The organism is Arthrobacter sp. NPDC097144, assembly GCF_044762205.1.
Taxonomy (GTDB): Bacteria; Actinomycetota; Actinomycetes; order Actinomycetales; family Micrococcaceae; genus Arthrobacter_B.
On sequence record NZ_JBIWDW010000001.1, the window covers coordinates 286343 to 513176 of the forward strand.

Annotated in this window: 213 protein-coding genes, 2 tRNA genes and 4 pseudogenes (2 of these 219 cut by a window edge); 107 read left to right on the plus strand and 112 right to left on the minus strand. The window is 65.0% G+C overall.

What is annotated here, in order from left to right; translation table 11 throughout:
• Both sufU and ACIQXM_RS01290 read right to left on the minus strand, forming a co-directional pair.
• Positions 1-237 carry the 5' portion of a Fe-S cluster assembly sulfur transfer protein SufU gene (sufU, locus tag ACIQXM_RS01285; protein ID WP_400926436.1) on the minus strand. The gene continues 228 nt to the left of window position 1, outside the view, so only the first 237 of its 465 coding nucleotides appear in the window; it begins with the start codon at positions 235-237; its stop codon lies beyond the left edge, outside the window.
• Entirely contained in the window at positions 238-1554 is a 1317-nt protein-coding gene (locus ACIQXM_RS01290) for a cysteine desulfurase (protein WP_400926439.1), read from the minus strand.
• A 293-nt stretch (positions 1555-1847) separates the two neighbouring features.
• On the opposite strand from ACIQXM_RS01290, the gene ACIQXM_RS01295 reads away from it, so the two are divergent.
• Together ACIQXM_RS01295 and ACIQXM_RS01300 are read left to right on the plus strand one after the other, a co-directional pair.
• Entirely contained in the window at positions 1848-4097 is a 2250-nt protein-coding gene (locus tag ACIQXM_RS01295) for a LamG-like jellyroll fold domain-containing protein (RefSeq protein WP_400926442.1), read from the plus strand.
• 99 nt (positions 4098-4196) lie between these two features.
• Positions 4197-4616: a VanZ family protein gene (locus ACIQXM_RS01300; protein ID WP_400926444.1), complete on the plus strand. Its 420-nt coding sequence runs from the start codon at positions 4197-4199 to the stop codon at positions 4614-4616.
• Here ACIQXM_RS01300 and ACIQXM_RS01305 read toward each other — a convergent pair.
• Together ACIQXM_RS01305 and ACIQXM_RS01310 are read right to left on the minus strand one after the other, a co-directional pair.
• On the minus strand, positions 4613-6103 hold the full coding sequence (locus tag ACIQXM_RS01305; protein ID WP_400926447.1) for a glycerophosphodiester phosphodiesterase: 1491 nt from the start codon (positions 6101-6103) through the stop codon (positions 4613-4615). The two genes, ACIQXM_RS01300 and ACIQXM_RS01305, sit on opposite strands and share 4 nt — an antisense overlap.
• On the minus strand, positions 6100-6552 hold the full coding sequence (locus ACIQXM_RS01310; protein ID WP_400926450.1) for an adenylyltransferase/cytidyltransferase family protein: 453 nt from the start codon (positions 6550-6552) through the stop codon (positions 6100-6102). Before ACIQXM_RS01310 ends, ACIQXM_RS01305 begins: the two co-directional genes overlap by 4 nt.
• A gap of 247 nt (positions 6553-6799) precedes the next feature.
• Between ACIQXM_RS01310 and ACIQXM_RS01315 the strand changes: the two genes are divergently transcribed.
• The 3 genes from ACIQXM_RS01315 (at position 6800) to ACIQXM_RS01325 (ending at position 12303) form a co-directional block, all read left to right on the plus strand.
• Complete coding sequence (locus tag ACIQXM_RS01315) at positions 6800-9907, plus strand: DNRLRE domain-containing protein (protein ID WP_400926453.1); 3108 nt, start codon at positions 6800-6802, stop codon at positions 9905-9907.
• Positions 9908-10099: 192 nt separating this feature from the next.
• Complete coding sequence (locus ACIQXM_RS01320) at positions 10100-10771, plus strand: hypothetical protein (RefSeq protein ID WP_400926456.1); 672 nt, start codon at positions 10100-10102, stop codon at positions 10769-10771.
• Positions 10772-10827: 56 nt separating this feature from the next.
• Positions 10828-12303, plus strand: a complete 1476-nt coding sequence (locus ACIQXM_RS01325; protein ID WP_400926459.1) for a polysaccharide biosynthesis tyrosine autokinase — start codon at positions 10828-10830, stop codon at positions 12301-12303.
• A 242-nt stretch (positions 12304-12545) separates the two neighbouring features.
• On the opposite strand, the gene ACIQXM_RS01330 is transcribed toward ACIQXM_RS01325, so the two are convergent.
• The 5 genes from ACIQXM_RS01330 to ACIQXM_RS01350 are packed head-to-tail and all read right to left on the minus strand — an operon-like array spanning position 12546 to position 18012.
• Positions 12546-13778, minus strand: a complete 1233-nt coding sequence (locus ACIQXM_RS01330) for a hypothetical protein (RefSeq protein WP_400926462.1) — start codon at positions 13776-13778, stop codon at positions 12546-12548.
• Positions 13779-14567 carry a CDP-alcohol phosphatidyltransferase family protein gene (locus ACIQXM_RS01335; protein WP_400926466.1) on the minus strand — a complete coding sequence of 263 codons (789 nt, stop codon included), beginning with the start codon at positions 14565-14567 and terminating at the stop codon, positions 13779-13781.
• Positions 14564-16042 carry an O-antigen polymerase gene (locus ACIQXM_RS01340; RefSeq protein ID WP_400926469.1) on the minus strand — a complete coding sequence of 493 codons (1479 nt, stop codon included), beginning with the start codon at positions 16040-16042 and terminating at the stop codon, positions 14564-14566. The genes ACIQXM_RS01335 and ACIQXM_RS01340 overlap by 4 nt, the downstream gene beginning before the upstream one ends.
• Positions 16032-17162, minus strand: a complete 1131-nt coding sequence (locus ACIQXM_RS01345; protein ID WP_400926472.1) for a glycosyltransferase family 4 protein — start codon at positions 17160-17162, stop codon at positions 16032-16034. Before ACIQXM_RS01345 ends, ACIQXM_RS01340 begins: the two co-directional genes overlap by 11 nt.
• Positions 17155-18012, minus strand: a complete 858-nt coding sequence (locus ACIQXM_RS01350) for a glycosyltransferase family 2 protein (protein WP_400926475.1) — start codon at positions 18010-18012, stop codon at positions 17155-17157. The genes ACIQXM_RS01345 and ACIQXM_RS01350 overlap by 8 nt, the downstream gene beginning before the upstream one ends.
• A 79-nt stretch (positions 18013-18091) precedes the next feature.
• On the opposite strand from ACIQXM_RS01350, the gene ACIQXM_RS01355 reads away from it, so the two are divergent.
• Entirely contained in the window at positions 18092-18874 is a 783-nt protein-coding gene (locus ACIQXM_RS01355; RefSeq protein ID WP_400926478.1) for an SGNH/GDSL hydrolase family protein, read from the plus strand.
• A gap of 20 nt (positions 18875-18894) precedes the next feature.
• Here the strand turns inward: ACIQXM_RS01355 and ACIQXM_RS01360 are convergent, their stop codons facing one another.
• From ACIQXM_RS01360 to ACIQXM_RS01425, 14 genes are all read right to left on the minus strand, one after another.
• Positions 18895-19587 carry an acetyltransferase gene (locus ACIQXM_RS01360; protein ID WP_400926481.1) on the minus strand — a complete coding sequence of 231 codons (693 nt, stop codon included), beginning with the start codon at positions 19585-19587 and terminating at the stop codon, positions 18895-18897.
• The gene (locus ACIQXM_RS01365) at positions 19584-20954 is read right to left on the minus strand and encodes a glycosyltransferase (protein ID WP_400926484.1); all 1371 of its coding nucleotides are present in this window, start codon (positions 20952-20954) and stop codon (positions 19584-19586) included. The genes ACIQXM_RS01360 and ACIQXM_RS01365 overlap by 4 nt, the downstream gene beginning before the upstream one ends.
• A 2-nt stretch (positions 20955-20956) precedes the next feature.
• A complete protein-coding gene (locus tag ACIQXM_RS01370; protein WP_400926487.1) occupies positions 20957-21925 on the minus strand; it encodes an NAD-dependent epimerase/dehydratase family protein in 969 nt (322 codons plus the stop codon).
• A gap of 50 nt (positions 21926-21975) precedes the next feature.
• Positions 21976-23508: a sugar transferase gene (locus tag ACIQXM_RS01375; protein WP_400926490.1), complete on the minus strand. Its 1533-nt coding sequence runs from the start codon at positions 23506-23508 to the stop codon at positions 21976-21978.
• A gap of 472 nt (positions 23509-23980) precedes the next feature.
• Positions 23981-26809, minus strand: a complete 2829-nt coding sequence (locus ACIQXM_RS01380; protein ID WP_400926493.1) for an AAA family ATPase — start codon at positions 26807-26809, stop codon at positions 23981-23983.
• The gene (locus tag ACIQXM_RS01385) at positions 26806-29622 is read right to left on the minus strand and encodes a LuxR C-terminal-related transcriptional regulator (RefSeq protein ID WP_400926496.1); all 2817 of its coding nucleotides are present in this window, start codon (positions 29620-29622) and stop codon (positions 26806-26808) included. Before ACIQXM_RS01385 ends, ACIQXM_RS01380 begins: the two co-directional genes overlap by 4 nt.
• A gap of 302 nt (positions 29623-29924) precedes the next feature.
• Complete coding sequence (locus ACIQXM_RS01390; RefSeq protein WP_400926499.1) at positions 29925-32669, minus strand: AAA family ATPase; 2745 nt, start codon at positions 32667-32669, stop codon at positions 29925-29927.
• Between the two features lie 198 nt (positions 32670-32867).
• Positions 32868-35573, minus strand: a complete 2706-nt coding sequence (locus ACIQXM_RS01395; RefSeq protein WP_400926502.1) for a LuxR C-terminal-related transcriptional regulator — start codon at positions 35571-35573, stop codon at positions 32868-32870.
• 36 nt (positions 35574-35609) lie between these two features.
• Positions 35610-38228 (minus strand): AAA family ATPase, encoded by a 2619-nt coding sequence (locus ACIQXM_RS01400; RefSeq protein ID WP_400926505.1) that lies wholly within the window; start codon positions 38226-38228, stop codon positions 35610-35612.
• 395 nt (positions 38229-38623) lie between these two features.
• Complete coding sequence (gene pth, locus ACIQXM_RS01405) at positions 38624-39208, minus strand: aminoacyl-tRNA hydrolase (RefSeq protein ID WP_400926508.1); 585 nt, start codon at positions 39206-39208, stop codon at positions 38624-38626.
• A 66-nt stretch (positions 39209-39274) separates the two neighbouring features.
• A complete protein-coding gene (locus ACIQXM_RS01410; protein WP_400926511.1) occupies positions 39275-39883 on the minus strand; it encodes a 50S ribosomal protein L25/general stress protein Ctc in 609 nt (202 codons plus the stop codon).
• Positions 39884-40178: 295 nt separating this feature from the next.
• Positions 40179-41162 (minus strand): ribose-phosphate diphosphokinase, encoded by a 984-nt coding sequence (locus ACIQXM_RS01415; RefSeq protein WP_400926514.1) that lies wholly within the window; start codon positions 41160-41162, stop codon positions 40179-40181.
• A complete protein-coding gene (glmU, locus tag ACIQXM_RS01420) occupies positions 41162-42673 on the minus strand; it encodes a bifunctional UDP-N-acetylglucosamine diphosphorylase/glucosamine-1-phosphate N-acetyltransferase GlmU (RefSeq protein WP_400926517.1) in 1512 nt (503 codons plus the stop codon). The genes ACIQXM_RS01415 and glmU overlap by 1 nt, the downstream gene beginning before the upstream one ends.
• Positions 42674-42745: 72 nt before the next feature.
• Positions 42746-42817 (minus strand) — tRNA-Gln (locus tag ACIQXM_RS01425).
• Between the two features lie 199 nt (positions 42818-43016).
• Here ACIQXM_RS01425 and ACIQXM_RS01430 point away from each other — a divergent pair.
• Positions 43017-43604: pseudogene (locus tag ACIQXM_RS01430) on the plus strand (TetR/AcrR family transcriptional regulator); the annotation flags it as partial.
• Positions 43605-43655: 51 nt separating this feature from the next.
• A pseudogene (locus ACIQXM_RS01435) lies at positions 43656-44042 on the plus strand (NUDIX domain-containing protein); the annotation flags it as partial.
• 417 nt (positions 44043-44459) lie between these two features.
• Here ACIQXM_RS01435 and ACIQXM_RS01440 read toward each other — a convergent pair.
• The 3 genes from ACIQXM_RS01440 to rsmA all read right to left on the minus strand — a co-directional run bounded on the left by ACIQXM_RS01440 (position 44460) and on the right by rsmA (position 48394).
• Positions 44460-46325 (minus strand): ABC-F family ATP-binding cassette domain-containing protein, encoded by a 1866-nt coding sequence (locus ACIQXM_RS01440; RefSeq protein WP_400926520.1) that lies wholly within the window; start codon positions 46323-46325, stop codon positions 44460-44462.
• 63 nt (positions 46326-46388) lie between these two features.
• A complete protein-coding gene (locus ACIQXM_RS01445; protein WP_400926523.1) occupies positions 46389-47369 on the minus strand; it encodes a 4-(cytidine 5'-diphospho)-2-C-methyl-D-erythritol kinase in 981 nt (326 codons plus the stop codon).
• 65 nt (positions 47370-47434) lie between these two features.
• Complete coding sequence (gene rsmA, locus ACIQXM_RS01450) at positions 47435-48394, minus strand: 16S rRNA (adenine(1518)-N(6)/adenine(1519)-N(6))-dimethyltransferase RsmA (RefSeq protein WP_400926526.1); 960 nt, start codon at positions 48392-48394, stop codon at positions 47435-47437.
• A gap of 254 nt (positions 48395-48648) precedes the next feature.
• Here rsmA and ACIQXM_RS01455 point away from each other — a divergent pair, with 254 nt between their 5' ends.
• Positions 48649-49902, plus strand: coding sequence for an XRE family transcriptional regulator (locus ACIQXM_RS01455; protein ID WP_400926529.1), 1254 nt, complete (start codon positions 48649-48651; stop codon positions 49900-49902).
• A gap of 65 nt (positions 49903-49967) precedes the next feature.
• On the opposite strand, the gene ACIQXM_RS01460 is transcribed toward ACIQXM_RS01455, so the two are convergent.
• Positions 49968-51122, minus strand: coding sequence for a transglycosylase family protein (locus tag ACIQXM_RS01460; RefSeq protein WP_400926532.1), 1155 nt, complete (start codon positions 51120-51122; stop codon positions 49968-49970).
• A gap of 372 nt (positions 51123-51494) precedes the next feature.
• Complete coding sequence (locus ACIQXM_RS01465) at positions 51495-52397, minus strand: TatD family hydrolase (protein WP_400926534.1); 903 nt, start codon at positions 52395-52397, stop codon at positions 51495-51497.
• Between the two features lie 138 nt (positions 52398-52535).
• Here ACIQXM_RS01465 and ACIQXM_RS01470 point away from each other — a divergent pair, with 138 nt between their 5' ends.
• From ACIQXM_RS01470 to ACIQXM_RS01480, 3 genes are read left to right on the plus strand one after another with little or no spacing between them, the layout of a single operon-like run.
• Positions 52536-53609: an AAA family ATPase gene (locus tag ACIQXM_RS01470; RefSeq protein WP_400926537.1), complete on the plus strand. Its 1074-nt coding sequence runs from the start codon at positions 52536-52538 to the stop codon at positions 53607-53609.
• Positions 53610-53657: 48 nt separating this feature from the next.
• On the plus strand, positions 53658-55094 hold the full coding sequence (locus ACIQXM_RS01475) for a DUF58 domain-containing protein (protein ID WP_400926540.1): 1437 nt from the start codon (positions 53658-53660) through the stop codon (positions 55092-55094).
• A 5-nt stretch (positions 55095-55099) separates the two neighbouring features.
• Entirely contained in the window at positions 55100-57544 is a 2445-nt protein-coding gene (locus tag ACIQXM_RS01480) for a DUF3488 and DUF4129 domain-containing transglutaminase family protein (RefSeq protein WP_400927703.1), read from the plus strand.
• Positions 57545-57637: 93 nt separating this feature from the next.
• Here the strand turns inward: ACIQXM_RS01480 and ACIQXM_RS01485 are convergent, their stop codons facing one another.
• Together ACIQXM_RS01485 and rsmI are read right to left on the minus strand one after the other, a co-directional pair.
• Positions 57638-59119, minus strand: a complete 1482-nt coding sequence (locus ACIQXM_RS01485) for an NAD-dependent succinate-semialdehyde dehydrogenase (RefSeq protein WP_400926543.1) — start codon at positions 59117-59119, stop codon at positions 57638-57640.
• Positions 59120-59275: 156 nt separating this feature from the next.
• A complete protein-coding gene (gene rsmI, locus ACIQXM_RS01490; protein WP_400926546.1) occupies positions 59276-60202 on the minus strand; it encodes a 16S rRNA (cytidine(1402)-2'-O)-methyltransferase in 927 nt (308 codons plus the stop codon).
• Positions 60203-60271: 69 nt separating this feature from the next.
• On the opposite strand from rsmI, the gene ACIQXM_RS01495 reads away from it, so the two are divergent.
• The gene (locus ACIQXM_RS01495; RefSeq protein WP_400926549.1) at positions 60272-61897 is read left to right on the plus strand and encodes a dolichyl-phosphate-mannose--protein mannosyltransferase; all 1626 of its coding nucleotides are present in this window, start codon (positions 60272-60274) and stop codon (positions 61895-61897) included.
• A 41-nt stretch (positions 61898-61938) separates the two neighbouring features.
• Positions 61939-63753 (plus strand): AMP-dependent synthetase/ligase, encoded by a 1815-nt coding sequence (locus tag ACIQXM_RS01500; RefSeq protein ID WP_400926552.1) that lies wholly within the window; start codon positions 61939-61941, stop codon positions 63751-63753.
• Positions 63754-63838: 85 nt separating this feature from the next.
• On the opposite strand, the gene ACIQXM_RS01505 is transcribed toward ACIQXM_RS01500, so the two are convergent.
• Entirely contained in the window at positions 63839-65557 is a 1719-nt protein-coding gene (locus tag ACIQXM_RS01505; RefSeq protein WP_400926555.1) for a TIGR01906 family membrane protein, read from the minus strand.
• A 203-nt stretch (positions 65558-65760) separates the two neighbouring features.
• Complete coding sequence (locus ACIQXM_RS01510; protein ID WP_400926558.1) at positions 65761-66756, minus strand: stage II sporulation protein M; 996 nt, start codon at positions 66754-66756, stop codon at positions 65761-65763.
• Between the two features lie 65 nt (positions 66757-66821).
• Between ACIQXM_RS01510 and ACIQXM_RS01515 the strand changes: the two genes are divergently transcribed.
• Entirely contained in the window at positions 66822-67625 is an 804-nt protein-coding gene (locus ACIQXM_RS01515) for an RDD family protein (RefSeq protein WP_400926561.1), read from the plus strand.
• Between the two features lie 21 nt (positions 67626-67646).
• Here the strand turns inward: ACIQXM_RS01515 and ACIQXM_RS01520 are convergent, their stop codons facing one another.
• From ACIQXM_RS01520 to ACIQXM_RS01535, 4 genes are all read right to left on the minus strand, one after another.
• Positions 67647-68888: an Ig-like domain-containing protein gene (locus ACIQXM_RS01520; protein WP_400926564.1), complete on the minus strand. Its 1242-nt coding sequence runs from the start codon at positions 68886-68888 to the stop codon at positions 67647-67649.
• Between the two features lie 138 nt (positions 68889-69026).
• A complete protein-coding gene (gene ahcY, locus ACIQXM_RS01525; protein ID WP_400926567.1) occupies positions 69027-70505 on the minus strand; it encodes an adenosylhomocysteinase in 1479 nt (492 codons plus the stop codon).
• A 32-nt stretch (positions 70506-70537) separates the two neighbouring features.
• Positions 70538-70720 carry a hypothetical protein gene (locus ACIQXM_RS01530; RefSeq protein WP_400926570.1) on the minus strand — a complete coding sequence of 61 codons (183 nt, stop codon included), beginning with the start codon at positions 70718-70720 and terminating at the stop codon, positions 70538-70540.
• A gap of 95 nt (positions 70721-70815) precedes the next feature.
• Positions 70816-71196: a DUF3499 domain-containing protein gene (locus tag ACIQXM_RS01535; RefSeq protein WP_400926573.1), complete on the minus strand. Its 381-nt coding sequence runs from the start codon at positions 71194-71196 to the stop codon at positions 70816-70818.
• Positions 71197-71371: 175 nt separating this feature from the next.
• On the opposite strand from ACIQXM_RS01535, the gene ACIQXM_RS01540 reads away from it, so the two are divergent.
• The gene (locus tag ACIQXM_RS01540) at positions 71372-71815 is read left to right on the plus strand and encodes a metallopeptidase family protein (RefSeq protein WP_400926576.1); all 444 of its coding nucleotides are present in this window, start codon (positions 71372-71374) and stop codon (positions 71813-71815) included.
• A gap of 12 nt (positions 71816-71827) precedes the next feature.
• On the opposite strand, the gene ACIQXM_RS01545 is transcribed toward ACIQXM_RS01540, so the two are convergent.
• From ACIQXM_RS01545 to ACIQXM_RS01555, 3 genes are read right to left on the minus strand one after another with little or no spacing between them, the layout of a single operon-like run.
• Positions 71828-74053, minus strand: a complete 2226-nt coding sequence (locus ACIQXM_RS01545; RefSeq protein WP_400926579.1) for a DUF5719 family protein — start codon at positions 74051-74053, stop codon at positions 71828-71830.
• Entirely contained in the window at positions 74053-77544 is a 3492-nt protein-coding gene (locus ACIQXM_RS01550) for a glycosyltransferase (protein ID WP_400926581.1), read from the minus strand. Before ACIQXM_RS01550 ends, ACIQXM_RS01545 begins: the two co-directional genes overlap by 1 nt.
• A 29-nt stretch (positions 77545-77573) precedes the next feature.
• Positions 77574-78104: a WhiB family transcriptional regulator gene (locus ACIQXM_RS01555; RefSeq protein WP_400926584.1), complete on the minus strand. Its 531-nt coding sequence runs from the start codon at positions 78102-78104 to the stop codon at positions 77574-77576.
• Between the two features lie 329 nt (positions 78105-78433).
• Between ACIQXM_RS01555 and ACIQXM_RS01560 the strand changes: the two genes are divergently transcribed.
• The gene (locus ACIQXM_RS01560; protein WP_400926586.1) at positions 78434-79162 is read left to right on the plus strand and encodes a TIGR03089 family protein; all 729 of its coding nucleotides are present in this window, start codon (positions 78434-78436) and stop codon (positions 79160-79162) included.
• Here ACIQXM_RS01560 and ACIQXM_RS01565 read toward each other — a convergent pair.
• Positions 79140-79733, minus strand: coding sequence for a GtrA family protein (locus ACIQXM_RS01565; RefSeq protein ID WP_400926588.1), 594 nt, complete (start codon positions 79731-79733; stop codon positions 79140-79142). The genes ACIQXM_RS01560 and ACIQXM_RS01565 overlap by 23 nt on opposite strands.
• A gap of 187 nt (positions 79734-79920) precedes the next feature.
• Here ACIQXM_RS01565 and ACIQXM_RS01570 point away from each other — a divergent pair, with 187 nt between their 5' ends.
• From ACIQXM_RS01570 to manA, 4 genes are all read left to right on the plus strand, one after another.
• Positions 79921-81093, plus strand: a complete 1173-nt coding sequence (locus ACIQXM_RS01570) for a 5-(carboxyamino)imidazole ribonucleotide synthase (protein ID WP_400926591.1) — start codon at positions 79921-79923, stop codon at positions 81091-81093.
• Positions 81090-81617, plus strand: a complete 528-nt coding sequence (gene purE, locus ACIQXM_RS01575) for a 5-(carboxyamino)imidazole ribonucleotide mutase (protein WP_400926593.1) — start codon at positions 81090-81092, stop codon at positions 81615-81617. The genes ACIQXM_RS01570 and purE overlap by 4 nt, the downstream gene beginning before the upstream one ends.
• 8 nt (positions 81618-81625) lie before the next feature.
• Positions 81626-83269 (plus strand): LCP family protein, encoded by a 1644-nt coding sequence (locus ACIQXM_RS01580; RefSeq protein WP_400926596.1) that lies wholly within the window; start codon positions 81626-81628, stop codon positions 83267-83269.
• 74 nt (positions 83270-83343) lie between these two features.
• Positions 83344-84696, plus strand: coding sequence for a mannose-6-phosphate isomerase, class I (gene manA, locus ACIQXM_RS01585; RefSeq protein ID WP_400926599.1), 1353 nt, complete (start codon positions 83344-83346; stop codon positions 84694-84696).
• Positions 84697-84914: 218 nt separating this feature from the next.
• Here the strand turns inward: manA and ACIQXM_RS01590 are convergent, their stop codons facing one another.
• Complete coding sequence (locus ACIQXM_RS01590; protein ID WP_400926602.1) at positions 84915-85943, minus strand: lipid II:glycine glycyltransferase FemX; 1029 nt, start codon at positions 85941-85943, stop codon at positions 84915-84917.
• A 77-nt stretch (positions 85944-86020) separates the two neighbouring features.
• Between ACIQXM_RS01590 and ACIQXM_RS01595 the strand changes: the two genes are divergently transcribed.
• The gene (locus ACIQXM_RS01595) at positions 86021-86869 is read left to right on the plus strand and encodes a tryptophan-rich sensory protein (RefSeq protein WP_400926605.1); all 849 of its coding nucleotides are present in this window, start codon (positions 86021-86023) and stop codon (positions 86867-86869) included.
• A 98-nt stretch (positions 86870-86967) separates the two neighbouring features.
• Here the strand turns inward: ACIQXM_RS01595 and glpX are convergent, their stop codons facing one another.
• Positions 86968-88008 (minus strand): class II fructose-bisphosphatase, encoded by a 1041-nt coding sequence (glpX, locus tag ACIQXM_RS01600; protein WP_400926608.1) that lies wholly within the window; start codon positions 88006-88008, stop codon positions 86968-86970.
• Positions 88009-88173: 165 nt separating this feature from the next.
• Here glpX and ACIQXM_RS01605 point away from each other — a divergent pair, with 165 nt between their 5' ends.
• The 5 genes from ACIQXM_RS01605 to ACIQXM_RS01625 all read left to right on the plus strand — a co-directional run bounded on the left by ACIQXM_RS01605 (position 88174) and on the right by ACIQXM_RS01625 (position 93579).
• Positions 88174-88758 (plus strand): DUF4245 domain-containing protein, encoded by a 585-nt coding sequence (locus tag ACIQXM_RS01605; RefSeq protein ID WP_400926611.1) that lies wholly within the window; start codon positions 88174-88176, stop codon positions 88756-88758.
• Positions 88759-88793: 35 nt separating this feature from the next.
• Complete coding sequence (locus ACIQXM_RS01610; RefSeq protein WP_400926614.1) at positions 88794-89456, plus strand: carbonic anhydrase; 663 nt, start codon at positions 88794-88796, stop codon at positions 89454-89456.
• Positions 89457-89564: 108 nt separating this feature from the next.
• Complete coding sequence (locus tag ACIQXM_RS01615) at positions 89565-90986, plus strand: class II fumarate hydratase (RefSeq protein WP_400926617.1); 1422 nt, start codon at positions 89565-89567, stop codon at positions 90984-90986.
• Between the two features lie 200 nt (positions 90987-91186).
• Complete coding sequence (locus tag ACIQXM_RS01620) at positions 91187-91855, plus strand: TetR/AcrR family transcriptional regulator (protein WP_400926620.1); 669 nt, start codon at positions 91187-91189, stop codon at positions 91853-91855.
• Positions 91852-93579, plus strand: a complete 1728-nt coding sequence (locus ACIQXM_RS01625; RefSeq protein ID WP_400926623.1) for an MDR family MFS transporter — start codon at positions 91852-91854, stop codon at positions 93577-93579. Before ACIQXM_RS01620 ends, ACIQXM_RS01625 begins: the two co-directional genes overlap by 4 nt.
• Positions 93580-93674: 95 nt before the next feature.
• Here ACIQXM_RS01625 and ACIQXM_RS01630 read toward each other — a convergent pair whose 3' ends face one another.
• Both ACIQXM_RS01630 and ACIQXM_RS01635 read right to left on the minus strand, forming a co-directional pair.
• Positions 93675-94145 (minus strand): NUDIX hydrolase, encoded by a 471-nt coding sequence (locus ACIQXM_RS01630; RefSeq protein WP_400926625.1) that lies wholly within the window; start codon positions 94143-94145, stop codon positions 93675-93677.
• A 4-nt stretch (positions 94146-94149) separates the two neighbouring features.
• Positions 94150-94662 (minus strand): prepilin peptidase, encoded by a 513-nt coding sequence (locus ACIQXM_RS01635; protein WP_400927706.1) that lies wholly within the window; start codon positions 94660-94662, stop codon positions 94150-94152.
• 84 nt (positions 94663-94746) lie between these two features.
• Between ACIQXM_RS01635 and ACIQXM_RS01640 the strand changes: the two genes are divergently transcribed.
• Positions 94747-95670 (plus strand): DUF1206 domain-containing protein, encoded by a 924-nt coding sequence (locus tag ACIQXM_RS01640; RefSeq protein ID WP_400926628.1) that lies wholly within the window; start codon positions 94747-94749, stop codon positions 95668-95670.
• A gap of 20 nt (positions 95671-95690) precedes the next feature.
• Here the strand turns inward: ACIQXM_RS01640 and ACIQXM_RS01645 are convergent, their stop codons facing one another.
• Both ACIQXM_RS01645 and ACIQXM_RS01650 read right to left on the minus strand, forming a co-directional pair.
• Positions 95691-97016, minus strand: a complete 1326-nt coding sequence (locus ACIQXM_RS01645; RefSeq protein WP_400926631.1) for a PhoH family protein — start codon at positions 97014-97016, stop codon at positions 95691-95693.
• A gap of 159 nt (positions 97017-97175) precedes the next feature.
• Complete coding sequence (locus ACIQXM_RS01650) at positions 97176-97937, minus strand: isoprenyl transferase (protein ID WP_400927709.1); 762 nt, start codon at positions 97935-97937, stop codon at positions 97176-97178.
• Between the two features lie 185 nt (positions 97938-98122).
• On the opposite strand from ACIQXM_RS01650, the gene ACIQXM_RS01655 reads away from it, so the two are divergent.
• Positions 98123-98863 (plus strand): hemolysin III family protein, encoded by a 741-nt coding sequence (locus ACIQXM_RS01655; protein ID WP_400926634.1) that lies wholly within the window; start codon positions 98123-98125, stop codon positions 98861-98863.
• A gap of 65 nt (positions 98864-98928) precedes the next feature.
• Here ACIQXM_RS01655 and ACIQXM_RS01660 read toward each other — a convergent pair whose 3' ends face one another.
• From ACIQXM_RS01660 to mca, 4 genes are all read right to left on the minus strand, one after another.
• Positions 98929-99819 (minus strand): hypothetical protein, encoded by an 891-nt coding sequence (locus ACIQXM_RS01660; RefSeq protein WP_400926637.1) that lies wholly within the window; start codon positions 99817-99819, stop codon positions 98929-98931.
• A gap of 92 nt (positions 99820-99911) precedes the next feature.
• Positions 99912-101141 (minus strand): thioredoxin domain-containing protein, encoded by a 1230-nt coding sequence (locus ACIQXM_RS01665; RefSeq protein ID WP_400926640.1) that lies wholly within the window; start codon positions 101139-101141, stop codon positions 99912-99914.
• Between the two features lie 9 nt (positions 101142-101150).
• Positions 101151-101477 carry a hypothetical protein gene (locus tag ACIQXM_RS01670; RefSeq protein ID WP_400926643.1) on the minus strand — a complete coding sequence of 109 codons (327 nt, stop codon included), beginning with the start codon at positions 101475-101477 and terminating at the stop codon, positions 101151-101153.
• Between the two features lie 48 nt (positions 101478-101525).
• The gene (gene mca, locus ACIQXM_RS01675; protein ID WP_400926646.1) at positions 101526-102443 is read right to left on the minus strand and encodes a mycothiol conjugate amidase Mca; all 918 of its coding nucleotides are present in this window, start codon (positions 102441-102443) and stop codon (positions 101526-101528) included.
• 168 nt (positions 102444-102611) lie between these two features.
• Here mca and ACIQXM_RS01680 point away from each other — a divergent pair, with 168 nt between their 5' ends.
• On the plus strand, positions 102612-102968 hold the full coding sequence (locus ACIQXM_RS01680) for a DUF4307 domain-containing protein (protein WP_400926649.1): 357 nt from the start codon (positions 102612-102614) through the stop codon (positions 102966-102968).
• A 236-nt stretch (positions 102969-103204) separates the two neighbouring features.
• Positions 103205-103696: a transcription elongation factor GreA gene (gene greA, locus ACIQXM_RS01685; RefSeq protein ID WP_400926652.1), complete on the plus strand. Its 492-nt coding sequence runs from the start codon at positions 103205-103207 to the stop codon at positions 103694-103696.
• On the opposite strand, the gene ACIQXM_RS01690 is transcribed toward greA, so the two are convergent.
• From ACIQXM_RS01690 to ACIQXM_RS01715, 6 genes are all read right to left on the minus strand, one after another.
• Positions 103693-104310 carry a rhomboid family intramembrane serine protease gene (locus tag ACIQXM_RS01690; RefSeq protein WP_400926655.1) on the minus strand — a complete coding sequence of 206 codons (618 nt, stop codon included), beginning with the start codon at positions 104308-104310 and terminating at the stop codon, positions 103693-103695. The genes greA and ACIQXM_RS01690 overlap by 4 nt on opposite strands.
• A gap of 3 nt (positions 104311-104313) precedes the next feature.
• Positions 104314-105555 carry a threonine ammonia-lyase gene (gene ilvA, locus ACIQXM_RS01695; protein ID WP_400926658.1) on the minus strand — a complete coding sequence of 414 codons (1242 nt, stop codon included), beginning with the start codon at positions 105553-105555 and terminating at the stop codon, positions 104314-104316.
• The gene (locus ACIQXM_RS01700) at positions 105552-106781 is read right to left on the minus strand and encodes an AI-2E family transporter (protein ID WP_400926660.1); all 1230 of its coding nucleotides are present in this window, start codon (positions 106779-106781) and stop codon (positions 105552-105554) included. Before ACIQXM_RS01700 ends, ilvA begins: the two co-directional genes overlap by 4 nt.
• Positions 106782-106834: 53 nt before the next feature.
• Positions 106835-107791, minus strand: a complete 957-nt coding sequence (locus tag ACIQXM_RS01705; protein ID WP_400926663.1) for an aldose 1-epimerase family protein — start codon at positions 107789-107791, stop codon at positions 106835-106837.
• 19 nt (positions 107792-107810) lie between these two features.
• Positions 107811-108509, minus strand: a complete 699-nt coding sequence (locus ACIQXM_RS01710; protein WP_400926666.1) for a GAF and ANTAR domain-containing protein — start codon at positions 108507-108509, stop codon at positions 107811-107813.
• 231 nt (positions 108510-108740) lie between these two features.
• Positions 108741-109589, minus strand: a complete 849-nt coding sequence (locus ACIQXM_RS01715; RefSeq protein WP_400926669.1) for a Bax inhibitor-1/YccA family protein — start codon at positions 109587-109589, stop codon at positions 108741-108743.
• Between the two features lie 354 nt (positions 109590-109943).
• Between ACIQXM_RS01715 and ACIQXM_RS01720 the strand changes: the two genes are divergently transcribed.
• The 4 genes from ACIQXM_RS01720 (at position 109944) to ACIQXM_RS01735 (ending at position 114100) form a co-directional block, all read left to right on the plus strand.
• Positions 109944-111272, plus strand: coding sequence for a branched-chain amino acid ABC transporter permease (locus ACIQXM_RS01720; RefSeq protein ID WP_400927712.1), 1329 nt, complete (start codon positions 109944-109946; stop codon positions 111270-111272).
• 13 nt (positions 111273-111285) lie between these two features.
• The gene (locus ACIQXM_RS01725) at positions 111286-112266 is read left to right on the plus strand and encodes a branched-chain amino acid ABC transporter permease (protein WP_400926672.1); all 981 of its coding nucleotides are present in this window, start codon (positions 111286-111288) and stop codon (positions 112264-112266) included.
• A 143-nt stretch (positions 112267-112409) separates the two neighbouring features.
• Entirely contained in the window at positions 112410-113357 is a 948-nt protein-coding gene (locus tag ACIQXM_RS01730; protein ID WP_400927715.1) for an ABC transporter ATP-binding protein, read from the plus strand.
• On the plus strand, positions 113354-114100 hold the full coding sequence (locus ACIQXM_RS01735) for an ABC transporter ATP-binding protein (protein ID WP_400926675.1): 747 nt from the start codon (positions 113354-113356) through the stop codon (positions 114098-114100). Before ACIQXM_RS01730 ends, ACIQXM_RS01735 begins: the two co-directional genes overlap by 4 nt.
• A gap of 141 nt (positions 114101-114241) precedes the next feature.
• Here ACIQXM_RS01735 and ACIQXM_RS01740 read toward each other — a convergent pair whose 3' ends face one another.
• The 6 genes from ACIQXM_RS01740 to ACIQXM_RS01765 form a co-directional block, all read right to left on the minus strand.
• Positions 114242-115642, minus strand: coding sequence for an ABC transporter substrate-binding protein (locus ACIQXM_RS01740; protein ID WP_400926678.1), 1401 nt, complete (start codon positions 115640-115642; stop codon positions 114242-114244).
• A 170-nt stretch (positions 115643-115812) separates the two neighbouring features.
• Positions 115813-116196, minus strand: a complete 384-nt coding sequence (gene rbsD / locus ACIQXM_RS01745) for a D-ribose pyranase (RefSeq protein WP_400926681.1) — start codon at positions 116194-116196, stop codon at positions 115813-115815.
• Positions 116193-117134, minus strand: coding sequence for a substrate-binding domain-containing protein (locus ACIQXM_RS01750; RefSeq protein ID WP_400926684.1), 942 nt, complete (start codon positions 117132-117134; stop codon positions 116193-116195). Before ACIQXM_RS01750 ends, rbsD begins: the two co-directional genes overlap by 4 nt.
• Positions 117135-117183: 49 nt before the next feature.
• Positions 117184-118182 (minus strand): ABC transporter permease, encoded by a 999-nt coding sequence (locus tag ACIQXM_RS01755; RefSeq protein WP_400926687.1) that lies wholly within the window; start codon positions 118180-118182, stop codon positions 117184-117186.
• Positions 118179-119711 (minus strand): sugar ABC transporter ATP-binding protein, encoded by a 1533-nt coding sequence (locus ACIQXM_RS01760; RefSeq protein WP_400926690.1) that lies wholly within the window; start codon positions 119709-119711, stop codon positions 118179-118181. The genes ACIQXM_RS01755 and ACIQXM_RS01760 overlap by 4 nt, the downstream gene beginning before the upstream one ends.
• Positions 119708-120697 (minus strand): LacI family DNA-binding transcriptional regulator, encoded by a 990-nt coding sequence (locus tag ACIQXM_RS01765; RefSeq protein WP_400926693.1) that lies wholly within the window; start codon positions 120695-120697, stop codon positions 119708-119710. The genes ACIQXM_RS01760 and ACIQXM_RS01765 overlap by 4 nt, the downstream gene beginning before the upstream one ends.
• A 288-nt stretch (positions 120698-120985) precedes the next feature.
• Here ACIQXM_RS01765 and ACIQXM_RS01770 point away from each other — a divergent pair, with 288 nt between their 5' ends.
• Complete coding sequence (locus ACIQXM_RS01770) at positions 120986-121258, plus strand: hypothetical protein (protein WP_400926696.1); 273 nt, start codon at positions 120986-120988, stop codon at positions 121256-121258.
• A gap of 202 nt (positions 121259-121460) precedes the next feature.
• Here ACIQXM_RS01770 and xerC read toward each other — a convergent pair whose 3' ends face one another.
• The 5 genes from xerC to ACIQXM_RS01795 all read right to left on the minus strand — a co-directional run bounded on the left by xerC (position 121461) and on the right by ACIQXM_RS01795 (position 124472).
• Positions 121461-122675 carry a tyrosine recombinase XerC gene (gene xerC, locus ACIQXM_RS01775; protein ID WP_400926699.1) on the minus strand — a complete coding sequence of 405 codons (1215 nt, stop codon included), beginning with the start codon at positions 122673-122675 and terminating at the stop codon, positions 121461-121463.
• A gap of 9 nt (positions 122676-122684) precedes the next feature.
• Entirely contained in the window at positions 122685-123089 is a 405-nt protein-coding gene (locus ACIQXM_RS01780) for an ImmA/IrrE family metallo-endopeptidase (protein ID WP_400926702.1), read from the minus strand.
• A 64-nt stretch (positions 123090-123153) separates the two neighbouring features.
• Positions 123154-123582 carry a hypothetical protein gene (locus tag ACIQXM_RS01785; RefSeq protein WP_400926705.1) on the minus strand — a complete coding sequence of 143 codons (429 nt, stop codon included), beginning with the start codon at positions 123580-123582 and terminating at the stop codon, positions 123154-123156.
• A complete protein-coding gene (locus tag ACIQXM_RS01790) occupies positions 123579-124004 on the minus strand; it encodes a DUF732 domain-containing protein (RefSeq protein ID WP_400926708.1) in 426 nt (141 codons plus the stop codon). Before ACIQXM_RS01790 ends, ACIQXM_RS01785 begins: the two co-directional genes overlap by 4 nt.
• 9 nt (positions 124005-124013) lie before the next feature.
• The gene (locus ACIQXM_RS01795) at positions 124014-124472 is read right to left on the minus strand and encodes a hypothetical protein (RefSeq protein WP_400926711.1); all 459 of its coding nucleotides are present in this window, start codon (positions 124470-124472) and stop codon (positions 124014-124016) included.
• A 257-nt stretch (positions 124473-124729) separates the two neighbouring features.
• On the opposite strand from ACIQXM_RS01795, the gene ACIQXM_RS01800 reads away from it, so the two are divergent.
• From ACIQXM_RS01800 to ACIQXM_RS01880, 17 genes are all read left to right on the plus strand, one after another.
• Positions 124730-124999, plus strand: a complete 270-nt coding sequence (locus ACIQXM_RS01800; protein WP_400926714.1) for a helix-turn-helix transcriptional regulator — start codon at positions 124730-124732, stop codon at positions 124997-124999.
• Positions 124996-125205, plus strand: coding sequence for a hypothetical protein (locus ACIQXM_RS01805; RefSeq protein ID WP_400926717.1), 210 nt, complete (start codon positions 124996-124998; stop codon positions 125203-125205). Before ACIQXM_RS01800 ends, ACIQXM_RS01805 begins: the two co-directional genes overlap by 4 nt.
• On the plus strand, positions 125202-125954 hold the full coding sequence (locus ACIQXM_RS01810) for a phage antirepressor KilAC domain-containing protein (protein ID WP_400926720.1): 753 nt from the start codon (positions 125202-125204) through the stop codon (positions 125952-125954). The genes ACIQXM_RS01805 and ACIQXM_RS01810 overlap by 4 nt, the downstream gene beginning before the upstream one ends.
• Positions 125951-126127, plus strand: a complete 177-nt coding sequence (locus ACIQXM_RS01815) for a helix-turn-helix domain-containing protein (RefSeq protein ID WP_400926723.1) — start codon at positions 125951-125953, stop codon at positions 126125-126127. Before ACIQXM_RS01810 ends, ACIQXM_RS01815 begins: the two co-directional genes overlap by 4 nt.
• Positions 126127-126306, plus strand: a complete 180-nt coding sequence (locus ACIQXM_RS01820) for a helix-turn-helix transcriptional regulator (protein WP_400926726.1) — start codon at positions 126127-126129, stop codon at positions 126304-126306. Before ACIQXM_RS01815 ends, ACIQXM_RS01820 begins: the two co-directional genes overlap by 1 nt.
• 66 nt (positions 126307-126372) lie before the next feature.
• Positions 126373-126768 (plus strand): hypothetical protein, encoded by a 396-nt coding sequence (locus ACIQXM_RS01825; RefSeq protein WP_400926728.1) that lies wholly within the window; start codon positions 126373-126375, stop codon positions 126766-126768.
• On the plus strand, positions 126765-126950 hold the full coding sequence (locus ACIQXM_RS01830; RefSeq protein ID WP_400926731.1) for a hypothetical protein: 186 nt from the start codon (positions 126765-126767) through the stop codon (positions 126948-126950). Before ACIQXM_RS01825 ends, ACIQXM_RS01830 begins: the two co-directional genes overlap by 4 nt.
• 112 nt (positions 126951-127062) lie before the next feature.
• Positions 127063-128283, plus strand: coding sequence for an AAA family ATPase (locus ACIQXM_RS01835; RefSeq protein ID WP_400926734.1), 1221 nt, complete (start codon positions 127063-127065; stop codon positions 128281-128283).
• Positions 128280-128414, plus strand: coding sequence for a hypothetical protein (locus ACIQXM_RS01840; protein WP_400926737.1), 135 nt, complete (start codon positions 128280-128282; stop codon positions 128412-128414). The genes ACIQXM_RS01835 and ACIQXM_RS01840 overlap by 4 nt, the downstream gene beginning before the upstream one ends.
• 9 nt (positions 128415-128423) lie before the next feature.
• Entirely contained in the window at positions 128424-129326 is a 903-nt protein-coding gene (locus ACIQXM_RS01845) for a hypothetical protein (RefSeq protein WP_400926740.1), read from the plus strand.
• The gene (locus tag ACIQXM_RS01850) at positions 129323-129556 is read left to right on the plus strand and encodes a hypothetical protein (RefSeq protein ID WP_400926743.1); all 234 of its coding nucleotides are present in this window, start codon (positions 129323-129325) and stop codon (positions 129554-129556) included. The genes ACIQXM_RS01845 and ACIQXM_RS01850 overlap by 4 nt, the downstream gene beginning before the upstream one ends.
• Complete coding sequence (locus ACIQXM_RS01855) at positions 129553-130461, plus strand: hypothetical protein (protein WP_400926746.1); 909 nt, start codon at positions 129553-129555, stop codon at positions 130459-130461. The genes ACIQXM_RS01850 and ACIQXM_RS01855 overlap by 4 nt, the downstream gene beginning before the upstream one ends.
• A 2-nt stretch (positions 130462-130463) precedes the next feature.
• Entirely contained in the window at positions 130464-130952 is a 489-nt protein-coding gene (gene ssb / locus ACIQXM_RS01860; RefSeq protein WP_400926749.1) for a single-stranded DNA-binding protein, read from the plus strand.
• 206 nt (positions 130953-131158) lie between these two features.
• Positions 131159-131533, plus strand: a complete 375-nt coding sequence (locus tag ACIQXM_RS01865; RefSeq protein WP_400926752.1) for a hypothetical protein — start codon at positions 131159-131161, stop codon at positions 131531-131533.
• On the plus strand, positions 131530-131793 hold the full coding sequence (locus tag ACIQXM_RS01870) for a hypothetical protein (protein ID WP_400926755.1): 264 nt from the start codon (positions 131530-131532) through the stop codon (positions 131791-131793). Before ACIQXM_RS01865 ends, ACIQXM_RS01870 begins: the two co-directional genes overlap by 4 nt.
• On the plus strand, positions 131790-131936 hold the full coding sequence (locus tag ACIQXM_RS01875) for a hypothetical protein (protein WP_400926758.1): 147 nt from the start codon (positions 131790-131792) through the stop codon (positions 131934-131936). The genes ACIQXM_RS01870 and ACIQXM_RS01875 overlap by 4 nt, the downstream gene beginning before the upstream one ends.
• Positions 131933-132286 (plus strand): hypothetical protein, encoded by a 354-nt coding sequence (locus ACIQXM_RS01880; RefSeq protein ID WP_400926761.1) that lies wholly within the window; start codon positions 131933-131935, stop codon positions 132284-132286. The genes ACIQXM_RS01875 and ACIQXM_RS01880 overlap by 4 nt, the downstream gene beginning before the upstream one ends.
• 4 nt (positions 132287-132290) lie before the next feature.
• On the opposite strand, the gene ACIQXM_RS01885 is transcribed toward ACIQXM_RS01880, so the two are convergent.
• The gene (locus tag ACIQXM_RS01885) at positions 132291-132863 is read right to left on the minus strand and encodes a hypothetical protein (RefSeq protein ID WP_400926764.1); all 573 of its coding nucleotides are present in this window, start codon (positions 132861-132863) and stop codon (positions 132291-132293) included.
• Positions 132864-132961: 98 nt separating this feature from the next.
• On the opposite strand from ACIQXM_RS01885, the gene ACIQXM_RS01890 reads away from it, so the two are divergent.
• The 5 genes from ACIQXM_RS01890 (at position 132962) to ACIQXM_RS01910 (ending at position 135931) form a co-directional block, all read left to right on the plus strand.
• On the plus strand, positions 132962-133306 hold the full coding sequence (locus ACIQXM_RS01890) for a hypothetical protein (RefSeq protein ID WP_400926767.1): 345 nt from the start codon (positions 132962-132964) through the stop codon (positions 133304-133306).
• 177 nt (positions 133307-133483) lie between these two features.
• Positions 133484-133876 (plus strand): hypothetical protein, encoded by a 393-nt coding sequence (locus ACIQXM_RS01895; RefSeq protein ID WP_400926770.1) that lies wholly within the window; start codon positions 133484-133486, stop codon positions 133874-133876.
• 44 nt (positions 133877-133920) lie between these two features.
• Positions 133921-134559, plus strand: a complete 639-nt coding sequence (locus ACIQXM_RS01900; RefSeq protein WP_400926773.1) for a hypothetical protein — start codon at positions 133921-133923, stop codon at positions 134557-134559.
• Between the two features lie 543 nt (positions 134560-135102).
• Positions 135103-135474 carry a hypothetical protein gene (locus ACIQXM_RS01905; protein WP_400926776.1) on the plus strand — a complete coding sequence of 124 codons (372 nt, stop codon included), beginning with the start codon at positions 135103-135105 and terminating at the stop codon, positions 135472-135474.
• 106 nt (positions 135475-135580) lie between these two features.
• A complete protein-coding gene (locus ACIQXM_RS01910; RefSeq protein WP_400926779.1) occupies positions 135581-135931 on the plus strand; it encodes a hypothetical protein in 351 nt (116 codons plus the stop codon).
• Positions 135932-135983: 52 nt separating this feature from the next.
• Here ACIQXM_RS01910 and ACIQXM_RS01915 read toward each other — a convergent pair whose 3' ends face one another.
• Together ACIQXM_RS01915 and ACIQXM_RS01920 are read right to left on the minus strand one after the other, a co-directional pair.
• Positions 135984-136583, minus strand: a complete 600-nt coding sequence (locus ACIQXM_RS01915; protein WP_400926781.1) for a hypothetical protein — start codon at positions 136581-136583, stop codon at positions 135984-135986.
• Positions 136584-136721: 138 nt separating this feature from the next.
• Positions 136722-136937 carry a hypothetical protein gene (locus tag ACIQXM_RS01920; protein WP_400926784.1) on the minus strand — a complete coding sequence of 72 codons (216 nt, stop codon included), beginning with the start codon at positions 136935-136937 and terminating at the stop codon, positions 136722-136724.
• 62 nt (positions 136938-136999) lie between these two features.
• On the opposite strand from ACIQXM_RS01920, the gene ACIQXM_RS01925 reads away from it, so the two are divergent.
• The 30 genes and pseudogenes from ACIQXM_RS01925 to ACIQXM_RS02070 all read left to right on the plus strand — a co-directional run bounded on the left by ACIQXM_RS01925 (position 137000) and on the right by ACIQXM_RS02070 (position 162757).
• Positions 137000-137287 (plus strand): DUF6221 family protein, encoded by a 288-nt coding sequence (locus tag ACIQXM_RS01925; protein ID WP_400927718.1) that lies wholly within the window; start codon positions 137000-137002, stop codon positions 137285-137287.
• Between the two features lie 148 nt (positions 137288-137435).
• The gene (locus ACIQXM_RS01930) at positions 137436-138455 is read left to right on the plus strand and encodes a hypothetical protein (RefSeq protein ID WP_400926787.1); all 1020 of its coding nucleotides are present in this window, start codon (positions 137436-137438) and stop codon (positions 138453-138455) included.
• 8 nt (positions 138456-138463) lie between these two features.
• A pseudogene (locus tag ACIQXM_RS01935) lies at positions 138464-138559 on the plus strand (HGGxSTG domain-containing protein); the annotation flags it as partial.
• 57 nt (positions 138560-138616) lie between these two features.
• A complete protein-coding gene (locus ACIQXM_RS01940) occupies positions 138617-139072 on the plus strand; it encodes a hypothetical protein (RefSeq protein ID WP_400927765.1) in 456 nt (151 codons plus the stop codon).
• Positions 139073-139211: 139 nt separating this feature from the next.
• Positions 139212-140018 carry a hypothetical protein gene (locus tag ACIQXM_RS01945; RefSeq protein WP_400926790.1) on the plus strand — a complete coding sequence of 269 codons (807 nt, stop codon included), beginning with the start codon at positions 139212-139214 and terminating at the stop codon, positions 140016-140018.
• A gap of 353 nt (positions 140019-140371) precedes the next feature.
• Positions 140372-140518, plus strand: a complete 147-nt coding sequence (locus ACIQXM_RS01950; protein WP_400926793.1) for a hypothetical protein — start codon at positions 140372-140374, stop codon at positions 140516-140518.
• A 28-nt stretch (positions 140519-140546) separates the two neighbouring features.
• Positions 140547-142040, plus strand: coding sequence for a phage terminase large subunit (gene terL / locus ACIQXM_RS01955; protein ID WP_400927720.1), 1494 nt, complete (start codon positions 140547-140549; stop codon positions 142038-142040).
• Between the two features lie 10 nt (positions 142041-142050).
• Entirely contained in the window at positions 142051-142320 is a 270-nt protein-coding gene (locus tag ACIQXM_RS01960) for a hypothetical protein (RefSeq protein ID WP_400926796.1), read from the plus strand.
• Positions 142321-142341: 21 nt separating this feature from the next.
• On the plus strand, positions 142342-143859 hold the full coding sequence (locus ACIQXM_RS01965; RefSeq protein WP_400926799.1) for a hypothetical protein: 1518 nt from the start codon (positions 142342-142344) through the stop codon (positions 143857-143859).
• 179 nt (positions 143860-144038) lie between these two features.
• The gene (locus tag ACIQXM_RS01970; protein ID WP_400926802.1) at positions 144039-145094 is read left to right on the plus strand and encodes a phage minor head protein; all 1056 of its coding nucleotides are present in this window, start codon (positions 144039-144041) and stop codon (positions 145092-145094) included.
• A 207-nt stretch (positions 145095-145301) separates the two neighbouring features.
• Positions 145302-146513: a hypothetical protein gene (locus ACIQXM_RS01975; protein ID WP_400926805.1), complete on the plus strand. Its 1212-nt coding sequence runs from the start codon at positions 145302-145304 to the stop codon at positions 146511-146513.
• A gap of 2 nt (positions 146514-146515) precedes the next feature.
• The gene (locus ACIQXM_RS01980) at positions 146516-146851 is read left to right on the plus strand and encodes a DUF2190 family protein (RefSeq protein WP_400926808.1); all 336 of its coding nucleotides are present in this window, start codon (positions 146516-146518) and stop codon (positions 146849-146851) included.
• Between the two features lie 10 nt (positions 146852-146861).
• On the plus strand, positions 146862-147971 hold the full coding sequence (locus tag ACIQXM_RS01985) for a hypothetical protein (protein ID WP_400926811.1): 1110 nt from the start codon (positions 146862-146864) through the stop codon (positions 147969-147971).
• Between the two features lie 87 nt (positions 147972-148058).
• Positions 148059-148430, plus strand: coding sequence for a hypothetical protein (locus ACIQXM_RS01990; RefSeq protein ID WP_400926814.1), 372 nt, complete (start codon positions 148059-148061; stop codon positions 148428-148430).
• Positions 148427-148837: a DUF6093 family protein gene (locus ACIQXM_RS01995; RefSeq protein ID WP_400926817.1), complete on the plus strand. Its 411-nt coding sequence runs from the start codon at positions 148427-148429 to the stop codon at positions 148835-148837. Before ACIQXM_RS01990 ends, ACIQXM_RS01995 begins: the two co-directional genes overlap by 4 nt.
• A gap of 9 nt (positions 148838-148846) precedes the next feature.
• Positions 148847-149215, plus strand: a complete 369-nt coding sequence (locus ACIQXM_RS02000; RefSeq protein WP_400926820.1) for an HK97-gp10 family putative phage morphogenesis protein — start codon at positions 148847-148849, stop codon at positions 149213-149215.
• Positions 149208-149627 carry a hypothetical protein gene (locus ACIQXM_RS02005; RefSeq protein WP_400926823.1) on the plus strand — a complete coding sequence of 140 codons (420 nt, stop codon included), beginning with the start codon at positions 149208-149210 and terminating at the stop codon, positions 149625-149627. Before ACIQXM_RS02000 ends, ACIQXM_RS02005 begins: the two co-directional genes overlap by 8 nt.
• Positions 149628-149635: 8 nt before the next feature.
• Entirely contained in the window at positions 149636-149905 is a 270-nt protein-coding gene (locus tag ACIQXM_RS02010; RefSeq protein ID WP_400926826.1) for a hypothetical protein, read from the plus strand.
• The gene (locus ACIQXM_RS02015; protein WP_400926829.1) at positions 149906-150424 is read left to right on the plus strand and encodes a hypothetical protein; all 519 of its coding nucleotides are present in this window, start codon (positions 149906-149908) and stop codon (positions 150422-150424) included.
• Between the two features lie 100 nt (positions 150425-150524).
• Entirely contained in the window at positions 150525-151082 is a 558-nt protein-coding gene (locus ACIQXM_RS02020; protein ID WP_400926832.1) for a hypothetical protein, read from the plus strand.
• Positions 151083-151171: 89 nt separating this feature from the next.
• Positions 151172-151414, plus strand: a complete 243-nt coding sequence (locus tag ACIQXM_RS02025; RefSeq protein WP_400926835.1) for a hypothetical protein — start codon at positions 151172-151174, stop codon at positions 151412-151414.
• A 36-nt stretch (positions 151415-151450) separates the two neighbouring features.
• On the plus strand, positions 151451-155230 hold the full coding sequence (locus tag ACIQXM_RS02030) for a phage tail tape measure protein (protein ID WP_400926838.1): 3780 nt from the start codon (positions 151451-151453) through the stop codon (positions 155228-155230).
• Positions 155231-156043 (plus strand): hypothetical protein, encoded by an 813-nt coding sequence (locus ACIQXM_RS02035; RefSeq protein WP_400926841.1) that lies wholly within the window; start codon positions 155231-155233, stop codon positions 156041-156043. It abuts the gene before it with no gap.
• The gene (locus ACIQXM_RS02040) at positions 156036-158234 is read left to right on the plus strand and encodes a hypothetical protein (protein ID WP_400926844.1); all 2199 of its coding nucleotides are present in this window, start codon (positions 156036-156038) and stop codon (positions 158232-158234) included. Before ACIQXM_RS02035 ends, ACIQXM_RS02040 begins: the two co-directional genes overlap by 8 nt.
• 68 nt (positions 158235-158302) lie before the next feature.
• Complete coding sequence (locus ACIQXM_RS02045) at positions 158303-158587, plus strand: hypothetical protein (protein ID WP_400926847.1); 285 nt, start codon at positions 158303-158305, stop codon at positions 158585-158587.
• Entirely contained in the window at positions 158584-159372 is a 789-nt protein-coding gene (locus ACIQXM_RS02050; protein WP_400926850.1) for a hypothetical protein, read from the plus strand. Before ACIQXM_RS02045 ends, ACIQXM_RS02050 begins: the two co-directional genes overlap by 4 nt.
• An 8-nt stretch (positions 159373-159380) precedes the next feature.
• Positions 159381-160028: a hypothetical protein gene (locus tag ACIQXM_RS02055; protein WP_400926853.1), complete on the plus strand. Its 648-nt coding sequence runs from the start codon at positions 159381-159383 to the stop codon at positions 160026-160028.
• A gap of 9 nt (positions 160029-160037) precedes the next feature.
• The gene (locus ACIQXM_RS02060) at positions 160038-160448 is read left to right on the plus strand and encodes a hypothetical protein (RefSeq protein ID WP_400926856.1); all 411 of its coding nucleotides are present in this window, start codon (positions 160038-160040) and stop codon (positions 160446-160448) included.
• On the plus strand, positions 160445-160777 hold the full coding sequence (locus ACIQXM_RS02065; RefSeq protein WP_400926859.1) for a hypothetical protein: 333 nt from the start codon (positions 160445-160447) through the stop codon (positions 160775-160777). The genes ACIQXM_RS02060 and ACIQXM_RS02065 overlap by 4 nt, the downstream gene beginning before the upstream one ends.
• A 75-nt stretch (positions 160778-160852) precedes the next feature.
• Positions 160853-162757 (plus strand): polysaccharide deacetylase family protein, encoded by a 1905-nt coding sequence (locus ACIQXM_RS02070; protein ID WP_400926862.1) that lies wholly within the window; start codon positions 160853-160855, stop codon positions 162755-162757.
• Between the two features lie 1833 nt (positions 162758-164590).
• Here ACIQXM_RS02070 and ACIQXM_RS02075 read toward each other — a convergent pair.
• The 18 genes from ACIQXM_RS02075 to ACIQXM_RS02160 form a co-directional block, all read right to left on the minus strand.
• Positions 164591-164663, minus strand: a tRNA-Leu gene (locus tag ACIQXM_RS02075).
• Between the two features lie 117 nt (positions 164664-164780).
• Positions 164781-166169 (minus strand): NAD(P)/FAD-dependent oxidoreductase, encoded by a 1389-nt coding sequence (locus tag ACIQXM_RS02080; protein ID WP_400926865.1) that lies wholly within the window; start codon positions 166167-166169, stop codon positions 164781-164783.
• Positions 166170-166200: 31 nt separating this feature from the next.
• Complete coding sequence (locus ACIQXM_RS02085) at positions 166201-167643, minus strand: S8 family serine peptidase (RefSeq protein WP_400926868.1); 1443 nt, start codon at positions 167641-167643, stop codon at positions 166201-166203.
• On the minus strand, positions 167640-168635 hold the full coding sequence (locus ACIQXM_RS02090) for an exopolyphosphatase (RefSeq protein WP_400927723.1): 996 nt from the start codon (positions 168633-168635) through the stop codon (positions 167640-167642). The genes ACIQXM_RS02085 and ACIQXM_RS02090 overlap by 4 nt, the downstream gene beginning before the upstream one ends.
• Positions 168636-168655: 20 nt before the next feature.
• Positions 168656-169327 (minus strand): DUF501 domain-containing protein, encoded by a 672-nt coding sequence (locus tag ACIQXM_RS02095; RefSeq protein ID WP_400926871.1) that lies wholly within the window; start codon positions 169325-169327, stop codon positions 168656-168658.
• A 125-nt stretch (positions 169328-169452) separates the two neighbouring features.
• Positions 169453-170310 (minus strand): septum formation initiator family protein, encoded by an 858-nt coding sequence (locus tag ACIQXM_RS02100; protein ID WP_400926874.1) that lies wholly within the window; start codon positions 170308-170310, stop codon positions 169453-169455.
• A gap of 140 nt (positions 170311-170450) precedes the next feature.
• Positions 170451-171734, minus strand: a complete 1284-nt coding sequence (eno, locus tag ACIQXM_RS02105; RefSeq protein WP_400926877.1) for a phosphopyruvate hydratase — start codon at positions 171732-171734, stop codon at positions 170451-170453.
• Positions 171735-171893: 159 nt separating this feature from the next.
• Positions 171894-172586, minus strand: a complete 693-nt coding sequence (locus ACIQXM_RS02110; protein ID WP_400926880.1) for a MazG nucleotide pyrophosphohydrolase domain-containing protein — start codon at positions 172584-172586, stop codon at positions 171894-171896.
• On the minus strand, positions 172579-173748 hold the full coding sequence (locus ACIQXM_RS02115) for an adenosine deaminase (protein WP_400926883.1): 1170 nt from the start codon (positions 173746-173748) through the stop codon (positions 172579-172581). Before ACIQXM_RS02115 ends, ACIQXM_RS02110 begins: the two co-directional genes overlap by 8 nt.
• A gap of 61 nt (positions 173749-173809) precedes the next feature.
• Positions 173810-174532 carry a DedA family protein gene (locus ACIQXM_RS02120; RefSeq protein ID WP_400927726.1) on the minus strand — a complete coding sequence of 241 codons (723 nt, stop codon included), beginning with the start codon at positions 174530-174532 and terminating at the stop codon, positions 173810-173812.
• 125 nt (positions 174533-174657) lie between these two features.
• Positions 174658-175947, minus strand: coding sequence for a thymidine phosphorylase (locus ACIQXM_RS02125; protein ID WP_400926886.1), 1290 nt, complete (start codon positions 175945-175947; stop codon positions 174658-174660).
• Positions 175944-176369, minus strand: coding sequence for a cytidine deaminase (locus ACIQXM_RS02130; protein WP_400926889.1), 426 nt, complete (start codon positions 176367-176369; stop codon positions 175944-175946). The genes ACIQXM_RS02125 and ACIQXM_RS02130 overlap by 4 nt, the downstream gene beginning before the upstream one ends.
• A 49-nt stretch (positions 176370-176418) precedes the next feature.
• A complete protein-coding gene (locus ACIQXM_RS02135) occupies positions 176419-177702 on the minus strand; it encodes an ABC transporter permease (protein WP_400926892.1) in 1284 nt (427 codons plus the stop codon).
• A complete protein-coding gene (locus ACIQXM_RS02140) occupies positions 177699-179060 on the minus strand; it encodes an ABC transporter permease (RefSeq protein WP_400926895.1) in 1362 nt (453 codons plus the stop codon). The genes ACIQXM_RS02135 and ACIQXM_RS02140 overlap by 4 nt, the downstream gene beginning before the upstream one ends.
• Entirely contained in the window at positions 179057-180601 is a 1545-nt protein-coding gene (locus tag ACIQXM_RS02145) for an ABC transporter ATP-binding protein (protein ID WP_400926897.1), read from the minus strand. Before ACIQXM_RS02145 ends, ACIQXM_RS02140 begins: the two co-directional genes overlap by 4 nt.
• A gap of 167 nt (positions 180602-180768) precedes the next feature.
• Positions 180769-181851, minus strand: a complete 1083-nt coding sequence (locus ACIQXM_RS02150) for a BMP family protein (RefSeq protein ID WP_400926900.1) — start codon at positions 181849-181851, stop codon at positions 180769-180771.
• A gap of 296 nt (positions 181852-182147) precedes the next feature.
• The gene (locus ACIQXM_RS02155) at positions 182148-183314 is read right to left on the minus strand and encodes an amidohydrolase (RefSeq protein WP_400927729.1); all 1167 of its coding nucleotides are present in this window, start codon (positions 183312-183314) and stop codon (positions 182148-182150) included.
• A gap of 152 nt (positions 183315-183466) precedes the next feature.
• Positions 183467-184603: a mannose-1-phosphate guanylyltransferase gene (locus tag ACIQXM_RS02160; protein WP_400926903.1), complete on the minus strand. Its 1137-nt coding sequence runs from the start codon at positions 184601-184603 to the stop codon at positions 183467-183469.
• Positions 184604-184838: 235 nt separating this feature from the next.
• Here ACIQXM_RS02160 and sdhC point away from each other — a divergent pair, with 235 nt between their 5' ends.
• The 5 genes from sdhC (at position 184839) to ACIQXM_RS02185 (ending at position 189224) form a co-directional block, all read left to right on the plus strand.
• The gene (sdhC, locus tag ACIQXM_RS02165; protein ID WP_400926906.1) at positions 184839-185219 is read left to right on the plus strand and encodes a succinate dehydrogenase, cytochrome b556 subunit; all 381 of its coding nucleotides are present in this window, start codon (positions 184839-184841) and stop codon (positions 185217-185219) included.
• Positions 185220-185222: 3 nt separating this feature from the next.
• Positions 185223-185702, plus strand: coding sequence for a succinate dehydrogenase hydrophobic membrane anchor subunit (locus tag ACIQXM_RS02170; RefSeq protein ID WP_400926909.1), 480 nt, complete (start codon positions 185223-185225; stop codon positions 185700-185702).
• Between the two features lie 85 nt (positions 185703-185787).
• Positions 185788-187554 carry a succinate dehydrogenase flavoprotein subunit gene (gene sdhA, locus ACIQXM_RS02175; RefSeq protein ID WP_400926911.1) on the plus strand — a complete coding sequence of 589 codons (1767 nt, stop codon included), beginning with the start codon at positions 185788-185790 and terminating at the stop codon, positions 187552-187554.
• Entirely contained in the window at positions 187554-188330 is a 777-nt protein-coding gene (locus ACIQXM_RS02180) for a succinate dehydrogenase iron-sulfur subunit (protein WP_400926914.1), read from the plus strand. Before sdhA ends, ACIQXM_RS02180 begins: the two co-directional genes overlap by 1 nt.
• Before the next feature lie 99 nt (positions 188331-188429).
• Positions 188430-189224 (plus strand): alpha/beta hydrolase family protein, encoded by a 795-nt coding sequence (locus ACIQXM_RS02185; protein WP_400926917.1) that lies wholly within the window; start codon positions 188430-188432, stop codon positions 189222-189224.
• Here the strand turns inward: ACIQXM_RS02185 and ACIQXM_RS02190 are convergent.
• The 5 genes from ACIQXM_RS02190 to ACIQXM_RS02210 form a co-directional block, all read right to left on the minus strand.
• Positions 189221-189778: a 2'-5' RNA ligase family protein gene (locus tag ACIQXM_RS02190; RefSeq protein ID WP_400926920.1), complete on the minus strand. Its 558-nt coding sequence runs from the start codon at positions 189776-189778 to the stop codon at positions 189221-189223. The two genes, ACIQXM_RS02185 and ACIQXM_RS02190, sit on opposite strands and share 4 nt — an antisense overlap.
• Positions 189779-189799: 21 nt before the next feature.
• Positions 189800-190834, minus strand: a complete 1035-nt coding sequence (trpS, locus tag ACIQXM_RS02195; RefSeq protein WP_400926923.1) for a tryptophan--tRNA ligase — start codon at positions 190832-190834, stop codon at positions 189800-189802.
• Positions 190835-190845: 11 nt separating this feature from the next.
• Complete coding sequence (locus ACIQXM_RS02200) at positions 190846-191694, minus strand: exodeoxyribonuclease III (RefSeq protein WP_400926926.1); 849 nt, start codon at positions 191692-191694, stop codon at positions 190846-190848.
• A gap of 112 nt (positions 191695-191806) precedes the next feature.
• A complete protein-coding gene (locus ACIQXM_RS02205) occupies positions 191807-192322 on the minus strand; it encodes a hypothetical protein (protein WP_400926929.1) in 516 nt (171 codons plus the stop codon).
• 77 nt (positions 192323-192399) lie between these two features.
• Positions 192400-193152 (minus strand): SDR family NAD(P)-dependent oxidoreductase, encoded by a 753-nt coding sequence (locus tag ACIQXM_RS02210; protein WP_400926932.1) that lies wholly within the window; start codon positions 193150-193152, stop codon positions 192400-192402.
• A 192-nt stretch (positions 193153-193344) separates the two neighbouring features.
• Here ACIQXM_RS02210 and ACIQXM_RS02215 point away from each other — a divergent pair, with 192 nt between their 5' ends.
• Positions 193345-193887 (plus strand): O-acetyl-ADP-ribose deacetylase, encoded by a 543-nt coding sequence (locus tag ACIQXM_RS02215; RefSeq protein ID WP_400926934.1) that lies wholly within the window; start codon positions 193345-193347, stop codon positions 193885-193887.
• Between the two features lie 19 nt (positions 193888-193906).
• On the opposite strand, the gene ACIQXM_RS02220 is transcribed toward ACIQXM_RS02215, so the two are convergent.
• The 5 genes from ACIQXM_RS02220 to glyA all read right to left on the minus strand — a co-directional run bounded on the left by ACIQXM_RS02220 (position 193907) and on the right by glyA (position 199002).
• On the minus strand, positions 193907-194755 hold the full coding sequence (locus tag ACIQXM_RS02220) for an ABC transporter permease (protein WP_400926937.1): 849 nt from the start codon (positions 194753-194755) through the stop codon (positions 193907-193909).
• Positions 194752-195657, minus strand: coding sequence for an ABC transporter permease (locus ACIQXM_RS02225; protein ID WP_400926940.1), 906 nt, complete (start codon positions 195655-195657; stop codon positions 194752-194754). Before ACIQXM_RS02225 ends, ACIQXM_RS02220 begins: the two co-directional genes overlap by 4 nt.
• The gene (locus ACIQXM_RS02230) at positions 195650-196615 is read right to left on the minus strand and encodes an ABC transporter ATP-binding protein (RefSeq protein ID WP_400926943.1); all 966 of its coding nucleotides are present in this window, start codon (positions 196613-196615) and stop codon (positions 195650-195652) included. Before ACIQXM_RS02230 ends, ACIQXM_RS02225 begins: the two co-directional genes overlap by 8 nt.
• 99 nt (positions 196616-196714) lie before the next feature.
• Positions 196715-197608 carry a bifunctional methylenetetrahydrofolate dehydrogenase/methenyltetrahydrofolate cyclohydrolase gene (locus tag ACIQXM_RS02235; protein ID WP_400927732.1) on the minus strand — a complete coding sequence of 298 codons (894 nt, stop codon included), beginning with the start codon at positions 197606-197608 and terminating at the stop codon, positions 196715-196717.
• Between the two features lie 110 nt (positions 197609-197718).
• A complete protein-coding gene (glyA, locus tag ACIQXM_RS02240) occupies positions 197719-199002 on the minus strand; it encodes a serine hydroxymethyltransferase (RefSeq protein ID WP_400926946.1) in 1284 nt (427 codons plus the stop codon).
• A gap of 268 nt (positions 199003-199270) precedes the next feature.
• Between glyA and ACIQXM_RS02245 the strand changes: the two genes are divergently transcribed.
• Entirely contained in the window at positions 199271-200392 is a 1122-nt protein-coding gene (locus ACIQXM_RS02245) for an NAD(P)-binding domain-containing protein (protein WP_400926949.1), read from the plus strand.
• On the opposite strand, the gene ACIQXM_RS02250 is transcribed toward ACIQXM_RS02245, so the two are convergent.
• The gene (locus ACIQXM_RS02250) at positions 200317-200844 is read right to left on the minus strand and encodes a GNAT family N-acetyltransferase (protein WP_400926952.1); all 528 of its coding nucleotides are present in this window, start codon (positions 200842-200844) and stop codon (positions 200317-200319) included. The genes ACIQXM_RS02245 and ACIQXM_RS02250 overlap by 76 nt on opposite strands.
• A 61-nt stretch (positions 200845-200905) precedes the next feature.
• On the opposite strand from ACIQXM_RS02250, the gene purU reads away from it, so the two are divergent.
• The 3 genes from purU to ACIQXM_RS02265 all read left to right on the plus strand — a co-directional run bounded on the left by purU (position 200906) and on the right by ACIQXM_RS02265 (position 203631).
• Entirely contained in the window at positions 200906-201766 is an 861-nt protein-coding gene (gene purU / locus ACIQXM_RS02255) for a formyltetrahydrofolate deformylase (RefSeq protein ID WP_400926955.1), read from the plus strand.
• 44 nt (positions 201767-201810) lie between these two features.
• Positions 201811-202335, plus strand: a complete 525-nt coding sequence (locus ACIQXM_RS02260) for a gamma carbonic anhydrase family protein (protein WP_400926958.1) — start codon at positions 201811-201813, stop codon at positions 202333-202335.
• Positions 202336-202653: 318 nt separating this feature from the next.
• Complete coding sequence (locus ACIQXM_RS02265) at positions 202654-203631, plus strand: Gfo/Idh/MocA family protein (RefSeq protein WP_400926961.1); 978 nt, start codon at positions 202654-202656, stop codon at positions 203629-203631.
• 63 nt (positions 203632-203694) lie between these two features.
• Here the strand turns inward: ACIQXM_RS02265 and ACIQXM_RS02270 are convergent, their stop codons facing one another.
• Genes ACIQXM_RS02270 through ACIQXM_RS02280 form a run of 3 tightly spaced genes read right to left on the minus strand, consistent with a single transcriptional unit; the run spans position 203695 to position 205543 of the window.
• Positions 203695-204303: a DUF3618 domain-containing protein gene (locus ACIQXM_RS02270; RefSeq protein WP_400926964.1), complete on the minus strand. Its 609-nt coding sequence runs from the start codon at positions 204301-204303 to the stop codon at positions 203695-203697.
• On the minus strand, positions 204300-204719 hold the full coding sequence (locus ACIQXM_RS02275) for a phage holin family protein (RefSeq protein WP_400926967.1): 420 nt from the start codon (positions 204717-204719) through the stop codon (positions 204300-204302). The genes ACIQXM_RS02270 and ACIQXM_RS02275 overlap by 4 nt, the downstream gene beginning before the upstream one ends.
• Positions 204719-205543, minus strand: coding sequence for a hypothetical protein (locus ACIQXM_RS02280; RefSeq protein ID WP_400927735.1), 825 nt, complete (start codon positions 205541-205543; stop codon positions 204719-204721). Before ACIQXM_RS02280 ends, ACIQXM_RS02275 begins: the two co-directional genes overlap by 1 nt.
• Before the next feature lie 265 nt (positions 205544-205808).
• Between ACIQXM_RS02280 and ACIQXM_RS02285 the strand changes: the two genes are divergently transcribed.
• The 3 genes and pseudogenes from ACIQXM_RS02285 to ACIQXM_RS02295 all read left to right on the plus strand — a co-directional run.
• Positions 205809-206348: a hypothetical protein gene (locus ACIQXM_RS02285; protein ID WP_400926970.1), complete on the plus strand. Its 540-nt coding sequence runs from the start codon at positions 205809-205811 to the stop codon at positions 206346-206348.
• Positions 206349-206440: 92 nt separating this feature from the next.
• Positions 206441-207910, plus strand: a complete 1470-nt coding sequence (locus ACIQXM_RS02290) for a glutamate--cysteine ligase (protein WP_400926972.1) — start codon at positions 206441-206443, stop codon at positions 207908-207910.
• Between the two features lie 188 nt (positions 207911-208098).
• Positions 208099-208491: pseudogene (locus tag ACIQXM_RS02295) on the plus strand (Hsp20/alpha crystallin family protein); the annotation flags it as partial.
• A 272-nt stretch (positions 208492-208763) separates the two neighbouring features.
• Here the strand turns inward: ACIQXM_RS02295 and ACIQXM_RS02300 are convergent.
• From ACIQXM_RS02300 to ACIQXM_RS02310, 3 genes are all read right to left on the minus strand, one after another.
• Entirely contained in the window at positions 208764-210023 is a 1260-nt protein-coding gene (locus ACIQXM_RS02300; protein WP_400926975.1) for an NADP-dependent isocitrate dehydrogenase, read from the minus strand.
• 155 nt (positions 210024-210178) lie between these two features.
• Positions 210179-211792: a bifunctional phosphoribosylaminoimidazolecarboxamide formyltransferase/IMP cyclohydrolase gene (purH, locus tag ACIQXM_RS02305; RefSeq protein WP_400926978.1), complete on the minus strand. Its 1614-nt coding sequence runs from the start codon at positions 211790-211792 to the stop codon at positions 210179-210181.
• A 190-nt stretch (positions 211793-211982) separates the two neighbouring features.
• Positions 211983-213698 carry a DUF222 domain-containing protein gene (locus ACIQXM_RS02310; RefSeq protein WP_400926981.1) on the minus strand — a complete coding sequence of 572 codons (1716 nt, stop codon included), beginning with the start codon at positions 213696-213698 and terminating at the stop codon, positions 211983-211985.
• A 298-nt stretch (positions 213699-213996) separates the two neighbouring features.
• On the opposite strand from ACIQXM_RS02310, the gene ACIQXM_RS02315 reads away from it, so the two are divergent.
• The gene (locus ACIQXM_RS02315) at positions 213997-215349 is read left to right on the plus strand and encodes an MFS transporter (RefSeq protein ID WP_400926984.1); all 1353 of its coding nucleotides are present in this window, start codon (positions 213997-213999) and stop codon (positions 215347-215349) included.
• A gap of 52 nt (positions 215350-215401) precedes the next feature.
• On the opposite strand, the gene purN is transcribed toward ACIQXM_RS02315, so the two are convergent.
• Positions 215402-215986 (minus strand): phosphoribosylglycinamide formyltransferase, encoded by a 585-nt coding sequence (purN, locus tag ACIQXM_RS02320; RefSeq protein WP_400926987.1) that lies wholly within the window; start codon positions 215984-215986, stop codon positions 215402-215404.
• A gap of 39 nt (positions 215987-216025) precedes the next feature.
• Between purN and ACIQXM_RS02325 the strand changes: the two genes are divergently transcribed.
• Both ACIQXM_RS02325 and ACIQXM_RS02330 read left to right on the plus strand, forming a co-directional pair.
• The gene (locus ACIQXM_RS02325) at positions 216026-216463 is read left to right on the plus strand and encodes a hypothetical protein (RefSeq protein ID WP_400926990.1); all 438 of its coding nucleotides are present in this window, start codon (positions 216026-216028) and stop codon (positions 216461-216463) included.
• 77 nt (positions 216464-216540) lie between these two features.
• Positions 216541-217005, plus strand: coding sequence for a signal peptidase I (locus ACIQXM_RS02330; RefSeq protein WP_400926993.1), 465 nt, complete (start codon positions 216541-216543; stop codon positions 217003-217005).
• Here the strand turns inward: ACIQXM_RS02330 and ACIQXM_RS02335 are convergent.
• Complete coding sequence (locus ACIQXM_RS02335) at positions 216963-218249, minus strand: DUF6350 family protein (protein WP_400926996.1); 1287 nt, start codon at positions 218247-218249, stop codon at positions 216963-216965. The two genes, ACIQXM_RS02330 and ACIQXM_RS02335, sit on opposite strands and share 43 nt — an antisense overlap.
• An 81-nt stretch (positions 218250-218330) precedes the next feature.
• Complete coding sequence (locus tag ACIQXM_RS02340; protein ID WP_400926999.1) at positions 218331-219083, minus strand: TSUP family transporter; 753 nt, start codon at positions 219081-219083, stop codon at positions 218331-218333.
• 22 nt (positions 219084-219105) lie between these two features.
• On the opposite strand from ACIQXM_RS02340, the gene ACIQXM_RS02345 reads away from it, so the two are divergent.
• Together ACIQXM_RS02345 and ACIQXM_RS02350 are read left to right on the plus strand one after the other, a co-directional pair.
• A complete protein-coding gene (locus tag ACIQXM_RS02345) occupies positions 219106-219741 on the plus strand; it encodes a DUF1684 domain-containing protein (protein WP_400927002.1) in 636 nt (211 codons plus the stop codon).
• Positions 219742-220066: 325 nt separating this feature from the next.
• Positions 220067-220861 (plus strand): MSMEG_6728 family protein, encoded by a 795-nt coding sequence (locus tag ACIQXM_RS02350; protein ID WP_400927005.1) that lies wholly within the window; start codon positions 220067-220069, stop codon positions 220859-220861.
• Between the two features lie 73 nt (positions 220862-220934).
• Here ACIQXM_RS02350 and ACIQXM_RS02355 read toward each other — a convergent pair whose 3' ends face one another.
• The 3 genes from ACIQXM_RS02355 to ACIQXM_RS02365 form a co-directional block, all read right to left on the minus strand.
• Complete coding sequence (locus tag ACIQXM_RS02355) at positions 220935-221825, minus strand: hypothetical protein (protein ID WP_400927008.1); 891 nt, start codon at positions 221823-221825, stop codon at positions 220935-220937.
• A gap of 7 nt (positions 221826-221832) precedes the next feature.
• A complete protein-coding gene (locus ACIQXM_RS02360) occupies positions 221833-222534 on the minus strand; it encodes a DUF6318 family protein (RefSeq protein ID WP_400927011.1) in 702 nt (233 codons plus the stop codon).
• 138 nt (positions 222535-222672) lie between these two features.
• Entirely contained in the window at positions 222673-223329 is a 657-nt protein-coding gene (locus tag ACIQXM_RS02365; protein WP_400927014.1) for a hypothetical protein, read from the minus strand.
• 143 nt (positions 223330-223472) lie between these two features.
• On the opposite strand from ACIQXM_RS02365, the gene ACIQXM_RS02370 reads away from it, so the two are divergent.
• Positions 223473-225140, plus strand: coding sequence for a stealth family protein (locus ACIQXM_RS02370; RefSeq protein ID WP_400927017.1), 1668 nt, complete (start codon positions 223473-223475; stop codon positions 225138-225140).
• Between the two features lie 97 nt (positions 225141-225237).
• Here the strand turns inward: ACIQXM_RS02370 and ACIQXM_RS02375 are convergent, their stop codons facing one another.
• Positions 225238-226834: the 3' portion of a catalase gene (locus tag ACIQXM_RS02375; protein ID WP_400927737.1), read on the minus strand. The gene runs 80 nt beyond the window's last position; the window shows 1597 of its 1677 coding nt (coding positions 81-1677); its start codon lies off the right edge, out of view; its stop codon occupies positions 225238-225240.

Genomic DNA, 226834 nt, shown 5'->3' on the forward strand with positions numbered 1-226834 from the left:
GGCCATCGAGATGGAACAGCCCTGGCCTTCCCAGCTGATGCCTTCCACCGAGGGCGCGCCCGCTGCGGATCCGTCCAGCACCGCGCGCAGCGTGATCTCGTCGCCGCAGGTGGGGTTCAGTTGATGGCTCTCCCCCGCCTTCGCCCCCGCCGGTGCCTCCACCAGGCCGGCGCCGTGCCGGGCCTTGGCGTGGTCCAGGATGATCTGCTGGTACAGCTGTTGCAGCTCGGCGCTCATTTACTTCACTCCAAAGAAGGGACGGACGCCGGCCACCGCGTTCAGGAACGCGTCGACGTCGTCGGTGGTGTTGTACAGGTAGGTGCTGGCACGGGTGGTGGACACCAGGCCCAGCCGGCGGTGCAGCGGCTGCGCGCAGTGGTGTCCCACGCGCACGGCGATGCCCTGGTCATCCAAGAACTGGCCCACGTCGTGGGAGTGGACGCCGTCGACGTCGAACGCCGCCAGCCCGATCCGTTCCACGCTGGAGCGCGGGCCGAGCACGCGGATGCCCTCGATCGCTTCCAGGCCGGACACCAGGCGCTGGCCGAGCGTGGCTTCCCACGCGTGGATGCGGCCCATACCGGTTTCCTGCAGGTAATCCACGGCGGTACCCAGCGCCATGGCCTGGGAAATGCGCTGCGTTCCGGCCTCAAAGCGCTGCGGGGCCGGCAGGTACTCGGCCTTCTCCATGGTCACCGTGGTGATCATGGAGCCGCCGGTGAGGAAGGTCGGCATGGCGTTGAGCAGCTCCGCCTTGCCGTACAGCGCGCCGATGCCGGTGGGGCCCAGCATCTTGTGCCCGGAGAACGCGGCAAAGTCCACGTCCAGCGCCTTCACATCGACCGGCAGGTGCGGCACGGACTGGCAGGCATCGAGCACGACGAGCGCCCCCGCGTTGTGTGCCAGGCTCACCAGGGTTTCCACCGGGTTAATGGTGCCGAGCACGTTGGAGGCGTGGGTGAACGCCACGATCTTGGTGCGCCCGGTGATCAGCCGCTCGGCCGCCTCCAGCCGCAGCCCGCCGTCGTCGTCCACCGGAATAAACTTCAGCGTGGCGCCGGTGCGGGCGGCCAGCTCCTGCCAGGGAATCAGGTTGGCGTGGTGCTCCATTTCAGTGACCACAATATCGTCCCCCTCGCCCAGCGCGAAGCGGCGGGCGGCCTCTCCCCCGCGGCCGGCGGCGGCGTTGGAGAAGGCGTAGGCCACCAGGTTCAAGGCCTCGGTGGCGTTGGAGGTCCAGACAATCTCATTGGGCCGGGCATGGATGAACGCGGCCACCTTTGCGCGGGCGTCCTCATACACGTCGGTGGCGGCGACGGCGAGGGTGTGCGCGCCGCGGTGCACGGCTGAATTGCGCTGTTCATAGAATTCCTGCTCCGCCTCGATGACGCTGAGCGGATTCTGCGAGGTGGCGCCGGAGTCCAGGTACACCAGGGGATGGCCGTTGACCTGCTGGTGCAGGATCGGGAAGTCATTGCGGATGCGCAGGACCTCGGCATTGTCCATCAGCCCGGCGGCGGGCTGGAGGGTCTCGGGGGTGGAAACCACAGGCACGGGGAAACTCCTTGGCTAGCGAGGGCGGGTGCGCAGGGCGATGGACACCATTACGCAACACAAGTCTGCGCTAATCATCCCACTGTGCGGCCGCGAGCGCACCTGAGCCGGACCTTAGCTGGGGGCACGGGTACCCCGCAGGCAAGGTGCGGGCGCATTTAGCGTGGCGCGCCTGGGAACACAGGTACCGCGTACTCGTGCCGCCCTACCGCTGCCGGGAGTAGCTTCCCTTAGTGGGTGAGGGATTGCGCCCGCGGAGTGCCGCTGGGGCACTAGAGGCAGGGGTTTTGACCATGAACAAAAAACTGACGGCCGTACTGGGCGGGATTGCTCTCGCCGTTTCAACCATGATCGGAGCCGCCCCGCCGGCGTCCGCTTTGTCCCCCGGAGTGGACTTTGCCGCGAACAACCTGCCCACCTGGCAGACCAACGGCATTGTCTGGACCATGGCCGAATCCAACGGGGTGGTCTATGCAGGCGGCACCTTCACCGCCATCCGCCCGCCCGGAGTTTCCGCCGGCGGCGCAGGAACCCAAAGCGCCGTGAACTTTGCCGCCTTTGACGCCTACACCGGCAACCCGATTCCGTGCTCCCTGTCGGTCACCGGCAGCGGTGCCACGGTGCGGGCCATGGACGTCTCCCCCGACGGTCGCACCCTGTACATCGGCGGCAGCTTCAGCAACGTCAACGGAGTCAGCACCAGCCGCATTGCCGCCATCAATCTGCCCTCCTGCACCGTGAACACCAACTTCCGGCCGCCGGGGCTCTCCGCCACGGTCCGCGCCATCGAAGCCACGAACACTGCCGTCTACCTCGGCGGGGACTTCAAGACCGCGGAAAGCGCCACCCGCAACGGCCTGGCCGCCGTGTCCCCCGGCACCGGCGCCCTGTTGCCTTGGGCGCCGGTGGCGGACCAGCCCGTGCGGGCGCTGCACGCACCGGCGGGGCGCGGCACCGTCATTGCCGGCGGTGACTTCCTGACCATGAACGGTGCCGATTCCAAGGCACTGGCGGTGCTGGACAGCACCACGGGTGCCAATGTGCGCACCTACCCCAACTTCTTCATTCCCAAAACCTCCAGCGTCAAGTCCATCGACTCCGACGCCACCGGCTTCTACATCGGCAACGAGGGCACCGGCGGCGGCGTCTTTGACGGCCGCGCCCGGCTGGACCTGACCACCTACAACCAGGTGTGGCGCGATACCTGCCTGGGCGCCACCCAGGCCGTGTCCGTCTACGGCAAAACCCTCTACGCCGCGCACCACGCGCACGACTGCTCCAGCATGGACGCCTTCACCGACGGCGTGCGGATCCACCTCAGCGCCCAGAACGTGGACAAGCCCTCCCCCATGATGCAGTGGAACCCCATCACCAACGACGGCCAGGGCGAAGGCCTGGGCCCGCGGGCACTGGCCCACACCACCGCCGGCGGCGGCAGGGACGTCCTCTGGACCGGCGGGGAATTCACCACCGTCAACGGTTCCGCGCAGCAAAGCCTGACCCGGTTCGGTCCCGGTCCGGGAACCGCAGGTCCCGGCACGCCCCAGTTTGTGAGCGGCGAGTCCCGTGCCTCCGGGCAGAACACCGTCCGTTGGCAGGCCACCTCGGATCCGGACGATTCGAACCTTACCTACAGCATTTACCGGAACGGGTCCGCCACTGCGCTGGGCACGGTTGCGGCGTCCTCACTCTGGTGGGACCTGCCGCAGGTGTCTTTCACGGATACGACGGCGGTGCCCGGCACCGTGTACACCTACCGGGTCCGCGCCACCGATCCCAGCGGGCTCACCGGTGCACTCTCCGCGCAGGTGCAGCTCACCACCGCCTCCTCGGCGGCCGCCTATCCCGCCCTGGTGCGGGCCGACGGCGCCAGCACCTACTGGCGGCTGGGCGACGGCTTCAATGCCGCCGCGGATTCCTCCGCAGGAAACCTGATGGGGCTGCCCTTCGGCGGACCGGGAATTGCCGGAGCAGCCGGAGCCCTGGCCGGAGACAGCAACCGGGCCACCACCTTTGACGGCACGGATGACCTGATCTACGCACCCCAGCGGATCAACGCGCCGTCGGTTTACAGTGCTGAGGCCTGGTTCCGCACCGACACGGTGCAGGGCGGCAAGATCTTTGGCTTCGGCAACGGGCAGCCCCGGCGCAACGGAACCTACGCGGGCTACAGCACCGCGTACGACCGGCATGTCTACATGACCGACGCCGGGAGACTGGTGTTCGGCGTGTGGACGGGGTCCCGGGTGACGGTCACCTCGCCTGCCAGTTACAACGACAACGCCTGGCACCACGTGGTAGCCACGCAGGGCCCGCGCGGCATGGTGCTGTATGTGGACGGCGTGGAGGTTGCCTCCAACACGGTTTCCGCGAATACCGTCAGCCTGGGCTCCTGGCGGATTGGCGGGGACTCGATCCCGTCCACCTGGCCGAGCGCTCCGACAAGCCGCCACTTCAAGGGTGCCATTGACGAGTTTGCCGTCTATCCCACGGCGCTCACGGCTGCGCAGGCGGCGGCGCACAACCAGCAGGGGCGCCGGTAAGTATGGAGCAGCAGCATCAGCGCTGACGGGGCGGGCGGCGGCAGCACGCGGGGACGGCGCATTGCGCTCCTGGCTGCCGCCGTCGTCGTGCTGGCGGGCATGGCCGCCGTCCTGCTGTGGCCTGCGCCGGTGGACCGCCCGCTGTACGGCACCATCCTGCGCCTGATCCGGCGGCTGCAGGGCCACGGGCTGCCCGGATGGGTGGATTACGCTGCCGTGGAGTCAGCGGCGAATGTGCTTTTGTTTGTTCCACTGGGCGCCCTCGCGGCCGCTTTCCTGCCGGTGCGCCGCTGGTGGCTGGCGGTGCTGCTGTGTGCCGGGCTCACGGTGGCCGTGGAGGGATTCCAGGACATGTTCCTTGTCGACAGGCAGGGCGATGTCCATGACGTCATCCTCAATACCGGCGGTGCGTTGCTCGGCGCACTGGCCGTGTCCCTGGTGCGGCAGCTGGGCAGTGCTCACCGGCGGCGCCGCCGTCGTTCTGTGCTCTCCCGGGAGGCCGGAGGAAGGGATTCCTAGGCGACCTTGACGCGGCGGAACTCCACGGGTGCGTCGTCGGAATAGTTGCGGGACAGGCCAAAGTAGCCGCCGCGGAACTTGCGGTCCGAGGCCTGTCCGGACCAGCCGGCGCCGTCCACGCGGGTGTAGCGGATGCTGTCCGGAGCAATGTCGATTTTGAAGGTCATCCATTCCCCCGCCTTAACCGGCTGCGTGGTCACGGAACTCAGGCGCAGGCCGCCGGCTTCCCCGGGACTGCGCAGCAGCAGGGACATTTCCCCGGTCGGCCGGACGATCAGGTGATAGCCGCCCACGTCGCTGGGAATCAGCACCCGGTAGGGGCGGTCATCATCCTGGCCGAAAATGATCCCGGCGTGCAGGGCGTTGTCCGGTGGCAGGACGTCCGGCCACCGCATGTCGAACTGGATGCTGTACAGCTCCCGCTTAACCGGTCCCATGGAGCCCAGCCGGTAGCTGCTGTTGGCCTTGGCGGCCATCAGCAGGGTTCCCTCGGCCGGAATCAGGGCAGGCTGCAGGTCCCAGCCGGCGCCCACCTGCCAGGGCAGGTCCCCCGCAGCCCGGAGGCCGTCCGCAAAACAATCAGTTGTCTCCAGCGGCTCGTCCGCGGCAAGATACGGCAGGTTGGCGCACATCAGCCCCGAGGCTCCCAGATCCAGGAGCCGATCCCGCAGCTCCCGGGTATGGACTTCCCAGCAGATGACGGGCTTGCCGGTGGCCACCACGGCGGCCAGTTCGGCGTCGGACGCGGAGTGATGAACGCCCAGAAGAGTGAACTGTCCTGCGAGCGCCGGAACCAGTTCCAGCTGTTCCGCAGTGAAATAGCCCCAGCTGGTGTAGCCGCGCTTGGTTGCTGCCTCCACCTGCCCGGCCTGGGCGGACTGTTTCCAGATGAAGTGGCTGCGTGAGTCGGGATAGGTGTCCATCAGATCCAGCAATGCCTTGGCATTGGTGCCCTGCTTGTCCTCCAGGAAGATCACATGCGTGGAGGCGAAGGCGTCCAGGACGTCCTTGAGCAGGGGAATCTTTTCCGGCTTCGATTCCGGGCCCAGCCATGCCCGCGCATCAACAAGCACTTCGGAGAGCTGGGCGTAGGTGGAATCCTTGATGACCAGCTTGGTTCCGGTGGTGCGTTCGGTGTTCAGGTCATGGTGGCAGACCAGCTGCCCGTCCAGGGTGGCGCTGACCGATACTTCCAGGGCAACGGCTCCCGCGTTCACGGATTCCCGGTACGCGGTCATGGTGTGCTCGGGCCAGTTGTCCCAGGATCCGCGGTGCGCCACCAGGAATGGCGTGGCGGCAAGCATCGAGTCCACGGTGTGGACGGGAAGCGGTTCCGGGGTGGGTTCGGTTGCCGCGCCGGGAGTAAACCTGCCGGTGCAGCCGGCCAGGACCAGGCCCAACGCACCCAGGCCAAGCACCTGCCGCCGCGACGGCCCGGAAGGATTGCGCGGGTTCCCGGGCGGATCAGTGCGGTGCAGCGGATTCATGCCTGGCGGGCGGTGTCCTCGGCACGGCCGCCGTCAAGAATCGTCAGGGCTCGGCGGAGCACTGTGGAAGAGGTGCTGACGGTGTACGGGAAGTAGACCACTTCCACTCCGATCAGGGCCATGTCCCGTTCCAGGCGCTCGCCCTTCTCGGTGCCCTTCCAGTCATCGCCCTTAAAGAAGATGTTGAATCCCACCTCGCGCCAGGTGTCCGCCTTGTTCAGGTGGGTGTCCACCACCACCGCATCCACATAGCGGACGCTGCGGACAATCTCCATGCGCTCCGCCAGCGGAATCACGGGCGTGGTTCCTTTCAGGCGCTGCGTCATTTCCGGAGAGGCAACTCCTGCAATCAGATAGTCGCACTGGCTGCGGGCGTGCTTCAGAAGATTCAGATGGCCGATATGGAAGAGGTCATAGGCGCCCGAGGCGTAGCCGATCCTTACCGCCATGTGTCCCTACCCCCGCGTTTGATCTGTGGTTTCCGAGATCATCGTGCGGGGCGCAGGGGGTGCCGGTAAAGCATTTATCCCGGATTCACGTAGCACCCCGGAAAACATGAGTAGAAGCAACTTACCCGCGGGTAGGCACCGCAATTAGTCGAGTAAAGGCCACCGTGTGCCGTGCGACTCCCCGCCGCTACGATTCCAACAGATTCGGGCCGTGGGCCCATCCCTCTTTTCATAAGGTGGTCTGGCCGTGTACAAAAAACTGGCGGCAGTTTGTTCCGCTGCAGCTGTTGCAGCAGCATCATTGATCGGCCTGGCTGCTCCCGCCTCCGCGCTGACACCCGGTGTGGCGTTCTCCGCAATTGCCCTGCCCACGTGGCAGACCAACGGCATTGCCTGGGCCATGGCCGAAGCCAACGGCGTGATGTACGTAGGCGGCACCTTCACCCAGGTGAGGCCGCCGGGCACCACCGCCGGCAGCAGCCAGTCCCAGGCAGCAGTGAACTTCGCCGCCTTTGACGCCTACACCGGCAGCCCCGCCTCCTGCTCCCTGTCCTTCACCGGTGGAACGGGCGCCACGGTGCGCGCCATGGACACCTCCCCCGATGGCAGGAAGCTGTACGTGGGCGGCAACTTCACCACGGTGAACGGCGTGACCGCCAACCGGATTGCCTCGATCAACCTTCCGGACTGCACGGTTGACACCACTTTCCGACCGGGAACCGTCAACAGCACCGTGCGCACCATTGCCGCTACGGCCAACGCCGTCTACTTCGGCGGCGATTTCACCACCGTCAATGGAACGGCACGCAGCCGCTTCGCCGCCGTATCTCCCGCCGGGGCGCTTCTGCCCTGGGCTCCGGCCGCGGACAGCGTGGGCCGGGCGATCGATGTGCCGGCCGACCGCAGCGTGGTCCTCATTGCCGGCGACTTCAGCAACGTCAACGGCGCAGAATCCCGGGCCATGGCCGTGGTGGACAACACTGCCGGCGCCAATGTGCGCACCTATCCCGCAGCCGGCTACATCCCCGCCACCGCCGTACTCAAGGACATCACCAGTGACGGCACCAGTTTCTATGTGGCAGGCGAAGGCATGGGGTCACGGTCCTTCGACGGCCGGGCCCGCCTCTCGCTGAGCAACAACTATGAGCAGATCTGGAAAGACACGTGCCAGGGCGCCACGCAGGCCGTACTGCCATATAAGGACGTCCTTTACGGTGCACACCACGCACACGACTGCTCCAGCATGGGCGGGTTCGCCGACGGAGTGCGCCGGCACCTGACAGCCCAGGACATCAACAACCCCTATCCCTTCCTGGGCTGGAGCCCGGACACCAATGACGGCGCCGGCGAAGGCCTTGGCCCGCGGGCCCTGGAAACCACGCACACCGGCAACGGAGACGTCCTGTGGGTGGCCGGTGAATTCACCACCGCCAACAACACTGCCCAGCAGTCGCTGACCCGCTTTGGCCCCGGCCCGGCGTCGGCCGCGCCCGGCACTCCGGCCAACGTCCGGGCAGCAAGCCTGGCCGCGGGCCAGAACCAGATCCGCTGGACCCAGAGTGTGGACAACGACGATTCGCAGCTCACCTACAGCGTGTACCGCAACGGCAGCTCCACCGCCCTGGGAACCGTGTCCGGAAGCTCCGTCCTGTTCGAAACACCCCAGCTCACCTTCACGGACCGCACCGCAACTCCGGGCACCGCGTACAGCTACCGGGTGCGGGCCAGCGACGGAACGAACGTCAGCGCCCTTTCCGCCCAGGTCTCCGTCACCACCGCCACCAGCACGCAGCCCTATCCCGCGGAAGTCCTCGGCGACGGCGCTTTGACCTACTGGCGCCTTGATGACACTCCGGCCACCGCACCCGTGGACAGCTCACCGGGCAACAACCGCGGCGTCACCTACAGCGCTCCCCTTCTGGGCGGCACCGGCGGTGCCGTAGCCGGCAGTACCGCGGCCGTGTTCGACGGCGTGGATGACCAGGTGTCCGGCCAGCAGCGGTCCGCGGCGCCGGCCAGCTTCAGCGAAGAGGTGTGGTTCAAGACGGACACCGTGAACGGCGGCGAAATCATGGGCTTCGCCTCCGGCCAGCCCAACCGCAAAGGCGACCGGAACAGCACCGGCACCGTAGACCGCAATCTCTCCATGACGGCCTCCGGCACCCTCGTTTACGGCGTGCTCAACGACGCCAATGTGCGGGTCAACGCCACGACCACCGGGACCTACAACGACAATGCCTGGCACCACGCCGTCGTCACCCAAACACCGGCAGGAGCCACCCTGTACGTGGACGGCAACGTGGCGGCAAGCAGCCAGACCGGTGCGGCGCAAACCTACACCGGTTCCTGGCGGGTGGGCGGAGATACCCTTCCCGCCGCACCGGATCCGGTCACAGGGTTCCCGGGACGGCCGGCCGCCAACTACTTTGCCGGCGCGATCGACGAGTTCTCCGTTTATCCCGCAGCGCTGACCGCCGCCCAGGTGGCAAAGCACTACGTGGCCGGGGGCGGCACCATTGCCCCGCCGGTTCCTGCTCCCGACACCACGGCTCCGGACACGGTCACGGGCGCCGCAGCTGCCGTCAGCGGCACCACCGCCTCGGTGAGCTGGAATGCCTCCACCGACAACGTGGGTGTCACCGGCTACCGCGTGTACCGCTCCACGGCCGGGGACTTCAGCCCGTCCGCGGACACCCTGCTGACCACCACTCCCGAGTCGGTGCTTTCCTACACCGATTCGGGGCTGGCCCCGGGAACGTACTACTACCGGGTGGCCGCCGTCGACGCCGCCGGAAACGCCGGTGCTCCGTCCGCCCCGGCCAGCGCCACGGTGGACGCTCCGCCTCCCGTGAAGCCGGTGACGCTCTCACTGACACCCGCCGAGGACACCTACGTCAACCAGGGTGCTCCCGGCACCGCCCACGGATCAGCCAACTCGATGGCATCCCGGGGCACGTCCGCCTACACCTCGTACCTGCGGTTCACTCCCGGCACCCAGGTGCCGGCCGGCATGCGCCTGATCTCTGCATCGCTGCGGCTCTACACCGTTGCCGATTCGATCAGCGGATCGGCAGACCAGCACACGGTCCAGCCGGTGACCGGCAGCTGGACGGAAGCCGGCACCACCTACCGCACCCGGCCCGAGCTCAGTTCCGCGGTGCTGGGAACCCTGTCCCCGGTGGCCGGCAATACGCCCTACACCGTGAGCCTGGACCCCGCAGCTGTCTCCGCGATGCTGGAGAACTCTGTTGACCTGGCCGTTACCAGTGCGGGAACGGACAACGCCTGGTTCTACACCAAGGAGGCCACCTCCACCCGGCGGCCTGTCCTCACCTTGGAGTTCGGTCCCCAATGAACCCTTTTGCCCACCGTCCGGCCGGAAACCGCGGCCGCTAGTTTTGCCAGTTGGTCCCCTCGATAGAAAGTCCACTTCATGAAACCAGGTCTCAAAAGATGTGCTCTGGGATTGCTGCTGTTGCCGCTGCTGGGTGCGGCAACAGGATGCAGCTCCCAGGATTCTTCACCCGATGCGGCGGCCCCAGCTTCCGTGCCCCCGTCTGAGGTAAAGCCAGGGGCAACGCCGTCCTCCTCCGCGGGAACCGCTCCCGGTTCGCCGGCAGCCAGTGAGTCGGCTGCTGCCAGTCAGGAACCGGGGCCGGGAACCGCTCCCGGCGCTGACCCCGGTGCCAATTCCGGGGCCAGTTCCGGGGCCGACCCGGGCGCCGTGGTCCAGTCACCGCAACCCGCTCCGGAACCCACCTTCGACGCACCGCAGGAGCAGTTCCTGGCGGACAAGGTGCCCGAAGGCACCGATCCCAATGCGGTGCTGCAGGTGGGGCAGGAACGCTGCGACCAGCTGATCAGTGCCAAAGCCATGGATCCCGAATCAGTGATCAGCGAACTGATCATGAACGCGGCTTCCGACACGGTGGATGCCATTGGCTTGCTGTGCCCGGAGATGCAACCCGAGCTGGACGCGGCGGGCCGGGGATTCCCCGACGGAACTTTCTCCGTTGGCCAGGCCGCTCCGCACAGCGAGAAACCCTCGATTGCACCGGGCACCTACCGTGCCTACGGCGCCCCCGAGGGCTGCACCATCTCCGTCTACGGCGGAAACGGCAACCTGATCGGCACCTACGACGGCTCGTCTCCGGTGGAAATCACCGCCGGATCAGCGCGCGTGGAATCGGATCAATGCTATTCCTGGTTCCGGTCATGACGCCGGCCCAGAATTTACACCACATTCACCTGCCTATCCTAGGGAAGGGGTAACCAATGGATATGCGAGAACAAATACTTATTCTTCGCCGCAATTGGATGCTCATAGTCTCACTGGCCCTCATCGGGCTCATCACTGCCGGCATTGTTTCGGTGATAATGCCGAAAACGTACACAGCAACAAGCAGCCTTTTTGTTTCCACCCAAAATGTGGGAACCTCCGCTGAACTCCAGCAGGGCAGCGACTTTGCCCTGGCACGGGTCCAGTCCTATGTTGATCTGGCCACCAAACCGCAGGTCCTGGATCCCGTGATCGAGAACCTGGAGTTGGACGTCTCCGCCAAGGAGCTGGCCACCAGAATCAAGGCGTCAACGTCCCGCAACACCGTCCTTATCGATATCCAGGCGGTGGATTCCTCACCCGAAGGGGCTGCGGATATTGCCAACGGCGTGGTGGCGAACCTGATTTCCTCGGTTGCTGATTTGGAACGGCCCACCAACGGGCTGCCGTCTCCGGTGCGCATGAGCTCGGTGGACACGGCCCAGCCGCCCACCTCCGCCTCCAGCCCCCAGACCTCTTTGAACCTGCTGCTGGGCCTGCTGTACGGGCTCGCCGTCGGACTGGTGGTAGCAATCCTGCGCCACGTCCTGGACCGGCATGTGCGGTCCGAAGCCGACGTCCGCAAGTCCACGTCGCTGCCGCTCCTGGGCGGAATCACGGAGTCCCCGGCCACGCGCCACAGTTCACGGCCGATCGTCCTGGGCGGACCCGGCACTGATGCCTTCCGCCAGCTGCGGACCAACCTTGAGTTTGTGGCCGTGAGCCAGCAGATGAAGTCGCTGGTGGTGACCTCCTCCCAGGCCGGGGAGGGCAAGAGCACCGTAGCGCTGAACCTGGCCCTGAGCATTGCGCAAAGCGGCCAGAAAGTGATTCTGGTGGACGCTGACCTGCGGCTTCCGTCCGTGGCCGCGGCTACCGGCCTGGAAGGCAATATTGGCCTGACAACTGTGTTGATTGGCCGGACCACGCTGACCGAAGCTACCCAGCACTGGGGCTCCGGCGGCCTGTCGGTCCTGACCTCCGGGCCCCTGCCTCCCAATCCCACCGAGCTCCTGGGATCCGCCGCCATGTCCGAGCTGATCGCCGAGCTCGAACTGGAATACGACACCATCATCCTGGATGCTCCACCGGTGCTTCCGGTGGCCGACGCAGCCATCCTGACCCGGCAGACCGACAGCATCCTTCTGGTGGTCGGCGCCACCCGGGTCAGCCAGCACAACCTGTCCAAGGCCGTGGAACAGCTGAGCCTGGTCAACGCGAACGTGGTGGGCGTAGTCCTCAACCGCATTCCGCGCACCGGACCGGATGCCAATTCCGCTTACCTGTCCGAGTACGGCGTGACTCCGCTGCCGGTGCTTCGGGACAGCGACGGCGGCCCCGCCTCTCCGGTGGCCGAAGCCGAAGCGGCCATTCTGCGCGACAGCGACAACGCCTCCGACCAGCCGCTGCGCTCCGGAGCACACACCGCCTAAGGCCCACAGCCGCAACAGCCCTCCGGACGATGAGCAGGTTACCTGCGCACCGCCCGGGGGGCTGTTTGCGTGGGACGGGCTGTTGCGTGGGAAAGGGCTGTTCTCAGAGCCGGCTGGGAGGCACAGTGTTCGCCGGGCTGCCTTAGGCCGTGGAGGTCTCCGCCTGCCGGATGCGCGTGTCCGGGTACCGCGGGGATGTGTCCGTACCGGTAGGTGCCTGCCTGCCGGGCGGAAGCGCCTGGTTAGTCTGCCGGTTCGAGCGCGGCATCCGCCGTCCGCACGGAGCGGTTCCGGATGCGCACGGCCATCAGGCCGGACACCGCAGCCACGGCCACGGCGGCTGCAAAGCCCCAGGCGGATGCGGCAGCAGATCCGGTGGCGGCAAAGCCCAGCGGCAGGGCCAGGGTCAGGGCGGCAAGGACACCGCGCATGAGGGTGGAAAGCTGGTTGGCCTGCGAGGCGCGGAAATACGCCAGCAGCACCGTGTACGGAACCATCGCCAGATACTGCAGGGCGTAGGGCAGCCGGAGGTCCTCGGCATTGCGCCAGGTGTCACCGAGCACGAATTCCCCCGCCGATGCCGGCAGCAGCAGCACCGCCGCACCCCAGCCCAGCGCCAGGACCAGCACTATGGCCAGTGTTTCCAGCAGCCTGCTGCGGAAGGCCGATGTTCCCCGGGTACGGACCAGTTCCGGGATGACGGCGGTCTTGATGGCACCGAATACCGTGTTCAGCGGAGAGAAGAGCAGCTGGGCGGCCCGGAGAGCGCCCACGCCGGCCGCTCCCAGCGGAAAGACCAGCAGGTACAGCACAGCGAAAGTCGAAGCATTCAGGGTAAGGAACTCAGCCAGGTAGCGGAACGAAAAATCCCGGTTCAGCCAGAGCCAGCGGCCCCCGGAGACAACCGCCGGAACGCAGCGGGCCAGCAGCAGGCCGACCACCAGGGCGGCGGCGGCCCCGATCCCCCACCACAGCAGGACCAGCACCAGGCTCCCGCCGGACCGCGCGGTCAGCAGCATCGCGGTGATGGACCCGACGGCCCAGATCCCGTCGATGAGGAGGGCAAGGACGGGCCGGGCCTGGCAGATGAACAGGTAGCGGATAGCGTCCTGCAGCAGGACGAAGGGTGAGAGCGCAGCCATGAGCAGCCACAGCTCGGCATGCTCCGCTCCGCCCAGCAGTGCCCCGGCCAGCAGGAACAGAACGGCTGGAACGGCAACCAGCATTGTCGCGCCCAGGCTCGCTGAAGCAGTGGCCGGGGTCAGGTCGCCCGTCCGGGAGTAGCGCACCAGCAGGGTCTCCCCCACCAGCGCCCGCTGCGCGCCCAGGAACAGCAATAACCCCGCATACGCGAGGGAGAACTGGCCGAAGTCCACAGCTGTGGCCACGTTGGCGGCGATCGCCACGGCCACGAAGTTGGAAACGCTCGAGACACCTTGGTCCGCAAAGGTTACGAGCCGCCGGACACCGCTCACCTAGTCCAGCGCCAGGAGCTCGGACCGCCACTTCGGCAGGAACGCCAGGCACATCAGCACGTGCGCTGCGGCCAGCACCGCATATGCGGCGAGGAAGACCGCGGGCCAGGGCAGCAGCAGGAAAGCGAGACACGTCATGCCGTAGTCCACGGGCAGGGTCATAATGGAGCGCCGCAGCAGGCGCCGGTTGTTCTCCCGGTCCGCAGCAGGGGCCGGGGAACCTGGGGATGCAGCCGGTGCCGTCTCCGTCCGGCGGGCGTTGCGGCGCAGCTGATCCACCAGCGCTCCGCCGAAGAAGATGCAGGAGCTGGACAGGAGGAACAGTCCGCAGCCGGCGGCCAGAAGCACGTGGTCAGAATCGGTGGTCCGGGCCAGGAAGCAGAAGGCCGCCACATGCATAACGGTGATGCGTCCGTTGTCCAGGGCATGGTCCAGCCATTCCCCGAAGGCGGAGCTGGCGCCCTGCAGACGGGCAAGCTGCCCGTCGGCGGAATCCAGCACGTAGCCCGCAGCCAGCAGGACGCCTACCAGTGCCGAGGAGAGGTTGGCCTGGGCACCGAACGCCAGCCACAGCAGGGACCCGTAGGTCAGCAGTGCGCCGGCCAGAGTGACATGGTTGGGCGTGAACCGGCTGTGGCGCAGGGCAGCGGCGACAGCCCGGCCCGCGGGACGATTGACGTACAGGAGGTAGAGCGGGACGCCTTTGCGCGTTTTTTGTGCCTGTTTGAGCTCGCTGAAAGACTCCTGGAAGGTGGCCCGGGCAGAGGGAGGCGGTACGGTCCGGCTCATGATTTCAGCCTTTCTTGGCGGTTGGTCACGGCTGTCAGGATCAGGATGGACAGGACCAGGACCACCAGCCGTCCCATGGACTGCAGCAGGGATCCGCGCAGGAGGATGAACAGGTATCCGGCAAAGATGGAAATGCCCAGGTAACCCACCGAGCCCTTGCTGAGGATTTCCGCCCGGAAGCCCGTGTCCAGCCGCCGGGCCAGCAGGCCCAGTCCCACAAACGTGACGATCAGGCCCAGCAGCCCAAAGTTGATCCAGGCTTCGGCCCACAGCGGAGCTGACAGGTTGAGGTTGTTGCTGTTCATCCACAGCCCCACCTCAACACCGGTATCCAGCGGTTTGTCGGGCCAGGCCACCCGGGGCACCCAGAACAGAATCGGGCCGAGCATCTGCATGCCCCACGAGTATCCGTGGTCCACGGTGTAACCCAGGGTGTTGGCCAGCATGGTGAACTGGTCATAATCCTTGGTGGCGATCGTGGTCCACATGGAGTCCACCTGCAGGGGTACACCCGCGCCGGCGGCCCGCCGGGTGACGTCCGCCAGCGGGAAGACCACCACGGACGCAATGACGCCTCCGGCCACCGCAGCGTTGAACAGGCCCTTCCTGCCGCGGATCAGCGGCAGCATCAAGCCGAAGAGCACGGCCAGCGTCCAGTACCGGGAGTTGGAAATGGGGTTGTTGACAATGACATTGATGATCGCCAGGGCCGCGACAATGAACCCGTCGACGGCGGCCAGGGTGCGGTCACGTGTGCGCCAGACGTGCAGGTAGAAGATCAGAGCGGTCAGGCACGCCACGGATCCCCCGGCGGAGATAATGGCGCGCAGGGCCTGCCCGCTGTCGGGGTTGATCGCGTCCAGCGCCTGACTGGTTTCCTGGCGGCTCAGGAAGAACACCTGCGGCCCGCCCACCTGGACGATGTACACCAGGGCTGCCACCAGTGACGCGACCGAGAAGACGCGCAGCACGTCCAGGCTGCGCAGCGTCCGGAAGCGCAGGCGGGGACCGCGGAGGCTCCGCCGCCGCGCCCGCACATGGTAGGCAAGGTCAAAGCAGACGCATCCCAGCAGCGTCAGCAGGCTGGCCATGGTCAGCAGGGTTTCATCCACCTGGATGGCCAGGGCGGTACTGCGCCCGGTGGTCAGCTGCGCCAGCGGCGCCAAACCCATTCCCGTGTAGACGAAGATCCAAAACACGCCGGCGACCGGCCGGATATCCGTCTGCCAGAGGAGGGTGGCCAGCTTGGTGGCGGCATAGACCAGCACGGCGTAGCGGATGAGGAAGTTGGTGTCCGTATAGAACACGGCTCCGGCGCCGCGCACCTGCAGCGGCAGCACCACCGCAAACAGCAGAAAGGCAACCAGTGCGACGGCGGTGCGGACGCCTGAGCGGCGCGAGTCATTTGGCGCTCCGTCCGCCGGGTCCGGCGGAGTGGGGGCGGAGCGCCGCACGGGCATAAGTTCAGCGTGCATTGGTGGCCTCCGCATAGTGGGCAGCGAGGCTTTCCGCGAGCCGTTCGGAAGACCAAAGCCGGCGGTGCAGCTGACGGGCGTTGGCACCCAGTTGGGCACGCCGCTGCGGGTCCACGGCGAGCTTGCGCATGGCTTCGCAAAAGGCGTCAACTGACGGTTCCGCGAGCTCAGCGGCATCACCGGCACGCAGATCTGCCGACAGTCCGCAGTCAGTGGTGATGATCAGCGGTGTTCCCACCGCAGCCGCTTCAAGGACTGACATTGGATAGGGCTCCTTCAATGCCGGCAAAACGTAGGCGGTGCTGCCAGCCATGGCTGCCTGCAGCTGATCCGGGGCCAGCTCCCCGGTCAGCGTGAACCGATCGGCGTGTGCCGAAGCTTCGATCAGGGCGCGGACGCGGGCCTCTTCGCCCTGGTCCGGGCCGGCGAGGACAAAGCGGGCCTCGAGTCCGGCGTCGAGGGCTGCCAAGGCAGCCTGGACAAAAACGGCAGGCTGTTTGCGGGCGGAAAGCCGCGCCGCAAACAGGAAAACTGTCTGTTCCGGGTCGGACCAGCGCAGGGTCGTATCAGTGCTCGCGTTGACCACCCGGCGCATCCGCGTCCGGTCCACGCCTAGCTGCTGCAGTCCGTCTTCCTCTGCCTCGGTCAGGGTCAGCCAAAGCTGCGGTATCCGGACCAGCCAACGCGTGATGACGGCGTCGAACAGGCGAACCGGCAGCGCAGCGGAAGGGGCGAGCATGCCGTGTGACTGGGCGATCACCGGGGTCTTCCCCCGCCGCAGCAGTGCAGTGGCGGACGTGGTGATGAAGTCCCGGCACAAGTGCACCTGGACAACGTCTGCCGTGCGGGCGCGGGAAGCAACGTAGCGGGGCAGCTGCAGGCTCACCAATCCCCTCAACCGTGCTCCGGGCAACGGCCGGCGGACCCGGAAAAGCTTCGCGGTACCGTCGGAGGATACCGGTTGCTTCCCCAGCCATCCGCCAATGAGTTCCACCCGCATGCCCGCTCGGCGCAGCGCCGCGCTTTGCGTCCGGGCAACGGCCCAGACGCCGCCGGCGGCAGCCCCCGGGCCGGCCAGGCCGCCAAGCTGAATGACCTTGGTACCTGACGTGCTAGCCACGGCCTGTGCCCCCGACTCCGTTGGCACCCGTGCGCTGCAGTTCGCGGCTCTTCAAGCCGATCTGCCAGTAATACGTGGACAGAGCCAGGGCGTAGTCAAAGCCCGCCCGGCCGTCCAGGAAACCCCGGCGCAGCACGTAGCTGTACAGGAAGAACACCAGGGGCTTCAGCGGAACGGCGTCGAACCGCCGGCCCTGGCTGCTCTTGGACTCACGGACACTGCCCCGGGTTTCAGGATGGGTGCGGATATACGCTTCCCAGTCGGAGTAGCGGTTGTGCCGGTCAAACCAGGTGCGTACCGGGTCAACGTCGTGGTGGACCAGCAGCGCCTCGGTGCGCCCCACGGGTCCGTCCGGTTCAGGCTGGTAGTGCGCCTCAACTTCGCCCATGCCGGGCAGATGGAGCAGGTCGATGTTCCGAAAGGCGTTATGTCCCCGGCGCAGGAAGGAGCGCTTGACCACCCGGTGTCCGTGGCGCAGGCCGGTGCCGGCAAAGTGATAGGCAACGGGCAGGTCGTAGGCAACCCGGGTCTGCTCAGGATCTTCCGCGATGGCCCGCAGCTCCTGCGTGAGTTCCGGTGTGGGGTATTCGTCCGCGTCCAGCATGAGCAGCCACTGGTTCCGGGTTTCAACCTGTTCCAGCTGCCACTGCTTCTTCTGCGGGAACTTCCCGTCCCACGTGAAATTGATGACTGTTGCTCCTGCTTCCTTGGCTAATTCCGCAGTGCGGTCCGTGCTGTTTGAATCTACAACAATAACCTCATCAAAGTCTGTCAAGGCCGCAAGGCATTTATTAATTCCCCCTTCTTCATTCTTTGTTTGGACCAACACGGAAACAGGTATTTTATTCACGTACTCTCCCCCTGAAGCAGGTATTTCATGTTTTTTATTGGAGCATTTATTCCAGAGACCGCTCAGTTATCATTTAGAAATGCCAACTAGCCGTGAGGTTCGCCGCACATCATATTTCTCCCGTCGCCGATGGCCCCGTGCCCTGGGCTTTCTGGTGCTGCTCGCCGCAGCTTCCCTGCTGTCCTTTTACGCCCTGTCCAATTCGGACCAGGCGATTGGCGATCCGCGCACCGGAACCGCTGCGGAAGGACCCGCAGTCCCCAAGGTTCCCCAGCTGGACATCCTGGGGGATTCCTACGTGGCCGGCTCCTCCGAGGGCGGCATCGGACCGGCCAACTGGACCCGGCTGGTGGGAAGCCGCTTCTATGAGCAGGGCACCCAGGTGGAGATGAGCGTCATGGCCCAGCCCGGCTCCGGTTATCTCACCCGTGGCGCCACCGACCTGGTGTTCCGGGAAGCCGCCACGCTCCGGCTTCGCTCCACCGCTGACGTGGTGGTGGTCTTCGGAAGCCGCAACGACGGCCGGCAGACTGATATGGCCATGTACCAGGCAGCCAAGATGCTGTACTCCGACATCCATGACATTGCTCCCCAGGCCAAGGTGGTGGTCTTCGGCCCGGTCTGGGTGGACGCCGATGTCCCGGACTTCATCTCCGCCAACAACGCGGCCATGGCCCGGGCGGCTGCCGAGGAAGACGTCCAGTACATCGATGCCCTGGCCGAGGGCTGGTTTGCGGGCTCGGAGGAAGGACTGATCGGCGAGGACGGTATCCACCCCACCGATGTTGGCCACGCGTACCTGGCCGAGAAGATCTTCCCGGTTCTGAACGAGCTCATCCGAAACCTCCCGCCGGCCGCCTAGCCCGCCCCGCTCTCTGAAGCTCATGCCGGTCCGCCGGCATGAGCTTCAGTACCGGGAGCCGCCGGGAACCTGTCGCCCAGTTCGGCGGGCTGGGCCGTGGACCCGTACACACGGTTTGCGCCCACGGTTCCCTTGACCACTGTCATCGGCTGGACCACGGCGGACTCCCCGATGCTGGACCCGCCCAGCACCATGCAGCGGGACGTAATCCAGGCGCCGTCGTCAATCCGTATGGGACTGGTGACCAGCCCCATGTCCGTCCGGACGCGGTGGCTGCCCGTCGTCAGGAAGGTCTCCTGCGAGATCACGACGTCCGATCCCACGTAGACGTGGTCCTGGTTGTGGAACCACACGCCTTCGCCGATCCAGGTCCGCTCCCCGATGTGCAGCTTCCACGGCGACTTCACCCGTGTGCGCGGTCGGAAAATCACGCCGTCGGCGATTTCCGCACCAAACGCCCGAAGCACGGCCACGCGCAGGCGTGAACTGATCTGCCACGGATTGGTGACGAACACCAGTTCGCAGGCGGACCAGAGATACACCACGGCACGCGGCTTTCCCCAGGATTCCCCGGCACCGGGGGCACGGGACAGATCAATCGGAGGACGACGGCGCAGGCGGCTGCCGCCGTCGTCCTCCTGCGGGATCCCTGCCGGGGGCTGGATCCCCGCCGTCGGCTTCCGGACCAAACGCTGTGCATGTTCGAGCATCATGAGACCTTTCGTGGAACATCCCGGAGCCCGGGTGCGGCCGCATGCGCAGGGCGGACCCGCGGCGGAACACCGTTGGACTGCTGGGCGGCCGCTTCGGCCAGGCCGACCGGGAAGTCCGCCGCCCGGCGCTCGGCCAAACCTGCCGGAGCCCCGGGGAGCCCCGCAACGGCATGTTTGAGCACCGCTTCAAAGCGGTCCGCGATGGGCCCGATGCCAAAACGGTTTTCGGCTATGCGCCGTCCGCGTGCCCCGGCCGCCTTCGCCGCCGCCGGGTCCTCATCCAGCCTGCGCAGCCAGCCCACCGCTGCTGCCACCCCGTAGTCGGTGGGCGGGCCCACAAACCCGGATGCTTCCTTGATGTCATCCGCCGCCGGGTTGTCCTCCGGCATGAGCCCCAGGATGGGACGGCCTGCCGCGAGCGAGGAGAGGACCTTGCTGGGAATCGAGAACCGGGAGGCCCCCGGTTCCAAAATGGTCACCAGGACATCCGCGGACCCCAGCATTTCCGGCAGGTCCGCCGCCGGCTGGAACGGCAGCAGGGTGACCGGAAGTTCCGGTTCCCGCGCCAGGTCCTCGCGCAGCATGTCGATGCCCTCGCCTTCGGACGCCACAATCAGCCGCACCGGCAGGCCAGCAGAGAGCGATTCCCGCAGCAGGGCACCGAGCAGCAGCGGATTGTGCTTTCGGCCCAGGGTTCCCGCGTACAGCAGACGCAGCTCCCCTTCGTGCGGAAGGTGGGTAGCTGACCACGCGTTGTCCCGCGGGCGGGGCGTGATTTCATCGATGGGTGCCCAGTTGGGAATGATCGTTACATGCCCGGTGTCCAACCCCCACTGCCGGTAGGCCTGGCGGAACTCCTCACCGATCGCCACCACCTGGCGGGCGCCGCTGACCACCCCTGCCTCTATCCGGCGCACCAAGGCCCCGCCGGTGCCGGCAGCCGCGCCGGGGAGCTTGCGGCCCAATTCCTCGGAGATCGCATTGCTGAACAGGTCCTGGTGCCACAGCACCCACGGCAGGCCCCGCCGGGCAGCAGCCCGCCGGAAGTCCGCGAGGGCAAAGAGCGGCACGTTGCAGGCAACCACGCAGTCAGGAACGGTTTCCTTGGTGTGTGCCAGCCAGGCCGCGGAATAGGAGCGCTCAAAGCGGATGCGGCCCACCGCACTGTATTTTTGGAACGGCTGTTTGGCGGTCAGCGGTGAGAAGCTGAGCTGCTCCGAATCCGCCGCCGTGCGTTCCAGCGTTCCCTTTCCACTGCCGTACTGCGTGGAATACACATGGTCCACCGAGTGTCCGCGCGCAGCCAGTTCCCGGGACAGTTCGGCTTGGAAAGGATGGCCGGAAAAGTCATGCACTTGGATTCGCATGGCTAGACCCTCTGCGCCTTGACCTGGTCCTGAATCCACTCGTAGGTCCGCTCCAGCCCCTCCTGCAGGCTGATGGACGGTTCCCACCCGTAGGTGGCCTTGAACAGGGTGTTGTCGCTGTTGCGCCCGCGGACACCCTGCGGTGCATCCAGCTTGTAGCGGCGGTTGACGATGGTTCCGGAAATCTGCTCCAGCTTGTCAGCCATCTGGTTGATGGACACCAGTTCGGCCGAGCCCAGGTTCACGGGCTCCGCGGAATCTCCGTTCATGATTTCGAGGATGCCGCGTACGCAGTCGTCGATGTACATGAAGCTGCGGGTCTGCTCCCCGTCACCCCAGATTTCCAGGTCCAGTTCTCCGGTCAGGGAAGCATAGGCAAACTTCCGGCACAAAGCGGCCGGTGCCTTTTCCCTTCCGCCTTCCCAGGTGCCCTCCGGGCCGTACACGTTGTGAAAGCGCGCCACGCGGGTCTGCATGCCGTAATCCTCCTGGAAGTGCCGGCACATCCGCTCGGTGAAGAGCTTCTCCCAGCCGTAGCCGTCCTCGGGCTGCGCCGGGTAGGCGTGTTCTTCCTTCAGCGCCACAACATCAGCGGAGGTCTGGTGGTCCGCAGCGTAGACGCACGCCGAGCTGCTGTAGAAGAAGCGCTCCACTCCGGCGTCGCGGGCGGCAACCAGCATGTGGGTGCTGGTCAGGACGGTGAGCATGCACAGTGCCTTGTTGTTCTCGATGAACCCCATGCCGCCCATGTCCGCTGCCAGGTTGTACACGTGCTGCATTCCCCGGCTTACCTCGTGTGCCGTTTCCAGCAGCGAGCAGTCACCCTGGATGTTCTCTGCCGAGTCGTGGATCTGGTACCACTCATCGAGGGGCTTGCAGTCCACTGCCCGCACTTCATGGCCTTCGCTGATAAGCCGCGCCACAAGATGGCCGCCGATGAATCCGCCGGCTCCGGTAACAAGAGATTTCATGGTTTCTTCGCTTTCTCTAGAGTGGCCCAGCCGAAGCCGGAGGAAGTTGGTTAGTAAGCGCCTACTGGCCGGCGGACAACGCCCACCGTGCGCCAGAGAATTCGGAGGTCGCCGGCCAGCGACCAGTTTTCGACGTAGTAGAGGTCCATTCGCACGCCCTCTTTCCAGTCGAGTTCGGACCGGCCGTTGATTTGCCACATCCCGGTCAGTCCCGGCTTGATGTAGAGCCGGCGGTGCACCCGGCCGTCGTACTGCGCCACTTCGCGGGGCAGCGGCGGACGGGGGCCGACGAGGGACATGTGGCCCCGGAAGACATTCCAGAACTGCGGCAGTTCGTCCAGGGAGTGCTTGCGCATCCATCGGCCCACGGAGGTCACCCGGGGATCGTGTTCCATCTTGAAGAGCACCCCGGCCCCTTCGTTGCGGTCCAGCAGGCCGGCCAGATCGTCTTCGGCGGACTGCACCATGGACCGGAACTTGAGCATCTCGAAGGACTTTCCGTCGCGGCCCACTCGTTCCTGGCGGAAGATCACCGGACCGGGGCTGTCCCTTTTGACCAGGATGGCCAGCACCGCGAAGACCGGAATCAGCATCACCAGGGCGGCCAGGGAAAGAATCACGTCCAGGCCGCGCTTGAGCACGTGCTTGCTGCCGGAGAACTGTGGCAGCTCCACATGCATCAGCGGCAGGCCCTCCACCGGACGGGTGTGGATGCGGGGGCCGGCAACGTTGGTCAGGCCGGTGGTGAGGATGAGCTGGGTTGCGGACTCTTCCAGCTCCCAGCCCAGTTCCTGCACATATGAGCTGGGGCCCTTGACCCGGCCTGCCACTATCACCGCATCCGCCCGCAGGCGGCGGACGGCGCTGACAATGGTGTTCTGGTCCGCCACCACGGGAATCGGTTTGGCCGCAGTGCCGCATTCCCGGGTACCTGATGACGTCAGCGCAACACCGATCACCTGGTAAACGGAGTTCTCCCGGCGCTGGATCTGCCTGGCCACGTAACGGACATCTTTGGGCCGGCCCAGGATGATCACCTTGGACAGATAGCGGCCTTTGGCGCGCTGTCCTTTCAGCCACTGCCGCAGCAGCAGCCGGCAAAGGATGAGGCTGCCGAGGCCAACAGGGAAGGCAAGGGCAAAGTATCCGCGGGAGATGTCCACCTGGAACGTGAGGCAGAAGACCGCGATCAGTCCCATCACGATGACCGTGGAGCTGATGACGCGTTTGTACTCATCCACGCCCGTACCCACGATCCGGGCATCCCGGGTGCGGTAGACGGCCAGCGAAGACATCCAGGCCAGCCAGATTCCGGCGGAAACTGCCAGATAGGGGATGTTCAGCCTTCCGCCGCCGGACATGTACTCGGTGCCCACGCCAAAGCGCGTCAGATGGGCCAGGGTCACGGCCAGCGTTACTGACAGGAGATCGGAGACATGAAGGATTTTCCGGTACTTGTTGGTCCAGCGGACGCCGTCGCTGGCCTGGCGCGCCGCTGGTGCCGCGAGCCTGAAAGCGGGAGGGGGAATGGTGGAGGACAGTGCCCGTTTTGGCCGGAGTCCAGCATCTTTAAGGTCGGTCACCGAGACTCTCCTATGTTGCTAAAACGTCCGAAGGGGCCGACGGCGGCTGGGGGGAAGCCTTGGTCTCAAGAGGCTTCGACACCGTCGACCCCGCTCGGGGGACCGGCGCCGAGGGCGCCGGATGATTGGTTTGCGGGGCGGTCTATCGGTTTCCACCGGGATATTCCCACCGGGAGCACCGCGCACTCAGACCGGAAAAATCCAGCCGTCCGTGCGGTGATAGCCCGCATCTTTTCCCTGCAAATCAATCAACACACCAAAGACTAGGAGGGGCGTTCAGGCCCGGCACGAGTAATGGTTACTCGACTCCTCAGGCCAATTTCTCCCTCTGCGGGAGGCATACCTAGGGCTACTTGGCCGGACAACCGAGCCGCGGCACCTTGGGGGGTTTTAAACTCCAAAAGCCCCGCTGCGGCCCTGGATGTCAGGGGCACAGCGGGGCTTTGGGGCAGGACCTCTGCGGACGTCCGGGCTATTCCATGGCCGCCGGGCTAGCACCGGGTTCCAGCGCCAGATAGGCAGCTTCCAGGTCCGCGCGCCGGCTGATGCCCAGCTTCACGTAGATCCGGTAAACGTGGCCCTCCACCGTCCGCTGGGAGAGCGTGAAGTGGGCCGCCACATCCTTGGTGCTGGCCCCGTCGAGCAGCAGATCCACAATCTCATGCTCACGGCGGGTCAGCCGGACCAGGTGCAGCGACGGGCTCAGGTAGGAGACCGTCACCCCGGCCAGCTCTCCCCGGCGGCGGCGCAGCTGCTGAATCAGGGCGCGCTGCCGGCGGAGGTTGCCGTGGGCTCCGTAGAACCGGATGGCGTGGCCAATGCTTTCCACAGCCAGGAGGTACTTACGGTGCCGGACGGCTTCATCCGCAGCTGCCACCATAAGATCCGGGTTTCCCGAAACAACCGCGCGGGCATACGCGTTCAGTGCCTGCGCCTCCCCGCCTTCAAACTCCGCGCTGATTTCCTGCAGCCGCGGCGCGTAACGGAGGTCGCCGACGGCGAGGCACAGTTCCAGAATGTCCTTCTCCGCCGCGAGGAAACCTTCTTCCCTCGCCTGCGCCGCAATGTCCGCCAGCTCCGCCGGCACGCTGCCGTCCGGGTCAGGCGAAGCCAGGGCTGCGGCCGCGTAGGCCTGGCCCGTCAGCCACAGCGGGCGCGGTCCGGGGTAGCCAACGCTGCGCAGCTCCTTCGCGTAGCGGGCAGTCTGGGTCCGGTCCCCCACCACGGTGGAGGCATAACCGGCGAGCCCGAGGGCGTAGGGCAGCAGCATTTCAGGGTCCGAAATCCGCAGCGCTTCCACTGCCGGGTGCAGCCGCTGCAGCCCCTCACGCAACCGGCCCTGGTGGATTTCCACCGCTCCCTCAAAGACGCCCATGGTGCCGCCGTAGGCAAGCAGCTGCTCCGGCGTGCTGTCCAGCTTGGCGGCAAGAAGGCGTTCCAGGTCCGAGAAGCGGCCGCCGTGCAGCAGCCCCAGCGCATGACGCACCACCGCAGAGCCGCAGTGCGCATGCACCGGCCCGCCCAGGCGTGCAATCAGCTCCAGTGCCGCACCTGAGTGTTCCAGCGCGCTGCTGATTTTTCCGCGGGAGACCAGGATCTCCGCCATCAGCTGCCGGGCCGCCACAAGCCAGAGGGCCTCCGGTCCCGCCCGCTTTGGCACCGGCCGCAGCACGAACGGGGCGAGCCCGTCCATCGCCGCGGAATAATCGCCGGCGGCGGCCAGCGCCGCGAGGCGCAGCAATTCCGCACCGGCCGCCGCTTCTGCGGCCGGTTCGGCGACCGGTTCGGCTGATCCCTCTCCCGGCCCGTCCCCCGGATCCTCCCCCGGGTTCTCCCCCGTGCCTGAGCCGCGGGCAGACAATTCAGCGGAGACGGCCAGCCAGTTCCGGGCGAGGTCCTCCAATTCCCCTGCGTTCCGGCCAGACCGGATACAGACCAGGGACATGGCCATGGCTGCACGGCGCAGTGTCTCCTCATCCGGAACCGGCATCGCCTGTCCGGGTGCCAGGATTTCCCCAAGGAAGTCCCGGGCATGGGCATATTCGCCCATTTCCACTTGCGCGGCTGCTATCTCCACCCGCGCCGGCAGCAGGTACGGGCCCTCTTGGACTGCTGAGCCCAGGCGGGCAGCCAAGGATGACCGGCCGTCGTCGTTCGCTGCCCGGGCCGCCGTCAGGAGTTCCTCCTCCGCGACGGCGTCCCCGCAGTCCAGCGCCCACTCGAGCCGGCGCAGCCAGGCTTGCTTCTCGGACGGATTCGCTAAGTCGGGCCCGGCGCCGGCATCCAGGCAGGACAGGACCCTGGCGCGTATTGCTGCGCTGCGGACAGCCGGAACCAGGAACCGGATGGCGTCCGCGTGCAGGGGCTGGGCCAGCGACAGCGATTCGGAAGGGCCGGGCACGGCGGACAGAACCCCTTCGGCAAGCAGGGCATGCACCGGGGCCGGCCCGCAGACGGCGGTCAGGACGGAGCGGGGCAGCGGCTGCGCCAGTGCCAGGGTTTCCAGGGTGTCCCGTTCCTCTGCATTCCTGCCGCTGAGGTGGCCCTTCACCTGGTCAACCACCCCGGTGACCAGTCCGTTCGGTTCGCCGCGCAGGAACCACGCGCCGTTGCCTTCGGCCAGCACTCCCAGTTTGCGTGACTGTGACAGCAGGGCTTTCAGGTACAGCGGGTTGCCGCCGGATGCCCGCGCCAGCAAGGCGCTGGAGGCCCGCAGCAGAGGTCCGTCCAGGACTCCCTGGCAGACCTCGTGGACCGCATCCGGGGACAGTGCGCCCAGGTCGATGCGTGCCAGCAGTCCGTCACGCGCAAGGGACAGCAGTTCGTGGATGCTCAGGGCCCGCGGCCGGGTCAGCACCAGCAGCCGCAGTTCCCCGGACATGGCCAGCTGCGTCAGGACGTGGCAGCTGGCTTCATCCAGGTAGTGGGCGTCGTCGATGACCAGCAGCGGCTGGGGGCTGCCCGTCTCGCTGATCCGGCGGAAGTGGCGGCGGATGGTCCGGAGCACGGCAAGGGTCGAGTCCATGTCCTGGGGACCGGCGTCTTCCAGGTACGGCGAAAGTACGCCGTAGGGCATGCGGGACAGGACGGGGCTGCCGTGGATGAAGGAAGGAGTGACAATTCCGTCCAGCCGCGCCAGGACGTGGTCCGCGAGCGCCGATTTGCCCATGCCTCCCTCCCCCACGATTACCACTCCGCGCATGCCCGGTTCAAGCAGGCGGGACGTCGCTTCCTGCGCCTCCCGGTCACGGCCAAACAGGGCGGCTCGGGTTTCGTTGGCTGCGGGACGTGCGCCGGTCATTTGCGTGCCCCTGACTTGTCCGCGATGACTTTGGCCAGTTCCCGGCGGCTCCCCACATGGAGCTTTGAATAGACCTGGTACAGGTGCCCCTCCACGGTCCGCACCGAAATGTTCAGCTCTGCGGCAATGGCTTTGTTGCTGGTTCCCGCAGCAGCCATGCGTGCGATGGAACGTTCCCGGAAGGTCAGGGCGCCCAGGTACTCGTCCGCCACTTCGCTTCCCTCGGCCGGCCGGGCTTCTGCTCCGCGCCGGCTGCGGTGGATGAACCGGACCGTTGCGCGGTCGCCGGCACCTGAGGCCACCGCCAGTGCCCGTTCCGAGGCTTCCTTGGCAAACAGGACGTGCCCGGCTGCTTCCCCCTGCTCTCCGGACTGGATCAGCAGCTGCGCGTCATAACTCCCCACGCCCTTGGCATACGTTTCGCACATCCGGGCGAAGCTGCCCTGCTGGTGGTCGGCTACGGCCAGGACGCGGTCAAGGTTCTCCACGTCACCCAGCCGGGCTGCGCTCAGCAGCGAAAGCAGCTCATAGGAGTACGCACCCCGGCGGTGGTCATGGGCGGACAGGTCAACGAAGCGGCGGGCTGCCTGGGGTGAACCCAGGGCAGCCTCGGCCAGGGCCGCGAAATGCCGGGCGGCCCGGCGCATGGTCCAGGGACCGCCGTCGGCCGCTTTGGTGCGGAGCTGGAGGTATGCCTCCGCGCCTTCCCTGTCCTTTTGCAGGGCAAGGCAGTACGCCGCTGCCGCTGCCGCCATGGGAAGCATGGATTCGGGTCCGCTCAGCCGCAGCTGTGCGACGGAAGGCAGGAGGCAGCGGAGCGCCGGCCCGGGATTTCCGGCGTAGGCGTGCAGCAGTCCGCCGGCCAGTTCGCTGAACATTCCGGGCAGCAGCGTCGGGCTGCCGTGGCGGATCTGCTGTTCGAGCACGCTGCGCGCGCTGTCCAACGCCCCGATGGCGAAATGGACGTGGATGATCCGGGCCAGTGACCGGGTGCGGCAGTCGCGGCCGACGTCGGGGTCTCCGAGCAGGCGTTCCATCTCCTGGGTCAGCTCCACCGCCTCATCCTGCCGGTCCGTCATTCCCAGTGCCTCGCAGAGCCAGGAGCCGATCAGGACACGGAACTCCTTGTCCTGGCCGGACGAGTCCGCCTGCAGCGGGGCCAGGAACACGGCGTTTTCAAGGAACCTGCCGTGCGTAGAATTGCACTCCGCGCGGGCCAGGATGAGCTGCCGGTTCAAGGCGGCGACGGCGGTGCGGGCGACGGAGCCGTCCGCGGCCAGCTCTGCCGCCAGTTCCTCGGCTTTGGCCAGCAGCTCTTCGTGTTTCTTGGCGGCGCCCGGCGGCAGCACCCCGGCGGGACCGGCACCGGCGAGCGCTCCGGTGGCTGCCATGCACAGCACCCTGTTTTCGGCGATCAGCAGCCGCGCTTCCTCCAGCCGATCGGACTGCCGGCCGCTGGCCCGGTAGGTGCCCAGGGCGGAAAGAGCCGCCCCGTACTCACCCACTGTCATCCGCGCGGTCACCAGCTCCACAACTGCTTCCGGGTTCTTTGCGTAGCCCTTGCTGCTGGTGAGAAAGCGGATCGCGGGCGCAGGGTTTCCGGCAGCATTGGCCGCCCGGGCTGCGACGACGGCGGTGGCAGTATCCAGCACCTCGCCGCTGTCCAGCTGCCACTTGGCCAGCCGGGACGGGTCCACCACCGACATCACCGGGTCAGTTCCGGCGTCGTCCTGCGCAGCGGACGGTTCACCGGCACGTCCCCCGGCGGGAACCGCCTCCCGCAACCGGTTCAGGAGACTCTTTCGCGTGCTCTCGCTCAGGGAAAGGCAGACGGCGCCGGCCAGCACCTGGTCACGGATCATGACATGCGGAACGCCGTGCTGCTCAACGGAGAGGATTCTCTGCTCCTGCAGGGTGTCCACCTCGCCGGGCTCCACGTCATGCACGGCAGTGGCCAGCGGCAGGGAACCGGCCAGGGCGATGGTCCGCACCAGTACCAGCTGCCGTTCCGTGAGCTGGTCCAGCCGTGCCAGCACGGTGTCCGTGACACGCCCCGCGGCTACGGGTATCCGGGGCTGCAGGACCCAAACCTTTCCGCTGCTGCGAAGCCTGCCGGACTCACGGTAATCGGCGCAGCCCAGCGCCAGCAGGTGCGGGTTGCCGCCGGTGTGGCGGTGCAGGTTTGCCACCGCGGAGCCGGAGACGGGACCGCCCAGCTGAGCTGACAGCAGTTCCGCTGTTTCGGCAAGGCTCAGCGGTTCCAAGTCGACGCGGGACAGGATGCCCTCACGCCAGAGGCCGGCGAATTCCGCCGGCGCCCGACTGAAGTCACGGAAGCAGGCCAGCAGGCCTGCGGTGCGGCTCAGCACCATTTGGCTCAAGGCCATGGCGGAGAATTCATCGAGTTCTTCGGCGTTGTCCACAGCCAGCAGGACACTTCGGCCCTGGGCGCGTTCCTGGATCAGGCGGGTGAGTCCGCGCAGGATCAGGACCGGATGCGATGAAACGTCCGGATCAAGGTCCGAAAGAAGGAACGTCAGCGCGCCGAAGGGAGTACGCCCGGAGAACGCGGAGCCGCGGACGTGGACCACGTAGGTATCCGGCCCGCACTGCCGCAGTACGTGGTGGATGAGGGCGGTTTTCCCGCTTCCGGCCTCCCCCACCAGGATGCAGCCGGCGCCGCCGCCGGAGGTCAACCGGTCGAGGATGGTTTGGGTGACGGCCCTGCGGCCCACGAACAGGGGCGGCACGGATTCTTCCCGTGCGGCCGCGTCCTGCCCCGGAATTCCGGGCAGGGAAGAGGTGGCGCCCATGAACTCCGGGCGCGCAGCGGACTGACGTAGGACATAAGACGGTGAACTGCTGTTCTGCACGGTGAGACCCGTTTCTGCCGGTGATCTGTGTCCTGCCCCAAGGTCAGCGCCACAGATCATGTTCTATACCTGCCGCCACAGTAGGAGGACAACAGAGTGCGAACACGAGTACCGTGTACCAGTCGAGCAGAGGCACTACTTGGATTCGGGTACACGCACAAACCGAAACCACTCAGTTCTTGAGTACCCGGCCGGCGAAGTCCTCAGTACGCCGTGCGGCGAAAGCCGCCGGCCCGGCCGCGCTACGCGCCGCTTGCGCCGCTTTGGTCCGGTGTGCCGAGGATGGCCTGCAAGTCGCTGCGTCCGGAAACATGCAGGTGCGCAAATACCCGGCCCAGGTGCCAGTCCACCGTCCGCGCCGACAGGTGGAACCGCCGGCCAAGCGCCGCGCTGGTTTCACCGGCAGCTGCCCTTAGCGCCAGCTCACGCTCCACATCCCCCAGCTGGGCGAGCCTGAGCTGGACACTGTTGGCAGGCGACAGGCCGCGGAAAGATTCATATTCCAGGTGCCGTGCCCGCCGCAGCAGGGTGCGGCTGGTGCCGCCGGCAGCCCCCAGTGCGCCGGCGGCGGAGGCCGCGCCGTGGACCAGCCGGGTGTTCTGCAGCCTTCGGGCGGTTCCGCCGGCTTCGATCAGGGCCGGAACATCCTTGTTCAGCAGCCCGGCTGCGAGCTCCCGCAACCCGCCGGCCAGGGTGCCCGTAGCGTGGGAGGCTGCAGCAGCAAGTGCCGACGCCGCCGGCTCTGACCCCAGCAGGGCGGCAGCGGCGTAGCCCAGGAGCGCGTCGGGCATGTTCCCCTCAGCCATTGCCTGCGCGGCGGAGCTGCGCAGTTCCTCCGCTTTGGTGTCCGTTTCCCCCGCCGCGCCTGACAAACCCGACAGGATCCGGAAGTATCGGACCGCTGCCTCCACCGGAGGATCCGTCCGGTACCTGGGTTCCGGCGGGAACTCCACTTCCGGTGCCTTTCCCGTCTGCCGCTTCAGCTCACCGCAGTACGCTGCGGCGGCGAACGCCAGGGGAAGCATTTCATCCGGATCGGAGGATTCCAGCTGTGCCAGCGCCGGTGTTAGGAACTCCAGGGCGGCATCTCCCCGGCCGGCGTAGGCGTGCACCAGACCGGTGGGCAGTTCCGTCCCGGCGGAGGTGCGCAGCCCGGATTTGCCGCCCGGGTCGCCAGCCGCATTGGTGAGTTCCAGGGCTTCGCCCAATTCCCCGCAGCGAATCAACAGGAAGAAAAGGTGGTGGAAGAAAAGCTCGCGGGTCCTGACATCCGCTTCCAGGCCTGCTGCCAGCCGGGACCGGGCCAGCGTCACCAGTTCCATGGCTTCGGCGAAACGGCCGGCAGCGGCATGCTGTTCGGCCAGCCGGATTGCTGCCCACAGCCGAGCAGCAGGAAGAACGGCGGGATCCTCAAGGTCATCCGCCAGGGAGGGCGGCAACTGATGAAGCCTGTTGTCCAGGGACAGGAGCTCCGCCCGTGCCAGCGTTGCTTCCACCCGGGGCCCGGGATTGGCGCCGGTATCCTCGGGCAGCAGCCGTTCGGCCTGTTCCAGCAGGGGCCACGGGTCCTCCGGGGATCCGTGGAGACGGGCCGCGGCCAGGGCGCGGGCCCCCAGCAACCGTAGCTGCAGCTCCTCCGGGGCGCTGTCGCCGTCGTGCTCCGCAGCAGCGAGGACCCGGTGGGCCCCGGCGTGGTTTCCGGCGGCGCGCAGCGCGGCGGCTTCCTCCAAAACAAGGGGCGCCGGTTGCGGGGACGCCCCGGCCCGCGAGAACCGCAGGGCCTCCCCCGTGTCTCCGGTCTGGTTGGACCAGTGCGCCGCCGCCAACGCCACACCGGGTTCCAGGGCAATGCCAACGGACAGCGACCACGCCGCCAGACCAGCGGCAGCGGCTCCGCTCAGCCCCTGCGGGGCGGCGGTCAGGGAGACCTCCGCCCAAAGATCCCGGCTGCGGCCATAGGGAATCCGGGCCGCGATGGTTCCCGGCTGGAGGTTCCAGGCAAGGCGGACCGGCTGGCCGCGGCCGCCGTTAATGGTGATCAGTGAACTTTCCTCCAAGGAGTCCACTATGCGGGCCGGCACCAGGGACAGCAGGATCTCCAGCGGCAGCTCCCGGCACAGCGCCAGGATCTCCACGGCCCGCCGCTCCTCCTCGGTGAACCGGCGAAGCAGCGATTCCACCCGTTCCGGCAGTTCACCGGAATGGATGAGCGGCCCGCCCCAGGTCCAGTAACCGCGGCGCCGAACCAGCGACCCGGTGGCAAGGTGGTCGCGGCACAGAAGCAGGGCCAGCAGCGGATTTCCGCGGCTGTGCTGCCAGAGCATCTGTTGGGCCAGGGTGGTCAGGGGCGCTCCGGCCGCAGCCGCGAGCAGCTCTCCTGTCTGGTGCACGTCCAGCGCACCCAGATCAACCCGCCTCAGGGCACCGTCGGTCCACAGCCGGACATATTCGCGGTGGCACCGGATCAGGTCCCCGCAGGCCAGCAGGAGCGCAGCGGTTCCGCGGCGGCAGAGTTCCGCCGTGACGAGAACCGTCAGGTCATCAACCATTTCGGCGTTGTCGATGACGATGATGATCCGCCGGCCCGCTGCTTCGCGGATCAGCTGTGCCTCCAGTGCCCGCAGCACCAGGACCGGGCTGGCCAGCTCCGCCGGCGGCAGGTCACTGAGCAGCCAGGCCAGGGCGCCGTACGGCGTGCGTGCAGAGACGGTGCTGCCGCGAAGATGCACGGTGGAGGCATGCCCGCAGAGTCCCACTACTTCCCGCACGAGGGTGGTTTTGCCGATCCCGGCCGGGCCAAGGATGACCGCGCCGGATTCGTCAAGCGCCGCAAGAACGGCCGCGCGTGCGGCGTCCCGCGGGTCATCCGGCCGAGGCTTTCCGGACCTGCCGCGGGCTGGAACCCGGACAGGAATCTGGAAGGGAACCAGCTGTGGGGGTGAAATCAGGGACTCGTGGAACGGGCCTGAATGCTGGAGAGTGCTCATCGGGGACCTCAATATCGCAGCGTGTGACCCGGCTGGCGGTTCTCAGCCGGGAGTTCGGCGAGACCTAACATCTCCCCGGCCGTCAGCGGCATGGGAAGCATCCCCACCGTATGCTCCCGGCAATTCGCCGGGCACGCGTAAGGGGTACCCGGATGTGGGGAACTGACTGCGTGGACCTACTGTTGGACAGCTGGCCGGCTACTGGTTTTTCCCGGGCTGTCCGGTTCCCAGAAGCTCCTGTTTCAATTCCTCCCGCTTGCTGATGCCCAGCTTTTCGAAGGTCCGGTAGATATGTCCTTCGACGGTGCGCACCGAGAGGAAGAGCCGCTCGGCAATCTCAGCATTGCGGTAGCCCTGCATCACGAGGGAGGCAACGTCACGTTCCCGGCGGGTGAGCACCGGCAATCCGGCAGGGGAATTCCGGCCAGCGGGCAGCCCGCTGTCCTGCTTGCCGAGGGTGCGCTGGACCCGCTGGAGCAGTGCGCGGTCTCCGCTTGCCTTTGCCAGGCGGAGCGCTTCCCCGGCGCACTGCTGGGCCAGCGGCTCCCATTCAGGCTCGCTGGTGGAGCCGCAGCTGAGCAGCTCATCGATGTCCTCATCCAGGACCGCCCGGGCAAACCGGTTCAGGATGGGCGCCCGCGGACCCTCGAACTCCTCCGTGATCTTCAGCAGCCGGTTTAGTCCGTCAAAGTCCCCGAGGGTTACGGCCAGGGACCGCAGCTCCAGTTCCACCGCCACAAAACCCGATTCCTCCGCCTGGTCTGCGAATTCCCGGAGTACTTTCGAGGGTTCCCGTTCCATGAGGATCAAGGACCGGGCAGCTGCCCGGCACCCGTTTGCCAGCACGCGGTAGCTGGCGGGTCCCCGGGAAGTCAGGCCTGCGCCGTCGGCCAGCAGTTCCTCCGCCGCAGGCATCTGCCCTTCCCTTGCCGCGGTCAGGGCGGCCAGCGCCAGGGTGAGTTCGAGGAGTCCCTCCGAGTCACTCGTCCGCAGGCCCTCGACGGCGGCCAGGAGGTGGGTAAGTCCCGCGGCGCTGTCATTCTTTCGCAGATGCACCACGGCAAGGGAGAACTCGACGGCGCCTGCCACATGCACAATTCCGCCAAAGACCCCGGCAATGCCGCGCTGTGCAACGGCCTGCACCTCTTCCCACTCTTCCAGCGACAGGAGTGTGGTCAGGTGGCGCTGGAGGACAAACTGGTAGTAGGAGAGAAACCGCTGTCCGCCGGCGTCGAGGATCCGGAGTGCCTCAAGTGAAATCCGGTACGCACTCCGGGCACGGCCCGTTTCCGTCATGATCTCTGCCAGCAGCGTTCCGGCAATCAGCGTGGCTTCATCATCGCCGGCCTGCCGGGCGTCCTCGAGGATGGAATGCAGTTCCTCCTCTGCAGGGCGAAAACGGCCTTCGCTGACCATGCCGATCAGGGCCAGCAGGCGTCCGCCGCGCCGGGAGGAAACGATATCCGCGGTCAGTTCCTCGCCGGGGTTTCCCTGCGCAGCGGCCTCAATGCGGTCCACACCGGCCAGCCAGTCCGCGGAAATGGCGGAGAGGCCGCCGGAGGCGCCGTGGTTCCGCCGTGCCAGTTCCACCCTGATGAGCACCGCCATTTTGAGGGTGGTTAGGTCAGCGGCGGCATCAGTGACACCGCTGATCAGTTCATGGGCCATTTCAAGGTTCCCGTCCTGGAACCAGGCACGGGCGGCCTGGACCCTGGCGGCCATCGCCTGTTTCGGGCCCTTGACGGCGGCGGCAAGGCGCAGTGCGGCAGAACTGTCAAAGTGGTTGTTCGCGCGGTACGCGGCGTGCACGAGGGCGGAGTCCGGCACCTCCGCGCCGCAGTCCAGGGACCAGGTCACCAATCGCAGCAGGTTGTCGGGGCTGTCCCGAATCGGTGCGGCTACAGCGAGCAGCCGACGGCGCAGGCGGGCGCTGCGGGCGGCAGGAACCAGCTGGCGGACAATCTCGCCGTACAACGGATGCAAAGGCCGCAGCAGCCTGGCCGGCTCCGCGGAAATGGTCACCAGTTTGGCTTCGGTCAGGGAGTCCACCGCGCGGTGCAGGCCGAGCTCGAAGGCGGCAGCAGCGGGCAGCGGTTCTGCCAGCGCGATAATTTCCAGCGCGTCGCGTTCGTCTTCGCTCAGCCCCCAGAGCTGGGCGCGGAGCAAATCACCCAGCCGCCCCTGCGGCGGATGCATTTGTTCATGCAGCAGCCAGACACCGTGCCGGAACACGAGGCTGTCCACGCGAACGGTTTCAGACAGCAACGCCAGCACGAGCATGGGGTTGCCGCCGCTGACCCGGGTCACATCGCTGCTGGTGCTGGTCAGCACCGGACCGCCCAGTACCTGGACGCAGAGTTCGTGAACCTGGTCTTCGCTCAGCGGAAACAGTTCATGCCGGGAAAGTGAACCCTCCCAGACCAGGTTGGACGCCGCAGCGGGGATATCGGCAATCCGCCGGGCCAGGAGCAGGAGACGGATACGGGAAGCGGCAACAAGCTGCACCAAAAGGTCCGCTCCGGCCTCGTCCAGGCAGTCCGCGTCATCGACTATCAGCAGCGGTGCTTCCATAGGGCCCGGCTCATTCCCGTCCGGGAACAAACGGTGCAGCAGTGAGCGCATCACGGCAAAAGGGGAATCAGCGTCCGCCGGCGCCAGGTCTGAGATCAGGGGTGCCAGCGAACCGAAAGGAACGTGTGCAAGGGATGAACTGGTGTGGATGCGGTGGACAGGGAAGCGGCCCTTCACCTTTGCGGCAACCACTGACGCCAGCGCACTTTTGCCCATGCCGGCGTCGGCCACCACCACCGCGCCGTAGCCGCCGGGGCGCAGGATGCTGGACATCACGGCATCAAGTACTGCCCCTCTGCCCACCAGCGGCCGCTCGCCAAAGTCCTGTTTCATCAGCCTCCCCCCCCTGACCTTCCTGTCCTGTTTCGCCTAGGCCAGGACTTCGCTGAGCTCGGAGCGCCCCGAAACGTGCAGCTTGTCGAAGATCTTACCCAGGTGCCAGTCGATCGTACGGGGAGACAGGTTCAATTCACCGCCAATTTCTGTTCGGGTTGCCGGACCAGCGGCCAGCCGGGCCAAATCTGCTTCAAACGGTGTCAGTGTGTCCATCAGGGCGGGAATGGTGTTGGCGTGGCAGAGTTCGCGGAAGCTGAGGTGTTCGATGTTTCGGGCGGCCTTGGCCTGGGCGCGGTCTTCGGTGCCGGACCGGCCGTTCAGGAGGCGGAGGGCGGAGCCGGCAGCGGTGTAGGCCATGAGGACATTTCCCAGCGAGAGGGCGAGCTCGGCCGATTCCACCAGCAGTGCAGGATTCTTTTGGTCCAGTCCTGCGCCAAAACAGTGCAGGGCCCGAGCCCACGCCCCGCTGGCACGTCCGCCTGTTTCGGCCAGTTCACGTGCTGCCTCAGCGTCCCCGTGGCGTGCTGCTGCGGCCAGGCATTCAAGGGCCGGCAGCACCATTCCCTGCTCGCGGCAGCCGGCAGCCAGGGCACGCAGCTCACGTCCCAGCGCCTGCGGGTCTGCGGCCAGTTCCGCCTGCAGCCGCAGCAGCCGGTCAAGGAATTGCAGGGGGGCCAGCGGGAGATACCGGTACTCCGGGATATCGGCGGCAAGCTTCGCTGCCTCCGCCGGAGAGCCCAACAACAACTGGACGTAGGCTGCCAGCGTTTGGGTCAGGGGCAGCAGATCCCCCGGATCGCTTATCCGCAGCTGGGCGGCGAAAGGCGCCAGCACCGAGCGTGCACGGTCTGCACATCCCGCCAGCGCCTGGACCAGTCCGGCGGCCGCTTCGTCGATGCCCCCCGGAACGGTTGCTTCGTCTTCCGCACCCCAGGTCCGTGCCACCAGGTCAAGCGCCCTGGCATACTCTCCGGCGGCAACCAGCGCCAGGACCATCCGGGCATGGACTGCTGCGGAAACGATTCGCGGCAAGGCCTGGGTGAGCCCTTCACACCCGGACTCGATGAGGTCCACTGCGTCATCCCCGCGGCCGGACAAAGCCAGGAACTGCGCCTGCAGGGCCATGGCCCGGGCCCGAAGAGCAGCCGGAAGCAGGACATCCGTTCCGATGGCGGCGAGCTCTTCCGGCATGTCCCCCAAACGGCCGGAGTCCACGGCAAGTGCACCGCGCGCCAGCACGAGCGCTGCCTGCCTCTTGCGGCTGGGGGCTCCGGCGCCGCCTGCGGCAAGAGCGGCATGCGCCGTCTCCAGTGCCTCGTGCGGGTCCCCGGCATCGGGAAGTCCCCGCAGCAGCGCAATCCTGTGCTGCAGCAGCTCGGCCCGGAGGTCCTCGTCCCCGAGGCCTTCCGTATCACTCAGCTGCTCCAAGGCCCGCAGGGCTCCCTGCTTGTCATCGGCAGCGATGCGCGCCCGGACTTCCTGGAGCAGCATCGCCCGGCTGCGCAGGCCCGGGGGCACGGAAGAGATATAGCGCAGGGCGAGATCCGGATCTCCGGCAGCAACGGCCAGTTCCGCCGCCCGCTGCGCCGTCTCCGGATCCAGTGTTCCGGAGCACTCCAGCGTCCAGCAGGCAAAGCCGGCCAGGGCTGCGGGCCCAAGTGCTGCGGGGTCGATAATTGCAGCAACTTCTTCCCAGAGTTCCCGGCGCCTGCCCGGCGCTATGCTTCCGGCGATGGCCGCCGTCGAACTTCCCGGAGCAAGGCGGATATTTCCGGCAGAAGAAACGCAGGTCAGGCGTTCCTCTTCCAAGGCGTCCACGGTTTCTGCGGGAATCAGCTGGAGCGCCGTGTCCAGCGGAAGCTCCTCGCAGAGCGCCAGGAGCTGGATCAGGGAACGCTCAGCCGGAGGGCGCCGCTTCAGCCGGGCCGCCACCACCTCTGTGACCTGCGCGGAAAACTGCAGCGGCTTGACCAGGACCCATACTCCGTCCCGCTCAATGAGGTTGCCTTCCACTGCCTGTTCGCGGGTGAGCAGCATGATGTAGTAGGGGTTTCCGCCGGAATGAACATGCACCGCATGCGCGGCGCGCGAGGAAACACTGCCACCGAGAATGCTCTCCATCAGCTCCCCGGTCTGCGCACGGGTATAGGGAGCGAGGTCTATCCGGTGGAGCAGGCCTTCGGTCCAGAGCGCAAGAAACTCCGGGGCTGCGCCGTACAGGGTTTCGGCAGACGCCAGGACGAGGGCCGAGGAGCGCCGAACAAGCTGGGAGACCACCATTGCGGTCAGGTGGTCGAGGTGCTCCGCCTGGTCCACCAGCAGCAGCAGCCGCTTCCCGCCCGCCTGTTCCAGCAGGTGCCGCTCCAAATCCTGCAGGAGCTGTGCGGGGCGGGCGTCCAGTCCCACGGACAGGCCTGAAATCAGCGAGGCGAGGGCACCGAACGCAGTCCGCTGGGAAACAACGCTTCCGCGAATGGCCACCGCATGGAATTCCGGTCCTGCCGCAGCGCGGACAAGCGTACTCTTCCCCATGCCAAAGGCGCCCACGACCACTGCGCCGTTGCCGGACTGCAGCACGTCAGCCAGTTCCGCAAGGGAACTCTCCCTGCCGATGAGATAACCGGATCTGCTGTCACTTTCAACATCGAACATCTTGTAGCTCCACGCCCCCCGGCCGTCGAATGCTCTGCTTACCGGCGCCTCTCACCAAAGCTCCCAGCAGCTGGTGGGCGGCTGGGAGCTAAAAACGTATTACGACGGCGAAGGCACCTGTCATTGGTGTGAGCGTACGCGGGATGCCGGGTTTCGTCTACAAGATAGAAAGGCATGGACCTTTGTGTCGCAGCTAATGCAGGTGATAAAAGAAAAGGGACCGGCGCCGGGATGGGGGTGGCCCAGTCTCGGAGGCCTCCCGACGCCGGCCCCAGCTTTTGAGTGCCCTAAGGCATGCCTCAATATTAGGCACGGGAAACGGGTCCAACAATGGGTCTGCAGGCTTTTGGGGGAACGGGATCCTTACTCGTCTTCCCGGCCGGACTACCTGCTAACTATGCCGGGGCGTGAAACTTTTGCTGGGCAGCGATGAGCCCTTCGGTCAACAGCAGTTCTACGGCGTCTGCCGCATCTCCAATGAGGAAAGGCAGTTCCTTGGCCTCGGCCGGCGGGAAGTTTTTGAGGACGTAGTCGGCGGTATCCATGCGGCCGGGGGGACGTCCCACTCCCACGCGGACCCGGAAGTAGTCCTTTGTGCCCAGCGCGCGGCTCATGTCGCGGAGCCCGTTGTGGCCGCCTTCGCCGCCGCCGGCTTTGAGTTTGATGGTGTTGAAGGGGATATCGATTTCATCGTGCACGGCCACCACGTGGTCCGCCGGAATATCGAAGAATTTGGTCAGCGCCGAGACGGGGCCGCCGGAGAGATTCATGTAGGTCTGCGGCTTGGCCAGGATGACGCGGGGCCCGCCGATGCCCAGGCGCCCCTCAAGTATCAGGGCGCGGGATTTGTGGCTCTTGAAATTCCCGCCCACGCGGGAGGCCAGGTCATCCAGGACCATCTGGCCAACATTGTGCCGGTTGCGGCTGTAGTCGGGCCCGGGGTTCCCGAGCCCGACTACCAGCCAGGTGTTGCTGTTCACTGCAGGTACTGCTCCTTCGACAAGAACCGGACGGCTCCGTTACGGGGAGCAGACCCCGGAGATGAATTAGACCTCTGCGTTAACTTCGGCAGCTGCAACGGCGATCTCGTCGTCAGACGGCGTGCCCAGGTCCTGTGCAACGGACTCGGAGATGTTGATGACCATGGTCTCGGGGTCCAGCAGCAGCTCAACGCCGGCCGGCAGTTCCAGGTCCTTGGCGTAGATGTGCTCGCCGGCCGTGCGGCCTTCGATGCTGACCACGATGGTTTCCGGCAGGTTGGTGGCATCTGCGGCAACCAGGACAGTGTTGGCTTCCTGGTTGAAGACGGAGCCGCCCGGTGCCAGTTCGCCCTCAACGTGAACGTTGACCTCAACCTCAACCTTTTCGCCCTTGCGGACGGTCAGGAGGTCGATGTGCTCGATGATCTGCTTGATCGGATCGCGCTGGATGTCCTTGGCCAGGGCCAGGTGGGACTCGCCGTCGACGTCGATTTCCAGCAGGGCGTTGGACGTGCGGACTGCCAGGGTGGTTGCCTTGGCCGGCAGCAGGATGTGCATGACCTCGGCGCCGTGGCCGTAGATGACTGCGGGGATCATGTTGGCAACGCGTGCCTTGCGGGCTGCACCCTTGCCGAATTCGGTGCGGACGGTTCCTGCGAGCTTCTGCTCAGACATTTCAAACTCCTGATATTGGATGTTCCGTGGTTGCCGGGACGAAGGCGCCGGTTATGGGAACAGCGCTGCAGTTCGCTGATCCAGTGATCAGTGCGTTGCAGTCAGAAGTTGCCAGCCACCGTCGATAACGGAGTACTGCCCGAATTTTTTCGGGCCTCTCCCTCGCCTAGGCATCGCAGACAATCCTACCAGCACAGCGCTGCCCGTCCGAACCACGGCCCCGAAAGGAGCGGAAGGTTGGACGGGCAGCGCAGGTGGTGCCGTTATTTGATTGGAGATGCCGCAGCGGAAGGAGTTAGGCCTTGCCGTCGAACAGGCTGGTGACGGAACCGTCTTCGAAGACTTCCTTGATGGCCCGGGCAATCAGCGGTGCGATGGAAAGGACAGTCAGCTGTTCAAAGCGCTTTGCCGCGGGGATCGGCAGCGTATTGGTGACCACCACTTCGCGGGCACCGGACTCGGCCAGCGTGCGCGCGGCGGGATCAGAGAACACGGCGTGGGTGGCAGCAATGATGACGTCCTTGGCACCGGCTTCCTTGAGGACACGCACGGCTCCGGCGATGGTTCCGCCGGTGTCGATCATGTCATCGATGAGCACGCAGGTGCGGCCGGCAACCTGGCCCACAACCTGCTTGGACACGGCCTGGTTGGGAACCGTCAGGTCGCGGCTCTTGTGCACGAAGGCCAGCGGGGAGCCGCCGAGGCGCTCGGCCCACTGCTCGGCAACGCGGACGCGGCCGGTGTCCGGGGACACCACGGTGACGTTGGAGACGTCCACGCGGGTGCGGATGTAGTCGGCCAGCAGCGGGATGGCCATCAGGTGGTCCACGGGGCCGTCGAAGAAGCCCTGGATCTGCGAGGTGTGCAGGTCAACGCTCATGATGCGGTCCGCGCCGGCGGTCTTGTACAGGTCCGCGATCAGGCGGGCGGAGATCGGCTCGCGGCCGCGGCCCTTCTTGTCCTGGCGGGCGTACGGATAGAAGGGCGATACGACGGTAATGCGCTTGGCGGAGGCCCGCTTCAGTGCGTCAACGGTGATCAGCTGTTCCATCAGCCAGTTGTTCATCGGGGCCGGATGGGCCTGGATGACAAAGGCATCGGTTCCGCGGACGCTTTCTCCGGGGCGGACGTAGATCTCGCCGTTGGCGAAGTCGTAGGAAGCCAGCGGAAGCAGGTCCGTGTCGAGACAGCGTGCAATTTCCTCGGCCAGCTCCGGGTGTGCCCGGCCGGTGGCAAGGACAAGCTTCTTTTCACCTTGTGCGGTGATTTCGCTGCTCATTAATGATCGCTTTCTCGCGTGGGGGTATCAGTTTCTGAGGAGGTTTTGGAAGCGGCCGCCGCTGCAGCATCGGCTGCGGCTGTGCCGGGACGGTTGGTCAGCACCCAGCCGTCGAGGTTGCGCTGAGGCGCCACGTTGATGGCCAGGGAACCGGCCGGAACATCCTTGCGGACCACAGTTCCAGCTCCACTGTACGCGCCGTCGCCCACTGTAACGGGGGCCACATACATGTTGTCGCTGCCCATCCGCACGTGGGATCCGATGGTCGTATGGTGCTTGTTTACGCCGTCGTAGTTCACGAAAACGGATGCGGCGCCGATGTTGGACTGCTCACCGATAGTGGCATCCCCCACATAGGAAAGATGCGGAACCTTGGAGCCTGCACCGATCTCCGCGTTCTTGGTTTCCACGAAGGTGCCGATCTTGCCCTTGGCACCCAGGACGGTGCCGGGGCGCAGGTAGGCGAAGGGGCCGACGTCGGACCCGGCGCCGAGGCGCGCGTCGGAGCCGTGGGTACGCACCACTTTGGCGCCCTCCCCCACGATCACGTTGGTGAGGGTGGTGTCCGGGCCGACGACGGCGTCGCGTGCCACGGTGGTGGTGCCGTGCAACTGGGTGCCGGGCAGGATGGTGACGTCCTCGTCCAGGGTGACGGAGGCATCGATCCAGGTGGTGGCCGGGTCCGCAATGGTGACGCCGGCGCGCATCCAGCGGACGAGGTTGCGGCGGTTGTGTTCGGCGTTCAGGGCAGCGAGCTGGACGCGGTCATTGGCGCCCTCCACCTGCCAGAAATCACCGGTAACGACGGCGGCGACCCGTCCGCCGCGGCCGCGGGCAATGCCGAGCACGTCGGTCAGGTACATCTCGCCCTGGGAGTTGTCCGAGGTCACTTCCGACAGCGCGGCGCGCAGCACGGCGGCGTCAAAAGCGTAGATGCCGGAGTTGATTTCGGTGATGGCGCGCTGGGCGTCGTCGGCGTCCTTGTGTTCCACGATGGCCGTGACGGTGCCGTCTTCGGCGCGCAGGATCCGGCCGTAGCCGGTGGGGTCCTCCAGCCGGGCGGTGAGGACGGTGACGGCGTTGCCATCGAGTTCATGCACGGCCACGAGTTCGCGGAGGGTGTCTGCCTCCAGCAGGGGAACATCGCCGTAGGTAACAACGACTGTGCCAACCAGTTCGTTGAAGGCCTCCAGCGCCTGCAGCGCCACCTGGACGGCCCGTCCGGTCCCGGGAATTTCATCCTGGTCCACGATCACGGCCTCCGGCGCGGCGGCCGTAACGTGCTCGGCCACCCGGTCCCGCTCGTGCCGGACCACCACGGCGAGGGCGCGCGGTGCCAGTGCCTGTGCGGCGGCCAGGGCATGGCCCACCATGGAGGTTCCCCCTACGGGGTGAAGAATTTTGGGTGTCCGCGATTTCATCCGCGTGCCGGCTCCCGCCGCCAGGACGATAACCGCTGCGGGCCCGCCGCCGCGGGAGCTCTCTGTGGATTCAAGATCCTGTGTGGTCACGGAAAAGCGCTCCTGTGGTGGTACGGCCGCTGGTGGGGGCTGCAGACCGGTCCTGGCCCGGTTCTCATGCCGTTCCGCCCATAGGATTCGAACCTATACTCCACGGCTCCAAAGGCCGGGGTGCTGCCATTACACCAGGGCGGAAAATGTGCCGGTTGCCCCGCACACAAGAGTTTAGTTTGCCATGCCGGCTGATGCCCGCGCGACTTGGGCCCCCGGCAGGTGTTCCACGCGCCGCGTCCGTGAGCCGTGCGGCAGCGGTTTTGCGGCCGGATTGACCGAAGTTTGCAGGCCTTAGACTGTGGGAGTGGCAAGAAATCCGGCGGCAGGCGCCCGCCTTCGCATGACCGGCGTGCAGCGGCGCGCACAGCTGATTGAGGTGGCTCGGGGGATGTTCGCCCTGCGCGGCCTCGACGGAGCAACCATCGAGGACATTGCCGCTGCGGCAGGCGTCTCCAAACCGGTGGTCTACGAACACTTCGGTTCCAAAGAGGCGCTCTACACCGAAGTGGTGGACGCCGAATTCAACCGGCTGCTCGCCGTCATCACCGACGCACTGGGAGCCGACGCCGGTCCCCGGATCCTGATTGAACGTGCGGCCTACGCGCTGCTGGACTATATCGAATGTCACACCGACGGGTTCCGCATCCTGGTCCGGGACGCCCCGCCGTCGCAGCCTGAAGGCACCTTTGCCACACTGCTCTCCCAAGTCACGGGCGATGTGGAGCACATCCTGGCCAAGGAGTTCAGCAACCGGGGACTCAGCGCAGAAGTGGGCGGCATGTATGCGCAGATGCTGGTGGGGATGGTTGCGATGACCGGCCAGTGGTGGCTGGATGCCCGCACCCCGGACAAGGCAACCGTGGCAGCGCATCTGGTGAACCTGTCCTGGAACGGTCTCACCGGACTGCAAAAGGATCCGGAGCTTCGACACATGCAGCAGGCCGTTCCGCAGGTCCTCACGCTCTCAGCCGTGCTCGTCCGCGATGCGGCCGGGCGGATCCTTCTGGTCCGCAAGCGCGGAACCGGCAAGTTCATGCAGCCCGGCGGCAAGTTGGAACCAGGTGAATCGTTCAGCGCCGCCGCGGTTCGGGAGATGCAGGAAGAACTGGGGCTCTCGGTTTCGGAGTCGGACCTGGAAGCGCTCGGCGACTGGTACGGCCCTGCCGCGAACGAAGAAAACACCTTCATTGACGCCGGACTCTTTGCGTACACGCTTCCGGCGGACGGTGCGTCCGCCGACCAACCGGTGGCCGCTGCCGAGATTGAGGAACTGGTCTGGATGGATCCGGCCCAGGCGCTGGAACGCGACGACATTGCACCGCTGCTGCGCGAGCACATCCTGCCGCAGCTGCTGGCCGGGGCCTGAGCGGGCCGTTCCCGGGATCCTTCGTGCAGCTCCCGGGTCCAACCCGGCCACCCTGAAATCCTTCGTGCAGCTCCCGGCCCCAAAACGGCCACCCCGAGATCCTTCGTGCAGCTCCCGGGTCCAAACCGGCCACTCCGAAATCCTTCGTACAGCTCCCGGGCTCAAAACGGCTGATTTCTCCGCTTTGAGCCCGGGAGCTGCCCTATGGAATTATCCAAACCCCGTTATCTGCACACAGGATTTTCGTGTCGTGTAGACGCGGACTGTTACGCACAGGGCCACCGAGAGTCGCGATTATGCCCTTCCCAGCGCACCAAAGCGGCAAGATCGCCACGCTCGAGGAGCCAAAGCGGCATGATCGCCACACTCGGCGCCCCGGCGCCCCAGAGCCCCGGAGCCCCGGAGCACGCCGAAACGCTACTCGAGCTTTTCCGACGCCTCGAGCCACTGCATTTCCAGGTCCTCCTGATCGGCCGCCAGCGACTGCAGCTTCTTGTTCAGCTCGGCCAGCTGCTCAAAGTCCGCTCCGCCGGATTTCTCCGTGGCGGCCGTCATCTGTGCGTTGACCTTTTCCACCTGCTGCTTCAGCTTGGACATCTGCCGGTCAATGCGGGTCAGGTCCTTCTTGGCAATCCTCTTCTCCGCCTCGGAGGCACCGGAGGCCACCGCCGTCGCAACCCCGCTGCCGGAGCCCGGACGCGAGGACCCGGCCGCTGCCGCGCGGGCAGCCTGCGAGGATCCGCGGGCCGCCGTCGACGCCGAAGAGTTGGCCACCAGGGCTGCGTTGCGCAGCTCAAGGTACTGGTCCACTCCGCCGGGAAGGCCGCGCAGCTTGCCGTCACCCAGCAGGGCCATCTGATGGTCGGTGACACGCTCCAGCAGGTACCGGTCGTGCGAGACCACCACGAGGGTGCCGGGCCAGCCGTCCAGGACGTCTTCCACGGCAGCCAGGGTGTCGGTGTCCAGATCGTTGGTGGGCTCATCGAGCATCAGCACGTTGGGCTCACCCACGAGCAGGCGCAGCAGCTGCAGGCGGCGGCGCTCACCGCCGGACAGTTCCTTCACGGGGGTCCACTGGCGCTGGGCGTTGAAGCCCAGCTGCTCCACGAGCTGGCCGGCGGAAAGTTCCCGGCCGCCCACGCTGAAGACCCGCTTCTCGTTTTCGATGACCTCGATGACGCGCATGTCCGCCACCTCGTCGAGTTCCTTGACTTCCTGCGTCAGCACGGCCGTCTGCACGGTGGTGCCGCGCTTCAGCCGGCCCTTCGTCGGCTCGATTTCGCCGTTGAGCAGGCGCAGCAGCGTGGTCTTGCCCGCGCCGTTGACGCCCACCAGGCCGAGCCGTTCCCCCGGTGCCAGCCGCAGGGTGACGTTCTTGAACAGTTCCGTGTCGCCCAGGGTCAGGGACACTTCCTCAAGGTCCAGGACGTCCTTGCCCAGGCGGGCGGTGGCCATCTTGTTCAGTGACAGGGTGTCGCGGGGTTCGGGCACATCGGCAATGAGGTTGTTGGCCGCCTCGATGCGGAACTTGGGCTTGGCGGTGCGGGCCGGCGCGCCGCGGCGCAGCCAGGCCAATTCCTTCTTGACCAGCTGCTGGCGCTTGCCCTCCACCACGTTGGCCATGCGGTCACGCTCGGCGCGGGCCAGCACATACGCGGCGTAACCGCCGTCGAACGGATCGATCACGGCGTCGTGCACTTCCCAGGTGCGCGTGCAGATTTCGTCCAGGAACCACCGGTCGTGGGTTACGACCAGCAGGCCGCCGGCATCGGCGCGCCAGCGGTTCTTCAGGTGCTGGGCCAGCCACGCCACGCCTTCCACGTCCAAGTGGTTGGTGGGCTCATCCAGCATGACGACGTCGTCGTCCCCGGTCAGCAGCTTGGCCAGGGCCACACGGCGCTTCTGCCCGCCGGACAGCGAGGAGACGGAGGCGTTCCAATCCACTTCCTGGATCAGTCCGCTCATGACGTCGCGGATGCGGGCATTGGACGCCCACTCGTAGTCAGCGGCGTCGCCCACGATGGCCTGGCCAACAGTAAGGTCGCCGTCGAGCACGTCGGACTGGTCCAGGTAGCCCACGGTGACATCGCGGCGGCGGGTGACGCGGCCTTCATCGGGGGTCTGCCGCTCGGCCAGCAGGCGCATCAGGGTGGACTTGCCGTCACCGTTGCGCCCGACGACGCCGATGCGGTCCCCCTCTTCCAGGCCCAGGGAAACCCCGTCCAGGATGGTGCGGGTGCCAAAGGAAATGCTGAGGTTCTCAGCACCAAGCAGGTGTGCCAATCGGTACTACTTTCTTGAAGTGTCGGTGGGTTTTTATCAGTGATGTTTTTGAGGCGGGTACAGTCAGCCGACGACGGCGGGCAGCAGCCGGGCGCCCGGCGCCGGCCCCTCGACGGCGAGGGCCCGGTGGCCCCCTCCACGCAGTGCCGCTTCCAGCTTCCCCGCAGCGCCGGCGTCTTCCGCCAGGAAGGCGACGGTGGGTCCGGAGCCGGACACCATGCCGGCTAGGGCGCCGAGCCGTTCGCCGGTGCTCAGCAGGTCCGCCAGTTCCGGAGCCAGCCGGAGCGCGGCCGCTTGCAGGTCATTGGAAATAACGGCTGCCAGCTCCCGGGCATTCCCGGACCGCATCGCGGCGAGGACGGCCGGATCGACTTCCGCCGGTTCCTCGGCCTGTTCCTGCGCTTCTGCGCGGAGGGCATCGAGTGCACCGTAGACGGCCGGCGTGGAGAGCCCGGAGTCGGAGGCCACCAGCACCCAGTGCAGCGGCGTCTTGGAAATGGCCGGGGTGAGGCGGTCCCCCACGCCCAGGCCGACGGCGGTGCCGCCGAGGAGGGAAAAGGGAACGTCAGCGCCGAGGCCGGCGGCAATGCCCGCCAGCTCTTCGCGGGACAGGTGCGTGTTCCACAGGGCGTCGCACGCAACGAGTGCGGCAGCGGCGTCGGCGGAACCGCCGCCCATGCCGCCTGCTACGGGAACCCGCTTGGTGATGTGCAGGTGCACCCCGGTGGGGTTTTCGGCGTAGCCTGCCAGCGCCTGGGCGGCACGGGCCGCCAGGTTGTCCGGTCCCAGCGGGATGTCGGCCACCGGAATATGCAGGGGGCCGTCACTGTCCACCGTGACCGTGATGCCGGGAGCCTCGGTGGCCGTCGCCTGCACCTCTTCGAACAGCGAGACAGCCAGGTACACGCTGGCGACGCCGTGGTAGCCGTCGGGGCGGAGGGGGCCGACGCGCAGGGATGCGTTGATCTTCCCCGGGGCCCGCACGCGCACGGACGCGGGGGCTGCCGGCGGGGCCGATGAGGATGAAAACTTCGCTGCGCTCATATCTTCCAACTTAGAGGAAGGGCGGTCCCCGCCGTTAATGCAGCCCTTCCGGTGCCGGTGTGCGCTTACTGGTGCGGGGCGCCGCCGGCAGGAGATGCGCCGCTGGCCGGAGTCGTGCCGTTTTCCGGAGCTTCGGCGTCCTGGGGAGCCTCAGCGTGTTTGGATTCGGCAATCCGCGCGAACGCGGTGATGTCGATGACCTCGCCGCGGGCACGCGGATCAACACCGGCTGCGCGGAGCGCGTTCTCCGCCTGGGCCGGGCTGCCTGCCCAGCCGGCCAGTGCCGCTCGCAGGGTCTTCCGCCGCTGGGCAAATGCGGCGTCAATGACGGCGAAGACCTCTTCACGGCTGGCGGTGGTGGGCAGCGGCTCGTGCCGGGTGAAGCCGACCAGGCCGGACGCAATCTTGGGTGCGGGCCAGAAGACGTTCATGCCGATCACCCCGGCCTTGCGCATGGTGGTGTACCAGGCAGCCTTGACCGAGGGCACGCCGTAGACCTTGGATCCGGGTACTGCGGCCAGCCGGTCCGCCACTTCGTCCTGGACCATGACCAGCCCGTGCTGCAGCGAAGGGAAGCGTTCCAGCAGGTGCAGCACCACAGGCACCGCCACGTTGTAGGGAAGGTTGGCCACGAGCGCGGTGGGTTCCACCGGAAGTTCCGTAATGCGCATGGCATCGCCGAGGACCACGTGCAGCTGGTCAGCCTTCTCCGGCCGCCAGGACGCGACGGTGGCCGGCAGGCGTTCAGCCAGCACCGGATCAATTTCGACGGCGACCACGGACTGGGCCGCGTCCAGCAGCCCCAGCGTGAGGGATCCGAGGCCGGGACCGACTTCCAGGACCGTCTCTTCCGGGCCGACGCCGGCGGCTGCGACGATCCGCCGGATGGTGTTGCCGTCAATCACGAAGTTCTGGCCGAGGGTCTTGGTGGGGCGGACTCCCAGTTCCTCGGCCAGGGCGCGGATGTCAGTGGCACCCAGCAGCGGTTTGACCTGGGGACGGGAAGCGGAGGGGGATTCAGTCACTTAGCAATACTAGCCGAGTGCAGGCCGCGGGCAGGGGCCGCTCCCCCTGTTCCGCCGGCCATCTGATGCCCTCCTTTGGCAGGGCTGACCGGCGGTTATGTCCGCGCGTCCGCACTCGGACTGCCTGCCGGTACCTGTCTTCCTGCTGTTCGCTTCCAGAATGGGCGAGCGCTCTGCCGACGCCCGGACGGGGTCGGTAGCATCGCTGCAGGGCCCCAAATATTTCCCGCAGTCCAGGATGGACGGATATCAGCATGGGCAATACGTTTGGAATTCGGCTGGGGGAAGCGCGCCGTGAACGGCGGCTCACCCAGGAAGAGCTTGGCGGCGATGTGATCCGGGCACGTGATGTATCCCAGCTCGAAAAAGGACGCCGTGAACCCGCCGGCGGTGCCGTCCGTTTCCTGGCTGATCGGCTTTCCGCCGTCCCGGGGTATCCCCTTCCCCGGCCGGGAGCGGACAGCCGCATCTTTCTGGCGCTCTCGGCAGCACAGGCCTGGGACGAACGCGACTACCTCACCGCGCGTCGTTATTCCCGGCTGGCCGCGGACGAGGCGCTGGCCGGGGACGAGCCCAATGAATGGTGGGAAATGGCCTTCATGGCGGCGGCCTGCCTGGGGCGGCTGCACGACTATTTCCGGTGCATGGCCGAGGCGGAAACACTTGCCCGGCACCCCCTGGCAGCGCAGGACCAGCCGCTGCGCCCGGAGGCCGAGACTTTGCTGGCCGTTGCCTGCCGCGGCGCAGGCAGATTGCCCGAGGCCGTTCTCCATGCCCGGCGTGCGCTGGAACTGGGCCTGTCCCTGAGGCTCGGGGTGGACCAGCTGACCGAGGTGTACTCCGTGCTGATAGGTGCGCTGTCCGAAAGCGGGCTGCAGGAGGAAGCATGGGGGCACTGCCGAGCCCTGCTGATTCCTCTGCTGGAAGCGGCAACGGATCCGCAGCGGGCCGGAAAAGGGTACTGGGAAGTAGGGAATGTGGCGTTCCGCCGCGGCGACGTTGCTGCGGGCCTCCGCCACTACGCCAAAGCCCAGACTCTTCTGACTCCGGATGCGGACTTGGAGGTGTGGAGCGCGTTCAACCGCACTTCGGCCTCCATTCGCCTGGCTGCGGGACTGCACGACGCCGCCACGCACGAGTGCATGGTGCATGCCGAAACAGCGCTGTCAGTAATGGGCGGTACCGAGGAAGACGAGCTGGAGGACCTGCACAGCCGCGGGCGGTGGCTGCAGCTGTGCGGCGATCACGGCTCTGCGGTGAAGGTGCTGGCTGAGGTTTACGGCCGCCGGGCTGCCCTCACTCCGCAGGGCGGAGCGGAAGTGGCACTGCACCTCGGGCTGAGCCGAGCGGCATTGGGAAGCAGGGAAGAGGCGGCGCAGCTTCTGGAGGCGAGTGCGGCTGCTTTCCTGGCAGCCGGGGCGCTGGACCGTGCCGGCCACGCGGCCCGGCTGGCCGACCAGGCACGCGGCGGTGATGCAGTGGGGTTAAACGAAAGGACCGGAGCCTGATTCCAGGTCCGGTCCTTTCACTGAGCTGTTCCGCCCAGGCTGCCGGCTGAGGGGCAGCTTCTGGTTTAGAGCAGTCCGAGCTTGGCGGCGCAGGCCGGCCAATGACCCCAGCCGCCGTTGGCCCGCAGCTTTTCAGCCACAGCGATCTGCTGCTCGGGGGTGGCCTCTGCGGCAATCGGGGCATACTGGCCGCCGCCGGCACCGAGCCAGCTGGAAACGCTGAACTGCAGTCCGCCGGAGTAACCGTTGCCGGTGTTGATGTGCCAGTCGCCGCCGGACTCGCACTGGGCCAGTGCAGCCCAGGTGCCGCCCGCGGGTGCCGCTCCGCCCGGTGCCGGTGCTTCCGGTGCAGGCGCTGCGGGTGCTGCAGGCGCCGGTGCGTCGGGAGTTGCAGGCTTTGCCGGGGCTGCAGGAGCCGGTGCAGTTTCCTTCTTCTTTGTGCCAACGGCAATCTTTGCCGCAACCGGTTCCCGGGAAACGCTTTCGCTGACCAGGGTGCGGCTGGCCTCACGGCCGTCCACCATTACGGTCTCAAAGACTTTGACCTTCTCCCCCGGAGTTCCTTCAACCGTCACCTTTTCCTCGCCCTCATCAAGGAGCGGGTCGGATACCTGGGTGGTCTCAAACGGGAGGGCTTCGGTAACAGTGTCCTTCTGCCCGGTCTGCACACGGGTGACCTTCAGGACCATGCCGTCCACAAGCGCAGCAGATTCGGGGGCTGAAACCCGGTCCTCCGCAGCAAGCTTGACGCCTGCCTGCCTGAGCACGTCGGTTACCGTCTCCGCGGTGGTGGAGCGGTCGTACGGGGCGCCGTCGATCACGATGGTGACCGTTTTCGGGGTGGAGATGGACAGCTTGTCATCCATTCCGGCGAGCGATGTGTCCAGCGCCGCTGAAACGGCGGAGTTGGCGGAGACCCGCAGTTCGGACACCAGGTCCGCCACGGTCTGCCCGGTGGTGCTGACGGTGGTCTCTTCGCCGTCGAGGGTCAGGTCCACGTTCTTGGCCTTGAAGACTTCAATGGTGGTTCCGTCGGTGACCTCGGTTCCCAGATCAGGGAGGACCTTGTCAGCCTCGGTCACGGAAACGTCCGCCTTTTCAAGGACTTCGGCTACGGTTCCGCCGAAGGTCTTGACGTTGCTGCTGGCGCCGTCGACGCTTAACACAACGGATTTGTTGGTGCCGACAAAGGCCACCAGTCCCAGAATGAGCGCGACCATCACAACGGCCTGCCCGGTGAGTTTCAACCCACGCCTCACAAATGCATTTGCCACGGAATCCCAAACGTTCACAGTTTCCGGGCACGGGGATCAGGGCGCGTGGCAGCCGATGCCCCCGGATCTCACGGGGCGACTCTTTGCGCAGGCAAGGAACCTCTGCCGAAACCGGGCACAGATGTATTGCGGTGCTTCACGCGAAGCAGGCGCACAACTGTCTACAGGACGGTGTGTGGTTCGATATCAGTTCCGGTGCCTTCCCCGACCCCGGCTAATAGGTCCTTACCGTAATCGAACCGTGATGTGAGGGCAACCCGGGGTTTTGGCCGTCCAAGTAGTCCGTTCCGTCCCCGGGGATCGCCGGCACCGCGGAAACTAGTTCCAGTCGCCGTAGACCCGGACCGTGTTCGCCACCAGGTCCGACCCCAGTTCGGCGAGGTCCGCACCGAGCTCGGCGGCCATGAAACGGACGGTGTAGGGCACCATGTAACTGGCATTGGGACGGCCGCGGAACGGATGCGGAGTCAGGAACGGCGAGTCTGTTTCCACCAGCAGCAGCCGGCGGTCAGCCACCGCGAGCGCTTCCCGGAGGTTCCCTGCATTCTTGAAGGTAACCGTCCCGGCGAAGGACATGTTCCAGCCCCGCTCGTTGCAGATCCGGGCCAGCTCCGCGTCGCCGGAGAAACAGTGGAACACCACTTTCTCCGGGGCACCTTCTTCTTCCAGCACGCGCACAACGTCCTCGTGCGCATCCCGGTCATGGATCTGCAGGGCCAGGCCAAGCCGCTTGGCAATGTCAATATGCCGGCGGAAGGAATACTGCTGGCGTTCGACGCCGTCGGAACCGGTGCGGAAATAGTCCAGTCCCGTTTCTCCAATGCCCCGCACCCGTGGGTGCCGGGCCAGCTCTTCAATTTCCGTCAGTGCCGTTTCCAGAGTTCCTTCGGCAGCCAGGACCGGAGCGTCGTTGGGATGAATGGCCACCGCTCCCAGCAGCCGCGGCTCCTCGTCCAGGATCTGCACGGTGTAGCGGGAGGACTCAAGGTCAGTCCCCACCTGGACCGCGCCGCGCACCCCCGCAGCCTGGGCGGCATCCATAGCCGCGCGGACTCCCGCGGTGCCGGCCTTGCCCGGAGCGAAGTCCAGGTGTGTATGGTTATCGATCACGGGCACCGGAAGCGGTTCAGGACCCGGAGGGTAAGGCTTTCCGCTCTCCGATCCAAAGTCCAGATAAGCCGCAGGGATATCGCCCGGAACGTAAGCACTGTCATTACACATGTCTTTAACCCTAAGTGAGCTTGTAACCTGTATTCACGCGAGGCTGCTGCCCTACGGGGCGGAAGGCCGTCATGTTGCACCACGGGTCCCTGACCACCGGGTTCGGGGCTGCGATCCCCCGAGGCTTGGAAGGTATCCATGGACGCTCGAAATCCAGCAGCAGCCGCCCCCTTTGAGACGGATTCCCCCGGCGCCGCGGCACCCGTATCGCCGGTTTCCTGGGCCCGTGCTCCCGGGGCCGTGCAGGATGCGGACACCTTCCATGAGGCAGCCTCGGGCATCCTTTCCGCTGTCAGCACGGTGATTGACGGTAAGAAAGAAGCGGCCATGCTGGTGCTGACCGTTCTCCTCGCCCAAGGCCATGTGCTGCTGGAAGACGTTCCCGGTGTGGGAAAAACCCTGCTCGCCAAGACCCTAGCCCGGACCATTGACTGTTCCGTCAGCCGGATCCAGTTCACCCCGGACCTGCTGCCCTCCGACGTCACGGGCGTCTCCATCTACAACCAGGACGCCCACCGGTTCGAATTCCGCCAGGGCCCCATTTTCGCAAACATCGTGATCGGCGATGAAATCAACCGGGCCTCTGCAAAGACCCAGTCAGCCCTGCTCGAATGCATGGAGGAACGGCAGGTCACCGTGGACGGCGGCACCTATCGGCTGGCCGAGCCGTTCATGGTGGTGGCCACCCAGAATCCAATCGAGATGGAAGGCACCTACCCGCTTCCCGAGGCGCAGCGCGACCGCTTCATGGCCCGCATCTCCATGGGCTACCCGGACACGGCATCCGAAATAGAGATGCTGGAGTCCCACCAGTCCACGTCCCCCCTGGACAAGGTGGGCGCCGTCGTCGACGTCCGTGATGTTGCCGCCATGACTGCCCGGGTGCGGGACATCTTTGTTTCCGCCGCGGTGAAGGAATACACGGTCGCCATTGGGCAGGCCACCCGCGAGCATGCGCATCTGCGCCTCGGAGCCAGCCCCCGCGCCCTGCTGCAGCTGCTGCGTGCGGCAAAGGCGCATGCAGCCCTGGCCGGCCGCGACTTTGTCCTGCCCGACGACATTTCGCATCTGGCTGACGCCGTCCTCGCCCACCGCCTGATCCTGGACCGCAAGGCAGCCAGCTCCGGTGACACCCCCTCGGACCTGCTGGCCCATTTGCTGTCCCGGGTACCCGTGCCGCGCAGTCCCGCCGGTGAACGAATGCGGCGCTAACCGGCAGTTCAGCCCGCACCACCCGGCACGACCCTTCGGGAAGGCTCCATGGACTTCGCTACTACCGCCCGGCTGCTGACTCCGCGCGGCTGGGGCCTTATTCTGGCCGGCGTCGCCGCGCTGCTGACCGCCCAGATCATGGGGCGCCGCGACATACTGGTGCTGGCCGTCTTTCTCCTGGCCCTGCCGCTGCTTTCAGCGCTGGCGCTGCGGATGGTCAAGCCCGTCATCGACGTGGAACGCACATTCAATCCGGTCACGGTGGAGACGGGCGTTCCCGTCCGGGTCACCCTCTCGCTGCGGCCGCCCCGGCCGGTGCGGCAAAGCGCCGCCATGCGCGAAGGGCTGCCGCTGCGCTTCGGCGAGAGCCCGGTGTTCCGCTTTCCGGCCCGCAGTCCGGATTTCGACGGCGCCAGCACCTATGAATACCAGCTGCGGTCAGCGCGGCGCGGCATGTTCGTCATCGGCCCGGTGACGGCCGAGTTCACCGATTTGTTTGGCCTCTCCCGGCGGCTGCACACTCTGGGCTCCACGCATCCCCTGGTGGTTTCCCCGGCGCCCAGGGAACTGCCTGTCTCGGTGCTGGGCGGACCGCGCGGGGCGGAGGGATCAGTCTTCAGTCCGCGCCGGGGCAGCCCGAGCGAGGACGATGTGTCCACCCGCGAATACCGTGCCGGAGATCCGATGCGCCGGGTGCACTGGGCCGCCACCGCCCGGCACGGAGAACTGATGGTCCGGCAGGAAGAACCCGTCACCTCCCCCAGCGCCACCCTCCTGCTGGATGCCCGGGAGCCCGGTTATGCCAGCCGCTTTGGCTCCTCGGCGTGGATGGGACCGGCCGGCGGCAACGGACTGTCCACCTCCGAGTCCTTCGAATGGGCCGTGACCGCTGCCGTCTCAGAAGCCGCGTATCTGGTGGACCACGGTTATTCACTGCATCTTGTGGATGCCTATGCCCGCCCCGGGCTGGCCCGCTCGCCGTCCGCCCCCTACCCCGCTCAGCGCGATTTCAGCGGGCCTGCGGGGCTGCAGGACCTCGCGGACGGGCTCGCAGCGCTGGAGCTGGAGCCCGGCTCCCCGGATCGCCAGGACGACGCCGACGACGCAGCCCGTGCCCGGCGCCGTGCACGCAGCACAACGCCGGGCGCGGCACCCGTGCCGGATCCCCGAGGAGCCTTTGGGGCCGCCCTCCTGGACTCACTGGCCCAGCGCCGCCGCGGTCCCCTGCTGGCAGTTCTGGGACGGCTGAGCCCTGAAGACGCCGCGCGGCTGGCACCGGCCGCCGACTACTCCACCCGGGCCTGCGCCGTCCTGGTGGCGGACCGGCTGCAGGATGCGGCGCAGGCCCTGGCCATCCTGCGCTCCGGCGGCTGGGAAGCAGTGGCAGCAACACCTGAATCTGATCTGGCACAAACCTGGGCCGCCTTTGGCTCCGCTCCCGTTATGCCTGTTCCTGCAACCCGCCCACGGGAGGATCGTCCGTGACCGCAATGCTCTCCCGTACCTCGTCCAGCGTTCCACCCCCTCAGCAGCCCGCAGCGCGGTCCCACCGGCCCCGGGCGCCCTGGGACTGGACGTCCGCCGGAGCGAGCATCGCGGCAGTCCTTCTGTGCACCATTAGCCTGCACGGGGTCTTTGACGGCTGGTCCTGGCTCCCGCCGATGGCCCTCACCACCATCGTTGTGGTTTCGGCGATGGCAGCGGCACGCCGGTTCCGGTTCCCCATCGCCCTGGTGCCGGCCGCGGGCCTTGCAGCGCTCGTCGTCGTGCTGACCTGGCTGTTCGCGGCCCCCACGGCTTTCCTTGGCCTGCTGCCCACCGGCGGATCGCTGCACCGGGTCAGCCAGCTGATCACCGAGGCCCAGGCCACCATCATGAACCAGGTGCCTCCCGTGCTGTCCGATCCCGGGATCGTGTTCATCGCGTGTCTTGGCACCGGACTGATTGCCCTGCTGGTGGATACGCTGGCCACCACGCTGCGCATGCCGGCGGCGAGCGGACTGGGGCTGCTGTCCCTGCTGATTGCTCCGGCCGTACTGAAGCCCGAGAGTGTAGGCGCGGTTCCGTTTCTCCTGGCTGCCGCCGGCTACCTGATTCTCCTGGCCAACGGCACGTGGCAGGAGCGGCCGCGCAGCGGAAACGATGCCGTTCTTACCCCGCCGCGAAGCCAGGTGGGCACGGCGGCGGGAATCGGTGCAGCCGCTCTTGTGGTGGCGCTGGCACTGCCCGCAGCGCTCCCGGGGTTTACTCAGGGCTCGTTTCCGCAGGGCTCCCGGCTGAACATCTGGACGGGCCAGTCCGGGCTGAACCCTGTGGTGGCTTTGGGCGCGGACCTGCGCCAGCCCTCGGCCGCGGGGCGGATCCGGTACGCCACCGATTCCAAGCAGCCGGTCTATCTGCGGTCCACCACGCTGGAAGATTTCTCCGGCCGGCGCTGGGCGCCCGATCTGCGTGAGGACAGCAGGCGCGGCGGTCTGCAGGACATGGCCCCGGCGGAGGGCAGCACTTCACCGGCGGGAGCTTCCGTCTACACCACGCGGGTCAAGTCCGCGTCCTATGCCAGCCCGTGGCTGCTGGCCCCGTACGCGCCGCTGCGGGTGTCCGGGGCGAACGGAAAGTACAGCTGGGATCCAAAGACCATGACGGTCATCGCCGAAGAAAACAAGAGCAGGCCCGGCCTGGACTACGAGGTGCAAAGCTTTGCCCTCGATGTGTCCACAGCTTCCCTGCAGGCTGTCAGGCCGTCATCCACCAATGCAGTGGATCCGATCTTCACGTCCCTCCCGGACAACCTGCCGGCCAGCATCCGGGACGCCTCCGCGGAAGCCACCAAGGACGCCGTGGGCCCGTATGAGCAGGCCATGGCCATCCAGGCCTTCCTGCGCGGGAACCAGTTCAGCTACTCCCTGGACGCACCGGTGGATGGCGGCTATGACGGCAACGGCATTGATGTCCTGGACCGGTTCCTGCAGGAAAAGTCCGGCTACTGCGTGCATTTTGCCGCAGCCATGGCCGTCATGGCCCGGGAAGCGGGCATTCCCAGCCGCATGGCCCTGGGTTTTGCGCCGGGCCGGTCCACCGGCGAATCCAGCACCGGTGACAGAGGGCAGGAGCTTAGGGAATATGAGGTCGATTCCCGCGACGCCCACGCCTGGCCGGAACTGTATTTCGACGGCGTGGGCTGGGTGCGGTTTGAGCCCACTCCCTCCCGCGGTTCGGTCCCCTCCTACGCGTTGGCGCCGCTGCCCAACCTTGCCCAGACGCGCGACGACGAGGACGACGATCTCCGCAGCCTGAATCCTGCGGTCCCGGGATCCACGCCCCAGCGTTCCACCGAGGCAGCTGCCCCGGCCCCTGCCGCACCGGCTCAGCCTGAGCAGACCGAGGTAGGACGGTATGCCGGAGTGGGCCTGGGGCTGGCCGTCGCGGCCGCCGCCCTGCTGAGCCCCTGGATGCTGCGCCGGCGCAGGCACAGCCTCCGCCGCCGCGCCGTGGTCACCGCCGGGACGGCCCCGGGAAGTTCGGGAAGTTTGAGACGTTCACAGAGCCCCGGAGCGGGGTATCCAAGCGGAGCGCCCGCCGCGCTGGCGTGGGATGAAGCAGCAGACACCGGCGTGGACTACGGCTATGTGCCGCAGAAATCGGAGTCTCCGCGCGCATATGCGCAGCGGCTCGCGGCCGAGGCAGGGCTGCCGGAAAACGCCGCCGGTGCCATGGAAAACCTTCGGGCGGCCTACGAACGCGCTGTTTACGCCGCACCCCGCGCCGGAGCCCCGGACGCCGTCTCCTCCGCCGGTCCCGCAGACAACCAGCGGGACCGGCTCTGGGAGGACGTTGAAGCAGTGCAGGCCGGGCTTGCTGCATCAGCGTCCAGGGGCGCGCGGCTGCGTGCACGCTTCTTCCCTGCATCGCTCGCGTCCAGGTTCCGCCGCTAGCCGGGACCGGCCGGCGGCGGAACCTCCCTCATTCGAGGACCTGTCCGGTCCGAACGGACTTGCCCTGCGGACCTGACCCGGTCCGCGGATCTGCTAGTCCGCGGTGGGGTCGGCGATGCCGATGTACTGCGTGTAGAGGTATTCTTCGATGCCTTCGGCGCCGCCTTCGCGCCCCAGACCGGACTGCTTCACGCCGCCGAACGGTGCTGCAGCGTTGGAAACAACGCCGGCGTTAAGGCCGAGCATGCCGGTTTCCAGCAACTCTCCGATCCGCAGGCCCCGGTTCAGGTCCTCCGTGAAGACATATGCAACCAGGCCATATTCGGTGTTGTTGGCCAGGGCCACGGCTTCCTCCTCGGTGGAGAAAGTGACAATCGGGGCTACCGGGCCAAAGATTTCCTCCTTGAGGATCCGGGCATCGGCAGACACGTTCTTCAGCACCGTGGGCTGGTAGAAGTACCCCGGCCCGTCCACCGGTGCGCCGCCCACCACTGCCTCGGCACCGCCGTCGACCGCGTCCGAGACCAGGGCGTGCACCTTGTCACGGGACTTGGCGTCAATCAGCGGACCGATCTTGGACTCGTCCTCGGTGCCGCGTGCCGTGGTCATGGCCCCTACCTTGGCCGCGAACTTCTCGGCGAACTCATCGGCAACGGACTCGTGCACAATGAAGCGGTTTGCTGCGGTGCAGGCCTCGCCCATGTTCCGCAGCTTGGCGGCCATGGCACCGGTCACGGCCTTGTCCATGTCCGCGTCCTCGAAGACCACAAACGGAGCGTTGCCGCCGAGCTCCATGGAGGTGCGCAGCACCCGTTCCGCGGCGTCACGGATCAGGCCCTGGCCCACGGGGGTGGAGCCGGTGAAGGAGACCTTGCGCAGGCGCTCGTCCTTCATGATCGGACCGGTGACCTCACCGGCGGAGGTGGTGGACACCACGTTCAGGACGCCGGCGGGCAGCCCGGCTTCGAGCATCACGGCAGCAAAAAGCTGGGAGGTCAGCGGGGTGAGCTTGGCCGGCTTGAGCACCATGGTGCAGCCTGCGGCCACAGCGGGGGCGATCTTGCGGGTGGCCATGGCCAGGGGGAAGTTCCACGGGGTGATCAGCAGGCAGGGTCCCACCGGCTTCTTGTTCACCATCAGCCGGGACTTGCCGTCCGGGGAGGTGCCGTAGCGGCCGGAAATCCGGACGGCTTCCTCGGAGAACCAGCGCAGGAATTCGGCGCCGTAGGCAACTTCGCCCCGGGCCTCGGCCAGCGGCTTCCCCATTTCCAGGGTCATCAGCAGGGCAAAGTCTTCCGCCCGTTCGGTGACCAGGTCAAAGGCGCGGCGCAGGATTTCCCCGCGTTCCCGCGGTGCTGTCTTGGCCCAGGAGTCCTGTGCAGCGGCGGCCGCGTCCATGGCCAGGGCGCCGTCTTCGGCACTGGCGTCGGCGATGCTCAGCAGCACCTTGCCGGTGGCGGGGTCTTCGACGTCAAAAGTCTTGCCGCCGGCAGCATCCCTCCACTCGCCGTTGATCAACAGGCCGGTGGGAACGCGGGCCAGCAGTTCGGCTTCGCGGTCAGCGGTAATACCCATGGGATGCCTCCAAGATTGACGTCATTGCCCGGGCCGGAAAAGCCCGTTATCTGTGTTCACCGTATGCGCGTTCCGAGGGGGCTGTAAATACGGAAGTGCACCATGGGAACGGGCTGCCGCTGTGCAGTTGGCTAAAAGGAAAGGACGTGGTTGTACCTAGGCCCGGGCTGCCAGCACAGCCGAATAGAGTTCACGCTTGCTGATCCGGGCATCCTCCGCCACGGTGGCCACGGCATCCTTGAGCCGTGCGCCCTGGGCCACCAGTCCGTTCACCGCAGCCACATGGTCCTCCGGCAGCTCCGGCGCGGCTTCACCGGCTCCGGCCACGACGACGGCGATCTCGCCGCGGATCTCGGCCGCCTCGGCCCATTCCAGCAGTTCGCGCAGCGGAGCGCGGAGCACCTGCTCGTGCAGCTTGGTCAGCTCGCGGGCGACGGCGGCCCGGCGGTCCCCGCCGAACGCAGCGTCCAGCGCACGCAGCATGGGCTCCAGGCGGTGCGGGGCCTCGAAGAACACCATGGTGCGCTGTTCACCGGCCAGTTCCGCCAGCCGGGCACTGCGCTCACCGGCCTTGCGGGGCAGGAAGCCTTCAAAGCAGAAGCGGTCGGTCGGCAGCCCGGACAGTGCCAGGGCGGTCAAGACGGCCGACGGACCCGGCGCCGCGGTAACGGTCAGGCCTTCCTTTGCAGCCGCCTCCACCAGCCGGAAGCCGGGATCGGAGACAGCCGGCATACCGGCGTCGGTCACCATCAGCAAGGTGGCGCCGCCCCGCACCATCTCCAGCAGATCCGCAGTGCGGGTTGCCTCATTGTGCTCGTGGTAGCTGATGATCTTGCCGGTGGTGGTGATCTTCAGGGCCGAGACCAGGCGGTGCAGGCGGCGGGTGTCCTCGGCAGCGATGACGTCGGCGGTCTCCAGCAGCGCGATCAAACGGTTGGTGGCGTCCCCCATGTTGCCGATGGGCGTGGCGGCCAGGACAATCTGTCCGCCGCCGGTGCCGGCGGCAGCGCCGGCCTTGCCGCCGTCGTGCTGGGTGCTTTTGGAGGTGTCCGGGCCGGGAGTCTGCTTGCTGGAATTCACCATCTAACCCTACGCGAGTTGGGGACACCGCACGCCCGGCCGCCCCGATAGAGTGGGCGGGTGAACCCGACCGTGAGCGAGACTCCAGCCGCCGGAGCAGCACCGCTGGTGCAGGATCCTCGTGACGCCTTCAGCTTCTCCCAGCTGCGCAACAGGCTGCTGGGCTGGGCGCCGGGCACCACGCTCACGCTGGGCATATGGGGCTGGCTCCTGCCGCTCATCTCTGCCGTGATCGGCGCCGTGCTGCGCTTTGTCCGGCTGGGGGAACCCCGTTCGCTGGTCTTTGACGAGACGTACTACGTCAAGGACGCCTACTCCTATCTGGTCTCCGGCTACGAACGGCAGTGGCCAGAAAATGCGAACGATTCCTTCAACTCGGGCATCCCCGACGTGTTGCTGACCGACCCGGAATACGTGGTGCATCCGCCGGTCGGAAAGTGGATGATCGCCGCGGGGATGGCGCTTTTCGGATCGGACAACAGTTTTGGCTGGCGCTTCTCCGCCGCACTGACGGGCACCCTGACCGTCCTGTTGGTGGGCCTGATTGCCGTCCGGCTGTTCCGCTCCCCGCTGCTGGGCGGGGTGGCCGGACTGCTCCTGGCAGTAGACGGCCACCATCTGGTGCTCTCGCGTGCCTCGCTGCTGGATGTTTTCCTGGCCTTCTGGCTGGTGGCCGCCTTCGGCGCCCTGCTGCTGGACCGCGACGACGGCCGGCGGCGGCTCGCGCGCGCCCTCGCCGCCCGCCCGGGAGGCGGCCCGCCGTCGTCGGACGCCCTGATGTACGGACCGTGGCTGCTCTGGCGCCCCTGGCGCCTGGCCGCGGGAATCTGCCTGGGTCTGGCGGTGGGAACCAAGTGGTCCGCGCTGGCCTTTGTTGCAGTCTTTGGCCTGATGACCGTGCTGTGGGACGTCAACGCCCGCCGCGTCGCGGGCATCCGGTCATGGCCCGCTGCCGGACTCTTCAAGGACGGGGTGCCCGCGTTCTTCACCGTCATTCCCGCGGCGGCTTTGACCTACCTGGCGTCCTGGGCCGGCTGGCTTCGCTCCACCGGCGCGTACGGACGGAACTGGGCGCAGGACCACCCATCGGATACCTGGGGCTGGCTGCCGGACTGGCTGCGGTCGCTCGCGGAGTACCACCGCAGCGCGTACGTCTTCCACAACGGGCTCAGTTCCGACCATGACTACGAAGCCAGCCCCTGGACCTGGCTGGTCATGGGCCGCCCCACGTCCTTCTTCTACGAATCCGCAACCAACGGCGTCAGCGGGTGCACGCTGGACAGCTGCTCCACGGCCATCACCTCGGTGGGCAATCCGCTGATCTGGTGGTCCGCCGCCGTGTCCCTGCTGGTTCTGCTCTTTTGCTGGCTGGGCCGCCGTGACTGGCGGGCCGGGGCCATCCTCGCCGGGATCGCGGCGGGCTATCTTCCCTGGTTCGCGTATCCGGAACGCACCACGTTCTTCTTCTATGCCGTTTCCTTTGAGCCGTTCCTGATCCTCGCCCTGACCTATGTGCTGGGGCTGATTCTGGGACCCGATTCCGCCCCGAAACTGCGCAGATTCACCGGTGCGGCAGTGGTTGCGCTCTTCGTCCTGGCGGCCGTTTTGGTGTCCGCATTCTTCTTTCCGGTCTGGACGGCCGAAACAATCCCGTATTCTGACTGGCGGCTCCGCATGTGGATGCGCAGCTGGATTTAGTCTCATTACCCATGTGCCCTGCACAGAAAGAGAGGCCAACGGTGCGCGAATCCGCCACTGATTTACTGGTCCATCTCCCCGAGAAGTCGAACATCACTGACATCCTGGTGGGACTGCATGCAAAGACCCCCAACCATCCCCTGTTCTCGCTGAAGAGTGACGGCGGCTGGAAAGACATCACTGCCGATGACTTCCTGACCTCCGTAAGTGCACTGGCCAAGGGCCTGATCGGCCTCGGGGTGAAGCCCGGCGACAGCGTGGCTGTCATGTCCAAGACATGCTACGAGTGGACCCTCGTGGACCTCGCCGTGTGGTTTGCCGGTGCCGTCACCGTGCCCATTTATGAAACCTCATCCCCCTCGCAGGTGGAGTGGATCCTGGAAGACTCCGGCGCAGCCCACGTCTTTGTCCAGGATGCCCGCAAAGCCGCGATCGTTTCGGCTGCTGCGGATTCCGGAGATTTTGACGTCTCCCTGTGGATGATGAAGGCCGACGGCGCAGAAGCCTCCTTTGCCGGGCTCATCGCGGCGGGCGCAGATGTTGACGATGACCGCCTCGAAGCGGCACGGACCGTGGCCGGACTTCAGTCCGTAGCCTCCATGGTCTACACCTCCGGAACCACGGGACGGCCCAAGGGCTGCGAAATCACGCACGGCAACTTTGCCCTGTTTGGCGTGAACATCGTGGAGTTCCTTCCGGAAATGCTCAAGGCCAAGGACGTCAGCACGCTGATGTTCCTGCCGCTGGCCCATGTGCTGGCACGCGCCGTCCAGGTGGGCTGCCTGGCAGCCGGAGTGCGGGTGGGCCACTCCGGCAGCGCCTCGGACCTGATGGGCGATCTGAAGAGCTTCCAGCCGACCTTCCTGCTGGCCGTACCCCGGATCTTCGAGAAGATCTACGCCGGAGCCCAGCAGTCCGCGGAAGCGGCCGGCAAGGGCAAGCTGTTCACGGCTGCCGCGGACACCGCCGTCGCATACTCCACGGCCCAGGATTCCGCAGCCCGCGGCGGCAAGGGACCTTCCCTGGCCCTGAAAGCGCGCCACGCCTTCTTCGACAAGACGCTCTATCCCAAGGTCCGCAACGCCTTCGGCGGCAAGGCGGCCTTTGCCATCAGCGGCGCTTCTGCCCTGAGCCCGCAGCTCTCGCACTTCTTCCGGGGCGCGGGTGTCATGGTGCTGGAAGGTTACGGCCTAACCGAAACCACGGCACCGGCAACGGTAAACACCGTCCCGCTGGCCCGCGTGGGCTCAGTGGGGCTGCCGCTGCCCGGCAGCCGGATCCGCATTGCCGACGACGGCGAAGTCCTGATCGGCGGTGCAGGTGTCTTCAAGGGGTACCACAACAACCCTGAAGCCAACGCTGCCGCTTTCAGCGGCGAGTGGTTCCATTCCGGCGACGTCGGTTCCCTGGACGACGACGGTTTCCTGACCATCACCGGCCGGAAGAAGGACATCCTGGTCACCGCAGGCGGCAAGAACGTTGCCCCGGGTCCCCTTGAGGAGAAAATCCGTGAGCACCGCCTGGTGTCCCAGGTGGTGGTTGTGGGCGAAGGACGCCCGTTCGTGACGGCGCTGCTCACCCTGGATGAAGACGCACTGGCAGCGTGGGGACGGGAAAACGGCTCATCCACGACGCCCGCATCCGCCGGAGATGATCCCCGCATCCGCGCAGCACTGCAGGAAGCCGTGGACGCAGCCAATGCCACGGTTTCCCAGGCGGAGCAAATCCGGAAGTTCGCCGTCCTGCCCAAGGACTTCTCGCTGGAGTCCGGCCATCTGACGGCAACCCTGAAGCTGCGACGCAATGCAGTGATTGCCGATTACTCCGCTGAGGTGGAGAAGCTCTACGTCAAGTAGGAGTTCTGGCCGCACAAAAAACTGCACGTCCCCCAAGCGGGAACGTGCAGTTTTTTTGTTGTGCTGTGTGATGCAGGTGTTTCGCTTAGACCGCTTCGAGCGAGTCGAGGTAGCGGCGGCGGGCTTCTTCCTGCTTCCGGCGTGAGCGTTCCCGGCGGGCCTTGGTGGGCCACGCGGCAATCATCACGACGATGCAGACCACGAGCACGAGCGAGGCAATGACAATCCCCGCGTCCATCCAGAACTGGGCCGGGAAGAGCCGGATGAGGGTGTCATCCATGCGGAACGTCCAGTTCCCGTTGGCGAAGAAGATCGAGTGGACCTCCGTGAAGAAGCTTTCCCAACCCATGACGGCCAGGACAATCAGTCCTCCCACCAGGACCAGGGTCGCCACCGAGCCGGAGAAGAGGGCACGCCGGATCCCGCCGGGCCGGCGCTTGGCCAGGTAAAGGCAGCCGAGCAGGCTCAGCACGGCCATGACCAGTGCGGTAACAAAGGCAACGGTCAGGACGGTCTTTACGTCCGCCATGTGGCTGACTTCGCTCTCCAGGTACAGCGGTTCACCGCCCGCGGTCACCAGATCACCCAAGTAGCGGGCACCGGAGAAGTTCAGCAGGTAGTCCACCGCGTAGGACCCGTAGGTCACCCGGTCATCCGTAGTGAACCCGTAGCTGTCCGCCGGGAAGCCCGGACGGTGGTACTCGGCCCACAGGAACAGCGGAGTGGCCACCGCCCGAATGGCAGCGGCCAGCAGCATGACCGGGAAGAAGACGGCGATCATGACCTGCAGGAAACGGGCCAGCACGGGCTTGGTGGTGCCTGCCCGCTCCCGCTCCTCGGCGCGGCGGCGGACTTCCTCTTCGGAAATGTCGTCGTCTGCAGGCCGGGGACGGGTTGCGGCGGGGATTTCCGCTGCAGCCGCTTTGCCGGTGCTTGCGGCCTTGGGGGCCTTAGCCCCCGCAGTTGCAGCCGTGCGGGGTTCAGCAGTGCTGATAGGCGCAGTGCTGACGGGCGCAGTCCGGGGCGCAGTGCTATCGGGCGCAGTCCGGGGCGCAGCAGCCGAAGCTGCGGACACGGGTACTGCCACGGAAGAAGACACCGGTGCTGCCGGTGCTGCATCTGTTTGGTGTGCGTCATCGTTCCTGCGCGCGGAGTCCGTTGTCGGTGCTGCTGTTTGCGGCGCAGTCTCCGTGTGGGCGGCAGCCTCCGTGTGAGGAGTACCGTCGTCCTTGGTGACCCGGGGTGCAGCAGCCGTCTTATGGACGGGGAGCGCCTCGGTGTCCGCGGGCTCCGCCGCAGCAGCTCCCGCCGGCTTCGACGCGGAGATGGTGTCTCCGGGATCAGTGTTTCCGGCTCCGTCCCGACCGTCCTCGGGGAGATCCTCATACTCGCTGAAGCTGGGCAGCGTGCCGGCGCTGCGCATGGGCAGCGCACTGCTCTGAGCAGGGGTGGGATGGCTTTCAGGAACCTCGGCAGCCGCTGGGCGTCCGGCTGAGGATGCCCCCTGCTGTCCTGCTTCGGGTACCGTTCCGGCTGCTCCGGCGAAGGCAGCATCCCAGTCATCATGTTCTAGGTTTTTGTTGCGGGTTTCCGCCGCGGATCCGTCATTGTCAGCGGAAGCCCCGGAAACGCCGTCGGCTGCTGCGGAACCGGAGCCTTCGGCGTGGTCCCCGCTCACAATGGTCTCGCTCGCATCGCTGAGCCCGCGGCCGCCACCGGCGCCCTGCTCCGGCCGGTCCTGCCCGGGTTCGGCGGAGCCTTTGGGCGTGGGGTGTTGCTGGGGGGTATCGTCCTGGCTTGCCACTACTTCCTCTTTCACTTCCCTGGCCTGTGCATCATGGCCTGTTTGCGGATACCGATGGGCTTTTGCGGTTCCATTCATCTTCGAGCCTACCGGGAGAGGCATCACCGAAGGCGCCGCCACCCCGCATCACCGGCACAGTGATTGGCCCTGGGGGCCATTTATGGTGCACGGTCGCCGCCGTCTGCAGTTGTGCATCCCGGCAGTCACGCAGTACGCAGAGTATCTGAGCTGTCGCGGCGGGACAGGTCACCGCGGTGGCCGGCACGGTACGCGCGCCCGCCCAGGATGAGGGTATAGGCCCAGTAGGCACCGAGCAGGGCTGCTCCGATCCCGATCCGCAGCCAGGCGGGCATGGGCGAAGCGGAAACGAAGCCTTCCACCAGGCCGGAGAGGAACAGCACGCCTACGAGCCCCAGGGCCACCGTGAACAGCGACCGTCCCTCCGCGGCAACTGACACGCTGCGCGTCCGCCTGCCCGGTGCCACCCACGCCCAAAAAATCCGCAGGCTGGCGGCCACGGCAATGAATACCGCCGTCAGTTCCATGAGGCCGTGCGGCAGGATGTAGCTGAAAAAGACATCCAGCTGGCCGTACGCCGCCATGGTGCCGCCGGCCACGCCCACGTTGAGGGCATTTTGGTAGAGGACGTACGGACCCCAGATGCCGCTAATCCCAAAGGCAACGGCCTGCAGCGCAATCCAGGCGTTGTTGGTCCACACCTGTCCGGCGAACGACGCGGCCGGGTTCTCCGTGTAATAGCCGGCAAAACCGCTCTGCGCATACTGCGCCACTTCCTCGTCCGAGCCCAGGGCGGCAGAAATGACACCGGGGGTGGTCGCTGTCCACAGGCCGAAGAGCCAGGCGGTCAGGATGAAGGCTGCGCCCACGGCCGCTGTCAGCCAGCGGATGCGGTAGAAGGCGGCCGGCAGCACAAAGACAAAGAAGTTCGCCAAATCTTCCGCAAAGTTGGAACGGGCGCCCGTGAAACGGGTGCGCGCGCGGGACAGCCGCATGGACAGCGCAGCGGACAGCGCCCCTTCCGGTGCCACCGAACGGACCATGGACAAATGGGCCGAGGCGCGCTGGTACAGGGTCAGCAGCTCGTCCGCTTCTTCTCCGCTCAGGCGGCGGCGGGCAGCGAGCTCGTCGAGCCGTTTCCAGTCCGGTGCATGCACGGCACTGAACGCATCCATATCCACGGTTACACCCTAGCGCTGGGTACAGTGGAGTTCCCATCACCAACTGCCGGCCAGCAGGAGGACTTTTGAGTTCCATCGTCACCGGAGAGGCGGTTGTCCTGGAGCTGCGCCCGGCGTCGTTTGCCGCCCGTGCGCTAAGCTCCATCATCGACGTCGCTGCCCAGGCGGTGGTGCTCTTCGGACTGCTCCTGCTGCTGGGACAGACGCTGGGCGAGTCGGTTGATCCCGCCCTGGCCCAGGCCCTGATTCTGACCCTCGTTGTCCTCGTCATCGTGGGGGTTCCGGCAGCGGTGGAGACGGTGACCCGCGGCAAGTCGCTGGGGCGCCTGGCCATGGGGCTGCGCATAGTGCGCGACGACGGCGGGGCCGTGCGCTTCCGCCACTGCCTCATCCGCAGCATGACGGCTGTGCTGGAGATCTACCTGACGGCAGGCTCCGTCGCCTTTATCATGGCCCTGTTCAATGACAAGTCCAAGCGTGTGGGAGACCTGCTGGCTGGAACCTACGCGCTCCGGGAACGGGTCACAGCTCCCCCGCCGCAGCAGGTTTCCATGCCCCCGTGGCTGCGGGGCTGGGCCGGTCTGGCGGACATGGGCAGGTTTCCGGATGCCCTGGCCCGGCGGGTGTCACGGTTCCTGTCGCAGGCACCCCGGCTCGCGCCGCAGGCCCGCGCTGCGCGCGCTGCCGAACTGGCCGCGGAGGTCTCGGCCAGTGTGTCGCCGCAACCGCCTCCCGGAACCGCGGCCGAGGACTTCCTCAGTGCCGTGGTGTCCGAACGCAGGGACCGGGATTACGCCCGGATGGTCCGGCAGCGGCAGCAGGCCGAACGGGTGGGACAGCGCCTGCACCGGCTGCCGTTCGATCAGTAGGAAGCACCCACACAGCAGGGGCTACTGCTTGGGCTGGCTGACCCATTCGGACCACGGCACGTTCCAATCACCGAAGCCGTCCCATACGAACATGGGACCATAGCCGGTGTTCAGCACCTGGACCACGTCTCCGGCATCGAAATTGTCGTAAATGTACCTGGCGCCTTCGGGGCTCATTCCAATGCAGCCGTGGGAAACGTTCGCGCGGCCAAGCACCGGCTGAGCGGAGGGCAGCGCCTCGTGGATGAAGGCACCGCCAAGGGAAAGGCGGGAGGCGCTGTGCGCTGTGACCGGCTCGTAATAGTGCTCGTCGCCGGGCTTCAGCCCGATTGATTCCGCCCGGAACGGGATGGACTCGTGCTGGTCCATGATCACGTGGTAGCCCGTGGTGGACGGCCAGTCTTCAGTGCCCAGGGTGACGGGGAAGGTCTTGGTGAGTACGCCGTCGATATACACGCGCATCATCTTGTCTGCGTTGTCCACCACGGCCAGCCGGTTGTTGTGGATGGTGAAGCTGGAGGTCTGGTTGAAGTTCCCGATCATTCCGTTGCCGAAGTCCACGCCGAGAAGCTTCATGTCCACGGTAATAGTGCTCTGCGGTGCCCAGAACTCCTCAGCCCGGTAACGCACCTTCGTGTCGCTGATCCAGTAGAACGCGCCCGTCTGGCCCGAGGTGGATGTCACGGTAATGGCCTTCTCCACGGCTTCCTTGTTCAGGACGGGCTCGCTGAAGGTCAGCTCCAGAGGCTGCCCGGTTCCCACCGTGGACCCCGGCGAGGGATACATCACGGCGTTCGCCTCGTTGGCGGTGGAGACGGTGCTGAACTTCCGGGTCTGCGAGGTGGTGTCGCCGTTCGCGTCAACCAGTGAATACGTGAGGGTGTAAGGCGTATTGAATTCAAGCGCACCCGTGGCGGTCCAGGCCGTGCCTCCCTCGCTCAGCTCACCGGGAACCGGCTCTCCGCCGGAGGCGGGTACCAGCTTGGCTTCCTTCAGGGTCCCCTGCTGCACAGTGATGGCCGGAACCGTTGTCGGGTTCACTTCCAGGGCGTCCGCTTCCGGCGTGACAACGGCAACCGGTTCGGGCACGGCAGGTTTGGACGCCGTGGGCTTTGCCGAAGACGTTGCCGCTGAGCCGGAGTTTCCGGAGTTCTCTGCCACAACGGAACACGAAGTAAGGGCGGCTCCGCCGCCCAGAAGAACAGATCCTGCAAGCACGGAACTGATAAGCCAGCTCCTGCGCCAGTTTGTAGTCTTTGCCATAACCGCTAACCAATGCTTCCCGGGTGCTCTCGACAGATGTGGAGCGACCATAAGCTCCCCCAGCGAAATTTTACGTCATGGCGTCCGGATTGGAGTCCGCCGTGCCACCGCGGCGGGCGTGTTCCACGTAGTGCCCCGCTAGTAGCGGTAATGCTCCGCCTTGTAGGGTCCGGCCACGTCCACGCCAAGATATTCGGCCTGTTCCTTGGTCAATTCGGTGAGTTCCACACCGAGGGCGTCCAGGTGAAGGCGGGCTATCTTTTCATCGAGGATCTTCGGCAGGACGTACACCTGATGGGCATAGCCGCCGTCTTCGCCGGATTTGCCGTGCTTGGTGAACAGCTCGATCTGGGCGATGGTCTGATTGGCGAAGGAGTTGCTCATGACGAAGGACGGGTGGCCGGTGGCATTGCCCAGGTTCAGCAGCCTGCCCTCGGAGAGCACAATGATGCTGCGCTGCGTCTCACTGCCTTCATCGAAGATCCACTCATGCACCTGCGGCTTGATTTCCACCTTGCGGATTCCCGGGATCCCGGCGAGGCCGGCCATGTCAATTTCGTTGTCGAAATGACCGACGTTTCCCACGATTGCCTGGTGCTTCATCCGGGCCACGTGGCGGGCTCCGATGATGTCCTTGTCTCCCGTGGCAGTGATGAAGATGTCACCGGTTTCCAGGACGGATTCCAATCTGGCCACCTGGTACCCGTCCATCGCCGCCTGCAGTGCGCAGATCGGATCAATTTCCGTGACGATCACCCGCGCACCCTGCCCGCGCAGTGCCTCGGCGGCACCCTTGCCGACGTCTCCGTACCCGAGGATCACTGCCACTTTTCCGCCGATCAGCGTGTCGGTGGCGCGGTTCAAGCCGTCCGGAAGGGAATGGCGGATGCCGTATCTGTTGTCGAACTTTGACTTGGTGACCGAGTCGTTGACGTTGATCGCCGGGAAAAGGAGCTTGCCCGCAGCGGCTAACTGATACAGCCGCAGCACTCCGGTGGTGGTTTCCTCCGTGACGCCGCGGATGCTCTTGGCGATTTCCGTCCACTTACCCGGTTCCTGCTCCAGAGAGCGGCGCAGCACGTCGAGGATAACGGTGTATTCGCGGGAGTAACCGGCGTCCCCCTCCACCGGGTTCTCCGGAACGCCGCCGGCAGCTTCGAACTCCACTCCCTTGTGCAGCAGCATGGTCGCGTCGCCGCCGTCGTCCAGGATCATGTTCGGTCCCCCTGAGCCCTTCGGCCAGGTGAGGATCTGCTGGGCGGTCCACCAGTAATCTTCGAGGGATTCGTTTTTCCAGGCGAACACGGGAACACCGGCCGGCGCCTCAGCGGTACCGCTGCCCACCACCACGGCTGCCGCTGCCTCGTCCTGGGTGGAGAATATGTTGCAGGAGGCCCACCGCACCTCCGCTCCCAGCGCAGTAAGCGTTTCAATGAGCACGGCCGTCTGCACTGTCATGTGCAGGGAACCTGCGATCCGTGCGCCGCTCAGCGGCTGGGAGGGCCCGTATTCGCGGCGGAGCGCCAGCAGTCCGGGCATCTCATGCTCCGCCAGCCGGATCTGGTGGCGTCCGGCTTCCGCCAGGGACAGGTCAGCTACCTTGAAATCGATGCCCACGCGCGGACTCCTCAGGTTGGAGTGTCAGAACCCTAGGCCGCTGACGCTACTCCAGGTGCCAGCAATACGGGGATGCCTTCCACTAAAACGTAGTGGACCAGGTTGCCGTTGGCATCAGGGGCGGTCGAGACCAGTCCGCCGTCTTCCTGCTGGAGCGCGGAACCGGTGACGGGACAGCGCAAAACCGCCATGATGTCGGCAGTGAGTTTAGCCATGGATTGCAGCACTTCCTTGGATACGTTGTTGCCGCGCCTTGCAGGCACGGCGCTGACCCCCAGACTATCCCTTCGGGAGGGAGCCGGTGCGGCTCTCAGCCCTCCTCGCGAAGGAGACGCAAGTGGGAGCGCCGGGCTCCCGGAGTTTCTGCGGGCGGTTCCAGGGGCTGTTTGCCGTTGCGTTTGGGTGCTTCGTCTGCCGAATGCTCTCCGGCTTCCCGCACGGCATCGACTATGGCCGACAGCTCATCGCTGGTGGGAATGCGGGGCTGGCCGTCAAGGTCCAGGCGGACGACTTCCCAGCCCAGGGGCACCGTCAGGCGCTCGGCATGGGCAAGGCACAAGTCGTAGCAGTGGGGCTCGGCGTACGTTGCCAGGGGCCCCAACACCGCCGTGGAATCGGCATATACATAGGTGAGGGTGGCTGCAGCCGCCTCTCGGCAGGCTGACCTGGAGCACAATCTTAAGGATTCCACGGAGGATCACTTTACCTGCAGCAGGCATCCGCCCCGGTCAGGCACGCCGGAGAAATGGACTGCTTAAAACCGGTGCCCCCGGACGGGTTTCAGCGGTTACAGTTCTTGTATGTCCACCGGACCAACTCTCAGGGTGTATCTCGGTCCCGGCGAAGAGCCGTCCGAGTCTGATCGCGTGTCAATCGGGCGTCCCTTCCGGTTCCGCCGCCGGAACCGGCACGGCCGGGGCCTGCGCGGGGAGCTCATTCCCGCCCACTTGGCCGGCTACCGCTCACGTTCGGAGCGCTTTGACACGTGGGTGCTTGAATCCGCCCAGCGGCTGGAGCGGCTCTGGGGCGAGGACATTCAGTCTTACCAATTTGTGGTGCAGGATATTCCGCCGGGACTTGAGGAGCTGGCTGCCTCAGGGGGGAATATCCCCTTCGGCGCAGGTTCTCCGGCGGCCGGTCCCAAACCCGCCGTCATTACGGTGTACCGGCATCCGGTGGAGTCTGCAGCGCGCGGACTGGTGCCGGTCAGCGAACTGATTCACGACGTCGTAGTGGAACAGCTGGCCACGCTGCTGGGGATGGACCCGGAAACCGTTGACCCCACATACGGACGCTTCCGTCCGCTGTAGATCCCGGCGGCCCTAGTAGCCCAGTCCAACCGGGACGCTGGTGCCGCCCACGCTCCCCTTTGGCAGCGGCAGCACGGAGAGCCCGTCTCCCTTGGATGCGGTCAGGACCTGCGAACCATAAACCGCCTCGCCGGTGGCATTGATCAGCACGGCAGCAAGACCAGGGCCGACCCCGGCAGCGGGCGTGGTGACGGTGGTTCCCGCCGCAATGCTGATGATTTGCTCGGCCCCGAGGCTGCCGTCCGCGGCGACTCCGGTCAGGCGCACTTCGGCGGGGCCGGAGGGAGCCGAAAAGGTCAGGTCAGACACGGAATCCGGAGGCAGGACTGCCAGATGATCGCTGCCCAGCCGCTCTCCGGCCGGAGCTACGGCCAGGTCAACCGGTGCGTCAGCTTTACTGCCGCGGCTGGTCACGGTGTTGGCCGTCACTGACACGTCCGCGGTGACCTCCACGGAGTAGGTCCCTTCGGGCAGCGCGTCCAAAGGCAACTGTCCCACGCTGCCTGCAGCAACAGTGAAGACGCCGCCGCCGGGAAGCGGGATGTCGCCGCCTGCGCCCAGGACCCTCACCGACACCACTGCGTTGGTGCTGCCCGGTACGGCCACCTGGACGGCCGGCGCAGCTGATTCATAGCCGCGTTCTGCGGTGAGTTTCCTGGTGGCCGCCGGATCCTGGATGCGCACCCCGGTTATCACCTGCTGGGGAGCCGCAGCCGCCGCCGGCTGAATGAGCTCCACTCCTCCGGGCGTCAGGCCGCGGAGGATGCTCTGCTGAACCACTGCAGCTACCGGGCCGCCCGAGCTGCGCACCCGAACGGCCAGGGCCGGTTCGTTTGCCGCAAGGCCTGCCAGCACGATGGATTTGGTTTGCCCCGGAGGCACCAGGATTCCGCGGGTACCGGTTCCTTCAACACGGCCCTTCGCACCGTAAAGTTCCAGATCAACCGTGGCGGCACTCTCCGAAGCGTTGGTCAGCCGCAGCACTGCGGTGGCCCCCACCGTCGTCCGGGCGCCCATGATCCACATGTCATTGCCCGGGGTCTGGCAGTTTGCGGCGGCAAGACCGGCAAGATCCCCGTCCCCGGCGGAGAAAGCCACCACGGCGTTGGCAGTTGCCTGCAGTGTCCCGGACGGTTCGGCACTGAGGACAGTGACCTCGCCAACGGGGAGGCTGCCCATAATACCTGCGCTTCGCACGCCTGCCAGCGGGTCGGCATCCGGGGCATCTTCGGCGATTGTCTTCAGTTCAGTGCTGCCGTCCGCCTTCAGCAGCGAAGAGGCCGGAACGGGGTTTCCGGCACCGCTGAGCACGACGGCGCTGAGCAGGGTTTTGGCCGATCCGGACACCGGATTGAATTGGGGGTCCGTTCCGGCCACGCTGCCGGCCAGCAGGCGCAGCGGTTCGGGGCAGACCGCCGTGAGCGGTCCGGCAGGAACATCGGCTGCGGGAATTGCCACGGATTTGCCTGCACTGCCGGGATTGGCCGCGAGAGATCCTCCCACTACGCCAGCAGCTGCGGCAAGAACAAGGACAGCAGCTGCGGCGGTGCCGGCCTGCTGCCGGCGACGCTTTCGACGGACGAGCAGCTCCACCCGGCCCTCCGGTGTATCTTTCTTCGCTGCAGCTTTTTCCCTGGCTGCAGGCTTCTCCTTCTTCGCGGCCCTTTCCTCAGCCGCAGTCCCGGCGACCGGCGCAGCCGCTTCCTCAGCCGCAGTCCCGGCGACCGGCGCAGCCGCTTCCTCAGCCGCAGTCCCGGCGACCGGTGCAGCCTCTTCCTCAGCTGCAGCCTCGGCCGTCAGTGCAGCCTCTTCCTCGGCCACAGCCTTGCCGGGGTCCGCTGAGGATACGTTGGACTTTGCAGCATCTTCCGCAGGCTGCTCTTCTGCGGCGCTCGCCGGGGATGCGATCTCCGGTCCGTCGTCAGGTACTGCCGCTTCATTCACGGCACCGCCGGACTCCACCCGCTCATTCGGCACTGGCTCACTGTCCGGCATTGCTTCACTGTCCTGCATTGCTTCACTGTCCGGCACTGGCTCACTGTTCGGCATTGCTTCGCTGTTCGGCTTTGCTTCGCTGTCCGGTGCGGCCTCGACGTTCCGACCTGCTTCACCGTTTTGCGCTTCCGCACTGTCCGCTGCAGGATCGGAGCTCGCTACTGCTTCACCCTGCGGCGCAGGCGAGGCACTGTTCGCCTGCATCCGGGCCCGGCGTCCGCTGGGTTTATCTTTGCGGCTCATCAGCGCTGTCCTTCCGTTGCGCCGGAGTCTCCGGATGCATTGACCTTCTCAGTCCCGCCGCCGGCGGAAACAGATACTGCTTCTTCTGCCCCAACGGGAACAGCCCGTTCGGGTTCCGGCTCAACGGCAGCCGCCCCGGATTCGCCGGCTTCCCCGGTTACGGTGCCGGCCTTCGCGGGGGCTTCCGGCTCACTGCGCACAGGCCCCTGCAGACCGGGCAGCCGAACCGCACCGCTGTGTGCACGGATCGGCACGGCCAGAAGCACCGTGAGCGCGAGGAACAGGATTTGGGCCGCCTCAACCCAGGGCTCCCAAACAGTGGCGTACTCGATGTCCAGCTCGCCGCCCTCAGCAGGAAGCTCCCATGCCTGGGTCCAGTCTGCCGCAGCGGCCTTTAGCGGTGCTCCGTCCAGCGTGGCTTCCCAGCCGGGATCGGCCCGTTCGGCCAGGACCAGCGTCCGCCCCTCGGATCCGGCAGGAATGGAAGTCCTCACAGCGGTTCGTTCGGACGGAACCACTGCTTCAACGCTGCCGTCAGCGGCAAGGATGCGGGCTCTGCCCGTCTGGCCTGACAACGCCTCGGTGCCCTGCTCATCGAGCTGGCCGACCACCCGCCACAGCCAGCCGGAACCCGTCTGCCCCACCGATGCCAGGCCCGGAACGGAATCCATCTTGTCCGCCAGCAGTTCGGCAGACGTGTCGGATTCCTGCAGGACCACGTACCCAACACCCAGCCGGGACAGCTCCGCACGCGGGTCGGAGCCGGTGCCTGCCGTGATGACAGCAACCGCGCGGCGCAAATCCGCGCCAGCCGCGTCATCGCTGCCCAGTTCTTCACCGTTGACCGGGCCCCTAATGGAACGCGCGGCGTAAATGGTGGACAGGCTGTCCAAGGTGGTGCCGGCGTCGCGCATCAGCGCCGCTGTGACGTCATCGTTGTCGTCGGTTTGCAGCAGGAGGGTACGGGTGCGCTCGTCGCTGCTGCCCCGGTCCGCAGCCGTGGCCGGAAGCGTCCGTTCCGCAGCCGGGGACACCAGCGGCTCCGCCCCGAGGGCTCTGCCAATACCCTGCGCCGTTGTAGTGCCGGTGGCCAGCGGGCCGCTGAACAGGACCAGACCTGCAGCGGGGCCCAGCGCAAGCACTGCTCCCAGCAGGACCGCTGCGGGACGCACGCCCCGGACCCTGCCCGATGCGCTGATCTTCCGCTTCCGGCCGGGGCGAAGAAGCGCATCGCCGGCTAACAGGGCCGCGCACAGCTGGAGGAAAACGGCGGCGGAGACCAGCGGGCCGGGGAAAGGCGTCACCAGCTCACCCGGCGCGGCACCGGTGGCAACAAACGCGGACAGCCAGCTCAGTGCGAGGGCGGTGAGGCTCAGGATCCAGGCCAGCCTGGCAAACCGTGCCCGGGCACCGGAAAACAGTGCGGCAGCCGAAAGGACCAGCACCGGGGCGCCGATCACCAGCGCGACGACCAGCGGCCAGGGACCGGCCGTCTCCAGCAGCGGCAGACTGCCGTGAATGTCAAAGGCCAGGGGGAAGCCCAGGAACTGCTGCCACAGCGCCGCGGCATCAAAACCCAGCGGCAGTCCGGGGTCCGCGGCGAGGGCACGGAGGTTCTCCAGCGAGGACACGGCAACTGGAAGCAGGAGGACCGCTGACGGGATCAGGGCCCACCACAGCGTGCGCGCCTGCCGCCCCAGCCGCACTGACAGCAACAGCACCGCAACCGCGGCAACCGCGAAGATTGCCGGTGCGGAGGCACTTACGGCCGCCAGCAGGAGCCCGGCGGCACCGGCGGCCGCCCAGCTGTGCTGCTTGCCGGTGCCCGGGCGCGGCCCCAGAGCCCGGCGCGACTCGTCCCGGTCCGAGCTCCGGGCAGCTCCAACCGCACGGATCAGGGCCAGCACAAGCAGGGGCATCAGAATGTGGGCAATCAGCGCTCCGAGCCGCCCCTCCCCCAGAGCAACCTGCAGGGCGGGCGCTGCGCCCCAAAACACTGCAGCCCACAAGCGCAGGCCCCGCCGATCGGTCAGGGCTCCGGCGGCAATCCAGGCGGTGAGTCCGGCCAGAGGCATGGCGGTCAGCATGAGAATGACGACGGCGGTGTTGGTGTTCCCGAATCCGGCGGCCCCCAGCAGCCAAAGAACATAGTCAAACGGATCCCCGTGTCCCGGGAAGCCGGAGCCGAGTTCAATCCACCATCCCGAGGCGTTGGACCAGATGTCTCCCAGGCTGCCGGAGAGCGGCAGCAGGGCCCCTCCCGACACGGCGGACGCCCCGATAAGGCGGTACAGGCCAACCAGCGACGCGGCCAGCAGCACCAGCACCGCAGCTACGGCGCCGGTTCCGGTCCATGACCGGGCCGGTGCCAGGGAAACGAAGTCATCATGAAGATCACCGGTGGGTTCCAGCGACGCGGGATCGAGGCTGGATGCACCGGGAAGCAACGGCTCGGCGGGCGGCGGCGCCGGCACCGCTCCCGGCTCCGAAAACGGCGCAGCCGAAGATTCAAACAGTGAGCGGTGGTGTTCCCGCACCTCGCGCCGGCGGGCCCTAAGGGACCGGACCGCCTTGCGCGGCCGGATCCGGGTAGCTGCCGCGCGACGGCGGGAGCGGTACAGGGCAATGGGGCGCATCACCCCGCCGATGCTCGCGGCCAGGGATCCGAAGGCGTAACCGGGGTCCTTGGCCAGCATGCCCAGAAAGAGTCTGCCGAAACCGCCCAGCACCGCTCCGGCAGCCAGGAACGGAATGTGCCACAGCGGCGCGTGCTTGAGCCGCAGGAAAATCTCAGCCCGCCTGGAAACCCGCGCGGACGCCGCGGTGTTGGGCCGGCTGCCGGCGTGGCGCAACTTCGCGTTCGGAACAACGACGACGCGGTTCCCGGCCAGGCGGTTCCGCCAACAGAGGTCAACGTCGTCACCGGAGCCGGGCAGGGCGGGGTCGAATCCCCCGAGCGCCTCCCAGACGTCACGGCGCACCAGCATGCCGGCGGAGTTGACGGCGAAGACGTCGCTGCGCCCGTCGTACTGGCCCTGGTCCAGCTCATCCGCGTCGACCAGCGTGAGGCGCTCGGCCCACCGGCTGATCGACAGCCCCACGTCCACCAGCAGACGGTCATTGTGCCAATCAACCTGCTTGGTACCGGCGATGGTGACCGACGGGGCCCGCTCCACAGCCAGCAGCAGCTCTTCAAGTGCCTGGGGCGCGGGGGCTGAATCATCATGGAGAAGCCAGAGCCAGTCCACGGTTCCCGGTGCGGGGTCCGGCGCTGAAAGCTCGGCCAGTCCGGCCCGGACCGCGGCCCCGAATCCGGCGCCCGGAGGGGCAGATGCGACGGGATTGCCGGCAGGCAGCCCTCGGCGAAGCAGCGCAGCGGAATTGTCGGTGGAACCGGCGTCGACGCCTACGTACAGCTGAGCTGGCCGGGTTTGTCCGGCCAGCGCCTCAAGGGTGTCGGGGAGGTAGTGCGCACCGTTGTGGGCAACCACAACAGTGCAAACGCGGAAGTGCGAAGGAATTAGACTGCCTGCTTCCGGAGCCGGCGGCGTTCCCGCTCGGACAGCCCGCCCCAAATGCCAAACCGCTCGTCATTGGCCAGCGCGTACTCCAGGCACTGGGACCGCACGTTGCACGCGGCGCAAACCTTCTTGGCGTCGCGGGTGGAGCCGCCCTTTTCCGGAAAGAAGGCTTCGGGATCTGTTTGCGCGCAAAGCGCATCCGACTGCCATCCCAGTTCACCGTCGTCGTAATCGCTCAGGCCGGGCAACCCGATCCAGACCGGCCGGGTGTCCTTCTCCGCAGGGGTGGAGAACAGTGCCACGGGCGGATCCAGCAGATCCGCTTCCTCCGTATCCGGAGCCAGCGCCTCATGGGCGGCCAGGAAGGCAGTAGCCTGGTCTTCCAGCCCTGCGGTGTCCCGGCGGTAACGCTCTGCTGCTCCCGGGTCCGCGGGGTCCACGTACCAGTCCACGGGCACGCCTCGAGAGCCGTAGCTGGCGGATGCCTGCGCGGCAATGGACTGGTCGTGCGTGTATTCTGCCTGCCCCATGGAAGTCCTCCCGGTGTTATTGTCCCTGCAGCGGATCTTTGAGCCCTGCCAGGCACAATCAGCCTGCGTGGAATGCATATTGTGGTGGATTGCTGGAACAAATCCGATACCTAATTACACGCGTGTAATACGATGCCGTCAAGCCGTTTCGGCATCTTATAGAGTCAACACCTCAGAACCCGGGCACGCCACGCCCGGATTACCGCCATTTTTACCGGCGCGTCGCGGCAGGCTCCCCTCGCGTCACAATGTGATGCGGGGCGGCAAGGCGCCCGGTCCCCCGGGTGCAGCCCGGCACTTCACCGTAATCATCACAGAAAAGAGCCCCCATGACCGGCAAAACATCCGTTCCCGCCATCCTGTCCACACTGCGCACCCATCAGGCAACCTCGCCTGCACTCATTTGGTACGGTCCGGATTCTGAGCGGATTGAGCTCTCCGGCAAGGTGCTGGACAACTGGGTGGCGAAGACATCAAACCTGCTGGTCGATGAACTTGACGCCGAACCGGGCATCCGGATCCGGCTGGACCTTCCGGTGCACTGGAAAACCCTGGTGTGGGCCCTGGCCGCGTGGCAGACAGGCTGCACGGTGGTTCTCAGTGACGAGCCCGCCGGCACGGCTGCCGCGGACGTTACGGTCACGGACTCACAGCAGGTACTGGACGCAGCCGACGGGACGGTTGTTGCCGTGGCGCCGGGTGCGCTGGAGCTGCGCTGGTCCGGGGAACTTCCCGCCGCTGCGGTGGATTACGCGGCCGAAGTCCGCAGCTACGCAGACACGTATACAGGCGGGGACGACGCCGAGGACGGGTACACCGCCCTGCACAGTTCGCTGGGAACCGGCGCAGCCCTCACGTACGCACAGCTGGCCGAAGCGGCCGGCGGCGGCAGCGCACAGACGCTGCTGGTTTCCGCGGCGGCGGACCTGCCGGATGTACTGACAGCCGCACTCCGGGTATGGGCTGCCGGCGGAACGGTGGTGCTTGCGGGTGCCGGCGTCGAGCTGACGGAGCGCCTGTTGGCTGCCGAAAAAGTTACGGCGCAGCTGGGGGCGTAGGTTCGGTCTCCAGGCGGGACTCACCGGATGAGCGGCCTGCGGTCCGGTTAGCCGCGCCGCCGCTGCCGGCCCGCTTCGGTGAGTCTTCGTCCAGCAGCTCGTAGTCGTTCCGGAATCCGGGCTCTTCATCCAGTTCGGCGTTGAAGACCCAGAAACGGTACGCGAAGAACCGCAGAATGGTGGCCACGCCAATACCCACGACACCGGCAAAACCAAGCCACTTCGCGTCGGTAATGCCCATCGGATACTGGGCCACCCAGGTGAAACCACTGGAGATGACAATGCCTACGCCATTAATAATGAGGAAGAGCACCAGTTCGCGGCCCACATTGTTCTGACGGCGCCGCCGGAAAGTCCAGAAGCGGTTTGCCACCCACGAGAACAGAGTTGCAACAACGGCACTGATGATCCTGGCCTTGGTGGCACTGCCTTCCAGGGGCCCGTGGTAGAGGAGCCACCACAGCCCGTTGTCCACCACGAAGGCGAAAGCTCCCACAGTCCCGAACTTGGCTACTTCCCGCCAAAACAGCGAGGCCAGGCCCCTGATACGCGCAGACAGTGATGAAAACATGATCCTCCGAGGCCGTTGGTGCGCCGCCGGCCGGGATTGCCGAAGCTGGACACAGTTACCCGCTGCGTTTGGACAGGCAGACGGTAAGAACCAATATTACTCCGGTATTTTGGGAGTTCGCTGAACATGCAGGAGGGGCCCCGCCGGCCAAAAGAGGTTTGCGGTAACTTTTCGGTAACCTAATGCAGTGACCTTTCCTATAATTGGCGTCGTCGGCGGTGGCCAGCTGGCCCGGATGATGGCCCCCGCAGCAGTGGCCCTTGGTTTCGAACTTCGAGTTTTGGCCGAGGGCCCTGACGTGTCCGCCGTACCTGCCGTCGCCTCCTCAACAGTTGGCGACTACACCGACCTGGAAACGCTGCGCGCTTTCGCAGCTGGGGTGGATGTGCTCACGTTCGACCACGAGCACGTGCCTGAAGCGCACCTGCGCGTCCTGGCCGGTGAAGGAGTGAATGTGCAGCCCTCACCGGAGGCCCTGGTCCATGCCCAGGACAAACTGGTCATGCGGGCGGCTGTTGACCGTCTGGGCCTTCCCAATCCGCGCTGGGCAGCGGTGTCCAGCGTCGAGGACCTGGTGGATTTCGCCAAGGCCGCGCAATGGCCCGTGGTCCTGAAAACCCCGCGCGGAGGTTATGACGGCAAGGGCGTGCGGATCATTGCCGACGCTGATGAAGCAGCCCGCGCGGCAGACTGGTTCACGGGGGAACCGCTCCTGGCGGAAGAAAAGGTACCTTTCAGCCGCGAACTTTCCGCGCTGGTTGCCCGTACGCCCGGAGGCACCGCACTGCCCTGGCCCGTGGTGCACTCCATCCAGGTCAACGGTGTCTGCGATGAAGTGATTGCTCCGGCCCAGGAGCTGGACCCGCAGGTGGCGGAGGGCGCCCAGCAGGCTGCCCTGCGGATCGCAGCGGAGCTCGGCGTCACCGGCGTGATGGCCGTTGAGCTGTTCGAAACCCCCGGACGGGGCGAAGGATTCCTCATTAATGAACTGGCCATGCGCCCCCACAACTCCGGCCACTGGACCATGGACGGTTCCGTCACGGGCCAGTTTGAACAGCATCTGCGGGCCGTCCTGGACCTTCCGCTGGGCGCCACCGATGTCCTGGGCGGCGTCGTCGTCATGAAGAACTACCTTGGCGGCGCAAATTCGGATCTGTTCAGCAGCTATGCTCAGGCACTGGCTGCCGAGCCGGCCGCCAAAATCCATAATTACGGTAAATCGGTCCGACCGGGCCGCAAGATCGGGCACGTCAACGTGGTGGGCCGCAGCGCTGCGGACCTGCCCCGGGTGCGGAGCAGCGCTGATCGTGCAGCTTCCATCCTCCGTGACGGCACCGACTCCCAGAAGGAGAATTCATGAGCACCCGCGACACCCCCCTGGTAGGACTCGTCATGGGCTCGGACTCCGACTGGCCCGTCATGGACGCCGCTGCCGCGGCTCTGGCCGAGTTTGGCATCCCCTATGAGGCCGACGTCGTGTCCGCCCACCGGATGCCGGCGGAGATGATCGACTACGGCCAGCGCGCCCACCAGCGCGGCCTGCGGGTGATTATTGCCGGCGCCGGCGGCGCTGCACACCTGCCCGGGATGCTGGCAGCGGTCACTCCCCTGCCCGTCATCGGCGTTCCGGTTCCCCTCAAGCACCTGGACGGCATGGATTCGCTGCTGTCGATCGTGCAGATGCCCGCCGGCATCCCCGTGGCGACCGTTTCCATTGGCGGGGCACGCAACGCGGGACTGCTGGCAGTGCGGATGCTGGCCGCCGGCACCGACCCGCTGGCGGCCAAGCTTCAGCAGCAGTTGCTCGATTTTGCTTCCGCGCTGCGCCAGACGGCGCTGGCCAAGGGCGCCAAGCTGCGCACCTCCGTTACCGTCAGCGACTAGGACCTTCCATGGACCCGAGGAACAACACCGACGCCATGCTGACGGACCCGGTTCGGAATCCGCAGTCGGCACCGCCGCGCACACGGACCAAACGGGCCTTCATCCTTCTCCTGCTGACACTCGTATTGCCCGGCGCAGCCCAGGTTGTGGCCGGCAACCGCAAGCTCGGCCGCCGGGCCCTGCAGGTCACCTTCACGGTCTGGGCGCTTGCCGCAGCTGCGCTGGTGCTGGCCCTGACCAACCGCGCCATGCTGGTGAACCTTCTCACCAACGGCTGGTCCTCTTTCCTGCTCATGGTGATCCTGGCCCTGCTGGCAGTGGGCTGGGCGTTCCTGTTCCTCAATACCCTTCGCATCATTCGCCCGCCCCTGCTGGAGAGACGGGTGCGTCCCCTGGTCGCCGGCATGCTGGCGGTGCTGGTGGTGTGCACCAGCGGCGGCCTTGCCTACGGCGCCTACATGCTCAATGTCAGCCGCAATGCGTTCGGCAGTATTTTCTCCTCCGGCCCCTCCTTCGACCCGGTGGACGGCCGCTACAACTTCATGCTGATGGGCGGCGACGCCGGTGAGGACCGCACCGGGCTGCGCCCGGACAGCATGTCCGTCATCAGCGTTGATGCCAAGACCGGCAAGTCCATTACCTTCAGCCTTCCCCGCAACTTCCAGAACGCTCCGTTCCCGGAGGATTCCCCCCTGGCGGAGGTCTACCCCGACGGTTACAACTGCGGCGATGACTGCATCCTGAACAGCCTCTACCAGAACGTGATGGAGAACCATCAGGACCTGTACCCGGACTCGGCCGATCCCGGCGCCGAGGCGATGATGGACGCCGCGTCCGGCATCCTGGACCTGGAGGTTCAGGCCTATGTGATTGTGGACATGGAAGGTTTCTCCAAACTCATCGATGCCATGGGCGGCATCACCGTCAATGCCGGCGGATGGGTTCCCATCACGGCCGGAGAAATTCCCGGCACCAACCGGCACTACCCGCCGGACGGCTGGATTGCCCCGGGTACGCAGAAGATGGACGGCTACACGGCCCTCTGGTATGCCCGCTCGCGGGAGTTCGTCACCGACTACCACCGCATCGCCCGCCAGCAGTGCGTCCAGCAGGCCATGGTGGCGCAGCTGGATCCCGCTACGCTCCTGACCCGCTTCCAGGCCATTGCTTCCGCCGGTCAGCAAATCGTCAAAACCGACATCCCGCAGGACCAGCTTGGCAGTTTCCTTGACCTGGCGCTGAAGGCGAAGTCGCAGCAGATGGAGCGCCTGACCATCGGCCCGCCGGACTTTGGCACGGCCGAGGATAACTTTGTGACCTATCCGGACTTCGACCAAATCCGCACCCGCGTGGCCGCGATGATTGCAGGCCAGGAAGCGGAGCCCGTCAAAAAGCCCGCCGATGCACCGGCCGAAGCACCAGCCGAACCTCCTGCCGCAGAGGACGGCGGTGCAGCGCCGGAGACCGCGCCTGAACCTGAAGCGGACAGCACTGACATCGGGACAGAAAACGGACAGGTCCCCGGCCCGGGCGCGTCGGCGCCCGAGCAGCAGGAAATCACTCAGGAATACCTGCAGTACCTCGCGGAAATCCAGGACGACGCCACGCTGGCAACCCTGCTGAACAACAACGGAGACTGCACGCCCGGCTAAGCGGACCAACTTCCGATCCGCTGCCGTCACTTAGGCGGTCCGCCGCAGTCCCTCAACCGGTTGAAAAGAGAGCCATGTACCTGCTGAACAACACCGTCCGGCCCTACGCCTGGGGTTCGCTCACTGCCATGGCGGAACTTTTCGGCCGGGAGCCCTCCGGCTCGCCCGAAGCGGAGCTGTGGATCGGCGCCCACCCGGGGGCGCCGTCGGCCCTGGTGCCCCCGGTTCCGGACGCGCAGACGCTGGATGAGCTCATTGCGGCGGATCCGCAGCAGATGCTTGGCCGGGAGGCCGCTGAAACCTACGGCGGGGTCCTGCCCTTCCTTGCCAAGGTCCTGGCAGCCGGTTCTCCGTTGTCCCTGCAGGTCCATCCCAGCCAGGAGCAGGCGCGTGCCGGCTTCGCCGCCGAGGAGGCTGCGGGCCTGGACCGCAGCGCGGCGGACCGCAATTACAAAGACCAGAACCATAAGCCGGAAATGATTTTCGCCCTGACGCCTTTCGAGGCGCTCTGCGGCTTCCGGGAACCGGACTCGGCAGCGGAGATCTTCCGGACGGCCGTGCGTGCCGTGTCCGCCGTCGGAAGGGACGTTCCTTCACTCCTGTCCTGGGCCGTGGACGAGCTGTCCAGCGGGCACCCCGCTCCGGACCGGCTCCAGAACGTTTTCCGCACGCTGATCAGCGGCGGCGGCGACGTCCGTGAAGCAGTTGAGGTCACCGCCGGGGCACTGGAGGCGGCCGCGGCCGACCTGCTGGAACCCTATGCCCGGGAGCTGGCCACCGCAGTGGAGCTGAATGCTTATTACCCCGGGGACCCCGGGGTACTGCTCTCCCTGCTGCTGAACCGCGCCTCGCTGCAGCCCGGCGAGGCCGTGTACCTGCCCGCCGGCAATGTCCATGCCTACCTGAGCGGGTTGGGCATCGAGGTCATGGCCTCTTCCGACAACGTGCTGCGCGGCGGGCTCACGCCCAAGCACGTTGACGTTCCGGAGCTGCTCAAGACGGTGGATTTCCGTCCGATGGGCGTCCCCTCGCTGAAGCCGGTCTTCACGCAGATGGGACAGGAGCTGTACCGGCCGCCGTTCAGCGAGTTTGCCCTGCAGCGGATCGAACTGGAGCAGCGGGTCTCGGACCTGGGCGAGGGCTACTCCCCCGCCGCTTCCATGTCAGGCTCCGATGTTTCGGTGCTGCAGAACGGACCCACTGTTGTCATCGTGGTGCGCGGCACCGTTGTCCTGGATTCCCCGAAGGGCGACCTGGTGCTGGAAACGGGCCAGAGTGCCTTCATTCCGTCCGCCGAGGCGCCGGTCATCGCCAAGCTTTCGGCCCATTCCGCCCAGCACGACGACGGCGCACTGGCTTTCGCGGTGACGGTCGGCTCCGCTGATGCCGAGTTGGCCCATCCCGAGGAGCCCCGGCTGGACATCTAGCGGCCCCGGCAGATCCTTCGGGCAGATCACATGCCCTCATGAGGTGAGGTCACGGCGGGCCGACCGCCGAACGCACCCATGCGGACGACCCTTCCCTGCCGAGCTGTCCCCGCCCCCCGTCGAGTGTCGGGACGACGCCGCAATACGCGCTCCATTCCGGCACGAACGCGTCAGTCGACGGAACTAAGCCGCCCGAACGCCGCATTCGGTGCAGCGCGCTAGCGGCCGATCTTGGCCTTGGCCGCTCCGACGAGGCCGCGCGCCTTCCGCAGCCCGTTCTTGGCCACCGGCAGCGCCGTGGTGAAGACCGGATACAGCGGCGACAGCGGCTTGTCCCAGGTGCCTGCGAGCTGGTTTTCGTGCTTAGCCCAGCCCATCTTGAACTTGGACACTCCGTCATTGAGCAGTCCGTTGAAGTCGTAGCGGGTGATTCCGCGTTCCTTCATCTCCTGAATGGCGTGCCACTTCAGCGCATAGTTGGCGCGCAGGTGCTCGCCCTCTTCGGTCATGCCGCCGTAGAGCTCAAAGGAGGTGTATGCGCTGGTGGACAGCCACAGGAAGGCAACGACGTCGTCCCCGCTGAAGGCTGCGTACACGGGCGAGTCCTCGCCCAGGTTGTCGAAGATATCCAGGTAGTAGCCGTCTTCGTGGATGCCGAAGCCGGCGCGCTCTGCCGTCTGTTTGTACACGGCCAGGCACTTGGAGATCTCGTCCCGCGTGACGCGGCGGTAATCCAGCGCCTCGCGGCCGGACTTGCGGATGTACTGGCGGTGCTTCTTGGACATGTCCGCAAGCAGTTCGTCCTCGGTCCGGGAAAGATCCAGGATCAGGGTGCGGCCAATCAGGATGGTATTGGGGGAAGCCTTGAACCCGGCGCCCGGCAGACCGGCCGCGATCTCGCCGTCGGCGTCCCAGTCCGGCTCAATGCTCAGCGCCACCGGGCCGTGGGCTTTCCTGACATAGTCGCTGACCGCGCCGAGGACCTCGATCTCACGGCCGCGGACTGACTGCGGGCCGCGCGGGATGTACGCGAGCGCCTTGAACGGGAACGGAAGACGGCGCAGCAGCACCTGGGCCGAGCCCACGGTCTTGCCGTCCTCGTCAGCAACCAGCAGACGGTCCACACTCCAGTTGTGTTCTGCTTTGGTCTTGCCCCAGCCCCACAACTGCTGCGGATGTCCGTTGAAACCATTGACGGTTTCATTCCAGCGGGCGGAATCGGAACAGGGTGTAACGCGCAGTGTCATGCTTTCCAGCCTACCGGGGGTTCACGGACCTGCCGTTGCGCCTCCCCTGTGGTCCCGGCCACTTGTTACCCTCGAATATGACTACTTCAACCCCCGGCACCCGCTCCACGGTCTCCGGCCCCCGGAGTTCTGACCTGTCCCGGCAGGTCACGGTCACCGTCTGCTTTGTGATCTGCATTGTTGGCTCCATGATCGGCGTCGGCGTCTTCGGCGGCACCCCCATCGCAGAGGCGGCCGGCGGTGCGTTGAATGCCGACGCCACCTATCTGGCTCCGGCCAGCGGCGCCTTCTCCATCTGGTCAGTCATTTACACCGGACTCGGCGCCTACACGATCTGGCAGTGGCTTCCCTCCCAGCGAAGCTCTGAACGCCAGCGGTCCCTCGGCTGGCTGGTTGCGGCATCGCTGCTCCTGAACGCGGCCTGGATCCTGAGCGTCCAGGCCGGCTGGGTTGCCGTCAGCGTCCTCGTGATCGTCGCCCTGCTCGTGGTCCTCGCGGCCTGCTTCGCACGGTATTCCCGCACCCCCGCCGCCAACGTGATTGAAGCGGTGGTGGTGGACGGAACGCTGGGCCTGTACCTGGGCTGGGTGTCCGTGGCCACCTGCGCCAACACTGCCGCAGCACTGACCGACGCCGGTTTCGACGGCTTCGGCCTCGCACCGGAGGTCTGGTCCGTCGCCATCCTGGCAGTGGTCGCGGCACTGGGCGTGGCTCTGGCCGCTTACGGGCGGGGACGCCTGGCCCCCGCGGCGGCTCTCGCCTGGGGGCTCTCCTGGATTGCCGTCTCCCGCCTCAACGGCGAGCTGCTCTCCACGGGTACCGCCGTCGCGGCGGTGGCTGCTGCCGCCGTCGTTGCCCTGGCCGCCGTCGCCTACCGGGTTGTCGGCCGCAACCGGATCCGCCCGGGAACCCGCGCCCTCGCCTAGCGCCGAACAGCCCCGGCCCTGGCTCCGGCCCGGCCCTGACAGCCCAGAAGCCCCGGAACCTGCTGGTTCCGGGGCTTCTGTGCTTGTTGCGGTACGGCCTACTTCAAGCGGGCGTAGGACTCCCACTTGTGCGACTGGTGCTCGCCGTCCACCACGCGGATGGTTCCGGACTTGGAACGCATGACGATGGACTGGGTCAGCACGCGGTCCTTCTTGTAGCGCACGCCGCGGACCAGGTCGCCGTCGGTGATGCCGGTGGCGGCGAAGTAGCAGTTGTCGCTGGTCACCAGGTCATTGGTGGTCATGACGCGGTCCAGGTCGTGGCCGGCGTCGATTGCCTTCTGCTTCTCCTCATCGGAGGTGGGCCACAGCCGGCCCTGGATGACTCCGCCGAGGGTCTTGATGGCACAGGCGGTGATGATGCCTTCGGGTGTGCCGCCGATTCCCATCAGGGCGTCGACGTCGGTTCCCTCGCGGGCAGCGGCGATGCCGCCTGCAACGTCGCCGTCCATCAGCATCCGGGTGCGGGCACCGGCGTCGCGGATTTCCTGCACCAGGGGCTTATGCCGGTCACGGTCCAGGATCATGACGTTGAGCTGGTTGATCTTCTTGCCCTTGGCCTTGGCGATGAGGTGCAGGTTCTGCTTGACCGGCAGGCGCAGATCCACCATGTCAGCAGCTTCGGGGCCGGTGATCAGCTTTTCCATGTAGAACACGGCGGAGGGATCAAACATGGTGCCGCGTTCGGCCACGGCCAGCACGGCGAGGGCATTGTTGATGCCCAGGGCGGTCAGGCGGGTGCCGTCGATCGGATCCACGGCGACGTCGCACAGTGCACCGGTGCCGTCGCCCACGTGCTCACCGTTGTAGAGCATGGGAGCTTCGTCTTTTTCGCCTTCACCAATCACCACGACGCCGTTGAAGTGCACCGTGGAAATCAGGGAGCGCATGGCGTCGACGGCGGCGCCGTCTGCCGAGTTCTTGTCACCGAAGCCCACCCAGTGTCCGCCGGCAATGGCAGCTGCTTCGGTGACCCGGACCAGTTCGAGGGCCAGGTTCCGGTCCGGCTCGTCGTCACCGACTGCCAGGGCGGGGGAAAGGGTGGAGTATTGAGCGCCTTTGGACACGTCTAACCTCATCTTTGAAATTTCGATGCGAACCGTTTGCCGATTATGAGAAACGGATGATCCTTGCTCCGATCATAGTCTGAGTGGTCCGCGCCACCGCCAGCGCCGCCGCAATGAAGATGAGGCAGTTATCGGCCCAACTAGGAGTTGGAGGCCCGGATAAGCGATCATGGAAAGGTGAGTGAGCAGCAGCAGGACCAAGAGACGCCCGTAACCCCGGTACTAACCGCTAAGCAGGCCAAACGCGCCAATGCCACAGTGATTGGGATGCTGATTGCCACCGGCATTACCGTGCTTCTGGTGCTGGTTCCGGTGCTGCTGAACCCCGCCCCCAAAATGCAGACCCGCAACGTGGACGTCCCGGCGATCGCCAATCAGGCAGCCGGAGACGCCGGTTATGCTCCCCTGGCGCCGGAACTTCCCGAGGGCTGGGGCTCCAACTACGCCCGCTGGGAAGCATCCAACAGCAGCGGCGTCCCGGTGTGGGAAGTGGGTTATCTCACTCCCGAAACCGCCTTTATCCGTCTTTCGGAGACCAACGCGGGCAATCCCACCTGGATCGCACAGGTTTCCGGTGATGCCAGCGTCGCCGGGGAGCGCACCGCCGGCGGCCAGACCTGGGAGCTGCGGGACTCGCCCGAGGGCGAAGCCAGCATGGTGCTGGAGAAGGACGGCCTGACCGTGGTCCTGACCGGAAAAGCCGACCTCGCCGAGTTCGACGTTCTTGCCGAAGCAGTGGTGCGGGACCTCGGGAAGGAATAAGCACCGCCTGCAGCACGGGGGTTATGGTAAAGATTGTGAATGAACCCACTGCTACCGCAATAACCACCCCGGCCCAGGCCTGGCAGACGCTGCATGAAGGCAATGCCCGCTTTGTTGCCGGCACGTCCTCCCATCCCAATCAGGATGCCAACAGGCGCAGTTCGCTGGTGCACGAGCAGAACCCGTTTGCCGTCATCTTCGGCTGCTCGGACTCCCGGCTCGCCGCTGAAATCATCTTCGACCTTGGCCTCGGTGACGCTTTTGTCATCCGCACGGCCGGTCAGGTGATCGACGACGCCGTCCTCGGCTCGCTGGAATACAGCATCGCCAAGCTCGGCGTACCGCTGATCGTGGTCCTCGGCCATGACAGCTGCGGGGCCGTGACAGAGGCCAAGCGCACCGTGGACACCGGCGAAATGCCCGGCGGCCACCTGCGCAACCTCGTAGAGCGCATCACGCCCTCGGTCCTGGCTGCCCAGCGCAACGGGCTCACCGAGGTCAACGACATGGTGGTGGAGCATACCAAGCAGACTGCCGAGCGCCTGGTGGAGAGCTCTTCGATCATCGCCGCAGCCGTCGAAGAAGGCCGCACCGCCGTCGTCGGCGTGTCCTACCGGCTGGCCGAAGGCGCAGCGGATCTCGTGTCCGGCTACGGCGCGCTCACGCACCCCGCCGTCGTGCGCTCCCGCATCTCCTAGGTCCCCGGCTCCCACACTCAAGCCCCCATCCCGGCGCCGGGGTGCCGCCCCGCTCCCGGCGTGACGGCGCGTTTCTGCCCCGGCGCTGCGGATACTAGGCTTGGGACCATGACTTCTGACACTCCTGAATACCGCATCGAACATGACACCATGGGCGAGGTCCGGGTCCCGGCCAACGCCCTGTACCGCGCCCAGACCCAGCGCGCAGTCGAGAACTTCCCCATTTCGGGCAAGCCGCTGGACAGCGCCCACATCGAGGCACTCGCCCGGATCAAGAAGGCAGCAGCCACTGCGAACGCCGAGTTGGGAGTGCTCGACGACGAGCGCGCCCGGGCGATTGAGCAGGCCGCCGACCTGGTCGCGAGTGGAATCCACGATCATCACTTCCCGATCGACGTGTTCCAGACCGGTTCCGGCACGTCCTCGAACATGAACACCAACGAGGTCCTGGCCGAGCTGGCCACCCGTGCCCTGAAGGATGCCGGCAGCGACACCACCGTGCACCCGAACGACCACGTCAACGCCTCGCAGTCCTCCAACGACGTCTTCCCGACGTCCGTGCACGTGGCGGCCACCTCTGCCCTGATCAACAACTTGATCCCCGCCCTCGATTACCTGGCCGCCTCGCTGGAGCGCAAGGCCGAGGAATTTAAGGACGTCGTCAAGTCCGGCCGCACCCACCTCATGGATGCCACCCCCGTAACCCTGGGCCAGGAATTCGGCGGCTACGCAGCGCAGGTCCGCTACGGCATCGAGCGCGTGCAGGCCTCCCTGCCCCGTGTTGCCGAGGTCCCGCTGGGCGGCACCGCCGTCGGCACCGGCATCAACACCCCCGCCGGCTTCCCGCAGCGCGTCATCGCGCTCCTCGCCGAGGACACCGGACTTCCCCTGACCGAAGCACGCGACCACTTCGAAGCCCAGGCCAACCGCGACGCCCTCGTTGAGGTCTCCGGCATGCTGCGCACCATCGCCGTGTCCTTCTCCAAGATCGCCAACGACCTGCGCTGGATGGGTTCAGGCCCCAACACCGGCCTCGGCGAAATCGCCATCCCCGACCTGCAGCCGGGCTCCTCGATCATGCCGGGCAAGGTCAACCCCGTCATCTCCGAGGCCGTCATGCAGGTTGCCGCGCAGGTGGTGGGCAACGACGCCGCCATCGCCTGGGCCGGCACCTTCGGCTACTTCGAGCTGAATGTCGGCATCCCCGTCATCGCCTCGAACCTGCTCGAGTCCATCCGGCTGCTGGCCAACTCCTCCCGGATCATGGCCGACAAGATGATCGACGGCATCGAAGCCAACGTGGAGCGCGCCCGCTACCTCGCCGAGGCCTCCCCGTCCATCGTGACGCCGCTGAACAAGTACATCGGTTACGAGAACGCCGCCAAGATCGCCAAGTTTGCGGTCAAGGAAGGCATGACCATCCGCCAGGCCGTGGAGGAACTCGGCTACGTGGAGCGCGGCGAACTGACCGTGGAGCAGCTCGATTCCGCTCTTGATGTGCTGTCGATGACGAAGCCGCCGCAGGCCTAGTTCCGCGGCGTATCGCCAACATCACCGTGTGATCCGCCGTCACGGCGGACGACGGCGTCAGCAGGGCACCCGGCCGGTGGGCCGGGTGCCCTGCTGTGTTGCGGGCAGCGGCGTTGCGGGGGCCGCGTTGTGGCAGCTGCGTCAATCAATTGCACTTTGTGGTGAAGGGTGCAAAACTTTACTCCGTGATGAATAGTGCATTGACTGGCGCATCCCCCGCCGGGGGCGGCCTGCGGGAACGAAAACGCAGTGCCACCAAGCTCGCCATTATTACCGCGGCCCGCATCCTGACCGCAGAGCGCGGGTTTTCCGGATATACCGTGGAGGAGCTCTGCGAGGAAGTCGGCATCTCCCGGCGCACTTTCTTCAACTATTTCCCTGCCAAGGAAGACGCCGTCCTCGGTTCCCCCGTAGACGAGCTCCCGGCAGATCTGGCCGAGGAATTCATTGCCCGCGGAGCCGGCTCGGACCCCGGCCGGATATCTTCCACGCTGTTGTCCGACTTTGTGGACTTCGCTGCGGAGATGATGGAGCGGATGGTCATGTCCCGGGACCAGATGGTGCAGCTCAAGCTGGCTGTTGCCGCCGAGCCGCGCCTCCTGGAAAGAGTGCTGCACGGCTCACAGGAGGCGGAGAACACTTTCGCGGCCATCCTGTCGGCCCGGGAAGGCCTTCCGCCCGCCGATCCCCGGATCCAGGCCGCCCTGGCCCTGTTCACCGCGCTCGGGCAGCGCGCCGGGCCGGCCTTCTTCGAGCCCGGGAATACGCGTCCCTACCGTTCCATCCTCACCGAAGCCGTGAATGCCATGCACGAGGTGTTCACCTCCGCATCCCCCCTGTCCGTTTCCTCATCCAAGGACCCTTCATGACCGCCACTGCCACGCAGGGCTCCCAGCCCCTGCTGCTGACCCAGAGACGCATCTGGATCATCTTCTCCGCGCTGATTGCAGGCATGCTGCTTTCCAGCCTCGACCAAACCATCGTGTCCACCGCCATGCCCACCATCGTGGGCGAGCTGGGCGGCGTCGAGCACCAGACCTGGATCACCACCGCCTATCTGCTGGCCACCACCATCGTGATGCCCATCTACGGCAAGTTCGGTGACGTGCTGGGCCGGCGCAACCTCTTCCTGTTCGCCATTGCCCTGTTTACGCTGGCGTCGGTTGGCTGTGCCTTTGCCACCGATTTCTGGGGCTTCGTCATCTTCCGCGCCATCCAGGGCCTGGGCGGCGGCGGTTTGATGATCCTGTCCCAAGCAGTCATCGCTGACATTGTTCCGGCCAACGAGCGGGGCAAGTACCTCGGTCCGCTCGGCGGCATCTTTGGTCTCTCGGCGGTCGCCGGCCCGCTGCTCGGCGGTTTCTTTGTGGACCACCTGACGTGGCAGTGGGCGTTCTACATCAACATCCCGATCGGTATCATCGCCTTCCTGATCGCGTTCTTCACCCTCACCCTGCCCAACAAGAAGGCCACCAAGCGCATTGACGTGGGCGGCGTCGTTTCCCTTTCCCTCGCCACCACCTGCCTGATCTTCTTCACCGATTTCGGCGGCCGCGACGACCACGGGTGGACCGATCCCCTGACCCTGGCCTTCGGTGCCGGCCTGCTGGCTGCTGCGTTCATCTTTGTCATGATCGAGCGCCGGGTTGAAGATCCGATCATTCCGCTGAGCCTGTTCAAGAACCCGATCTTTGTGAACGCCACCGCCATCGGCTTCACCCTGGGCATGGGCATGTTCGCCGCCCTGGCCTTTGTGCCAACGTTCCTGCAGATGTCCACCGGCACCTCCGCTGCTGTCTCAGGCCTGCTGATGCTTCCGATGATGGTGGGCCTGATGGGCACCTCGATCTACTCCGGTCTGGCCATCACCAAAACCGGCAAGTACAAGAAGTACCCGATCATGGGCGCCGTGCTGGTGATCGCCGCCATGCTGTGGATGACCACCCTGTCCGCCGACACCCCGGTCTGGGTCATCTGCGGCCAGCTGTTCGTGTTCGGCGCCGGCCTGGGCTACATCATGCAGGTGGTGGTCCTGGTGGTGCAGAACTCCGTGCCCGTGGACCAGATCGGCACGGCAACCTCCAGCAACAACTACTTCCGTGAAGTGGGAGCGTCGCTGGGCGTAGCCATCTTCGGCGCGATGTTCACCTCCCGGCTGTCCGAGAACCTGCTGGAGGTCTTCGGCAAGGCGGGATTCGATCCGGCCGCTGCAGGGCAGGCCACCGCCACGCTCGAGCCGTCCTCGCTCGACGCGCTTCCGGAGCCGGTCCGGGACGGCATCGTCACCGCGTACGCGGATTCGCTGGCACCGGTGTTCTGGTACCTCGTCCCGTTCCTGGTGATCGCCCTGGTACTGGCCCTGTTCCTGAAGCAGATTCCGCTCTCCGACGTGGCCGGCATGGTGGCCCGCGGCGAGGCAGTGGGCGGAGCGGAGGCGGACCGGCTGGAGGCCGAACGCCTGGCAGCACTGCAGGGAGGAGCCCCCGGAACCGGCACGGCTTCCGCTGACGCGGATACGGCTTCGGACATTCCGTCCGATTCCGGCGCCGATTCCACCTCAGGCAGCGGCCGTCCCGACGCGGACCAGCGCTAACCAGCACTAACCAGCGGCTATTCCCTCGCCGGATCCCCGTCGGCCCCGTTCTCCGCTCCAGGAGAGCGGGGCCGACGGCTTTGGATTCCTGCTCGTCAGCGGGTGAAGGCGGGGACGCCGTCGGCCTTCAGCGCCAGGTCCAACAGCAAGCGGTGCCGTTCGCTCAGGTCGGGCAGGTTGTCCGGGGCAAACCAGCCGACGTCGGTGGACTCGTCATCGTTCACCCTCGCGGTGCCGCTGAGGTAGCGGCAGCGGAAACCCACATTCAGGAACGAGCACCGGTCTCCGTTGGGGAAGGTGATGGGCCCGTCTGTTCCAACGTGGATCAGGTGCTCGATTTCCGCCGTGACGCCGGTTTCCTCCTGGATTTCGCGCAGCGTTCCGGCCGCGGGCTCTTCACCCGGGTCCAGCATTCCGGTGACCAGAGTCCAGCGGCCGTTGTCGGAACGCCGCACCAGCAGCACCTGCCCCTCGTCGTTAAAGACGACGCCGGTAATTCCCGGCAGCCACAGCAGTTCGTGGCCGATCTTTTTCCGCAGGGACAGGACAAAATCTGGCGTAGGCATTGTCCTACTGTAGGCCAGGCACGGCCATGGCCAGCGCTGCGCCGGCGAGCATGAAAGGCCCAAAGGCAATGGCCGTCTTAGCTGTTCCGCGCCTGGACACGATCAGCCACATCCCCCACGCCCCGCCCAGCAGGAAAGCTGCGAAGGTGCCTGCCAGGACATGTCCCCAGCCCAGGAATCCTAGCCACAGACCCAGGAGCCCGGCCAGTTTCACGTCCCCGAACCCCAGGCCCGAGGGGTTGCTGAACCGCAGCAGGAAGTACGCGGTCCACAGAACGGCCCCGGCCAACAGCATCCCGGCAACCCGGGTCACATCCCCTGCCGCAAACGCCGCAGCGCCGAGCAGCACGGCAGAGACGGGATAGGCGGGCAGCACGATGCGGTTGGGCAGGCGGTGAGTGGCGGCGTCCACCACTGTCAGCCTCACGGCCAGCACCACAAAGTACACCCCGGCAGCGCACAGCACCCAAAAAGCCGCGCCGCCCAGCGACCGGTATTCCCCCAGAATCCCCATCATGGCCTCACCGTACGCCACCGCCGCTGTTCCGTCCCGGGACCGGTGCCGCATGTGGAAAACGCCGTCCGGGGAAGAAACCGCGAGATGCCCCGAAGACTGCTGCGGGAATACACTGACGGCATGAGCATTGGCCGGCAGCACCACGTCAACCGCCGACCCGGAGATCGCGTGGACACAGCCCCACAAAAGGACACGTCCCCGCAGGAGGGCACTGCCGCGTCGCTGGAACGCGCGTCCAACAGCGACAGCCTGAATGTGCTGGCCCGCGCCGGCTTTGCCGTCATGGCTCTGCTCCACATCCTGATTGGAGCCGTGGCCCTTCGCCTGGTGCTGGGCGGGTACGGCGATGCGGACACCAGCGGGGCTCTCCGCCCGCTGGCCGTCTCCGCAGCAGGCCGCGTCCTGATGTGGGGAGGCTTCGCTGCCTGCACGGCACTGGCCCTGTGGCAGCTGGGTGAAGCGACGGTCCGGGTGCGGCGGCAATCCGCCGGTAAGCGGCTGTCCAAGGCGGTGTCTTCGGGCGCGCTGGTGGTGATCTACGGCAGCGTGGCGCTGACCTTTGCGGCATTCGCCCGCGGTGAGGGCGGGGACTCGGGCGATTCAACGGCCCAGTTCAGCGCCACGGTCCTTGCCTCGCCCGCCGGGATGCCGGCGCTGACCGCCGTTGGCCTGCTCGTCCTCGGCATCGGGGTGTATTTCATCTACAAAGGCAGCCGGCGCAAGTTCCGCACCGAACTGCGGCATTTCGAAGGCACCAAACGCGGCCGTGTCATTGATCTGCTCGGACTCACCGGCCACATTGCCAAGGGTATTTCCCTGATCCTCGCCGGCGGACTGTTTATCCTCGCCGCCGTGCAGAACAGCCCCGCCGAGTCCACCGGACTCGACGGCAGCCTGAAACGCCTCCTCGACACACCGGCTGGCCCGCCCATCGTGACGGTGATTGCCGCCGGACTGATCTTTTACGGGCTCTTTGCCCTGGTCCGCGCCCGCTACGGCCGGATGTAACCGGAACCGGCGCCGGCCTGTCAGCCGATCTGCCCCTCTTCCAGCAGGTCGGTTACCAGTGCGGCAATCGGCGAGCGCTCGGACCGGGTGAGCGTGATGTGCCCGAACAGCGGATGGCCCTTCAGCGTTTCGACGACGGCAGCCACGCCGTCGTGCCGTCCCACCCGCAGGTTGTCGCGCTGGGCGATGTCGTGGGTGAGCACCACCCGTGAATTCTGGCCGATCCGCGACAGCACGGTCAGGAGCACGTTCTTCTCCAGCGACTGCGCCTCATCCACAATCACGAAGGAATCGTGCAGGGAGCGTCCGCGGATGTGGGTGAGCGGAAGGACCTCCAGCATCCCCCGGTCCAGGACCTCGTCCAGCACTTCCCGGGACACCAGGGCTTCGAGGGTATCGAAGACGGCCTGGCCCCACGGACCCATCTTCTCCGACTCCGTTCCCGGCAGGTAGCCCAGCTCCTGGCCGCCCACTGCGTACAGCGGGCGGAACACCACCACTTTGCGGTGCTCGCGGCGCTCCAGTACGGCTTCCAGCCCCGCGCACAACGCCAGTGCGGATTTGCCGGTGCCCGCACGTCCCCCCAATGAGACTATTCCAACCTGCGGATCCATCAGGAGGTCGATGGCCAGGCGCTGTTCTGCGGAGCGGCCGTGCAGTCCGAAGACGTCACGGTCCCCCCGGACCAGCCGCACCTGCTTATCCGAACCCACCCGGCCCAGCGCCGATCCCCGGCCGGAGAGCAGCACAACGCCGGTGTTGACCGGCTGCTCTGCCGCCTCCGGAATAAAGACGGAACGGTTCTCATACAAACTGTCCACATCAGCGTTGGCCACATCCAGTTCGACGACGCCGGTCCACCCGGTGTCGCGGACCAGGTCGCTGCGGTATTCCTCCGCGTTCAGCCCCAGGGCGGAGGCCTTGACCCGCATGGGCAGGTCCTTGGATACCACCGTGATGTTCCGTCCCTCATCAGCAAGGTTTCGGGCGACGGCGAGGATCCGGCTGTCATTGTCCGTTCCGCGGATCCCAGCCGGCAGCACCTCCACCGATACGTGGTTCAGCTCCACGCGCAAGGTCCCGCCGGAGTCCCCCAGAGCCATGGGTTCGCTCAGGCCCCCGTGCTCAATCCGCAGGTCATCCAGCAGGCGCAGGGCGGCGCGGGCAAAGTACCCCAGCTCCGGGTCGTTGCGCTTTTTCTCCAGTTCGGTAATGACGACGAGCGGGAGGATCACCTCGTGCTCAGCAAACCGCAGGACCGCTTTTGGATCCGACAGCAGGACCGAGGTGTCCAGCACGTAGCCGGCAGTTTCGGAAGAGGTTCGCGGGGAGGAAGGCAAGGCCACGGGAACTCCAGTCAGGGGCGGTGCCCCGGATCGCTGGGCGGGGACCAGCGGGTCGCTGATCAATAGCACCAAGGTACGCCGCAGGCGCCCGGCGCTGCAGCAGGACACGGCCCTGTTTCGGCGTCTTTGCGGCGAGTTTGCCTGCCGTTCATCGCCCGGTCAGGAGCCGAAGCGGCGCTGCCTGCTCGCGTAATCACGCAGTGCCCGCAGGAAATCCACCCGGCGGAAGTCAGGCCAGAGTGCTTCACAGAAGTAGAACTCGCTGTACGCGCTCTGCCACATCAGGAATCCGGAGAGCCGCTGTTCACCCGAGGTTCGGATCACCAGCTCCGGGTCCGGCTGGCCGCGGGTGTAGAGGTATTCGGAGATCTGCGTGTCGCACAGTTCCTCGGTAATTTCCGCCACCGATTTGCCCTGTGCGGTGGCGGCGCTCAGGAGTTCCTTGACGGCGTCCACGATTTCCCGGCGTCCGCCGTAGCCAATGGCAACGTTGACGTGCAGGCCCTGGGCGTCCTTGGTGCTTTCACCCAGGGCGTTGAGCTTGTCGGCAAGGTTGGTGGGAAGGATGTCCAGGGCTCCCACGGCGTTGACCCGCAGGTCGCCCCTCTCGCCCAGCCGGTCCAGGGTGTTGCCGATGATATCCAGCAGCGGGTCCAGCTCATCCGGATCCCGGTTGAGGTTGTCCGTGGAAAGCATGTACAGGGTCACCCGGCGCACACCAAGTTCCTCGCACCAGCCGAGGAACTCGAGGATCTTGTCCGCCCCTGCCTGGTGGCCGTCGCTGGTGGGTGCACCAGCCAGCTTCGCCCACCGGCGGTTGCCGTCCACCATGACGCCGATGTGGGCGGGAATGCGGTCAGGGCTGAGGCTGCGGCGCAGCTTGCGCTCGTAGTAGGCATATACAACGCCCGGGAACCTCATGCGGAGCTGCACCTGCCTGTCCTTGATGGCGGAATGAAACGTCTCCGCTGCAGCGGGAGGCGCACTAAAAAGTGTATTCCCAAAAATGACCGCAGACTTCCCGCCGGCTCCCGCGGGGTGCGCGGCACCGTCTGCCCCAAACCTACCGATCCGTAACTTACCTGCTCGTAGGCTACGATTTTTCCATGGCATCGTCTTCGTCGTCCGCTCCCCCGGAGCGGAATCCCAGTTCGCGAAAAGCTCCCGGCCCGGTGGAATCCGCGGTCGAGCAGGTAGCAGACATCCTGGCGATCAAGCCGAAATTCCGGGGCTGGCTGCACGCGGGCGCAACTCCGTTTGCCCTGGCAGGCGGCATTCTCCTGATCATCCTGGCTCCCACCACCGGCACGCGCATCGCCTCCGCCGTGTATGCCTTCACGGGGGTCCTGCTGTTCGGAGTGTCTGCGGTCTATCACCGCGGAAACTGGACGCCGAAGGTCAAAAAGATCCTTAAGCGCATGGACCACACCAACATTGTGCTGGTCATTGCCGGGTCCTATACCCCGCTGGCGTGGTCCCTGCTGCCGCCGGAAAAGGCGAAAGTCCTGCTCTGGTTCATCTGGTGCGGCGCCCTGGCCGGGGTCCTGTTCCGGCTGCTCTGGCTGAATGCGCCGCGCTGGCTCTACACGCCCGTCTACATTGCCCTGGGGCTGGCGGCCCTGGTCTACATTCCCGATTTCTTCGCGGTGAATCCCCCGGCCGCGCTCCTGGTCTGCGTGGGCGGGGCCTTCTATATTGCCGGCGCCGTGGTCTATGCCCTGAAGAAGCCCAACCCGTCCCTGGACTGGTTTGGGTTCCACGAAGTGTTCCATGCCGCCACGCTGGTCGGATTCGCCTGCCATTACGCCGCCATCCTGATGGCCGTACTCTCGGTCAGCGCTTCCTAGCTCATTCTCCGGCCCGCCAACCGGCACCAACCGGCACCAACCGACACCCGCCGGTCACCGCCGGGTTACTGCCCGGCGATCAGGTCCCGAAGTTCCGCCGCGGTGCCGACAGGCCGCAGACACACCATGCCGCGGCACAGGTAAGCCACGGCAGGTTTGGAGCCGGGATCCCGTCCCTCCAGCAGCGGCACCCGGGTGTCACCGGCAGGGCCGCCGGCTGTGTCCGTTCCGATCCGTGCAGCCACCACCAGCCCCGGTCCGCCGGCGTCGCGGGCTGCCCGCAGCAGCTCCTCCACCGCTTCAGGGTCCGTTCCGGTCACGGCCAGCTCACGCGGTCCCTCGAGCAGGAACTGCAGCACCGACATGGCCCACCCCGCCGCCTGCGGTGCCTGGGCGCCCACCACCTGAACATACTTCAGCAGGGACTGTGCAAGGTCCCGGTGCCTCAGCGATCCCGAATACGCGGAATAGGTCAGCAGGACCCCGGCAAAAAGTGCAGCACCGCTGGGAGTCGGCCCGTCCAGCGGATCGGCAGCCGCCTGCGCTCCCTGGGCGTTCACCAGCTGGTTGGGGCGGAGGGCGGTGTCCTGCAGGACACCGCCGGCCAGGAAACGGCTCTCTGCGGCCAGAACCAGGGATTCGGCCGCCGCGTACCAATCCTCATTGCCCGTGGCGGCGTACAGGGTGAACAGGCCCTCGGCTGCTCCGGCGTAGTCCTCCAGCAGGCCTTCAATGCCCTGAGCGACGCCGTTGAAGGAAACCCGGCGCAGCGTGGCTCCGGTCCGGTGCACACGGAGCAGATAGGCTGCGGCGTCTTCAGCCGCGCGCAGGATGCGCCGCGCGTCCTCCTGTTCAACGGCGTCATCCTGTCCAGCGGCATCGTTCTGTTCGGTGTCAGAGAGCACGACGGCGGCCGACGCCAGCGCTGCCACCGCCAGCCCGTTCCATCCGGCCACCACCTTGTCATCACGCTCGGGCTGCGGGCGCAGGTTCCGGGCCGCCAGGAGCGCCGGACGGTGCCGCAGCCACAGTTCTTCCTCTGCTTCGCTCAGGGCCCGGCCAAAATGCAGCGTGCTGGCGCTGGCCCCGTCATCGTCCGGAGTTGCGCCGTGGGGGCCATGTCCCCGGAGGCCAGGTCCAGCAGGGCCATGACGGCTGGGGCGTCCTCGGATCCCAGGACCTCTGCCAGCTGCTTCGGAGTCCAAACGTAGGTGCCGCCTTCCACGCGGCGGCCCTCCATCAGCGTGTCCGCGTCCAGCGAGGAGGCAAATCCGCCTTCCTGGACGCGCAGCCGCTGAATCATCCACTCCGCCGTCTCGCGGGTCACCCGCAGGGCAAGCCGGCGCTCCGCGGGATCAACTGCAGTCCGGGCCCACTGCGCGTACAGCGCCAGCAGCTGGACGTTGTCATAGAGCATTTTTTCGAAGTGCGGGACGGCCCAGCGGCGGTCCACGGTATACCGGGCGAACCCGCCCTCAAGCTGGTCATAGAGTGCGCTGCGGGCCATCGCACCGAGGGTCCGGCCAGCCAGTGCCGCGGCTTCCTCCGCAGTTGAACTAACGCTGCCGGCGTGAGCCAGCAGGAACCGCAGCACTGTGGAGGGCGGAAACTTCGGTGCAGCACCAAAACCACCGAATTGGCGGTCTTCCAGTCCAGCCAGCGTTTCCACTCCTGCCGACAGAGTCCGGCCGGACTCGGCGGCGAACTCGGCGGCATCCTCGCCGTCCGCCGGCCCCGCAGATCCCCGGAGCGGTCCCAGCAGCCGCCGGTTTCCGTCCTGGGCCGAGGCAAGATGTGCGGCCAGCTGGGCGGCGCTCTGCCGGACTTCCTCCGGCCGGTCCTTCCAGGCAGAGGTGACGGCAGCAAGGACATCCCGAAAGGCGGGCATGCCCTGCACCGGCCGCGGCGGAAAGTACGTGCCTGCGTAGAAGGTGCGCCCGTTGGGCAGGGCGAAAACGCTCATGGGCCAGCCGCCCTGGCCTGTCATGGCCTGGGTGGCGGCCATGTAGACGGCATCCACGTCCGGGCGTTCCTCGCGGTCCACCTTGATGGAGACGAAGTGCTCGTTCAGGTAGTCCGCTGTGGCCGGATCTTCGAAGGACTCATGCGCCATGACGTGGCACCAGTGGCAGGCGGCATAACCCACCGAGATGAAGACCGGGACGTTGCGCCGCCGGGCCTCGGCGAACGCTTCGTCCCCGAACGGCCACCAGTCCACGGGGTTGCCGGCATGCTGGCGCAGATAGGCCGAAGCCTCCGTTAGCAGTCTGCCGGCCATGAGTTCTCCTTAGCCGCGCTTGTAGTAACCCGGAGTGGTGTCCCCGCCGTCCGAAGCTTTCGGGGCGGGCGGCGCATCAGCGGCTCCCGCTCCGGATTCGGCGCTGGGAATGAAGACGTCGGAACCGACGCCCGTGCGGGCCTGCTCGCGGTAACGGACCCGGCGGATGCGCTTGACCATATCCCTGATGAGGAAGAACACCACGATCACCATGAAGAGGGTCACCAGGAAGCCCAGCAGACCCGGAGTGACATCCGCGATGCTCAGGCCGGTTTTCAGCTCGTCATCCTCGGCACCCGGGGAAACGGTCAGGGGCAGGCTGTACAGGAAGTTCACGGTGTTTCTCTCTCTTGGCAGCGGGTGGCTTTACGCCGTCCCTGCCCTCTATCGTATGCCAGCGAACAGGTCCGTCTCAGGCAGCTCGGTCTCCACTTTGGACTGGATCAGCGAATAGTCTTCCCAGGGCCATACCTTCCGCTGGGTGTCTGCGTCCACGGCAAAAAAGAATCCCTCCGGATCCACCTGCGTGCGGTGGCTCTTCAGTGCCCGGTCCCGCGCTTCGAAGAAATCTCCGCACTGAATCTGCGTGGTGGTGGGATGCGTGGGAGCGGGGGGCTGGTGTCCCTCCGTGTCGGCTTCCTGCCAGGCGGCAATGCGCTCTGCGTACGGTGAGTCCATGCCGGCGTCCACCAGGGCGTGGTGCAGCGCGGTGAACCGTTCGGGATTGAAGGCGCGGTCGTAGTACAGCTTCAGCGGCTCCCAGGGCTCTCCGGTCCCGGGGTAGCGGTCAGCGTCCCCCGCGGCGTTAAAGGCTTCCACCGCCACCTTATGGGCCATGATGTGATCCGGATGCGGGTACCCGCCGTTTTCGTCGTAGCTGATGATCACGTGCGGGCGGAATTCACGCACGAGCTTCACCAAGGGGGCAGCAGCGTGCTCCAGGGGCTCCAGGGCGAAGCAGCCAAACGGCAGGTCAGGCAGCGGATCCCCCTCCGGCAGGCCGGAGTCCATGAAGCCCAGCCAGCGGTGCTGAATGCCCAGTTCACGGCGGGCGCTGGCCATTTCCGTGCGGCGAAGCCCGGCGAGGTCCCGCTTGGCGGCGGCGTTGGATTCCATGGCGGGATTCAGCACGCTGCCGCGTTCGCCGCCGGTGCAGGTTGCCACCATCACCTCCACGCCCTGTGCGGCGTAAGAAGCCATCATGGCCGCACCCTTGCTGGCTTCGTCGTCGGGATGGGCGTGCACGGCCAGCAGCCGCAGCGGTTCCTGACGGCGGGAAGTATTCGATGAGGCGGTCGACACGTTGCAGCTCCTGAGATGGTCAGCGGAAATCAGACGGGGAAACTCGGATAAAATAGAGCGGTGAGCACTGAGGAAGGTCCTGACAAGCAGCCAGCCCCCGGGCAGGCCCCCGATAGTTTTCCGTCCGCAACAAGATTAGCCAATCGGTACGGAGCTCCCAAGCCGGGTTTGTCGCGCCGCGCCAAGGCCACCGCCGTCGGCGCCGCCCTGGTGCTTGGATGCGGTGCCGCGGCCTACATGGCGATGCCCTCCCCCGGCGGGGAAGTGAGCTTCAAGGACGTGGGGTTCAGCATCACCGATGCCGGAAACGCCACTGTTGATTTCCAGGTCACCAAAGATCCGCAGGACAGCGCGTCCTGCGCCGTTCAGGTACTGAATGACAGCTATGCCGTGGTGGGTTGGAAACAGGTCACCATCGGACCGGCTGAGGACGCCACCACCAACCAGCACCTTGAAATCCGTACTGATTCCCTGGGCGTCACCGGCGGAGTCAATGCCTGCTGGCTGTTGGGCGACGACGCCTGAGTTTCCGCTCAAGCCGCCCAGCGGCGGCCAACCGCCGGGAAGCCGGTTTTTCCGGTTCTTGGGTTATTCGGTTTGGCTGACTAGTATGGACCCTACGTTATGCCCCGCTTAGGTGATCAACCGCATTACCGGTCACCGTCCGGCGGGGTCTTTGCTTGTCAGGCCACTGGGCTTCGAGCAAAATCAGCCTGCCGGACCGGTTCTTGTGGTCCGGTCGTCACTAAAAGGAGAGATCCGTGTCTACCAACAGCGCACCTGCCGCTTGGCTCACTCAGGAGTCTTACGACCGCCTGAAGGCTGAACTGGAGCACCTGTCCGGTCCCGGCCGCACGGAAATTGTTGCCCGCATCGAGCAGGCCCGGTCCGAGGGCGACTTGAAGGAAAACGGCGGGTACCACGCTGCCAAGGAAGAGCAGGGCAAGGCTGAGGCCCGTATCCGCCAGCTCACCCAGCTGCTGGAGACGGCGCACGTGGGCGAAGCCCCGGCCGATGACGGCGTGGTGGAACCCGGCATGCTCGTTGAGGCGAAGGTTGCCGGTGACGTTGAGACGTTCCTGCTGGGAAGCCGCGAGATTGCCGGCGACTCGGACATCAATGTCTACAGCGAAAAGTCGCCGCTCGGCGCTGCCATCCAGGGCATGAAGGCCGGCGATTCCGCCACCTACACCGCCCCGAACGGCAAGGCCATCTCCGTGGAAATCATTTCCGCGAAGCCCTACGCCGGCTAATTTCCCCTGAACTGCTGCGGGCCTTCCCATCGGGAGGGCCCGCTTTTGCTTGTCCGGCGGCCCTGCCGGTTCCGGCGCAGCAGCACTGCTGCCAGCACCCCGCCGGCAGCGCCGAACAGGTGCGCCTGCCAGGAAACGCCGATGTTCACCGGCAGGACTCCCCACAGAAGGGATCCGTAAATCAGGAACAGGACACCGGCCAGCAGCAGCTGCACAATGTCCCGGTTGTAGATCCCGCGGGCCATCAGATAGGCGAACAATCCAAACACGACGCCGGAAATCCCCACCGTCAGGCCGCCGCCGAAGAGCCACACGCCCAGGCCCGATGCCAGCCAGGACGAGGCCAGCACCACGCAGAAGCGGCGCACCCCTTCCAGCAGGGTCAGGAAGGAAAAGACCACCAGCGGCAGGGTATTGCCCAGCAGGTGGTTGACGCCGGCATGCAGCAGCGGGGCCGCCAGTATCCCGTCCAGCCCGTCCACCCGCCGCGGCAGGATGCCAAACTCCCGCAGCGCGGCAGGCCCCACGGCCAGGGCCAGGAAATAGCAGAGCCACACCAGGGCAGCGAGTCCGAGTGAAACGGCAAGGGCGGTCCTGGCCCGCTTGGCTAGCACCGGCTACCCGTGCAGCACGATCGGCTGGAAGCCTTCGCCGCGCAGCCTGTTCAGCACCAACTCACAGTGTTCATGCCCCTTGGTTTCCATGTTGATGGTGATCGCCACGTCCCCCATGCTGATGGAGCCGCCAACCCGGGTGTGGTCCACGCCGGTGACGTTGGCGTCGGATTCGGCGATGATCCGGGAAATGGTGGCCAGCGAGCCGGGCCGGTCATCCAGCAGCATCCGCACCACCAGATACCGTCCTGCGGCGGCGAGGCCGCGCTGGATCACCTTGAGCATCAGCATCGGATCAATGTTTCCTCCGGAGAGGACGACGGCGGTGTTCCCCGGGTTGTCGATTTTGCCTTCCATGAGGGCAGCCACCCCTACGGCACCGGCCGGTTCAACCACCATCTTTGAGCGCTCGAGCAGGAAAATCAGCGCCCGTGCCAGCGCATCCTCGCTGACGGTCACCACGTCATCCACCAGCTCCCTGATGATGGAGAAGGGCAGCTGGCCGGGCCTGCCCACGGCGATGCCGTCGGCAATCGTGGACACCTTGGTCAGCGGCACCAGGGCGTCCGCGGCCAGCGACGGCGGATAGGCGGCTGCATTTTCCGCCTGCACGCCGATGATCCGGACTTCGCGGCCCAGTTCCCGCGCCCGGGTCTTGATGGCAACGGCAACCCCGGCCAGCAGCCCGCCGCCGCCCACCCCGATCAGGACGGTGTCCAGGTCCGGAATCTGGTCCAGCAGTTCCAGGCCGATGGTTCCCTGCCCTGCCACTACGTCCACGTTGTCGAACGGGTGGACAAACACGGCGCCGGTCTCATCCGAATAGCGCTGGGCTTCCGCGAGAGCCTCGTCCACATTGTGTCCGTGCAGCACCACTTCGGCGCCGTGACCGCGGGTGGCGGCCAGTTTTGGCAGCGCCACTCCCAGCGGCATGAAGATCCGGGCTTTGATGCCCAGGCGCGCAGCGGCAACCGCCACGCCCTGCGCATGGTTTCCGGCGGAGGCTGCCACCACTCCCCGGTCCCGCTCCGACGGCGTGAGCTTGGCCATCCGGACGTACGCTCCGCGGACCTTAAAGGACCCGGCGCGCTGAAGGTTTTCGCACTTGAAGTACACATTGGAGCCGGTTTGGCGGCCCAGCGCCCGGGACACTTCAATGGGCGTGCGTTCAACGACGCCGTCCAGCAGCTTGGCTGCTGCCTCAATGTCATCCAGGGTCACGGGCAGCTCGGGGAAATCAATCACGGTTGCTTCTCTTCGTCGGCGTCATCTTTGGAGTCGTCCTCGGGTTCATCGGTGCGCGGAGTTGCTCCGCCCAGCGCAGCGAAGACCTGGTCCCGGGCCAGGGCCGGGTCGTGTTCCCATCCCCGGGCCGCAATGTAGCGCACCACGGTATTCAGGATGGCCAGCAGCGGTACGGAGAACAGCGCACCCGGGATTCCCGCGGCAAGGGTGCCGCCGGTGACCGCCAGGATCACTGCCAGGGGGTGCAGGGCAACGGCCCGTCCCATGATCAGCGGCTGCAGGATGTGGGATTCCAGCTGCTGGACCAGGAGCACGATGCCGAGCATGATCAGCGCGTTGACCCAGCCGTTGGCCACCAGGGCCAGGAGCACGGCAACAAAGCCGGTGACAAAGGCGCCCACCAGCGGCACAAAGGAGCCCAGGAACACCAGGACGGACAGCGGCAGTGCCAGCGGAACACCGATGATGGCGGCCCCGGCACCAATTCCGACGGCATCGATAAACGCCACCAGCAGTTGCACCCGGACGTAGTTGACCATGGAATCCCAGCCGTGAATTCCTGCGCCGTAGCCGCCGGGGCGGGCGCGCCGCGGCAGCAGGCCTGCGGTGAAGCGCCAGATTCGGCGGCCGTCCAGCAGGAAGAACACCAGGGCGAACAGGGTCAGCAGGACTCCTGCGGCAAAGTGCCCGGCTCCGGTGCCCACAGACAGGGCACCCGAGAGGATATTGCCGGAATTCGACTGCAGGGCGTTCGTCGCTTCCTGCACCAGGTTGTCCATCTGGCTGTTGGTAATCTGCAGCGGCCCGGAGGCAAGCCAGTCCTGGACCTGCGCCACCCCGGACAGCGTCTCGCCCCAGAGGTCCCGGAAGCCCAGGGCGAGCTGCCGGCCCACCAGTGTCAGGGCGGCCACGATCACGCCCAGGAAGGTGACAATCGTGACGGCCACTGCCAGTCCGCCGGGCACCTTGTTGCGGCGCAGCCAGGTGGTCACGGGAGAGAGCAGGCCGGCCAGCAGCGCGGCAATCATCAGCGGGATGATCAGCAGCGAGAAGTTCCGCAGAATCCAGACGAGTCCGGCGGCCACAATCAGCACTACGCCCAGGCGCCAGGCCCAGGCTGCGCTGACGCGCAGCGCAAAGGGGACGTCGTCGTTGCTCCGGCTGGAGCGGACGGCCGCAGCCTGCACCGCTTTGGGCGCGACAATGCGGCGCGCATGAGGTCTCATGGGCTCATCTTTCCACACTCGATGGCTGCAGTTTCCACCGTTACGTCCGGGGCTTAGCCCGGAAATCCGGGCCGGATCCCCCACTCCGCGGCGAAGGTGCTTTCCGGCTCGAGCCAGCACAGTCCTTCCCCGGAGTTCAGGGCGTTGGCCGGCGCCGTCATGGGTTCCAGCGCCACTGCGCGGCTGCGGCCGGGGATTTTGTCGGTGAGGAAAACATGGACATAACCGAACTCGGGTCCGCCCCACAGCGTGACGGTCCTGCCGTCCGGAGCAGCCAGCCGGTGCCGGTATTCTCCGCCGTCGAGCGTAAGGCCGGTGTACGCGCTGTCCAGGTCACGGTTCCCGATGGTGCGGCCGGCCCTGAAGTCGAAGTCCCCGGACACCGGCTCGCTTCCCACCGGAATGAGGCGTTCATTGGAGGTCAGCCGGGTGTCGCCGGAGACGGTGAGCTCCAGCTCCTCCGCCGGGACCGATCCGATCCGGAGGAAGGGATGGGCGCCAAGGGCAAACGGTGCCCGGCTCTCCCCCACGTTGGTGAGGCTTTGACGCACGCGGAGGCCGCCGTCGTCGTCCAGGCTGTAGGTGACCTCGTGGAGAAGGTGGAACGGATACCCGTGCTGGGGAAATATTTCGGCGCGAAGCGTCACGCTGCCGGCAACTTGACCGCCGTCGTCAATGCGCTGGTAGCCGGTGTTCCGGAGCAGCCCGTGGCTCGCGTTGCCGGTGGCGGGCTCCGTAATGTCCAGCTGCTGGAGCTTTCCGTCCAGCACCCATTTCCCGTCTGCCACCCGGTTGGGCCAGGGCGCCAGCAGAATGCCGCAGGCCGACGGCGGCAGCGAGTCGTCCGGATAGGTCTCCGCATAATCGGTGCCGGCCACCGAATAGCTGCGGAGGGCCCCGGCGAGGGAGGCGATGCGGGCTTCCGCCCTGCCGCGGGACGTGGAACGCGCAATCTGGTACTGGCTGCCGGTGGCGGGGTGGGTACCCGGGACCGCGGGTGTAGCGCTCATCACTCCAGCGTACAGCCGCTCACTCCTCGAAGTGCGTGTTGACCCGGTCCGAGACTACTGCCACCACGCCGGCGGCGACCTCGCGGACCTTGACGTTGCGGCTGTTGGAAACACTGCGCAGGATATCCACGGCACTCTGCTGGCTGCAGTTGTTCTGGCCCATGATGATGCCGGCTGCAAGGTCCACCACGGTCCGCGATTCCAGCGCGGCCTGCAGGTTGGCGGCCCGGTGTGCCTGCGCATCCGCCCGGAGGGCAAGCGTCAGTGAAGCCGCGGCGTCCCCCGCCGCCCGCTCCACGGCGCGCACAGCTTCCGGATCAAAGGCTCCGGGTCGGAACGAATACACGCTGAGTACCGCTCCTGCCGGTTTCTCCACCGGCATCGGAACGGAGGCAAAGGCGGCCGTGCCGTCGGGCAGCAGGGGGTTGACGCCGCCGGTACGTGCAGGACGGGGGTCCAGGTGGCGCACCACCACAGGCAGCCCGGTGGCCAGTACACCAAAAGCCGGTTCCAGCTCGGTCTGCCGTGGAGCCGATGCTGCAAAGCGGGGTGCGCTGCCCGCATGCGCCACCTGCCGGCGCGGACGAACCACGGTCAGGGCGGCTCCGGCGACGTGCCACCGGGCCAGGCAGTCAGCAAACTCACCGGCCAGCGCCGCCAGGAACTCTTGCAGGTCCCGGTGATCCAGCAGCAGCGCCTGCAGGCGGACCGGTGACAAGTCTGACCAGTATGGTTCCGTTCCCTGCTCCCCCAACGTGCGCCCCCTTCGTCGGCCGAATGTTTCGGCTCCGCCAGATGGTACGGGCCGGTGGCTGGGGTGCACAGAGTGACAGCGGTCTTTCCTCCCTCGCGGGAGGAAAGACCGCTGTCCACAACAAAGAGGCCAGCAGGCACGAATGCCTGCTGGCCTCTTGGGGCTTGCCTCCGGAAGAATCCGGAGCAGCCGGAGTTAGTCGTCGCCGCGGAGAATCGCGAGAATCCGCAGGATTTCCACGTACAGCCAGACCAGGGTCACGGTCAGGCCGAAAGCGGCCGTCCAGGAATAGCGCACCGGTGCGCCGGCCTGCACGCCCTGCTCGATGGACGTGAAGTCCACGATCAGGGAGAAGGCAGCCAGGCCTACGGCGAGCAGTCCAATCAGGACGCCCAGGGGAATGCCCATGATGGTGACCGAGTCGCGCATGCCGAACATGGTGTCAGTTGCACCGAAGATCATCATGCCCACGTTGACAAGCGAGAAGACCGCGTAGCCGATCATGGCGATCATGAAGAACCGCATGGCCTTGGGCGTTGCGCGGACCTTGCCGCTCTTAAAGAGCACCAGGGTGACGGCAAAGACTGAGAGCGTACCCAGGACTGCTTGGAGGCCGATTCCCGGGTAGAGGTTGTCCAGGACCAGGGTCAGGCCGCCGAGGAACATCCCCTCAAGGGCGGCGTACGCCAGAATGAGTGCCGGAGACGGTTCGCGCTTGAACGAGTTCACCAGTCCGAGGACAAATCCGCCCAGTGCGCCGATGATCATCAGCGGTGCGGCAGCGCTCTGCAGCACCAGCATTGGGATAGCAGCACCAACCAGCACCACCGCCAGGCAGGCGAGAGTCTTCATGATGACGTCGTCGTACGTCATCCGACCCGTCTGGCTGGGGCCTGCTGACGGAGCCGTGTACAGCTCCTGCAGCTGCTGCGGAGTCATCTGTCCCGAGCTTTGAGTGGCCACGGAACCGCGGTTCATTCCGTTGCCTCGAACCTGGGTATTGAAATTCTTTCCGTTAAAGACCGGATTGCCGCCAACTGCCATGAAATGTCCTCCATCTGGGGGGCCGTTTACCTAGAGCCTACCAATGTCAACGGGTAACCCCCACTGAAGATTCCTTGGCGGGAGGTGAGATGCGGTAACAGTTCCGCATACCCGGCCCTTTCCGGGCGCTTGGTACTGGCGTCTGCGTCCGCACCGGGAAGTCGTTACCTGATCGCGACATTCGCCCGGAGGCAAACGTCACTGCCGGAAACAATCTGTCGGTAGCATGATCCCCAATCAGTGACAAATGTCACATGTGAATTCGCCTAGGCATCACTTTGATTGATGCACACGGGCTTGGCGTGGAGGTTTTGGAATTTGCTAAGAACATCGGCGCTGACCAGGTATCTGGGGATGCTGGCGGCGGTGGCGGCGATGTTCGCTGCACTGCTGCTCGCTGCTCCTGCCGCTCAGGCAACAACAGCAACACCGGCCCCGTCCGCCTCGAACGGTGCCTCGTCCCCCGCGCAGACCCCGGCCACCGACGGCGCAACGGACGGCGCTGAATTCACCGACCGGATCAGCGGCGTGGTCCGCAACGCGGGAGTACCCGTGGAAGGCGTCCGGATCACTGCGACGGGGAACGGCTTTGAGGGCGAAGTACGGACCGCCGCCAACGGGTCCTGGTCCATCGGTGTTCCGGAACAGGGCGCCTTCGAAGTCGAGCTGGACGAATCCACGCTGCCGGAGGGAGTGGCACTGGCGGAAAACCAGCAGAACCCGCGCACCGTCACCTTTGCCGGCACCTCCAACATCACCACGCTGTTCCTGCTCGGCGAAGGCATTGTCCTGCAACAGGACAGCTTCCTTTCCACACTGGGCGAGCGCGCCGTGGCAGGCCTGAGTTTCGGGCTGCTCCTGGCGCTAAGCGCCGTGGGACTGTCGCTCATCTTCGGCACCACGGGCCTGACCAACTTTGCCCACGGCGAGATGGTCACCCTGGGCGCGGTCCTGGCCTTCGGGTTCGCGGCACTGGGCCTTTCTGCCTGGATTGCGCTGCCGCTTGCCGTGGCAGGCGGGGCGGCGTTCGGATATCTGCAGGACGGAGTGCTCTGGAAACCGCTGCGCCGGCGCGGCACCGGCCTGGTGCCCATGATGATCGTGAGCATCGGCCTGGCCGTGGCCATCCGCTACACGGTGCTGTTTTTCTTCGGCGGCGCCATGCAGCAGCTGCCCGGAGCCCAAAGCCCCACCCTGGAGCTCGGTCCGGTGTCCATTCCGCGCAACACCCTGATCTCCCTGTTCGTGAGCCTGGCCGTCATCCTGATCATCGCCGTGCTTCTGCTGCGCACCCGAATCGGCAAGGCAACGCGGGCTGTCTCGGACAATCCGTCCCTGGCCGCAGCTTCCGGCATCGACGTGGACCGAGTCATCCGCCTCGTGTGGGTCACCGGCGGAGCCCTGGCGGCGATGGGCGGCATCCTTTGGGCCTACTACCGGCCGGGCGTCTCCTTCAACATGGGCCAGCAAATCCTGCTGCTGATCTTCGCCGGCGTCACGCTGGGCGGGCTCGGCACGGTGTTCGGAGCATTGATCGGCTCCATCATTGTTGGGCTCTTCGTGGAGATTTCCACAATCTGGCTGGATGCGGACCTTAAGTATGTGGGTGCCCTGGTCATCATGATTCTTGTCCTCCTCGTCCGGCCGCAGGGAATCCTCGGCCGCCGCGAGCGCATAGGTTAGGGGCTTAGCACCGATGGACTTTGCAAATATTTTCCTGGGGGCTCTCAACGAAATCATCAGCCCCACCACGGCCGCCTATGCATTGGCGGCCCTAGGTCTGGCAGTGCATTTTGGCTACACGGGCCTGCTCAACTTCGGCCAGGCCGGATTCATGGCAGTTGGCGCCTACGGGTTCGCCATTCCCATCCTGTCCTTTAATGCACCGCTGCCGGTTGCCGTGCTGATCGCCTTAGCGACGTCCGCCCTCTTCGCCGTGATCCTGGGCATACCAACCCTGCGGCTGCGGGCCGATTACCTGGCCATCGTGACGATTGCCGCCGCAGAAATCATCCGTTACATCGTGACCACCAACAGCATGACGGCGGTCACCGGGTCAGCCAACGGGCTGGCAGCGTTCACCGGCGATTTCTACGCCCTGAACCCGATTCCGCCGGGCAGCTACAACTTGGGGCCGTTTGGCATGAATGAACGCGATGTCTGGGTCCGGATCGTCGCCTGGGCACTGGTGATCATCGCCTGCCTGCTGGTGTGGATGCTGATCCGCAGCCCGTGGGGCCGCGTGGTCAAGGGAATCCGCGAGGATGAGAACGCCGTGCGTGCCCTGGGCAAGAACGTGTATGCCTACAAGATGCAGGCCCTGATCCTCGGCGGATTGCTGGGTTCCATTGCCGGCATCGTCTTCACCCTCCCCCGCGACGCGGTGCAGCCGGCCAACTACGGGACCGAGCTGACCTTCTACCTCTATACCGCGCTGTTGCTGGGAGGCATGTCCACGGTGCTGGGCCCCGTGATCGGAGCCATGTTGTTCTGGGTCCTGCTGTCCCTGACTCAGGGCCTGCTCTACGGAGCCATCGAGGCCGGCTACATCACGTTCATTGACACTTCCCAGGCAGGCCAGGTTCGCTACATCCTTGTGGGTGTGGCACTGATGCTGCTAATGATCTTCAGGCCCCAGGGCATCCTGGGCAATAAGAAGGAGCTGGCGTTCGCATGAGTCATCAGGCAAACGAACCGGGAAACGGGCTTCGGCCCAGGGGCGCTCACGCTGCGGAACCCGCACCGGCCTCCGCACACGATGCCGGTGCTGCCGGCACCGCTGAGGCGGCCGCCGCGGAGTCGCTGGCTGCCAACGAATACATGTCCGATTCCCGTCCCATAGCCGAGGGCACCATCGAACCGGGGTGCCGCAAGCGTGATCCCATCCTGGTGGCGCGGAACGTCACCCGGGCCTACGGCGGGATCAACGCCGTGGACGTGGCCCACGTGGAAGTTCCGCGGAACAAGATCACCGCCCTGATTGGCCCCAACGGTGCCGGTAAGACAACCCTGTTCAATCTGCTCACCGGGTTCGACACACCGCAGACCGGAGACTGGCAGTTTGAGGGCCGGGACCTGGCCGGAGTCTCCGCCTACAAGGTGGCACGGCTGGGTATGGTCCGCACGTTCCAGCTGACCAAGGTCATGGGCAAGCTCACCGTTATAGAAAACATGCGCCTGGGCGCCGCTTCACAGCCCGGGGAATCGCTCTGGCGTGCTTTCCTGCCGCCGCTTTGGCGCGGCCGGGAGCGCGAAATCACCGCGCAGGCGGACGTGCTGCTGACCAAGTTCAAGCTGGACACCAAGCGCAGCGACTACGCTGCATCGCTCTCCGGCGGCCAGCGCAAGCTGCTGGAAATGGCCCGGGCCCTGATGGTCCAGCCAAAACTTGTGATGCTGGATGAGCCCATGGCCGGGGTAAACCCGGCGCTGACGCAGTCGCTGCTGGACCACATCAAGAACCTCAAGGCCGAGGGCATGACCGTCCTCTTTGTGGAGCACGACATGCACATGGTCCGCCACATCGCCGACTGGGTGATTGTCATGGCCGAAGGAAAGGTGGTGGCAGAGGGCCCGCCCGGCGAGGTCATGAAGGACCAGGCCGTGATCGACGCCTACCTGGGCGCACACCACGACGTGGATCTGGGCGACTCCGAAGGCTTCGAAAAACTGGAGGCGGAATTGGAACACGACCCCGAATCTTCTGTGGGAACCGAGCCTGACGGCGTTGTCGGCAGGCGAATTGACGAACGGAAGGACCAGGCATGAGCGCCGAAGCGTTCGACGGCGAATCCGTCGTCAAGGTCACCGATTTGGTGGCCGGCTATATCCCGGGAGTGAACATCCTGAACGGGTGCAGCATTGAGGCCCGCCGCGGTGAGCTGATCGGAATCATCGGGCCCAACGGCGCCGGCAAGTCGACCCTGCTCAAAGCCATGTTCGGCCTGGTAAAGGTGCACTCGGGCACGGTGGTGGTCCGGGGCCAGGACATTACCGGGCTCAAGGCCAACAAACTGGTCAGTCGGGGTGTGGGATTCGTGCCTCAGAACAACAACGTGTTTCCGTCCCTCACCATTGAAGAGAACCTGCAGATGGGCCTCTACCAGGCGCCGAAGCGTTTTGTGGAGCGTTTCGATTTTGTCTCGACCGTGTTCCCCGAACTGCGTCAGCGGCGTTCGCAGCGTGCCGGTTCCCTCTCCGGCGGCGAACGGCAGATGGTGGCCATGGGCCGCGCGCTCATGATGGAGCCGGCAGTACTGCTGCTGGATGAGCCGTCGGCCGGGCTCTCCCCCGTCAAGCAGGATGAGGCGTTCCTCCGGGTTCATGAGATCAACCGGGCCGGCGTCTCGGTGATCATGGTGGAACAGAATGCACGCCGGTGCCTGCAGATCTGTGACCGCGCGTATGTCCTGGACCAGGGCAAGGACGCGTACACCGGAACCGGTCGGGAGTTGATGAAGGATCCCAAGGTCATCCAGCTGTACTTGGGAACCCTCGCGGACACCGCCTGAGCCACGCCGCCGCAACGGTCTGATCCGTAAGGGAGAGGCTGATCCATAAGGACGCTGCTCCACACGGACGCTGCTCCGCAAAGATAAAGCAACCCCCGCCGAAACCGGCGGGGGTTGCTTTATGTGGTGCTGAGTGGATCTTTAGAGCTTGCCCTCTTCGGAGCGGCTCGGCACCGGCTTGTTGTCGGCGTCGAACTGGTAGATGCCGATGTACGCCTCGGTGGGGTCGCCGTTTTCATCGAAGGTCACGGGGCCGGAGTAGCCGTCGTAGTCGATGTCACCGCCGCCCCGCAGGATCGTGACACAGCCGGCGAAGTCGAAGCACTTCTCGCCCTCGGAGGAGACGCCCTGCAGCTCGGCCGCAATGGCTTTACCGTCGGTGCTGCCCGCAGCTTCAGCAGCCAGCGCCGTCATGGTGACGGCGTCGTAGCTTTCCCCGGCGTAGGACCAGTCCTTCAGGGACGGATCAATCGCCAGCAGGGATTCCTTGAAATTGTCCGAAGCGAACGGGCCCGGGATGGTTCCCTGGGCGCCTTCCAGGGTTCCCGGATCAAGGTCGTCGCTGAAGTCCGAGGTGTTGCCGTCCACAAAGAACATCTGCGTGGGGTCAACACCCTTGGCCGCCAGGAGCGGAACAATGCTGGTGGCCTGCTGGAAGCTGATGATCACAATGGCATCAGGATCAGCCGCAGCCACGGCGTCAACCTGGCTGCTGAACTGCGAGTCACCCTCGTTGAACATTTCCTCCGCAATAACCTGGCCGCCGGCTGCCTCAACGGAGCTCTTGACGTTGCTCTGCAGACCGGTGCCGTAGGCATCGTTCAGGACGATCATGCCCACGGTCTGTGCGCCGCAGCTCATGATGTAGTTGCCCAGTGTCCGGCCCTGCAGCACGTCCGAGGGAGCGGTGCGCCAGTACAGGCCGTTGTCGTCCCAGGTTGTAAAGTCCGGAGACGTGTTGGCCGGCGAGAACTGGATGACGCCCGCTCCGGTGATCTGGCCAATGACGGTTTTGGAGACGCCGGAGGAAGCGGCACCGATGATGGCGCTGACGTCCTGGCTGAGCAGGTTCGTGACCGACTGGGTGGCAATATCCGTCTGCGTGTCACCGGAGTCGCGGTGGATGATCTCCACCGGCTTGCCGAGGACACCGCCCGCCGTGTTGATTTCCTCAACGGCGAGGTTGGTGCCCGCAATTTCCGGCGGGCCCAGGAAGGCAAGCTCTCCCGTGGTGGGCAGCAGGGTGCCGATCTTCAGCGGGACGTCGGTGGTGCCGGTGGAGGCGGGGACAGCTGCGGGGTCACCCTTGGCTCCGGGATCCTCGCCCTTGCCGCCTTCGTTTTCGGGGCAGGTGACGCCCCCTGCGGCGGCCGCGTCAGCGGACGAGGTTGCCGGCGCCGCCGATTCAGATGAGTCTGACCCCGAGTCTCCCCCGCTGCAGCCGGTCGCGAACAGTGCCAGCCCAAGCCCCAGCGCCGCGATCTTGGCCGCCCGGTTGTATCCATCCAGGCCGGGACGGCCCGTGGTGCGTAGTGAAGTCATAGATTTTTCTCCCCGATCGAAAGGCGGAGGCCTTTGATGCTTACCAGGTGTTCCTGATTAGAAGAAAAGCTAGTTGAATAATGAGTCAAACATAAGGGTTTAGGGTTACGTCCTTGTAACGCTCATCACACTACGCGCTCCCGCCTCTTGCACTGGAGACGGGCCGCAGGTTAGAACGTGACGCCGCTGCGCAGCAGGACGTTGGCAAAGGGCGTGGCTTCTCCCGTCCGCACGATCAGCCGTACGGACGGAAGAAGGGCCTTGAACTCCTCATGGCTCACCGTTTCCGGCTCCAGCCCGGCATCCGCAAGCACCCGCTCGACGCCGGTGCCCGCGGCTTCCGCAGCCATGACGGCTCCTTCAACCTCTACATCGGCCAGCACTGCGGTCAGCACCTGCGCAAACGACGGAATGCCCTTCACCAGCGCCAGGTCCACTGTTTGAACCCCGTCCGGGACGGGCAGGCCGCAGTCGGCAATCGCGACCAGGTGCCCGTGCCCCAGACGGGCAATTGCAGCGTTCAGGGGTGCGTTGAGGATACCGGTCTTTTTCATGAGGCGAAGTCGGCCAGGTTCTCGGTGTTCACGGTGGTGACCGGAACGGGAATGGTCTTTTCCACGGTCTCGCCGTCAAGAAGCTGGGCCAGGACCTCAACCGAGCGCTTGCCGAGCTCGGCGGGCTGCTGGGCAATGGTGGCCCTGAGCGTGCCGTCCTTGATGGCGGCGAATCCGCCCTCGGTGCCGTCGAAGCCCACCACGCTGACCTCGGCGCCGGCCCGGCTGCCGAGCGACTGGATGGCGCCCAGTGCCATTTCATCATTTTCTGCGAAGACGCCGGTCACGCCGGGGTGTGCCTGCAGCAGGTTGGTGGCAACGTTCAGGGCCTCGGCCCGGTCAAAGTTGGCCGTCTGCTGTGCTGCGATCTTGATGCCCGGGTAAGCCTTGAGCCCTTCAGTGAAACCGGCGCCGCGGTCACGGCTGGCCGATGTTCCGGCAACACCCTGCAGGATGATGATTTCGCCCTCCCCGCCCATCGCCTTGGCCAGTTCGTCTGCCGCCTGGCGTCCGCCGGCCTCGTTGTCGCTGGAGACCAGGGACTGCACGTCCGCGCCGTTCACCGTGCGGTCCACGGCAACAATCGGAGTTTCGTTGGCCAGCAGGGGGCTCACGGAAGCGGCAGCGGCGTCGGAATCGACCGGGTTGATGATGACTCCCTCCGTGCCGGAAGTCGCGGCGGTGGCCAGCTGGTTGGTCTGGGTGGCCGAGTCGTTCTGCGCGTCCAGGACATCGAGCTCCAGGCCGGCGGCTTCGGCCGCGGTCTGCGCGCCGTCGCGCAGTTCGACGAAGAACGGGTTGTTCAGGGTGGACACGGCCAGGGTGACGGTTCCGCCCGAAGCGGCGGCGTCGTCGCCCCGGTTGCAGGCCGTGGCGCCCAGGAGGAGGCCGAGTGAAACGGTGACGGCCGCAGTCTTGCGTGCTGAGGAGAACTTCATTGTTGGTTCCTTTGGATATTGGTTGGAGAGGTGAAGAGGAAGGCAGGCGTCAATGGGTGGAGTTTTTGCGGCGCAGTGCGTCGGCGCCCACGGCCAGGGCAATGACCAGGCCGATCACCACCTGCTGCCAGAACGAGGACACATTCAGCAGGTTCAGGCCGTTGCGGATGACCACCAGCACCAGGGCGCCGATCAGTGTGCCGCTGATGCGGCCGACGCCGCCGGCCAGGGAAGCACCGCCAATAACGACGGCGGCAATGGCGTCCAGCTCATAGCCGGAGGCTGCCTGCGGCTGGGCCGAGTCAAGACGCCCGGAGAGCAGGAGCCCGGCCAGTGCGGCAAACAGCCCCGAGAGGGCAAAGACGGTCACCAGGACCCGGCGTACAGGGATGCCGGAGAGCCGGGCGGCCTCGGTGTTGCCGCCAACGGCGTACATGTACCGGCCAATAACCGTGTAGTTCAGGATCAGTGCGGCAACGATTCCGGCAATGATCAGGACCACGATGGGCATGGGGATCGGACCGACGTTGCCGCCCAGGAAGGACACCTCATCCGCCGTCGCAATCGGCCTGCCGTCGGAAAGGACCAGGGTCAGGCCGCGGGCCACACTGAGCATGGCCAGCGTGGCGATGAAGGAGGGCAGCCGGCCGTAGGCAACGGCAAAGCCGCTGACCGCACCGCTGAGTGCGCCGATCAGCAGGCCGCCAAGCAGCGCGATCCATCCGGGCATGCTGCCCTGGGTAAACATCCAGGCCGATCCCATGGCGGACAGTGCGGCCACCGATCCCACCGAGAGGTCAATGCCGGCGGCCACGATCACGAAGGTCATGCCGAAGGCCAGCACTGCAATGACAGAGGCCTGGATGCCGATGTTCAAAAGGTTTGGGCCGGTGAGGAAGTCCGGGGTGGCAATGAAAAGCGCCAGCCCAAGGACCACGAGTCCCACCAGGGCACCGTTGTCGGCGAGGAATTTCTTCGCCCGGGCACTCTTTTCAGGTGCCTGCTTCCGCGCAACCGTTTCCGGTGCCTGCACAGCTGCCTTGTTCATGATCCGTCCTTCATCAGTTGGTCTTCCACATCACGCTGTACATCCCGCACCGCCAGCGACATCACTGCGTCCTGGGTTGCCCCGGCCGCGTCGAGTTCGCCGGCAATGTGCCCGCCGCTCATGACGAGGATCCGGTCGCTCATGCCCAGGACTTCAGGAAGCTCGCTGGACACCATGACGACGGCGCCGCCGGCTGCGGTGATGGCGTTGATCAGTTCGTAAATCTCCACCTTGGCGCCCACGTCCACGCCGCGGGTCGGCTCGTCCAGCAGCAGCACGGTGGAACCGGCAACAATCCAGCGCGCAAACACGGCCTTCTGCTGGTTGCCGCCCGAAAGCGAGCCCACCGCCTGGTCCAGGTTGTGCATGCGGATCCGGAGCCGGTCCGCCACTTCCTGGGCACGCCGCCGCTGGCCGGCAAAGTCCACCACGCCCGCCTTCGCGGTCGAGTTCAGGGTGGCGTAGCCAATGTTGTCGTTGACCCCCGCACCGAGGACCAGTCCCTGCACCTTGCGGTCTTCGGGCACATGTCCAATGCCGGCGCGGATTGCGGCACCAATGTCTCCCTTGGGCAGCACGGTGTCCCGTACCCTGACGGAGCCTGCGGCATAGGAGTCCGCACCTGCGATGGCGCGCACCACTTCCGTCCGTCCGGCCCCCATGAGTCCGGCCAGCGAAACCACTTCTCCGGCACGGACCGAGAAGGACACATCGTGGATCAGGCCCTTGGTGGACAGGCCCTTGACCTCGAGCAGCGTTTCGGCCGGTCCGGTGAAGTCGCGGCGGCGGGGGAACTGCTGGTCGATCTCGCGGCCCACCATCAGGCGGACGAGTTCGTCTTCCTGGGTGTCCGCCGGCACCTCGGCAATGAACTTTCCGTCACGCAGCACGGACACCGAGTCACCGATGGCCGCAATCTCGTCCAGGTGGTGGGAAATAAACACCATGCCCACGCCCTTCCGGCGCAAGTCCTCGACGACGGCGAACAGCGCGGCGATTTCGCGGTTGGTCAGGGCCGCCGTCGGCTCATCCAGGATGAGCATGCGGGCGTTGAGGCTCAGCGCCTTGGCGATTTCCACCAGCTGCTGGCGGGCAATGCCCAGCTCCCCCACCGGCTGGTCCAGGTCCACGTCCAGGCCGATCAGGTCCAGGGCAGCCCGGGCACGGGCCAACATGCCGCGGCGGTCCACCAGCCCGTACTTCCGCGGCATCCGGCCCAGGGAAATATTCTCGGCCACGCTCATGGACCCCACGAGGTTCAGTTCCTGGTGGATGGTCGCAATTCCCAGTGCCTCGGCCGCTTTGGTGTCCGGCAGGGACACCGGCCGGCCGTCCACGAGGATCCGGCCGCCGTCGGGCTGGTACACGCCGGACATCATTTTGATCAGGGTGGATTTGCCGGCACCGTTTTCGCCTAGGAGCACCTGGACCTTGCCGGGACGCACCTGCACAGTGACGCCGTCGATTACCGTCACCGGTCCGAAGGATTTGCTGACGCCTTCAAGCGTCAGGATCGGGTTCTCGCTCATGGTCGTTTTCCTTCTGGACGGGATGGTGTGGAACCACGGATGATGAGCCTGCTTGGCAGCACCGCGGATTCCGGTGATTCCCCGGCAATTTCCGCGATCAACAGGTCGACGGCCAAACGCCCCATCGCGTGGACGTCGTGCGCAATGACGGTCAGCGCCGGGTTCAGCAGCGTGAAGGCTTCAATGTCGTCGTAGGCCACGAAGGCGACATCCCGGCCGATGGTGAGTGAGCGTTCGTTGCAGACTGCTATGGCTCCGATGCTCATCAGGCTGTCCGCCGCCAGCAGCGCCGTGGGCGGTTCGGCGAGGTCCAGCAGGCACCGTGCGCCGGCTGCACCGCTGGCCGACTGGAAGTCGCCAAGGTAGATGAGGCTGCCGTCGTCGTCGGCGCCGGTTTCAGCAACAGCGGCGCGGTAGGCCTGCAGGCGTTCGCGACCGGTGGACGTGGACTGGGGTCCTGCGATGTAGCCGATCCGGCGGTGGCCGCGCTGCGTGAGGTGATGGACGGCGTCGGCAATCCCGCCGGTGTTGTCCGCCGTGACAGAGGGAACCGCGGCACCGTCCACCACGCGGTCCACGAAGACCGTGGGCACCTCGCCCGCGAGCAGCCCGCGCAGGTCCTGTGCGCTGCCCTGCGGCGCGGCAATCAATCCGTCCACGCGCTGGGACAGCATCACATCCACGTAGCTGTCCTGCTGCGTCTGGCTTTCGTTGGCGTTGCCAAAGAGGGTCAGGTAGCCAAAGTCCCGGGCCCGCTGCTCGACGGCGTGGGCCAGGTCAGCGAAGAACGGGTTGCGGATGTCGGGCAGCAGCAAGCCGATGGTCTGCGTGCTGGTCTTGCGGAGGGAACGCGCCTGGGCATTGGGGCGGAAGCCAAGCTCCGCGGCAGCTGTGCGCACGGCCTGGCGGGCTTCCTCGGACGTGGATGAGTGGCCCGAAAGAACGCGGGAGGCAGTGGCCGCGGAGACGCCGGCCTTCTGCGCCACGTCCCTGATCGTCGTTGACCGCACACTGCTCCCTACACCGTTGTGGAATCGATTCCATGGAATCGATTCCAAGTATGGGGCAGATCATGGTGTGGCGTCAAACACGCCTAATTCCTCCCGCATCGCGGACCACAGGGCAGGCGCCGGGACGCGAACGGGCGTATCAGTAAAGGTGCAGGTCAGACGGGAATCCCGTCGTCCCGCGGCCTGCAGGGCACCGCAGAAATACTGCTGGACAAAGATCCATGCGCCGGCCATCTATCCACGGCGTGCCGCCGAATACCTGTCATGATCCAGCAGCACGCAAGCAACAACGCCCAGCCTCCGCTTCGGGAATGGTCCGGCACGTACGGCGGGTTCTATCTGCTTCCCGGCGACGCCTGGGGTGTGTCCAAGGCGCCGGACGGCAGCCCGCAGGCCCGCTGCTGTTCCTGCAGCTGGGAACACGACGCCGGAACGGAAGAAGAAGCGGTTCGGATGCTCACCGCACATCTGCGGGTGGCCCACCCAGACCAGTCCGGGGTGGTGAACCCCTCCGAACGGCCGTCGGGTGAAGCGTAAGTCCAGCGGTACCCCAGGTCGGACTCGAACCGACAACACGCAGGTTGAAGGTGGACGGTTTCGGCACCACCCGCCAAGTACCCGAGAAACCCTGTTTAGCCCCGTCATTTCGGCACTTCTGCCGCCTCACAAAGGCAAATCACCCGACAAGTACCCGACAGCCACACGTCACATCACGGGGTTACCGGTGAGTTAACGGTGACTAGTCGCCGGAAACCTGTCCGAACCGCTCCAGGATCGACGTGGTGTCAGGTGTCGCTCTGTTTCGCTCAATGTAATGGCGCAGGGTCACGGCATCCGAAGAGTGGCCCAGCTGCCGTGATGCCACCAGAGAACCAGCCTCACGTTCGATCAGCGTGGCCACCGCTTTCCGGAAGCTCGATGGCTTCACCCAGGCGAACGCCTCCCCGCGAGCTTCACGCCACTGGCGCCGGAAGTTCCCGGGGTCCAGCACGGTCCCGGTCTGGGACGGAAAGATCAAACCCAGCGGATTGGACTGCGGATCCTCGGCCAGCTTTCGGCGAGCCAGGAGCTTCGCAGCGAAGGGCGGCAGCCCGAGAATGCGTTTGCCATGTTCGGACTTAGGATATGACTGCCGGTGCAGCCCGTCCCTACTAGTCCTTTTGATAGTGCCGGTGACTTCAATGGTCGGTACCTCGGCGTCGAAGTTCACGTCGCTCCAGAGCAGACCGAATAGTTCCCCCGGACGGAGCCCGGTGGCGATAAAGAGGTCCATTTTGTCCACCAGGTCTTTCGACTTCCGAGGGCCCATTCTTCCGGAGTCCTGCCAAGCCAAAATGTTTTGGCGGAGCTGGCCGAATTCCTCGATGGTCAGTGCCCGAATCTCTTCCCGAACCGCAACGGGGCGGAGTGAGTCACGGACTGGGTTGGCGATGACTGCGTCGTGGCGGACAGCAAGTCCAAACATCAGGCCCAGTACTGTTCTGGACAACGTTGCAGCCGACGGCCCACCCTTTTTCACGCGCATAGGGCGCCCGTTCTTCGCAATGATGTCCACGAAGGTGGGCTCTGACACCTCGGCGATGAACCTCTCGACTCGGCCGGTTGTGACTTCCCGCAGCCTGTTTGCGCCTAGCCGGGGCAGGATATGTGCGTCTAGCACTCCCTTATATACGTCGAGTGTTCCAGGGGACTGCCGCAACCCTGTAAACCAGATATCCACCAGCTCGGAGACCAGAGTCTCGGGGCCAATGTCCTCTCCGGCATTATGGGAACGCGTCTTCATCTTGGCAGTGAGAGCGTTTACCGCTTTCGGCTTCGATGCGCCGTTGGCAGAAACAGTACGCGTGACACCGTCACTGTCGCGGAATCGAGCTCGCGCCTGCCATTGACCAGTCGGCAATTTACGACTGGCGATGTTCCCCCACGCACCGATTGGCATGACTGGACGGCCCATTTCTTGCTCCTAACAGGATTTGATGGTGCTCATTACTTCCATGAGTTGTTCGAAGATTCGGTCATCCATCGCACCGAGGTAAGTCTCGACGTCGGCCGGCATGACCTCCAAAATGGCTGCGATACCGATGTGGGTGTCCGCACCGAATGCTGCTTCGAGGAACGCAGGAGCGTCGATGAGTTGATGGGCTGCCCAGATCGAGGCCTGCTGCTCCATGCTGTGCGAGGTGCCGACATGCCGGTAGAAGGCGTGACCGAGTTCGTGGGCGAATACGTGTTTGTACTGGATGGGCGCCAGCCCGGGGATGAGGGTGATGGAGTGATCGCGCCAGTCATAGGCTCCCCACCACCCGGTGGGCACGGGGCCCTCCCTGACGCTGACGCCCAAGTCAGCGGCGATTTTGTCTAGCTTCATGGCAACTAACGGTAGTTGGAGACGGTGACACTTCCCTCGAGACTATTGAGGAAGCGTCGCAGTGTTACTGAGATGCGGCGGACTTGGCCGACGTTTTTGTGCCGGTCCCCCAGTCGCCGCCTTCGCCTGCGCCGTAGGCGTTGAGCAACGTCTGGCTCATGGTTATGAGCGTGTCCTGCGCCTCAGCCGGCAGCTTCTGGGCGCCAGGTAGGGCGAGGGAATCGGGTTCTTCGTCTGTTCCGATGTCGAGGCCGAGTGACCGGGCGTAAGCATGGAGCACCTCACGGGCCGGTACTTTCAAACCCTTGGCCAAACCTTGGATTGTGTCCACGTCCGGGAATCCCCTCAGCTCGCCCTGCAGGATCTTCCAGATCGCGTTCCCGGTGGGCCGGCCGCCGCAGTCGCGGGACAGTGCTTCATTGGAGCGGTCGCCCTTGCGGTCGAGGATGAGGTTTTGGATGCCGCCGGGCTGACGGAGGTTCGATTGGGTCATTCCTGCCCACTCCCCTGCAGGGTCTCCAGATGCTCGGGGCAAAGAGCTGCAACTGCCGCACCATGCATTGATGCAAATTCCCTCAGGGTGTAAGTGACCCCGGCACTTATGGCCAGAAAGTTGTTCACGTCGTCGCTACTGTTTCCCAAGTCGTAGATGTCGCAAACCCCTTCTCCAATGCCAAGGAGGCTGTCATCCGGTGCGGTGATGAGAGAGGCATGGGTTTCGCGAAGCTTGGCCAAATACACCTCCTCCATGCTCGTGGGCTCAGGTGTCGGGCTGGGCTCCGGAGTGGCCGTCACCGTCACTGTCTTAACAGGGTCGGGGCTTGCCGCTGCTGCAGGGGTGTCCTCACCTGCGGAGCATGAGGACAGGACTATAGCTGCGGTTAGAGCAGCTATTGCTGTGAGACTTTGGCGCATTTCTTTTTCCTATTCGTAGGGCAGTTCGTCTGGGCCAATGTGGCGGTCGCCTTTGTGTGCAGCCAGGTCGAGCATGTCTTGCGCCAGATCGTCGTTGAGCGCCGACTCAGATGTAGCCGACAGCTCGCGGTAGACAGCTAACAGCACGCGTTTATCTCGCGCCGACAACTCCGCATTGTTGCGAACAGCTGCCTTGACGTCTCCGTCTTGGTAACCCTCCAGATCGATTCCCATACTGGCCAGTGCCGCCCTAGCGACTGTCGTTTCCGTCTGTTTCAACACCAGCGCCAACCCCTTGATATGCGAGGGCTTGAACGTGAGGATCGGCTGGTTTTTCAGGCGGGACCAGTTGGACTTCCCTAGATCGAGTTCCATGGATTGAGCGCGTGCAGCGAGGTCCCGATCTGACCAGCCGTTGTCTTGCTGGACCTTCTCGATGAGTTGGCCGAGTGGGTGCTTACTGTTCACGGAGCAATCCTTGACTGACCTCGGCCCCTGCGCAACAGGAGTGGGCACCGAGAATCTAGGTGGTGTGGGCACCTACCACTTTACAAAAAAGTGGACACTTGGCCGGGAGCCGCGCCAATTAAAGGAACACCGGTCGAAACTGGTTACTGGACATTGGGCACTAGATGGTGCATGATCTTACATATTAGTGGACACAGAGACCAGAAAGGCGTAATGTGAGACTCATACAAACGGCCCCGAGTATCGGAGATATGTGGATGGAACTCATCGATTCCAAGAAGTTGCGGAAGCTCATGGTTATCCAGGATGTTTCCCAAAGAGAGCTCGCCATCGCCGCCGGCTACAAGACGCACAGCTACCTCGGTCGCCTGCTCCGAGGTGACGTCAAGACCCTGAATACGGACCCGGCGCTGCGCATCGCCCACTACTTGGGGGTGCCAAGCGACGACCTTTTTTTAACCAGGATGTCCACGGATTCCGGGTCAGCTGTCCATCCAAAAGTATCCAGACAGAAGATCGCAGCATGAGCGCCAGCAACGCGATCGCCCAGCGGATCCGGAACCTCATCGAGGACGGGAAAACCAGCGGGACCGCCAGTTGGGATGACCTGCACAACGAACTCTCGAACCTCGAAGTGGCCGCCAAGCTGCCGCTCACGGAACCGGACCCGTGGTTCAACATGACCCCCGAAGACATAGCCGAGTACGAAGCCCAGGAGAGGAATGCCAGATGAGCAGCATTCAGGCCTTTAACTACCAAGACCAGCCAGTCCGCACCATCACCGTGGATGGACAGCCGGCATTCATCGCTGCCGACCTCCTCGGCCTCCTTGAACTCAATCGGTCCTCCGCAGCTCTGCTTGATGACGATGAAAAGGGCGTACACACTGTGGACACCCTTGGCGGCCCCCAGCAGCTGGCATACGTAACTGAGGCTGGAATGTACTCGCTGGTTCTCCGTTCTCGAAAGCCGGAAGCGAAGGCCTTCAAGCGCTGGATTACCCACGAGGTACTCCCTCAGATTCGGAAGACCGGCGCCTACGCCATGAAGGAAATCTCCCGCCTCGAGCTGATTGATATGGCCCGCGAGTCTGAGATTGCCCGGATCGCTGAGTACCAGGCGCGGCAGCTCGCTGAGTCAAAGGTGCTGGAGCTCGCCGGCCCAGCGACTGCATGGGAGAGGTTGGCCAACGCAAAGGGTGACCTTGACGTTCGAGACGCGGCGCAGGTCCTTTGTCGGGATCACAACATTGAGATTGAGCGGAACCGCCTCTTCCGGTGGTTGCGAGAGAACCGCTGGGTAGACGGGAACAACCGTCCTTACCAGGACAAGGTCAATCAGGGACTGCTGACGGAGAAGATCGGGACGTTCTTCATTCAGCGGTCGGCAGGCGAAATGCTCGCTCCCCCACAGGTTCGGATTACGGCAAAGGGGCTCCAGCGGTTGCAGTCAGAGCTCGCGCCGACGGTGGTGGCCGCGTGAAGCCGCTCCTGACGACCAAAGATGTCGCCGAGATGCTCGACGTCGACCCGAAGACGGTCCAGAACTGGCGGTACCTGCAGGTTGGCCCGCCGTATGTGAAGCATCGCGGCCGCGTCTACTACCGAGCGTCCGATATGACGGTCTACCTTGCGGCCCTGCCGCTGGCCGCTTGATGGAGAGGCTCCTAACCACCGAGGAAGTAGCCGAGCTCTTAGGGGTTGCCCCTGGAACTGTCGAGAACTGGCGCTACAAGCAAGAAGGCCCTCGCTTCGTGAAGCTCGGCAAGAAGCGTCACAGCCCGGTCCGCTATCGGCCGGAGGACGTGCAGGCATTCATAGACGCACAACCCTGACCCACTAAAGAAGCCCCCGGGTGGCACCCCGAGGACTTCACAGCCATCAACCCTTTAGGAGTACCGATGACCACCATCCAGCATACCGAACCGCTCAACCGTGTTGAGGCGGACGTTGTTGTCCGCCAGCTCACCGGCGAGTTCCACAACCAGTACGGCGTCGAGAACGGTGAGGTCGATCCTGAGAACAGTGTGTTCCGGGACTTCACCCGCAAACTCTCCTGGCAGATCGGCGGGAACGACACCCGCGACTTCCGCGACTACATCGTCGACGCGCTCCATGCCTTCGAAGGCCTCATGGACATTTACTGGGGCGATCAGCCGCATGACCGGCGCGAGGCCTACGAGGGTTCGCTGAATGTGGCCGTGAATGGCGCGCTCAGTGCCGCCGGCCTGGGTGCCACGGGGATCCTGCGGTACGGGGATCAGCGCAACGTTTCGCAGCTGCCGGTAGCAGCATGAGGCGGCGTGCAGCGGCTTGGACGGTCGGCCGCCTCCTCGCGGACCGTTTCATTGGTCGCACCACTCCTGGCAAGCACCATCCGATCTGGGACGTGGATCTCGGGCTGCAGCCCACCCAGTTCGGCGGCATGGAGGATCGGGCCGGATTCGCGGCCCCGGCCCGTGAGCTGGCCGCCGCATGATCCCCGACTCCGTCCCCTTCGTCTTCCTGTTCCTCACCATCTTCCTTGGCCCGGTCATCTACGGGCGCACCAAGACATCCCCTGCACCTACCTCTCAGAAAGAAGCCACCAAATGAGCAAGATCATCAAGCTTGAGGCCAACAACTTCAAGCGTCTGCGCGCCGTAGAAATCAGCCCCGACGGCAACCTCGTCGTCATTGCCGGCCGCAACGGCCAGGGCAAGACCTCAGTGCTGGATGCCATCACCGCGGCGCTGGGCGGCAACAACACGAAGACGCTCCCCCGGCCGATCCGCGACGGCGAGGACAAGGCATCCATCGTGTTGGAAACGGAAGACTTGATCGTCACCCGCACCTTCTCCGGCACGAAGTCGGAGCTCACAGTGAAGGGCAAGGACGGCGCGCTTTACACGAAGGGCCAGGCGAAGCTGAACGAGCTGCTTGGACGCCTTTCGCTGGACCCGCTGGCATTCACGCAGCTGTCAGAGAAGGATCAGCTCAAGACCTTGCTTGATCTGGTGGAGCTGCCGTTCGACCCCACCAAGCTCGAAGCTGAGCGCGCCAAGGTCTTCGCCGAGCGGACCGACGTGAACCGGAGGATCAAGGACTTGCAGGGGCAGATGGCCGGATTCCCGGTCTTCGACGTCGAGAACGATTACGAGGAAGTCAGCGTCAGTGGACTCCTCTCGCAGTACCGCACCACCGAATCCGACATTCTCCGGGCAGAGCGTGCCGCTACGGCAGTCAAATCGCTGCGCTCCACGGAGGCCGACCTTCTGGCACAGCTTGCAGCACTCCGCACCCGCATTGCCGAAGCAGAAATTGAGGCCATCAGGGCCGACGATCAGTCCTTGGGCAGGGAAGCGCTCGACAACATCCAGGCCAAGATCGACAACGCAGAGCAGATCAACGCGGTGTCCCGCCAGTACACGGCCTATCTGCAAGTCGTCAGCGCGCATGCTGACGCGGCTGCGGACGCAGAGTTCCTGAGCGCCCAGCTGGCCGCCATCGAGAAGCGGAAGGCTGAGGGGCTGGCGGCCGCGACGTTCCCGGTGGATGGGCTCGGCTTCGACGCCGACGGCGTGACGTACCAGTCTGTGCCGTTCAAGCAGGCATCCGGCGCCGAACAGCTCCGAGTCTCCCTCGCCATGGCCATCGCACTCAACCCCGGGCTGCGCGTCATCCGCATCGCCGACGGCTCCCTGCTCGACTCCACCAACCTGCAGCTCATCGAAGAGATGGCCGTCGACAACGACTACCAGGTCTGGATCGAAATGGTCGACGAGACCGGCGACTTCGGAATCACCATCGAAGACGGCGCGGTCGCGGCATGACCGCCGGACTCGCGTCCCGGCAGGCAGCCTACGACGCCGCCGAACCCGACAACACGGACGCCGAAGCTGACGAGTATCACTGTCTCTGCCGCCGCCGGGACTGCTACGACTGCGCTGACTACAGCGGATAGGACCCCACGATGAACCCGAAACCTACAGCCCCTCCCGTTCCCGCTGGCCTGGTATTCACGCACAACGGCCACCGGTACAAGATGTCCCAGAAGCCGGGCCCCATCGGCGCCGACAATAAGTTCCTGCCCGTCACCGGTGTCACCACGCTTCTCGGCGGTGGGGTGCCGAAACCGGCCCTGGTCCGCTGGGCGCCGAAGGTTGTTGCCGAGTGGGTAATGGACCCGGCTAACCGCGAACGCCTCGAGGAGCTGCTCACCGGTGACCCGGCTATCGCGGTGCGGGAACTGAAGGAACTGCCGACGAAGGAGCGCGACGCCGCTGGCATCCGCGGGACCGCGGTGCACGCCCAGGCTGAGGAACTCCACCACACCGGTGAAGCGCCCGATGTTCCGGAGGATCTACTCGGGTTCGTGGAGGGGTATGTCCAGTTCCTCGACGACTTCCAGACCACCCCGGTGCTGATGGAGCGCCCGTGCGGGAACCGGAAGGACTGGTGGGCCGGCACCTTCGACCTCCTGGCCACATCCCCGTTCCTCGCCGGCGGGAAGCTGGTGCAGATCGACATCAAGACGTCGAAGGGCGTCTACGGGGAGACCGCGCTGCAGACCGGCGCGTACTCGAAGGCCGAGTTCTACGTCGACGCGGACGGCCACGAACAGCCCATGCCCGAGGTCCATGCCACCTACGTCGCCCATGTGACGCCCACGGACCGGGACGGCGCGAACGCCCGGTACGGTTCGGCCGCGCTTGGCACCAGCCTTTACCAGCTGGCTCCGGACCAGGAAACGATCGAACGGCACTACCAGCTGTTCCTGGCCGCGGCCTTCACTCACAAGACCACCAAAGAGCGGGACGCCATCATCGGCGAACCCCTCACCATCCCGAACACCGAAATGAGCGCAGCAGCATGAGTGCGGACTACTACATCACCCTGAGTGGGTGCGACGACAAGACGGAAATTGTCCTGAATCTCGACGATGACCAAGTGGGCACCCTCCGCAAGTTCGCCACCCGAATCAACCAACGCTCCGAGTTCTCGTGCCAGCCCAAGATGAAGATTACCGAGGCTACGCAGGGGCAGATCGAAGCAGACACCGAAGCCGCAGCAGAAGTAGCCAAGAAGAAGGAATCCCAGTCATGACCGAAGTAGCAACACTCCCCCAGGCAACAGCCCTTGCCGTTCCGTCGACCGCCGGCGCCCCGGCCCTGAATCTGACCGCCACCACCGTGTCCCTGCTGGAATGGGCGCAGGAGCTCGACGCCGCACACCGTCTCGGCACCGCCCTCTGCGGCACGGAGTTTGTCCCGGCATCCTTCCGTGGCAAGCCCGACGCTGCTGCGGCCGCCATTCTGGCTGGCAAGTCCCTCGGGTTGGATCCGATGAACTCGTTGTCCAACATCTTCGTGGTGCAGGGCCGCCCGGCCATGTACGCCCGGACCATGGTGGCGCTCGTGCTGTCCGCAGGCCACGACGTCCGGCGCACCTCAGCCACGCCGGAGGCCGTCACCATCCTTGGCCGCAGGAAGGGCCAGCAGGAGTGGCAGGAGTTCACCTGGACGATTGACCGCGCACGGCAGGCCGGATACCTCAGCAACAAGAAGTACAACACCGACCCCATCGCCATGCTCACGGCCAAGGCTCAGGCCGAGGCGTGCAGGACCATCGCCCCGGATGTGCTCACCGGTGTGGCCGCTTACTCGGTGGAGGACGTAGAGCTGGAAGACCTCGGCGAGACACCGGCGGCCTCAGCCGCGACGCCCGCGACCGCCAAGCCTGCGCGCACGATCAAGCGCCGCGCCACTGCCCCCGCGCCGGAGGTTCCCAACGTCGTCGCCGAACCGCCGGCGCCCGAGGAGGAACCTGAGCCTGTGGACGAGGAGACCGGCGAGCTGCCGTCCGAGCGTGACTGGTTCGCCGAGATTGATCTGGCCGCCGGTGACGTGACCGCGCTCCGTGCCCTGTGGAAGGCAGCATCCGCCGCCGACGCAGCACCCGAAACCCTGGACGCCATCGCGTCCGCCGCCACCGCAGCAAAGGACCAGTAACCATGTCGGGAGAAACCTACATCACCGCCGTCGGGAAGCTCACCAGAGATCCGGAGCTCAAATTCCTGCAGAACGGCGCCGCGGTGGCCGAGTTCTCCGTGGCTGTGAACCCGCGAAAGTTCAACAAGCAGACCAACGAGTGGGAGAACAAACCCGCCAAGTACTGGGACTGCACCGCATGGAACGCAGGCAAGCAGACCCTCGCGGACAACGTGGTTGAGGCGCTGCACAAGGGCGCCTCTGTCATCGTCTACGGCGAGCTGGAAACCCGCACATGGGAGGACCGCGACGGAAAGAAGCGGTCCGCGGACCAGCTGCGCGTCATCAGCGTCGGCAAGGACCTGACCTGGCATCAGGGCAAGAGCCAGCAGCAGCAGGCGGGAGGCGGCTACAGCCAGCCAACCAGCATGCCCGCGGCAGACGCTTGGGGAACACCCGCGGCCAGCGGCGGCTGGGGCGCCGTGGCGCCCGATCCGGACGTCCCGTTCTAAACCCACCCCTCTTTCGTTGTGCCGCCCGTCTTGCCTGACGGGCGGCACCCTTTCCACCATCAGGAGAAAACAATGTCTGTTCCCACGCTCGCCCTTCGCCCGCCCGTCGCCATGCCGCCCAAGCGTCAGCGTCCCGTCGCCGAAAATCAGTGCACCAGCTGCGGCTACGCCCTCACGGAGACGGGTGAATGCAGGGGGTGCTCGGAATGAGTGCCCGCATCGACCGTGAAGCGATCGCCCGGCTCCACCAGCAGGGGCTGACCGGCCGCCACATCGCCGCGCAACTCGGCTACAGCGAATTCGCGGTCAGCCGGATCCGCAAGGAACTCGGCGTAACACCGAGCAACCGAATGACGCCAGAGCGCAAAGCCCGCATCCAACTCATGCTCGACGACGGATGGCCATGGGCCGAAATCACCCGCACCGAGGGCGCCAGCCAAGACACCCTCGCCCACCACTTCCCCGGCACCCAATGGACCCGGCAGCAAGCCGTGGAGCACGGAGCCGTCATTCGCTGGAACGAAAACCTCGTCCACCACGCCAATTACGCCCAAACCCCAAGAAAGAACAGAGCAGCATGAGCACCTTCCAAGCAGTCTGGCCCGTCGTCGACTCCGCTGTCCCGCTGCCGGACCTCTACGCAGAGGCCGCCGCAGACTTGGGCCGAGTAGCAGCCAGGCACGGAGTCCGGCTCACCGGAGAGCCCACCTTCAAGATCCGCACCGGCAAGAAAGTCCCCGGCTCCCGAGGCGCCGCCCGCGTCATCGTCGGCAACGTCCCCGCTGAGGAAATCACCCGCCGCGACTACGGCATGGCCCACCTCATGGGGACAGCAGCATGAGCATCAAGGCAACCCGGATCCAGCCCGCCAGGGAAGTGCGCAGTGAGGAGCACGTCTGCCGGCGCTGCGGCATCGACTTCAAAGGCCGCGCCGACTCTGAGTACTGCACGGACTGCCGCTGGCACGTCAAGAGGGAATCATGACGCTGCAGCTGGAGGGGCAGTTGGACCTGTTCGCATTGCTGCCGCTCGTCTGCCAGCACTGCGGTGAGGTGTGCAACCTCGATCGGCCCTACGACGTCCATAACTTCCCGAGGTTCCACACCGAGGCAGAAGCGGGACTCTGCAAGGAGTTGGCCTGGGCACGCCGTGGATACAGGCACGCCATCTGGGCGGTGAGCAACTTCGACCGCTGGTTCAAGCTGGCCGCACCGGGCGCCGAGCAGTACGCGAAGCAGCTGCAGTCCATGACAGCGGAGCGGGACCGATTCGAGGCCAGGTGCGCGGCCTACACGGCGCGGGTCGGCAGCGCATGGCTGGAGCTGGCGCCATGACCGCCTATTCTATTCCCGCCCATTCGGGCACGGAGGATTGCGGCGTCATCTTTGCCAGTTCATCGAACCGCGGGAGAATCACGCTATTTCGAAACTCTTCGTCGCTGTCGTGCCAGAGGATAACCAGATGCCAAACCTCAGTCACAACCCAACCGCGGAGCGGACGGAACATATCTCGGGTTTCAAGAATTAGCTTTCTAATTCGATCAATCAAGCGAACTTCGTCTGGTGTTCGTGCCTCCAACCTTGCGACTGCAATGTCGGCCAGAACGTCAAAATCTGAACGATCGCTAATAATGAACAAGGCATTGGGTGGGGCAGCTTCCCCTAGTCTCGCACTGAGCACACTGATGGATTTGAAGATCGCCGCGTATGCCTTCCGCATCGCACCCTCATGCTCGACGTTTGAGCGTTCTGCCTCAGCGTCAAGCCGCGCCTGTTCGGTGGCTTCCGCTTGGTCACGCGCTGATCGGGCCGTCTTTACCGACCAAACGAGCACGCCAATTGAGGCCAATGCTGCAACGAGTGGGATAGCGATATCTGCTGACCATTGGAAGATCCCAGGATTTGTGCTCACCTCATCAATTAGCTCTTGTATTGAACAGGTAATTGGGCCGCCCTCGGGGCACTGGAGTATGCGTTGCACCAAGCAACTTTATAGGAAGGAAACGGTCAATGGCGTGGTTTAACGCTGACGACAAAATGCATTCTCACCCGAAGCCGCGGAAGGCCGGCCTGGAGGCCATGGGCTTGTGGTTGGTCTGCGGTACGTACTGCACGGACTACCTCACGGATGGGGTCGTGCCGGCCTGGTATGTGGACTCTTGGCCGAAGGGTAAGCAGCTGGCCCAGAAACTCATCAAGGCCGGGTTCTGGGTGGACGACGAGGAGGGCTACAGGTTCCTCTCCTGGGATGAATACCAGCGCACGAAGAAGCAGGTCGAGATCGACAAAGCCAAGGCCAGGGAACGGAAAGCGGCATGGCGGCAGAACAGGAATGGAACGGAGCAGGAACACTAATGTCCCGCATGTTGTCCCGTGGGACAGAACGCGTTCGGAACGCGTCGGGAACAATGCCCAAGACCAAGACCAAGACCAAGTACTTAGAACTCACCTTCTGGGGGTGGTTGGCTTTTCAAGAATCTGGGGAGACAAGCAAGCAATCGTTGAGGACATTACGCGTGAGGAGCCGGACGGTTGCCTGCTGAAATTCCTCTCACAAGAATCCAGGCCTCGCTGCTGGCCAACCTGCTCAACCAGATCCGACCAGAGTGGCAAATCAACTCGATGATGACCCTGTTCTTCGAGAACCAAACCTTCGCACCATTCCCCGCACTGGTCGAAGCAGCTGTGAAAGTCGCCAGGAATCCGGCCAAGAAATTCCCCAACGTCATTTTCATGACCGGCAGCCACTGGGACACCACCACCCCGAACATCGGAGCCCAAGCGCCAGCGGGACCACCCTGCGAGGACCACGACACCGAACCAGCCCACAACTGCCGGTCCTGCATCGCAGACACCAAAGTCGGGCAACGGCCCATCACCCACATCGGCAAGCACTACACACCAGAAAGCGAGACCACAGCATGAGCATCAACCACGAGGACCCATACGCAGCCAGCCACAGGAGTTTCATGGCAGGGGGCAGTAAATTCCTGATGACGATCCTGCACGACGACGGCGTGTACCGACACATCCGCTTCGATAAGCCACGGGAGCAGGGCTTCAACGAGCCGTTCCACATCATGACCTGGCCGGGCCGCCTGACCATCGCCGGCGGCCACGGCACCTACACCTTCGCCCGCGAAGAAGACATGTTCACCTTCTTCAAAGTCCGGAGCTGGAGCATCAACCCGCACTACTGGGGCGAAAAGCTGGAATCCATCGACAAGAACGCCGGCTACCGCGCGCACGACGAGGATAGCTGCAAGGCCTGGATCCTTCAGGACTTCTGGGACCGCCGCACCGACTACACCCCAGCCGAAGCCAAGGACATCTGGCAGGACCTCTGCTGGCACGTACTGAATGACGGCGAATACCGCTACGAGCCAGCAGCCCGCGCAGCCCTGGAGAACTTCAACACGCATGGTTTCCGGTACAACGACCTGTGGGAGACGAACTGGGAGGATTACTCCTCGCACTACCTCTGGTCACTGCAAGCCATCGTCTGGGGAATTGGCCAATATCGAGCCGCGAAAGCGACCCTCCCCGTAGGGGTAACCGTAAGCGGTCCAGACCAGACCCCAAGCACCACCCCGGAGGCCCAGTCGTGAACCCTGCACCGTGACCCATGCCCGCACTGTGGCCTGTCAGTCGATACACCCACGCCTGACAGGCCATCGACCCTCGGTTGGGATGATTCCCCACCCCAGCCCAAACCGACCCCACACAGGGGCGCACAGCGTCCCGCGGGAACACATCAAACTCACCAAACTCACACCGAAAGCAGGATCGAATTGGCGAGAGACTTGCGGCTGATCCACAGCAGGGCTGATCTGCCCGTCTCTTGGGACGGGGAACCGGTCATCTGGTCCGAATGGGACAAGGGCCGAACCACCCTCACCCTGCACTTGCCGGTGGACCACGTGGCATGCGATCGATGCGGGGCGTTGGACGACCGTGACACCAGTACCGGCACCCGCGTTACCGGCTGGGCCAACCGCCCATCTCGCGACTTGCATGCATCACGTTGCCGGCACTGCGGCCACGACACCGTGCTCGACCTCCGCACCAACGAATGCTGGGACCTGGAGCCCGAGGACTACATGCCCAACGGCTCCCACCCGCCCACAACCCTTTTCTGAAAGCGAATCCACATGACGATCACCCTGACCATTCCAGCGCCCGCGAAGTGGTTGAACTCCAATGACCGGCTCCATTGGGCGCCGAAGGCGAAGCTCACGAAGTCCTGGCGGCAGGCAGCGCATGTGTACGCCCGGCAGGCCAAGCTCCCCAAAGGGCTGACGCGGGTCCGGATCGAGGCACTGACCCACCAGACGACGGCAAACCGGTACGACGCAATGAACCTCTACCCGACCCTGAAAGCCGTGGTGGATGGACTCGTCGATTACGGGCTGGTGGCCGACGACAACAACGACCAGGTCACCGGCCCGTTCATCACCGACGGCGGCCGGGCCGATACCGCAAAAGTGGTCCTAACCGTGACCGAGATATTGCCTGACAGTTGATGCCTTATGGACCACTAGTTGATAGACTGTACGGGCATGCAAGAGGCCCCGCGGGTGCTAGCAACACCCCGGGGCCGTGGCCGAACAATGACCAAGAAAGTTCGACATGAGCAACGATAGCAACACCACCCAGCGCGACGAGCTGGCCCTCGACATCTTCCTGGCCGACAACAGCAGCATCCCGGAAGGCGAACTCCACCAAGACTGGACGGACGCGCCAGACCAGCATCGCCCCTACGCCCAGAGCATCGCAGACGGACTGCTTGGCAAGGGTTACCGCAAGCAGGTCATCCTCGGCTACGTCGTCGTCGGACGGGATGGCGGCATGGTCACGGGGTCCAGCTACTCGACTCATACTGAGGCTCAAGCCAAAGCCGACGAGTGGACGGTCGGCGCGAAAACGAACCAGGTCGACTGGGAATACCGGGTAGCCGAGATTGTCGAGGCCACCCGATGAGCGCGGGAATGGCCGAGGTCATCGCGGCGCATCCCGGGCACGAGATACGGCGTTACTGCGATGCAGGCGAGAGGTCTGCGATTCGCTTCTCAATCTTCTTCCTCGACTCTTTAAGTGTCTTGATTGCGTCCTCGCGTTCATCCGGCATCCGATACCAACTCAGACTAAAGGCGAATACGGTAGCAATTGCCCCCGTCAACTCCCCTGCCCATTCCTTACTTCGCTCGCTCTCCCCAAACTGCAGGTTCTCCGTGTGCTTCCCCGTTGCGATGGAGGAAAAGACATTAGCCCACCCGATCAAGTCAATAACCAAGTTGAGGTCATCTAGTTCCATCTGCCAACGGAAGGAAGCTGATCGGAACGCCAGTACTTGCGCTTGGATCTCATCCCTACCGGAGTCCGCCGCAATCAAAAAACCGTTCGCTGCATCGACCAACCCCGCAGTGGCTGCGCTCTCCCGGGATAAGGCCGCCTCACGGCGTTGCTCGGTTATTTGCCGGTCCATGAGCTTCTGCTGGTGCCGGTTGGACCAGGCCAAGACGAAGACGGCGACTCCAGCTGCCAAAAAAGCCCCAACCGTGCCTGACCATAACTGCACCCATACGCCTTCTTGGATTCCCCACAAGTCGCCCAGCACTATTTCCCGATTCATGGGCCTGAGTCTACGACGGGCGTGCTGATGGGCGCGCTTGTCACCGTCATGGTGTCCCCGAAGCTGGCGGACGGGTGCGACGTCGCCAAGGATGCGGCCGCCGCGCTTGTCGCTGACGGGTGGACGCCGCCGGAACGGTTAGCGGGAGTCCATGATCCCGAGGGCCCTGCGGCGCAGGCCAACCACGAGCAACACGAAGCCGACCAGAACCGTGCCGCCAGCATAGGGGCTCACCGAGCTGCCGGAGCCGATAGCCAGGAGCGCGATCACGACGGCGACAAGCATCATCAGGAGACCTGCAGCGATGAAGCCCCATCCCCGGCGGTTGGATCCTGTTGCCCCCAAGTTATCCATGCGCCGAGCCTAGCGCAGGAGGTGGCAGCGTGACCGACGCCAAGGAGAATACCGTGACTACGATGAGCGGCATGACCATCACAGAGTTCCTGCTCGCACGAATCGCCGAAGACGAAGCGACAGTCGCATACCCCTCCGAATACGAGCGCGCCGGCGGGTACGAATACGCCGACGTAGGAGCCATGAACGAAGTCCTCACCGTCGAACCCGCCCGCGTCCTTGCCGAGTGCGCGTTCAAGCGCTGGCTCATCGGCACCTACAGCGGCACCCGCGAGGCCTACGTGATGTTCAGGGCCATGGCCACCGTCTACTCCGACCACCCGGACTACCAGAAAGACTGGGCGCCGTGACTGAGCGAGTTCCTGAAGGTGGAAGCTATGGCCGGACGCTTAATCGACGGATGGACGTTTGAAAGTCCCTGCGATCCGGGTCCGCGAACGTCCGAGGCGACCGGAGGTTAGGGCCGAAAAGGTCGCCCTCGTCCGATAAGGTGCATTGATGAAGTCTAAACCGATCAAAGAATCAGCAACTGAAGTATCGACCCAATCGGATCTGTTCAGCCTTGTCATCTACCAAAATACAGAATATGTCTCGGCCCTGCTGCAGCAGCTCTTCAATATCGGATTGCCCATCGAGCAGCTACGCGACACACTGAACGAGAGCATTCGAGAACAGGCCACTGAGGGCAACGTCGCCGCCACTTTTGGTGCTGAGGTCCGGCTGCCCGTCATCCCCGTCGGGGTGAAGGCAGGCGGAACCGGCGATCTAAAATTGGGAAACAAGGACGATACTCGGTCTGAGGATAAAACCAGCCTTCAATCCCGATACACACAAGCCAATTACCTGCACAACGTCCGTCAAAAGTTGCAAGAGCTTTCATTAGTCACCAAGATGACTGATCGAAACTCACTCGATGGTTTGGCCGCCGGTAGCTTTGTCGAGTTTTCCGCCTCCTTCGAGCCGAACGAAATCAACAGCCTGCTCGATCTTGCCGCTCCTGAACTCGTCGCAGCTATCACAAAAAAACTTCACCGGGAGAAAGCCCTAAAGAACCTCGACTTCGACTCCGGTGATTTCGAGGATCGTCAGACCTACATGGCGAAAGTAGAGCAGGAAGCAATCTCTTGGGCAGAAATAGCGGTTGCGACCGTAGCCGCCATACGGCACGACTTCAGGAATGAGACCACCAGCGAGTATTTCGGCAGGGTCATAGGGTCAGACTCGGGCCGTCCTCTCACCGCAGTAACCATCTGCGACACCGAGCACTTCCTTGGCCAGGACAGAGATCGGATCCTCGATGGGAATTTTCGCGTACTGGGCAAGGTCAGCGAGATCTCCTACACGCGCCAATCCATTCTGAGTCGCAATAAGGTACTCAACAGAATCAAGCAGCCGGCGCTATCCATGCTGCAGGACAGCTTGAAGGACGCAGATAAGAGCGACCAGTTTGACACGAGCTTCAAGCTATACCTTCAGCCTCCCATTATTCGGGTCATCCCAATTGCGATCTTTATTTAGTGAGGGACATGACCAGCTGCGGCGCCAAGAAGCGCAACGGTGACCCGTGTGGCGCTGCCCCGATGAAGGGGCAGCGCCGTTGTGCCCGACACGGCGGGAAGTCGCCTCAGGCGAAGAAGGCAGCCGAGCGCCGGCTGGCCGAACAGGAAGCGACCAGGAACATGGAGAAAGCCGTCAGAACCCTAGGCATCACCGACAAATACCAGGATGTGGATCCGGGCAAAGCGTTGCTCGAGGAAATATCAGTCACTTGGGCGCACGTGCAGTGGCTCCGCGGGAAGGTGGGTGAACTCGAAGAGGACCAGCTGGCGTGGGGCAAAGTCTCCCACGAGGAAGGCGTCGGCCCCGAAGGCCCCATCGACAAGATCACCGAGAAGGCCGAACCCTCCGTCTGGTACCAGCTGTACCTGCGGGAGCGGGAGCACCTGGTCAAGGTCACCACCGCCGCACTCAAAGCAGGCATCGAGGAGCGCAAGGTACGCCTTGCCGAGTCCCAAGGTGAACTGGTAGCCCGGGTCATCCGCGGCATCCTCGAAGCCCTCAACCTCACCACCGACCAGTGGGCGCTCGTGCAGACCGTCGTCCCCCGCGAACTGCGCGCTTTGGCCGCTGAATAAAGCCCGGAATATGGCCTGATAGTTGACGATGGATGGCTTGACAGTTGATAGAATGGGAGGTATCGGGCGATGGACTTAGGGGAAGCATGACAGAGCAGGGAATCACGGCAAGCGCAGCGACTACAGGGCGGGTGCCGGCATGAGTCCCTGCACAGCCACATCCTGCAGCGTGCCCCTCTCCGGCGGCATCACCCTCTGCCACGACCACACCACCCTGCTCGAGGAAGCCCTGCGCGAGGTCCCCGACGCATGGCAGAACATCTACGTCAGCGCGTGCAAGCTCGACGTCGGCGCCGGCAGCGTCGGCGGCATGGGCGGGGAAGCCTCCGGCAGCGAACCCGCAAACCTGGACGCACTCGACAAAGGCGACCAGCTGCTGACCGTCCTGCGCGGTTGGGTGGCACTCATGCCCGGGACGACACCGCACGGCACCGCACCCGCGCTGGCTGGCTGGCTCGTCGGGCAGCTCCGAACCCTGCGTCGTCAAGACTGGGCCGCGGACCTGCTGCAGGAACTCAGGGACGCACTCAACGCCTGCAACCACGCCACAGACCGGGCCGGTGAGAAGGTATTCGCCGGCATGTGCCCCACCGAAAGGGATGGATGGGTGTGCGACCAGCCGCTCTACGCCCTTGCCGGTCGACCAGTGGCCCGCTGCCGTACCTGCGGTCAGGAATGGGATGTAAGTGATTGGCGGGAACGCGCACTCACCGCCGCCGAATACCAGCACGGCACCGCAGCACAGATAAGCCGCATGCTCTCCGACCCGGTCACGCGGGAAGCCCTCCCCCAGGCCACCATCCGGCAATGGGTGCGCCGGCAGAAGCTGAACCTCTACGCCTGCGACGTGGCCACCCGCCGGAATCAGTACCTCGTCGCCGACGTGCGCACTCTGTGGGCTGCAACGAAGGCCGCCGGGTACAAGCGTGCGCAGTTCGTGGCCTGACAGGCAAGATACCATTGCCTATTAGTTGACAATCTGAAAACTGTCACGTACGTTTATTCCATAGTGCGAGTTCTGGCTCTGAGACCACCAGTTCCCCGCACACACGAGGCCCCGCCGGTTCCCCCATGACCGCGGGGCCTCCCCCATTCTTGGCGCTGGCGCGTCAACACCGGCCCACGGAAGTCACACTTCCGGTGAAGGCCGTTCGAGGGTCCCCTGATCGTGGGTCTTTCTGCCCTTGCAATGAACGCGACCTGCGCGCCAGCCCCCACACACTTGACGGCGAAAACCCCCGACCCACCCACACTCCCGCGGGGTGAGTGAGTAGCCGTCAACCAACTTCCGAGGATGCCATGACCGTTGAAGAGCTGATCAAGGCGCTCTCTGCGCTGCCTGACCAGTCGGCACCTGTCTGGGTCGAAGGCTGCGACTGCGCTAACCCGGCGAAGGGCGTCACAACAACGCCCGACGGTCACGCCTACATCGAGGCGGACCTCTAACACCAAGGAGATGCCATTGGCCGTGAGCATGTGGGAAGCAGCGGCCCGCATGTTCGAGCCGCCGGCACCGCCCAAGTGGCACACTCCCGGCGACATGGCCAAGGCGCTGGACCCAAAGACCGTGCAGACTCCCGCACTGGACCTGATCGACGCCGCCCTGGTCGAAGCCTTCAACACTCCCGATTCCCGGCTGATCATCAGCATGCCCCCTCAGGAAGGCAAATCTCAGCGCGCATCCCGCCGTTTCCCGCTCTGGTGCCTCACGCAGAACAATGAGCTGCGTATCGCCATCGCCTCCTACGAGTCCAACGTGGCCCGCCGCTGGGGCCGCGCCATCCGTGACGACATCACCACGCACGGCAAGGAACTGGACCTCACCGTCCGCGCCGACCTCGCCGCCCAGCACGAATGGGCGCTCGAAGGGCACGAAGGCGGCGTCTACACGGCAGGCATCGGCGGTGCACTCACCGGCCGCCCCGTGGACCTGCTCATCATTGATGACCCCATCAAGGACCGCGAGCAGGCCGACTCCGACACGTACCGGGAACGCGCCTGGGACTGGTGGACGGATACCGCACTGACCCGCCTCGCACCCGGTGCGCCCGTCATCCTGATTCTGACCCGCTGGCACGCCGACGACCTCGCAGGCCGCCTCCTCGCAGCTGAGGACGGCAAGGACTGGAAGGTCATCAACATCCCCGCCGAAGCGGACCACCGCCCAGAGAAGGGCGAGACGGACCCGCTCGGCCGCACGCCCGGCGAGTTCATGGAGTCCGCACGGCGCCGCACACTCACCCAGTGGGCCAAACGCAAGATCGCCTCCGGTGCACGGACATGGGCCAGCCTCTACCAAGGCCGGCCCTCCCCCGACGAGGGCGGCGTGTTCCCCGCGGAGTGGACCCGCTACAGTGCCCCGCTTTGGACTGTGCAGCCCGACGGCGCGCACATGGTGCCCGGTATTGGCCGCGATGACCACGAACTGGTGCAGTCCTGGGACCTCGCGTTCAAGGACACCAAGAGCAGTGACTACGTCGTCGGCCAAGTCTGGCTGCGCGTCGGCGTCAACGCTTACCTGCTCGATCAGGTGCGGGCCCGCCTGAACTTCACTGCCACCTGCCAGGCCATCAAAGACATGTCCGCGAAGTGGCCACAGGCCGTCGCCAAGTTCGTCGAGGATAAGGCCAACGGACCGGCAGTAATGAACGCGCTCAGCTCGCAGATGGTGGGACTCATCCCCATTGAGCCGGAAGGCAGCAAGTACGCCCGCGCTTCCGCCGTCTCGCCGCTGGTGGAGTCAGGGAACGTGCACCTGCCCACCGCAGATCTGCTCCCGGGTGTTGAGGAGCTGATCGAGGAAGCGAAGAACTTCCCGAACAGCGCGCACGACGACACCATCGACGCCATGTCGCAGGCCGTGAACAGGCTCCTGCTCATGCCGCTCACCGCGGCCATGAGCGACGTCATTGAACCGGACGAGTACGAATTCCAGAACGCCCACGGGTGGAGCATCTCGCCCTACTAAGGAGCCTGCCGTGACTGAACGCTTGATCCATCCCGAGGATTACCGGCTGCCGCACCCGCCGCTGATCGCGTTCCTCCGGGCCAACGGTCTGAATGAGCGCGACGTCGCCGCGGCGTTTCCTCTGATCATGGAGGGCAGCCAGCTGACCGTCACGGCGTTCGTCTTCGAGGTGCTGCCGAACGGTGAGCGCCGCAAGGTGCCGATCCCCGGCGCGAAAAAGTTCGTCAAGCGCACCGTCACCGTCCCACTCAAGTCCCCGCCCGAAGACCACGGGCTGTAGTTCCAATCAAAGGAGGCCCGCATGGGTAAGATCGCCCAGTTCTTCGGACTCCAAGAAGCTGCCACGCCTGAGACCGGCGAGCTTGCCACGGCTCGGCACCAAGCAGAGCGGGCCATCGAGTCGATGGCACAGATGCAGCTGGCCATGGAAGACATGGGCTGGGAGAAGCTCACCGGGCAGTTCGCCCAAGAGTTCACCCGCGACGGCCTCAAGCGCGCCGCCGAGCTGTCCCGCATGATGGCCATCGCCAACCCGCTCATCAAGCGCGGCCTCGCCATCCGGGCCTCCTATGTGCATGGTCAGGGCGTCGGCATCACGGCCCGCGCTGACGGCGACAAAGGCGCGCAGGACGTGAACGCCGTCGTGCAGGCCTTCCTTGACGACGACTCTAACCGTGCCGCGCTTACCGGGCATCAGGCCAAGCTGCGGCTTGAAACCTCCATCGGCACGGACGGCAACATCTTCATTGCCCTGTTCACCAACCCGCTCATCGGCAAGGTGCAGGCCCGCACGCTCCCGTTCGACGAGATCACGGACAAGGTCACGCTCCCCGGCGACCGCATGGTCACCATGTTCTACCGGCGCGACTGGACCGAGAACAACATGCAGCACACGGCCTACTACCCGGACATCCGGTGGCGGCCGCTGACCCGCACGAAGTGGTACACCGACGGGCAGAACCGGTACGAGATCAGATGGGACTCCCCCGTCTACCACCTGCAGGACAACGGCCTCGACGGCTGGAAGTTCGGCATCGGCGACGCCTACGCTGCGCTCCCCTGGGCACGCGCCTACAAGGAGTTCCTCGAAGACTGGGTCCTGCTCGTCAAAGCCCTCTCCCGCATCGCCTTCCAGATGTCGAAGTCCAAGACGCCGCTCTCCCAGCAGTCCCGCGCAGCGCTGCAGGCGGCACCCGCGGGATCCATGGTGAATATGGGCGAGCAGAAGATCGAGGCCGTGCCCAAGACGGGTGCGACCATCGACTCCGAATCCGGACGCCCGGTAGCCACCATGGCCGCCGCCGCGCTCGGCGTGCCCGTCACCACGCTGATGGCCGACCCGGGCCAGACCGGTGCCCGCGCCGTTGCCGAGACTCTGAACCAGCCCACCATGCTTGAATTCAAGGGCCGGCAGGAACTGTGGACCGAAGCACTGCGCGCCATCCTCGGTTACGTTATCGACCAGGCCGTCATCGCACCGCGGGGCCCGCTCAAGGGCACCGTGACCCGGGAGCAGAACACGCTCACCGTGCAGCTGGCCGGCGACACTGACCGGACCATCGACTTCGAATGGCCGGATATCAACGAGATGCCCGTCGAGACGATCATGAAGGCGCTTGTGGACGCGGACGGCACCGGCAAGATGCCCCCGCTCGTCACCCTGCGCCTCATGCTGCGCGCTCTTGGCGTGCGCGACGTGGACGAAATCCTCGACGACATGACCGACGACGACGGCAACTGGGTGGATCCCGAAGCCAATGCTGGCGACCAGGCTGTGCAGGATTTCCGCCGCGGCGAGAACAAGGAGGCGGCACGGTGACCCTGCTATTGGCGTACGTCGGTTTGGTGGCCTTCGGTGCCCTGTTCGGCGTGGGGGTCTTCACCTTGCTGGGTATCTGGGACAGGTGGACCCGGTGACCCGGCGCGTAGTTGTCCAAGGTAAGTGGGGCCGCCACACGGCCGCCGAGTTCGAACTCATCGAGGATCTGGAGGACACGGATGGCGATCACCTCGCAGACGATGGCCCTCCTGTCGGCACGGCGACAGGAAGTGGATCAGGTCCTAGCAGACCTTGACCTAGCCCTCATCAGTGCATGGGTGGGTGCGTGGAATGATCTGTCCGTCGAGTTCGACGCAGCCCTGGCAGATCTCATGCTTGCGGCGAAGGACGGGCGAGTCACAGGCTCACAAGCCGCCAAGAATGTCCGGCTGCGCAAAGCCCTGTCGCTGGCTGTGGACCGACTCGACGAGCTGGCCCAGTTCGCCGAGGTGACCACGCAGGCCGACGTTATGCGCGTGGCCCTCGCGGCCGCCCAGTCACAGATTGATGTGGCGCTCTCCCAGCTGCCGCCGGCGGACCGCGTTGCCGTCCTGCCAACGTTTACCCGCGTGTCCGACGCAGCCCTGGATGCCATCGTCGCCCGGACCACACAGAACATTGCGACCGGCCTGCTGCCTCTCTCCGACGACGCCGTCGCTGTGATGAAGCGGAACCTCGTCCGGGGCATCGCGGTCGGTGACAACCCGCGCACCGTTGCGCGTCGCATGCTCCGGCAGGCTGAGCAGGGGTTCAATGGCGGGCTCACCCGGGCAATGACCATCGCCCGCACCGAAATGCTGGACGCACACCGCGCTGCGGGCAAGGCCGCCGACATGGCCAACACGGACATCACCACGGGCTGGATCTGGGGCGCCTCACTGGATGCACGGACCTGCCCTTCATGCATCGCACAACACGGGCAGCTGCATCCCGTCGAAGAAGACGGCCCCATCGACCACCATCAAGGCCGCTGCGCACGGATCCCGAAGACGAAGACGTGGAAAGAACTCGGCTTCGACATCGAGGAACCCGCGGACCTCATGCAGGACTCCCGCGAATGGTTCGACGGACTCACCGACGACACCAAGCGCCAGATCATGGGCGCCGAGCGGCTGGAACTGCTCAACTCCGGCGCGATCAAGTGGGAAGACCTCTCCACCAGGCGGACAACGGACGGATGGCGCGACGCCATGCACGTCACGCCCGTAAGAGACCTCCGGGGCCTCGCTACTTAGTACGCGCCCCTGGCTGGTCGTAGCTCAAAGCCCCGCACCATCTGCACTGAGTCACCATGCTCGCCGTGCCAACCACGAGCTGCAGGCTGTGCAGCACCCACTGGTGGCCGCTGCACTCGCCCGGGCCAGTGCCCTCATTGCTGTCATCCATTCCCACACGCTCAGCCTACACACCGCCCCGTCGGTGACTACTTGCCGGGAGGCATCATGGCCAAACGCATCACCGAATCCACGACCGCGCCCATGAAGACCGGCCCCGGCAAGGTCCTGCTCGAACTCATAACGCCCGGGCAGGGCTCCAGCGGCTACTACTCGCCCGACGTGCTGGAGCAGGCCGCCAAGGACAAGGTATTCCCCCGCGGAACCCAGTCCCACATCAACCACGACACCGAGCTGGAGCGCCACGACCGCCCCGCCGGCGACCTCCGAAACCTTGTCGGCGTCACACTCGAAGACGCCTACATCAAGGACGGCAAGCTCGTCGCGGAAACACGGATCAGCAGCGCATGGAAGGACTTCGTCGAGGAGTTCCACGAATTCATCGGCGCATCCATCAACGCCCAAGCGGAGGTGTCCGAGGACGGGCAGACCATTGAACGGATCCTCCCCTCCCCCTTCAACCGGGTGGACTTCGTGACCGTCGCTGGTCGCGGCGGCCGTGTAGCCGAGGTGCTGGAGTCGGCAAAGGTCATCGAGAACCGCTCCATCAGAGCCACCGAGACCACAGCCAACGACGTCGAGTCCTACCTGCGCGCCGCCGTCCGCGACGCCCACCGCACCGAGGACGACTACGCGTGGCTTCAGGACTACGACGACGCCGCCGTCTACTTCGACAAGCAGGGCCGCACCTACAAGCAGGCCTACTCCATTGCCGGCGTGAACGTGACGCTGCAGGGCGAGCCTCAAGAGGTCCGCCGCCGCGTCGAATACGACCCGGTCAACGTACAGGCCGCCGAGACCGCCCCCAAAGATTCCCCGTCGAACCCGGCTGGGGCAACCGAAAACAGGAAGGAGCCCACCGTGGCTACTACCAACATCGAGGAGTCCGAGCTGTCGGCCCTCCGTGCAGACGCCAGCCGGGCCGCCGCGCTGGAAGCCGAGAACAAGGCACTGCGCGAATCCGCCGTGAAAGCTGAGGCCGCGAAGATCGTCGCCGAGGCTTTCGATGGCGTCGAAGCACCCAAGACCGCCGCCCGCCTGGCCGAGTCCTTCAAGCTCACCGCCGACGGCCAGCTCGACGCCGCAGCGCTCAAGGCTGAGGCCGAAGAATCCGCCGCAGAGTGGAAGGTCGCCCACGGCGCCGGAAGCGTCACCGGCGTCGGCGACACCACGCCTCCTGCACCGGTGGCCATCACCACAGAATCCGCCCGCGAACAGATCCTCGCGGCATCCGGCTACACCCCGAAGGGAGCCAATTAAACATGGCAAAGAACGGCAACAAGCCCCACGCCCTGCACATCAGCCTGCCCGTTCCCGCCGGCGTGAAGGCCGGCGATCCGGTCAGCGTCGGCAATATCCGCGGCGTCGCCCAGATCGACCGCGACGCCGATGGCAAATCCACCCTGTGGCTTGACGGCAGCTGGGACCTCACGGTCACCGGCGCTCTCGCCACAGTCGGACTGCCCGTCTACATCAAGTCCGACCGCACCCTCTCGGCCACCGCCGCAGACGGCGTGCTGTTCGGCACCGCCCTCGCAACAAAGGCCGCCGCGGCCGGAGTCGTCGAAGTGGCCCCCATCGGTTACGCCCAGGTCTAGGAGGACCACAATGACGATTCTCAACACCGAAGAACTCCTGGCCGCTGAGGCCTGGGAGAAACGCAACACCCCTTCCGCCGATTTCCTCGGCAAGGCGGTGGAAGCCTCGAAGCTGTTCAACGAGGGCCTGTCCGGGCGCAACCCGTTCAAGAAGGCCATGCTCGCTGAGGCCCTCACCACCTCGGACTTCAACATCTACCTCGGCAAGGCGTTCGACGTCGAGATGCTGGCGAAGTACGAAGACCTCAATCCGGAATGGCCGAAGATCGCCAAGCCGACGACGGTGAAGAACTTCAAGCCGAAGACGTACAAGGAACTGTTCGGCGGCCGCGGCCCCCTGGACAAGGTTGCCGAAGGCGAAGAGTACAAGGAACGCAAGAAGTCCGACGCCGAGTACGAGCTGAAGGCAGCCAAGTTCGGAAACATCTTCAAGCTGACCTTCGAGCTCATCAAGAACGACGAGATCGGGGAGCTGCGCAGCCTGCCTTCCGACCTGGCGCAGGGTGCCATCGAGACCGAGGACAAGGCCGCCTTCGAGGCGTTCGTGTCGTCCTCGGGCCCGAACACGCAGTTCTTCAAGGCTGCGAACGGCAACGCCGTGGACAACAAGCCGTTCACACGCGAAAACGTTCAGGCTGCCTACGTGGCCATCAGCAAGCGCAAGGACAAGAACGGCAACCCGGTCCGCATCGCTGGCCAGAAGCTGAACATCATCGTCCCTGCCGCCCTGCTGTTTGAGGCCGAGCAGATCGTCAACGCCCCGACGATCCCGGACCCCGCCGGCGGTTCCGGAACCATCCCGAACCCGCTGGCCGGGAAGTTCAACACGGTGGTGTCCGACTACCTGACTGTGGTCAACACCTCCACCAAGGCAGACGCCACCTGGTACATCCTGCCCGCACCCACCGCGGCACGCCCCGCACTGGTTGTGGCCAAGATGCTCGGCGAGGAACAGCCGGACATTCGGGTCAAGGCAGACACGGGCAACCGCGTCGGCGGCGGCTCCATCGCACCGGAAGAAGGATCGTTCGGAGACGACACGATCACCTACCGCGGCCGCCACATCATCGGCGCCGGCACCCTGGATCCGCTGGCGACCTACGCGTCCACCGGCGAGTAGATCCTCCCCGGGCCCCGCGCTGACCAATAGGGCGAATCAATCCCAGCGCGGGGCCCGCCCCCAAACTTCATAGCGACCGGAGGCACCATGGCCATCGACTTCTCTACGCCTGTCGGGCGTGTCCGCCTCCTGATCGCTGACCTTGATGAGTCCGCGTTCCTCCTCAGCAATGAGGTTGTGGACGCTTACCTCGGGTTCCACGAGGAGAACGTCTACCGTGCCGCTGCTGACGCGATGGACGCCATGGCAACCTCCGATGTGCTGCTCTCCCGCAAGATCCGCACACAGGACCTCCAGACGGATGGGCCGGCCGTTGCCACGGACCTGCGGAAGCGCGCCGCTGAGCTGCGTGCCCGGGCCGATGCGGAGGACGCCAAGGCCGCTGACACCGGCGACGTGTTCGAGGTCATCCCCTTCCACCCGTACGGCAAACCCGAGGGTGCGGAGGCCCGCTGGTGAGCCCGCTGCCAGGCTGGAACGTCATCCCGCCGGGTTGGGCCGAGCATCACCAGCCCACCGCCGAGGCGACCATGACCGCGGACGCCATGTTCACGCGCATCAGCGAAGGCCCCGCCCCGTTCCCCGTCCCTGACGGCTGGGACGCGACAGAGACCATCTGGTCCACGAAGGTCCGAGTGCAGGGCCTGAACCGGGAAGGCTCCGGCGTCGCCGCCGAGCAGCCCGTCTACACCCGCGAATACCTCGTCACCGCACCCGTCGATGGCCCGCCGATCCGCTCAGGTGAACGCGGAGACATCATCGTCGTCCTCGGTCGGACCCTGCGCATCACCAACGAACAGTTCAGCTCCCTCCCCTGGGAGCGGGACTTCACCTGCGTGGACAACCTCACCCAACAGAACCCGTAGGAGGCAGCCGTGGGAATCGAAAACGGGGCACTCCGCCGGTTTAGCGCCGACATTGCCCGAGCCCAGGCCACCACCGGGAAGCTCGTCCAGACCGTCGTACGCAAGACCGCCCGGGACATCGTCAAGGACGCCAAGCAACTGGCTCCGGTGGATACCGGGAACCTCAAGGCATCCATCGGCCACTCCGATCTGCGCAGCGTCGGCCAGGCCGGCGACCTGTCCGTGGAGATAGGCCCGACCGCCAACTATGGCGTGTTCCTCGAAATGGGAACCTCCCGTGCGCCGGCCCAGCCCTTCATGGGCCCGGCCGCGGACCGCAACGCCGGCCCGTTCGAGCAGGCGCTGGCCCAGATCGCTGAGGAGGGCCTGCGTGGCTGACGCCTTGCCGTTGCGCGCCGCTGTCATAGCTGCACTCCGCACCATCCGAGGCATCACCGTCTACGACGGGTACGTGCCGGAAAAGGTCCCGGTGGACGGCTCGCAGTTCATCCTGCCCTACGTCGTCTTCTACGGCGGCGTCGGCGACGAAATCCCCGAACGTGACCTCTCTGCCCGGGTGGATATGGGCGGCCTCCGCTGGGACGTGCAGACCACGTCAGTGGGCGCCAACCCAGATATCTGCGTCAACGTCGCGCAGACCGTCCGCCGGACACTCACCAACCTGCCGCTCGGCACCCACTACCTGCTGCCGAACCCGGACGGCTTCAAGCAGGAGACCCCCATCAGGGACACCACCATCACCCCGGCCCGCTTCATGCTGCCCGCACCGTGGCGGCTCGACACCACCTAGGAGGCCCCATGGCCAACGACTGGATCCGCGTCAGAGACACCCGCACCGACGAAATCCTCCCCCACCGTGTGCCCCGCGCTCATTTGGACAGCTTCGACCACCTCAAAGAGGTCCCGTCCAGCCGCAAACGCGCCGACCGCGCCACCGTGACCGAGCCCGTGCAGCCCACTGCCGGCGTCCCCGTCACCGAACCCCACACTCCCGCCAAACGCGGGCAGGCCGCTCCGGCCACCACCATCCAGGAACCGGCCAAGCCGGAGGAATCCAAGGAGGCATAAATGCCCAAGTCACTCGCAGACGGCCGCGTCAAAGTCGTAGCCCTCTCCACCAAGCCTGCCAACCCGTACGCGCCGACCATCGCGGAGCTGACCGCGGGCGTGGACATCAGCTGCCGCATCCTGTCCAGCGACTACGCGCTCGGGCCGACGACGTCGGACCGGATCGCGGAGAAGGAGCTGTGCAAGGAAGGCAACGCCAACGCAATCGGCGCTTCCAACTACGCCGGATCCGTCACTCCGTTCCGGTACTTCGACGAGACCACCAACCAGGCGCACAAGACCGAGGACGAGGTCTACCAGCTGCTCAAGGAAAAGGGCACCACCCTCTACCTGTACGAGCGGCAGACCTCGAAGAAGTCCACCGCGGACTTCGCTGCCGGGGATGAGGTGGACGGCTACGAGGTCGTCACCGACAACCCGCAGAAGCCGTCCGACATGGGCGGCTACATCAAGCGTGTGGTCCCGCTGGAAGTCCAGGACGCATGGACCAACGGCGTTGTCGGTGGCGCCGCAGCGTAACCCCACGAACTGGTCGGCCCCTGTGAATTCAGGCTCCGGGGGCCGACCGCACCACGCAGTACCGAGCCTGAAACCCACCAACTTTGGAGCCTGAAACCCCATGACCAAGAAACTCGATCCCAACGCTTTCAACTTCTCTGACTGGTTCGGCGACGCCAACCGTCCGGAGGAATCCGCTGACGTCTTCACGCGCAACTCGCTGGTTAGCGAGATCAACCGGCTGCAGCGCCAGATCGAAGAAGACGACCGCGCCGCCGACCCCGAGGCATCCCTCGGCGACGAAGCCGTAAGCGCCAACGAGGAGGAGCTGGCAGAGCTGCTGCAGCAGTTCGTCGATTCCAAGGTCACCGTCTACGTCAAAGCGCTCACTCCCGGGGAACGCACCGCCATCCGCAAGGCGCACGAGGCGTCCAAACAGCCGGACGAAGACTTCGTCATCCGCATCCTGGCGGCATCCATTGCCGCCCTGCGCAAGCCAGGTAAGGAGCGGACGCCGGTCAGCATGTCGTACGGCGACGTCCTCAAGCTGGCCGCACAGATTGGTGACGCCCAGATCGAAGCCCTGTTCAACGCCTACCGGCAGGCCACCTCCGGGCTGCCCACCGTGGACGCAGATTTTTTGCTCAAGCGCTCTGGACGCGAGAGCACCAAGGAATAGTCGCCGCCCTCAAGACGGCGACCCGGACCGGGCGGGCGCCGTCGGAATACCTCGGATTCGAGGATGAGCACAAAGACCGTCTCCTCGAGGTGGCCTACACCATCTACCTCGACGGCATCTGCTCCTGCGGGTGGCCCATGGTCATCTGCCGCGACCCCGAAAACGACGGTTGGTTCGAAATCCCCGACAAGGTCAGCGTCTGCCAAGTGCAGGCCGTGATCGACCGGGAAAGCAAAGACCGGCAGGGCAATGACAACTACACGCCCGCAGCGGGCGAAATTCTCAACGTGATTTACACCCGGGGCGCCGAGTCGGAGGACCCCGACGACTAAGGCCATGCGTTTCCCACAGCACCTTTGGAGGCACACATGACCACTCGTTCCGTCATCGTCGAACTGCAGGCACGGGTCGGCTCCTACATCTCCGACTTCGGCAAAGCGAAGCAGTCCACCGACCAGCTAGCCCAGGCTCAGGACAAAGCAGGCCGGAGCGTAGACCAGGCTGCGCAGGCACAGGACAAGGCCGCCGGCAGCGCGGACAAGTCCAGTCAGTCGACCAAGCGGTCTGCCGCAGCGCTGGCGGAGGAAGCGGCAGCTGCCCAGAATTCCGCCAAGGCTCTCGGCCTGCAGTACAACGCCAGTGGGCAGCTGACGGACGCCAATGGCAAGGTACTCAGCTCCTCGCAGGCTGCAGCGCAGGGCATGGGCCAGTTCTCTGATGCCGTCTACCTGACCGCACACGCGGCGGAAGAAGCCGGAGACAGCGCAGGCAAGGCCACCAGCGGGCTGGACCGGCTGGCGGACTCTGCCGAGAAGAACCGGGACGCATGGGACAAGGCCGGCGGAACTCTCACGGCTTTCGGAGTATCCACCGTCGCTGTGCTCGGCGCGACGGCGAAGGCCGCCATGGACTGGCAGTCCGCTTGGGCGGGCGTCACCAAGACTGTGGATGGCTCACCGGAGCAGATGGCGGAACTGGAAGATGGCCTCCGCGGACTGGCGAAAACGCTGCCCATTACCCATGCCGAGATTGCCGGGGTGGCTGAGGCTGCCGGCCAGCTCGGTGTGGCACGGAAGGACGTTCTCGGCTTCACCAAGACCATGGTGGACCTCGGTGTCTCTACGAACCTGACCGCTGAGGAAGCTGCCACGGACATCGCCCAGATCAGCAACGTTATGGGCACCATGTCCCGTGAAGGCGCTCAGGGCGTGGCCCGGTTCGGCTCCGCACTCGTGGCGCTCGGTAACGACGGCGCCTCCACGGAGAAGGAAATTCTCTCCATGGCCCAGCGCATCGCCGGCGCCGGTGCCACCGTTGGTGCGACAGAGGTCGAAGTCCTGGCCCTGTCCAACACCCTTGCCTCCATGGGTATCCGGGCTGAGCTCGGTGGTGGCGTCACCACACGTGTCCTACTGAAAATGTTCACCGCCGTGAAGGAAGGCGGCGAGACACTAGGCAGCTTTGCGAAGGCAGCCGGTGTCAGCGCGGACGAATTCTCCAAGGCCTACAGCGAGTCCCCGGTCAAGGCGCTGGATATGGTCGCGCAGGGGCTCAACAGGGTGAATCAGGATGGCGGCAACGTCGTCGAGGTAATGAAGGACCTCGGCATCAAGGGCACCGAAGAAATTCAGGTCATGCTTTCCCTGGCCAACTCCGGAACCCTGCTCGCTGACTCCCTGGCCCTTGGCTCCAAGGCGTGGTCCGAAAACACTGCCCTGATCGAGGAGGCTACGAAACGGTACGACACCGCCGACAGCAAGGTGCGGATCGCATGGAACAACATCAAGGACGCGGCCATCAGCGCCGGCGCCGTGCTGCTGCCGGTCATCGCCGGTATTGCCGACGGCGTCAGCGATCTGGCCGGCTTCTTTGGGGACCTGCCTGCCCCGGTGCAGGGTGCACTCACCGTGCTCGGCGGCATGGTCGGCGTCTCTGCCCTGCTTGCAGGCGGGTTCCTTGTGCTCTTCCCTCGGGTCATGGATGTGGTGGGTGCATTCAAGACTCTTGGCGTTTCCGGCGGAAACCTCGGTGGAAAGATGAAAACGCTCGGTAAAGCGATGGGCATCGCCTCAGTCGTTATGGCTGCTGTCGCCGCCGTGACAGCACTGCACAATGCTGCCCAGCCAGCTGCTGTCTCGACGGGTGAACTCACACAAGCGCTGCTCGGGCTCAAAAAGAACTCCGGCTCTCTTGATGACGTGTTCGCTGGCCTGAAATCCGACGACACCGGCCGCATTCTGGCAGACGTCAACAACGTCGGCGAGGCATTGGAGAAGCTAAAAAACCCCGGAGTCTACGGGTCTATCTCCTCCTTCGGCGCCACAGTTTTGAACGTGGACAACGACACTGCCAAGCTGCTTGCGACCTTCTCCACAATGGATCAAACCCTCGCGGGCGCCGTCAGTTCCGGCAATTTTGAGCAGGCATCCGCGGGCTTCAAATCCATCGCCGAGAGTGCCGCGAAGTCGGGGTACTCCCTCGAAGAGACGAGGGATGCCTTCCCCGTCTATATCGAATCGCTGCGGGAGTTAGCATCAGCCGCGGGCGAAACCGTGTCCGAGCAAGACATCCTCAAATGGGCGATGGGCGAAATCCCGGCCGTCATGCAGGACGCCGCGGCGGCCACGGACGGCGCCGCAGTGGCCACCGACGGCATGACAGCATCCGAAGAGGCCGCAGCTGCAGCCTCTGAAGAATTTGTTGAGGCCATGGAGGAGATCGGCCTGTCCACGGACGGCACCATTACCAGCCTGGAGAAGTTTGCGGACGCCCTGTTCGCCGCCGGGCTGGCCACCATGTCCAGCAGGGACGCAGCGTTCGGATGGGAGCAGACTCTGCGCGGCCTTGACGGACAGGTGGCCGAAGTCGTCAACAGCCAGGCCGAACTGGGCAGCGCTATCAACGCTACCGGCACGGACTTCAACCTGATGACCGACTCTGGCGCCTCGGCCAACGCGGTATTCCAGGACATTATCAAGGAAGGGCTGGGTGTAGCCCAAACGTTCAGCGGGGACCTGTCCAAGTCTGCGGCAGATATAAACCAGCAGCTGCACGACACCTACGATGCTGGCGTGGCCGCAAACATGGGCCTGGGTCTGAGCGAGGAAGCCGCCATCGCGCTCACTCGGGAGGCTTTGAAGATCCCCCGGGACGTGTCCATTGAAACTTGGATGGATGAGGAAGCACTGCGTTTATCCGGCAACTTGGGCACCGCAGTGGAGGAAATCCCCCAGCACATCCAGATTCAGACTTCCATGGATGAGGCCGCGTTCAATACGGCCGGCGCTACCAAGGCTTCGGCTGAGGACGTGCCGGACCAGGTGACCATCGACTCGTGGATGGCCGACGAGGCGTTCATTGAAGCGATACGTACCAGGGCAGCAGCAGAGGGTATCCCGCCGGATGTCGCAGTCGCCTCCTTCATGGAATCGGCAGCGCGGAATGAGGCGGACGAAACCACGGCGCAGATCCTGAAAATCCCAAAGGGTGCCAGCGTTACGTCCTACATGGATGCTTACGCCCGGGCCGAGGCGCAGCGCCTAACCGGTGAGCTGAACGCCATCGACGGGCGCAACGTAACTGCCACCGCGACGTTTGTCCGCAACGAAGTCCTGAACAACATCATCCACACCATCCGCACCGGCGAGAACGCGCCCGCCCCCAGCGGGCCGGGCTCGGCGGGATATGGCGTGCTGGCAGGTCAGGCCACCGGTGGCCGCGTGGACGAGATCCCGGGGTTCCCAACCGGGGGGCGGGTGCCGGGGCAACGGTCCGCGAACGTCGGTAAGGACAACGTCCTGGCCATGGTGGATGGAAAGCCGCTGGGGCTGGAAGGCACTGAGTGGGTCATCAACCCGAACAGCTCCGATCGTTACGACAAGGAACTGGCGGCCATCAATGCCGGGTCCTTCCCGAAGGGCACCCTTTCGGGTGCTTCCTTCGGGCGGGAGTACGCGGCACCGGCGCCTACCTACGGTGTCGGCGGCACAGGGGCAATCCCGTCAACTGTGAGCCTCCATCCGGAGGACCGGGCACTGCTGCAGGCCGTAGCGGCCGCAGCCGACCGCCCATTCGTCGCCACACTAAACGGGCGCGAACTCATCACGGCACACCGCCGGGCTGAACAAACGGCAAAGCAAGGAGCATAGGTGACCACGTACTTAGGGCCCCTTGGGAACCTGATCGGGTTCGAGAAGATGTCTGGCGAACAGATCGAAGCGGCGGACAACGCGAGGTTCAAGACCACGCTGGCCGGGGTGCAGAAAGCTCAACTGAGTTCGACCGCGCCCCGGTCCTGGCAGGTTGACATCAACGCAGCCGGGCCCGGTCACATCGGCCACCTCACGGGGCTGCTGGCTGGCTTGTATGGTCCGCCGCCGTGGTTGTATATCGGTCCCTGGGCGCAGGTCACCAATATGTTCACCCCGCAGGTGTCCACGCTGGCACCCGGAACATGGACGGGTACAGGGATGGCGGGCGGACCTCTACTTCTGGCAGACGGAACCATGCCCCGGTATTCCATTGCGAACACCGCCGGAACCGCGTTCTACCTGCCAGCCATGCCCGTTGTCCTGGGCGTGCCGGTGACGGCTTCAATCTGGGGTGCCGGAGACACGGAGTTCTCCCTGTCCCTGATCTTCCGTGATGCCGCCGGCACCACGTTGGACACCATCACCAACAGGGTTCAGGCCACCATGGCGGAACCGCCCCGGCGCGGTTCCGTGACCGCCACGCCGCCGCCCGGCTCTGCGGACGTTCGTGTCCGGGTCACGGGTGCGAAGGTCGCAGCCCTCCCGGCATTTACGTGGACGCGGGATATGGCGCCGTGGGTGGTGGGCGAGGGCGTACCGAAGGTTGTTGCCCGCGGCCTGTCGAAAGCGGTGCTCCTTGCCTCACGGGAGAAAGCGCTACTGCGCCGTCTCAGTTTGAACTTCACTTTGGAAGAGGTAGGCAATGCGTGATGTTCCGGGCTGGCCATCCAGCACAGATGTTCTGGAACCAATAGTTCGGGTCACCCACAAGGGCGCCGCCCGCGATGTGGACGGGGTGACCATCTCCCGTTCCCTGCCCTCCACGCTGCATGCACAGGTCGCCCGGGTGGGTGGCTTAACGCAGGCGACTGGCAAGGTGGACTGGTCGTCACGCACGGACGTGGAGACAGCCCGGGCCACCGGATTCAATCGGACCAACAGTTGGCCGCCGGCAGTTCGAGACAAGGTGGACATCTCCACCGGCTACCGCACAGAATCCGGCGATCTGCTGGTGCGGCAACTGACCGGCTCGGTACTCAGCGGCAACGGAGACCCTCAGGGTTCCACTGAGTCTGAGCTGGTCGATCCCATTGCCAGGCTCTCCCGCACCGTGAACCTTCCTCCTCTGCTGAACAACATGCCTCCGTTGACCGACGGCGGGACATGGCGTGGCGTGGGCCTGTACCCCACGTTCTTCACAGACAAGGCAGCCCGGGCCGGGTCCTTCAACTCCACCCCGGGCATGGCCAACGGCTGTGTATTCTCGGCCCCGCTTATGGGGAGCGCATGGCCGGAGCGCGGCACTCTCGTCACCGGGTTGCGCTACACCGACCGTAACAACGCCAACGCCATCTGGCAGGAAACACCGTGGGGCCTCGGAGCCAGTGACACCCTGCTGATCTACAAGCCGTCCGGCACCACCACACTGGACCGGCCGATGGAGATTACCGCTATGGCCCCGGGGCGCCCCGATGCCCGTTCGGTGGTCGAAGCCGGATGGGCTGGTGCCGAGATCGGGTTGGAATTCCGGTCCGGCAAGGTCTGCGGCACCCGGGATGGCGTCACGGTCTGCGAGTTGCCATACGCTGACGGGCACGTCTTCACGCTGCGGGTTCTACCCAGCGGATCCACGCTGCAGTACACGCTCCGGGATGCCGTGGGTCGGGAAGCCACGGGCAGCACAGGCAAGCCAACCGCCACGAACTCTGCCATGGCCGAGGTGCGGGTGGCTTCCACAGCCGCCGGCGCCCTGATCGGCGGCGCACAGGTCGCCTTCCCGAGCACGGCGTGGGCGTCCGTCGGGTACACGCGCAGTGCATTCATCACCCCGTCCACGTACAACGGCACTCTTGCGGCCTCTCCTCCCATTCAGGATGAGACGGCACGGTCCCTGCTCGAAGCGCAGGCCACAGCCGAACTGGCAGGCCTGTGGATCGACGGGGACGGGGCGCTGCACTGGGTCAACCGACTCCGTCTCACCGGCGCCGCCCCCGTTGCCACACTCACCTCTAAGGACAACCTGCTCTCCCTTCCCTGGGAGGAAGACTTCGCCGCGGTGTCGTCCGTCGTCACTGTCACCAGCCGCAGCCCTGAGGCCATCATGCAATCCAAGTACCCCCTGCACGAGGTCTGGCGCAGCAGCTACAGCAAAGTCAACGCTGACGGAACGGAGATCTTCGAGGAGCTTCTGCACCCGGACACGGACGAAGACTGGATCATGGTCGACACGCGTTTCGACAACGATTATGCGGATGCCAACAACATGCGAGGGTCCGATGTCGCCGTCTACTACTTCTTCGAAAACGATCTGGAACCGGGGCAGGGCGGCTCCGTCTCATCTGAGGGGTACCAACGCGCATGGGTGGGTGCCACGCTGAGGTTCATCGACCACAGGACATACAAGCTGACCACCACCGTCTACGCGGTGAGTACACCAGCCTGGGATGAGTACGAGTTCAGCCTCCAGATCCCTACCGAACACCAAAGCGTGAGTGGCGGTGGATGGCAGGCGAACCTCGGCGGGATGAACTTCCCGGTCATCCGGGCCTACGGGAAGGTTATGTGGACCGACGTCACTTACAGCGCAGACGCCGGGACATGGGATGCCCCCGCGCTCTCTCACGACGTCGGTTGGTGGGTGCAGGACGCCGGCGAATGTCAGGCCATCGCCAACTACCTCGCCCGAAACACCACTACCGCCCAACCGTTCCTTTCCGCGGTGAGCATCATCCCGGACGCCCGGCTAGAGCGTGGCGACGTCGTCACCTTAGTGGACCCCGACCTGACTGGCATCGAGTACCGATGCCTGGTGGTCGGGATCGAAGACCGCATATCCGGCAGCCCGCTCACCTGGGATCAGACCTGCGACTTCCGGGTCATCGACTACAAAGCGGTGGCCTAGCACCGGCATTCAACCGAGCACCCCGCGGGGTGCTTTTCTTTTACCCACCCGCAGGGAGGACCAAACGTGTGGACCCCACATTTCTTACCGCCCTCACCGGGCTCTTCGTCGCCGCCGGCACTGGCATCGGCTTCCTCATCAAGCGGGCCGACACCCGACGCCAAGCGAACGAGGCCCTCTTGATCGCGCACCTCCAGAAAGAGCTGGCAAAGAAGGACAAGGAAATCGGGCGCCTGAAGGATGCGGTTGATATCCGCACCCAAGACGGCACTTCCTGGCGTGAGCAGCTGCTTGAGCATGACATCAAACCGAAGCCAGAGCACTGGACCCCACTCCCGAAGGAGGAAAGATGAGCGATCCGAATCTACCCGCTGAGGATGTACAGCCAGCGACTCTCGACGAAATGGTCGAGAAAGCCGACCGCTCCCGCAGATGGGACAAGCGAGTGAAGTGGGGTCTGTTCTGGGTTCTGATGATCGGCGGGCTGATCGGATTCTTCATGCTTGGGCAAGCATTCGCAGACCGCGACACCGCGCAGGCGGAAGCGGCAAGTGAGCAGCAGCAGAAGAAGGACATCGCAGTGGAGGCGCAAGCCGCCCTGTGCCTGTCGGGGGAGGTAGCTGTCTACGACGCTGACCTGTGCGAGCAATTGGAGAAGGTCGCCTCCGAGCCGTCCCGGATGGAACAGGGACCGCAGGGCGTTCAGGGCATACAGGGTACTCAGGGGCCGCGTGGGCTCAACGGCGCTGACGGCAAGGACGGTCAGCCCGGTTCTACTGGCCCCCTCGGTCCAGTAGGACCGGCGGGAGCGGACGGGACTGATGGGATCAACGGCACGTCAGGCTTTGACGGATTGCAGGGGGCGGCTGGTGCAGCCGGGCTGAAGGGTGACGCCGGCCCACCCGGTTCCGCCGGTCCGCCCGGCGCAGCAGGGCCACCCGGAGCCAACGGAAGCGACGGTGCACCAGGAGCCCCCGGAGCGAACGGCCGCGGCATCGCCTCCGTGACATGCGAAGGCGTCGGAGACACCTCTTACTGGCTAGTCACCTACGACGACGGCACAACCCAGACCAGCGGCGGACCCTGCCGCATCGAAGCTGCCGCCGCCCCGGTGCCAGCTCCAACAGAGAGCCCTTAGGAGGGCACATGGCTACAGGCTATTACCTGCAGGACAATCCCAATCCGAACGCCGGTCAGTATGGGTGGCCCCGTAACCGCGTCTCTGGCGTGGTCGGCATCCACACGGCGGAGAACAACACTTGCTTCAACGGTCCCGACCCGGGCGACGCGGACGTGGCACGGTTCATTGCCGGGCGCTCCGACTTCGGGAGCTACCACGTACTGGTGGACGCGGACAGCGTCACACCGCTGGTGCACCCGTCATGGGCGGCATGGGCTGACACCACGAACAACGCCCACGCGATGAGCGTGAGTGCCGCTGTGGCCGCAAATGACTGGCTGGCAATGGAGGAGACGCGCCGCCGTCAGGTGGTTATCAACATGGCCGCTGCTGCCGCTGAACTCGTTCAGACAGCGGTGCGTGACGGCCTGCTGGACAGCCCCACGCCCGCCCGCAGGATCACACCCGCCGAGGCCATCGCTGGATCCCGTGCTGGCTTCTACGGCCACGGCGAGACGAACCCCAGCACCCGGTACGACCCGGGCAAGGACTTCGATTGGAACCTGTTCCTGACGACTTACGCCGGCTATATCGGCGGAGGCATTGCAACCGTAGGCGACATCACCCCCGAACGCCCCCTTCTCATCCCCGGCGTTGCCGGACTCTACCTCTAGGAGATCAACATGGCTGACAATCAGACTCGCTTCAATCAGGGCATGGACCGCATCATGGGCGGCATCGGCGGCAAGCCCGCACGGCAGGACCAGCGCATCGCGGACGACAAGGACATCGCGGACCTGCCCCGCAGCATTATGAACTACGAGGTGCCTTGGTATGGCTTCGACGGCAAGGCGCCGACCTCGGGCCGCAAGACCGTCAACCTCGCCGCCTTCCTCGGCTGGATTGACTCCGGGCTGAACAATCTGTCCCGCGGCCTTGGCGAGATCAAGGGCAGCGTCGATGCGCTGACGCTGGCTGTGCTGGAGCTCACCCGAAAGCAGACGGGCATCGACCAGGACGCCCTCAACAAGGCGATGAAGGAAGCCACCGCGGCAGCCCTCGGCACCTACGAGCTCAAGAAGGTGGACGAATGATCGAGTTCGACGTTCCACTCATCCCCGTCCTGCAGCTGATCCTCGGTGTGGGCCTGCCCGTCCTGGTGGGGCTGGTGACGACCCGGGCAACGAGTTCCGGCGCGAAAGCAGTCTTGCTGGCCGCTCTGTCTGTGGCGACTTCGCTGCTCACGGAACTGGTCGGCGCGCTGCAGGCCGGCACCATCTACAACCTTGGCCTCGCGCTGGTCCTCGGACTCGGCACTTTCATCGTCGCCGTCGCCACCCATTACGGGCTCTTGAGGCCCACCGGTATCAGCGACAAGGCTGCCGACGTCGTGCACACGACTGGCGGCAAGCACCGCCTCTGATCGACCCCTGCACCACCCGATTCCCATGGCCCCCTCGGGGCCTTTTTTATGCCCGAGGGGGCTAAGGAGCAGCACATGGCCACATCAAGACTGTCCACTCGCCGGGTCGAGTGGCGAGTCCAAATCGGTACGTCGAACAAGCCGGCACAGGGCCTGGTCATCTTCGAGGCTTCCGTGTCCTATATTCCGGATCCGCTGGCGGCCGGCGGGCCCCGGACGGCAATCCCGGAGCCGGTCGCCGCCGTACTGGATGCCGGCGGCTACGCCAGCACCCCTGATCCCACCAACCCGGCCAAAGCCGGAGCACGCGGCGTTGAACTGTTCACTACAGACACCCTGGGAGAAGACGGCGGAGACTGGACATGGACCGCACGGCCACAGCTCCGATCCGTAAACGGCATCCAGATGGCTGACTCCGTTCCCGCTTTCAGCTTCGCTGTGCCGACCGGGACAGACACTCTCGACCTCGCCAAGGTACAGAAGGTGCCTGCATCACCTGGAATCGGAGAAGCTCAAGCAGTCGCGCTGCTGTCCCAGTACAAAAGCGACGTCGACAGCGTCGTGGCGAGGGCCAACGCCGGCAGCTTCAAGGGAGAACCAGGTCTGCCAGGCGTCAACGCCGTCCCTGCTGATGAAGCTGTAGCCCAATACGCCTCACGGGAGGACGCGAAAACCAACGCTGCGATCAAGGCTGTGGCCCAACCCGTCGCGGAGGAAGTGTCAAGGCGCCCTGCGGGGCTTCGTCCTCCCCAGCCGTTGGCTGTATTCAGCTTCGATGATGGGGTGGCAGCCGATAGGGATTTCGTCCGTCCATTGCTCAACAACCGCGGGGTGAAAGGAACCTTTGGTGTAACGACAAACAACGTCGGCAACAGCGGGCGACTCTCATGGCCCGATATCAAAACACTGATGGATGAGGGCCATGAAATCGCCAGCCACGCGAAGACCCACAAAAACCTGAACACCTCCGACGCGTCGCTCATCACCGCAGAAATTGACGAAGCGCACGCCGCATTTCTCGCTCAGGGCATCGTGCCGCAAGGCTTTGTATGGCCATTTGCGGCTTCCTCACCTGCCAGCCGGGCAAAAGCCCGTCGGCTGTACAAGTACGCTCTCGGCGGCAACGCGGGAACGAAACAACCCATCCACACCTACGCGATCAAGCGTGTCGAGATCACCCCCACCTCAACTCTCGCAAACCATAAGGCTCAGATTGATGCGGCGATAACAGACCGAGAACTATTGGTATTCCTCGTGCACGCCGCGGATTGGAACGGCACCGGGTTTGACAAGATCGGTCAGGTCATCGACTACGCCCGTACGGTGCAATTACCCATTGTCACCGCAAGCGAGGCGGTGGACCTTGTTGGCAACATCGTAGACACTGGCGACCTGCCGGGAGGCAAAGACTGGACTGTAGTCACCGGCAGCGGGGTACTCAACGCTTCCAGCACAGGTCCGGTGGGTATCGGGCCAGCGGGCGTGAGCGTCACTGCCCGCCCTGATTCCTTCCCTGACCAGCAGGAAACCCCTCAGACATTCAGTGCGGTTGGCAATGATGGATGGCCCGGCGGCTCCTCAGGAACGGTCTACACCCAGCGATTTGGGAACCACATCGCATACACTCGGCAAGTTGTGTATACCGGGGCTGGGTCCGTCTATTACCGCACGGCAGTAGACGTAGCAACGTGGTCGGCTTTCACCCGCCTGGATAACGGCAACATCACTACAGTCAACACACCCAACGGCAACGCGCCCGTAACCGCCTTCGATATTGGCACAACCATTACCCGACTAACCAACCCCGGCTCCACCGGACCAAATGGACAGGCAGGAACCCTAACCACGAACCGGCCGCATCTTACCCAACATGGGTATGCCTACCAGGAGTTTAATGTCTTCGGGTCCAATACATTCCTGAGGCGCGGGTGTGCCAGTGACGGGTCATGGCTGCCTTGGGTGACGCTTACAGCCAGCTAATTCTGAGAGCATGTACTACTTGATGAGAACCACCATTCGTCTTCTGCCTCTTTGGTTACTGGTGGCATGTGCTGCTGAGAAATATGCTCCCCAGCAAAACGCCCAGCAGTATGTGCTGCAAATACGCCGATAATGGCAACTGCCCAGGAATATGTATCTCCCTAAGCTGGGTCCAGCAAGATTGAGTCTAGAGGCTTTAGCGGCATTTACCTGCAGCCCCTCATGCAAATAGTGCCCCGCCCTGCGACGGTCGGGGCACTATTGTCGTTTCTACGAGTGAGGCTCGCTAGGCTCATCATGCGAATACAAGGCGGGCAGCACATCGCGCTGAAACCACTCCGGCAACTCTTGAGCATTTGAAATCGCCCACTCCGAAACGGCAGCGACGTCACTAACCGCATCAATAGCCCCGCTTCTCACTGAACTATAGAGTGCCAGGAAGGTGCATATCCCAGCTAGGACCCTCCAAGTTTTCTTCCTATCAGGCTTACCCTCGACTGGGCGGGTGGCATCTGTGTACTCCTTCATGGCGTCCGCCACACTTGCCGCTACAGCGCTGGGCAGCGACGTGAGCGCCCGCATGATCTCGGGCTCGATGATTAGCGCGGCTTGCACGGCCGCACTGTCGCTGACGCTATCGTCCCCGAGTAGCTGAACAACTACCCCTAAGCGAGTCGCAACAGTCAGAAGGGCATTTACTGACCACCGCGGCGCACTAATTACATCAACCGCACTGCCTCGAAGGTTGAATGTCCCATCCATGGTCCGCATCAGATGCGTACAGCCAGAGATTGGGCAAGACTCAAGATTGTTGGAAAGTGTCGTATTCATAGAATTGGTGACACTAAATCCACGTGACTGCTGGGCGCCATGCACTGGGCAAACTGAAGCTATTACCATCCCGGCAGTCTAAACTACGTGGGCTCATATGGATTCAGACGCCATGAGCTAAGCGTCGAGAGACGCGATGAAGGCGGACAAGTTAACGGCGAACCCTCAAGTGGTCGTAATGCTGCGCGCAGGGAGCACTATGCATCTTCCAGTTGGAAACCATCACCGAGCAAAAGTATGAAGAGTTTATCCGGGAGGCCAGTAGGGTCTTGGCGGATGCCCAAGACACGGGCAAAGTTCACAAAATCCCAGACGATTAGACGAAGCGCCCCACCATAACCGGTGGGGCGTCCTTTGTCGTTCAAGTCAGAGTGGCTTGCCGGAGAACTCGGCGAACACTAGCTTCTCGTCATCAGATGAGAAGCAGTCTGTGCGGATCCGCCCAGGTAAGCGAGTCAGCCCGTCCCGCTCACACTGCAGATCGATGAACTGCTCCAGCGCGGCACTATCGTTCTCGATAGCTTCCGGAACCACGAGCTTGTAGCTACGAGCGGTGCTATTCGCCGGAGTTTCCATACTCAATTTTAACAGCCACGCCTGCATATGGCGTTATGACAGACTCCACCCCGTGAAAGCGCGGCAAGGGTTTCACGGGGCTGGCGGCAGAGCGCCCGCTGGAAGAGTCACACGCGCCCCGTACAGGCATGAACCGTACGTCCGCGGGCGACTGGAGGATGGGGAAGCGTAGATGCTAAGGCAGCTGCCTGGATCCGCACACACGTCCTCCTGCACTGGATAGACGAGGCGGGAAGGCATGGAACGTGTGAGTGCTCGACACCCGGCTCCGGAGAATACCGAGAGTCCGCCTGGCAGGACCCCTACGACACCGACTGGTAATTATTCTCGAGTTACCGGTGTCTTTCCGGTGACTCGTCGAGGTCCGAGGCATGTTTTCGTGGGCATATGAAATGCCCCTCCCCTACTCCTGTAAGGGATGTGCGGTACCCCAGGTCGGACTCGAACCGACAACACGCAGATTTTAAGTCTGTTGCCTCTGCCATTGGGCTACTGGGGCTGAAGCGAAAGCTTCTGCTCAAGCCTACTGGATGCGAACATGCACCCGGAAACAGCAGCGGCGGCCCCTCCCGAAGGAGGAACCGCCGTCGTGCATGTTATTCCGGGGAGGAAGGGCCTACTTGCCGGCCATTTCCTTCTTCTTGGGCGGGGTGGCAGCCGAAACGAACGCCGAACGCGGGTTCTTCAGGTTGCGCAGACCGGTGAGGTCGCGGCCGAAGCTCACGTTCAGCAGCCAGCCGGAGATCACGCGGAACTTGCGCTCGAACATCGGCATGGCCAGGCCGTGGTAGCCGCGGTGTGCCAGCCAGGCCGGGAAGCCCTTCATGCCGAAGCCCATGATGTTGGCAACGCCCTTGTACTGGCCCAGGCCAGCCACAGCGCCGAGGTTCTTGTGGTTGTACTCTTCGATGCTGCCTTCGCCGTAGCGTGCTGCCAGGAGGTTCTTGGCGAGCAGCTTGGCCTGGCGGACGGCGTGCTGTGCGTTGGGAACGCAGAACCCGCCGACTCCGCCGCCGGAGAGATCGGGAACAGCCGAGACGTCGCCGGCTGCCCAGGCGCCGTCGATGGGGCCGTCGTCGCCGGTGATGCGCAGTTCGGCGTTGGCACGGACGCGGCCGCGCTCGTCAACCGGGAAGTCGGTGGCGCGGACCATCGGGTTGGCCTGCACGCCCGCAGTCCAGATGAGGGTGTCTGCGCCGAATTCGCCGGCCGGGGACTTGTCCGCCATGTTGATCAGCTTCAGGACGCCGTCCTCGGCCGAAGCCAGGGACGTGTTCAGCAGGACCTCGATGCCGCGGGCACGCATGCTGGAGACAACCCATTCGGCCTGCTCCGGCTTGACCTCGGGCATAACGCGGCCCATGGCTTCGATCATGACAAAGCGGAGGTCTTCACGCTTCAGGCGGCTGTTCTCGCGGACGGCGTCGCGCGCCATGTCCTCGATTTCAGTCAGGGTTTCGATGCCGGCAAAGCCGCCGCCGACGACGACGAACGTCAGGGCGCGCTCGCGCTCCGGACCTGCGGGCATCAGGGATGCGGTTTCGATGCGCTCGAGCACGTGGTTGCGGGTGGCCACGGCTTCTTCGATGGTCTTCATGCCGATGCCGGCCTCGGCGAGGCCCGGAATCGGGAAGGTGCGGGTGATGGAACCTGCAGCCAGGACAACGTCCTGGTACGGCAGTTCAAACGGCTCGCTGCCGTCAGCCGGTTCAACAACGGCCGTGCGGGCTGCGTGGTTGATGGAGGTCACCTTGCCGGTGATCAGTTCCGTGTCCTTGAGGTGCATGCGGTGGGAAACCACGGCGTCGCGGGCCTCGATGGTGCCTGCGGCCACCTCGGGAAGGAAGGGCTGGTACGTCATGTAAGGCAGCGGGTCCACAACAGTGACGATGCCACCCTCAGCCTTGACCTTATTCTGGAGGTTCTTGGCTACGTAGAGTCCTACGTAGCCACCGCCTACCACCAGGACGCGCGGACGGTCTGAAAACTGTGTTGTAGATGCCATGCCTACATGGTACCTGAGTTTGTGAAAAGCTTCACGAGAGATTCTGTTGCTCCGGGGGCAGTATTTTTGGCTCGTCAAAGGCCGGATTCTCCTGCTCCCGGCGGCGTGCCCGGGCAATGGCGGCCGCCCCGGCGGCTGTGACCAATATCAGCAGCGCACCGAACCCGATCACAATGGTTCCGGGCAGCAGATCAGTCTCGGTTCCGGGGGCCAGTGCTGCCGGTACCGTCGGTTCCGGCAGGTTCGGCGCCACAGGTTGCGCAGCGTCCGGAACCTCGCCTGCCGGAGCCGGGGCGGTGTCGCGGCGGTGGATGCGGATCCAGTCCGCAATGCTGCCCAGCGGATTCGCGGCCACGGAGGGAACATCGGCGGTCAGAGCTGCACCGGCGTCCAGCAGCCCGTATCCGTAGAGGGTGTCCTGGCCCGGGGCGCCGGCTTCGCGGGCAGTGGCGGTGATCCGGTTGATGACATCCGCGGCGCTGAGGTCCGGATACGCAGATCGGATGAGCGCAGCGGTGCCTGCCACCAGCGGCGCAGCCCCGGAGGTTCCGCTCCAGTCCGCGTACCGGGCCGGGCCGCCGGGCAGTCCGCCCACGAGGTCCTCCGCCGGTGCGGCCACGCCAATGCTGATCCCCTCCGAGGAGGAATTCCGGCTGGCTGCACCCATCCGGTCCAGTCCGGCGACCGTGAGGACGCCGGGAATAGTGGCAGGAGCGCCCACCTGGACCATGCCCACGCCGCGGTTTCCGGCGGCAGCCACCACCACCACGTCCTGTTCCTCTGCGTATAGGAAGGCCTCATCCCAGCTTTGCGGCCAGGACGGAGAGGTGCTGCCCAGGGACATGTTGATGACTTGGGCGCCGTTGTCCACGGCCCACCGAATGGCCACCGGGATCTGGTCTTCAATCGGAATTCCGGCCGGATTGTCCGGGCCGATCCAGGCGGAGACCGCCAGCAGTTCGGCCTTGGGCGCCACTCCGATGATGCCGTCGGACCGAGGCTTCTCCGCGGCGGGTGACGGCGCCGGATCTTTCGGAGCGTTGTCCGTGGCCTTGCCGGTCCCGGCGGGTGTTTTGCCGGTTTCGGCGGGCGACGGCGGGGCGGCCGGGGCGTGTCCGCGCCCTGCGAGCAGGGTGGCCACGAGCGTCCCGTGCGAGGGGTTGCTTCCGAGTCCCCTGCCTCCGGCGGCATCGCCGACGCCGGAAACATCTGTTCCGCCGGTGACCGCACCTGCGAGGTCGGGATGGGTTGGATCGATTCCGGTGTCGATGACCGCCACCTTCACGCCCTCGCCCTGACTGACGGCCCAGGCTTCGTCGAAACCATAATCAGCCAGCCAGTACTGCTTGTCCCGCCATTGGTCGGCGGCAGCCGGACTGGCCGAGAGGAAGGCCAGCACCAGGAGCGCCGCTGTGAGGAGCGCTCCCCCGGCCGTCCGGTGTCCCGGCCTTAGAGCCGCCGACGCACGGGTCACCGGGCCGCGCTCAGGGCGATGCCGTCCAATATGTCATGCTCGCTGGTCACCGCAGAAGCAACCTTGCCGTCGGTCAGCTCCGAGATGCGGTCCACGATGGTCTGCCAGATCAGGGCACCGGCGCCAATGACATCCACCCGGCCCGGATGCATGTAGGGCAGTTCTGCCCGTGCAGTCCGGTCCATGTGCAGCAGTTCGCCCGCGGCCTGGTCTATCCGGGCCTCGTCCAGTTCGGTGCCGTGGATCGCCTCGGCGGAGTACTCCGGCAGGCGCAGGGCATGCGCAGTGACCGTGGTGATGGTACCGGCGACGCCCACCAGGCGGTCGGCCTCGGCCAGGGGAACGGTGGACAGGACCTGGGCAATGATGTCCAGGATCTCCCCGCGGGCAACAGCGATTTCCGCGTCCGTGGGCGGATTGGAGGTGAGGTGGCGCTCGGTGAAGCGGACGCAGCCCATGTTGGTGCTCTTGGCCGCCAGAACTCCGTCCGAGGTACCCAGCACAAACTCTGTGCTGCCGCCGCCCAGGTCAACAACCAGGGTCTTGGAGCCGTTGCTGCCGCCCAGGACGCTGGTTGCCCCGGCGAAGGACAGGGCTGCCTCTTCGTCTCCCGTGATGACCTCGGGCTCCACGCCCAGCCGCTCGCGGATTCCGGCCACGAATTCCTCGCGGTTGTCGGCGTCCCGGCTGGCGGAGGTGGCAACAAAGCGAACGCGCTCGGCACCGTGTTCACGGATCAGGGCGGCGTATTCGTCAGCCGCCTCGAAGGTGCGCTCCAGCGCCTCGGGAGCCAGGCGTCCGGTAGCGTCCACGCCCTGTCCGAGTCGGTTCACCCGCATCAGGCGCACGACGTCGGTCAGCCGGGGCACGCCGTCGTCCTGCGTGACGTCCGCGATCAGCAGGCGGATCGAATTGGTCCCGCAGTCAACGGCGGCTACGCGGACAGTGGGGCGGGAGACTTCGTCATCCGCACTGTCTGCGGCCGGCTGGATCGGTGCGCTGGCTGAATTATTCACGGCATCCCCTGCTGTTCGGCGTCGGCGGCCTGGACGGCCTCGCGGCGGGCAGCACGCTTGGCGTCCAGTTCCTCTGTGGAAAGGCCCTGGGTTTTGGTGTGCCGGCTCAGGTCGCGGCTCGGCGCTGCACCCGTGGTGTCCCACGCGCCCTCACAATAGCAGCGCTCACGGGTCCACCACGGCGCAATGCGCTCCAAAGCTTCATCACCCAGCGGGTTCACGCCGGGGCCGGCGGCCAGCGAGTGGCCCACCAGCACATGCAGGCACTTCACGCGGGTGGGCATGCCCCCGGCTGAAACGCCGTCGATCTCGGGAACGGGGCCGACGCCGGTGCGGGCGCCGATTTCGTCGCGCACCTGCAGGTACGCCTCATGGGCGGCCCGGTAGCGGTCCGCCAGCTCGGGATCCTGTTCCAGCCGCTCGGTCATTTCATTCATGACGCCGGCAGCTTCCAGCCGCGAGACAGCAGCGGTGATGACGGGGTGCGCCAGATAGTAGGTGGTGGGGAACGGAATGCCGTTGCTCAGGCGCGGAGCCGTGGTGGCAACCAGCGGATTGCCGCACACGCAGCGGGCGCCGATTTCCACGACGTCGCGTGCCGGCCTGCCGAGCTGACGGCTCAGTGTCTCCAAATCTTCGGAGGTGGGGGTGAGCTGCTCCTGGGTCATGCCGGAGGTTCCTTCCTGGGGGCCTGGACAAGCCCCGGGTGAATAATGTCTGCGCTTCTAAGATTACTGTGCGCAGAAGGGCATCGGAGCCGCAGCCCCGGGATTCCGGTGCTGCGGCTGCCCGGCTATGGTGCGTTGGCGGACCGCTTGACGGAGTCCCACAGCGAGTCCACCCACTTCAGGTCCGTCTCTTCTTCCTGGGCCTCCTGCTCCACGGTTTCCACGCCGTCCTCGCCCTTGACGAGATAGCGCGTCTCACCCGGCATCACCAGGAAAATCCGTTCCCGCGCCTGCTGCTTGATGTAGTTGGGGTCCTCCCAGCGCTGAAGCTGGGACTCCAGGGTGGCGGACTTCTCTTTCTGCTCGGCAATCTCCGTCTGCAGGGCCGTGATGTCCGACCGCTGGTGCAGATAAGTGTTCACTGACGGTGTCAGGAGAACGATCACCACGATCATCACCATGGCCAGGACCAGCAGCCTGCCGGAGAAGGCCTTCGCCGGCACAGGACGCAGATGGTCAGAGGATTCGTCCGCGGAGGAAGCGGAAGCCACCGAGGAACCTTCGGAGAGGATCCGGGAACGCTGCCGCAGCCGGCCTGCTGCAGCAGCTGCCCTGCTCCGCGCCGAAGTGTCCGGAGTGTCAGAAGGGTCGGGGGTGTCAGAGGTTTCAACGCCCGCTGGCTTACCGGCTGATGTCCCGGCGGCCTTGGCCCGGGAGCCTGCCGCCTTGGGTGCTGACGTCTTAGCTGAAGGTGCCGCAGGTGTTTTAGCTGCGGACGTCTTAGCTGCGGGGGCCGCTTCTGCACGGGGTCCCTGGTCTGAGGCGGGGCCCACCGGCTTGGTGGCGCTGATGACATCCGGATCCGCGCCGGCGGCCTTTCGCCGAACGGACCGGGCCGCGCTGCGGCCGGCGGTGTCCCCGCCGGTGCCGGAACCGTCAGGAGCACTGCCTGCCTTGGGAACTTTCGGACGTCGGGTGGGCATGGAACTCCTTGGTGCAACGGAACTGGCTTGGCGCCCGGCAAAGACGGCGGTCTCGGCACGGGCAGTGGAACAAATCGTCAAAGGGCTTAAACACGACTGGCGGGCACCCTCTATAAAGAGGGTACCCACCAGCAGCAGGCTTACTCTGCCGTGAAACGCGGGAACGCGCTGCGTCCGGCGTAGCGTGCGGCGTCGTCGAGCTCTTCTTCGATGCGCAGCAGCTGGTTGTACTTGGCAACGCGCTCGGAGCGGGCGGGGGCACCGGTCTTGATCTGGCCCGCGTTGGTGGCAACGCAGATGTCAGCAATGGTGGTGTCCTCGGTTTCGCCGGAGCGGTGCGAGGTGATGGTGGTGTAACCGGCACGCTGGGCCATGGTGATGGCGTCCAAGGTCTCGGAAAGGGTGCCGATCTGGTTGACCTTGACCAGCAGGGAGTTGGCGGCGTTCATCTTGATGCCGGTCTCCAGGCGGGTGGGGTTGGTGACGAAGAGATCGTCGCCCACCAGCTGCACCTTGTCACCCAGACGGGCGGTCAGGGCTGCCCAGCCGTCCCAGTCATTCTCATCCAGCGGATCCTCAATGGAAACCAGCGGGTAGTCGCGGACCAGTTCCTCGTAGTACGCGGACATTTCTTCAGCGGTGCGGTTCTGGCCTTCGAAGACGTAGGCGCCGTCCTTGAAGAACTCAGAGGAGGCAACGTCCAGAGCCAGGGCGATGTCCGTGCCCGGGGTGTAGCCGGCGCGGGTGATGGCCTCGAGGATCAGGTCCAGTGCTGCACGGTTGGACGGCAGGTTCGGAGCGAAGCCGCCCTCGTCGCCCAGTCCGGTGGACAGGTTCTTTTCCTTCAGGACGGACTTGAGGTTGTGGTAAACCTCAACGCCCCACCGCAGCCCCTCGGAGTAGGTCTGTGCACCCAGGGGAACAATCATGAATTCCTGGATGTCGACGTCGGAATCCGCGTGCGAGCCGCCGTTCAGGATGTTCATCAGCGGCACGGGCAGGATGTGCGCGTTGGGGCCGCCGAGGTAGCGGTACAGCGGCAGGGCTGCGGATTCTGCTGCGGCGCGGGCCACGGCCAGGGAGACGCCGAGCATAGCGTTGGCGCCCAGGCCGGACTTGTTCTCGGTGCCGTCCAGGTCAATCATGGCCTGATCGATGGCGCGCTGATCGGCAGCGTCAAAGCCCAGCAGTGCCGGCTGAATCTGCTCGACAACGGCTTCCACAGCCTGCAGGACACCCTTGCCCTGGTAACGGGTCTTCTCGCCGTCGCGGCGCTCGTTGGCTTCGAAGGCGCCGGTCGAGGCGCCGGAGGGAACCGCGGCGCGGCCAAACGTGTCATCATCCAGCAGAACCTCTACCTCAACGGTCGGGTTACCGCGGGAATCCAGGATTTCGCGGGCGTGAATGGCATCAATGATTGCCATGGGAATGCTCCTGTTCGTTGGAACGCTAGGGGTAACTACAGCCCGGCCTATGAAGCGGGCCACGCTGTCTGCTTCCAGCCTAGTTGAAACCGGCGCCGTAGTAAGGCCCCTTGGCGCCAATCCGGCGTTCTGTCGGGTTGCGGACAGGCCCTGCGTGCCTTAGCGGCCGGCCGTAAACCGGCGTACTGCCTCCCGGAGGGCAGCTTCCGCATCCAGCCCCTGCGCCTGCGCCTGGGCAACGACGTCGAACAGGTGATCTCCCAGCTCATCGGACCCCTGCCAGGTATGCCCGGCGGCGGCTTCCGGTGTGGGTGAAGGCACCTCCAGCCCGGCACGGCGGGCCCGCTCCTGCGTTTTGGCGGCCAGCAGGAGCGCCGGAAGACCGGCAGGGATTCCGTCGAAGGGTGAAGTCCGTTCCGGCTTTTCCCGGCGCTTCACTGCGTCCCAGGCCTGCTCCACTTCGGCGGTATCTGCTGTAACGGTGGCACGCACCGAGCCGTCAGGGGCAAAGACGTGCGGATTGCGGCGAATCATTTTGGCTGTGAGCGATTCCACTACATCGGCTATGCCAAAGTGGCCGGATTCCTCCTGCAGCCGTGCATGCAGCAGGACCTGGAACAGGACATCGCCCAGCTCGCCGGCCAGTTCGCGGGCGTCGTCGGGGCCGGTGTGCCCGGTTTCCACCGCCTCCGCCACTTCATAGGCTTCCTCGATGAGGTACTCCAACAGGGACTGATGCGTCAGTGCCCCGGTCCACGGGCAGCGCTCCCGCAGGATGGCGACCACCTGGGCCAGGCGGGTGAACCGCCGGCCCAGGTCACCGCCGTCGTCGGTGGGGTCCTGGTCAGCCACGGGCCTGGTTGAAGCCGTCCGTCACGTAGGCGGCCAGTGCGTCGCGCTCTTCCAGCGGAAGGAAAGCGGCATCCACTGCGTTCATGGTGAGCTCCAGGATGTCGTCCAGGTCGTAATCGAAGGCGTCCGCCAACAGCTCGAATTCGCCGGTCAGCGTGACGCCGCTCATCAGCCGGTTGTCGGTGTTCACCGTGACCTGGAAACCGGTCTGGTACAGCAGATCGATGGGGTGCGCCTCGATGTCCTCGCCGAAGGACGTAATGGCGCCGGTCTGCAGGTTGGAGGAAGGGCAGATTTCCAAGGGAATTCCCCGGTCCCGGACCCATGCGGCCACCTGGCCGATGGAAACCAGGCCCACCTCGGCGTCCGTCTCCTGCCCCGCGGCGCCGTCGGCGCCCTCTTCAGTTTCGGCGTCGAACTCCACGTCAATATCCTGGGCAATCCGGACGCCGTGGCCCAGCCGCAGTGCCCGCCCGTGCACCAGGGCATCCCTGATGCTCTCCAGTCCGGCTGCTTCGCCGGCGTGGACGGTGACGGGGAACTGGTTTTCAGCCAGGTATGTGAAGGCGTCGGCAAAGCGGGAGGCCGGGAAGCCGTCCTCGGCGCCGGCTATGTCAAAGCCAACGGCTCCGTTGTAGCGGTGCCGGACAGCCAGTTCGGCGAGTTCCATCGCACGGTCGGCATGCCGCATGGCGCTGATGAGCTGGCCCACCTGGATGAGGCGCCCGCCTTCTTCAACGGCGTCCACACCGGCCTCCAGGCCTTCCTGCACTGCTTCCACCGCTTCGTCCAGGCTCAGGCCGCCGCTCAGGTGCTGCTCGGGAGCCCACCGGATCTCGGCGTACACCACGCCGTCATCGGCCAGGTCCTCAACGAACTCGCGTGCCACCCGGATAAGGCCTTCGCGGGTCTGCATGACGGCAATCGTGTGGTCAAAGGTTTCCAAGTAGCGCTCCAGCGACCCGGAGTCGGCCGACTCGCGGAACCACTGCCCCAGTGCCACAGGATCCGTGGCGGGAAGCTCGTGTCCCGCAGCTGCGGCAAGTTCAATGATGGTTTCCGGGCGCAGGCCGCCGTCGAGATGGTCATGCAGCGACACCTTCGGCAGGCTGCGGATATCGAGAGTCGGGTCAGAGGCAGGAAGCAGTATGGGCTCAGTCACGGTGCCAACTCTACGTGAGCTGCGGCACGCCTTCCGAGTGCGGCGGGTTTCTCCGCCGGGTTCAGGGCGCTTCGGACCTGTCTTCCGCTTGGGGGGCGCCGCTGCGGGAGGTCCGGGCGGGGTGTGCCCTCCGGGCTGCCTGGGCCGCTTCGTGGCGGAGCCGGGCTTCCTCGCGGCTGGTTCCCAGCGGCGTGGGGCCGCGCAGCTTGGTGATGATCCGGTCAATGATCAGGCCCAGGACCATGGCAACCGCAATGGCCACCACCACGCCCAGAAGATGGTTTTCCTTGAACCATCTTCCGGCCAGCGCACCGATGGCAACGCTGTAACCGGCCCAGGCCACGGCTGACACGGCGGTCAGCGAAACAAAGACCCGCCGCGGAAACCCTGTGCCTCCGGCGGTGAGGTTGACCACCACGCGCCCGATGGGAATGAAGCGGGCCACCAGGATGAGCGAGACCGAGCGGTGGTCCAGCTCCTTCCGGGCCCAGACGAATCCGCGCTGCATGCGGGGCCCGCGCATCCACCGAAACCGTTCGATGCCGATCCGCCGCCCCAGCAGGTAGGCGAAGTTGTCACCCAGGAAAGCACCGCATGCGGCAGCGGCCATGATTAGCCAGGGGTTGGGCCCGGCACCGGTGGCAACCAGGGCGGCCAGTCCCACCACCAGGGATTCGCTGGGGACGGGCGGAAAGAAACCGTCAATCAGGCAGAACGCGAACAACGCCAAGTACACCCACCAGGCATCTGCGGAAATCAGGATGAAGTTGTTGATGCTGTCCATTGCGCTGCTCAGCACGTCCAGGCGGGTCTCCTCGGCTCGGTCTCTGGTATCTACAACGATGCCACCATCACATCGGTGCCCGCCAACCGGCGCGCCCGCCCGGGGGCGCGCCGGTCAGTCAGTGTTCAGCTGATGCGGTCGAGAATCAGCTTCTGCACCGGACGTGATCCCTCGGGAGCAATAACGACGGCGTCCGCCAGGGCTTCGCGGGCACGCTCAAACTTCTCCGGGGTATCCGTCAGCAGCGTCATCAGCGGCTGGCCAGCGCGGACCGGGGCGCCGGGCTTGGCGTGCATGCGGACGCCCGCGCCGGCCTGGACCTCGTCCTCTTTGCGGGCCCGGCCCGCGCCGAGCCGCCAGGCAGCCACTCCAACGGACAGTGCGTCGAGCTCCACCAGGACACCGTCTGCGGGTGCGTAAATGGTTTCGGACTCCCGCGCCTGCGGCAGCTTGGCGTCGGGATCGCCGCCCTGTGCGGAAATCATGCGCCGCCAGACGTCCATTGCCCGGCCGTCCTTCAGCGCGGCTTCCGGATCGGCGTCGGGCAGGCCGGCAGCTGCCAGCATTTCCCCGGCCAGCCGGACGGTCAGTTCCACGACATCCGCCGGGCCGCCGCCGGCGAGGACCTCAACGGATTCCTCCACCTCAATGGCGTTGCCGGCCGTGAGGCCCAGCGGAGTGGACATGTTCGTCAGCAGCGCCACGGTGTTGACCCCGGCGTCCTTGCCCAGCGCCACCATGGTTTCAGCCAGTTCGCGTGCGTTGGCTTCATCCTTCATGAAGGCGCCGGACCCCACCTTGACGTCAAGGATCAGGGAGCCGGTACCTTCAGCGATCTTCTTGCTCATGATGGAGGAGGCAATCAGCGGGATGGCTTCAACCGTCCCCGTCACGTCACGCAGTGCGTACAGTTTCTTGTCCGCCGGAGCCAGCCCGGTGCCGGCGGCACAGATGACGGCACCGACGTCGGCCAGCTGGGCCATGATCTCGTCATTGGACAGATTGGCGCGCCAGCCGGGGATGGCCTCCAGCTTGTCCAAGGTGCCGCCGGTGTGCCCCAGGCCGCGGCCGGAAAGCTGCGGAACAGCAACGCCGAAAACGGCGACGAGCGGTGCCAGGGGCAGGGTGATCTTGTCCCCCACGCCTCCGGTGGAGTGCTTGTCGGTGGTCGGCTTGCCCAGGGAGGAGAAGTCCATCCGGATGCCCGAAGCGATCATGGCGGCCGTCCAGCGGGAAATTTCCTGCCGGCTCATGCCGTTGAGCAGGATGGCCATGTTCAGCGCGGCCATCTGCTCGTCCGCGATGGCGCCCCGGGTGTAGGCGTCAATTGTCCAGTCGATCTGTTCCGGAGACAGGGTGCCCCTGTCCCGCTTGATGCCGATGATGTCCACGGCGTCGAATTGTTCGCTTTTCATGCGGGGTCCTGCCCTTCCAAGTGCTGGGGTCCAAAGGCATCGGGCAGGACTTCGTCCATGGTCCGGATGCCGCTGACGGTCATGAGCTGCATGGCTGGTGCCCGGAACTCGTACAGCAGCTGCCGGCACCGGCCGCAGGGCATCAGGATCTCCCCGGCGCCGTCCACGCACACGAATGCCGCCAGGCGCCCGCCGCCGGTCATGTGCAGTGAACTGACCAGGGCACACTCGGCGCAGAGGGTCAGTCCGTAGGAGGCGTTCTCCACGTTGCAGCCGGAGATGATCCGGCCGTCGTCGGTGAGCGCGGCTGCTCCCACGGGGTACTTCGAATAGGGCACGTAGGCGTGGGCCAGAGCGGCCCGTGCGGTGTCCTGCAGGGCATCCCAGTCGATCGGCGCGCCCGCGGTTTCTTCCTTGGTCATAACAGTCCTAGCTAGTGGCGGGCGGCCGGAGCCGCCCGCCGGGTTGAACTTATTCCTTGACGTACGGCACTCCGCTGGCCGCCGGCCCCCGGGACTTCCCGACCACGCCGGCCACCGCAAAGATCGTCACGACGTACGGCAGCATGGCCAGGAACTGGTTGGGCACTGAGGTGCCCAAGAGGCTCAGGACGTACTGGAGGTTGGTGGCGAAGCCAAACAGGAGCGCGGCGAGCAGGGCCCCGAGCGGGTTCCAGCGGCCCAGGATCAGTGCTGCCAGGGCAATGTAGCCCTGGCCGCCCGTCATGTCCCGGTTGAAGGCGGAGACGGAGACCAGGGTGAAGAAGGCACCGCCGATTCCGGCGACCACACCGGCCAGCAGAACGTTGATGAACCGGGTGCGGTTCACATTGACACCAAGCGTGTCGGCAGCCTTGGGGTGCTCTCCCACGGCGCGGGTGCGCAGGCCCCACTTGGAGTGGAACAGGCCGAAGTACACAGCGGCCAGGGCGATGTACATGAGGTAACCGACGATGGACTGGTTAAACAGGATCGGTCCGATGATCGGGATGTCCGCCAGCAGCGGGATTCGGATGGGCGGCAGCGACGGCGGACTGTTCCACTTGGCGGTGTCCGAGGACAGCAGGGTGGAGAACAGGAAGCCGGTCAGGCCGGAGACCAGCACGTTCAGGACCACGCCCACAATGACCTGGTTCACCAGGTATTTGATGCTGAACACGGCCAGGACCAGCGACACAAGGGCGCCGGCCACGGCAGCGGCGAAGAGCCCCACGAAAGCGTTTCCGGAGAGCGATCCCGCGACGGCGGCGGCAAAGGCGCCGAAGAGCAGCTGCCCTTCAATGGCGATGTTCACCACGCCGGAGCGTTCGCAGAGTACGCCGGAGAGCGACCCGAAGATCAGCGGGATGGCCAGGGCAAAGGAGCCCGAGAGCAGCCCGTACAGGGCCACATTGGGGGTTTGGGCACTGCCGACCACCCAGGTCAGGAAGCCGGCGACGAAGGCCACTCCAAAGACGGCCACCAGCCATCCGGGCACCCGGTCCCCGCGGCGGGTCAGCAGGAAAGCCCACACTGCGGCAGCGAGCATCACCAGGGCGGTGAGCCAGCCAACCACGGGCGCAGAGACCACCGCGTCGGGCAGCACCAGGGTCTCCCCGGGGTCGGAGAGACGGAAGGTGACGTCATTGGACGGCGCGCCCAGGGCGAAGACGGCCAGCCCCACAAGGGCCAGGACAATGAGGATGACCGGAGTCTTCCAGCTGCGGACGCCGACGGCGGCCGGCCTTGGTTCCAGAAGCGTTGTTGCGGTACTCATGCTGCGCCTCCGGCAGACTCGGTCTTCGTGGACGTTCTCTTGCCGGACGTCTTGAACGCTCCGGGTGCCGGGATGCGGAACAGCGACCGCACCAGCGGCGGGGCCGCAATGAACAGCACGATCAGTGACTGCACCACCAGGACAATGTCGATGCTGGTGCCCGTGTTGGTCTGCATTGTCACGCCGCCGGCACGGAAAGCGCCGAACAGCACGCCTGCCGCAAAGGTGCCCCAGGGGCTGGAGCGGCCCAGCAGGGCAACCGTGATGGCGTCGAAGCCGAAGCTGGCGGCGACGCCGGAGGTCAGTACCTTTTCGGTACCGGATACCTGGGCCACACCGGCCAGCCCGGACAGGGCGCCGGCGATCAGCATGACCACGATGTAGCCCTTGGTGGTGCTGATGCCTGCGTTGCGGGCAGCCGACGGGTTTGCGCCCACGGCCTTGAGCTCAAAGCCCACAGTGGAACGGTTCATCAGCCACCAGATGAAGATGGTGGCCAGTACGGCCAGGACAAAGCCCCAGTGCAGGCGGAACCCGCTGCCCAGCAGCGGCGGGAACATGGCGTTCGCATCCAGCTGGGGGCTGATCGGGTTCGAGGACCCGGGACGCTGGAAGGCAGGGGTGCTGAGCATGAACAGGACCAGGTTGATGGCCACGTAGTTGAGCATGATGGTCACAATGACCTCGTGGGCACCGGTCTTGGCCTTCAGGGCACCGGCGATGCCGGCCCAGATGGCGCCGCCGAGCATACCTGCGACGATAACCAGCAGCAGGTGCAGGCCGGCGGGCAGGTGGACGGCGAAGCCCACCCAGGCAGCCATGGCAGCACCGATGATGATCTGGCCCTGCGCACCGATGTTGAACAGTCCGGTGCGGAAGGCGACGGCGACGCCGAGCCCGGCCAGGATCAGCGGGGTTGCCACCGTGAGGGTCTGGGTCAGCGGATAGAAGAAGCGCGCCGGGGTTTCAGCCTCGAAGTTCAGGACTGATCCCTGGAACAGTGCCATGTAGGCGCCGGATGCGGCCGACCAGGCTGCGGAGAGCAGGTCTGTGGGCCGGGAGAAGAAGTACGACGCCGAGGCGGCAACTTCCTCATCGGTGGCGGCAATCAGGATGCCGCCCACAATGAGGGCCAGCAGAACGGAGAGGACCGAGACCATGGCGTGGCCGGACAGCACCCGCCGCAGTGCTGACTGCTGGGGGCCTCCGGCCTCGCTGCCGGCTGACTTTGCCGGGATCGTCGGCGGAGCTGCCGCCGTGCCGGGTGCGTCTGCCGCACTCTCGAGCCGGGCGGTTTCGGCAGCGGCTGCGCTGGCCTCCCCCGGCGGGTCCTGCTTGGTGGAATCCTCCGGGCTCACTGGGCCCCTCCCTTGGAATCTGTGTGGTGCGCTGTTGCTTCATCCGCGTGCATGCCGGCCATCATCAGGCCCAGCACGTCGCGGGAGGTGTTGGCCGGAACAATGCCCATCAGCCGTCCGCCGTAGAGCACGGCAATCCGGTCCGCCAGTTCCAGTACCTCGTCCAGTTCCGTGGACACGATCAGCACCGGAGTGCCGACGTCGCGTTCGGAAATGATGCGCCGGTGCAGGAACTCGATGGATCCCACGTCCACGCCACGGGTGGGCTGCGAGGCGATGAAGAGCTCCAGCGGGCGGGACAGCTCGCGGGCCATCACCACCTTTTGCTGGTTTCCGCCGGACAGGGTGCCGGCAGCGGCGTGGGCCGACTGCGTGCGGATGTCGAACTCGGAGATCTTTTCGGCGGCGTTCTCCTGAATCACTGCCGGGCGCATCGACAGGCCGCGCGCAAAGGGGGCTCTGTCGTAGCGGTTCAGGACCAGGTTTTCAGCCACGGAGAAGGTTCCCACCAGGCCGTCAACATTGCGGTCTTCGGGGACAAAGCCCACTCCGGCGTCGATGACCTCGCGGGTCTTGCGTCCCACCAGCTCCTTGCCGTTGAGGCGGATGGACCCGCTCACGTGTTCCTGCAGGCCCATGATGGCCTCGGTCAGTTCGGTCTGTCCGTTGCCCTGGACTCCGGCCAGGGCGAGGATCTCACCGCGGCGGATGCCGAAGCTGACCGAGTCGAGGAAGGCCGGGCCGGCGGCGGAGGCGACCGTGAGGTTTTCGACCACGAACGTCTCATCCCCCGGAGTGGCCGGTTCCTTGTTGAGGTTCAGGCTGACGGAGCGTCCAACCATCAGGGAAGCCAGTTCCGTGGTGGAGGCGCTGGGATCGGCGGAGCCGACCACCTTGCCCCGGCGGATGACCGTGATGACATCCGATACAGCCTTCACTTCCCGCAGCTTGTGCGAGATGAAGACCACCGACTTGCCGTCGTCGGTGAGCTGGCGCATGATGCCGAGCAGCTCGTCCGTTTCCCGCGGCGTCAAAACGGCGGTCGGTTCATCCAGGATCAGGACCCGGGCGTCCCGAATCAGGGCCTTGATGATTTCGACCCGCTGCTGCACGCCCACCGGCAGGTCTTCCACCACTGCGTCGGGATCGACGTCGAACCCGTACTGGTCGGAGATTTCCCGGATGCGCCGGCGCGTCTGGTCCAGGTTCAGCATGCCGCCAAACGTGGTTTTCTCGTCGCCGAGGGCAACGTTTTCCGCGACGGTGAAGACGGGCACCAGCATGAAGTGCTGGTGCACCATTCCAATTCCTGCGGCCATGGCGTCAGAGGGTCCACTGAAGGTGACGGGCCGGTCGTCAACCAGGATTTCACCCTCGCTGGGCTCGTACAGTCCATACAGCACGTTCATGAGCGTGGACTTGCCCGCGCCGTTTTCGCCGAGCAGGCTGTGGACCTGCCCGGGTTCAACCACCAAATCAATGTGGTCATTGGCCACGAACGTGCCAAAACGCTTCGTGATGCCCTTGAGTTCGAGTTTCAAAACCCCAACCAATCTGTTTTTGGGTAAATAAGGGAGAACACTACCGACACAGAACAAACGCCGTTTTCCCGGCAGGCAAGGCTGCCGGGAAAACGGCGGTCATTTGGTGCGTTCGGTGCTTTCAGTGTCCGGCACAATCTCCGGCCACCGGCAAAAGCGCCCGGAAGCTACTTCGGGCTTGAATCGGATTCAACCGTGATCTCTCCGGAAATGATCTTTTCCTTGATGTCCTCGACGGAGGTCTTCACCTCGTCCGGAACGTTGGCTTCCTGGTCGTGGAACGGAGCCAGTGCAACGCCGCCGTTCTCCAGAGTGCCGATGTACGGGGTGTTGTCGAATTTGTCGTCCACGTCGGTGCTGATGACGTCTTCCACGGCTTCACCCATCAGCTTCATGACGGAGGTCAGGATGACTTCATTGCCGGAGGAGAGGGTCTCGTACCCGTCGGAGTCCACCCAGATGACCTTGGCGTCCTTGCCGGAGGCATTGGCGGCCACTACGGCGTCGATGGTGCCGGCGCCAACCGGACCGGCGACGGGCATGATGATGTCCGCACCTTCGTTAAGGAAGTTCTGCGTGGTGGTCTTTCCTGCAGAGACGTCGTCAAAGCTGCCCGTGAAGGAATCCATGCCGAGGACGGCAACATCGGTGCCGTTCTGCTCGTTGTAGTACTTCACGCCCTGGTCGAAGCCGTCCATGAAGATGGTCACCGTGGGAATGTCCAGGCCGCCGTACGTGGCAACCTTTCCGGTCTGGGTGGAGCCGGCTGCGACGTATCCTGCCAGGAACGCGGCCTGGGCCGTGTCATAGATGATCGGCTTGACGTTGTCAGCCTCGATGGACTGGTCGTCAACGATCGCGAAGTTCAGGTCCGGGTTGGCCTCAGCCGTAGCCTTGGTCGCGTCCGCCAGCAGGTAGCCAACCGTGATGGTCAGGTCGCAGTTGGCCTGGACCATGCTGTCCAGGTTCGGCGTAAAGTCCGTTTCGGACTGCGACTCGGCTTCCTTGGTTTCGATCTTGAGGTCGTCCTTGGCCTTCATCAGACCGTTGTACGTGGATTCGTTGAACGAGTTGTCATCGAATCCGCCGGAGTCGGAAACCATGCAGCCCAGGAAGTCGGTGGCTCCCTCAGCGGAGCTTCCTTCTTCATCGGGGGCCGCGCCGCAGCCGGAGAGCAGGAGTGCCGACACGCCGAGCATGGCGGCGGAAACGCCGGCATTGCGCTTGAAGCTGCGCGGGAAGTTCTTCAATGTTCCTCCAGAAAAGAAATGGGGTGCCACGCGCAGAAATACTCTGTTCCTGCCGCTCAGTGAGGGCTGGCGGTACCTGCCGCTCAGTGAGGGCCGGCCGTCGCGTGGTGCGGCGCTCCGCACATCGTCGGATCGCAGCACCCCTAATCCTATGGCCTGGAACACAGTGCCTAAGCCACATGGCGTGCTGGAGGGCACATTGTTTACATGTTGTTATTTTTTGCAAGCAAAAGACGCAGAACGTCTGCGTATGACCTCAGAAGAGTTACCCGGCCGCACAGCAGCAGGCGGCGGAGCTAGTGCCGCAGCCCCCGGGCTGCACGCACAGCCGCTGCTGCCATCACGCTGACTCCGGTGCTGACCGCTAGTTCATCGGGGTTGTAGTCCCCGCGGTGCAGGTCGTAGGTTTCGCCGCCGGGCGTCCGGGTTCCCAGCCGCATCAGGGCTCCGGGGACTTCCTGGGTCATCCAGGCGAAGTCCTCTCCGCCCATGGACTGGGGGGCCAGCACAATGGAGTCATCGCCCAGCTCCGCCCGGGCCGCCGCCTCGATCAGGCTGGTTTCGGCGTCGGCGTTGATCACCGGGGGCACTCCCCTGATGTGTTCCAAAGTGACATCCACACCGAACGGTGCCGCGGTCTGCCGTACGACGTCGTCAAGGAGAACGCCTGCAGCATGCCAGGCCTCTGCGTCGAGGCAGCGCATGGTGCCGGACATGAAACCGTGTGCGGGAATGGCGTTGGGCGCGGATCCGGCATGCATCTGCCCCCAGACAACTGACACACCGCTGCGCACGTCGATGCGGCGGGAAAGAACTGCGGGAACGCTGACGGCAATTTCCGCCAGGGCAAACACGAGGTCCTCGGTGAGGTGCGGCCGGGAGGTGTGCCCGCCGCGTCCGGCCAGTTCAATGCGAATGGTGTCGGAGGCGGAGGTGATGGCCCCGATGCGGGTGCCAACCTGCCCGACGTCGATCCTCGGGTCACAGTGCAGCGCCAGGATCCGCGGCACTCCTTCGAGGACGCCCTGGGCGATGACGCCCAGCGCCCCGCCGGGCATTACCTCTTCAGCGGGCTGGAAGATGACCCGGACCCGCCCTCCGAGTGCGCCGGCGGCGTCCAGCTTCGCCAGGATCCGCGCCACGCCCACCATCACGGTGGTGTGGATGTCGTGGCCGCAGGCATGGGTGATGCCGGTATTGACTGAGGCGTAGGGCAGGCCGGTCTCTTCGAGCACCGGCAGGGCATCGATGTCCGCACGCAGGCCGATGCGCAGCGGACCCTCGCCGATATCCACGTAGGCGCCGGTGCCCTCGAGCCGGATGGGCTTCAGGCCTGCATCCTGGAGCGCGTCCACAATCCTGTCGGTGGTGCGGAGTTCCTTCGTCGACAGCTCCGGGTGCTGGTGCAGGTCCCGGCGGAACGAGATCAGCTCGCCCAGGATGGGAGCAACGCTGCCCCGCATGGAAGGGACCGGTGAACTGTTCAGTGGGATGGTAGGCACAACTTAAAGGTTAGCCACTGAGGCTGCTGTTGCGGGAACAGTGTGACGATGTTCCGCCATACGGACGCCAAAGCGGCGCCGCGGAAGGTTCGCGGCGCCGCTTCGGAGGTCAGCTAGAGGACGTCGGTGTCGCCGCTGGCCTTCAGGTGCTCCACTGCCTTCTTGACTTCCTGGGCGTGTTCCTTGGTGGTCACCAGCAGGGCATCCAGAGTGTCCACAATGACAACATCCTCGATGCCGATCAGGGCGATAACCCGCTTGGTATCGGACACCACAATGCCTGACGCGTTTTCCGAGTACACCCGGGCGCCCTCGCCCATGACGGTCAGCTCACTGTTTTCGGCTGCGGGGTTCAGGCGGCCGATCGCGGCAAAGTCTCCGACGTCGTCCCAGTTGAAGATGCCCGGAATCATGGCAACATCGCCGGCCGCCGCAGCGGGCTCCGCCACCGCGTAGTCGATGGCGGTCTTGGGCAGAGTGGGCCAGACGCGGCGAACCACGGCGCGGCGGTTGGGGGTGTCCCAGGCCTCGGCAATTTCCATCAGCCCCACGTGGAGTTCGGGCTCGTTGGCTTCCAGGTGCTTGAGCATCAGGTCCACCGGAGCCACGAACATCCCTGCGTTCCAGCTGTAGTGGCCGTTCTTCAGGTAGGTGCGGGCCACTTCTTCCGAAGGCTTCTCCACGAATTCGACAACGGCGTGCGCGCTGGGTGCGCCGGCAATGTCCAGGGGCTCCCCGGCACGGATGTACCCGAACCCGGTTGCAGCATGGGTGGGGTGGATGCCGATGGTCACGATGTACCCCTGCGCTGCGGTGTGGATGGCCTCCCGGACTGCGTCCTGGAAAACCTCCACCGGCGCAATGACCTGGTCCGCAGCGAATGAACCCATGATGATGCTGGGATCCCTCTTATAGAGGATCGCCGCCGCAAGGCCGATCGCGGCCGCGGAGTCCTTGGGCTCCAGTTCCAGGACCAGGTTTTCATTGGTGATTTCCGGCAGCTGCTTCCGGACCGCCTGGCGGTGCAGGGTGCCCGTCACCACCATGACCCGGTCACCGCTGAGCGGGCGCAGCCGGTCATAGGTGGCCCGGATGAGGGTGGATCCCGAGCCCGTCAGGTCATGCAGGAACTTGGGGGCAGCGGCCCGGGACAGCGGCCACAGGCGGGTGCCCACGCCACCGGCCGGAATGACGCCGTAGAAGCGGTCAAAGTCCGCGGAGAAATTTTCGGGGCTCGGTTCTGTACTCATCAGTGCCAAGATTAGCCGACGGACCGGCCTGCGAACCGGAAGGACTCCCGTGTTCTCTTCGGCGCTGCCGCCGGGCGCCGCCGGAGTGTAACGAGGGTCACATGATAGGGCCACCTAAATTGAAAGCGCCGTCGCGGGGACCTAGATTATGCTTGAGCTTATATTGCTGTCGCACCGGCGTCATCACTGCGTGGAAGACACGCCAGCGCCGCTGCGTCGCAGGGAGGAAAATTCAGTGTCGAAGTTACCAGCAGGCACTCTCTACCGCGGCCGTGAAGGCCAGTGGTCCTGGGTAGCCCACCGCATTACCGGCGTGGTGATTTTCTTCTTCCTGTTGGTCCACGTTTTGGATACCTCACTGGTGCGAGTTTCACCGGAGGCCTACAACGTTGTGATTGGCGCGTACAAGAACCCCATCATGGGCCTCGGCGAGCTCGGCCTCGTTGGCGCCATTGTGTTCCACGCTTTCAACGGCGTGCGCGTTATCCTGATCGATTTTTGGAAGAAGGGCCCGAAATACCAGCGCCAGATGCTGTGGAGCGTCGTTGGCCTTTGGGTGATCACCATGATCGGTTTCTCCGTTCGCCACCTTCCCATCGTTTTCGGGGGTCACTAAGCCATGAGTACAACAACCAACGAGGCCGTCTCCATTGAGGCTCCGCGCTCCGGCCGCATCTCCCCCAAATACGTCCGCACCCCGGGCGGCAAAGGCAACTTTGAGATGCTGGCCTGGCTCTTCATGCGCATCTCCGGCGCCATCCTGATCGTGCTGATCTTCACCCACCTCTTCGTCAACCTCATGGTGGGCGACGGCGTCCATGCCATCGACTTCGGCTTTGTTGCCGGAAAGTGGGCCAGCCCGCTCTGGCAGGTCTGGGACCTGGTCATGCTTTGGCTGGCCATGCTGCACGGCACCAACGGCGTCCGCGTGATCATCAATGACTACGCGGACAAGAACACCACCCGGATGACGCTGAAGAGCATTCTCTACATCGCATCCCTGGTGATCATCGTGCTCGGCACCCTGGTGATCTTCACCTTCGATCCCTGCCCCGCCGGCGCCCCCGCAGACCTCATCGCCGATTTCTGCAAGGCGTAACTTCTGCAAGGCAGGAGCCGGGTCCGGAAACGGAGTCACGGAGCACCACTAAGTTTTCTCAGCTTCAACAGAAAGAGCATCTGGTATGCAGGTCCATAAGTACGACGTCGTAATTGTCGGCGCCGGCGGCGCCGGGATGCGTGCCGCCATCGAATCAGGCCAGCGCGCACGTACGGCTGTACTGACCAAGCTGTACCCCACGCGTTCGCACACCGGTGCGGCACAGGGCGGCATGTGTGCAGCACTGGCGAACGTCGAAGAAGATAACTGGGAATGGCACACCTTTGACACCGTCAAGGGTGGCGATTACCTGGTGGACCAGGACGCCGCGGAAGTCATGGCCAAAGAAGCCATCGACGCCGTGCTGGACCTGGAAAAGATGGGTCTTCCGTTCAACCGCACGCCGGAGGGACGCATCGACCAGCGGCGTTTCGGCGGCCACACCCGCGATCACGGCAAGGCTCCGGTCCGCCGTGCATGCTACGCCGCTGACCGCACCGGCCACATGATCCTCCAGACGCTCTACCAAAACTGCGTGAAGCACAATGTGGAGTTCTACAACGAGTACTACGTGCTGGACCTGCTGACCGTCGAGGACAGCTTCGGACAGAAGCGCGTCGCCGGCGTCGTCTCCTATGACCTGGCCAGCGGCGAGCTGCATGTCTTCCAGGCCAAGTCCGTGGTCTTTGCTTCCGGCGGTGCCGGCAAGGTCTTCAAGACCACCTCCAACGCCCACACCCTCACCGGTGACGGCATGGGCATCGCGTTCCGCCGCGGAATCCCCCTGGAAGACATGGAGTTCTTCCAGTTCCACCCGACAGGCCTCGCCGGCCTGGGCATCCTGCTTTCCGAAGCAGCCCGCGGTGAAGGTGCCATCCTGCGCAACTCGGAGGGTGAGCGCTTCATGGAGCGCTACGCCCCCACCATCAAGGACCTTGCCCCGCGTGACATCGTGGCCCGCTCCATGGCCAACGAAGTCCGTGAAGGCCGGGGCTGCGGCCCCAACAAGGATTACGTCCTGCTGGACCTGACGCACCTGGAACCGGCACACATTGATGCCAAGCTCCCGGACATCACCGAGTTCGCCCGCACCTACCTTGGCGTGGAGCCCTACACGGAGCCGGTTCCGGTCTTCCCGACGGCGCACTACGCCATGGGCGGCATCCCCACCAACATCAAGGCCGAGGTCCTCCAGGACAACGACACCGTTGTTCCGGGCCTGTATGCCGCCGGTGAAGTTGCCTGTGTTTCCGTGCACGGTTCCAACCGCCTGGGCACCAACTCCCTGCTGGACATCAACGTCTTCGGCAAGCGCGCCGGCATCAACGCCGCCGAGTACGCCCTGACCGCTGATTTCGTGGACCTGCCGGAAAACCCGGAAGCCACCACGATCGAACTCCTGGACCTGGTGCGCAACTCCGAAGGAACCGAACGGGTTGCCGTAATCCGCCGGGACCTGCAGAACACCATGGATGCCAACATGCAGGTGTTCCGCACCGCGGACACCCTGAACCAGGTCCTGACCGACATTGCCTCGCTCGAAGAGCGGTACAAGAAGATCAGCGTCCAGGACAAGGGCAAGCGCTTCAATCTGGACCTCCTGGAAGCCGTGGAACTGGGCTTCCTGCTGGAGCTGGCCAAGGTCATGACCGTGGCCGCCCTCCACCGCGAGGAATCCCGCGGCGGGCACTTCCGCGAGGACTTCCCGGAGCGCGACGACGAGAATTTCATGAAGCACTCGATGGCGTACAAGGTTGACGAAGCAGCCAATGACGAGCACACCGCCGGCATTCGACTGGACACCAAGCCGGTCATCTTCACGCGCTACGAGCCGATGGTGAGGAAGTACTAATGACAACGGAAATTGCGGAGCCAGCCTCCAAGATTGATCTGCCGGAATCTGTGGGCGGGGAAATCCCCTCGTTCGAGATCACGCTCAAGGTCCGCCGCTACAACCCCGAGGTATCTGACGAAGGATACTGGGACGAGTGGAAGCTGACCATGTACGGCACGGACCGCGTGCTGGACGCTCTGCACAAGGTCAAGTGGGAGCATGACGGCTCGGTGTCCTTCCGCCGCTCCTGCGCACATGGTGTCTGCGGATCCGATGCCATGCGCATCAACGGCCGCAACCGCCTGGCCTGCAAGACCCTGCTGAAGGACCTGGACACGTCCAAGCCCATCCTCGTGGAACCCATCAAGGGCCTTCCCGTGGAAAAGGACCTGATCGTGGATATGGAGCCGTTCTTCCAGTCCTTCCGCGAAGTCATGCCGTTCCTGGTCAGCAAGGGCCACGAGCCCACGAAGGAACGCCTGCAGTCCCCCGAGGACCGGGAGCGCTTCGACGACACCACCAAGTGCATCCTCTGCGCCGCGTGCACCTCGTCCTGCCCCGTGTTCTGGACCGACGGGCAGTACTTCGGCCCGGCCGCCATTGTGAACGCCCACCGCTTCATCTTCGACTCGCGCGACGACGCCGGAGACATGCGCCTGGAAATCCTCAATGACAAGGAAGGCGTGTGGCGCTGCCGCACCACCTTCAACTGCTCGGAAGCATGCCCCCGCGGCATCCAGGTGACTAAGGCAATTGCCGAGGTCAAGCAGGCTATCCTGAGCCGTTCCGTCTAGCATTTACGCTCCACCCGCCGGAGGCGGCGTCGGGCAGCCCATTGCGGCTGCCGGGCGCCGCCTCCGGCCGTTCCACAGATCTAAGGTTGGTTTTCCCCTATGCCCGTATCCGAGTCCGTATCCTTTCCGGGCGTCAACAACACCACGCTGGCCGGCACCATTGACGTGCCCGACGGCGGTGCCCGGGCCTGGGCGGTGTTCTGCCACGGATTCACGCTGGGCAAGAACAGTGCCGCTGCTTCCCGAATTTCCAAGGCGCTGGCCCGGCACGGCATCGGCGTCCTGCGCTACGACGCCGCAGGACTGGGCGGATCCACCGGTGCGTGGGAAGACGGTACCTTCACCACCAAAGTGGCGGACATTTCCAGCGCCGTCGCCTTCCTGCACGGACAGGGACGTGAGGTCTCGCTGCTGATCGGCCACTCCCTCGGCGGTGCGGCGGTTTTGGTTGCTGCCGGTGACGTTCCGGGGCTTCGTGCAGTAGTCACCATCGCTGCTCCCTTCCGGCCGTCCCATGTCCAGCACCTCTTTGAAGCCGAAGTCCAGACCATCCGGGACGAAGGATCAGCGGAGGTGGACCTGGGCGGCGGGAGCCTGAAGATCCGGGAAGAGCTGCTGAAGGACCTGGCCGCGTACGACCTGACCGATTCCATCCGGGAACTGAACCTGCCGCTGCTCATCATGCACTCCCCCACGGACAACACTGTGGGGATCGACAATGCCAGCGAGATTTTCTCCACCGCCCGGCATCCGCGGAGCTTCATCTCGCTGGAAGGCAGCAACCACCTGATGGTGGACCGCGCCCAGACACGCCGCGCTGCGGACATGATTGCCGCCTGGGCGGACGTCTATCTGCCCGGGTCTGCCCCGGACGGTACCGTCAAAAGCGCCTAGCCCCGCAGCGGGACGTTCTCGCGCAGTTTCCAGATGCCCGTGGCGTCATGCTCGTACAGCCCCACTGTGCGCACCGTGAAGCGTGCCTCGTAGTCCCGCAGGGCCTCCAGGGCACTGTCCATGCCGGCCTCACTGACGTCGTGGGCCACCGTGACGTGCGGGTGGTAGGGGAAGGGCAGGTCCCTGGCGAGCGGGCCGCTCTGCATTTCCTTGTGCAGGGAAATGCATTCCTCATGTCCGCTGCCCAGCTGCACGTAGACCACGGGTGAGACCGGACGGAAGGTTCCCGTGCCCCGCAGGGCAACCTCGAACGGCGCATGGCTGCCGGCCACTGCACGCACATGGGCTGCAGTGGCCTCCCAATCATCCGTGTAGGTGGTGGTGACCACGGTGATATGCGCCGGAATGACAGCTGCCATCGGGTCCCCGAAGGAGGCCCGGGCCCGGCGAAGTTCCGAGGCCATCGGTTCCGGTATGCCGATCACGATACCCACGCATGCGCACGCGGACGCGTCCGTGCCGCCGTCGTCATCACCAACGGCGGCTTGAATCATAGGATTCGAAAGACTCATCGGTCAGACCGCGGAGGAACCCAAAGGCAGGAAACCAACTTTGTTGTACACATCGGCCAGTGTAGCCGACGCCGTCTCCCGGGCCTTCGCGGCGCCCACCGCGAGCAGCCGGTCCAGTTCGGCAGGATCTTCGAGCAGGCTCAGGGCCCGTTCCCGGATGGGACGGACATGCTCCGTCACAACCTCTGCCAGATCGCCCTTGAGGTGTCCGTACATCTTTCCTTCGTATTCCTTCACCAAGGTTTCCACGCTCCGGCCCGAAATCAGCGAATAAATGGACAGGAGGTTGGAGACCCCGGGCTTGGCTTCCCGGTCGAAGCGGATTTCCGTGCCGTCGTCCGTCACTGCGGACTTGATGCGCTTGGCAATGACCTTATCCGTATCAAGCAGGTTGATCAGTCCCGCCGGCGACGCCGCGGACTTGGACATCTTGGCGGTCGGATTCTGCAGATCGTAGATCTTTGCGGCTTCCTTCTGCACAAACACCTCGGGAACAATGAACGTTTCCCCGAATCGGGAGTTGAAGCGCTTTGCCAGGTCCCGGCTCAGTTCAACGTGCTGGCGCTGGTCCTCGCCCACGGGGACGCCGTGCGGGTTGTAAAGCAGGATGTCTGCCACCTGGAGGATGGGGTAAGTGAACAGGCCAACGGAGGCGGCGTCGGCACCGAAGCGCTGCTGCTTGTCCTTGAACTGCGTCATCCGGGAGGCTTCCCCGAATCCGGTCAGGCAGTTCAGGACCCAAGCGAGCTGGGCGTGCTCGGGAACCTGCGACTGCACGAACAGTGTTGCCTTATTCACGTCCACGCCGCCGGCGATGTACTGGGCCGCGGTAACCCGGGTGCGCTGGCGCAGGTCGGCAGGGTCCTGCGGCACGGTGATCGCATGCAGGTCGGGAATGAAGAAGTAGGCGTCGTACTCGTCCTGCAGCCGGACCCAGTTCACCAGGGCGCCGAGGTAGTTGCCCAGGTGCAGGGAATCCGCGGAGGGCTGCATTCCGGAGAGGATGCGCTGGCGGCCGGAGAGAATGGATGTGCTCATGATGTAGACCCTTAGAACTGGTAGTCGACCACAACGGGGGCGTGGTCTGAGAAGCGGCTGTCATAGGTGGGGGCACGGTCGACGACGGCGGATACGGCGCGTTCGGCCAGCCCGTTGGTTGCGAGGTGGTAGTCGATGCGCCAACCGCTGTCATTGTCGAAGGCCTGCCCGCGCCAGGACCACCAGGTGTACGGACCGGGAACCTCGCCGGCCAGCTTGCGGGCTACGTCGGTGTAGCCGATTTCTTCGCTGAAGAACCGGTCAAAGTAGGCACGTTCCTCCGGCAGGAAACCTGCCCGCTTGACGTTGCCCTTCCAGTTCTTGATGTCCAGGGGGGTGTGGCCCACGTTCAGGTCGCCGACCAGCAGGACAAAGTCGCTCTCCTGCTTCAAGGCGGGCAGCCGCTCGGTCATCACGTCCAGGAAGCGGTATTTATCCACCTGCTTGGGGGTATCCACCTCGCCGGAATGCACGTAGGCACTGACCACGGTGAGCGTTTTTTCGGCACCCTCGACGCTGACTTTGAAGTCTGCCTCCACCCAGCGGCCGGACAGCGCAAAGTACTCGTCGCCAATATGCTCCCGGGTAGCCGCCGGCTCCATGCGGGAGGCAATGGCAACACCTGCCCGCCCTTTGGCTTCAGCTTCGGCATGCAGGATGTGCCACTCGTCACCCAGGAGCTCACGGACCACCGCATCGGGGGCCCGCACTTCCTGAAGGCACAGGATGTCGATGTCCCGTTCCGCCAGCCAATCGGCCATTCCGCGCTTGTACGCGGCTCGGATTCCGTTCACGTTCACCGTGGCAATGCGCAGTGGCTTTGCCGGACCGGATGTTTCTCCTGCTGATGCCAAACTCACGCGAATAACCATACTCCTCAGTAGCCTGCGGTTCATGTTGGGGTGCGGAGCGCGTTGCGTTCCGCGCGGCTGGTTCCGGTTCTCCTGCAGGGGCCCGGTCTCTGCTGGACTGCTAGTCCACCAGGGTGCCCTCCACCGGGCCGCCGTCGTCCTTCTTGATCATGGACCGGGCGTTGTGCGAGGTGATTTCGATGGTCTCCAGGGCGCGGTTCACCTGGTCTTCATCCTTGCCGAGGTTTTCCCGGATGACGCGGGCCTGGACCTGAACAATCTTGAAGCTGTGGTCAAGCTTCTGGTCCCTGATGGTGGTGGCTTCGTCAACAACCTGAACGCCGGGAGTGATGCCGGCCGCCATGTTGAAGGAATCCTGGGCCTGGGCAATCTTGGCGCCCGCCTTGCGCGCGGCACCGCGGACACTGAAGACCACAAACGAGAAGAGGCACAGCCAGCCCAGCGAGATGATGACAACCAGCCACCCGACGACGTCGTTTTCATTGGCTGCGAAAACCACGGCAACCAGGAAGACCAGAAGCATCAGGGACATGCCGAAGGTTGCCATTTTCTGGCTCACTCCGCGGCGGGGCTTGGACGAGGGCTGCGGCTTCTTGCCGTTAGGGAGCGACTGCATGGCTTCATTGTCTCAAACTCCGAAGCGAAGCCGTTAAACCGTCCTCCCCGGGCGAAATCTGTTGCCTGGCCCGGATCCTACTGAGTGGTGTACGCGCCGTCCACCGAGTACTGGGCGCCCGTAACGAAGGCCGCCTGCGCGGAAAGCAGGAAGAGGACCACGTTGGCCACCTCCTCCGCGGTGCCCAGCCTGCCGGCGGGGTGCAGTCCCACCAGGGACGCATAGACGTCCCGGGGCAGGGCCTCCAGAAGCGGGGTGTCGATGTACCCGGGGTGTACCGAGTTCACCCGGATGTTCTGGTCCGCGTAGCCAAGGGCCGCGGCGCGGGTCATCCCCGTCACACCGTGCTTGGCCGTGACATAGGGAACTGCAGTGGCTGAGCCAACCACGCCCAGGATGGAGGACATGTTCACGATCGCCCCTCCCCCGGCCTTCTGCATTTCGGGGATCTGGAAATACATCCCGTAGAAGACCGAATTGAGGTTCACGTCAATGACCCGGCGGTACCCCTCCAGATCAATCTCCGCCAGCAGCCCCAGCGGGCCGCTGATCCCCGCGTTGTTGAAAGCCAGGTGCAGTCCGCCGAACTCGCTGACAGCGGTGTCCACGGCACCTTTCACATCTTCGGCCGTCCCCACGTCACCCACGGAGGGAACCGCGGTGCCGCCCGCTTCCGAGATGGCGTTCACCACAGCCTGTGCGGCTTCCAGGTCCAAATCGTTGACGACGACGCTGGCGCCCTCCGCTGCCAGCGCCACCGCCGCAGCTTTTCCGATGCCTGACCCTGCGCCTGTCACCAGGGCGGTCTTTCCCGCGAACCGATCAGCCATGGGAACTCCTCCGGGTTGGTTTCTTCATTGCCCGGCCGGAATCGTCCCGAGGGCACCGGCCCGGCCTGCCACTTCCATGGTCCCGTCCTGCCGGCGGATGCGGAAGACATCAAACGGAGTACGGGGCGGGCGCCGCCTAACTGCGCCGGGGCAGCTGGCGGGCAGGGAACGTCGGGTGCCACACTGGGCCGCATGCAGATCCTGATTTCCACCGGAGACATCACCACCAACACTGCGGACGCCATCGTGAATGCCGCGAGCTCTTCCCTGCTGGGCGGCGGCGGAGTGGACGGCGCAATTCACCGCGCCGCCGGTCCGGGACTGCTGGCTGCCTGCCGGGAGCTGCGGGCCGGAACCTACGCGCAGGGACTTCCCACCGGCGACGCCGTGGCAACCCCCGGTTTCGATCTGCCGGCCGGCTGGGTCATCCACACGGTGGGGCCCAACGCCCGGGCGGGCGAAACCGATCCCGCCCTGCTGGCCTCGTGCTTCCGCCGCGCCCTGGACGTCGCGGAAGAACTGGGCGCGCAGACAGTGGCCTTTCCAGCCATTAGTGCGGGGATCTACGGCTGGGATCCTGCCGTGGTGGCGGACATCGGTCTGCGGACAGTGCGGGACTACCCGGCGCGTTCGGTGCGCAGCGTCGAATTTGTGCTTTTTGACGGCAGGACCGAGCAGATCTTCCAGACAGCCTGGCAGGGCCTGGAAACTGCCGCCGGTGAAACGGACGCCTAAACGGCTGCTTCAGGTACGGCTACTTCAGGAACAGGGACCGAAGACGACCCGTCGTGACCACCAGGCCCAAACCAATCATGACCACGAAGTAGAGCAGGTGGCCTGCGGTTGCCCAGGTCAGCATGCCAACACTGAGCTGCCGCATCATTTCCACTCCGTGCCAGAGCGGCAGCGCCTGAATCACCCATTGGATGCCCTGGGGGTAGACGCTGAGCGGATAGAACGTTGCGGAGAACAGGAACATGGGCAGCATGACAAAGTTCACCCAGTCCAGCTGCTGAAAGGTCTTCATGTAACTGGTGATTGCCATGCCGAAGGAGGCAAACCCGAAGGCCACCACCACCGCCGCGGGAATCATGAGCAGCGCCCAGGGAGAGGTCACCAACCCCATGGCTGCCATGACAGCCGTGAATCCCGTTGCGTACATGGCACCGCGCAGCAGGGCCAGCAGGATCTCCCCGAGTGCGACGTCCAGCGGCCCCAGCGACGTGGCAAGCATGCCTTCGTAAAGCTTGGCGTAGTTGAGCTTGAAGAAGACGTTCATGGTGGAGTCGTACACCGCTCCGTTCATAGCGGAAACGGCCAGCAGCGCCGGGGCAATGTAGTTGGCGTACCCGATCTCCTCACCGCCCGGTCCGGCAACGGTACCGATCAGGGAACCCAGACCAATGCCCATGGCCACCAGGTACAGCACCGGTTCCACGAACCCGCTGATCATGATGGACCAGTTGCTGCCCCACGTGGCCTTCAGCCCGCGGGCGAACACGGACCGGATGTTACGGGCATAGAGGGACCCCAAAAAACGGCCCTCCGGGTCCAGCTGGGCGGGCGCCAGGCGCGGCGGCGCCGTCGTGTTGTCTGTGCTCATTTTCCCAGCCTCCGGGTGAAGTTCCGGCGTGCCAGCACCCAGCCGACAAAGCCGAGAAGCAGCAGATACGCCACGTGGACAGCGGTGAGTGCCGGCGGCTCGGCGTAGCCGTAGCTGAGGACCCGGCCGAGCTCGGTGGAGTGCCACAGCGGAGAAATCCAGCCGATCCACCGGATGGCTCCGGGCAGGGATTCCAGCGGAAAGAAGGTGCCGGAGAACAGGAACAGCGGCATCACGATGAACCGCTGCACCATCGCGAACTGGCCCTTGTCTTCCACCAATGACGCACTGAAAGCCATCAGCGGCAGGCCGAAGGCCACACCGCCGAGAATCGCGGTGAAAATCATCAGCCACGCCGTGGCGGGCTGTTCCACTGCGCCGAAGAGCAGCAGGAACAGGAAGTAGGTGCCGGTAGTGATGAGCAGCCGGACCGAGAAACCGATCAGGTGCCCGTCCACTAGCTGGTTGCTGGAAAGCGGCGACGCGTTGGGGCCGTAATATGTGCGGTGCCATTTGAAGCCGCCCATTACCGTATAGGTGTTTTCTTCGCTGGCCACCATGATGGCGGCGGTGGCCAGCAGGGCAGGTGCCACGAAGACGAGGTAGGAGACTGTGGCGCCGTTGCCGGCGTCGAACGCCGCGTCACCCGTGTCCACCAGCGACGCCAGGCCTACGCCCATACCGAAGAGGTACACCAAAGGGGTCCCCACCGCGGTCATGAGCACAGTCCACCCGTAGCCGCGCATCCGCCGGATCCACATTTCGGCGTAGTAGAAGGCGCCGAAGCGCCTTGCCCGGGACGCTGTTTGCTCCGGTGTCAGCGGAGAACGCAGCCCCAGCACAGCATGCCGGTTGACGTCTGCTTCCCCCGCCGGCCTGCCTGAAAGCTGCCGCTCAGTCAATGAGGCTCCTACCGGTAAGCCGGAGGAACACATCTTCCAGGGATGAGCGGCGCACCAGCGAGGTGATGGGACGCAGACCGCGGGAGCTGACCGCCTCCAGGGCGGCCTCGCCGTCGTCGGCGTAGATCAGGACGCGGTCCGGAAGGGTTTCGGTCCGGCTCCCGATTCCTTCCAGTTCGCCGGCCACCGTTGTATTGCGTTCAGAACCGAAGCGCAGTTCCAGTACTTCCCGGGTGGAGTGCTCACGGATCAGGGCGGCAGGCGATCCTTCCGCCATGATCTTTCCCTTGTCCACCACCACCAGGCGGTCGCACAGCTGCTCCGCTTCGTCCATGTAGTGGGTGGTCAGGATCAGCGTGACGCCGGCTTCCTTGAGCCGGAACAGCCGGTCCCAGAGGATATGGCGAGCCTGCGGGTCCAGGCCGGTGGTCGGTTCGTCCAGCAGCAGGATCTTCGGGTCATTGATGAGCGACCGGGCGATGGTCAGCCGCCGCTTCATTCCGCCGGAGAGGGATTCGATCCGGGCCTTGGACTTGTCTGTCAGCTGGGCGAATTCCAGCAGCTCGTCAGCCTTGGGTCCCAGGTAGCTCTTGGGCAGGCCGAAGTACCGGCCGTAGGCCAGGAGGTTGTCGCGCACGCGCAGGTCTTCATCCAGGTTGTCCTGCTGCGGCACAACCCCCAGGTGGGCGCGTACCTCGGGTCCGTACCGGTCAGGGTCGAGCCCCATGACACTGAGGTCTCCGGAGGTGCGCGATGACACGCCGCCGATCATTTTCATGGTGGTGGATTTACCGGCGCCGTTGGGGCCGAGGAGCCCGAAGGACTCCCCTGCGGGCACGTCAAAGCTGATGCCGTCCACGGCATGAAAATCGCCGTAGGTCTTGCGGAGGTTCCGGGCTGAAATGACGGTGGAGGAGGCGGTCTTGGGGACAGTCAGGGAAGGTGTGATCTGCGGCACTCGAACAGCCTAGTGCACTGCCGGGCTGTTGGGGAACGTTTGCGGCCGGGCGGCGGGATGCTGCTCCCGCCGCCCGGCCTCCGTCATGCCGGTAAATCCCTAGGCGAGAATGCCTGCCGTGCGCTCGGCAGCTTCCACCACGTTGGACAGGAGCATGGCCCGTGTCATGGGCCCCACTCCCCCGGGGTTGGGGGAAATCCAGGCGGCCACGTCCGCGGCTGCCTTCTCCACGTCTCCGGTGAGGGTGGTCTTGCCGGTCTCGGGGTCGGTGACCCGGGTGACTCCCACATCCAGGACAATGGCTCCGGGCTTGAGGTCCTCGGCCTTGATCATTTCCGGGAACCCCGCAGCGGCCACCACAACGTCGGCCTCGCGCAGGTGCTCAAACAGGTCCACGGTGCCGGTGTGGGCGAGGGTCACGGTGGCGTTGATCGGACGGCGGGTCAGCAGCAGCCCCAGCGGACGGCCCACGGTGACACCGCGGCCCACGACGAGCACCTTCTTGCCGGTCAGGGCAATCCCGTTGCGCACCAGCAGCTGCACAATTCCGTGCGGGGTACAGGGCAGCGGCGAAGTCATCGGTTCGCTCACGTTCAGGACCAGCCGGCCCAGGTTCACCGGGTGCAGGCCGTCGGCGTCCTTTTCCGGGGCAATCCGTTCCAGGATGGCGTTCGTGTCCAGATGTGCGGGCAGCGGCAGCTGCACAATGTATCCGGTGGTAGCCGGGTCCGCGTTCAGCTCATAGATGACCTTCTCCAGGTCCGCCTGGCTGATATCCGCCGGCAGGTCCCGGCGGATGGAGTTGATGCCCACCTGCGCGCAGTCCTTGTGCTTGCCGCCCACGTAGGAGTGGCTGGCGGGATCATCGCCTACCAGCACAGTTCCCAGCCCCGGGGTGATGCCGTGCTCATCCTTGAGTACCTGCACACGCCCGGCCAGTTCATCCTTGATCTCGCGGGCAGCTTTGCGCCCGTCGAGGATCCGGGCGGCCACCGGCGTTCCCAAGGGAGTTTTCTCTTTTTTCTCCCAGCCGAGGTTGACGCTGTCATTTTCGGGGGTTTCCGTGACGGAACCTTCCATGTTGTTGCCCTTCTCCATCTTCGTTACCAGTCTTCCTGTCCGGGATACAGCGGGATATTTTCGGCGAGCGCGGTGACCCGTGCCCGCAGTGCCTCAACGTCGGGGGCAGGCTTCAGCGCAGCTGCAATGATGTCTCCCACCTCGGTGAACTCTGCAGCCCCGAAGCCTCGGGTGGCCAGTGCCGGTGTCCCGATCCGCAGGCCCGACGTAACCATAGGCGGACGCGGATCAAACGGTACGGAATTGCGGTTCACCGTGATTCCCACCGAATGCAGCAGGTCTTCGGCCTGCTTGCCGTCCAGAGCCGAATGCCGCAGGTCCACCAGGATCAGGTGGACGTCGGTGCCGCCGGTGAGCACCGAGACGCCGTGGCCTGCCACATCGGGTGCGCCCAGGCGCTCCGCAATAATCCGGGCGCCCTCAAGCACCCGTTCCTGCCGCTTCCGGAATTCGTCCGTGCCGGCGATCCGGAACGCCACCGCCTTGGCGGCAATGACGTGCATCAGCGGACCGCCCTGCTGGCCCGGGAAAACTGCGGAGTTCAGCTTCTTCGCGTATTCCTGCTTGGCCAGGATCATTCCTGAGCGCGGGCCGGCGAGCGTCTTGTGCACCGTGGAGGTGACGACGTCGGACGCGGGCACCGGGGTGGGGTGCAGGCCTGCGGCCACGAGGCCGGCAAAGTGCGCCATGTCCGTCCACAGATAGGCGCCGACTTCATCGGCAATCGAACGGAACGCGTCGAAATCCAAGTGACGGGGATAGGCGCTCCACCCGGCGATGAGGACCTGCGGACGCTCGGCTTTGGCCTGCTCCCGCACTTTGTCCATATCCACCCGGCAGGTTTGCTCGTCCACCCCGTAGGCGGCCACTTCGTAGAGCTTGCCGGAGAAGTTCAGCTTCATGCCGTGGGTCAGGTGCCCGCCGTGGGCCAGGTTCAGTCCCATCAGCTTGTCCCCGGGCTTGATGAGCGCTGCGAGTGCCGCTGCGTTGGCCTGGGCCCCGGAGTGCGGCTGGACGTTGGCGAACTCCGCGCCGAACAGGGCCTTGGCCCGCTCGATGGCCAGGTTTTCCGCCACATCCACATGTTCGCAGCCGCCGTAGTACCGGCGTCCGGGGTATCCCTCGGCGTACTTGTTGGTCAGGACCGAGCCCTGGGCTTCGAGGACGGAGCGCGGGGCGAAGTTCTCCGAGGCGATCATTTCCAAGGTGCTGCGCTGGCGGGAAAGTTCATCATTCAGGACGGCGGCGATTTCCGGGTCGACGTCGGATAACTTCGCGTCCGTGACGGGCTGGGTGGATATTCTCACAAGGATCTCCTGGGACGGCGTTTTATGGGTCAGGCGACTAAGGCTTGACCTTCGGCCCAGGCGTGCGATCCGTGGTCTGTGCTGCTTGGCCGCTCCCTGGTGGTGACCCACCTAACGCCAGTTGCGACGTACTCATCCTATCGGACAGCGGTCCGCCGCTGACGAATATGACTTGGCGCGGGCGGGTGGAATAGGTGTCCGGGCGGGCCGGTTGATACACAGATGCAGGGATGCTGCCTCGCCGAGGCAGCCGACGGGCGGAGGACAGTTGAGCGTGGAGAACCGGGACGTTGAGGTGGCGGTGATCGGTGCCGGCCAGGCCGGCCTGAGCGCTGCCTTTTATCTGCAGTACCGCGGGTTGGCTGCAGGGTCCGGTTTTGTGGTGCTGGACGCGAATGAGGGCCCCGGCGGAGCGTGGCGCCACCGCTGGGATTCATTAACGCTCGGATCTGCACACGGCATCCACGACCTGCCGCGCTTTGAGCTGGGTACGCCGGATCCCCGTGAACCGGCATCCTCCGTGGTCACGCGGTATTACGGAGCCTACGAAGCGGAATTCGGGCTGGCCGTGCAGCGGCCCGTCCGCGTCCTGGCGGTTACCCGTGCGGCCGATGGCCGCCTTCACATCAGCACCGACCGGGGAGTGTGGCGCGCACGGCAGGTCATCAACGCCACCGGCACCTGGGACAAGCCCTATTGGCCCAGCTATCCGGGCCAGCGGGAGTTCCGCGGGATCCAGCTGCATACGCGCGATTTCCGCAGCGCCGGCGATTTCACCGGCCGCAGGGTCCTGGTGGTGGGCGGCGGAACCTCTGCGGTGCAGTTCCTGCTCCAGCTGCACGGCGCCGGCGCCCGCACCGTGTGGTCAACGCGGCGGCCTCCGGAGTTCACCAGCCGTCCGTTCGACGCCGAATGGGGCCGCGGCGTTGAACGCGCCGTCCGCGAGCGCACCCGTGCCGGGCTTCCCCCCGCCAGCGTGGTTTCGACCACCAAGATTCTTTTGACCCCGCAGTATCAAAAGGGCATCGACGACGGCGTCCTGGTGTCGCGCGGTCCGCTTGCCCGGCTGACGCCCGACGGGGCAGTGTTTGCGGACGGCAGCTCCGCCGCTGCCGACGCCGTGCTCTGGGCCACCGGCTTCCGAGCTTCCCTGGACCATCTGTCTCCCCTGCATCTGCGGGAGCCCGGCGGGGGCATCCGCATGGACGGGCCGAGGGTTGTGAAGCTTCCGCAGTTGTTCCTGGTGGGCTACGGGGAATCCGCATCGACCCTTGGCGCCACCCGTGCCGGGCGGGCCGCGGCCCTGGCCGCGCTTCAGGGCTGGTCCACATCCTCCCGGGAAAACCCGGTCACGGTTCCCAGCTCCCAGTCGCGGCGCAGCACGGCGTAGGTAACGGAGGCAATCCACCCTCCGTCATCCAGCGGCCAGTCGTCCCGGTAGTGGGCTTCCTTCAGGAACCCGGACCGCACAAAAGTCTTGCGCATGGCAATGTTGTCTTCCCGGGTCCGTCCTGCAAACCGGTGCGCCTTGGGCGCCTCATTGAAGACCAGCGAAGTCAGGGCCTGCAGCACGGGAACACCGCTGCCCTGGCCCCGTGCCTCTTCCACGAGCCGAAGGTCAAAGACGGGACAGTGGCTCTCAAGCCGCTCCAGGATTGCCAGCCCAAGCCGCTGGTTGTCCCCGAACACCCAGTAGGTGCGGACGCCGTCGGCTTCAAAGCGGCCGTCAACAATCAGCTGCCGGACCAATTCCTCGGACGGAGCCGTAATCCGGTGATAGGGGAAGCTGTTGGTGGTCAGGAATTTGACCAGCTCTTCAACGTCCTTATCGGAAAGGGGCATGAAGGTTACGTCCATTTCCCTAGCCTAAGCGAGCGCTTCCCGGGCGGGTAACCTAGGAAGCGTGACTGATTTCCCCGCCGCTTCCGCGTTCACCCTGACCCTGTCCTGCCCGGACCAGCCGGGCATCGTCCACGCCGTGTCCGGAGGCCTGGCTGCTGCCCGGGGAAACATTACTGAATCCCAGCAGTACGGCAGCCCGGAAACAGGCACCTTCTTCATGCGGGTGGACTTCACCGCCCCCGTCAGCCTCGAGGAGGTGCGCGCCGCGCTCGCTCCGGTGGCAGCGGACTTCGGCATGGAATGGCAGCTGCATCCGGCCGGAAGTCCGGTGCGCACCCTGATCATGGTCTCCAAATCGGGACACTGCCTCAACGACCTCTTGTTCCGGCAGCGGGCAGGAACCCTGCCCGTCGAGATTCCGGCCATCGTCTCCAACCACCGGGACCTGGCTGAACTGGCTGCCTTCTACGGCATACCGTTCCACCACATCCCCGTCACGCCGGACACCAAGGACAGCGCTGAGGACCAGCTGCGCGCCCTGATGCAGGACCTGGATATCGACCTGGTGGTGCTGGCCCGCTACATGCAGATCCTCAGCAACGACCTGTGCCGCGACCTCTCCGGCCGGGCCATCAATATCCACCATTCCTTCCTGCCCTCCTTCAAGGGCGCACGGCCGTATCACCAGGCCCATGCGCGCGGCGTGAAACTGATCGGCGCCACCGCCCACTACGTCACTTCGGACCTGGATGAAGGACCCATCATCGAACAGGAAGTGATCCGGGTGGACCACTCCCGTTCTGCCGCGCAGCTGGCGGCCCTGGGCAGCGATGTTGAGGGCCGCACCCTGTCCAAGGCCGTGCAGTGGCACGCCGAGCACCGGGTCCTGCTGGACGGCAAGCGGACCATCGTCTTCAACTAAGCTCCGGTGACGCATCCTGCCCGGTGCGCCGCTAGGCTGGCGGAATGGCATACCTCATCCCGCTGCGGGGCAAGACTCCGCTGGCAGATCCGTCCGTTTTCCTCGCCCCTACTGCGTCGCTGATAGGCGACGTTGTCATGGCTCCGGAATCCAGCGCCTTTTACGGCGTCTGCGTCCGGGGAGATTCCAACTCCATCCGGGTGGGCGCCGGCAGCAACCTGCAGGACAACGTGGTGCTGCACGCAGACCCCGGTTTCCCCACCGCCGTGGGCGAGCGGGTCAGCATTGGCCACAGCGCCGTGGTCCACGGCTGCACCATTGAGGATGACTGCCTGATCGGCATGAGCGCCACTGTCATGAACGGCGCCGTGGTAGGTGCCGGTTCACTGGTGGCGGCCGGAGCTGTGGTGTTGGAAGGAACCGTCATTCCACCGCGTTCCCTGGTGGCAGGCGTACCGGCCAAGGTTCGGCGTGAACTCACCGAGGAGGAGTTCGACGGCGTGCGCCAGAACGCCGTCAGGTACCTTGCCACCGCCGCCGCACACCGTGAGGCGCTCGAAACCGCCTGAGTCCGGCTGGCAATGGAACCCGCGGGCACCCGGGGAACCGGTTGCCGTCTTGACCGAAGGTTCCCCGGGCGTTGTACTGACGTAGCACGCCCCTGCGATTCATCGTTGGTTGTCACGGGCTGCAGAAATGACAACGACGTCTTTCCCGGAGGGCTGGGTATCATCATGCGAGCGCGAGCATCAGTCCCACGACCCGGCGAGGACAGCACCCCGGGCAGCAGGCATATCCCCGCACCCCCGTGCGTTTATGCGGGGGCGCCCAGCCCGGTGCAAAAAACCGGTCGGACTCTGCGGTGGGGCGTCGTTGCCACGGGAAATGTGGCAACCAAGGTCACCGAGGACATTGCCCGGCTCGAGGATGCGGTCCTGCACGCGGTCAGCTCCTGGAACGAAGAGTCAGCAGCGCAGTTCGCGGAACACTTCGGGTTCACCAGGGCCTATTTCGACGTGGGAGAGGTGAAGGGCTACCGCCTCCTGATTGATGATCCGGAGGTGGACGTTGTCTACATTGCTGCTCCGCCCCACCAGCACTACGGGATTGCCCGGGATGCCCTGCTCGCGGGGAAGCACGTCCTCTGTGAAAAATCCCTGGCCATCAATGCCTCGGAGACCGAGGAGCTCATTGCGCTGGCGTCGTCCACCGGGCTGTTCCTGATGGAAGCGGTCTGGACCCGGTTCCTGCCCTGCATCAACCGCATTTGGGACATCCTGAGCCAGGATGAACTGGGCGAGGTGCGCTGGGTGCAGGCTGATCTGGGATTTCGGGCTCCGCCTTATCCCGCCGGCGGACTGTGGGATCCGACCGCCAGCCGCGGAGCTTTGCTGGACCTGACCGTATATCCCCTGACGCTGGCCCTGGGCGCGCTGGGTTTCCCCCTGCACATATCCGCTGTCGGTACCTTGAACGACGCCGGTGACGACACCCAGAACGCTCTCCTGCTCACCTACGCCACCGGGGCCTCCGCACAGCTTGCCTCTTCCCTGGTCTCGGAAGGCACGCGCACGGCCACGATCTCCGGGACCAACGGGTGGCTTCGCACCGGAGCTCCCCTGCACAACCCGGTGGAACTGACCGTGCAGCCGCGCGGCGGAGAGCAACGGGTCGAACGGTTTCCCCAGATAGGCAACGGATACACCTATGAGCTGCGCGAAGCGACCCGGTGCATCCAGTCCGGGCTGCCCGAATCACCGACCATGAGCTGGGAACATTCGCTGGCTAGCATGCGCCTGTTTGATGAAGCCCGGCGCCAGATGGGCCTGAAGCACGCCGGTGATACTCCGGTCCGCTCCGGCTAGCGGAAGGACGGCAGACAAAAGCGGTCCCGCAACTGCAGGACCGCTCTTGAAGTGTGAAGCTACTCAGGCGTTGCGGACATTGTCCTTGGCATCTGCTGCGCTCCCCTTCACGTCTTCAGCAGCCGACTGGCCTTCCTGCTTGACGTTCTGGGCGGCGTCAGCTGCTGTTGCCTTGACGTTTTCCATCGCTTCCTGGGCGGGCTCCTTGAGCCCCTGCGCCATGTCCCTGGCTGCGTCGGTGACCTGGTTCGTGAGGGGCTCGGCAGCAGTCTTGATGTTGTCCGCCGCAACGCGCTCCTTATCGGTGGCCGGGATCAGGGAGGCCGCCAGCAGTCCTGCACCGAAAGCAATCAGGCCCGCGGCGATCGGGTTGCCCTGGGCCTTATTGGCAAGGTTCTGCGGCGCATCACTAACAGCGGAGCCGGCACGGGACATGCCGCTCGTGGCTGAATCGGTGCCGGAGTGCATTTTGTCTGTCATCTGGTCTGCTGCTCCCATCACTTTGTCCTTGACGCTGTCCTTGACGCCGAAAACGGCGTCCTTCACCTTGTCTGTCTGGCGCTGGACAATATGGGACGGCGTCACCTTGTCAGCCACGGCGTCCACGTTGGTTCCGAGGCGGCGGCGGGTCTCTTCAATATCTGCGCGTATTGCGTCCGGGTTATCGCTCATCGTGCGTCCTCATTCGGTTTCAGGGTTCCGGGTATTTCCTGCAGCGTTTCCGAGGTCTGCGGCATGCCCTTGATCTTTCGCATCTCCGTGCGTCCCCGCATAGCGAGGATGGCCGCAACAATGCCCCAGATCACGGCGACAATCAGTCCCGACCAGCCTAGGCCGATCAGGTTTCCGAGCGCCTGCCACAGCGCGATGGACAGGAACAGGAGCACAAAGTAACCGGCCAGTGCAGCGCCGGCAAACATGCCCGCTCCTTTGCCGGCCCGGGTGGCTGACTGCTTCAGTTCAACCTTGGCCAGCTCCACCTCTTGGCGCATGAGGGTGGACATATCTGCCGTCACCTGGCCAAGGAGATCACCCAGGGACGTGCTTTCAGCTGCTGTGGGCGGCGGTTCAGGGATTTCGGTACTCATTACTGCCGACCACCGCTGAAGGGGTCAGCCGCGCGGGTACCCGACGCCGGGAGCTGGTCATCGGATACGGGAGGACGGCCGGCCGGGACGGTGGGCTCTGTGCCGAACGGATCCTCGGAGACTCCTCCGGGGTTTACTGTCCCTGGCCCGGCTGCGTAGGTGGGCTGCACGGCGGGCTCCGGAGGGTAGATCGTTTCCGGGACGGTGGTGCCGCCCGCGGCGGCACCTGTACCGGTTGCCGCCGGCACACCGGTTCCCGCAGCCTGGCCCGTTCCCGCAGCCTGGCCGGGAACTCCTGCGCTCAGACCCTTGTTCAGACGGCCGGCCAGAAAACCTGCGCCTGCCGCCATCGCCAGGAAGGCGACGGGGCGCCGACGGGCAAAGCCCTTGACTTCTTCCACGAGCGAACCCGGGTTTCGGTTGTCCAACCACGAGGCCACAGATGAGGAACGCTCTGCTGCCTGGCGCACCAGATCGGTGGCCACACCGGACTGTTCGGAATTTTCTGCCATGGAGTGCAACTCGCCGGCAACCGATCGGAGGCCCTCCGCAACCTTCTGCTGCTGCGTTCCTGCCTGCTCCGTCAGGTCCCTCCGGGCCTGTTCAAGCAGGTCGCGGGCATTTGCTGCGGCTTCCGAGGCAACGCCGGCTGCTTCCGTCTTGGCTGTTTCGGCAACGTGAGCAGCACTCCCGGCTGCATCCCGGGCCACACCTGATGCCTCGTCCCTGGCGGCTCCGGCCTTTGCGGCCTTGGGATCTGCTGAACTGCCCTGGGTGGGGGTGGCAGCATGGCTTCCGTCTCTGGGCCACTCGTTCTCTGTCATCGTCACTCTCTCTCCTAAATCGTTGCGGATGAAGAATCAGAACCCTGCCGATGAGGATTACCGTTACTGATGACACGATGATAAGCACACTTAGTATGGGTTCGTAAAGCTTGATCCTAAGTAGACTTAGCTTCATGCCGCCGCGGAACCGCTGCACCCTTGTGGAGGTTGGCCGGGGCGTGATTGGGTGGCATGCACGGCGAGCACCGATCCTGCGGACAGAGGTGCCGCCCCCTATGTGTCCGCAGCTAAAAGGGAGATTCCAGTGGCAGGAAATTTGTTCGCTCGATCTGTTCATGACCTCACTGCAGCAGCTTGGTTCGGCGGCTCGCTGATGGGCGCGGTAGGCCTCAACGGTGCCGCTGCAGAAGCAAAGGACCCGACGGAACGGGCCCGGCTTTCCAGCCTGGGCTGGAAAAAATGGGCACCGCTTCAGGCGGTTGCCATCCTCGGCCACTTCGTCGCAGGCCTGGCCATTGTCGGGGAAAACAAGGGCCGCGTGGCCAAACAGGACGGGGTGGCATCCCTAAGCGTTTACAAGACCGGCGTCACAGTGGTCGGCGCGCTGGTGACGTTCTACGCAGGTTTGGTGGGACGGAAGGTTGAAAAGTATTCGGAGGAGGGTGCGGTCGGTGCAACCGAGCCGAATCCCACGGCGTCCAAGGAGCTGCAGTCGGCTCAGCGGCAGCTGAAGCTGCTGCAGTGGTGCATCCCCGTTTTCTCCGGAGCAGTGATCGTCATGGGAGCCCAGCACGGTGAGATGCAGCGCGCTTCCAATGTCCTCAAGGGCCTGATGAAGTCCTAGGCTCTCCGTCCCGGAGGCGCAGACAGACACGTTCTGTCTCACCCCCCGAAACACGCTATACATCCTTCGGCGCCCATGGTTATCTTCAGACGATGGGCGCCGAAGTTAACAGCAAAACGTACAGCCGGGAGCAGCGGACACGGTACCGCCAGCGACTCCTTGAAAACCTTGACCGGTTTGCCGGTTACCTTTCAACGGCGCAGTTCGCGGACACTGCCAGTATTGGCTTGGAGCTGGAGCTGAACCTGACAAACCTGGATTTCACTCCCGCCCTGCGCAACGCCGCCGTTCTGGAGCAGATCGCAGATCCTGCGTTCCAAACCGAAATCGGTGCTTTCAACATCGAAATGAACCACCCCGCGCTGGCGATCGGCGGCTCGGGCCTGCGGGATCTCGAGGACAGCCTCCGCTTCCAGCTCAACCGGGCAGACTCCCGGGCGGCTGAGGTGGAGACGGATATCCTGATGGCGGGAATCCTGCCCACCCTCCGGCCAAACCTTTTGGAAGACAAGGAATGGCTCAGCGCCGGCAAACGCTATGCCGCACTGAACACCTCGGTACTCCAGGCACGCGGAGAAGACGTGCACGTGGACCTGCGCGGCATTGAGTCGCTGTCCTTCTACGCTAAGAACATTTCCCCCGAAGCCGCCTGCACATCAGTGCAGCTGCATCTGGAGGTGAGCCCGGAGGACTTCGCACCAGCCTGGAACGCCGCCCAGATGATCGCCGCCCCCCAGGTGGCGCTGGCTGCAAATTCGCCCGTATTCATGGAACGAATCCTGTGGCATGAGACCCGGGTTGAGCTTTTCAAGCAAGCCATCGACACCAGGCCTCCCGAAATGCGCAACCAGGGGGTGCGGCCCCGCGTGTGGTTCGGAGAACGCTGGATTACATCAATCTTCGACCTCTTCGAAGAGAATGTCCGCTACTTTCCTGCGCTGCTTCCTGAGCTCTCCCGCAGCAGCGGCGGATCCACGGCCGCCGGAGCCCCCTTGCTCCCGGAACTCCGCCTTCATAACGGCACCGTCTACCGCTGGAACCGGCCCATCTATGATCCCGGTGAGCACACGCCCAACCTGCGGCTGGAAAACCGGGTCCTCCCGGCGGGCCCCACAGTGCTGGATGTGGTGGCCAATGCAGCATTTTTCTACGGTCTGGTCCAGCATCTGCGCACCTCCGAGCGCCCGCTCTGGACCCGGTTGGCCTTCAAGAGCGCCGCAGACAACTTTCTGGCCTGTGCACGCAACGGCCTGGAAGCGACGGTGTACTGGCCCGGCATTGGCGAGACACCGGTGGCCGAATTGATTGTCCGCCACCTGATCCCCCAGGCAGCAGAGGGGTTGGAGGAACTGGGCGTGGATCAGGAATTGATCGGCCGCTATCTGGATGTCATACGCGAGCGGGCCCGCACCGAGCAGAACGGGGCCTCCTGGCAGATCGCGTATCTGCGCCGTCTGGAGAGTCAGGGTATGGAACGCAGGCCTGCACTTGTAGAACTCACCCGCAGGTACTGGGAAAACATGCACACGAATGCCCCGGTCCACGAGTGGCCGGTGGATTGAGGCTCTGACGCTGATTCTGGTTTCTGCATTTTTGGCATCAATTTTCGGCCTCGGTTCTGGCAGTCAGATCAGGTGACTGCTAATCTAAATCCATAACTTGAGTCGAACTGACTCAAGTTACCGACCTTCTGAAGTTCCGATTAATGATTCGCCTGCCCAGCAGGTGGGCGTCAAAGGAGTTGATGATTATGGCGATGAAGTTTGATCCATTCCGCGAACTCGACCGGATGGCAGGGGCTCTTCTCGATCCCCGGCAGCGGCTGCGGCTGATGCCCATAGATCTCTACCGCGAGGGCGACCACTACATTTTGAATGCCGATCTTCCGGGCATCGATCCAGGCTCGGTGGACGTGGATGTGGACGGTCAGCTTCTTACTATCCGGGCAGAGCGAACCATCCAGGCTTCCGACGGCGTCACATGGCTGACCCGGGAACGCGAATCAGGCACCTTCCTCCGCCAGCTCAACCTTGGCCAGGGAATCGACATTGAAGGAATTTCCGCCACCTATGAAAACGGCGTCCTCAGTGTGCTGATCCCGGTCAGCGAACGGTCCAAGCCCCGCAAGATTGAGGTGTCGTCCTCCTACAAGGATTCGAACACCATCAGCGGACAGTCCAGCTCCGAATCGGTGACCTCATCAGCCTCGAGCAGTTCGGTGGGATCAGGTTCCTCCGGCTCCGATTCAGGTTCCTCGGGTTCCGGCTCGATGGGATCGGGTTCATCCGGATCCGGGTCGATGGGTTCCGGCGGAGACCAGGGCTCCGGGATCTAGCTCGTCCCTAATATGACGACGGCGGCGCCCCACCGTAAACGTGGGGCGCCGCCGTCGGTATGCGCTGAAGCAGCCGGAGATTAGCCCAGGCGGGTCTTCAGGTTGGCATCGAGCTCAGCGAGGAATTCCTCGGTGGTCAGGTATGCCTGGTCGGGGCCGACCAGTGCCGCGAGGTCCTTGGTCATCTTGCCGGACTCGACCGTCTTGATGACAACGTCTTCAAGGGTCTCGGCGAAGTTGATGACCTCGGGGGTGTTGTCCAGCTTGCCGCGGTGCATCAGGCCACGGGTCCACGCGAAGATCGAGGCGATCGGGTTCGTGGAGGTGGGCTTGCCCTGCTGGTGCTGGCGGTAGTGGCGGGTGACCGTACCGTGTGCAGCCTCAGCCTCAACGGTCTTGCCGTCCGGGGTCATCAGCACGGAGGTCATCAGGCCCAGCGAGCCGAAGCCCTGTGCCACGGTGTCGGACTGGACGTCGCCGTCGTAATTCTTGCAGGCCCAGACGTAGCCGCCTTCCCACTTCATCGCGGAGGCCACCATGTCATCGATCAGGCGGTGCTCGTAGGTGAGGCCGGCTGCTTCGAACTGGTCCTTGAACTCGGCGTCGAAGACTTCCTGGAACAGGTCCTTGAACTGGCCGTCATAGGCCTTCAGGATCGTGTTCTTGGTGGAGAGGTACACCGGGTAGTTGCGCTGCAGGCCGTAGGCGAAGGAAGCGCGGGCGAAGTCCTTGATGGAATCGTTGAAGTTGTACATACCCATGGCGACGCCGCCGTCATCACCGTAGGTGACAACCTCGGTCTTGATTTCCTCGCCGCCGTCCTTGGGCGTGTAGGTCAGCGTCAGGGTACCGGCACCGGGAACCTTGAAGTTCGTTGCCTTGTACTGGTCACCGTGGGCGTGGCGGCCAATGATGATCGGCTTGTTCCAACCCGGCACCAGGCGCGGGATGTTGGAGATGATGATCGGCTCGCGGAATACCACGCCGCCGAGGATGTTGCGGATGGTCCCGTTCGGGGAAACCCACATCTTCTTCAGGCCGAATTCTTCAACACGGGCCTCATCCGGGGTGATGGTGGCGCACTTGACGCCCACGCCGTGTTCCTTGATGGCGTTGGCAGCGTCAACAGTGACCTGGTCATCGGTGGCATCGCGGTTCTGGATGGAGAGGTCGTAGTACTTCAGGTCTACGTCCAGGTACGGGTTGATCAGGCGGTCCTTGATGAACTGCCAGATAATGCGGGTCATTTCGTCGCCGTCGAGTTCTACGACAGAACCCACAACCTTGATTTTCTCAGCCACACGATCTCCTTGTGTGTTGGTGGGCACCGAACATGTCATGCGGCATGACGGAACCCGTCTTTTTGGCTTGTATTTGAGTCCAACTATGCCACAGCCCACTCGAGGCTCCCTAACCTCCGGGACGGCTGCTTACGCCCGCCGCCCCGGAAGTTGGGTGGTGCCGGAAGAGCATCCCGGCGGACCCTGTGGGGCGTTTAGTGGAAGAAGTGCCGGGCGCCGGTGAAGTACATCGTGACGCCGGCCGCGTTGGCCGCTTCGATAACTTCGTTGTCACGGATGGACCCGCCGGGCTGGACCACGGCGCGCACGCCGGCATCGAGCAGAATCTGCAGGCCGTCGGCAAACGGGAAGAACGCATCCGACGCCGCCACTGAGCCGCGGGCACGTTCTTCTTCCGGCCCGCCCAGGGTATTGGCCCGTTCCACGGCAAGCCGGCAGGAATCAACCCGGTTTACCTGGCCCATGCCAACGCCCACTGACGCACCGTTGCGGGCCAGCAGGATGGCGTTGGATTTCGCCGCCCGCACAGCTGTCCAGGCGAAGGCAAGATCTGCCAGCGTTGAATCGTCGGCGGCGGGACCGGACACCAAGGTCCAGTTCTCCGGTTGGTCGCCGTCGGCCTGCATCTTGTCCGATTTCTGGACCAGCATGCCGCCTGAGACCTGGCGGAACTCGGCCGCGCTGCGGCCGTACCCCTCGGGCAGGGTCAACAGCCGAATGTTCTTCTTTGCGGAGAGGATCTCCACTGCTGCAGGTTCGAAGTCCGGGGCAATCACCACCTCGGTAAAAATGTCCTTGACCGTCTGGGCCATGCCGGCGGTGACCGTCCGGTTGGCCGCAATCACTCCGCCGAAAGCCGATACGGGATCGCAGGCGTGCGCCTTGGCGTGCGCATCAGCGATGGGATCGGCAGCATCCGGGGAGGCTACTGCAACCCCGCACGGGTTGGCATGCTTCACGACGGCCACGGCCGGTTCGCTGAAATCGAAGGCTGCGCGCAGGGCGGCGTCGGCATCTACATAGTTGTTGTAGGACATCGCCTTGCCGTGCAGCTGGTCTGCCTGCGCCACCCCGGGCTGCGCACTCTTGTCGGCGTAGAGCGCCGCTTCCTGATGCGGATTTTCGCCGTAGCGCAAAACCTCGGACCGCTCCAGCGCGAGCCCGGTGTAGGCCGGCCACGTGGTGCCTTCCTCGGTTCCGTCGCCGAACTGCTCTGCCGTCCAAGCCGCCACTGCTGTGTCATAGGCAGCGGTAGAGGCAAAGGCTTCAGCAGCAAGCCGGCGCCGCTGCTCCAGGTCAAAGCCGCCTTCAGCGGCTGCGGTGACAACCTCGGCATACTTGGCCGGGTTCACGATCACGGCCACAGAAGGATGATTCTTTGCAGCGGCACGGACCATTGAGGGACCGCCGATATCGATCTGCTCCACCACCTCGTCCGGGCTGGCGCCCGACTTTACGGTTTCAACGAACGGGTAAAGGTTCACGACGACGAGGTCGAAGGGTTCAATCTCCATGTCCTCAAGCTGGGCCACATGATCCGCACGTCGCCGGTCCGCGAGAATGCCGGCATGAACCCGCGGGTGCAGCGTCTTGACCCGTCCGTCCAAACATTCAGCGAAGCCCGTTACCTCGGAAACTTCGGTGACGTCTACGCCCGCAGCGGCAATCTGCTTGGCTGTGGAGCCGGTGGAGACAATGCTGACACCGGCTGCGGAGAGGCCCTGAGCCAGTTCCGTCAGACCGGTCTTGTCATAGACCGAAATCAAGGCCCGGCGGATGGGTACACGGTTCAGCGGCTGAGAGCTCACGCAATATCTCCAAAGTAAGAGGGTGTCGGTGGCTACAGTTTAGGTCACACGGTCCCGTCGGACAGAGTGTGAAGCTGAGGCAGGCAATCCCCGGCGAACCCCTGCCGGCTCGTGTCCTGTCCCCGCTCGTGTCGCATGAACCGCATCCGCCGCCGGCCTGGCCACTACCAGCCGCTGCTCCGGAAGCGATCTATCGCTGGCCTGGAAGCGGCGGTGCAACGGATCGGTAGCTGTGGCCTGTTGGCGTAGTCGTTACTACGGTGTGCCGGCCCGGCCGGTCTGTACTTCGTTGATCCCCGTCTGCCCGTTCCCTTTCCCTGCGGGGAGCCGGCGTTTCTTCACACCGGGCCGACCACCCGGGTGCTTCTTTGGCCTGGTTGCAGGCCTCGCACAGCCCCTGGATGTTATCGACGCTCGTGGGGCCTCCGTCACGGAAGGGTTTAACGTGGTCATAATGCCGAATCGGCGCTCCGCACCACGGTGTCCGGCAGATCTGGTCGCGGGCCGCTATCAGCCGGGCCAATCCTTCCGGAACCAGCCTGGCCCGGGAGTCCATTGCAGTGAGCCTGCCGCTGTCCGGAGCTGTGTAGAGCCGGCGAAGCCATACTTCTGTGCGGGGCTTTCTACGGCCCCCCTTAGGCTCTCCCCTGCCTGTGTCTTGGGTTTTGCCACTATCCGGACCCTGGATATTGCCCCCGTCAACGGCCTTGGTTTTGTCACTATCCCTGCCCATGGTCCCGTGACTGCTGCGCAACAGGTCCCGCGTCCACTGCGCCGGAACCAATCCGTATCCGGCCAGCAGGGCAGGTTCAGCACCGTCGGGAATATATACGCCAGCGGACCCATCCTGATCGCCGGAAGCTGTCCGGTCTGGGCCTTCGTCCTTTCCGGCGCCACAGCTCTCGGCCCCATTGCTGCCAGCCATGGAGGTTCCCGCTTCATCCTTTGGCAAAATACCGTGCAGCAGCGTCCTGTCCGTCATCACCAGCTGCACTTCCACCCGGAGGTCCTCCGCCCGGGCCTGACCTGTCAGCAGCTCAACAAAGGTGTCCGCCATGACTTGCCCCTTGGAGCGGGGATCACCCGCGGCACGCGCCTGATCGGCCTTCCGGGTCAAGGCAGCCATCACTCCCACACCCTGAGCCACCGGCAGCAGTGCACTCACATACGACATGGTGTCCGGCGCCGGACGGCAGGAAACGAAACGATCCGAAGCTGCCTTCGCCGCTCGGTTCACCACACTGAGCGGATCCAATCCGTAGGCCAGGGCCTTGATGGCGGCAATGAGTTTCCGGTCCCCCAGCTGTTCCAGCGCAGCCTGGTCCCCCGCGATCAGTTCGTCGACCTTCTGCCGGTGGGGCAGCGTCAAACACGCGGTCTCGCGCACCAGAATTGTGGTGCGCCATTCACTGATAACTCCGCGGCTCAGTGCCCGCAGGGTATGCGGCATCTCAGTGCTCAGGATTCGCGCCAGCCCCAGCAGCCGGGCACCGGAATGTGGTGATTCGCGCCGGGCCAACCCAATTTGGGCTGCCACGCCCCGACCGAGCTGATCAGCTTTCACTCCTGCACGAGCCTGGCTGCGACGGGAGGACTCGTCGAAGACGGCGGCTGCCCGGGCCTGTGCAGCACAAATGGAGCCCTTGAGTTCCTCCAACATTCGAATGTGGTCGATCAGTTGCAGCCGTACGGCTGCTTCGGCAACTTCCAAGCCAGCGCCATCCACCGCCGGACCATCCATGACCACGCCGCCCAAGACAGCACGGTCCTCGACCATGTCGTTCGATACCGGACCGCCCGCGACCTCGGCCTCCGTTACAGCACCCAAGACTTCATCACCCAACGCTGTTCGCCGCGTCAGACGTGCATCCATGTCGGGCCGATCTTCGGCTGCTAAATAGTACATACCTTCTATTTTAGTGATCCAAATCACAGGTTGCACGGATTCCTGATACGGGAGAGATACCCTAATGCGCCACCCTCGTCCCTGCCGGTCCCAACCGCAAGCCGGAGATACCGGACACCGCCACCCCGTTGGCCGGGACTGCCTACCACTGAGGTCCGGCCCGGGTCTGGTCCCCCGCTTCTGACTTTTCCCGTCGACTGAGGTTCCCCCGTGGTCCGGCCCGCGGGGTACAGTTTCTTCGGACCGCCGCTAAGCCTGTCCAACCCCCGATTTTCCGCCCCTTCGAAAGCGCGCGCCCATGACAACGACAAGCACCCTGCCCACTGGCGACGAGGTGGTCCAGAATCTGCCCTGGAAGTGGAAGGTTCAAGGCCGGATTTTTATTATCGGCGGCCTCGGTTTCATGTTCGATGCCTGGGATGTGACCCTGAACGGGGTCCTGATTCCCCTGCTCTCCAAACATTGGGATCTGGCGCTGGGCCAGGCGGCCTGGATTGGCACGGCAAACCTGCTGGGCATGGCGATCGGGGCGTTCGTCTGGGGATCCATTGCCGACTCCATCGGACGCAGGAAAGCCTTCACAGCCACCCTGCTGGTCTTTTCACTTTTCACGGTGCTGGGCGCGTTTTCCCCGGACATCATCTGGTTCTGCATCTTCAGGTTCATGGCAGGCTTTGGGCTGGGCGGCTGCGTCCCGGTGGACTACGCGCTGGTGGGCGAGTTCACGCCGCGGAAACAGCGCGGCCGGGTACTGACGGCCATGGACGGTTGGTGGCCGGTGGGCGCAGCCCTGTGCGGCGCCACCTCTGCCCTGATCATGGCAACACTCGCTGACTGGCGATTCACCATGCTGGTCATGGTGCTGCCCGCACTGCTGGTTTTCTGGGTCCGGCGCTCCGTCCCGGAATCTCCCTTGTTCCTGGTCCGCAAAGGCCGTACCGCTGAAGCTGAAACCGTCATTAACGGGCTCATCAGCAGCACCGGTTCCACACTCACCAACTGGCGGCTCCCCGAACCCGAAGAGCCTGCCACCCTGTCAATGCGCGCTGTTGGAACCCAACTGCGTGACCTCTGGCAGTACAGCTGGAAAATCACGGTGGCCGCCTGGTCCCTCTTCTTCACCATCCTTCTGGTCTACTATCTGGCGCTGACCTGGATGCCGAAAATCCTCGTGGACTCGGGCTTCAAGGAATACGCAGCATTCCTGACCACCTCGGGGATGGCCGCCGTCGGGCTCCTGGGAGTAATCGTTGCCGCCCTGCTGGTGGAACGCGTGGGACGCAAATGGATCCTGGCCGTTACCGGTCCGCTGTCCGCGCTGATCCTGGTGGTCGTGGCACTGGTCTTGGACGTTCCCGCGGCGGCTACGGGTTGGCTGCTGGCCTACGGATTTGTGGTGCAGGTGGCCATCCCGGTGCTGTACGCCTACGTTTCGGAGCTGTATCCCACCGAGCTGCGGGGCAGCGGGTTCGGCTGGGCCTCCACGGTGAGCCGCGTCGGTGCCGGTTTCGGGCCGCTGATTCTTGTCTCCATCGCCTGGCCGTATTTGGGCCTGCCGCTGTCCTTCGGACTGGCCGGAGTACTGGTGGTGCTGGCCGTGCTGTGGATGATGCGTTGTGCACCGGAGACCAAGGGCGCCGCACTGGACTAGTCCGGATTGTGCCGGACGGGCCCGGCGGACCCGTCGGACGCGGGCTTCACGCCTAAACCTGGAGGGCGGGCAGTCCCTCGCTGCTGATTCGCTGCAGGGTTTCGATCAGCAGCCGGCGCTCCTGGACCTTGATGCGCTCGTGCAGGGTTTCTTCCGTATCGCCGTCGAGCACTTCAACCGCAGCCTGCGCGAGGATCGGGCCGGTATCCACGCCCGCGTCGGCAATGTGCACGGTGCAGCCGGTGACCTTCACGCCATAGGCCAGCGCGTCGCGTACTCCGTGCGCGCCCGGGAAGGACGGCAGCAGGGCAGGGTGCGTATTCAGGTAACAGCCCTCGAATGTCTTGATGAAGTGCTCATCCACGATGCGCATGAACCCGGAAGACAACACGAGGTCCGGGGCATAGGACGCCACCTTGTCCGTCAGCGCCAGATTCCACTCGGACCGCACGGCGTAATCACGGAAGTTCACCACGAACGTGTCATAACCGGCTTCGGCGGCCCGCTGCACTCCGAGAGTGCCGGGGCGGTCCGCACCGACGGCGGCAATTTCGACGTCGAGTGTCCCGGCCGCCACAGCGTCCAGCACAGCCTGAAGGTTGGATCCGGTACCGGACACGAGAACAACAATGCGCATGCGTCAACCTTAGGCTCAGCCGTCGCCTAGGGTTAAACCATGAACAACGACGGCCGCGCCCCTGACCAGACTCCTCCGCCGTTGCAGAAGGCGCCTGAAAAGCCCGCTGCCACTGACGAACAGAAACAGAGTGCCCGCGGCTACCTGCGGATTTTCGTGGCGCTGGTTATCGCTGTGCTGCTCACATCAGGGCTCGCACTGCCCTGGAAGGTGGTGCCGCTGGTGCTGGGAGTTGCCGCCGTCGTCGTCGGCATTATGACGCTGCTGAAGGTGCTGCGGTCCAAGCTCGGTTCCGTTCCGGTCTTTGTCACGACCCTCGGCCTGGTGGCGTCCGTGATGATGGTTGTTGGCCTGGGACTGGCTGTGGCCACCTGGGACAGCACGCAAAAGCTCGAGACCTGCCTGGACAACGCGCTCACCCTGGAAGCGGAAAAGAACTGCCAGTCCGACTTCAGCAACGGCATCTTCCCTCGCTGAAAAATTTCCGGCGGACCCTCGCGCGGCTGGGAAACCTGGCCGCCGTCTGCATTCTGGTAACCCTGCTGGGCCTGTTGGTGGGACCAGCGCTGGTGGGGCTGCGGCCGCTGACCGTTCTCAGTTCCTCCATGGAACCCGCACTGCACCCCGGGGATGTGGTCATGGTGCGCACTGTCGATCCTGCCGACCTCCAGGCAGGTGACGTGCTGACCTACCTGCCTCCGGGAAGTCCGGCGGATGCGCTTCCCGTGACCCACCGGCTGACCGGTTTCACTGCCGGCCCAGAGGGGTCGCGGGAACTGATCCTCCGGGGCGACGCCAACGCGCTGCCTGACGCGCCGCTTCCGCTCTCAGCCCTGCAGGGCCGGGTGGTGGCCACGGTGCCCAACCTCGGGTTGATGGACCTGCCGGCGCAGCGCGGCGATCTGGCCTGGATCCGCCCGGCGCTTGCCCTGGGGATGTTTGGCTACGCTGCTCTGCTGTTTTTCCAGCACTTCCGTCAGCGGCGTTCTTCGCGCTCCAGGAAGGGCCCGACGGCGTAGCCCACCACCACGCCCACTGCCAGTTCCGCGGCAATCCAGAGGCCGGTCCACAGCGGGTCGGCCCCCACATCAACAAACCTGCCGATCCCCGCTGATCCCCCCGAAATGAGGACCGCGGCCGCGGCCAGGATCCCGGAGACCAGGCCTACAAACACGCCCAGCAGGAGCGTGGACACCGGGGCGGTGAACCACCGGGCCCTGATCTTCAGGGAGAGCCACTCGTCAAAGTGGTTTTCGCCTTCGCGGAGGAACCACCAGCCGGCCAGGAATCCGGCAATCACAGGCAGGATGAGCGCCGCAACGGCGTACTCTCCCCCGCCGGCGGGAAGCGCGGCGAGCACCGGAACGGCCGGCAGCGGACCCACAGTCGTTTCCAGCGGGCTGATAAGGCTTCCGGTCCCGATGGAGAACCCGGCACCCGAGGTCCAGCCCAGAGCCCAGCCCATGAAATTCGGGACGAAGCCCAGTTCGACGACGGTCAGTACCGCACTGCCAACGATTCCGGCGTCGAGGTATTGGTAGACAGTGACAATTTCCGCCCAGCTCATGGCCAGGGCCACGGCAACCAGCAGGGCCGAGAAGCCCAGCGCTGCGGTCACGCCCACCGCACCGGCACGAACGACTGCCCATACATAGGAGCCGGCCCAGCGCGAGTGCTGGCTGGTGCGGGAAATCCAGTCCGTCAGGTCCATGCCGATCAGCCGCACCCAGGAGCCGGCTTCCCTGCGGGCACCGACAAAAATGCCCAGCCCGGCCGACACCAGCGGAATGAGTGCCCCCGCGGCCACCGAGATGGAGACGTCTTCATTTGCCGAGAAGTAGGCGGCCACGCTGCCGAGGATGGCGTAGGTGCCCAGCGCCCCCAGCATTGCCTGCCACAGCTGGTCCGCATACGAGGCCCTGGCCAGCCGCCGTCCGGCACGCCACGACAGGAAGAACGGAATGAGCGTCAGGCCCAGGGGAAACAGCGACAGGACACCGGACGTCGCGCCGGTGGCGAGTGTCCCGGCGGGGAAGGTCAGGGTCAGCGGCACACCGTGGATCAGGAGCCAAGCCTGTCCGCCAAGCCGGGCCAGTGAGGCGAAATTCCGGTCGGTAAAGCCGTCGGCAAACCAGACGCCGATCAGCGGAAGGAATATGAGCAGGGCGGAAAGGACTGCAGCCTGGCCGAGTTCGACCGCTCCCTGCAGCCACAGGGGCATAGGTAGGACACCCGGAGTTTTTGGGCGGGTAAGAATTTTCATCCCTCCTATCGTCCCATCCGACGCGCGGCGGTCCGTTCAGGAGGGGCCGTGAGTCGGCTGCGCTGCTTCGCGCGGCCCCGGCTAGGCGGCCAGGTCAAAAATGCCCTTCACGAGAGCCGCGGCAGCCCCAAAAAAGGCCAGGATAACGACGGCGGCGCGCGCCTGGTCATCGCGGATGAAGCGTTGCAGTTTCTCACCGGCGTAAATGCCGATGATGATCATCAGGGCAACAAGCGCCCAGGCCCAGGCCGCGAACGGCGGCATCTGACTCGCATCGAGGGAGAGTTTGGACGTCAGGGTCACCAGGGCAATGGTGACAAAGAACGGCTGCAGAGTGGCGGCAAACTGGCGTTGCGGCCAGCGCGCCATCAACGCGTACGCGCTGACCGCCGGCCCGCCGACGCCGGCCACGGCATTGGTCACTCCCGCAACAAAACCGGCGACGGCCTTCGGCGCATTTCCGGTCACGGTAACCGGAGTGCGCTGCATCAGCAGCGAAACGGTCAGGGCCACGAGCACAATGACGCCCACCACCACCGCCATGGGAGCGGCCGGCAGGTAAACCGCCGCAACCGACGCCGGGATGCTGCCGCAGACCGCCGGAATGGCCAGCCACCGGTACATGCTCCAGTCGATGTCCTTCTTGACCCGGAACATGATCATCGCTGAAGACACCAGGCCGCACACATTCACCATCAGAACGCCGCCGTGGGAGCCGAGCAGGATCACCAGGAACGGAGAAATGAGCAGGGCAAAACCGAGGCCGGCAATGCGCTGGGCAATGGCGCCGAAGAATACTGCCACGAGTACAACGATCAAAAGTCCGGTAGTCACCCGAACACACTACGCTGAAGAGATGATCTCCCCCGTCACGGTCCTGCAGACAGCAGATTGGCGCCAGCGCGTCTTCGGCCTGTATGCCCAGGTGCGCCTTACTGCCCAGGAGGTGTCGCCGTCGTACGCCCACGAACTGTGGCGGGCCGAACGTGACCGGCTGTTTGCCGACCACCCCGCGTCGCCGCTGAAGCCGCACGCCAGGGAGCGCTTCCGCGGTTTGGAGGTGGCCGCTTACAACCCCGACCTGCGCAGTGATGCGCTCATCGACGACGAAGGCGCCGGCGAGCGGATGGACGTGCCCACCGGAACGGACGGTGTGGTTCCCTTTGTCCGGCTGGGCACCGTAACGGCCGACGGCGTGGGCCGGCTGGCTGTGTGGCGGCTGGCTTCATATGGCGGCGGAATTTTCCTGCCCGTCCGCGACAGCCTCTCCGGCACTGATGGTGGGAGCTACGGCGGCGGCCGGTACCTGCTGGACACCATCAAGGGTGCGGATCTGGGCGCCGGCGCAGCTCCGGGCAGCCTGATCCTGGACTTCAACTTCCTCTACAACCCGTCCTGCGCCTATGACGAGGCGTGGGCTTGTCCGCTGCCCGGACCGGATAACCGGACGGACGTGCCGCTGCCCGTTGGGGAAATGTACGCCGAGTACTAACGCTGCGGCTGCCGTGCCGCTGGAAGATCCTTTGTGCAGATAACGGCCTCAAAACCGGCCCCATCCAATCCTTCGTACAGATAACGGCCTCAAAACCCCTAAAAACGCACTTTTAAGCCCCTGATCTGCACGAACGATTCCTGCAAGACCCCGGACCTGCACGAAGGATTGACCGCACGCCTATGCCGGTGAGCTGATCGCACTGGTGGCGCTGACTTTTCCGCTCCCAGCGGGCCGGCCGACCTTTACCGCAGGCAGCCACGTTTTCCGCGACTTCATTCTTGCCCTGCCGCTTCCTCCTGCGGACGAATGACACACTGATTCGGTGCAAACGTTCCTTCCTTATGACAGCTTCAGCCGCAGTGCTGCGGTTTTGGACCAGGCCCGGCTCGGGAAACAGCGCGTGGAAACGCTGCAGGTGCTCCGGGCTCTCGTCATCCCCGACTACGGCTGGCAAAGCCATCCGGCCATGAAAATGTGGATGGGTTACGTTCCTGCTCTGACCGCGTATGGGCTGGCCATGACCCGTGAGTGGACATCCCGCGGGCACGCCGACACTGTATTCGAGCAGCTTGTGGAGTTTGCTCCGGAGGCCGCGGATGGCGACGTCGTGCTGCCCCCTTGGTTCGGCGACGCTGCCTTTCACGAGAGCCACCGTTCGAACCTCATCACGAAGTCTCCGGACTTTTATGCGCCGCTGTTCCCCGATACCCGGGAAGGCCTCCCATATGTATGGCCCGAGCCAGAGCATCCCGCGCTCCCCTCCGAACCTTCCGGGGACGTCCTGTGGGTTGCCCGCCCGCTGACGGACAAGGCAACTGGCGACTCAGTGATTGAGCTGCCGATGCTCTCCGCGAAGGGAACTCCGATAGCGGGGAAGAAAGGCCGCCAGCTGGTGCGGTTTTTGGAGGACCTGGCCGACGGCGACGATGTGGTCCTGCTGGGTGCCGACCGTTCTGTACTGGACGTCGGCACTGTTGGGCCAGCGACGTTAACCAACGACACCGCTCGCCGGTCGGTGACGGTTCACGGCAGGATTTCCCGTGATTCGTTCCCTTACCCGGCCTTGCTGCAGGATCCCCGGACCTTGTTTCGGGTCCCACGCCCTGCTGGCCTCTAACGCACAGGGGTCCCTGAATTCAACGCCGAAATTGCCTGGTCGAGCCGGAATCGGGAATTGTCAGACTCCTGAACTAACAGCCGTATCCAGCTGGATTTACGATGCAATCGTCAGCAACGTTGCGGGAATCAGATTTCCAAACGCTAATGCCCACAGGGGCAGACGGAACCGTTGCGCGACCATCGATGGGGACCATTGGACCACCGTTGATCGAGTATTCCCCGGAGAAGTACACAATCACTGATGCCGTGTAATCACCCGTCGATTTGTACGCGTGGCTAGTTGCTGTTTTTTCTCCCCACCGATCCTGGGGAAGCGGAGCCCCAGCATGAGGTGCTGGACCATAGGTGGCGCCATCTCCATAGAGCCATTCAAACTCGGTGGGCCTCGCACTAATTCTAATTCTTTGATCAAAAAGTATAAAATCGAAAACTTGCTCGCCAGCAGCCACGTAAAAGTTTGTTTCGGAACCAATTAGAGTGTGAGGATTCGGTTGCAGCGTAAGTACTCCGGCAACAATTGGACGCGCTTGAAACTCGGATAAAATAGCACCTCTTATCTGCTCACCAATGTCCTGAGGTTTTTCAGCGTAAATACATGAGAGCGGCGGATCCATCGGACGCCAATTGTCGCCGCTGTTCTTCAACCTAAGGAACCAGTAAACGCGCCTCCCTTTGTCTCCGGCAGTACATTTACCCTCATCTTCTGCGAGACAACCAGCATCACCATTGTCACCGGACCAACATTTATACTCAAACTTGTACTCATTCGGGTCATCCGGAATACCAACGTCTACAGGCCCCCATACACCGGACCCTGGAATCTGAAAATAACCCCCAACATATACGTCATCATCTTTGAAACCCCCATTACCGCCACCATTCCCCTCAGCATTGGCGACAGTTGTCGCGCCGCACAACATGATGAAAGTAAGAATCAAAAGTAGCGAATTTCGACGCATCACAGTTGGATCACTTAATTGTCACCACCCGAGTGGCCTGCCAGCGGTCACCCTGATAAGTAGCTTCGATCATCTGGACAGTAATTTCATTGATTCCTTCATCCACTTCATAAAGAGTGTCAGCAGGGCCTCGATACTGAAGTGCATCCTGCTGGATATTTACCAGAACCTGATATAACCCATCGCCTGTGAGGACATAATCCGAATGTTTGGCAATGACCTGAATGTTGCCGCCGACTATCCAGTCCGCGTTTTTATAACCGTTATCGACCATACGATAGAAGCTTCTGCATACAACACAATCGGAGCCACTCACTTCTTCGATCGGTTTTATATCTCCTGTCTCAAAGCCATAGTTGACTAGCGAGTACCAGTACTCGGCAAAAGCCTCCAGCCCTTCCTTGGACTCCTGCTTCGCAAGTTCAGGCATCACAGGCAACGGAACGTTCTCTGCAGGACCCTCAGCAGAGGCCGGCTTGTACACGTCAGCAGCAGGAGTCGGCGATGGAGTCGCGGTGGCACTGGCAGTGGCAGTTTCACTGGGCGCGGCACTCCCGCTCGGTGAAGCACTGGCGGACCGGTTCTCGGCAGCCTCAGCATCAGAATCACCATTGGAGCCGGAACATCCGCCCAACACCAGCACGGCCGCTAGCCCAGCAGCGCTGAGACGAACAGAAGCGGATACAGCAGAACAAGCGCGAGTGCGGAACATCAACATACCCCCAGGACAAAAGCGGTGCGGGACTGGACGTGACGCCAACAGTACGTGGCTGCGGCCCAGCATACGGAGTTATCCACAGCACGCCAGAGAAAACCGGAAACCGCCCACTGCCGGCCGGGGGCTCGGCCGTTAGTCCTGGTTTCGCAATGAAGTCAGCATCCGCTTTACGTCGCTGAATTCGGCACTGTTCGCATAGTCCGCAGCTGCATCCACATAGGACTGGCCGGCGGCAACCTCCTCTGCGGGATACTGGCCCGCAAAACGGCCGCCGCTGGACTCCGTAAAAGTGAAGAAATCAAACAGCCCGCACTGTCCGCGGTCACCGATCTCGCTGATCACGCTGATCACGGCGTAGGTAGCCACAGGGTCGCCCCGCTCCGGATTCGAGAATGCGACGGAGCGGTAGACAAAACGCTGGTCCGTGCCCTGGGCCGAATCCAGTTCCGGCATCTGCTGGGAGTCGTACTCCGTATATTGCACATCCTCATCGGGATCGGCACATATGAGGTCGGCAATGAGCCCGGTATCCAGCTGCGCAACCAGCCCTCCCCCGGCGTCGTGCACCCTCACGGAGACACCGCCCGCGGGATCGTTGGCCAGCGGCGGAACTTCCTCCACCGTCCAGTTCCCCGGGTGGTCAAAGGCGAGCGCACCGTCGGAGGTTGTATAGGACGGCCAGTCATCCCGGGCGTCCGGAGAACCGCCGGTGTCAGGAGAAACGGCACAGGATGACATACTGAACACGAGCAGCGTTGCCGCCGCCAGCGTGGTGTTACGGTAGCTCACATCGGCTCCCGGAGATGTCATCGGTAGCACTCAATGCTACTCAGCAGCGGCGCCCCCGCCCAGAGCATCCGGTGGTTCGGGGACGCTCACGGCAATCCCGGTTCCGGTCCCGCCGGTCAGCAGTACCTACCAGCAGTACATACATGTGCAGAGCCGCACGCGCCGCGCATTCATGCCGCCGTCCGTCCCCGCATCGAAACTTATTGGAGGTTCCGATTACAGATACAGCAGCAGAACATGACGTGTACTTCGGCACCCCCGAACCCGATCATGAGAGCGAAGACCTCCAAACGGCGTCGCTGGCCGTCATCCAGCGGGTGGAACACCGTCCCGACGTCGTGCTCGTCAAGGGCCGCCTGACGCTGATGGACACTGGCCTGACTCCCCACCAGGCCATGGTTGAGGACCTCATGTTTGTCCGCAAGGTCCTGGAGAACGCCGGAGTCACCTATCTGCTGGTGCGGGGCAATGACCAGCGTCCGGTCATCGCCGTCGATCTGGCGCACCGTGCACAGCTGCGCCGCGCCATGGTCGAAGCCTGCCGTGACGAGCCCTTTTATTCACGCAGCGTGGATACGAAGAAGACCCGCACCCTGCTGATCGCCGACGGCGAGCTTTCCCCGTCCGACAAGTCCCGCATCATCCGGGTCTACCGTCCCCGCAGCGTCAGCGGCACCAACCTCACCTTCGGCCCGTCCGCGGGCGTCCAGCTGGAACTCTGGGACCTGACCGGACCGGAGATCACCCTGCCGGTGGAGAATTCACTGACCCGCCGCACCCTGCCGGCCAATGAAGTGGTTCGCGGCACGGTGGAAAAGCACGGATTGACCTGGCCGACCATCGAGAACATGTTCGCCGACCATGCCACGGACATCGACTTTGACGTGGATTTGGTTTTCTCATGGGTGGACGGCAGCTCTGCCGAATACCAGGCGGCCCGCGCCGCGCGGATGAAGGACGCCGTGGTGGGCGAGGGTGATGACCATGAAGCCCGCTTCCGCCAGATCAACGAACTCAAGTACGCACTGCGCTCGATCTATATGTTTGCCCCGTGGATCCGGCGGATCTTCATCGCCACGGACTCCGAACGGCCGGAATGGCTGGCAGACCATCCGTCGGTGACCTTCGTGCGCGCCGAGGAACACTTCAAAGACCCCTCCGTCCTGCCGACCCACAACTCGCAGGCGGTCGAATCCCAGCTCCAGCACATTCCCGGTCTGGCCGAGCACTTCCTGTACTCCAATGACGACATGTTCTTTGGCCGTCCGGTGGGACCTGACCTGTTCTTCTCCCCCGGCGGCATCACCAAGTTCATTGAGGCCAGCACCCGGATTGGCCTGGGTGCCAATGACTCCGAGCGCAGCGGCTTCGAGAACGCGGCCCGGGTCAACCGGCGCCTGCTCTGGGAACGGTTTGGCCGGATCACCACCCGGCACCTGGAACATACCGCCGCACCCCTGCGCAAAAGCGTCCTGCTGGAAATGGAGGCGGAGTTCCCGAACGAGTTCGCGGCCACCGCGGCAAGCACGTTCCGCGCCAAAGACAACATCTCGGTCACCAACTCGCTGTACCACTACTACGCGCTGCTCACCGGGCGAGCCGTCACGCAGGAAACAGCCAAGGTGAAGTACGTGGACACCACGTCCTATGCCGGCCTGAAAATGATGGACAAGCTGCTGGCCAAGCGGAACATGGATCTGTTCTGCCTCAATGACGGCAGCTTCCCGGAGGTTCCGGCCCAGGAACGCGCCGAGCGCGTCACTGACTTCCTCGAGAAGTTCTTCCCGATCAAGGCTCCCTGGGAGAACTAGGCGTCCAGCAGCCTCAAGCTCCGCGACGACGACGGCGGGTGCCCGCCCGGAGCGGGCACCCGCCGTCGTCGTTTGAGAGGCTTATCGGCCGGAGCCTTTAGCGCGTGACCACCACGTGCTCGTTGGGAACACAGTGGGTCATGGTCAGCCCCTCCACGTCCCGGGGACCGTTGGATCCCAGGTTCTTCATCCAGTCCTTCTCGGCCTCGGACAGGGTCTGGGTGGCCAGGGGGCCCAGGTCCCGGACCTCGTCCAGCCCGATGCCAAGGCCCTCGCCCACCCGCGCGCCGAGTTCGTCGTCGCACATGTAGAAGTGCCACAGCATGCGCTCCTGGACCGCGGGTGCCGCTTCCCCGACATTGGCAACAAAGTTGGCCACCAGATCATCCTTCTCCCACTGCTCCATCAACTGGTAGCGCTGGCCGGCCTGGATGTAGTCATTGGTTCGCGGGATGCGTGCCCGGGTCAGTTTTCCGGTGAGGTCCGGACCCTGCTCCTCGTGGGACGGTTTGGGCGCTTCAGGTATTCCGCCGGTGATGGACGGCTCGTAGTTGACGTGCGGATTCTGTCCCGGAGCCAGATCGGTGAAGTAGGACATCTGGCCGCCACGCTGGTTCGTGGCCACCGGGGCATGCTTGGGCGAATTCACCGGAAGCTGCAGGTAGTTCGGCCCCACCCGGTAGCGCTGGGTGTCCGAGTAGCTGAAGGTGCGCCCCACCAGCATCTTGTCATCCGAGAAATCCAGCCCGTCCACCAGCACACCGGTGCCGAAGGAAATCTGTTCGGCCTCATTGTGGTGGTCGGTGATGTTCCGGTTCAGGGTCATGGTGCCCACGTATTTGGGCTCGAAGTCCTGCTCCGGCCAGGTTTTGGTGTCATCCAGCGGATCCCAGTCCAATTCCGGATGGTCGTGGTCGTCCATCATCTGCACATACAGGTCCCACTTGGGATAGTTGCCGCTCTCAATGGCCTCGTACAGGTCCTTCGACGCGTGGCCGAGGTCCCCGGCCTGGATGTTGGCGGCGTCCTCTTCCGTCAGCGACTTCACGCCCTGCTGCGGCAACCAGTGGTATTTGATCAGCTTCGTGTCGCCCTGCTCGTTCACCCACTTGTAGGTGTTGACGCCGAAACCCTGCATGTGGCGGTAATCCGCCGGGATGCCGCGCGGGCTGAAGAGGTTGACCAGCATGTGCATGGACTCGGGGGTCTGGGACATAAAGTCGTAGATCCGGGCCGGTTCCTGGCGGAAGGTGACGGGATCCGGCTTCAGGGAATGGATCACGTCCGGGAATTTGATGGCATCCCGGATGAAGAAGACGCCAAGGTTGTTGCCCACCAGATCCCAGTTGCCGTCCTCGGTATAGAACTTCACGGCGAAACCGCGCGGATCACGGGCGGTTTCGGACGAGTCCCGGCCGCCGATCACAGTGGAAAAGCGGATGGCGACGTCGGTTTTCTTTCCCGGCTCGGAGAACAGCCGTGCCCGGGTGTAACGGGCGATCGGTTCATCGCCCCAATTGCCGGAGGCCTCGAACTCACCGTAGGCCACGAAGCCGCGGGCATGGACCACGCGTTCGGGGATGCGTTCGCGGTCAAAGTGGCTGATCTTTTCAAGGAAGGGATAGTTCTCCAGGGTCGCCGGCCCGCGGGGTCCTACGGTTCGGCTGTTCTGGTTGTCATAGACCGGGTGTCCC

What these genes read in the sequence shown, in the direction of transcription:
- ACIQXM_RS01295 (WP_400926442.1), top strand. Translation starts at nt 1,848, where the DNA reads ATGAACAAAAAACTGACGGCCGTACTGGGCGGGATTGCTCTCGCCGTT.
- ACIQXM_RS01300 (WP_400926444.1), top strand. Translation starts at nt 4,197, where the DNA reads ATGGCCGCCGTCCTGCTGTGGCCTGCGCCGGTGGACCGCCCGCTGTAC.
- ACIQXM_RS01305 (WP_400926447.1), bottom strand. Translation starts at nt 6,103, where the DNA reads ATGAATCCGCTGCACCGCACTGATCCGCCCGGGAACCCGCGCAATCCT.
- ACIQXM_RS01310 (WP_400926450.1), bottom strand. Translation starts at nt 6,552, where the DNA reads ATGGCGGTAAGGATCGGCTACGCCTCGGGCGCCTATGACCTCTTCCAT.
- ACIQXM_RS01325 (WP_400926459.1), top strand. Translation starts at nt 10,828, where the DNA reads ATGGATATGCGAGAACAAATACTTATTCTTCGCCGCAATTGGATGCTC.
- ACIQXM_RS01335 (WP_400926466.1), bottom strand. Translation starts at nt 14,567, where the DNA reads ATGAGCCGGACCGTACCGCCTCCCTCTGCCCGGGCCACCTTCCAGGAG.
- ACIQXM_RS01340 (WP_400926469.1), bottom strand. Translation starts at nt 16,042, where the DNA reads ATGCACGCTGAACTTATGCCCGTGCGGCGCTCCGCCCCCACTCCGCCG.
- ACIQXM_RS01355 (WP_400926478.1), top strand. Translation starts at nt 18,092, where the DNA reads ATGCCAACTAGCCGTGAGGTTCGCCGCACATCATATTTCTCCCGTCGC.
- ACIQXM_RS01360 (WP_400926481.1), bottom strand. Translation starts at nt 19,587, where the DNA reads ATGATGCTCGAACATGCACAGCGTTTGGTCCGGAAGCCGACGGCGGGG.
- ACIQXM_RS01365 (WP_400926484.1), bottom strand. Translation starts at nt 20,954, where the DNA reads ATGCGAATCCAAGTGCATGACTTTTCCGGCCATCCTTTCCAAGCCGAA.
- ACIQXM_RS01370 (WP_400926487.1), bottom strand. Translation starts at nt 21,925, where the DNA reads ATGAAATCTCTTGTTACCGGAGCCGGCGGATTCATCGGCGGCCATCTT.
- ACIQXM_RS01380 (WP_400926493.1), bottom strand. Translation starts at nt 26,809, where the DNA reads ATGACCGGCGCACGTCCCGCAGCCAACGAAACCCGAGCCGCCCTGTTT.
- ACIQXM_RS01385 (WP_400926496.1), bottom strand. Translation starts at nt 29,622, where the DNA reads ATGGGCGCCACCTCTTCCCTGCCCGGAATTCCGGGGCAGGACGCGGCC.
- ACIQXM_RS01390 (WP_400926499.1), bottom strand. Translation starts at nt 32,669, where the DNA reads ATGAGCACTCTCCAGCATTCAGGCCCGTTCCACGAGTCCCTGATTTCA.
- ACIQXM_RS01395 (WP_400926502.1), bottom strand. Translation starts at nt 35,573, where the DNA reads ATGAAACAGGACTTTGGCGAGCGGCCGCTGGTGGGCAGAGGGGCAGTA.
- ACIQXM_RS01400 (WP_400926505.1), bottom strand. Translation starts at nt 38,228, where the DNA reads ATGTTCGATGTTGAAAGTGACAGCAGATCCGGTTATCTCATCGGCAGG.
- ACIQXM_RS01410 (WP_400926511.1), bottom strand. Translation starts at nt 39,883, where the DNA reads ATGTCTGAGCAGAAGCTCGCAGGAACCGTCCGCACCGAATTCGGCAAG.
- ACIQXM_RS01415 (WP_400926514.1), bottom strand. Translation starts at nt 41,162, where the DNA reads ATGAGCAGCGAAATCACCGCACAAGGTGAAAAGAAGCTTGTCCTTGCC.
- ACIQXM_RS01445 (WP_400926523.1), bottom strand. Translation starts at nt 47,369, where the DNA reads ATGAGCGCAGCGAAGTTTTCATCCTCATCGGCCCCGCCGGCAGCCCCC.
- ACIQXM_RS01455 (WP_400926529.1), top strand. Translation starts at nt 48,649, where the DNA reads ATGGGCAATACGTTTGGAATTCGGCTGGGGGAAGCGCGCCGTGAACGG.
- ACIQXM_RS01460 (WP_400926532.1), bottom strand. Translation starts at nt 51,122, where the DNA reads ATGGTCGCGCTCATTCTGGGACTGGTGGCCTTTGTCGGCACCAACAAA.
- ACIQXM_RS01465 (WP_400926534.1), bottom strand. Translation starts at nt 52,397, where the DNA reads ATGTGTAATGACAGTGCTTACGTTCCGGGCGATATCCCTGCGGCTTAT.
- ACIQXM_RS01470 (WP_400926537.1), top strand. Translation starts at nt 52,536, where the DNA reads ATGGACGCTCGAAATCCAGCAGCAGCCGCCCCCTTTGAGACGGATTCC.
- ACIQXM_RS01475 (WP_400926540.1), top strand. Translation starts at nt 53,658, where the DNA reads ATGGACTTCGCTACTACCGCCCGGCTGCTGACTCCGCGCGGCTGGGGC.
- ACIQXM_RS01480 (WP_400927703.1), top strand. Translation starts at nt 55,100, where the DNA reads ATGCTCTCCCGTACCTCGTCCAGCGTTCCACCCCCTCAGCAGCCCGCA.
- ACIQXM_RS01485 (WP_400926543.1), bottom strand. Translation starts at nt 59,119, where the DNA reads ATGGGTATTACCGCTGACCGCGAAGCCGAACTGCTGGCCCGCGTTCCC.
- rsmI (WP_400926546.1), bottom strand. Translation starts at nt 60,202, where the DNA reads ATGGTGAATTCCAGCAAGCAGACTCCCGGCCCGGACACCTCCAAAAGC.
- ACIQXM_RS01520 (WP_400926564.1), bottom strand. Translation starts at nt 68,888, where the DNA reads ATGGCAAAGACTACAAACTGGCGCAGGAGCTGGCTTATCAGTTCCGTG.
- ACIQXM_RS01530 (WP_400926570.1), bottom strand. Translation starts at nt 70,720, where the DNA reads ATGGCTAAACTCACTGCCGACATCATGGCGGTTTTGCGCTGTCCCGTC.
- ACIQXM_RS01545 (WP_400926579.1), bottom strand. Translation starts at nt 74,053, where the DNA reads ATGAGCCGCAAAGATAAACCCAGCGGACGCCGGGCCCGGATGCAGGCG.
- ACIQXM_RS01555 (WP_400926584.1), bottom strand. Translation starts at nt 78,104, where the DNA reads ATGGGGCAGGCAGAATACACGCACGACCAGTCCATTGCCGCGCAGGCA.
- ACIQXM_RS01560 (WP_400926586.1), top strand. Translation starts at nt 78,434, where the DNA reads ATGACCGGCAAAACATCCGTTCCCGCCATCCTGTCCACACTGCGCACC.
- ACIQXM_RS01565 (WP_400926588.1), bottom strand. Translation starts at nt 79,733, where the DNA reads ATGTTTTCATCACTGTCTGCGCGTATCAGGGGCCTGGCCTCGCTGTTT.
- purE (WP_400926593.1), top strand. Translation starts at nt 81,090, where the DNA reads ATGAGCACCCGCGACACCCCCCTGGTAGGACTCGTCATGGGCTCGGAC.
- ACIQXM_RS01580 (WP_400926596.1), top strand. Translation starts at nt 81,626, where the DNA reads ATGGACCCGAGGAACAACACCGACGCCATGCTGACGGACCCGGTTCGG.
- manA (WP_400926599.1), top strand. Translation starts at nt 83,344, where the DNA reads ATGTACCTGCTGAACAACACCGTCCGGCCCTACGCCTGGGGTTCGCTC.
- ACIQXM_RS01590 (WP_400926602.1), bottom strand. Translation starts at nt 85,943, where the DNA reads ATGACACTGCGCGTTACACCCTGTTCCGATTCCGCCCGCTGGAATGAA.
- ACIQXM_RS01595 (WP_400926605.1), top strand. Translation starts at nt 86,021, where the DNA reads ATGACTACTTCAACCCCCGGCACCCGCTCCACGGTCTCCGGCCCCCGG.
- glpX (WP_400926608.1), bottom strand. Translation starts at nt 88,008, where the DNA reads ATGAGGTTAGACGTGTCCAAAGGCGCTCAATACTCCACCCTTTCCCCC.
- ACIQXM_RS01615 (WP_400926617.1), top strand. Translation starts at nt 89,565, where the DNA reads ATGACTTCTGACACTCCTGAATACCGCATCGAACATGACACCATGGGC.
- ACIQXM_RS01625 (WP_400926623.1), top strand. Translation starts at nt 91,852, where the DNA reads ATGACCGCCACTGCCACGCAGGGCTCCCAGCCCCTGCTGCTGACCCAG.
- ACIQXM_RS01630 (WP_400926625.1), bottom strand. Translation starts at nt 94,145, where the DNA reads ATGCCTACGCCAGATTTTGTCCTGTCCCTGCGGAAAAAGATCGGCCAC.
- ACIQXM_RS01635 (WP_400927706.1), bottom strand. Translation starts at nt 94,662, where the DNA reads ATGATGGGGATTCTGGGGGAATACCGGTCGCTGGGCGGCGCGGCTTTT.
- ACIQXM_RS01640 (WP_400926628.1), top strand. Translation starts at nt 94,747, where the DNA reads ATGCCCCGAAGACTGCTGCGGGAATACACTGACGGCATGAGCATTGGC.
- ACIQXM_RS01650 (WP_400927709.1), bottom strand. Translation starts at nt 97,937, where the DNA reads ATGAGGTTCCCGGGCGTTGTATATGCCTACTACGAGCGCAAGCTGCGC.
- ACIQXM_RS01655 (WP_400926634.1), top strand. Translation starts at nt 98,123, where the DNA reads ATGGCATCGTCTTCGTCGTCCGCTCCCCCGGAGCGGAATCCCAGTTCG.
- ACIQXM_RS01665 (WP_400926640.1), bottom strand. Translation starts at nt 101,141, where the DNA reads ATGGCCGGCAGACTGCTAACGGAGGCTTCGGCCTATCTGCGCCAGCAT.
- ACIQXM_RS01700 (WP_400926660.1), bottom strand. Translation starts at nt 106,781, where the DNA reads ATGAGACCTCATGCGCGCCGCATTGTCGCGCCCAAAGCGGTGCAGGCT.
- ACIQXM_RS01705 (WP_400926663.1), bottom strand. Translation starts at nt 107,791, where the DNA reads ATGAGCGCTACACCCGCGGTCCCGGGTACCCACCCCGCCACCGGCAGC.
- ACIQXM_RS01715 (WP_400926669.1), bottom strand. Translation starts at nt 109,589, where the DNA reads ATGGCAGTTGGCGGCAATCCGGTCTTTAACGGAAAGAATTTCAATACC.
- ACIQXM_RS01720 (WP_400927712.1), top strand. Translation starts at nt 109,944, where the DNA reads ATGCTGGCGGCGGTGGCGGCGATGTTCGCTGCACTGCTGCTCGCTGCT.
- ACIQXM_RS01725 (WP_400926672.1), top strand. Translation starts at nt 111,286, where the DNA reads ATGGACTTTGCAAATATTTTCCTGGGGGCTCTCAACGAAATCATCAGC.
- ACIQXM_RS01730 (WP_400927715.1), top strand. Translation starts at nt 112,410, where the DNA reads ATGTCCGATTCCCGTCCCATAGCCGAGGGCACCATCGAACCGGGGTGC.
- ACIQXM_RS01735 (WP_400926675.1), top strand. Translation starts at nt 113,354, where the DNA reads ATGAGCGCCGAAGCGTTCGACGGCGAATCCGTCGTCAAGGTCACCGAT.
- ACIQXM_RS01740 (WP_400926678.1), bottom strand. Translation starts at nt 115,642, where the DNA reads ATGACTTCACTACGCACCACGGGCCGTCCCGGCCTGGATGGATACAAC.
- rbsD (WP_400926681.1), bottom strand. Translation starts at nt 116,196, where the DNA reads ATGAAAAAGACCGGTATCCTCAACGCACCCCTGAACGCTGCAATTGCC.
- ACIQXM_RS01750 (WP_400926684.1), bottom strand. Translation starts at nt 117,134, where the DNA reads ATGAAGTTCTCCTCAGCACGCAAGACTGCGGCCGTCACCGTTTCACTC.
- ACIQXM_RS01755 (WP_400926687.1), bottom strand. Translation starts at nt 118,182, where the DNA reads ATGAACAAGGCAGCTGTGCAGGCACCGGAAACGGTTGCGCGGAAGCAG.
- ACIQXM_RS01760 (WP_400926690.1), bottom strand. Translation starts at nt 119,711, where the DNA reads ATGAGCGAGAACCCGATCCTGACGCTTGAAGGCGTCAGCAAATCCTTC.
- ACIQXM_RS01770 (WP_400926696.1), top strand. Translation starts at nt 120,986, where the DNA reads ATGATCCAGCAGCACGCAAGCAACAACGCCCAGCCTCCGCTTCGGGAA.
- xerC (WP_400926699.1), bottom strand. Translation starts at nt 122,675, where the DNA reads ATGGGCCGTCCAGTCATGCCAATCGGTGCGTGGGGGAACATCGCCAGT.
- ACIQXM_RS01780 (WP_400926702.1), bottom strand. Translation starts at nt 123,089, where the DNA reads ATGAAGCTAGACAAAATCGCCGCTGACTTGGGCGTCAGCGTCAGGGAG.
- ACIQXM_RS01785 (WP_400926705.1), bottom strand. Translation starts at nt 123,582, where the DNA reads ATGACCCAATCGAACCTCCGTCAGCCCGGCGGCATCCAAAACCTCATC.
- ACIQXM_RS01790 (WP_400926708.1), bottom strand. Translation starts at nt 124,004, where the DNA reads ATGCGCCAAAGTCTCACAGCAATAGCTGCTCTAACCGCAGCTATAGTC.
- ACIQXM_RS01800 (WP_400926714.1), top strand. Translation starts at nt 124,730, where the DNA reads ATGGAACTCATCGATTCCAAGAAGTTGCGGAAGCTCATGGTTATCCAG.
- ACIQXM_RS01805 (WP_400926717.1), top strand. Translation starts at nt 124,996, where the DNA reads ATGAGCGCCAGCAACGCGATCGCCCAGCGGATCCGGAACCTCATCGAG.
- ACIQXM_RS01810 (WP_400926720.1), top strand. Translation starts at nt 125,202, where the DNA reads ATGAGCAGCATTCAGGCCTTTAACTACCAAGACCAGCCAGTCCGCACC.
- ACIQXM_RS01820 (WP_400926726.1), top strand. Translation starts at nt 126,127, where the DNA reads ATGGAGAGGCTCCTAACCACCGAGGAAGTAGCCGAGCTCTTAGGGGTT.
- ACIQXM_RS01825 (WP_400926728.1), top strand. Translation starts at nt 126,373, where the DNA reads ATGACCACCATCCAGCATACCGAACCGCTCAACCGTGTTGAGGCGGAC.
- ACIQXM_RS01830 (WP_400926731.1), top strand. Translation starts at nt 126,765, where the DNA reads ATGAGGCGGCGTGCAGCGGCTTGGACGGTCGGCCGCCTCCTCGCGGAC.
- ACIQXM_RS01835 (WP_400926734.1), top strand. Translation starts at nt 127,063, where the DNA reads ATGAGCAAGATCATCAAGCTTGAGGCCAACAACTTCAAGCGTCTGCGC.
- ACIQXM_RS01840 (WP_400926737.1), top strand. Translation starts at nt 128,280, where the DNA reads ATGACCGCCGGACTCGCGTCCCGGCAGGCAGCCTACGACGCCGCCGAA.
- ACIQXM_RS01845 (WP_400926740.1), top strand. Translation starts at nt 128,424, where the DNA reads ATGAACCCGAAACCTACAGCCCCTCCCGTTCCCGCTGGCCTGGTATTC.
- ACIQXM_RS01850 (WP_400926743.1), top strand. Translation starts at nt 129,323, where the DNA reads ATGAGTGCGGACTACTACATCACCCTGAGTGGGTGCGACGACAAGACG.
- ACIQXM_RS01855 (WP_400926746.1), top strand. Translation starts at nt 129,553, where the DNA reads ATGACCGAAGTAGCAACACTCCCCCAGGCAACAGCCCTTGCCGTTCCG.
- ssb (WP_400926749.1), top strand. Translation starts at nt 130,464, where the DNA reads ATGTCGGGAGAAACCTACATCACCGCCGTCGGGAAGCTCACCAGAGAT.
- ACIQXM_RS01865 (WP_400926752.1), top strand. Translation starts at nt 131,159, where the DNA reads ATGAGTGCCCGCATCGACCGTGAAGCGATCGCCCGGCTCCACCAGCAG.
- ACIQXM_RS01870 (WP_400926755.1), top strand. Translation starts at nt 131,530, where the DNA reads ATGAGCACCTTCCAAGCAGTCTGGCCCGTCGTCGACTCCGCTGTCCCG.
- ACIQXM_RS01875 (WP_400926758.1), top strand. Translation starts at nt 131,790, where the DNA reads ATGAGCATCAAGGCAACCCGGATCCAGCCCGCCAGGGAAGTGCGCAGT.
- ACIQXM_RS01880 (WP_400926761.1), top strand. Translation starts at nt 131,933, where the DNA reads ATGACGCTGCAGCTGGAGGGGCAGTTGGACCTGTTCGCATTGCTGCCG.
- ACIQXM_RS01890 (WP_400926767.1), top strand. Translation starts at nt 132,962, where the DNA reads ATGGCGTGGTTTAACGCTGACGACAAAATGCATTCTCACCCGAAGCCG.
- ACIQXM_RS01900 (WP_400926773.1), top strand. Translation starts at nt 133,921, where the DNA reads ATGGCAGGGGGCAGTAAATTCCTGATGACGATCCTGCACGACGACGGC.
- ACIQXM_RS01905 (WP_400926776.1), top strand. Translation starts at nt 135,103, where the DNA reads ATGACGATCACCCTGACCATTCCAGCGCCCGCGAAGTGGTTGAACTCC.
- ACIQXM_RS01910 (WP_400926779.1), top strand. Translation starts at nt 135,581, where the DNA reads ATGAGCAACGATAGCAACACCACCCAGCGCGACGAGCTGGCCCTCGAC.
- ACIQXM_RS01915 (WP_400926781.1), bottom strand. Translation starts at nt 136,583, where the DNA reads ATGAATCGGGAAATAGTGCTGGGCGACTTGTGGGGAATCCAAGAAGGC.
- ACIQXM_RS01920 (WP_400926784.1), bottom strand. Translation starts at nt 136,937, where the DNA reads ATGGATAACTTGGGGGCAACAGGATCCAACCGCCGGGGATGGGGCTTC.
- ACIQXM_RS01925 (WP_400927718.1), top strand. Translation starts at nt 137,000, where the DNA reads ATGAGCGGCATGACCATCACAGAGTTCCTGCTCGCACGAATCGCCGAA.
- ACIQXM_RS01930 (WP_400926787.1), top strand. Translation starts at nt 137,436, where the DNA reads ATGAAGTCTAAACCGATCAAAGAATCAGCAACTGAAGTATCGACCCAA.
- ACIQXM_RS01940 (WP_400927765.1), top strand. Translation starts at nt 138,617, where the DNA reads ATGGAGAAAGCCGTCAGAACCCTAGGCATCACCGACAAATACCAGGAT.
- ACIQXM_RS01945 (WP_400926790.1), top strand. Translation starts at nt 139,212, where the DNA reads ATGAGTCCCTGCACAGCCACATCCTGCAGCGTGCCCCTCTCCGGCGGC.
- ACIQXM_RS01950 (WP_400926793.1), top strand. Translation starts at nt 140,372, where the DNA reads ATGACCGTTGAAGAGCTGATCAAGGCGCTCTCTGCGCTGCCTGACCAG.
- terL (WP_400927720.1), top strand. Translation starts at nt 140,547, where the DNA reads ATGTGGGAAGCAGCGGCCCGCATGTTCGAGCCGCCGGCACCGCCCAAG.
- ACIQXM_RS01965 (WP_400926799.1), top strand. Translation starts at nt 142,342, where the DNA reads ATGGGTAAGATCGCCCAGTTCTTCGGACTCCAAGAAGCTGCCACGCCT.
- ACIQXM_RS01970 (WP_400926802.1), top strand. Translation starts at nt 144,039, where the DNA reads ATGGCGATCACCTCGCAGACGATGGCCCTCCTGTCGGCACGGCGACAG.
- ACIQXM_RS01975 (WP_400926805.1), top strand. Translation starts at nt 145,302, where the DNA reads ATGGCCAAACGCATCACCGAATCCACGACCGCGCCCATGAAGACCGGC.
- ACIQXM_RS01980 (WP_400926808.1), top strand. Translation starts at nt 146,516, where the DNA reads ATGGCAAAGAACGGCAACAAGCCCCACGCCCTGCACATCAGCCTGCCC.
- ACIQXM_RS01985 (WP_400926811.1), top strand. Translation starts at nt 146,862, where the DNA reads ATGACGATTCTCAACACCGAAGAACTCCTGGCCGCTGAGGCCTGGGAG.
- ACIQXM_RS01990 (WP_400926814.1), top strand. Translation starts at nt 148,059, where the DNA reads ATGGCCATCGACTTCTCTACGCCTGTCGGGCGTGTCCGCCTCCTGATC.
- ACIQXM_RS02010 (WP_400926826.1), top strand. Translation starts at nt 149,636, where the DNA reads ATGGCCAACGACTGGATCCGCGTCAGAGACACCCGCACCGACGAAATC.
- ACIQXM_RS02015 (WP_400926829.1), top strand. Translation starts at nt 149,906, where the DNA reads ATGCCCAAGTCACTCGCAGACGGCCGCGTCAAAGTCGTAGCCCTCTCC.
- ACIQXM_RS02020 (WP_400926832.1), top strand. Translation starts at nt 150,525, where the DNA reads ATGACCAAGAAACTCGATCCCAACGCTTTCAACTTCTCTGACTGGTTC.
- ACIQXM_RS02030 (WP_400926838.1), top strand. Translation starts at nt 151,451, where the DNA reads ATGACCACTCGTTCCGTCATCGTCGAACTGCAGGCACGGGTCGGCTCC.
- ACIQXM_RS02040 (WP_400926844.1), top strand. Translation starts at nt 156,036, where the DNA reads ATGCGTGATGTTCCGGGCTGGCCATCCAGCACAGATGTTCTGGAACCA.
- ACIQXM_RS02050 (WP_400926850.1), top strand. Translation starts at nt 158,584, where the DNA reads ATGAGCGATCCGAATCTACCCGCTGAGGATGTACAGCCAGCGACTCTC.
- ACIQXM_RS02055 (WP_400926853.1), top strand. Translation starts at nt 159,381, where the DNA reads ATGGCTACAGGCTATTACCTGCAGGACAATCCCAATCCGAACGCCGGT.
- ACIQXM_RS02060 (WP_400926856.1), top strand. Translation starts at nt 160,038, where the DNA reads ATGGCTGACAATCAGACTCGCTTCAATCAGGGCATGGACCGCATCATG.
- ACIQXM_RS02065 (WP_400926859.1), top strand. Translation starts at nt 160,445, where the DNA reads ATGATCGAGTTCGACGTTCCACTCATCCCCGTCCTGCAGCTGATCCTC.
- ACIQXM_RS02070 (WP_400926862.1), top strand. Translation starts at nt 160,853, where the DNA reads ATGGCCACATCAAGACTGTCCACTCGCCGGGTCGAGTGGCGAGTCCAA.
- ACIQXM_RS02080 (WP_400926865.1), bottom strand. Translation starts at nt 166,169, where the DNA reads ATGGCATCTACAACACAGTTTTCAGACCGTCCGCGCGTCCTGGTGGTA.
- ACIQXM_RS02095 (WP_400926871.1), bottom strand. Translation starts at nt 169,327, where the DNA reads ATGACCCAGGAGCAGCTCACCCCCACCTCCGAAGATTTGGAGACACTG.
- ACIQXM_RS02100 (WP_400926874.1), bottom strand. Translation starts at nt 170,310, where the DNA reads ATGCCCACCCGACGTCCGAAAGTTCCCAAGGCAGGCAGTGCTCCTGAC.
- eno (WP_400926877.1), bottom strand. Translation starts at nt 171,734, where the DNA reads ATGGCAATCATTGATGCCATTCACGCCCGCGAAATCCTGGATTCCCGC.
- ACIQXM_RS02120 (WP_400927726.1), bottom strand. Translation starts at nt 174,532, where the DNA reads ATGGACAGCATCAACAACTTCATCCTGATTTCCGCAGATGCCTGGTGG.
- ACIQXM_RS02125 (WP_400926886.1), bottom strand. Translation starts at nt 175,947, where the DNA reads ATGAAAAGCGAACAATTCGACGCCGTGGACATCATCGGCATCAAGCGG.
- ACIQXM_RS02130 (WP_400926889.1), bottom strand. Translation starts at nt 176,369, where the DNA reads ATGACCAAGGAAGAAACCGCGGGCGCGCCGATCGACTGGGATGCCCTG.
- ACIQXM_RS02135 (WP_400926892.1), bottom strand. Translation starts at nt 177,702, where the DNA reads ATGAGTACCGCAACAACGCTTCTGGAACCAAGGCCGGCCGCCGTCGGC.
- ACIQXM_RS02155 (WP_400927729.1), bottom strand. Translation starts at nt 183,314, where the DNA reads ATGCGGGGCAGCGTTGCTCCCATCCTGGGCGAGCTGATCTCGTTCCGC.
- ACIQXM_RS02160 (WP_400926903.1), bottom strand. Translation starts at nt 184,603, where the DNA reads ATGAGTACAGAACCGAGCCCCGAAAATTTCTCCGCGGACTTTGACCGC.
- ACIQXM_RS02170 (WP_400926909.1), top strand. Translation starts at nt 185,223, where the DNA reads ATGAGTACAACAACCAACGAGGCCGTCTCCATTGAGGCTCCGCGCTCC.
- sdhA (WP_400926911.1), top strand. Translation starts at nt 185,788, where the DNA reads ATGCAGGTCCATAAGTACGACGTCGTAATTGTCGGCGCCGGCGGCGCC.
- ACIQXM_RS02180 (WP_400926914.1), top strand. Translation starts at nt 187,554, where the DNA reads ATGACAACGGAAATTGCGGAGCCAGCCTCCAAGATTGATCTGCCGGAA.
- ACIQXM_RS02185 (WP_400926917.1), top strand. Translation starts at nt 188,430, where the DNA reads ATGCCCGTATCCGAGTCCGTATCCTTTCCGGGCGTCAACAACACCACG.
- ACIQXM_RS02190 (WP_400926920.1), bottom strand. Translation starts at nt 189,778, where the DNA reads ATGATTCAAGCCGCCGTTGGTGATGACGACGGCGGCACGGACGCGTCC.
- trpS (WP_400926923.1), bottom strand. Translation starts at nt 190,834, where the DNA reads ATGAGCACATCCATTCTCTCCGGCCGCCAGCGCATCCTCTCCGGAATG.
- ACIQXM_RS02205 (WP_400926929.1), bottom strand. Translation starts at nt 192,322, where the DNA reads ATGCAGTCGCTCCCTAACGGCAAGAAGCCGCAGCCCTCGTCCAAGCCC.
- ACIQXM_RS02210 (WP_400926932.1), bottom strand. Translation starts at nt 193,152, where the DNA reads ATGGCTGATCGGTTCGCGGGAAAGACCGCCCTGGTGACAGGCGCAGGG.
- ACIQXM_RS02215 (WP_400926934.1), top strand. Translation starts at nt 193,345, where the DNA reads ATGCAGATCCTGATTTCCACCGGAGACATCACCACCAACACTGCGGAC.
- ACIQXM_RS02220 (WP_400926937.1), bottom strand. Translation starts at nt 194,755, where the DNA reads ATGAGCACAGACAACACGACGGCGCCGCCGCGCCTGGCGCCCGCCCAG.
- ACIQXM_RS02250 (WP_400926952.1), bottom strand. Translation starts at nt 200,844, where the DNA reads ATGCCCCTTTCCGATAAGGACGTTGAAGAGCTGGTCAAATTCCTGACC.
- ACIQXM_RS02260 (WP_400926958.1), top strand. Translation starts at nt 201,811, where the DNA reads ATGGCATACCTCATCCCGCTGCGGGGCAAGACTCCGCTGGCAGATCCG.
- ACIQXM_RS02270 (WP_400926964.1), bottom strand. Translation starts at nt 204,303, where the DNA reads ATGAGCGATAACCCGGACGCAATACGCGCAGATATTGAAGAGACCCGC.
- ACIQXM_RS02275 (WP_400926967.1), bottom strand. Translation starts at nt 204,719, where the DNA reads ATGAGTACCGAAATCCCTGAACCGCCGCCCACAGCAGCTGAAAGCACG.
- ACIQXM_RS02280 (WP_400927735.1), bottom strand. Translation starts at nt 205,543, where the DNA reads ATGACAGAGAACGAGTGGCCCAGAGACGGAAGCCATGCTGCCACCCCC.
- ACIQXM_RS02290 (WP_400926972.1), top strand. Translation starts at nt 206,441, where the DNA reads ATGGGCGCCGAAGTTAACAGCAAAACGTACAGCCGGGAGCAGCGGACA.
- ACIQXM_RS02300 (WP_400926975.1), bottom strand. Translation starts at nt 210,023, where the DNA reads ATGACATGTTCGGTGCCCACCAACACACAAGGAGATCGTGTGGCTGAG.
- ACIQXM_RS02310 (WP_400926981.1), bottom strand. Translation starts at nt 213,698, where the DNA reads ATGTACTATTTAGCAGCCGAAGATCGGCCCGACATGGATGCACGTCTG.
- ACIQXM_RS02315 (WP_400926984.1), top strand. Translation starts at nt 213,997, where the DNA reads ATGACAACGACAAGCACCCTGCCCACTGGCGACGAGGTGGTCCAGAAT.
- purN (WP_400926987.1), bottom strand. Translation starts at nt 215,986, where the DNA reads ATGCGCATTGTTGTTCTCGTGTCCGGTACCGGATCCAACCTTCAGGCT.
- ACIQXM_RS02325 (WP_400926990.1), top strand. Translation starts at nt 216,026, where the DNA reads ATGAACAACGACGGCCGCGCCCCTGACCAGACTCCTCCGCCGTTGCAG.
- ACIQXM_RS02335 (WP_400926996.1), bottom strand. Translation starts at nt 218,249, where the DNA reads ATGAAAATTCTTACCCGCCCAAAAACTCCGGGTGTCCTACCTATGCCC.
- ACIQXM_RS02345 (WP_400927002.1), top strand. Translation starts at nt 219,106, where the DNA reads ATGATCTCCCCCGTCACGGTCCTGCAGACAGCAGATTGGCGCCAGCGC.
- ACIQXM_RS02360 (WP_400927011.1), bottom strand. Translation starts at nt 222,534, where the DNA reads ATGTTCCGCACTCGCGCTTGTTCTGCTGTATCCGCTTCTGTTCGTCTC.
- ACIQXM_RS02370 (WP_400927017.1), top strand. Translation starts at nt 223,473, where the DNA reads ATGTGCAGAGCCGCACGCGCCGCGCATTCATGCCGCCGTCCGTCCCCG.